The following is a 230,686-nucleotide window of genomic DNA, read 5'->3' on the forward strand; positions in this document are numbered from 1 at the left end:
CGCTTAAAGAGGATATTGACATTGCCGTCGCCATCGTTCGTGGCAAGATGGATGATGCCAGCTATATCGCCAGGCCGTTAGCGACATTTCCCTGCTGTGTTGTCGCAGCACCTTCTCTGTTAGAAAAATACGGCCAACCAGTACGTTGCGAGCAGCTTGCCTCGCTTCCCTGTATCACCACCGTCAGCGCGCTGAAGGGGCAAGCCTGGCAATTCATCACCGCACGGAACGTGTTTAAAAAAGTGAACGTCCAGGCCCACTTTCGGGTGAATAGCGGAGAGATCGCCCTTCATGCCGCCGTCGCTGGCGTGGGTTTCGCCATCCTTGCTGAACAGGCTTGCCGCCCGTTTATCGCCTCAGGTCAATTAAAGGTGATTGAACTGGAGCTACCGCCGGCGCCGCTACATCTCGTGGCGCTGTATCGCGAACGCCATTTTTTACCCGCCCGATCTCGCGTCTGGCTCGATTTCATGCAACAACATTTTGCCGCCGATTAAGTGTGCGGCGTTTCGCTAAAGATCGCCTGTGCATCGGCGAAACATTTTTCCGCCAGCGACGACACCGGCTCCTGATTGCGCATGATGAGCGCAAGCGTGGAATCTACTTCGGTTTCCGCGATGGGAATAATCGCCAGATTGTCGCTCAGCGCTTCCAGGCCGTTATTGAGCGGCATGATGGCGCAACAGATCCCGGCCTGTACCGCCTGGATTATCTGAAATGTCGAATCGCTTTCAAAGACATATTTCGGCGTTAGCCCTTTGGCTTTGAAGCTCATTTCGATCGATTCACGATAATACATTCCCTTGGTAAGGAAACCGAGCGGTAGCCCCGCTAATGTCTCCCACTCGGGTATGCCTGCGTCAAACTGGAAATGGCGACTGTCGTGCAGCAGGCCCATTCGCGTTTTCGGCAGCCAGGTGACGTTAAATAATTCGCTATCGACGTGGTGCAAATAGCAGATGCCAAGATCGAGCTGGTTACGGCTGACGCCGTCAATAATTTGCTCAGAGGTCATCGACAGCAGACTGAACTGCAGTTCTGGGTATTTTTCCGCCAGCGGTTTGATCAATTGCATCGGGTTCAGGCTGGCTAACGGCACCATGCCTACGCGTAACTGGCCCACCATCTGGCCGCGACAAATCGCCGCTTCAGCCGCCAGGCCGTCGTGCGCAGCCAGTAGCGCCCGCGCCCAGGCGAGGATGCGTTCCCCTTCAGGGGTGAAGCCTTCGAAGCGTTGGCCGCGCTGAATCAGCGTGAGATTAAGTTCGTCTTCCAGGTTGCGAATGCGCATTGAAAGCGTCGGTTGGGTGATATGGCAGGCCGCCGCGGCCTGGCCGAAATGGCGCGTCTGATCGAGCGCGATCAGATATTTCAGCTGTTTAATGTCCATCTTAACTTCCAGAATAGTGACGTCCGCTGGTCATTCGTGGACGCGATGCAGAACACAGCTGCGATAAGATATGTTATTTAAATGTTACTTGCGGTAGGGGCTTATTTCAAGATGCCATTTGCCAGTGGCCCGGTCTTAGGCCACTGGCAACATTCAGCAAATTAACGCAGACCGGGGACGGCGCGCACCTCTTTAGAACGCAGCGTCAGGCGGATAGGAACTGACTTGTACGACGGCGTTCCGCTCTCTTCATCGATGTAATCCAGCGGCACCAACACGTTGGCTTCCGGATAATAAGCGCCCACGGTGCCCGGCGCGATGCTATAAGCAACCACGGTGATATCCTCAAGGCGCAGGTCGCTATTCGGGAGCGCGGTGAAAATGTCGACACGGTCGCCATGCTCCAGCCCCTGCTCGGCCATATCCTGCTCATTCATAAACAGCACATCGCGGCGGCCAAACACCCCGCGATAGCGATCGTCCATCGCGTAAATCGTGGTGTTGTACTGATCGTGACTGCGCAGCGTAACCAGGCGCATCACGTCGTCGCCATCAACGCGGGTGTTCTCATGGACGCCTTTGAACACCGAGAACATCGCTTTGCCGGTCGGCGTCGGCCAGATCCGCTCGGTTGGCGGCAGCGGCATACGAAAACCGCCCGGATGACGAATACGTTCGTTATAATCCTCGAACCCGGGGATAGTCTGCTCGATGAGATCGCGAATGCGGTCATAATCCGCCACCAGCGATAACCAGTCGATCTTGCTGTTCGGCAGCGTCGCCGACGCCATCCCGGCGACAATAGCCGGTTCCGAGCGCAGTCGGTCAGAGGCCGGTTTCAGTTTACCTGATGAGGCGTGGACCATCGACATCGAGTCTTCTACGGTGATTGACTGGCGTCCGCTCTCCTGCATATCGAGTTCGGTGCGGCCCAGACAAGGCAGAATAAAGGTCTCTTTGGCTGCCAGCAGATGCGAACGGTTCAGTTTGGTGCCGATGTGCACGCTAAGATCCAGCCCACGCATCGCCGGGAACGCCCGCTCATGATCCGGCATCGCCACCGCAAAATTACCGCCAAGGCAGATCAGCGCTTTCGCTTCACCGGCAACCATCGCCTGCAGGGCTTTTACCGCATCATGGCCATGTCCGCGCGGTGCGACAAAGCCGAACACGCTTTCAAGATTATTCAGAAAATCGGCACTCGGTTTTTCGGTAATACCAACGGTACGGTTGCCCTGAACGTTAGAGTGACCGCGCAGCGGGCAGATGCCGGCCCCCGGTTTGCCGATATTGCCGCGCATCAGCAGAAGGTCGGCGATCAATCGGACGTTAGAGGTGCCTTTGTTATGCTGGGTGATCCCCATGCCATAGGTCACGATAGTGGCGTTGGATTTGGCGTAGGCAACGGCAACGCGCTGCAGATCGTCACGAGTTAATCCGGACTCACGCTCAATTTCCGGCCAACTAGTCTGACGTAAATCTTCGGCAAAAGCGTCGAAGCCGAGGGTGTGCTCGTTAATAAACGTCTGGTCCAGCACCTGGCCCTGGTCCGCTTCAATCTCCAGTAACGCCTTAGCGATCCCTTTCAGCGCCGCGGCATCGCCGCCCGCTCTCACCTGGAAATAGGTTGAGGCGATATTCGTCGAGCTGTAGGTCGCCATTTCAATAACGTTCTGTGGGTCGGCAAAACGTTCCAGTGCCCTTTCACGCAGCGGGTTAAAGACGATAATCGGCACACCGCGGCGAGACAGTTCATGCAACGTGCCCATCATGCGCGGATGGTTGGTTCCGGGGTTGTGACCGATGGAAATAACCAGTTCCGTTTTGTCAAAGTCGTCCAAAGACACCGTGCCTTTACCGATACCGATCGATTGTGGTAGACCGACGCTGGTCGCCTCGTGGCACATATTGGAGCAGTCCGGGAAATTATTGGTGCCGAACTCGCGGGCGTAAAGCTGGAACAGATATGCCGCTTCGTTAGAGGCGCGCCCGGAGGTATAGAACTCAACTTCATCGGGCTGCATGCCCTGTAATACTTCGCCAATGCGGGCAAACGCGCTTTCCCAGGAGACCGGGCGCAGCGTGTCGCTTTCGCGATCGTAAGACAAGGGATGGGTAATACGTCCGTAACCTTCCAGTTCAAAGTCGCTTTTCGCCAGCAGCGAGGTCACGGTATTGGCGGCCAGGAACTCTGGTGTCACGCGTTTGCTAGTGGCTTCCCAGGTAACCGCCTTCGCGCCGTTCTCACAAAACTGGAAGGTTGATTTATGTTCTTTATCCGGCCAGGCGCAGCCGGGGCAGTCAAAACCGTCAGGCTGGTTGGTACGCAGCAGCGTGACCGGGGCGTCAAGCGCGTCCATTTGCGTACGCACGGCGATGGCGGTCGCTTTTAACGCCCCCCATCCACCCGCTGGGCCATCATAGGGATGAACACCGGGGACAGCGCGTTTTTTCTTATTCATATGAACTCCTGAATACTCTCTTCAGCTAACGGATGTTATTAACAACATTGGTCACGGTTTTTTGCGGCGATGTTAAATAACCACAGTAATTAAGCGGGAAATACCACATTTCATTTTCCAATGAATAGCAAATGACAGGGTTAACTTGTTGTTTTTAATCTTTAACTAAATGTCTGGTTAAAATGAAATGAGCAATTTTGTTCGTTAACTAAATAATAACATGTCATTTCGTGTTGTATAATAGATGTTATCTATCGGGTGTTAAATTTAACCTATTTGATAATTAAAGAATTAATTTTAAACTTTATTATCAAGGGCATTAACATATTTCAATGCCCGGCAACGCCGTAATTTAATTGTCATTAACAGGAGGCTTTACGCAGGTAAAGCCGTATCCGCTATGCAGAAAATATTCCATAAATACAATGAAGTAATGTCGTACAGGGGTGAGCCATGTTCGGATTAGATGCCTTTTATTTAGCCCGGATACAGTTTGCATTTACTGTATCTTTCCACATCATTTTCCCCGCTATTACCATTGGTCTCGCCAGCTACCTTGCGGTACTGGAAGGCCTGTGGTTAAAAACAAAAGAGGATACCTACCGCCAGCTCTATCATTTCTGGTCAAAAATATTTGCCGTTAATTTTGGCATGGGCGTCGTTTCCGGCCTGGTGATGGCCTATCAGTTCGGCACCAACTGGAGCGGGTTCTCGCAGTTCGCCGGTAGTATTACCGGACCGCTATTGACCTATGAAGTCCTGACCGCCTTCTTCCTCGAAGCCGGCTTTCTTGGCGTCATGCTGTTTGGCTGGCATCGCGTCGGCCGCGGCCTGCACTTCTTCGCGACCTGTATGGTGGCGCTGGGCACGCTGTTTTCCACCTTCTGGATCCTCGCGTCCAATAGCTGGATGCATACGCCGCAGGGCTACATTATCGAGAATGGCATCGTGGTGCCGGTAGACTGGCTGAAGGTCGTTTTTAACCCTTCATTCCCGTATCGCCTGCTGCACATGTCCACCGCCGCCTTCCTTGCCAGCGCCTTTTTCGTCGGCGCTTCGGCGGCCTGGCATCTGCTGAAGGGCAATGACACGCCGGCAATCCGCAAGATGTTCTCGATGGCGCTGTGGATGGCGCTGATCGTCGCCCCCATTCAGGCGATGATTGGCGATGCGCACGGTCTGAATACGCTCGAACATCAACCGGCAAAAATCGCCGCGATTGAAGGACACTGGGAGAATAAACCGGGTGAGGCCACGCCATTAGTGCTGTTTGGTCTGCCGGATATGGATGAGGAGCGCACCAAATATAAAATTGAGGTTCCCTATCTTGGCAGCATCATCCTGACCCATAGCCTCGATAAACAGGTTCCAGCCTTAAAAAGTTTCCCGAAAGAAGACCGACCAAATTCCACCATTATCTTCTGGTCGTTCAGGGTGATGGCCGGGCTCGGTATGTTAATGGTACTGCTCGGCGTGGTCAGCGCCAGGCTGCGCTGGCGTGGCCGGCTTTACACGTCAAAACCGTTCCTGCGTTTTGCCCTGTTGATGGGCCCTTCCGGGCTGGTCGCGCTACTGGCAGGCTGGTTTACTACTGAGATTGGCCGTCAGCCGTGGGTAGTCTATGGCGTTCAGCGCACCCGGGATGCGGTCTCCGCCCATGGCGATCTGCATATGTCCCTCAGCCTGCTGGCCTTTATCGTGGTCTACGCCTCGGTGTTTGGCGTCGGCTACGTGTATCTGATTCGCCTGATAAAGAAAGGGCCGGAAAGTGCGCACACGCCGGAAGACCCGACTCAGAACCAAACCCCTGCCCGCCCGCTGTCCGCAGTGCGCGAACCTATGAATACCTCAGGGAGAAAATAATATGGGTATCGACCTGTCAATTATCTGGTTCACGATCATCGTTTTTGCCACCTTGATGTATATCGTGATGGACGGTTTCGATCTCGGGATCGGCATTCTGTTCCCGTTTAATAAAAATGAAACCGACCGCGACATGATGATGAATAGCGTCGCGCCGGTGTGGGACGGCAACGAAACCTGGATGGTGCTGGGCGGCGCGGCGCTGTATGGCGCGTTTCCGCTGGCCTACGCGGTGATCATCGATGCGCTCAGCATCCCGTTAACCGCTATGTTACTGGGGCTGATTTTCCGCGGCGTGGCGTTTGAGTTTCGCTTTAAGGCGACGCCGGAACATCGTCCGTTGTGGGATAAAGCGTTTATCGGCGGTTCGCTATTGGCGACGTTTAGTCAGGGGATCGCCGTTGGCACCCTGCTCAACGGCCTCAGCGTCACGGGTCGTGAATTTAGCGGCTCAACCCTCGACTGGCTGGCGCCCTTCCCGCTGTTTTGCGGCGTCGGGCTGGTGATTGCCTACGCGCTGTTGGGCTGTACCTGGCTGATAATGAAAACCGAAGGCGCTCTGCATCGCAAAATGTCCGAGCTGGCGATCCCGCTGACGCTGGCGTTGCTGGCAGTGGTCGCCATTATCAGCATCTGGACGCCGCTGACTCACCCGGAAATCGCTCACCGCTGGTTTACGTTCCCCAATATCATCTGGTTTATGCCGGTGCCGTTGTTGGTGCTGGTTTGCTGCTGGGGGATTGTCCGTAGCGCCTACAATCGTCAGGCCAGCTATGGGCCGTTTTTACTCACCCTGGCGCTGGTGTTCCTCGGGTTCAGCGGCCTTGGGATCAGCATCTGGCCGAATATTATTCCACCGGCAATCTCTATCTGGCAGGCCGCTTCGCCGCCGCAGAGCCAGGGCTTTATGCTGGTCGGCGGGCTGCTGATCATTCCGGTTATTTTGATGTACACCTGCTGGAGCTACTACGTGTTCCGCGGCAAAATCAAACCCGATGAGGGGTATCATTGATGGCGACTCAATCTGATAAAACGTTAACGACGCATCATCGTCCGTTCTGGCACAAACTGATGTGGCTGGTGATTATCTGGGGGGCCAGCGTGCTGGCGCTCGGCGTGGTCGCCACCTTCTTTAAGTTATTGATGACGGCGGCAGGAATGCGCACTCACTAATACTAAACGCCGGACGGGCTGACCCGCCCGGCGTTTTTTTATGTAAGGTTGTAATAACGGTCAGGCTGCATTTTTTCCGGCAACGGATGTTGCCCGGTCATATCCATCAAATTACGTTCAATGGTATTGCACATTGCATTGAGCGGTAGGTCGTTTGCCGAAGTGCCAAACGGATCCTCCAGCTCTTCCGCCAGGGAATCCCATGACAGGAAGGTGTAGGAAATAAATACCGAAACAAACGGCGTCATATAATGCAAATCGCCCACCAGCGCGAACGGCAGCAACGTACAAAAAAGATACACCGTGCGCTGTAAAATCAAGGTGTAAGCAAACGGCACCGGCGTACTCGCCAGACGCTCGCAGCCGCCCAGGACATGGGCTAACTCGTCGAGTTTATTATCCATCAAGCCGTAGGTAATATCGCTGAGCATACCCTGCTCGCGCAGCTTCCCTAACTCATTACCAATCAATAATAAAATTCGGTTAGTCGGCATTGAGCTGGCGAGAATTTCCGCCACTTTTTCTTTCGGCAACAGGCGGTACAGGTCGACCGCCGGGTCGGTTTTACGCAACTGATGCTTAAGGCTCCAGCTGAACGCCACCAGGTAACTGACTAACGTTTTATGCGTTTCCGCCTCGGCTGGAAGGATATTTTTCAGCTGCCGCACCAGCGTTCGTTCGGCAATCAGCACGGTTCCCCATAAATTACGCGCCTCAACGAAGCGGCTGTAGCTCGCGCTATTACGAAAGCCGAGAAAAATCGCAATCGCGATCCCCAACAGGCTAAATGGCGCAACGGTTAAGTGAATGCCAAGTTGTTCATACCATTGATAGCTGATGATGGCGATGACCGACATCAGGACGTTCAATAGCAGGCGGAAAACAATTTTTGACAGCACGGAACCGTGCCAGTCAAACAGACGAAAAAACCAGTGTTGTTCTGGCCGGATGATCATTGTATTACTTCCTGAAGACCCAATGATGCTCAGTACATACCCTAATGAAAAATGATGGGTATATACCCGTCATACTTCAAGTTGCATGTGCGTTGGCAATAACTCGGCCCATCCCTGGGCCTCGCCCTTACGGGCGCAGTGAACTGCGTTCAAATTCGTTCCTGACGAATTTGTCCTCGCTCACCCCAGTCACTTACTGGAGTAAGCTCCTGGGGATTCCCTGCGTCGCCGCCTTCCTGCAACTCGAATTATTTAGGGTATAGATATTATCTATTAAGCCATTGGTTAATTTTATTGTACACAAACACGACATCGCGTTGATAACCGCCATTAATTAGCGATGAATTAATGGTGGTTTAATTATGGGCTGTTTTTATTTTTCACGCAATATTCGGCCTGCAAAGCAGGCCGGAGAAATAAACCATCAGCGGCTGCGTAATGGCGGATATTATGCAGGGTTATTCAGCCTGACGACTGGATAATTCTTCAAGTAGCGTCGCAGAAGGTACAAAGAACAGACTGCCGGTAACCGGGCGGCTGTAATCGAGCAGTCGATCGTAATTACCGGCTGGGCGACCGACAAACATGTTTTCCAGCATCTGTTCGATGGGCGCCGGGCTGCGCGCATAACCGATAAAATAGGTACCAAACTCGCCCATGCCGGGTTTGCCGAACGGCATGTTGTCGCGCAGGATTTTAATCTCCTCGCCGTTCTCTTCAAGGGTGGTGAGCGAACTGTGCGAACAGCTTGGTTTGACGTCGGCATCCAGTTCGATGTTGGTCATTTTTTTACGCCCGATAATACGCTCCTGCTGCTCGACGGTTAACGCATTCCAGCCCGCCATATCGTGCAGATATTTCTGCACAATCACGTAGCTACCACCGGCGAAATCCGGGTCTTCATCGCCGATAATGGTGAAATCCGCCGCCGCGCGCCCCTGCGGATTTTCACTGCCGTCCACAAAACCGATCATCGCCCGACGGTCGAAATAGCGGAAGCCGTGCACTTCATCGACAACCGTTACGGCATCCCCCAACTTGTCCATCAACTGCGTCGCCAGTTCGAAGCTAAGCCCCATATCATCGGAACGGATATGCAGCAGCAGATCGCCCGGCGTAGAGACCGCCACGCGCTCTCCGCTGCCCACGCGGCGAAAAGGATGCAGCTGCTGCGGGGTGGGCTGGCCAAACAACTGCGGCCAGATTTCAGCGCCAAATCCGCAGATGCAGGAAATCCCCGCCTCCGGCATGCGGGTACCAACGGAACGCACCACCGCGGCGAAATCATCGCACCAGTCGCGCACGCGGCTCAGGCTCTCTGCGCTGCGCGCTACGGTCGCGACGATAAATATCGCCGTTCGCGGCAGGGGTAAAGTAATCGCCTGAGGTTCGTTAATTTTCATATCATCCTCTGTTATTGCCAATTAACGGCAAGGTAGCGTTGGCTCCTGCAGGCAGGAGTCGAAATGTTGTTTACGCGTGAGCCGGTTCGCCGCCGGGCGCTTCGTATGGATCAATGTGAATCATCACCTGTAGCACCTCATGGCGCGCGAGCACATTTTCCCGCACCGCCAGCGCGATAGCATGGCCTGCGCGAACCGACAGCTCGCCCGGAACTTCTATATGGACATCGACGAGGATCAGGTCGCCCGCCTTACGAGTTTTTAGATCATGCAGACCCACTACGCCGCCGGTTGCGGCGATGGTGTCGCGTATCGCATTCTGGGTTTGCGCGTCGACCGAGCGATCCATTAAATCATGTAAAGCATCGCAGGCAAAAGTGTAACCCATTCGGGAAATCAATACCCCTACTAACAATGCCGCTACAGGATCCAACCAGACCATCCCCGCGAGATTGCCAACGATCCCCACCGCCACCACTACCGACGATGCTGCATCCGAGCGCGCATGCCAGGCGTTCGCAATTAATAATGACGATTGAATGCGCTTTGCTACCGCCAGCATGTAACGGAACAGCGTCTCTTTTGCGATCAGCGCCGTCAGGGCCACCCAAAGTGCCGTAATATGCACGGATTGAATGGTTTCCGGATGGAGTAGTTTATCCACCGCCGACCACAACATGCCCACGCCGACAACCATTAAAATCGCGCCCAATATCAGCGACGCGCCATTTTCGTAGCGCCAGTGGCCATAATGATGATCGCTGTCGGAAGGTTTACGGCTTTTCTTATTGGCAATCAGAACTACAAAATCAGCAATTAAATCGGAAAGAGAGTGGATGCCATCGGCAATAAGCCCTTGTGACCCTGAAAACAGGCCGGCGATAATTTGCCCGGTCGATAAAAACAGATTAACGACTACGCTGACCAGGGTGCTTTTTCGCGCAGCCTGTGAACGCTGATGATATTTATTTTCACTCTGCTGTTTTTTATTTTCCATCATCCCTCCCGAATTAAGTGTGGATGATAGCCTGATATGAATCAGCGATATTCAATATTAATAGCTTGTTGATAATAAATTTAAAATAAATAGCCTGAGTTATAATATATAAATGCGAATGATTGCGCTTTAAAAATAGCCGACATTGAGCGGCTATTTTTTATTTTTATGACGTTGCCATTCGACGCATAGCGCAATGATAAGCCCCATTGCGCACCGAAGCGCGGAGCACCCGCGCCACGCCATTGACCGCCACTCTGGCGATTCGCCGCTGCAACGGATTGATGGGGATCGCCAGCATCTGCTGCGCCCAATCGGGGAGCAGATCGATTCCGGCGACCATCATCCAGCGTCCTACCGGCTGGCTTAGCCGGCCCGGCAGACGGGTGGTGAGCAGCACCTGCGCCACCTCCCGCGTTCGTTCATCACAACGTAACTGAGGGCGCATATCCTGCAAATACTCCGCCACCTGACGTGGCGTTTCGGGGATGTCTTCGGCGCCAAGTCGCCGGGCGACTTCCGCCGCTTCGCGGTAGTATTGCTCCTGCCGCGCGGCAGTGACGATGGTGCGCTTATAACGCAGATGAGAGGCCATAAAGCTGCTGCATTCGGCCACGTGAACCCAGGTTAAGAGCGCCGGATCGCTGGCGCGATAAGGAGTACCGTCCGGCGCAACGCCGCTGATACGCTGATGGATCCCCTGCACTTTGGCGATTAATCTTTCGGCATCTGCGGTAGCGCCAAACGTGGTAGCTGAGATAAATTGACTGGTGCGGCGCAGACGGCCAAAGATATCCTCGCGAAAACGCGAATGATCCCACACACCGGCCAGCGCCAGCGGATGTAGCATCTGCAATAATAGCGCGCTAATGCCGCCGCAGAGCATTGAGGTAAAGTCGCCGTGCACCTGCCAGATAGCCGACTGCGGGCCAAATAAACCCGGCTCGCCCTTGGGGTTTTCAAAATCAATCTCTTTTAGCGCCATCCCGGTTAAACCCAGGACCTGCGATTCAATCATGCCGCGTATGCTGGTCATTGCGTTATCCGTCGCTATCCGTAACGCCACCAACATATCACCATTCGCGGCGGCAGGCATTTGCCGACGGTGACTTTAAACGCCAACGCGCCCGCGCTACCGCGGGCGCGCCACGGATTAAGCGTTGAGCTGATAATCGAGGGAGATGTCGGCTTTCAGCACCTGCGAAACCGGGCAGCCAGCTTTGGCTTTTTGGATAATCGGATCAAAGGCGGCTTTATCGATACCCGGCAGGACAATATTGCTCTGCAGCGCGATCTTCGTGATGGCGAAGCCACCGCCGCTCTTATCCAGCGTGACCACCGCAACGGTATCGATAGAGGTCGCCGTATAGCCCTCTTCGCTGAGCATTAATGACAGCGCCATTGAGAAGCAGGCAGCATGGGCCGCGCCGATAAGCTCTTCCGGGTTAGTCCCTTTAACGCCTTCAAAGCGGGTATTAAAACCATAAGGTTGTTGGTTCAGCGCACCGCTTTCCGTCGAGACGGTGCCTTTACCGCTTTTCAAATCCCCTTCCCAATGCGCCTGACCTTTCTTATGAATTGCCATCGATTCACTCCTTTTTGACGTTAAAGGAGTAAGTATAGACAGCTCTAGCTGACCTGGGACAACTGTTGCTGAATGGCCTCCAGAAACAGCGGCAGCGCGCTGGGCTGATAATCTCGTGACAGATAGATACCATAGACGGCCAGGGATTTTGGCGTATAGCCAGGCAGCACCTGTTTTAGCGCGCCGCTGTTAAGCGCGCGCCGGGCTTCCAGTTCCGGCAGCATGGCGATGCCGCACCCCGCCACCGCCGCTTCCATCAGCAGAGAGGAGATCCCGGCGCTCAGGTTGCCGGAGACGGCCACCGACACGGGTTCGCCTTGCGGATCGGTAAACCGCCATGTTGGGGTGGCGAAATGGCTATAGTGCAAACAGTTATGTTGACTGAGCTCCTCCGGCGAATTTATCTGGCCATGCTGCTGTAGCCATCGCGGCGATGCGCAGAGTACCGATCGGCAAATGCCGAGCCGCCGGGCTATTGCCCCCGGCTCCGGATTATCGGTGATCCGGATGGCGACATCGATACGCTCGCCAATCAGGCTCACCGGATGGTTGTTGATATCCAGTTCGAGACGCAGTTGCGGGTAACGGGCCAAAAATTCCGGTAGCAGCGGTGAGAGCAACTGCATGGCGGTAAAGTGCGCGCAGGCGACCCGCAACGTGCCGCTCGGCACCGCGCGTTCCGTCTGCCCCGCTATCTCATCCGCCAATTGCGTGAGGCTACGCGTTTTCTGCAATACCTTTTCACCAGCGCTGGTTAAGGTCAGTTTGCGCGTCGAACGATGAATGAGCCGGGTACCGGCCCAATGTTCCATCTGCTCCAGATAGCGACTCACCATCGGCCGCGACATTCCAAGCGCCCTGGCCGCCGCGCTCAAACTGCCCAGCTCGCATATCCGCATGTATACCTGGGCGGCGATAACTCGATCCATATCCGTATCCATCTGCACGTTTTATGAAACTCAGCATCTCTTTTTTCAGGAATTTTCGCAAATCGAGAATGACGTAAAATAAACCTATTCACCTGAAAGAGAGAAAACCAACATGAAAGTATCTGCCCTAGCCATCGCCACCGCCCTGTTCAGCACCACCGCTTTTGCCGCGCCGTTGACCCTGCAAACCTACAACCCGCAGGAGAACGCGATTTTCGCGGTGAACTCCACGCTGGCCTCCGGCCCGCACGAGGCGGTATTGTTTGACGCCCAGTTCAGCGTTAAAGATGGCGAAAAGCTGGTTGAGATGATCAACAAAAGCGGTAAGAAGCTCACGCACATTGTGATCACCTCTGGCGATCCGGATTTCTATTTTGGCCTTGAGCCGCTGGTGAAAGCCTTCCCGCAGGCCAAAGTGGTAGCGACCCCTCAAGTGGTTAAGCATATTGAAGAGACCAAAGCGGCGAAGCTGGCATACTGGGGCCCGCAGATGAAAGACGGCGCGCCGAAGCAGGTCTATGTTCCGCAGGTATTAGCCGCAGATAGCTTCACCATCGACGGCGAGAAAGTGGAAATTCGTCAGCCGCAGAACTACGGCGCATTCGTCTGGATCCCGGCGAATAAAGCGATTCTTGGCGGCACCGGCATCGCCTGGGGCATGCACGTCTGGACCGCCGATACCCAAAGCGCGGCGAGCCGTCAGCAGTGGCGCCAGACCCTTAACGATATGGCTGCGCTGCATCCGCAACAGGTGATCCCGGGCCACTACCTCGGCACGCCGCCGGCGGGCGACAAGGCTATCGTCTTCACCCGCGACTACCTGGAGAAATTCGAGCAGGCGCTGAAAGCGCATAAAGATTCCGCCAGCGTCATTAAAGCCATGCAGGCGCAGTATCCGGGTCTCGCTGAAGAAAGTTCGCTGGAGCTGAGCGCGAAAGTGAACACCGGCGAAATGAAGTGGTAATCGCCCGCGCCTGAATCGAGAACGCTCTTAATCTACCGACGCAAGGTTGCTATTCGCAAAAAAATGGACCACGATAATCCCGTCGCGTTAAAAAGCGCGGCGTACTTAGGGTTACGTTTCGTCCGGCCTGCGTCGGGCTTGTCCTTGAAACCAGAACAGGATTAAGGAGTAAGAATGAAATCGAACCATCAGGCACGTCATCTTCTCGGTCTGAACTACAAGCTTTCCCGCCAGAAAAAAGTGGTGCTGGAAGGCGACGAAGAAACTACCGTTAACCATATCCATGCTACAGGCCGCAAACGCCGCGGTGGTTAATTTTTCAGCTGAGTGATGATAAAAACACCATCCGCTAAACAGGATGGTGTTTTTTTAAGACAATCCCACGCTTCGCATCCTTCTTTTGTTACCATCTGCTCTATACTCTGCCCGCTGCATTTCCTGCCAGCCCGATCGCTTATCGCCGCGCCCGGGTCTGAAGTGAACATCAAGGAGTTAGTGCGATGCAATTCATCTATAAAAAAAACCGTTCTCTTTATATCCCCTACGCTGGCCCGGTTCTGCTTGAGTTTCCGTTACTCAACAAAGGAAGCGCCTTCAGCATGGAAGAGCGTAGCAGCTTCAACCTGCTGGGCCTGCTGCCGGAAGTGGTCGAAACCATCGAAGAACAAGCTGAACGCGCGTGGATCCAGTATCAGGGATTTAAAACCGAGATCGATAAGCACATTTATCTGCGCAACATCCAGGACACCAACGAAACCCTGTTTTATCGCCTGATTGGCAATCATCTCGATGAGATGATGCCGGTTATCTATACCCCCACCGTCGGCGCCGCCTGTGAGCGTTTCTCGGAAATCTACCGTCGCGCGCGCGGCGTGTTCATCTCTTATCAGAATCGGCACAACCTCGACGATATCCTGCAAAACGTACCGAACCATAACGTCAAAGTGATCGTTGTGACCGACGGCGAGCGTATTCTCGGTCTCGGCGACCAGGGTATCGGCGGTATGGGCATTCCTATCGGTAAGCTGTCGCTCTATACTACCTGCGGCGGTATCAGCCCGGCCTACACCCTGCCTATCGTGCTGGATGTCGGCACCAACAACCAGCAACTGCTCGACGACCCGCTGTATATGGGCTGGCGTCATCCGCGCGTTACCGACGACGAGTATTATCAATTCGTTGACGACGTTATCCAGGCTATCAAAAACCGTTGGCCGGACGTGCTGCTGCAGTTTGAAGATTTCGCGCAGAAAAACGCCATGCCGCTGCTTAACCGTTACCGTAACGAGATTTGCTCGTTTAACGATGATATTCAGGGCACCGCGGCGGTCACCGTCGGCACATTGATCGCCGCCAGCCGTGGCGCGGGCAGCCAACTCAGCGAGCAAAAAATTGTCTTCCTCGGCGCGGGCTCCGCCGGTTGCGGTATTGCTGAACAGATCATCGCGCAAATCATGCGCGAAGGGCTAAGCGAAGAAGAAGCCCGCCAGCGCGTATTTATGGTGGACCGCTTCGGCCTGTTGACCGACGGTATGCCGAATCTGCTGTCGTTCCAGAGCAAGCTGGTGCAGAAGCGCGAAAACCTGCAAGGTTGGGATACGACCAACGAAGCGCTTTCGCTGCTCGACGTGGTGCGTAATGTGAAGCCAAATATTCTGATCGGCGTCTCCGGCCAGCCGGGGCTGTTCACGGAAGAAATTATTCGTGAAATGCACAAGCACTGCCCGCGGCCGATCGTCATGCCGCTGTCGAACCCGACCTCCCGCGTCGAAGCCACGCCGCAGAATATCCTGACCTGGACCGACGGCGAAGCGCTGGTGGCCACCGGCAGTCCGTTCACCCCGGTGACGGTTAAGGGAAAACAGTACACCATCGCGCAGTGCAACAACTCCTATATCTTCCCGGGCATCGGCCTTGGCGTGATCGCCGCGGGGGCATCGCGCGTCACCGACGAGATGCTGATGGCGGCAAGCGAAACCTTAGCCAACCACTCGCCGCTGGTGAATAACGGCGAAGGTCCGGTACTGCCGGAACTGAAAGATATTCAGGCCGTGTCGCGCGCTATTGCGTTTGCGGTCGGTAAAGTGGCTCAGGAACAGGGCGTGGCGGTGAAAACATCGGCCGAAGCGCTGCTGCAAGCCATTAGCGATAATTTCTGGCAACCGGAATATCGCAACTATCGCCGAACCTCGATTTAACGCTTTATTTCTACGGGCCCGAACTCCGGGCCCATTTTTTTATCCCCGCCCTTTGCCGTTATTTATTCCCTTTGTTTACTAAACACCTGCCCATCCTTACGAGGCGCTTCACAGATGTTTTATTTCACTCGCTTGGCGGGTGGTAAATACCTTGCCCGCCTGTTCGCTCATCGATAAATTAGCAATCAGATACCGCGGCGCTGAAATAAGCGCGCAGCAAAAAGAGAAGGTTTTGGTATGGCGAATATTCGTGATGTCGCCCGGCGGGCCGGAGTTTCAATTAGTAGCGTGTCCAACGTACTTAATAATCGCACGCAACAGATGCGCGAAGAGACCCGACAGCGGATAGTCAAAACGATGGCTGAGCTAAATTACCGCCCTGCGCGTTGCGCCCCGCCGGTCGCCGACTCAGCAACCAAAATGCTCGGCCTGATGGTACCGTCTATCGTCAATCCCAGCTTTTCAGCGCTGGCACATGAACTGGATACTGCGGCACGCGCGTTTCGCCACCGGCTGTTATTAGGCATTTGCTGCCGCGATGCCGCCGAGGAGTCAGCCTTTATCGCGGATATGTTCTCCCACGGCGTACGCGGGTTGATTGTCGCCGCCAGCGACGTACGCAAAACCCACTTTGTGCGCGCAGCGGAACAAGGCATGACCATTATTAGCTATGATAACCGGTTGGCCGAAAGCGTCCCGCCTCGGGCACGCTACTTCGATAGTGTCTCAATGGACAACGTTGAAGCGGGACGTCTGGCGGCGCAACATCTGCTGGACAACGGTTGCCGTAATATCGTCTTCGCCACCGAAAGCGGGTTAACGCTGGGACGCAGCCATAAAATCCTCGGCTTTCAGTCCGCGCTTGCCCAAAGTGATACAGCGGCCAGGGGCGTGGTGATAGAAGGCAAAGGCAATCGGGAGTTCGGGGACGCCGAAATGTTCGAACTGGGCGTAAGCCTGGCGCAAAAAATTAGCGCCCTAACGCCGCGAGTGGATGGCGTAGTAGCGATTAACGATGCTCTAGCCATCGGTCTGATGGTTGGGCTACGCGCGCAGGGCCTGAAAATAGCGCAAGATATTTCGGTGATTGGCATCGATAATATCTCCCTGTCGGCGTTATCGTCACCGGGCCTCACTTCGGTAATGGCCCCGCTTTCGGCAATGGCGTCGATGATGGTTGAGCGGCTCGTCCAGAGAATTGCTGAGCCGGGATTACAAACCGACGAATTTATCTTTGCTCCGGAAGTTATTCAGCGCCAGTCGGTAAAAATAAAGCAACCATAGTTGTTTTTATAAAAATAGCATGATGCAGATAATATTTATTATCTGCAGGGAGGCTTACACCCCATCACATTCAAAACGCATATTAATGTCGGGATTCCTATCCCATTCTTTTGTACTTTAACGAGTATAACCGGAAATAATGATGAACCTACAATCTGCGCAAGATATAGAAAAGAGCGCCATTAAGAAATTGACATGGCACATTGTTCCATTAATGATATTGCTTTATTTTCTGGCTTTTCTTGATCGTAATAATATGGCCTACGCCGCAATGGCGCTGGAAGATAGCCTTGGCCTGACGGCCACCGCCTTTGGCTTTGCTTCGGGAATATTTTTCATCGGTTATTTTATGTTTGAAATCCCCAGCAACGCCGGCACGATTAAGTTCGGTCCGCGGCTGTGGTTTGCGCGTATTCTGATAACTTGGGGAATCTTTGCCACTTTGATGGGTTTCGTCAGAACGCCGACCGAACTCTATATCTGTCGTTTTATGCTCGGCGTGTGCGAAGCCGGTTTCTTCCCTTCGGTGGTGTACTACTTCACGATCTTTTTTCCGCCCGCCTGGCGGACCAAAATTCTCGGCATGTTCATTATTGTTCAGCCGCTATCCAATGCCGTCGGCTCACCGATTTCAGGCTTAATTCTGCATATCGATAACGGCTGGTTTAGCCTTGAATCCTGGCAGTGGTTATTTATCCTCGAAGGTATTCCGCCGATCGTTATCGGCCTGTTCATCCCTTTTATTATTAAGAATTCACCGCAAGAAGTCGGCTATCTCAACGCTGAAGAAAAGGCGTGGTTAATGAGTAGTACAAACCGTTCAAAATCAGGTAGCAAAGTCTCGCTGGCTGAGTTTGCCAGCGGTATTAAAAATCCCAAATATCTGCTTTATGCGCTGCTGAACTTCGGGATGGTTTGCGGAATTTACGGCTTCGGGATGTGGCTACCGTCGATTATTACCGCCATTTCCGGCGATGATATTCTGCGCGTTAGCCTGATTGCCCTCATCCCCTACGGCCTGGCGGCGCTACTGGTTTATCCATGGAGTATGCTGGCCAGTAAAACGCGAAAAATCGCCGTTTTTGCCGGTATCAGTATGGTCGTCGCCGCATTAGGACTCGCCGGCGCGGTGGTGTTCTTTAAGTTCAACGTCGCGATTTCACTCTCATTCCTGACCATTGCCGCCATTGGTATCTATACCGCGGTACCGTGTTTCTTATCGATGCCTGCCAACGTCTCGGCAGGCGCAGCGACGGCCGCGGGTCTCGCCGTGGTGAGCTGCATCGGCAACCTGGGCGGCTTCGTCGCTCCCTACGTGGTCGGCCTCCTTAACGATTTAAGCCACAGCAGCACGCCGGGCCTGATATTCCTCGCTATGTGCCTGCTGATCACCGGCCTGATTTGCATTTTCTACTGCGCCAGACAGCGCGAAGGCGTCATTCAATCCTGAAAATTTAAGGAAACATCATGGGAACTCTTATTGGAAAAAAAGCATTTATCACCGGCTCTGAACAAGGTATCGGCTGGGCTACGGCGGAAGAACTGATTCTGGCGGGATGCGATGTCTTTTTGCACTATCACAGCGGAGAAGAAGGCCCGCAAAAATTGGCGGCTATCGCCAGCGCGCGAGGGCAAAAAGCGGCCTGGCGCTATGCGGATTTGATTGACACTGAGGACGCGACCGCCTGCGTGCAGGCCGCCGCGGAATTCCTCGGCGGTATCGACATCCTGGTGAATAACGTTGGCGGGATCGTCGGGCGTAAGTGGCTTGGCGAAATTGATCGTCAGTTCTGGCAAACGGTGTTAGACGTCAATATGACCACCATGCTTAACGTCACCCAGGCGGCGCTTCCCTGGCTTAAATCGGCAACGGATGGCGCCAGCATTATTAACCTCGCCTCGCTGGCGGGCCGCTCCGGGGGGCATGCCGGTTCTCTCGCCTATTCAACCACAAAAGGGGCCATTCTGACCTGGACACGCTCGCTGGCGGCTGAGTTGGGCGAGCACGGCGTGCGCGTCAATGCGGTTGCGCCAGGACTTATCCTCGGCACCCGTTTTCATAACCGCCACACCACACAGGCTTCGGCTGACGAAACCATCCGGCAAATTCCGCTTAAGCGCGCGGGAACGCCCGATGACGTCGCCCGCGCTATCACTTTCCTTGCCGGCGAGTATGACGGATTTATCTCCGGCGCCACTATCGACATTAACGGCGGAATTTATCGCATGTAATGCAAACCGGGCGGCCAGAAATCGCCGCCCGCCAGGGAGTTCCTGATGATCAAATTCGAAATTATCCATCCACAATTGCTGGCTGCTCTGGCGTGCTGCGGCCATAAATCACAAATTCTCATCGCGGATAGCAATTTTGCCTGTCGCGTTAATGCCAATGCCGATGCCACGTTGATTCAGCTCAACCTCGCGCCAGGCATGGTTCCGGCAACTTATATCGTCGAAAAACTGCTTACCTGCGTTAATGTCGAACACGCGACGCTGATGGCATCGCCAGCGGAATTCACTAACACCATCGCCAGTGAATACCGGGAACTTCTACCGACAAACTGCCCGCTTGAATATGTCGAACGCGAAGCTTTCTACGCAAAGTCCCGGTTGCCATTGACCCAACTGGTCATTGCTTCCGGCGAACAGCGTCGTTTTGCCAACCTACTTCTCACCGTGGCCCCGGCCTAACCGTCATACCCGCCGCCGATGAGACCGGCGGCGCGATCCTCAATGCTGGTATCTGGTCAAAAGACAATTTAGCCACTACACTCCCTGCATCCATCAACCTACTGAAAAAATAAGGAGGATCCCCATGCTGTACTGTGAACTGTTTAATGTTTCACATACATTTGGCGATCGCACCAGCTCAAGCGTTATCGGTATCGTGCTGCGATAACTTTAGCTTGAGCGAAGAAGCCAACGTCTAAATCCCTTCCTCGGGCTTACCGGGTTATCGTCAGCGATGTTTGACGAGGCATTCTCATGCCTGTAACTCTTGAGTAAGTTCACAATGAGCACACTTTTAAGCGCACAATCTCTCCACGTTGATACGGCCTTTGGCCCACTTTTCAACGACCTCTCCTTTACCCTGAAAAAAGGCGACCGCATTGGCCTTATCGGCTATAACGGTTGCGGGAAAAGCACGCTATTACAGGTGCTGGACGGCACTCTCACGCCGAATTCAGGCAGCGTATCGCGGGCTAATCACTGCCTGCTGGCGCGCGTGGAACAACATCTGCCTGACGCCCTACTCAGCCAACCGCTATTGCAGGTGGTACTGGAAAAACTGGCGCCTGGCGAACGGGATTCGCTGCGCTGGCAAGCGGAGCGGCTGCTCGCTGAAATGGGTTTTACCGTTCAACAGACCCAACAGCAAGCCGCCACCCTGAGCGGCGGGCAACATACCCGTCTGTTGCTCGCCCGCGCGTTGATCCAACAACCCGATTTGCTGTTACTGGATGAGCCTGGCAACCATCTCGATCTGCCGACCCTGCTGTGGCTGGAAAGCTTCTTGCAAACCTGGCAGGGGAGCTTCGTGGTGGTGTCGCACGATAACCTCTTACTGGATGCTGTAACTAATACCAGTTGGATTTTACGCGATAAAACGCTGCACGCTTTCTCACTCCCCTGCAGCGCCGCCCGTCGGGCGCTGCAGGAGCAAGATGCAAGCGATGCTCTGCGCCACAAAGCGGAACAAAAGGAGATCGACCGCGTCGCTGCCAGCGCCAAACGGCTGGCCATCTGGGGCCGGGTTTACGATAACGAAGATCTGGCGCGTAAAGCCAAGCAGATGGAAAAACAGGTTTCACGCTTGAAGGATAGCCAGACGGAGCTCACCGCCGGCACGCCGTGGCGTCTGGAGGTGCATGGCGACGCCGTTCGCGCCGATCGCCTGCTGGAGATGGAAAATCTCCCCGTGCCGCCGGCGCCGGGTCTTCCCGCCCTGTTCACCACCGGTGTGGCGCGGCTGCAAAGCGGCGACCGGGTAGCGATAATGGGTCGCAACGGCGGCGGGAAATCGTCGCTGCTGCGCCTGTTATGGCGGCAAATGCAGCAACCGGCTAGCGAAGCCGGCCTGCGTTTACATCCGCGGCTCCATGCGGGTTATTACGATCAAACCCTGCATCAACTGGCGGATGAGGCCAGCCTGCTGGAGGCGCTGGAGCCCTTTGAGCCTTCGCCGGAAACGCGCAAGCGCGCGCTGATTTCCGCCGGCTTCGGCTGGGCGCGACACGGACAGAAGGTCAGCACTCTCAGCGGCGGCGAACGTTCTCGGCTGCTATTTGTCGGCCTGTCGCTGGCGAGCTATAGCCTGCTGCTGCTCGATGAACCCACCAACCATCTGGATATGGAGGGTAAAGAGGCGCTGGCGGCGACGTTGCGGGATTATCCCGGCGGCCTTTTGCTGGTTAGCCACGATCGACAGCTCATCAGCCAGAGCTGTAACCGCTTCTGGCTAATTGATGAAGACGGGTTAAGCGAGTGGCACGACGTCGACGAGGTGTACGCCCGTCTGCGCGGCTACGAGCGCCTTCCGAGCCCGGCGACGCAAACGCCGCCGCAGGCGCCGCCCGTCGACGAGCTGCAAGAGGATTTGCTGGAACGTCTGGTGATGCTGGAGCAATTGTTGGCGGACGACCTGCAGCGCAAACCGAAACATCAGAAGCCGCAGCTACAGGCGCAGTGGCGTCAGGAGATTGAGGAGATAAATATACAGTTGAGTTAAATGCCTATGCCACCGGAGCGTCAGCGCCCCGGTGGCATAACAGCTTTAGCGGCGGGTAAACTGCTGCTCAAGCATGGTCTTCCCCCATTGATCGCCCTGCCACTCTTTACTCAGCGTAAACCCAAAGGATTCATATAATTTACGCGCCGCCTGCAAGCCGCTAAATGTCCATAGCTGAACCGTATCGAAGCGCTGATTATCACAAAAGTTAATGGCTTCAGTCAGCAAGCGCCGCCCCACGCCGCTGCCCCGACAGCCATCGCCGAGAATAAACCAGCGCAGATGCGCTTCATTATTACCAAGATCTTCGCCATCAATGGCGACAGAGCCGACGACGACGCCATTTTTGACCGCCAGCCAAATCTGGTTACGTTGGTTGTTCAGACGGCCAGAAAACTCAGCCAGACCGCTGGCGACTTTACCTTCAAAAAAATGGCCAAAACCGTAATGATGGGCATAATACTCACCGTGCATTTGCGCAATGCGGCCAATCATTCCCGGCTGATAGCCGGTAACTATCGTGATGTCGTTTGGTCTGCTCGTAACCGGCTGCTGACGACAGCGCTCAAGCGCCCACGAATAGGCCGTCAACCCCTCGGCAACGATCTGCTGCTGTGCGCTATCCAAATGCGCCAGCGCCTCAATCACCCGCATGGCGCCGTACTCATGAATGCGGGTGACCGTCACCTGCCCTTTGGTTGTCAATGACAGTTGTTTAAAACGCCCGTCATCAACACAACCATTTTCCTCTATCTCGTTAGCGGCCTGCAGGCGCGAAAGCATGCGGCTGACGCTCGATTTGTCCAGCCCCAATACCTGCACAAGTTGCGCGGCGGTCATCGCGCCATGAGTAGAAATCTCCAGCAGCGCATGCACCGCGGAAGGCGAATAGTCGGTCGCCGCCAGCGTGCTGTTCATAAAACCGAGCTCGCGCACCATCAATCGTGATGCGGAACGAATTTGATTGATAAGTAAAGTGTCAGGCATGGTGATATCCATGAATAAAGATAGTTGCACAATACAACCATCATTCACTCCCCCCTGTCAATAAATCTGACGCACGCAGAGCAATGCCGATCAAACCCCCTAAAATTGGTATAAACGGATGAATATTGTGCCAAATATGCGGCAAATCCCCCCATTCCCAACCATACCGCTTGTAATTAGCGACATAAGATCTAATCCTTAATGAGTATTATTTTCGCTGCTAGCACCTTCGTATCATTAACAAGGAGAAACGCATGAAAGCTGCTGTAGTCACCCACGACCACCAGATTGATGTAACCGATAAAAAGTTACGCCCGCTGGAGCATGGCGAAGCGCTGCTGAAAATGGAATGCTGCGGGGTCTGCCACACTGACCTGCACGTGAAAAACGGCGATTTCGGCGATAAAACCGGCGTCATTCTTGGCCATGAGGGCATCGGCATCGTGGAAAAAGTCGGCCCTGGCGTGACGTCGCTGAAGCCGGGCGATCGCGCCAGCGTGGCCTGGTTCTTCGAAGGCTGCGGCCACTGCGAATACTGTAACAGCGGCAACGAAACCCTGTGCCGCTCGGTGAAAAATGCCGGTTATACCGTCGATGGCGGGATGGCCGAAGAGTGCATCGTCACCGCTGATTACGCGGTCAAAGTACCGGATGGGCTGGATTCAGCCGCCGCCAGCAGCATCACCTGCGCCGGCGTTACCACTTATAAAGCGGTGAAGGTCTCGCATATCAAACCCGGCCAGTGGATTGCCATTTATGGCCTCGGCGGCCTGGGTAACCTGGCGCTGCAATATGCCAAAAACGTCTTTAATGCCAAAGTGATCGCCGTTGACGTCAACGACGGGCAGCTGGAGCTTGCCGCCTCGATGGGCGCCGATCTGACGGTTAATTCCCGCAACGAAGACGCCGCCAAAATCATTCAGGAGAAAACCGGCGGCGCCCACGCGGCCGTGGTTACCGCCGTTGCTAAAGCGGCATTTAACTCCGCCGTGGATGCGGTTCGCGCCGGCGGCCGCGTCGTCGCCGTTGGCCTACCGCCAGAAGCGATGAGCCTCGATATTCCGCGCCTGGTGCTGGACGGAATTGAAGTAGTAGGTTCGCTGGTAGGTACCCGTCAGGATCTGATTGAAGCCTTCCAGTTTGCCGCCGAAGGCAAAGTGGTGCCGAAAGTCACTCTGCGACCGCTTGGTGATATCAACGCCATCTTTAAGGAGATGGAACAGGGGCAAATCCGCGGCCGCATGGTTATCGATTTCCGCCGTTAATTCTGTCTGACTCTGCCAGACGAAAAAGTCTAACCTGCTGACTATTCCCGCATCTTGGGAATAGTCAGATTTCGCAAATGCTTAGCGCAAATCGTTGGTTCCTTTGTATTCCGTCGCGCCCGATGATGGCAAGACAATAGATAACAAAGGAATTCACCATGCAAAATCGCTTTCGCCTGCCTACGCTTGCAGCCCTTTTTATCGCAGGCGCGTTTTCGGTTTCGGCTGCGCAAACGCCGATCAAAGGCGGCACCTTAATTTATCTGGAACAACAGCCGCACACCAATCTCTATCCGCCGGCAGGCGGTTTTTACCCTAACGGCGGGATCCTCAATCAGATAACCGACAAGCTGACCTGGCAGAACCCGGAAACGCTAGCTATCGAGCCGTGGATCGCCGAAAGCTGGAGTAGCAACGACGAGAAGACCGAATATACCTTTAAGCTGCGGCCTGGGGTCACCTTCTCTGACGGTACCCCGCTCGATGCCAATGCGGTCGCAAAGAATTTTGATACCTACGGTTTGGGCAATAAAGCACTGCGCCTGCCGGTTTCCGAAGTGATCAACAATTACGATCGTAGTGAAGTCATCGATCCGTTGACCGTCAAATTCTATTTCAAAAAGCCCTCACCGGGATTCCTGCAAGGGACCGCAACGATTGGCTCCGGGCTGGTTTCCCTCAGCACCCTGGCGCGGAGCTTTGAGGCGCTGGGCGATGCCCGCAATATCATCGGTTCAGGCCCCTTTACGGTAAAAGATGAAAAACCGGGGCGCGAATTAACGCTGGTGGCGCGTAAAGATTATCAATGGGGGCCGAAAAATCTTGCTCAGCAAGGCCCGGCGAACCTCGACGGCATTACCTATATCGTAACGCCGGAAGATAGCGTACGTATTGGCGCGCTGCTGGCGGGACAGGCCGGATTTATTCGCCAGGTGCAGGCCTATGATGAAAAACAGGCAACCGACCAGGGCTTTAATATTTATGCCGCGCCGACGCGCGGCGTTAACGATAGCCTGAGCTTCCGTCCGGATAACCCGCTGGTTGCCGACCAGCGAGTACGCCAGGCATTACTGCATGCGACCAACGCCAAACAGATTGTTGAGACCCTTTTCTCGCCAAACTATCCGCAGGCAAGTTCCGTTATCGCCCGCACCGCGGCGGGATACGTCGATTTGAGCGACAAACTGGCCTTCGATCAGCAGAAAGCTAAACAGCTGCTGGATGAGGCGGGCTGGACAGCGGGCGCGGATGGTATCCGACAAAAAGCGGGACAACGGCTGGCGCTAACCGTCTATGAATCCCTGCCGCAGCCGCAGAACAAAGAGGTGCTACAGCTGGTCGCGCAGCAATGGCGTCAGGTTGGCGTGGCCTTAAGCGTGAAAGCCGGCGACGCCGGCAGCCGGGTACTGGATAATCTCGACCCGCTGAAAACGCCATTGACCGTGTCTGAAGTCGGCCGCGCCGACCCGGATGTGGTGAAGAGTATGTTCTTCCCCGCCAACCGCGATGCCCTACTGCAACAGGGCGGTTCGAGCGACAAAGTAAAAACCTTCCGTGACGATAAGCTCAATGCCCTGTTAACCGCAATCTCTGCCGAAGTGGATGCGCAAAAGCGTCTGCAGTTAACTGACGATGCGCAGCGTTATCTGCTGGATAACGCCTACGTCATTCCTATCTTTGAAGAACCGCAGGTCTTTGCCGGCGCGCCATGGGTAAAAGGCGTACGTTTTGAAGCCGTGGGCCGTCCGTCGTTTTACGGCGCATGGCTGGATAAACACTAAGGGGGCGCCATGAGCCACTATCTTTGGCGACGGTTGGCACAAGGCGTGCTGGTGCTGTGGGCGGCCTTCACTCTGACCTTTTTTCTGCTGCAGGTCCTGCCCGGCGACGCGATTTTGATTAAGTTTCAGAACCCCGACCTGGGGCTGAGTCCGCAACAGATCGCCGAAATGCGCGTGGCCTATGGTGCTGACAGTCCGCTGTGGCGGCAATATTTCCACACTTTATTGGCCATGCTGCGGGGGGATTTCGGCTATTCACTGCAGGCGGGACTGCCTGTCAGTTCCCTGATTGCCAGCAATTTACCCGACACGCTGGCGCTGGCGTTGCCGGCCTTTGCGCTGGCGGTTCTGCTGGCCTTTGCGATCGCTATCGCTTCGCGTTTGCCGGGGCTACGCGGTATCAGCAATTTGCTACAGTCGTTGCCGGTGCTGTTTATTTCACTGCCGACCTTTTGGCTCGGCATCGCCTTAATCCAGATCTTTTCATTCCAATTGCACTGGGTCCCGGTTATCAATCCCGGACCACTGCAAGGGCTGGTGCTGCCGGTTATCGCGGTGGCGATACCGATTTCCGCGCCGCTGGCGCAAATTCTGTTACGCGCCATGGATCATTTCGCCGCACAACCCTTCGTTGCCGTTGCTCGCGCCAAGGGAATGAGCGAAACGCGGGTGTTATGGCGGCATGTCATCGGTAATGCCCTGTTGCCGACATTAAACATTGCCGGCCTGCTGTTGGGAGAACTGATCGCCGGGGCCTTAATTACCGAAACCGTTTTTGGCCGCAGCGGGCTCGGCCAACTGACGCAACAGGCGGTGAATAATCAGGATATTGCTATTCTTCAGGCCGTGGTGATGATTTCAGCGCTGGGCTTTGTCGCGATCAATCTGCTGGTCGATCTGCTGATGCCGATGCTCGACCCGCGCTTAAAACCCCTGCGCGGAGGTGCGCTATGAGTCTGGTCGATTACGCCTCGGCGGTGCGACGCCGTCCGGTCAACTGGCGCCGTTTTTCCTTCCAGCCGGGGCTGTGGCTGGCATGGTCGGTGATGACGGTTGCGGTACTAATGGCTTGCGCGCCGCAATGGTTCACCGCGTTTAATCCGCTCGACGGCATCGCCGGCGCTCAGCGTCTGGCGCCGCAGGCCGGACACTGGTTGGGTACCGACCAGCTCGGGCGCGATGTGTGGAGCCGCATCGTCTACGGCGCTGGGCATTCGCTTTCCGCGGCCCTGGCCGCCGTCGCCATGGGACTGGTTGTCGGCACCGCGATGGGCACCGTTGCCGGCGCGTTGGGCGGACGGGTCGAAGCGGTCGTCATGCGGATTGTCGATATTCTGCTGGCTATCCCCTCGCTCCTGCTTTCGCTAACGGTAATCATACTGCTCGGTTTTGGCACCCTGAACGCCGCCATGGCGGTCGGGGTTGCCGCTATCGCCAGTTTCGCCCGTCTGTCGCGCGCCGAAGTCGTCCGCATTCGTCACAGCGACTATGTCGAAGCGGCCTACGGAAGTGGAGGCACTTTTTTAGCCGTATTCTGGCGGCATATTCTGCCTAACTCGCTTTCGCCGGTGCTGGCTTTCGCCACCCTACAATTCGGCCAGGCTATTCTCGCCCTCTCAACCCTGAGTTTCCTCGGCTACGGCACTCCGCCGCCGGTTCCGGAATGGGGATTACTCATCGCCGAGGGACGTAACTATCTTTCCACCGCCTGGTGGCTCACCACTTTCCCAGGGATCGCGGTCATTGCCGTGGTACTGGCAGCCAATCGTATCAGCCAACAACTCAATAGGGATCGCCGATGAACGTGCTTAACGTAGAAAATCTGACCATCAGCTACCGCTCGGGCGGGCAGTGGCGCGAAGTGGTTCATCGGGTGAGTTTTACGGTTAAACGCGGCGAGATGCTGGCGTTCGTCGGCGAATCCGGTTCGGGTAAAACGACAACCGCTCAGGCGATTATCGGCCTGCTGGCGGAAAACGCCCGCCTCGATGCCGGGGCGGTTCGCCTCAACGGTGAAGAGATTAGCCGCTGGTCTGGCAAGCGGCTGGATAGCCTGCGCGGGGCCAGAATCAGCCTGGTGCCGCAGGATCCCGGCAACTCGCTGAACCCGGTGCAAACCATTGGCGCGCAGGTCGGCGAAATACTCCGCCTGCATCAAAAAAGCAGTAAAACCGAGCGTCGACAGCAGGTTATCGCCCTGCTGGAAAAAGTCGGCTTAAGCCATCCAGAGCAGCGTTTCGACCAGTATCCGCACCAGCTCTCCGGTGGTATGAAGCAGCGGGTGCTGATCGCCATTGCCATCGCCCTGAAGCCGGATTTGATTATTGCCGACGAACCCACCAGCGCGCTCGACGTGACGGTCCAAAAAAGAATCCTCGATCTGCTCGATCATCTGCGTCGTGAATCCGGCACCGCGGTGCTATTTGTCACTCATGACCTCGCGCTGGCGGCGCAGCGTGCCGACCGGCTGGTAGTCTTTCGTCACGGTGAAATTCAGGAGCAGGGCAATACGGGTGATGTGATTCGCACCCCGCAGCACGGCTATACCCGCCAGTTGCTGTGCGATCTGCAGGGACAGAACCTGCACTTAACCACCGCCATTCGCCCGTTTGTTACGCCGGCAATACGGGTTGAAGGCCTGAGAAAACGCTTTGCGTTAGGAGGGAGTCATCTCCAGGCGCTGGATAACGTAAGCTTTATTTTACCGCGTGGCAGTACCCATGCGCTGGTCGGCGAATCGGGTTCAGGAAAAACCACCCTCGCCCGCATCTTGCTGGGTTTTGAGCAGGCCGATAGCGGACAGGTGACCATCGATGGTATTGCCAGCGGACAATTGAGCCGCGAGGCCCAGCGCCAGCTGCGGCGCAAAATTCAGTTTGTTTATCAAAACCCTTTCGCCTCCCTCGATCCCCGCCAGACCCTGTTCGATATCATCGATGAGCCGTTGAAGAATTTTCAGCGCCTGACCAAAGATGCGCGGCGTCAGCGGGTAGAGTCCGTCGCCGCCCGCGTCGCGCTGGCGCCGGAGCTACTCAACCGAACCGCTCGCGAGCTCTCCGGCGGCCAGCGTCAGCGGGTCGCTATCGCCAGGGCGTTGATCCTCGCCCCCACGATTCTGGTGCTTGATGAGGCCACCTCAGCGCTGGATGTCACGGTGCAGGCGCAAATTCTCGCCCTGTTGCTGCAATTACAGCAACAGCTAGGGTTGAGTTATCTGTTCATCACCCACGATCTGGCGACGGTAAGCCGCATCGCCCATAGCGTGACGGTACTGCGCGCCGGGCAAGTCATCGAACAAGGCGAGGTTAAGCAGTTGTTCGCCGCGCCGCAGCGTGACTATACCCGCGAGCTGCTTGCCGCCATTCCTCATTATCACGCACCCAGCACGGAGATTGCATGATGCCTAAACGCCTCGGATTTTTCACCCGCCTACTTGACCGCGCCACGCCGCAAGAGCGCTATCGCCTGGCGACAGAGCAGATCCGCCACGCGGAACGGCTGGGCTTTGATAGCGCCTGGGTGGCGCAACACCATTTCCATGAAAATGAAGGCGGTTTACCGTCGCCACTGGTGTTTCTTGCCCACGCGGCGGCCCATACGCAACGGATCCGTCTCGGTACCGCCATCATTACACTGCCGATGGAAAACCCACTGCGCGTCGCGGAAGACGCGGCAGTGTTGGATTTACTCGCTGATGGTCGCCTGGAAGTGGGTTTTGGTTCCGGCGGGACGCCAACCTCCTTTCTCCCCTTTGGCCTGGCCTGCGAACAACGCGGCGCGGTCTTCGCCGATCATCTGCATTTGATTGAAAGCGCCTGGCGCGGCGATACGTTGGCTCATCCTGACAATCATCTTTATCCGCCCGCGCCGCAGCTGGCGGAGCGAATTTGGATCGCCACCTTTTCGATTGAAGGCGCTATTCGGGCCGCTAAATCCGGCCATGGGTTGATGCTATCGCGCACGCAGCCGCGCCCGCCAGGTCAAAGCGAGCTGCCGCTGGATGCGATTCAGAACCCGATTATCGATGCCTACCTCGCCGCGCTGCCTGCCGGCGTGTCGCCGCGAATTCTGGCCTCCCGTACCGCGTTTATTGCCGACAGCCAGGCGTACGCGCTACAGACCGCGGAGCCAGGATTAAGTAAACAGGCGGCAGCCCATCGCGCTGCCGGTCATGAGATCATTGGTGACAACGTCACGGATTATGCTCGCCAGCTTGATGCCCATATTGGCGATGCGCCACATGTGCTTGCATCGCTTGCCAAAGATAGCGTGCTAACCCGCGTGACTGACATTTCGTTTCAGGTCCATTCGGTGGAGCCATCGCATCAGGACACGCTGCGTTCTATCGAACTCATCGCTAAACACATTGCCCCGCAATTCAGATAAGGAGTCGCTATGAGCTTAAGTCAGGATATTTTGGCTGAACTGGCGGAGATCGCCGCCGATTCACCGCTGGGCAAGGCCCGCGCGTTGCGCGACGCTGCGACCCGCCACGCCCAGGGAAGTTACGAGGTGCTATTTAGCCAACAGGATGAGGATTTTCCGCTCGAGGAACGTTTCGCCATCGCCGCAAAAGTGGCCAGACTTCATCAGGCAGATGCGCTGGCGGCGCATTACGCCGGTTTCGGCCTTGCCGACCCGACAACCCCACGGCTTGCCGCCGCGCTGGGATTTGCCCGCCTGCTGACCTTTACTCCGGTGGAAGCGACGCCAGCGGCGATACAAACGCTTAGCGACGCGGGCTGGAGCCTGCGCGGCATTGTGACGCTGGCACAGCTTATTGCGTTTGTCAGTTTTCAAAGCCGATTACTGAGCGGCTTGCGTTTGTTAAATGGTAAATCAATTTCCGAAGCCGAGACCCCGGTGGTTGCCGGCTACTGGCACACTCATCCCAGGACGGCCAGCGGTAAACCTGCGCCGGTGGCCTTTACGCGCGATGAATTACACTGGGAACCGTGGATTGCCGATAAGCCGCTCGCTGAATTTAATCCCGTCGAGCAGGCGCTACTGGCGCAGTTCGGCCACAGTGACTCCCCCTACTTCCGCCTGCTGGCGCGCAACCAACCGGTGCTTGAACAGCGCACGCTAACCGATAAAGGGATCTTCTATACGCCGGGGGGGTTGCCGCGCGCCGAACGTGAACTGGCGGCAACGGTGGCAAGCAAAATCAACGGCTGCATCTACTGCGCGTCGGTACACGCGCGCAAGGCGGCGCAGTTGTCAAAAGATGAGCGAGCGGTGGAGACCCTGCTGGCGGTGACGCCTGGGGAAAATCTCAGCGATGGTCAAGGGCCGCGTTGGCAGGCGGAGATTGACGCCGCCGCCGCGCTTTCCGTTACCCCGCCCGCGATAACCCCAGCGCATCTCAGCGCGCTGGAGAAGCAAGGGCTGGATATCGTCGAACAGCTGGACCTGCTGCAATCGGCGGCATTCTTCGCCTGGGCTAACCGCCTGATGCTAACCCTTGGCGAACCGTGGCGAGATTAATCAGGCCTGCTCTGCCTGAGTAACGCGATGACGCGTTACCCGCCGCTGATATCGCGCATACAGCAGCAATGAACTCATCGCCAGAAACGACAGCGCTGCCGCCGGCAGCGCAACCGAACGCCAACCCGCGCCAAAGGTAATCATCATCCCGCCGCAGTAGGCGCCAATCGCGCTACCGAGGTTAAACGCTATCTGCCCGCCCGCCGCTCCGAGCATTTCGCCGCCTCTGGCATTTTGTAGCAGTAATATTTGCAGCGGCGCGGCTAGCGCGAAAAGCCCCGCACAGCAGATAAACGCCAGCGCCAGCGAAGCCAGCGGTTGCATGCCAAAGGCAAAGATGAGCAGTAACGCCGCAACAATGACGCCGTTGGTCATCGCCGCAATACGCAGCGGACTGTAGCGCCCAGAGATCCTGCCGCTAAAGAGATTACCTAAAACCATCCCCAATCCGACCAGCATCATAATGAACATCATCGCCGACTCGCTAAAGCCGGAGACATTCATCATGAAGGGCTTGATATAGCTAAACCAGGCAAAAACGCCGGCATTGCCGAACATCGTGGCGGCGAAAATAAACCACGGCGCCGGGGATTTAAGGAAATGGAATTGTTCGCTGAGCCGGGAGGCGGATTTGTCATATAGCGTCGGCACCCAGCGCAGTATCGCCAATAGCACCAGCACATCAAATAGCGCGATGGCCGTGAAGGTATAGCGCCAGCTGAACTGATGGCCAAGCCAGGTGCCAGCCGGTACGCCAAGCAGGTTTGCCACCGTCATTCCCGCTATCATCCCGGCGACCGCCGCGGTAACCCTGCCCGGCGAGGCGATTTTCGACAAAATAATCGCCCCGACGCCAAAATAAGCGCCGTGAGGAAAACCTGAAATAAAGCGACCGAGCGCCAGCATGGGATAACTTGAGGAGCAGGTAAATAACGCGTTGCCTGCCACACATAGCGCCACCAGAAACAGCATCACCGATTTCAGCGAAAAACGGCTGGAAAACAACGCCATGACAGGCGCGCCAAACACCACGCCAAAGGCGTACCAGGAGATCATGTTGCCGGCCGTGGGGATGGTAATACCGACATCATGGGCAATTTCCGGCAATACCCCCATGATGCCAAACTCCGCCATTCCGAGGCCAAAGGTTCCCAGCGCTAAGGAAAAAATCGTTTTCTTCATCTAGTCGGTCACTTTAATGTGCATTCACGACGTTAGTGTAACCGATTTCACACCCTGTTTTCTCCCCCTACGACTGACGAAAACTTAACCCATCCCCAGGTAAGCATTTCTGACTTCCGGGTTATCCAGCAACTCTGCGCCGCTACCGCTCAGACGTATTTCGCCGTTGACCAGCACATACGCGCGGTTAGCCAGTTTTAGCGCGTGGTACGCATTTTGCTCCACCAGTAGCAGCGTCATACCCTGGGCGGTCAACTCGCGCAAGATGCTGAAAATCTGCTTCACCACCAGCGGCGCCAGACCCAGGCTCGGTTCATCTAATAGTAATAGCTTTGGCCGACTCATCAGCGCGCGGGCGATCGCCAGCATTTGCTGCTCGCCGCCGGAGAGCGTCATCGCCCGCTGCGCGCGACGCTCTTCCAGCCGTGGAAACAGCTGATACATCCGCGCTTTATCTTCATTCTGATAACGATTACCAATGGGAATAGTGCCCATCAGCAGGTTCTCTTCCACCGTCATATCGGCAAAAATGCGCCGTCCCTCCGGCGCCTGGGCAATACCGTTGGTGGCGATATAGTGCGTCGACTGGCGGCTAATATCATGTCCGCGATAGATAATACTGCCATCGGTAATCCGCGGCTGGCCGAAAATGGACATCAGCAGCGTGGATTTTCCGGCGCCGTTAGCGCCGATTAACGCCACCGTTTCGCCTTCATTGACCGTTAGCGATACCGACTTCAGCGCCTGGATTTGCCCGTAAAAAACATTAACCTCGCGAAATTCCAGCAACGGTTGGCTCATCAGGCGATCTCCTGTTCATCGGTACCAAGGTATGCGGCGATCACGCTCAGGTTGGATTGGATCTCAGCCGGGGTGCCATGAGCAATAACATCGCCGTGGTCGAGTACAATCACACGATCGGAGATTTCCATCACCATGCTCATATCATGTTCGATCAGCAGTATGGTGACGCCATGATGTTCTCGCAGAAAACGAATAATCCGGCTCAGGGCGCGCGTTTCCGCCGGATTGAGTCCGGCTGCGGGTTCGTCAAGACACAGTATTTCCGGCCCGGTACACATCGCGCGGGCGATCTCCAGTCGCCGCTGCTGGCCATAAGAGAGCGTTCCCGCCAGTCGATTGGCGCAGTCGACCATCTCCACCACTTCCAGCCAGTAAAAGGCCCGCTCTAATGCGCGGTTCTCCGCCTGCCGATAGCCTCGGGTATTCAGGATCCCGGCGATCAGATGGCGGTTGACCTGCATATGCTGGGCCACCATCAGATTTTCAATCACCGTCATTTCGCGAAACAAGCGGATGTTCTGGAAGGTACGCGCCAGCCCGGCGCGGTTGACCAGATGCGCGCCGCCGAACATTTTGTAGTACATCCGCCGTCCCAGGCGCGCGGGATGGAAAAAATCATCGGCATGCAGTTTCTGCCCGAGAACCTGAATCACATCGGTCATTCGTTGCCGGGCATTAAGACGAATGGCGCCGCCGCTGGCGCGGTAAAATCCGGTCAGGCAATTGAACACCGTGGTCTTGCCCGCGCCGTTCGGGCCAATCAGGGCGGTGATCGATCCGCGTTCAACCTCGAGATTGACATCATTCAGCGCTTTAATCCCGCCAAAATGCATCATCAGATGCTCGACCTGCAATATTGCATCGCTCATGGCGCGACTCCTTTGCGGATTTCCACCCCGGTACGCCCGGTACGCACCAGCCCGCGCGGCCGCCAGATCATCATCAGAACCATCAACACGCCAAAGAGTAGAACCCGGTATTCGTCAAAGCCGCGCAGCAGCTCCGGCGTGGCAGTCAGCACGAAAGCCGCCAGCACAACACCTAATGTCGAGCCCATGCCGCCTAATACCACGATAGCGAGAATCAGCGCCGACTCGAAAAAGGTAAACGACGTCGGGTTCACGAAGCCCTGATAAGTGGCGAAAAAGACACCGGCGATGCCGGCCGTCGAGGCGCCGAGCATAAACGCGGACAGCTTAACCAGCACGTGATTCAGCCCCATCGCCCGGCAGGCGATTTCATCTTCCCGCAGCGCCTCCCAGGCACGTCCAATCGGCATTCGGGTCAGGCGGTGCTTTATCAGCAGCACCATCAGTACCACGATAAACAACACGGCATAGATAAAAATAAATTTAAGGTTGGGGTTGTAGGCAATATGCAGAAATTCATGAATCGGGGTACCGCCCTCTTTGGCTCGCCGGGCAAACTCGAGGCCGAAGAGCGTTGGCGACGGCACCGAAACGCCGTTGGGGCCGCCGGTGAAACTTACCCAGTTGTTGAGCACCAGACGGATGATTTCGCCGAATCCCAGCGTCACAATAGCCAGGTAGTCGCCATGCATTCGTAAAACCGGAAAACCCAATAACGCCCCCGCCAGCGCCGCCATCACCGCCCCCAGCGGCAGCATTGCCCAGAACCCCAGGCCAAGGTATTGATAGCCGAGCGCCAGACCGTAGGCGCCAATGGCGTAAAAGGCGACGTACCCCAAATCAAGTAACCCCGCGAGACCCACCACGATGTTTAATCCCAGCCCCAGCAGGACGTAGATAAGCCCGAGGATCGCCACGGTGAGCAGATACTTACTGGCCATTAACGGGAAAGCGATAGCCACGATCGCCAGCAGCGGCAGGACAAAACGCAGCCGACTACGATAGCCAGGGGGGCGGACGAATACCCCCTGGTCGTTGCCTTCAAAACGTCCGACAAACCGCTTTCCCCTGCGGGTTTGCAAAAGCAGGCTGAGCAGCAGACGCCCCACCATTACCACCGCTACCAGCACGATGACACGCTGTGGGGAAAGCGTAAAACTGTACCCCTTCAGCACGATCCCCACGATCGGGCCAAAGACTATCAGCGCGCATAAACCGGCCAGCACGCTATCGATAAGGCTGCGCTTGACGTCGATGCCGTCTAAACGGGAAATATCGGTCATATGCCCCCCTTAGACCTTGGCCACAACAGGACGGCCTAACAGCCCTTGCGGACGGAAAATCAGAATCGCCACCAGCAATGCGAACGAGAAGACATCCTTATAATCCGAGTTTACTAACCCGGCGAACTGCGCCTCGGCGACGCCCAGCAGCAGGCCGCCAAGCATCGCCCCCGGCAGCGAACCGATCCCGCCCAGTACCGCGGCGGTGAAGGCCTTAATGCCGATAATAAAACCGATATAAAAATCAAACGTGCCGTAATTCATGGTCACCAGTACCCCGGCGAGTCCCGCCATGGCCGCGCCAATCATAAATACCAGCGAGATCACCCGATCGGTGTTAATGCCGAGAATGGCCGCCATCCGCCGGTCCTGCTGGGTCGCTCGGCATACCCGCCCAAGCTGCGTATGGTTGATTATCCAGCTCAGCACCACCATGCCGACGAAAGCGGCGAGCAGGATGAAGATTTTGGTCCAGGTGATTTGCACCACGCCATCACCTACCGTAATCCGCAATACGCCGTGCATCAACGTCGGGATCCCCTGTTGATTAGGGCCCTGACTCAGTTGCACGTAGTTTTGTAAAATCAGCGACATGCCGATTGCCGAAATCAGCGGCGCCAGACGCGTTGAATTCCGTAGCGGCCGATAAGCAATGCGTTCGATGGCCCAGCCGTACACCCCGGTGACGATAATCGTAAACACCAGCGTGCCGAAAATAAGCAGCGGGAAAGAGTGAATACCGAAGTAGGCCAGCAGCGCCAGCCCGATAGCGCACAGGTAGGCTGAGACCATATATACCTCGCCGTGGGCGAAGTTAATCATACCGATGATGCCATAAACCATGGTGTAGCCAATGGCGATAAGCCCATATACCGCGCCAAGCGTTAAGCCATTGATCAGTTGTTGCAGAAAGAATGCCGCCATAGGAACCATCCTGCCAGTCAAGGTGCAGCAGACGCAGAGGCCTTAACGTCTGCTGCTTACGGTAGTACGACGCCCCTCTGATGAGGGCGTTATGCGCACTACAATCCTGGGTTACAGCTGATGATATTTGCCTTTATCATCCCATTGATAAACCACGTAATCCGATACTTTCAGGTCGCCTTTGCCGTCCCAGGCTTTTTTACCCATCACGGTATCGACGCTGTGGTTTTTCAACCATTCGCTGGCTTTGGCATTATCGGTACCGGCAGCGTTATAGGCCGCGGCGATAGCCTGGATTGAAGCATAGGCGTAAAGGGTATAGCCCTCCGGTTCAAAACCGCTGGCGCGGAATTTGTCGATCACCGCTTTACCTTCAGGAATGGTGCGCGGATCTTTACCGAAGGTCATTAACACGCCATTGGTAAACTGCGGCCCGCCCGCGGCGGTAACCAACTCTTCGGTCACCACGCAGTCGCCGGAGAAGAACTTAGCCTGGACGCCCTGCTCGCGCATCTGGCGCACCAGCGGGCCGGCTTCCGGATGGCAGCCGCCAAAATAAACCACATCCGGTTTCAGGGCGCCGATTTTGGTTACCAGGGCATTAAAGTCTTTTTCCCCGCGGGATAAGCCTTCATACAACACCTCTTTCGTCCCGCGTTTAGCCAGCGCCGCGCGCGTCGCGTCGGCTAATCCCTGACCGTAGGTGTCTTTATCGTGAATGACGGCGATCTTCTTCGCCTTCAGCACATCCAGCATGTAGTTGGCGGCAATCACCCCTTGCTGGTCATCGCGCCCGCACATGCGGAACATATCTTTCATTCCGCGTTCGGTGATTTGCGGATTGGTGGAACCCGGCGTGATGGTCAGGATCCCGGCTTCGTCATAGACCTCGGAGGCGGGCATTGTCGAGGAAGAGCAGAAGTGGCCCACCACCGCCGAGACGCCGGAGTCGTCAACCAGGCGGTTAGCCACCGCCACCGCCTGCTTGGGTTCACAGGCATCATCGCCCTGCACCAGCACAATTTTTTCGCCTTTAATTCCCCCAGCGGCATTAATATCAGCCGCCGCCTGCGATGCCCCTTTCCAGTATTGGGCGCCATAGGTCGCATTCGGCCCGGTAAAGGGGCCGGCCACGCCAATCTTCACATCCGCCTGTGCGTAAAATGCCGCGCTCAAACAACCTGCTATTGCAAAATGCAGAGTCAACTTTTTAAGTTTTAAAGACATTCGGATAGTCCTCAGCGATATCGAACAGACGCCATAAACTGGCGCAGTAAAAACCACTTACAGCGTAACGTGCCAATGCTGGAATAAGCCGTAGCGGCTTCGGTAGATAAAGCAAAAAACCCGCCAGGAAGAGAGGTATCGCCAGATCGATTACTAATAGTCGCGTAGCGTGACCGCAATCGGTACCACCCGGCAATGCGCCAGTCTTTACAGGTCAGGAGGTCTGTTGCCGTCACGTGGCCTGCCGGGAACGCTGGTGTCCATACCGACAGTGAGCTAAACATAGAACGACTTTAGCAACCTTGCGCACCGGGCTGGTGCAAAAGTGCGGAGATGATCAAAACTAGTGAAAATTTTGCTGCATTAATGTGAAATTAAAGACAAGGACATGGGGAATGCTCGGTAATACAAGTAGCTACCATAAAGAATTACCGAGGAGTAGCAACTTTATACTAGCAGAGGGCGATTACGCTTTGAAACATTAACTTCTTTTACGTATTATCTTAAACCTTGCTCTTTTTACCTGCCGCCGTGGCGGGTTTCGTCTCATGGATGAAATTTATGACTTTAAAAAAATTAATTATTATCGCCATCAGCGCGCTTTCTATTAACGCTAGCGCCTTCGCGGCGGGCAGTCTCGCCGACCAGTTACACTATACGCCGCCGGAACCGGCAGACCTTGCCGCTAATCCACAGACAGAATCGCCTGAATCGAAAACGGAACAACCAAAATTAACGATGACTCCCGACGTTAATGCCTACACCTATTACAACGAAAAGGTGAATCCTGTCACCAATGATATTGACCGTATTGAACAAGGCGGCGTCGTTGAATTCTGATTTATACCGGCGCAGCGTTCGCGCCGGTAAACATTGACCACGGAGTATTCGCCATGATGAAGGATTATCTGATCATTGCCTGGATTACTATTGTCGCCTGCTGGCCCATTACGTTACCGGTGTTAGCCGTGGTCGCGGGAATACTTTTCTATTCCCGCCATCGCGTGGCGGGAATCGTGGTATCCGGGCTGTTTATCCTCGAAGCCGTGGCGGCCTGGCAGTTTGAACGCTATATGTAACCACGGTCTCATTTTAATTGAGCGGCCCGTGGTTAATCTGGCTTAGCGGTAAATTGACGTCGAAAATTTTGTAGAACATCTCCTGCACGCCAAATTGCTGCAGGCGGGCGGCGTGTTTTTTCGCATAAGCCTGCGCGCTTTGTTCATCTTCAAACAGATATATGCCACCGGCTTCCTGCGTAACGCTATTCTCCGTCCAGATCTTCCAGATAAAACCGGGCTCGTGGTTAATAGATTGCGCGAGTTCGGCTAATTGCGTCGACATTTCATCGCCAAACGGGCCGCTAAAAGCAAAGTGCACTTGCAGAAGTTTATTCGACATACTCTCTCCCTGAATGATTTTAGTAAATTGACGAGACTATCCTACCCGATTCCTGATTAAGCAACAGTGAGTTGATGCGCTTAATGGCTATCTTGCGCCCTCCACTGGATGAGAAGTTTTCCGCCGCTTTGCCTGGGTCTGATTACACTTTAAACAGCGACCTGCCTTTCAGGCCACCACGCATGAGGACAGCCATGGGAAACAAAAAGAACACCGTTGCGCCCGTCATACCCGCCAAAACGGAGCCGTTAAGCGAGAAAGCGTATCAGCAGGCGTTACGTAAACTGCACGTCGAGTTGGTCAAGCTACAGCGGTGGGTCGTGCATAAAGGGCTTAAGGTATGCATCGTATTCGAGGGACGCGATGGCGCCGGCAAAGGCGGCACCATCAAAGCGATAACCGAACGCGTCAGCCCGCGGGTTTTCCGCGTTGTCGCCCTTCCCGCGCCAACCGAGCGCGAACGCAGCCAGCTCTATTTTCAGCGTTATATCAAACATCTTCCCGCCGCCGGCGAGATAGTGATTTTCGATCGCAGCTGGTACAACCGGGCCGGCGTTGAACGGGTGATGGGATTTTGTACCGAGGAGGAGGTGCAAAAATTCCTCGACGGCGCGCCAATGGTGGAGCGTGGGATGGTCGATTCCGGCATTATTTTACTGAAATACTGGCTGGAGGTGACGCCGCAGGAACAAGAACGGCGCCTGCGCGACCGTATTGATGACGGACGCAAAATCTGGAAACTATCGCCGATGGATATTAAATCTTTCAACCGCTGGGATGATTACACCGCAGCGCGCGATGCGATGTTTGCCGCCACCGATACTGCATGGGCGCCGTGGTTTGTCGCCCGCTCGGAAGATAAAAAACGCGTGCGCCTGAATATTATTACCCACCTGCTTTCGCAGATCCCCTACGAGTCGCTACCAACGGAACACATTACCCTACCGAAACGTAAAATTGGCAAAGTGAAACCGACTCATTTTCCTTTCCGGTTTATTCCTGAGAAATTTTAATGGAATGGTTTTATCACCTTTGCACAGTATTCCCCCTGCGCAAAGGGTTATTACAACAAACGTTAATATTTCATCTGTTGCGTTGCGCTGGAATCCGGCTCGCAAAATAAATATTAAACTTACTGCTGAGGTTTATTTTTATGTGAGTAAAGAGAATAATCACTGAACCACCAGTAAGGAGCCTACGATGAAAAGTAATACGCTACGTAAAAGATGTATTGACGTGCCAGCCCAGAAGGAGTCAGCGCAGGCAGGAAAGGATTTACGAGAAGCCGATAAGCAGCGACAGCATAAGGAATTCATCGCCGCAATGAATGAATTTATTGCAAAAACAGGTACTCTCACAGATGATGAATTTTTCAGGGTACTATGATGCTTGAATAATTCAATGTCTATCGAAATTGTTCTGCGCAAACAAATAACACCCTGCCGTATTATATGATAGTGCAGAATGATTACTATGCTGACCTGGCCACTAGAGTCATTATTCCTTTAATGCGGGCGCGACAGTTACCTCGTTGGCATCAGCATGTCGCCCCAAGGATAAATATAGAGTTTGACAGCTTTTTACTTTGTACGCCGATGATCAGTAATTTAAATAATAAACGAATCCAGCCACAGGATTTCGTCTGTAATCTGAGTTGTGCGCGTCAGGGGGTGATTGATTCAATCGATACACTTATCACTAACTGCTGAATGCCGGGAGCCCGCCCCGATATCACCGGAGCGGGTTTCCCCCGTAAAGGCTTACTTCATTCCCTCACGGCTCTCTTTTTGCGCTTCCAGGCGTTCGACATCGCGATACCAACGCGGGTGATGTTTCTTCGCCCAACGGCGGCTGACCTTACCTTCAATCATGCCTTTAATCGACCCTTTAACCCAGAATGCCATATACATATGGATGAGGATCGCGTGGATCAGGATAATCGCCGAAGTGGCGTGTATCAGCAGGCTGTAACGAATAACCGGTATCGGGAAATATTCCGCAAAATATGGGCGCCAGATAATCACCCCGGTCACCAGCAGCACAAAAATCATGCTCATAATGGTCCAGAACATCATCTTCTGCCCGGCGTTATATTTACCGACGCGCGCGACCTTATGTTCGTTGCCTTTCAGAACCTCCACGATGCCTTTCAGCCAGGGGATATCCTGTTTATCAGGGATATTGTGGTGGACAAAACGCACAAACATAAACATCAGCGCGACAAAAATCAGCACGCCGAAAAACGGATGCAGGATACGCCCCATCTGCGGGGTGCCGAAGGTTTCCGTCAACCATTGTAGCGTCGGGAAGAAAAACGAAATCCCCGACAGCGCCACCAGGAAGAAACAGATAACCACCGTCCAGTGACAGGCGCGGTCGATGAATTTGGTGCGCACTATCATTTTCGATTTACTCATCGTGTTCCTCCTCGTCATCGTCAACTTCCTTGTTCGGCCCGATACCAATGTAGTGATAAATCAGCCCAGCAAAGGTAGCGATAAAGCCCGCTGCCGACAGCGGTTTCAGCGCCCCCTTCCATAGATTGATACTGGTGTCGATCTGCGGCTCCTTCGGCAACTTGTGATACAGCTCCGGCTGGTCGGCATGATGCAGTACGTACATCACATGGGTGCCGCCAACGCCCTGCGGGTTGTAAATCCCGGCATTGGCATAACCGCGCTTTTTCAGCTTATCCACCCGCTCCTGCGCCACTTCCAGCATCTCTTTTTTCGTGCCGAAATGGATAGCGCCGGTAGGACAGGTTTTCACGCAGGCCGGTTCCTGACCGACGCTGACCCTATCCACACACAGCGTGCATTTATAGACCCGGTTATCCTCTTTATTGAGGCGTGGAATATTAAACGGACACCCGGCAATGCAGTAGCCGCAACCAATGCAGTTTTCCTGCTGGAAATCGACGATGCCGTTGGCGTACTGAATAATCGCCCCGGCGGACGGGCAGGCTTTCAGGCAGCCTGGCTCTTCGCAGTGCATACAGCCATCCTTGCGGATAAGCCACTCCAGCTTGCCGTTCTGTTCGGTCTCGCTAAAGCGCATTACCGTCCAGGATTTAGCGCTGAGATCCGCCGGGTTGTCGTACACGCCGACGCAGTGCCCCACTTCATCGCGAATGTCATTCCACTCGGAACAGGCCACCTGGCAGGCTTTACAGCCTACGCAGGAGGAGACATCGATAAGCTTGGCGACTTCCGCCTTATAGTCCCGCGCGCGTGGCGCGGGAGTCATCTGGTTAGTCGCGGAGCGTTTAATAATGTCTTGTGTTTCCATCGCCATTTAATCGCTCCTTACGCTTTCTCGATGTTGACCAAAAACGCCTTATACTCCGGCGTCTGCGAGTTGGAATCGCCGACGTTAGGCGTCAGGGTGTTGGCGATATAGCCTTTACGCGCCACACCTTCAAAGCCCCAGTGCAGCGGGATACCGACGGTTTCTACCTGCTGGCCGTTGACGTTCAGCGTGCGCAGTCGACGGGTCACTACGGCAACCGCGCGAATAAAGCCGCGCTTGCTGCTGACTTTCACCCAGTCACCATTAGCGATACCTTTGCTTTTCGCCAGCCCTTCGCTGATTTCGACAAACTGTTCCGGCTGCGCAATCGCATTGAGCAGCGCGTGCTTGGTCCAGGTATGGAAGTGTTCGGTCAGACGATAGGTAGTACCGACATACGGGAACTTATCCTTCTTACCTAAGCGAATGGCGTCATCTTCGTATAAACGCACCACCGGGCTTGAGACCACATTGGGGTGCAGCGGGTTGGTGCCAAGCGGCGTTTCCATCGGCTCGTAGTGTTCCGGGAACGGCCCTTCCGCCAGTTTATCGAGCGCAAACAGGCGCCCAAGCCCCTCTTGCTGCATAATAAACGGCCCGGTGTTGCTCCCCGGCGGCGCGGTATTGAAGTCCGGAATATCATTACCGACCCACTTACTGCCGTTCCACTGGATCAGCATCCGCTTCGCATCCCACGGCTTGCCGTTAATGTCAGCTGATGCGCGGTTATACAACACGCGGCGATTGAGCGGCCAGGCCCAGGCCCATCCCAGCGTATTGCCAAGCCCAGAAGGATCGGCGTTATCGCGATTCGCCATCTGGTTACCCTGCTCGGTCCAGCAGCCGGTGTAGATCCAGCAAGATGACGCGGTGCTGCCGTCATCGCGCAGTAACGCGAAGCTATTCAGCAACTGTCCTTTTTTCGCCAGCAGCGCCCCATTGCCATCGTAGAGATCCGCCAGCGCGTAGCCGTTGTTCTCTTTTGCAACCTCTTCCGATTCCGGATGATCTGGCTGCTTATAACTCCAGCTCATTTTCAGCAGCGGTTCCGCGCCCTTACCGCCTTCGCGACGGTACAGCTCACGCAAACGGTGATAGATCCCGGCAAGAATTTCGCCATCGTTGCGTGCTTCGCCCGGCGCGTCCTGGCCTTTCCAGTGCCACTGCAGCCAGCGACCGGAGTTGGCGATCGAACCGTCTTCTTCGGCAAAGCAGGTCGATGGCAGACGGAAGACTTCGGTCTGAATCGTAGCCGGGTCGACATCATTGGACTCGCCGTGGTTCTGCCAGAAGGTCGAAGTTTCGGTCACCAGCGGGTCGATAACCACCATATATTTCAGCTTACTGAGGCTACGCACCACTTTGTTTTTGTCCGGGAAGGACGCAACCGGGTTGAAGCCCTGGCAGATATAGCCGGTGACTTTGCCGTTATCCATCATATTGAAGTACTTGATAACGTCGTAAGCCTGATCCCATTTCGGCAACCAGTTGAAGCCCCAGTCGTTCTCTTTCTGCGCCGCATCGCCGTAGAACGATTTCATCAGGCTGACGAAGAATTTCGGGTAGTTGCTCCAGTAGTTCACCTGGTCGGCCAGCGTCGCTTTCGGCGTGTTGGCGCTAAGATAACTTTGCAGATCGCTCTGTTTATCGGACGGTAGTGTCAAATAACCCGGCAGGCTGGTCGACAACAGGCCCAAATCGGTCAGCCCCTGAATATTGGAGTGTCCGCGCAGCGCGTTGACGCCGCCGCCTGCCATACCCATATTGCCGAGCAGCAGCTGGATCATCGCCATGGTGCGGATGTTCTGCGCGCCGACGGTGTGCTGCGTCCAGCCCAGCGCATACAGGAAGGTGGTGGTGCGATCCGCGACGCTGGTTGAAGCCAGTACCTCGCACACTTTGAGGAAGTCTTCTTTCGGCGTACCGCAGATATTTTCGACCACTTCCGGCGTGTAGCGGGAAACGTGCTGCTTGAGCAGATTCCACACGCAGCGCGGATGGGAGAGCGTTTCATCGCGTTTCGCGTAGCCATTTTCATCGAACTGGTAGTTCCAGGACGATTTATCATACTGGCGCTTTTCCGCATCGTAGCCGCTGAACAGGCCATCTTCGAAGGTAAAATCATCCCGTACCAGCAGGCTGGCATTGGTGTAATGCTTTACGTACTCGGCATTGATCTTATTATTTTCGATCAGGTAGCGCAGCACGCCCGACAGGAACGTAATGTCGGTACCGGAACGAATCGGCGCATAGATATCGGCCACCGACGCGGTACGCGTAAAGCGTGGGTCGACAACGATAAGCGTGGCATCGTTATTGTTCTTCGCTTCCATCGCCCAGCGGAATCCCACCGGATGCGCTTCCGCGGCGTTGCCGCCCATCACCATCACGACGTTAGCGTTTTTGATATCAACCCAGTGGTTGGTCATCGCACCGCGACCAAATGTTGGAGCAAGACTTGCTACCGTTGGTCCGTGTCAGACGCGCGCCTGGTTGTCTACCGCCAGCATGCCGAGCGAGCGCACAAATTTTTGCGTCAGCATGCCGGTCTCATTACTCGCCGCCGAGGCGCACAGCATCCCGGTGGAAAGCCAGCGGTTAACCGTCACGCCCTGCTCGTTCTTTTCAATAAAGTTGGCGTCGCGGTCGGCTTTCATCAGTTTGGCGATGCGGTTAAAAGCTTCATCCCAGGAGATGCGCTGCCATTTATCCGAGCCCGGAGCACGGTATTGCGGATAACGCAGGCGATTTTCGCTGTGGACGTAGTCCAGCAGACCGGCGCCTTTCGGGCACAGCGCGCCGCGGCTTACCGGATGATCCGGATCCCCTTCGATATGATAAATCGCTTCTTTGGCGTTTTTCGCGCCGTCGCCCAGGCTATACATTAATAGCCCGCAGCCCACGGAGCAGTAAGTGCAGGTGTTGCGGATCTCTTTTGCGCGCAGCAATTTGAAATTGCGTGCCTGAGCCAGCGCCATTTTTGGGGCGAAGCCCAGTGCGGCAGCTGTTGTTCCGGCCATACCGCCTGCGCAGATTTTAAAAAACTTTCTGCGGCTGACGTCCATTGATTCCTCCATGCAGGATGTGTGTTCATCGCGCGGAGGAAACTAACAGCAATGTCCCTTTTTTTATTGCGTCAAATCAAGGTCGCCAACGCTCGCCCCCTAAAGAGTCAGCGCTAGCGAGTTTGACTAACCCCAAAGAGTTATGCGCTACGGAAAAGATCGACCGCCGGGAGCGAAAAGATGTTATAAATTCTGGCTGCGTGTGAGTCACTATCAGGTTAAACATGGAAAAAAAGAGAGCGACGTCAATCGGCTTCGCCGCCATTATATTATGGAGCACGATGGTCGGTTTGATCCGCGGCGTCAGCGAAGGGCTAGGCGCTGTCGGCGGCGCGGCGATGATTTATAGCCTTAGCGGCCTGCTGCTCATTTTTACCGTCGGCTTTCCCAACCTGCGCCAAATCCCGCGCCGCTATCTGTTGGCCGGCAGCGTGCTGTTTGTTAGCTATGAGATCTGCCTCGCCCTGTCGCTGGGTTTCGCCGCCACCCGCCAGCAGGCCATTGAAGTGGGGATGGTCAATTACCTGTGGCCCAGCCTGACCATTTTATTCGCCATTCTTTTTAACGGTCAGAAAAGCAGCTGGCTGGTGATCCCCGGCTTACTACTGGCGCTGTTCGGCGTGAGCTGGGTGCTCGGCGGCGAGCACGGACTCAACCTCAGTGAAATTATCAATAACGTCATTTCGAGCCCGCTGAGCTACTTTCTGGCATTTATCGGCGCATTTATCTGGGCAGCCTACTGCACGGTGACCGCGAAGTATGCCAAAGGCAAAAATGGCATTACCCTCTTCGTCTTATTAACGGCGCTGACCCTGTGGCTGAAGTTTTTGGCCAGCACGCAGCCGCCGATGCAGTTTAGCTGGCCGGTAGTCATTAAGCTGATTACGGTCTCCGTGGCGCTGGGGCTGGCCTACGCGGCGTGGAACGTTGGCATCCTGCACGGCAACGTCAGCCTGCTGGCGGCGGCCTCGTACTTCACGCCGGTGCTCTCTTCCGCGCTGGCGGCGGTGCTGCTCAGCGCCACGCTCTCATGGTCCTTCTGGCAGGGAGCCGGGATGGTGTGTCTCGGCTCCCTGCTCTGCTGGTATGCCACCCGCCGCTAGCCGAGATCGCCGCCCGCCACCGGTATCGTTACGCCGGTGATATAGCTGGCCTCATCGCTGGCGAGAAACAGGATCGCATTCGCCTGTTCCGCCAGCGTGCCGTAACGATGCATCAGGCTGCTCTCCACCGTCTGATCGACAACCTGCTGATACCACGCCTTTTCCTGCTCGCTCGGCTGCTCATCGTTGCGCGGCGTCAGGCGCGGCGGCGCCTCCGTGCCGCCCGGCGCGACGGCGTTAATCCGAATGCCGCTGCCGCTGTACTCCATAGCAATCGACCGGGTCAGCGCGTTAACGCCGCCTTTCGCCGCCGAGTATGGCACCCGGTTCACCCCTGCCGTCGCCACCGACGAGATATTGACGATGCTGCCTTTCCCCTGCTTCAGCATCCAGGGGAGCGCCGCGCGGCAGCCCCACAAGGTAGGGAACAGCGAACGGCGGATCTCTTTCTCAATTTGTTCTGGCTGATACTCGGCGAAAGGTCGCGCCCAGATGGTGCCGCCGACGTTGTTGATGAGCACGTCGAGCCGGCCGAAATGCGCGACCCCGGCGGCAAACGCCTGTTCGGTACTCTGCCACTGCTCAAGGTCAGCCTCCAGCGCCAGTACCTGGCTTCCGGCCTGGGCTAAAACGGCAGCCAGTTCGTGCACGTAAGGCGAGCGGTCAATCAGCAATAGGGCGGCGCCTTCAGTTGCCGCCTGTTCCGCGGTCTGGCGACCAATGCCCTGCGCCGCGCCGGTAATAGCGACGACTTTATCGGTAAAACGCATCATGCCTCCTTATGCCGCCGCGCTCTGGCTGGCGATAAATTTCTCATACCAGAACCCTGCCGGGGAAATTCCTCTTTCGCGCAGCGCCGTGGCGACCGCATTCACCATCGGCGGCGGTCCGCAAAGATAGATGTCGACGTCGCCGTTATTCAGCATGGCATCGTCAAGATGTTCAGTCACAAAGCCGCGCTGCGGGCAGGAACTGCTTTCATCCGCCACCACCGGCAGCCAGCGATATCCCGTCAGTTGCTGGTTAAACGCATCCAGCGCGTCGGTTTTCACCAGATCGTCGTCACGGGTCACCCCGTACAGTAATGTCACCGAACGCGGGCTACCCTGTGTCTGCAGGGTGTGTAACATGGACAGCAGCGGCGCCAGCCCGGTGCCGCCCGCCAGCATGAGCAGCGGGCGTTCGCCGCTGCGTAAATAGAAGCTGCCCATGGGGCCGCTGAGAGTCAGACGATCTCCGGGCCGTGCCTGCTGGGTTAACCACTGGCTCATCATGCCGCCAGGCACGTTACGGATCAGGAAGCGCCCTTCGAGAGAACCCGGTAGCGAGCTGAATGAGTAGGCGCGCACATGAGGCGTGCCCGGTACCTGAATGTTGATGTACTGCCCCGGTAGAAAAGCCATCGGCTCATCCAGCGCGACCACCAGTTCGATGGCGGTATCGGACAGTAAATTCACCTGTCGCACCTGCGCCCCGGTGTTGGTCAACGCGGTTTTACACTGCGCGGCGGCCACCGGCACATCGATCACACAATCGCTGGTCGGTACCATCTGGCAGGTCAGCACCTGGCGAGCCTGCGCTTCGTCATCGCTTAACGCCTCGTCGAGATAATCTTCACCCAGATCGTATTCACCGCTGGCGCAATGGCATTTGCAGGTTCCGCAAACGCCGTCCGAACAGTCCATCGGCAGGTTTACCTTCTGGCGATAGGCCGCATCCAGTACTTTCTCCCCGGCATGGCATTGAATAAAGCGGGTAATGCCGTCCTCAAAATTAAGAGCAATATTAAAAGTCATAAGCGCCTCTTAAATGTGGTACACGTCGATAACCTGACGGATATAGTCGTTATTCAGGCGTACCGTTTTACGAACGATCTGCGGCCTGCCGTCCTGCTCAATTAGCGTGCAGCAGGTAGAGCCAAAATAGGCATCCGTGTGTTGATAGCGATGGCTCCAGGTGACCCAGTTGTAGCGCACCGCAAGCCCCTCATCGCTCTCGCCCATCAGCTCGACATTGCTGATAATGTGCGTGGTACGCGGCTCCGGCGTGCTGGCGCCGGAACGTTCGGTTTTAATGCGATAGACGCGATCCTCCAGTCCTTCCCGGTTGGGGTAGTAGATAAGGGAAATCTCTTTTTGCGGGTCGCGCGTCAGCTGGTCATCGTCGCCCCATGCCGGCATCCAGTAGACCACCTGCGGGCTGTAACAGCTCAGCCACTCATCCCACTGACGGTCATCTAACAGACGGGCTTCGTAATAGAGAAACTGGCGAACTTGTTCGATATTCAACATCAGGCCACCTCCACGCGCTGGGTAATGGACTGGTCGTAACGCTGCTGTTCCTGTTCCAGCGCCGCCAGCATGACCGTTTGCCAGTGGTGGTGATGAGCGATATACAGCGCTTCATCTTCCGATTTCACCCCGCTTAGCCGCGGCGTAAAGCCCGCGTGCCTGGCGTGTTCATCCGGGCCGTCAACCCAACGTAGCGCGCCGCGGCTGAGGTCGCTCCATGGCAGATTTTCGCCAAGATAGCCGCGCTGACAGGCGCTGAACTCTTCCAGATCGTCCGGCGTCCCCATTCCGCTGACGTTAAAGAAATCCTCGTACTGGCGGATGCGTAACGCCCGCGCCTGGTCGGATTCCCCTTTCGGCGCAAAACACCAGATTGTGACTTCGGTTTTATCGACCGCAATCGGGCGGATCACGCGGATCTGGGTAGAGAACTGATCCATCAGGTAGACGTTGGGATAAAGGCACAGGTTGCGGGTTTCGTTAACCATCTGGTCGGCGCGCAGTTCACCGAACTCCGCCTGCAGACGCTCGCGGTGGGCATAGACCGGGCGCACTTCCGGGTTCAGCGCCCGGGTCCACAGCAACATGTGACCATTGTCAAAACCGTAGCCGCCGCCGACGCTCTTTGACCAACCGTTGGCATCAACCGCATGCGTCCCTTCCGCTTCATAGTTGCGGCGTGACATGGTAGAGGCGTAGTTCCAGTGCACCACGCTGACATGATAACCATCGGCGCCGTTCTCCGCGCCCAGCTTCCAGTTGCCTTCGTAAACATAGCTCGACGAGCCCTTCAGCACTTCCAGCCCTTCCGGCGCCTGATCGACGATCAGATCGATGATTTTGCGGGTTTCGCCGAGATACTCCTCCAGCGGCTGCACGTCCGCATTGAGGCTACCGAATAAGAAGCCGCGGTAAGACTGAAAACGCGGTAGTTTTTGCAAATCGTGAGACCCTTCATGTTTGAAGGTATCGGGATAGGCGCCGGTGTTCTCATCTTTGGCTTTTAATAATTTACCGTTATTGCTGAAGGTCCAGCCGTGGAACGGACAGGTGAACGAATTTTTATTCCCGGTTTTGCGTCGGCATAACATGGCGCCGCGGTGGGCACAGCTATTAATTAATGCATGTAATTCATTCTTTTTATCGCGAGTAATAATAACCGGCTGCCGTCCCAGCGTCAGGGTATAATAGTCTCCCGGTTCGGCAATTTGACTTTCATGGGCAAGAAAAACCCAATTACCTTCGAAGATATGTTTCATTTCAAAATCAAATAACTGCTGATCGGTAAATATAGAACGGTGGCAACGGTAAATATGATTTTCACGGTCGACAATTAACGCGTTGTTAATTTTGTCTTTAAGCGCTGATAGCGTTTTTTGCATGAGTTAACTCCTCCTGCAGGATTCAGGATTAAAGATATTTGGCGAATGTGGTGACTATCGGGTGCAGAGCGCGGCCCGGGCCAGCAGCGTAGCCGGGGCCGCTAAAGCAGATTACTCTTTGGCGCGCAGACGGGTGCCGCGGTGCTCTTCGTCGGGGCTCAGCGCTTTACAGAGGGTGAAATCAAAGCGCACTTCGGTGTGTTCTCCGTCCAGTTCACGCTGTGCAATCGTCTGGCGGTCGCTCACTTTCACCGGGTCGGCAATCAGACCGTCGCGGGTGGCAAAGGCAAAATCATCCCACAGGTATTTGTCGCCGCTGAGGTTGATCTGGCTGGTCAGATGTTTATGGCCCGGCGCGGAGACGAAGAAGTGAATATGCGCCGGACGGTTGCCGTGGCGACCCAGTTGGTCCAGCAGTTTCTGCGTCGGTCCATCCGGCGGACAACCGTAGCCTGACGGCATGATGCTGCGTACGCTGTAACGGCCATCGGCACCGGTGCGGATACGACGACGCAGGTTGTAATCGCTCTGACTCTGATCGAAGAACGAATAATTACCCAGAGTATTGGCATGCCAGATATCAACGATGGCATTAGCGATCGGCTGGCCCTGGCTATCTTTAACCTGGCCGTGCAGCCACATCACTTCGCCGGCATCGGTGCCATCATCCATGCGGGCATGGCTGTCGGCCAGCGGCGCATTGGCTACATACAGCGGCCCTTCGATGGTGCGCGGGGTGCCGGTTTCACGATGTGCCGCCGCGTCGATAGCGTCCTGACGCAGGTCGAGGAAATGCTCAAGGCCTAGCCCTGCCGCCAGCAGCGCCGCTTCCTGGCGCCCACCCAGCTCGTGCAAATAGTTTACCGCGTGCCAGAACTCTTCTTCTGTAACGTTATAGTCATCGATCAGCGTGCAGATATTTTCCAGCAAACGGTGGACAATGGCTTTAAAGCGTTCGTTGCCGCCAGGAACATTTAACCCCGCGCCTTCACGTAATAATTTCTGCACGGCTTCTTGTTGTACGAAAGCATTACTCATAATTATTCTCTCTTATCATTGTAGGATATTTGCCGGGTGCCCCCGGCATGAGGTCGACGTTATTATTATTAGCTATCGTCTTCACGAATAGACGAGGGATGACGGCACAGCGCCTCTACGCGAATATCCATAAATGGATATAACGGCAATCCCATTAAAATTTGATGCAACTCTTCGGCATCTTTTACATCGAAAATGCTGACATTGGCGTAAAGACCGGCGACGCGCCAGATATGTCGCCATTTGCCTTCACGTTGTAATTGTTGCGAATAAGCTTTTTCGCGTTGTTTAATTTCATCCGCCTCGGCGGCAGGAAAACCGATCGGAATATTAACGGTCATATCAACTTTAAATAGCATTATTTTCTCCTGTTATGCTTTACGGGAATAGAAGCGCAGCTTGTCTTCATCCAGCTCCACACCTAGCCCTGGCGTTTGCGGCAACACCACCTGACCGTCGGCAAAGGTCAGCGGTACGCTGACGATATCGTCTTTGAGTAGCAGCGGGCCGAACATCTCGGTTCCCCACTGCAGCGACAATGTCGACCAGGCGTGCAGAGAAGCGACGGTCCCCACGGTCCCTTCCAGCATCGTGCCGCCATACAGGCCAATCCCCGCCGCCTGCGCGACGCGGGCCAGCGCCAGCACGCTATTCGGCCCGCCCGCCTTGGCGATTTTCAGCGCGTAAGCGCCGGTAAAGCCCTGCTGCGCCAGTTGGTAACCATCGTAAGCGGTCGCGACCGCTTCATCCGCCAGAATTGCGGTCTCGATTTGCTGGCTCAGGCGCACCAGTGCGGCATTATCCTGTGCGCTCACCGGCTGTTCGATGAGATCGACCCCCATCGCCGCCAGCTCGCGGCAGCCTTTCGCGCCGGTGGCCGCATCCCAGGCCTGGTTAACGTCAACGCGAATGCTGGCGCGATCGCCTAAGGCTTCGACAATGGCGCGGGTATGGCGGAGGTCGGTGGCTAATTCCCGTGCGCCAATCTTCAGCTTGAATGCCTGATGACGGCGCTCGGCTAACAGCTTTTCCCCTTCGGCAATATCTTTTGCGGTATCGCCGCTGGCTAACGTCCACAACACCGGCAACGACGTTTGCAACGCGCCGCCGAGCAGCGCCGAAACCGGTAGCCCTAAAGCTTTGCCCTGGGCATCAAGGAGCGCGGTTTCAATGGCAGACTTTGCAAAGGTATTGCCTTTAATGGCGCTATTCATCCGCGCCGTAAGCGCATTCAGGTTATCCGCCGGCTGCCCTTTCAGCAGCGGCGTTAGATAGTGGGTCAAGGCCGATGAGATAGCCTCCGGGCTCTCGACGCCGTAGCTCAGTCCGCCGATGGTCGTCGCTTCACCGATACCGCATACGCCATCGGAACGGGTAATGCGCACGATGACCAGCGTCTGGCAGCCCATGGTGGTCATCGATAATTTATGTGGCCGGATAGTCGGTACATCCACTAACCAGCTCTCAATGCGTTCTACGGTCGCAGTCATTTTTTGTTCCTGAAAGATGCATAACTTTTTGTACCCACATCCATAACGGGGATGTCTGTGCTTTGACAATAGGGTCCAGCCTGGCGGATGGTCAACGGCGATAATCGAAATGTTGTGCGATTATCGGCACGCTTGTTAAATTGCGGTTAATAATGTGATCGAGGTGGTAAAACAGGCACAATTCGGCGCGCCCTGGTTTGCGCGCGGTATAGTGATGCCCCGTGAGCTTTTAGTTGCAACGGAGAAAGATGCAATGAGCGACAATACCCACACTACGCTGAGCGCCAGGCAGGCCGAGCACGACCCCAATTTTATGCTGTCTCTCGCCCGCGGGCTGGAAGTGCTCAATGCTTTTACTCCGCAGCGCCAGCGGCTGACCATTTCGCAGTTAAGTCAAAAAACGCAAATTTCCCGCGCGGCGGTGCGCCGCTGCCTGTATACCCTGGCGGCGCTGGGGATGGTGCACAGCCCGGACGGCCGCAGCTATGAACTGCTGCCGCGCGTGCTGGCAGTGGGCCATGCCTATCTGGCGGGAACCCCGCTGGCGAAGGTGGCGCAGACGGCGCTGGACAATCTTGGTAAGACGTTAGGTGAAAGCTGCTCCGCCGCCACCCTTGATGGCGACAACGTGCTGTATATCGCCCGCGCGGCGATCAATAACTTACTGAGCGTCGATCTGGGGCGCGGCAGCCGCCTCCCGGCATGGACGACTTCAATGGGACGGGTATTGCTGAGCGCGCTGCCAGAAGAACAACTTGAAGTGACACTGTCACGAGCACATCTTATGCGCTATACCCCGTATACCCTGTGCGACCCCACGGCATTGCGCGCGGAAATCGCCAAAGTTCGCATGCAGGGCTATGCGCTGGCGGACCGACAAATTGAAGTTGGATTATGCTCGCTCGCGGTACCGCTGCTGTCGCGCAGCGGCCAGGTGGTGGCAGCGCTCAACGTTGGCGTTCCCGCCTCTTCGATGAGCGCCGCGGCGCTGAAGGAGAAAGCCCTGGCGCCGCTGCGTCGCGCGGCGATGGAGCTTTCTCTTCAGCTATGACATTACCGTGGCGCCGGCGTATTGGCCAGCCCGCGCCAGATCCCCAGCGCCAGTAACAACAGCAGAACGCCAGCCGTTGCCAGAGAAATGCTGTGAGCGCTGATGAATGCGGTTTTCGCCGCCGCGATTAGTGAATCCGCCGGTATCGCAGGTAGGGATTGCGCGACCTTCATCGCCTCGCCGATGGACGATGAGGCCTGTACCGCTGCTTCACCGCCAATCCCGGCAGGCAGTTCAATCGCCGAACTGTAGCTGCGGGTCAGGATCAGGCCGAACAGCGCAATACCGAGCCCCGCGCCCAGTTCATAGGCCATGGTCTCAATGGCGCCTGCCGCCGAAGCCTTTTCTTTCGGCGCCGCCGCCATGATCGCCGACGTTGACGCCAGTAGCGCGCTGGCGGCGCTAAAGCCCAGCAGCGTCATTAACCCCCACGCCTGCCACTGTTGCGTGCTGAAGTCGGTCATCGACAGTCCTAAAAAGCTTAAAGCGCTCAGCAACATACCGCCGGTCGCCACCTGCCGCAGCCCCAGTTTCGACACCAGCATTCCTGCAATCGGCCCGCTAAAGCCGCTGGCGACCATCACCGGTAGCATAAACAGCCCGGCCTCAAACGGCGTTTTCTGATGCACGAACTGCAGCTCCTGCGCCATCAGCAATTCAAAACCGACCAGCGTAATGAGCGCGGTCATCGCCATCATCACCCCGCTCAAAATAATGCGGTGGGTGAAGAGACGCATATCCACCATCGGCGTGGGCATCGACAGCTGCTTGCGGACAAACCAGGTCAGCATAGCCGCGCCGCCGATGGCCACCAGCGCAATCAACCACAGCGCCAGTTGCCCCTTTAACGCTGACTTAGCGCTAAATACCAGCATCAGAATGGCCGCAATCAGGATCAGCGCCTGCGGCAGATTCAGCGGCTGCTCGCGGCGTGCGGGCTGACGGGGCACGACCTTAGCGTTGATGGCGATGACCAGCAGCACGATTGGCACGTTGATCAGGAAAACAGATCCCCAATAGAAGTGTTCCAGCAGCATGCCGCCCACCAGCGGGCCAAATGCCGCGCCGCCGGAGCCCACGGCGGCCCATAATCCCAGCGCCATGTTACGTTGGCTGGCTTCGGCGAAAGTGCCGCGGATCCCGGCAAGCGTCGCCGGCACGATCATCGCCGCGCCAACCGCCAGCAGCGCCCGGGAGATAATCAGCATTATCGCCGACGGCGACAGCGCGGCGCACAGCGAAGCGATGCCGAAAATGGCGCTACCGAGCAGCAGCAAGCGCTTAAAGCCGATTTTATCGCCTAATGCGCCCATCGGCAGCACCATACCGGCCATCACCAACGAATAGATATCAATGATCCACAGTAGCTCATTGCCGCTGGTGCCAAGCGCGACGCTGAGCGTCGGGGCGGCCACATGCAGCACCGTTGCGTCAATTGCTACCGGGATATAAACCAGCAAAATCGCCATCAGCGTTAACCATTGCCGAGACATACTACTTTTCCTCAATTTTCGAAATTGGACACGCGTCCAGGATTGCGATCCTGCCGGATTGTTGAACGTCTGTCCAACTTTTTGTTACCATCGCCCTATCACCTTTTTGTCACGGGTCGCTATGCACTACTTAAATCGGGAAGCGCGTCGGGAAGTTATCATGCAGGCCGCCATGCGGGTGGCGCTAAACGGCGGATTCAGCGCCATGACCGTGCGCCAGATAGCCAGCGAGGCCGGCGTCGCCGCAGGTCAGTTACATCATCATTTTGCCTCGACCGGCGAGCTAAAAGCGCAGGCCTTTGTCCGCTTGATCCGCGAAATGCTCGATATCCAGTTGTTGACCGATGACGCCTCCTGGAGCGAACGCCTGTTTTCATTACTCGGCAGCGAAGATGGCCGTCTAGAGCCCTATATCCGCTTGTGGCGGGAAGCGCAGATTTTGTCCGATAGCGATGAGGAAATTAAGGCCGCGTATCTGCTTACCATGAGCATGTGGCATGACGAAACGGTAACGGCGATTAATCGCGGCGCCGACGCCGGTGAATTTAAGCCGCAGGATACAGCAGAAAATATCGCCTGGCGTCTGATTGCCCTGGTTTGCGGGCTGGATGGCATTTACGCGCTGGGGATGCAAGCGATTGACGATGCAGCGTTTACTCGTTATTTAACACATTACATAGCGCTAGAGCTGCCTCAAGCTTAGGTTACATTTAGTAACAATTGACCACCCTTCATTGCCGGTGTGAATTCTTTCACGTCTCGAATCTTATCTATTCTCAAACAATACAATTATTAAAAACAGCTGAGCCTTAATTCCAGCCTGCACAGCTTCAGCTGTTTTTTTATTTATCCTTTTGATCTCGTACGCTTTAGTGAGGGTGTTATGTCGATAGAAGGTGATAAAAAGAATCATTATCTTTTAAAGGATTGGCGACCAGAAAATGACGCCTTCTGGGAAAATAAAGGGAAAGCCATTGCACGCAGGAACTTATGGATTTCCGTATTTTGTCTGTTACTCGCCTTCTGCGTCTGGATGTTATTTAGCGCGGTTGCGGTCAATCTCAATAAAGTGGGTTTTAATTTCACTACCGACCAGCTTTTTTTATTAACGGCGCTACCTTCGCTTTCTGGCGCAATATTACGCGTACCCTACTCCTTTATGGTACCTATAATGGGTGGGCGCTACTGGACGGTTATTAGCACGGTTATTCTGGTGATTCCCTGTTTATGGCTGGGGTTGGCAGTACAAAATCCAACTACCCCGTACTGGGTATTTATCGCTATTTCGTTACTTTGCGGTTTTGCCGGCGCTAACTTCGCCTCCAGTATGGGCAATATCAGCTTCTTCTTCCCCAAAGCCAAACAAGGCAGCGCGTTAGGGATTAACGGCGGGCTCGGCAATCTCGGGGTCAGCGTGATGCAACTGGTCTCCCCCATTTTTATCTTTCTGCCGATTTTTACCTTTCTGGGCGTCCGCGGCGTTGAGCAACCGGGCGGCGCCATGCTGTGGCTCGGCAACTCACCGCTGCTTTGGGTGCCGCTACTGGTCATCGCCACCGTTTTCGCGTGGTTCGGCATGAACGATATTGCCAGTTCTAAAGCCTCGATTCGCGATCAGCTACCGGTGTTGAAGCGCCCGCATATGTGGCTGCTAAGTCTGCTGTATCTGGCCACCTTCGGCTCGTTTATTGGCTTCTCCGCCGGCTTCGCGATGCTGGCGAAAACCCAGTTTCCGGATGTCGATATCCTGAAACTGGCCTTCTTCGGCCCGTTTATCGGCGCGCTGGCGCGCTCCTTCGGCGGCATCATTTCCGACCGTCTGGGCGGCGTGCGGGTGACGCTGGTCAACTTCGTTCTGATGGCGGTCTTTACCGGCCTGCTTTTCCTCACCCTGCCGGGCTCCGGTTCCGGCAGCTTCCTCGCTTTCTACGTGGTGTTTATGGGCCTGTTCCTAACCGCCGGTCTCGGTAGCGGATCCACCTTCCAGATGATCGCCGTGATCTTCCGCCAGCTCACCATCGACAGTGTGAAAAAGCGCGGCGGCAGCGACGAACAGGCCCAGCACGAAGCGGTGACCGATACCGCCGCCGCGCTCGGTTTTATCGCCGCTATCGGCGCCATCGGCGGCTTCTTTATTCCAAAAGCCTTCGGTACCTCTCTGGCCATGACCGGCTCGCCGGTAGGCGCGATGAAAGTCTTTTTTGTCTTCTATGTGGTTTGCGTGCTGGTGACCTGGCTGGTCTACGGCCGCCGTAAACCAGCACAACCATAACGACCTATTTACCGGATGGCACGATGCCGGACATTAGCGGAGCAGGAGAAATGTCATGAGTAAATTACTGGATCGCTTTCGCTACTTTAAGCAGAAACGCGAAACCTTCGCCAACGGCCACGGTCAGGTCTACGACAATAACCGTGACTGGGAAGATAGCTACCGGCAACGCTGGCAATTCGACAAAATTGTCCGCTCCACGCATGGGGTGAACTGTACCGGCTCCTGCAGCTGGAAAATTTATGTCAAAAACGGCCTGGTCACCTGGGAAACCCAGCAGACCGATTATCCGCGCACCCGGCCGGACCTGCCAAACCACGAACCGCGCGGCTGCCCGCGCGGCGCCAGTTACTCCTGGTATCTCTACAGCGCCAACCGCCTTAAGTACCCGCTGGCGCGTAAACGGCTAATTGAGCTGTGGCGCGAAGCCCTGGCGCAGCATCCCGACCCGGTACTGGCCTGGGATAGCATCATGCAGGACCCGCTGAAAACCCGCAGCTACAAAGAAATTCGCGGTAAAGGCGGCTTTGTTCGCTCCAGTTGGAAAGAGTTAAATCAACTGATTGCCGCGGCCAACGTCTGGACCATTAAAAACTACGGTCCGGATCGCGTCGCGGGTTTTTCGCCGATCCCGGCGATGTCGATGGTTTCCTACGCCGCGGGTACCCGCTATTTATCGTTGATCGGCGGTACCTGCCTGAGCTTCTATGACTGGTACTGCGATTTACCGCCCGCTTCGCCGATGACCTGGGGTGAACAGACCGACGTGCCGGAATCCGCCGACTGGTACAACTCCAGCTACATTATTGCCTGGGGGTCGAACGTCCCGCAGACCCGAACCCCGGACGCCCACTTCTTCACCGAAGTGCGCTACAAGGGCACCAAAACCATCGCCATTACTCCGGATTATTCGGAAGTCGCCAAGCTCTGCGACCAGTGGCTGGCGCCGAAGCAAGGTACCGACAGCGCGCTGGCAATGGCGATGGGCCACGTCATCCTCAAAACTTTCCATCTCGATAATCCGAGCGATTACTTTCTCAACTACTGCCGTACCTATACCGATATGCCGATGCTGGTGATGCTCGACCGTCGAGATGACGGCAGCTATGCGCCGGGCCGTATGCTACGCGCCGCCGACCTGCTTGACGGATTGGGAGAAAGTAATAACCCGGAATGGAAAACCGTCGCCTATAACGCTGACGGCGAACTGGTCGCGCCGAACGGCTCCATCGGCTTTCGTTGGGGCGAAAAAGGCAAATGGAATCTCGAACAACGGGCTAACGGCCGGGACGTCGAATTAAAACTATCGCTGTTGGATATGCACGATAGCGTGGTGTCGGTGGGCTTCCCCTATTTCGGCGGCAACGAAAACCCGCATTTCCGCAGCGTGAAGCAGGAGCCGATAACGCTTCATCAACTGCCTGCTAAACAACTGCCGCTAGCCAGTGGAGAAAACGCTCTGGTAGTGAGCGTGTATGACCTGGTGCTGGCTAACTACGGTCTGGATCGCGGCCTTGACGATGCCAACACCGCGCGTGACTTCGCGGATGTCAAAGCCTATACCCCGGCATGGGCCGAGCAGATCACCGACGTACCGCGTCAACATATCGAACAAATCGCCCGCGAGTTCGCCGATACGGCGCATAAAACCCATGGCCGTTCGATGATTATCCTCGGCGCCGGTGTGAACCACTGGTACCACATGGATATGAACTACCGCGGGATGATCAACATGCTGGTGTTCTGCGGCTGCGTCGGCCAGAGCGGCGGCGGCTGGTCGCACTATGTCGGCCAGGAGAAACTGCGCCCGCAGACCGGCTGGCTGCCGCTGGCGTTCGCGCTGGACTGGACTCGTCCGCCGCGGCAGATGAACAGTACCTCCTATTTCTACAACCATGCCAGCCAGTGGCGCTACGAAAAACTAACCGCTCAGGAGCTGCTGTCGCCGCTGGCCGACACCAGCAAATTCAGCGGCCATATGATTGACTTCAACGTTCGCGCCGAACGCATGGGATGGCTGCCCTCCGCGCCGCAGCTTAACGTTAACCCGCTGAGCATCAAGCAGCAGGCCGACGCCGCCGGGCTATCCCCGGCCGATTTCACCGTCCAGTCGTTAAAAACAGGCGATATTCGCTTTGCCGCCGAGCAGCCGGATAGCGGCAACAACCACCCGCGCAACCTGTTTATCTGGCGTTCGAACCTGTTGGGATCGTCCGGTAAGGGCCATGAGTACATGCTCAAGTATCTGCTCGGTACCGATAACGGTATTCAGGGCGAGGAGTTTGGCTCCTCCTCTGACGTGAAGCCGGAGGAAGTCGACTGGCAGACCGCGGCGATTGAGGGCAAGCTCGATCTGCTGGTGACCCTCGATTTCCGTATGTCCAGTACCTGCCTGTTCTCCGATATCGTCTTGCCGACCGCTACCTGGTATGAAAAAGACGATATGAACACCTCGGATATGCACCCGTTTATCCACCCGCTTTCCGCCGCCGTCGATCCGGCCTGGGAGGCGAAAAGCGATTGGGAAATCTATAAGGACATTGCAAAAAGTTTCTCTGAAGTGTGCATCGGCCACCTTGATAAAGAGACCGATGTAGTACTGGTGCCGCTGCAGCATGACTCTCCGGCTGAGCTGTCACAGCCGTTCGATGTCCTCGACTGGCGCAAGGGCGAATGCGATCTCATTCCAGGCAAAACCGCGCCGTCAATTGCGCTGGTTGAACGTGACTACCCTGCCACCTGGGAACGCTTCACCTCGCTGGGGCCATTACTCGATAAGCTCGGCAACGGCGGTAAAGGCATTTCGTGGAATACGCAAAGCGAGGTCGACTTCCTCGGCAAACTTAACTATGTCAAGCCCGACGGTCCGGCTAAAGGTCGTCCGCGTATCGACAGCGCTATCGACGCCAGTGAAGTCATCTTAAGTTTGGCGCCGGAAACCAACGGCCAGGTGGCGGTGAAAGCCTGGCAAGCGCTGGGAGAATTTACCGGCCGCGACCACACTCATCTGGCGCTGAATAAAGAGGATGAGAAAATCCGCTTCCGCGATATTCAAGCGCAGCCGCGCAAGATCATCTCTAGCCCAACGTGGTCTGGTCTGGAGAGCGAACATGTCTCCTATAACGCCGGTTATACCAACGTTCACGAACTGATCCCGTGGCGCACCCTCTCCGGGCGGCAACAGCTGTATCAGGATCATCCCTGGATGCGCGCCTTCGGCGAAAGTCTGGTGGCCTATCGCCCACCGATCGATACGCGCAGCGTCAGCCAGATGAAAGAAGTGCCGCCAAACGGCTTCCCGGAAAAAGCGCTCAACTTCCTGACCCCGCATCAGAAATGGGGTATCCACTCTACCTATAGCGAAAACCTGCTGATGCTGACGTTGTCGCGCGGCGGGCCTATCGTCTGGCTAAGCGAAACCGACGCAAAAGAACTGGGGATTGAAGATAACGACTGGATTGAAGCCTTCAACGCCAACGGCGCCCTCACCGCGCGTGCGGTGGTAAGCCAGCGCGTGCCGCCGGGCATGACCATGATGTATCACGCCCAGGAACGCATTATGAATATCCCAGGTTCGGAAGTGACCGGTCGTCGCGGCGGTATCCACAACTCCGTCACCCGCGTCTGTCCAAAACCCACGCATATGATTGGCGGCTACGCCCAACTGGCTTACGGCTTTAACTACTACGGCACCGTCGGTTCCAACCGCGACGAGTTCATTATGATCCGCAAAATGAAAAACATTGACTGGCTGGATGGCGAAGGTCGCGACCAGGTACAGGAGTCGAAGAAATGAAAATACGTTCACAAGTCGGAATGGTGCTGAATCTGGATAAATGCATCGGCTGCCATACCTGCTCCGTCACCTGTAAAAACGTGTGGAGCAGCCGCGAAGGGATGGAATATGCGTGGTTCAACAACGTGGAAACCAAGCCTGGTATCGGTTACCCCAAAAACTGGGAAGATCAGGACGAGTGGCAAGGCGGCTGGATCCGCGGTATCAGCGGCAAGCTCACTCCGCGTCTGGGCAACCGCGTCAGCGTGTTGTCGAAGATTTTCGCCAACCCGGTACTGCCGCAGATTGACGATTATTACGAACCCTTTACCTACGATTATCAGCACCTGCACAACGCGCCGGAGGGCAAATACTTGCCTACCGCCCGCCCGCGTTCGCTGATTAGCGGCGAACGGATGGATAAGATCACCTGGGGGCCAAACTGGGAGGAGTTACTCGGCGGCGAGTTTGAAAAACGCGCCAAAGACCGTAACTTCGAAGCGATGCAAAAGGAGATGTACGGCCAGTTTGAAAACACCTTCATGATGTATCTGCCGCGTCTTTGCGAACATTGCCTCAATCCGAGCTGCGTGGCGACCTGCCCAAGCGGCGCCATCTACAAGCGCGAAGAAGACGGTATCGTGCTGATCGACCAGGATAAATGCCGCGGCTGGCGGATGTGCATCAGCGGTTGTCCGTACAAAAAAATCTACTTTAACTGGAAGAGCGGCAAATCGGAAAAATGCATCTTCTGCTATCCGCGCATTGAGTCCGGGCAACCGACGGTGTGCTCCGAAACCTGCGTCGGCCGTATCCGCTATCTCGGCGTGCTGCTGTACGATGCGGACCGCATCGAAGAAGCGGCCAGCACCGAGCATGAAACCGACCTCTACGAGCGCCAGTGCGATGTGTTCCTTAATCCGAACGATCCGGCGGTCATCGAAGAGGCCTTGAAACAGGGTATTCCGCATAACGTTATTGAAGCGGCGCAGAAATCACCGGTGTATAAACTGGCGATGGACTGGAAGCTGGCGCTACCTCTGCACCCGGAATATCGCACCTTACCGATGGTCTGGTACGTGCCGCCGCTGTCGCCGATTCAGTCAGTCGCGGACGCCGGCGGCCTGCCGAGCAACGGCAACATTCTGCCGGCGGTAGAAAGCCTGCGTATACCGGTACAGTATCTGGCGAACCTGCTGAGCGCCGGCGATACCGGCCCGGTCCTGCGCGCGTTAAAACGCATGATGGCGATGCGCCATTACAAACGCTCGCAAAGCGTTGAAGGCGTGACCGATACACGCGCCATTGAAGAAGTGGGTCTTAGCGTCGAGCAGGTGGAAGAGATGTATCGCTACCTGGCGATCGCTAATTACGAAGACCGCTTCGTGATTCCCACCAGCCACCGCGAACTGGCGGAGGACGCCTTCCCCGAACGCAACGGCTGCGGCTTTACTTTTGGCGATGGTTGCCATGGTTCTGATACTAAATTCAATCTGTTCAACAGTCGGCGCATCGACGCGATTGATGTAGGAGACGTACGTCGACATGGGGAGGGCGAGTAATGCGGATCCTCAAAGTCATTGCTCTGTTGCTGGAGTATCCCGACGACGCGCTGTGGGATAACCGCGAGGAGGCGCTGGCGCTGGTCAGCGCCGATGCGCCCGTCCTGACGCCGTTTGTTAGGCGATTACTGGCGGCGCCGCTGCTCGACCGTCAGGCCGAATGGTGTGAGGTGTTTGAGCGTGGTCGCGCCACCTCGCTGCTTCTGTTTGAACACGTACACGCCGAATCACGCGATCGCGGCCAGGCGATGGTCGATCTGATGAACCAGTATGAACAGGCGGGCCTGCAGATCGATTGTCGCGAACTACCAGACCACCTGCCTTTATATCTTGAATATCTCAGCACTCTCCCATTGGCCGATGCCCGTGAAGGACTGCAGAACGTCGCGCCTATTCTGGCGTTGCTTGGTGGACGCTTAAAGCAGCGCGAATGCGATTACTATCAACTCTTTGACACCCTTCTTGCGCTGGCGGATAGCCCACTCAATAGTGACAGTGTCACCAGGCAGGTAGCGAGTGAGAAGCGTGACGACACCCGCCAGGCGCTGGATGCGGTGTGGGAAGAGGAACAGGTGAAGTTTATTGAAGATAATGCAACCGCTTGCGATAGCTCGCCAATGCAAGCTTATCAACGACGCTTTAGCCAGGATGTGGCGCCGCAGTACGTCGACATCCGCGCCGGAGGCCCGAAATGATACAGTACTTAAACGTCTTCTTTTACGATATCTACCCTTACCTCTGCGGTACCGTGTTCCTGGTGGGCAGTTGGCTGCGCTACGATTACGGGCAGTATACCTGGCGCGCGTCATCCAGCCAGATGCTCGATAAACGGGGCATGGTGCTGTGGTCGAACTTATTCCATATCGGCATCCTCGGCATTTTCTTCGGCCACTTCTTCGGGATGCTGACGCCGCACTGGGTCTATTCATGGTTCCTGCCGATGTCGCAGAAACAGGTGATGGCGATGGTGCTGGGCGGTGTCTGCGGCGTACTGACTCTGGTCGGCGGTATTGGCCTGCTGGCGCGCCGCCTGACCAACCCGCGCATTCGCGCCACCTCCACCACTGCGGATATCCTGATCCTGTGCATTCTGCTGATTCAGTGCGCGCTGGGGCTGACGACCATCCCGTTCTCCGCCCAGCATCCGGACGGCAGCGAAATGCTGAAACTGGTGGATTGGGCGCAGGCGGTAGTCACCTTCCACGGCGGCGCATCGGCGCATCTGGACGGCGTCGCGTGGGTGTATCGCGTCCATCTGGTGCTGGGAATGACTATCTTCCTTATCTTCCCGTTCACTCGACTTGTTCACGTCTGGAGCGCACCGATAGAGTATTTCACCCGCCGCTACCAGGTGGTGCGCTCCCGGCGCTGAGAGTTGGCGGCAGACATGCCCGTTTACCGGTAGCCCGGACGAGGCGCCTGCGCCAACTCCGGGTTTTTATTGACCCAGACTCCAGCCTTTATGCCGGATGGCGGCTACGCCTTATCCGGCCTACGACGACTGCTGCCTGCGGGATAGCCCGGACGAGGCGCCTGCGCCAACTCCGGGTCATATTCATCGGTCCGGCTCCAGCCTTTATGCCGGATGGCGGCTACGCCTTATCCGGCCTACAACGACTGCTGCCTACGGGGTAGCCCGGACGAGGCGCCTGCGCCGACTCCGGGTCATATTCATCGACCAGGGCCCCAGCCTTTACGCCGGATGGCGGCTACGCCTTATCCGGCCTACGACGACAATGCGCTTTCCTCGTCCCGTTATAAACGTTATTTCCCAGCTTCGGGATGGGTATCGAATGCCGCCATTACCGCTGCCAGCGCGGCTTCGCTGAACCCGTGTTTTGGGTCGTCTACACCTAATCCGAAGCGGGTTTGCAGCGCTTCATACAGCGCCGACACGTCCGCAAGATCCACCTTCTCCACCACGTGGTTCTTGTCCCAGTGGGTAAAATGGAAATTGGTCAGCGTCATTTTCCCGCCGTCCGGCAGATGACGACACATCAGCAGATGGTGACGAAAATGGGACTGCGGCCAGTGCGCCGACCAGAAGTTGCCCATCACATAATCAGAAGCATACTGCCGCCCCAGATCAAAATGGTACATCGACTGCCAGTGTTCATGATGATTGAACTGCAGTGTCCACTCATCGCCTTCGTGCACCAGTCGATATACACCATGCGGTGTATGCTGCGGAATATCGGCCAGTAGCTTAATCGGCGCGGTCAGCGTCTGGCCGCCGAAGCCGACGTCGGCAATCCAGCGTTCGCCTTCGACCTCTACCAGCAGCAAGCGATGGGTACGCGGCGGCATTTGCGGCGGATTAGCCAACACCACGCGCCCCAGCAGGCTGCGAACCGAAAAACCGATCTCGCTTAACGCCCGCTGCAAAAGCCCGTTCTGTTCAAAGCAGTAGCCGCCGCGGCGGGCGGTGATTAACTTCTCTTCCAGCGCGCGATCATCAAGATGGATTTCACGCGGCAACAATACATCCAGGTTCTCAAACGGGATCGCGCTATTGTGATGGCTATGCAACTCCCGCAGGGTGTCTATGGAAACATCGGGGGTTCCCGTCCAGGCCAGACGAGTAAAATACGCGCTTAAAAATGGGGTCATCAACGCCTCCAGCTTTTGGTGTCCGACATTTATAGCGTATTTTTGCCACGCCACGGCGTATTTTGTGCGATCGCGCCCGCTGAGATCTCATTTACGTCGCGGTTGACGTATTGATTACTTTTGTATTGTGAATAAACTACTTACAGGCATTCGCCCACTCACCAAGGAACGCTTATGAGCCGTTTTCGCCACGTGGAACTTCAGTACGCCAGCCGCCTGCTCAACCACGGCCCGACCATTATGATCACCAGTTATGATGCGCAATCCGGACGCCGCAACGTGATGTCCGCCGCCTGGTCGATGCCGGTTGAATTTGCCCCGCCGCGAGTGGCTATCGTGGTGGATAAAAGTACCTGGACGCGCGAGATCATTGAGCGTAACGGCGCCTTTGGCATAGTGGTGCCTGGCGTGGCCGCCGCCAGTTGGGTCTATGCGGTCGGCAGCGTGAGCGGGCGTGATGAAGATAAGTTCAATGCTTACGGTATCCCGGTGGTGAATGGGCCCGAACTGGGGCTACCGTTAATTGAAGAGAAATGCCTGGCGTGGATGGAATGCCGTTTGCTCCCCGCCACCGCGGCACAAGAGCAATACGATACGCTGTTTGGCGAAGTGGTTGCCGCCGCGGCCGATGAGCGAGCCTTCACCAGCGGGCGCTGGCAGTTTGATGATGACAAACTCAACACTATTCACCACCTCGGTACCGGCAATTTTGTCGCCAGCGGCCGTCACGTGCAGGCGAATACGCCACATAATTAACAGAACGACGGCAACTCTGCCGTCATTCCCTTTCACCATCTTTTAGAGTAAGTGATAAGACGGCGGGCTTATCATGAAGCGATGAAAGTGACTTCCACCTTTAAGGTTAAAGTTTGCTTTAATTTTATCTAAATGCGCATAAATGGTTTTTACCCGCAGTCCCAACGCTCTGGCAATGGCGTTCACCGGAGTGCCTTTGGCGACATGATCAATAATCATCATTTCTCTTTCGCTGAGCGGAGCCCCATCTTTTGCCTTCATTACACTAAAATCCGGTTGACCATCATGATGATATAATTGCCGATGCTTGATCGTTAACAATAATTTTTGAACATTGTCTATGGTTTCACGACTGCTTACCCATAATATATTTTGGCGAAATAAAAGCCGCCGTGAGTGAACGTTTCTGGAGGTGCTCACACCCAGAATCATGCCCTGATAAAATTGAGATAGCGCATAAATATGCTTGTAATCTTGATAGCCATGTAACGGCAATATAATGAGATCCGCTTGCTGTATAGAATGATTACAAAAATCCAACTCAGCGTAATCGATCTCATTATCGTCAGAAGCTATCTGTTGCAGACAGTGTTCCACGCCCAGTCGGAACCAGATATCCTTACTATTAATTATCACCTTCAATTTTATAACCTTAACATGAAAACGACAGGCATACCTTGAATACGGCAGACCCTATGGCTATTAATTTAGCTCGGATAGCTCACAAAGCTGAACGGTCGCATCATTATTCTGGCAGAATGGTTTATGAGTTCTTACCGAATAAACACTCGTAACGTAAAGACTATTGATATAATAACCCTGAGTCTTAACGCGTAATATAATATCTTGTTCGATGCCGATATCCTTCAGGATCCGACGTAAATTTTGCATCACTTGCCATAAACGTTGTGATGAAGGCCTTAAATCATTTTTCTCCCAGACATGTACCATCAACTCTTCATCACTAACCATTCTTTCAAGACCATGTTCAAATAAATACTCAATTAAACAGGCCATCGTTTTTCGTAGACGGATGTTTTTTCTATTACCACTTACAGTAGCTATTTCCCGGTACTTCAAGAAGTAAAAAAAATCATCCTCTAATTGGTAACCAAGTAACGCACTACCTATTATCATTCATCTCTCCATGATAAAAATCATCATTTCAAAGGCAGGTTACATGGCAAATCAGCAATCGCCTAAACAATTTTGATATGCATAATAATCAAAACATAAAACTACATTTAAATACATACAAAGCGCAATACACTATATAGTTTAATATTATCAGTTATTTATGTTGATTAGGATTATTCTTAAATGGCCGATTACTTTACAAAAGGTAAATTAATGAAAGGTATGGAAATCAAAAAAAAGCCACTTTTATTGATCTGGATCAATAAAGTGGCATATCTTTCGCTCAAGTAAAATTGACCTCGGCCGATGGTAGTCTATTTAGCGTGACGAAAATGCGCTAACGGCGGCCGGTCTTTTACATTCGGTATCCCGGTTTCTTAATCAAAGAATCCATCTGCGGCGCGATTTCATTATCCCATACCTGCTGCCAGTCGCTCTGTTGCACCTGATTGAGCGCAACGCTAACTGAACTGTCTTTTGTACTAAGATGGCGGATCAGAACTTCAGTGATTTCCGCAGCCAGCGCATTTTTTTGCTCTTCGCTCAGTTCACGGGGAAAACATTTAATATCAACATGTGGCATAGCAGGCTCCTTATTATTGGGAATTTAAAACTATCACAGGTTTCCTGATACAAGTCACAATTAGTGCTTTAAAGAAGATTGTTGTCACGCAGTACCTGCTGCAGTTCCGTACGGCGATAAACCGCCTGGGCAACAGCGGCAAACTTTGGCGTATGCGCTACAAACCACTCGCGCCGCGGACCCCAGCTGTACATCGCGGCAATATAGCAATCCAACAACGTAATATCTCCGCCTAAGGCGTATGGCTCGGCAGCCAGCTGTTGTTCCAGCCATAGATAGAGTGATTTGCGGTATTGCTGACAGCTCTCACGCAGTTCGTCAGGCGCTGAGGCTGTCCAGCGTTCGGGATAGTCGGCATAGGTGAAGGTAGGATAAACGTTAGCCACCAGCCAGATCAGCAAACGTTGAAACTGCCGGCGCCGTGGCGTACCGGCTGGCGGCGCCAGATCCGGGCGCTCGTCAAGGATCATCAGCGCGATCGCCGCCGACTCCGTCATTACGCTGCCATCAGCCAGCAGCAAAGTAGGCACCTGACACAAGGGGTTGATAGCCAGCAGTTTCTCTCGCTGCGCGCCTGGCTGGTCAAAGCCATCGACATTGATAAATTGATAAGGGATGTTGGCCAAGGTCAACATCATCTCGCTTATTGCCGAGCCCCACCCCGGCACACCATACAATTTCATCATCGTCAGCTCCCAGGCAGAAAACTTTTAGCGTAGCACTAATTCCGCGCGGCGCTGAATTCACGCCAGGCGACGATGGCCACCAGTACCACCGGAATAAGTACCGAGTAAAAGCCCGCCAGGATGTAACCCAGCGCTCCGAGCCCTGCGCCCAGCAAAAAACCGAGCACCGAAGCCCCCGATTTTTTGATTTTCTCTCTATTCTCGCGGTTGGGCGCCTGACACCAGTTCACCACATCGATGGTTAACTGCGTAACGTTGCCGGTCATCATCGTACTCGGGCTGGTGGTGGGTAATAATAAACGGGTGGTTGCATTCCTCACCCCCATCGCCATTACGCCTGCCATCCCGGTAATTAACGCGGTCGCGCTATCCGCGCCGACAAAGGGCTGCCACAGCAGCCCCAACAGGCCAAAAAGCAGCAACAGCAGGATCTCGACAACGAACAAGCCGCCAAGGAAGCGCGGCGTGATAATTTTTCGACGTTTGATAACCAGCGTAACGATCGCCACCGCCAGCATAAAAACAGGTATGGCGAGCAGTTTCGATAAAATACCTTCGCTGTTGGTGGCCAGGGCCGCCCCCGCCACCACCAGGTTTCCCGTGACGTGGGCGGTAAACAGGCCAAACAAGGTGATGAAGCTGATGGTGTCGATAGCGCCGCCGGAAGCGGCGAGCAACGCGGGCTCACGATGATGCTGCCAGCGTTGCTCCAGTAAGAGTTGGTTTTCGGCCACAGTGATTAATCCATTAAAAAGACACACGATGTAGCCATGAGTATAGCAATCTCTGGCTATGAATAATCATTGCATCAATAGGTTATCCCCGGCGGATTGACCTCCGATTGCCTGACTTCCTCCCCCTGTTCCCCCCAGCGCGCGAGCACCTGCTGATATTCGCCGCGAGCGATCGCGCCATTCAGCGCCGCCTGCAGCGCGTATACCAGCCCATTGCCTTTTTTAGTGGTGGTTGCCACCCAGGCTTTTTTGGGACCGAGCCCGACAACTTTGGTTTTCCCGTTTAATGCAGCCTTGTAAGAGGCCACCGACTGCGGGCCAAAAAAGACGTCCGCCCTGCCCGACTGAATATACAAATTGCCGGAGGCATCGTCGGTAAGATATACCGGTAATGCCGGTCGCCTTCCCGCGGCTTCGTTTTCCGCATTCCACCCCAGCAGGATCCGCTCCTGGTTGGTGCCAGAACCGACAATGACTTTACGTCCTGACAGATCCTCTGCATTAGCGATATGGGTAATCTCACTGGTTGATTTCACCGAGAAGGCCAGCGAGTCAACGCGGTAGGTGGCGAAATCGAACTTTTCTTTACGCTTCTCGGTCACCGCGATGTTAATCAACGCCACATCGTAACGCCCTGACGCGATCCCCAAAGGCCAGTCCTCCCAGGCCGTTGGCACCAGTTTCAGTTTCAACCCCAGACTACCCGCCAGCAAACGGGCAATGTCCGGGTCGCTGCCGATACGCGTGCGGTTGTCGCTGGCCAACAGCGCCAGCGGCGGAGAATTTAACGCCGAAATCGCCACCGTTAGCACACCAGGCTCCACAAAACGGTAGTTCGGCGGGATTTTACTCACCGCGTTATCATCTCGCGTTACCGGCAATGGCCGTTCATTGGCGCGCAAATCGAGTTCGGCGCGCGCCTCGCCGATGCTCAGGAGCAGCATGAGCGCTGCAGCTAATTTCCTCATGCCAGCACCCGCGATAAAAATTGCCTGGTGCGCTGATGTTGCGGATTATTTAAAACTTCATCGCTGCTGCCCTGTTCAACGATTTTGCCATCGACCATAAACACCACCTGGTCGGCGACCTCGCGGGCGAAGCCGATCTCGTGTGTTACCACCACAAGCGTCGTCCCGGAGCGGGCAAGTTTCTTGATAACATCAAGCACTTCGCCAACCAGTTCCGGATCCAGCGCGGAAGTGGGTTCATCAAACAAGATCACGCGCGGATTGAGCGCCAGCGCGCGGGCGATGGCGATGCGCTGCTGCTGGCCGCCGGAAAGATGCCGCGACCAGGCATCGGCTTTGTTGCGCAAACCGACAATGTCCAACAATTCATAAGCACGAGCAATCGCCTCTTTCCGACTGGCCTGTTTATGGGCAATCGGCGCTTCAATCAGATTCTCCAGCACCGTCAGATGCGGGAACAAATTGAAGTTCTGAAATACGTAGCCCACGTTGACCCGCTGGCGGAGAATCTCTTTTTCTTTCAGCTCGTACAGCTTGTCGCCTTTACGGCGATAGCCGATATAGTCGCCATCAATCTGGATAAACCCTTCATCGACCCGTTCAAGATGGTTAATTGTGCGCAGCAATGTCGATTTTCCCGAACCGGACGGCCCCAGGATAACCGTCACCGTCCCCGGCGCTATTTCCAGCGAAACATCATCCAGCGCTTTATGACGGCCAAAGTATTTACTGACCCCGGTTATCGAAATATGACCATTACGAGAGTTGAGCATGGACGGCCTCCTGCGGCTGACGATCCGGCTGGGTCACGCGATTATTACGCACGCTATTTACCGCCGAGCGTCGTTCACTGCGCGCCAGCGCGCGTTCTACCAGGTATTGAATTGCGGAGAGCACGCTGGTAATTACGAGGTACCACGCGGCGCCCACCATCAGTAGCGGGATCACTTCCTGGGTACGGTTATAGATCATCTGAATGGTGTAGAACAATTCCGGCATCGCCAGCACGTAAACCATCGCCGTCCCTTTTGCCAGGCTGATGATTTCATTGAACCCCGCAGGCAAAATGGTGCGCAGCGCTTGCGGCAAAATGATCCGCAGCGTGCGTCGCCAGGCCGGGAGTCCCAGCGCGGCGGCGGCCTCATACTGCCCGTGATCCACGCCCAAAAAGCCTCCGCGGATAATTTCAGCGGTATAGGCGCTCTGCACCAGCGTCAGGCCAACCACTGCCGTGGAGAACTGCCCCAGTACGTTGATAGTCTGGTAGCTCGCCCAGGTTACGCCGGTGAAGGGGATCCCCAGCGATAAGCTGTCGTACAGATAAGAGAAGTTATACAGAATGATCAACACCACGATTAGCGGCAGCGAACGAAACAGCCAGATATACCCCCATGCCAGGCTGCTGAGCAGCCACGACGACGACAAGCGGGCCAGCGCTAACAGGCCGCCGAAGATGACGCTTAAAAAGGTACCAAGTAGCGTGAGCAGCAGCGTTTGCCCCAACCCCTCAAGGATCACCGGGTCGAAGAACCAGTGTGCGAACACCCCCCACTCCCAGCGCGGATTGAACGCGACCGACTGCACGACGACCGCCAGCACCAACAGGGCCAATACCGCCCCGGCGACGCGCAGCGGATAGCGAGCCGGAACCACTTTAATCGTTTCAGATGATTGCATGACGCCTCCTTAAGCGCTGTGGCTGAGGGCGCTAACCGCCAGCGCTTTACTGAACCGCAACCGCCCATCATAGGGCGGGCGGCTGTACTCTTCCGGGTCGCGAGTGAGGTCAAACTGCGCCTCATACCCCTGGCTTAAATAGAGCTTTACCGCTTCCGGCTGGCGAAAACCGGTGGTGAGAAAAATATGGCTATAGCCTGCCAGCACCGCCCGGCGCTCGAGTTCCTGTACAACCCTTGCTGCCAGCCCCTGTTGACGCAGGCGTCGATGCGTCCAGATCCGCTTAATTTCCGCGGTGTGCGGATCTTTCGGCTTGTAAGCGCCGGTGGCGATGATTTCACCGTCACGCTCCAGCACAATAAACAGCCCCTGCGGCGGCAGATACCATTCGGTTAATTCCACTTCCGCATCACGAGAAAAATAGTCGCCGTAACGGGCGGCGTACTCGGCAAACAGGCCGCTAATAATCGGCTGTAGTTCCGGCGCGTCCGGAGAAATATCACGAAATGCTTCGCTCATAGCGCCTCCTGTTAATCGCCCAGCCCGGCGGGGTTGATTTCCGATTGTGGGATACTCTCCACTCCCTCACCCCAGCGGTTGAGCACTTTGGCGTAGTCACCGCTGGCGATAGCGCCGTTGAGCGCCGCCTGTACGGCATTAACCAGCCCGCTGCCTTTCTTGAGCGTCACCGCGATATGCGCCGCCTTCGGCCACCCGCCGTCCACGCTGCCCACCAGCTTGGTTTTGCCAGTAAGGGCCGCTTTCCAGGCGCCTATGACGTTAGGGCCGAAGAACGCGTCGGCGCGGCCCGTTTGCAGAGCCAGGGTCTGCGCGGCGTCATCCTTGGTATAGACCGGTATAAACGGTTTAAGCCCGCGCTTAACGTTTTCCGCATTCCATGCGAGTAAGATTGCCTCCTGATTGGTGCCGGAGCCGACGATAATCTTCAGCCCGGCAATATCTTCCGCGTGGTCGATCTTGTTCAGTGGGCTGGTGCTTTTAACGTAAAAACCCAGCGAATCTTTACGATAAGTGGCGAAATCGAACTTCTCTTTGCGCTCTTTGGTGACGGTAATATTGCTGATCGCGGCATCATATTTGCCGGAGGCGACGCCAAGCGGCCAGTCTTCCCATGAGGTTGGAACAACGTTGACTTCGAGGCCGAGGCTATCCGCCACCAGCCGCGCAATATCCGCCTCGCTGCCTAGCAACGTTTTATTGTCATCAGAAAACACCGTCAGCGGCGGCGAGTTCAGCGCCGCAACCGCGACGGTGAATTTGCCGGGAACCGCCAGGTGCAGATCTTTCGGCAACAGCGCAATTGCCTGCGGATTTTTTGCCGTATGAATCGGGGTTTTATTGGCTTCCAGGCTAACCCCGGTGCCATTGATATTGACGTCCTGCGCCCACGACGAGGCGCTAAATGCCAACGCGAAGGCCAGCAATAATGTTGGTTTCTGCATAGCGCGATTCTCTTTTATTATTTTTCGAATTGATTAATGGGCAGATCCAGCCCCAGGCTTTCCCGCAGCGTGGTGCCTGGATAGTCGCGGCGGAACAATCCGCGCGCCTGCAGCAATGGCACCACTTCATCAACGAAACGCGGGAAGGTTTCCGGCGTACCGCCCTGAATAATGAAGCCATCGGCGGCGCGTTGTTCGAACCACTGCTGCAGGCCGTCGGCAACTTCGCTGGCCGTGCCGGAAAACCGTGGGCGCGGGCTGGCAGCCTCCAGCGCCACCTGGCGCAGGGTTAATCCCCGTTCCCGAGCATTGCGTTTAATCTCATCGGTGGTGCTGCGAAAGCTGTTTTGCCCAAGATCGCCAATATCCGGGAAGGGTTCATCCAGTGGATATTGCGCAAAGTCGTGATGCTCGAAGTAACGACCCAGGTAATTCAACGCGTCGTCGATAGAGACCAGCGCCGCTGTGGTCTGATATTGACGCTCCGCATCCTCCGCGTCGTCACCGACGATTACGCTGACGCCCTGAAAAATATGCAGTTGATCCGCGCTGCGCTGATAGGCAGCCAGTTGGCTTTTGACATCCTGATAAAACGCCTGCGCTTCGGCTAATGATTCCTGGTGGGTAAAAATGGCATCAGCGTGGCGAGCGGCTAATTTTTTGCCGTCATCAGAGGCGCCTGCCTGGAATATAATGGGCCGTCCCTGTGGCGTGCGGGAAATATTCAAAGGGCCAGCGACTTTAAAGAAATCGCCATGATGATTAAGCGTATGCAGTTTATTTTTATCAAAAAACTGTCCGCTCTCTTTATTACGCACAAAAGCGCCATCTTCCCAGGAATCCCACAAGCCTTTAACCACCTGAAGATATTCGTCGGCGATGCGATAGCGCAGCGCATGATCGGGATGCTGGGCGCGGGAGAAGTTTTTCGCTGAGCCTTCCAGCGGCGACGTCACCACGTTCCAGCCGGCGCGCCCGTGGCTTAAATGGTCAAGGCTGGCGAACTGTCGCGCGGTCGTGAACGGTTCGCTATAGGAGGTGGAGAGCGTGCCAACCAGCCCCAGACGATCGGTCACCGCCGCCAGCGTTGATAATACCGTTAAAGGCTCAAAACGATTTAAAAAATGCGGAATGGATTTTTCGTTAATATATAACCCGTCGGCGACAAAAATAAAATCGAGTTTCCCCTGCTCGGCTTTTTGCGCCGTATCTTTCACAAATTCAAAATTAATACTGGCATCCGCCAGCGCCGCCGGATGACGCCAGGCAGACATATTTCCAGAGGCGCCATGTAAAATCGTCCCCAGACGTAATTGCCGTTTTTCAGACATAGTGACCCCTTACCCTGTCAAAAATTAAATATGGTGTAATGCCTGTTCCGCCAGATCCGCGAAATAGCGCGCGGCTGGGGCAATGACGTTTTCATCCGGATTAAAGGCCGGGTGATGCAGGCCGAATTCACTGGCGCTACCAATGCTGACGAATGCGCCCGGGATATGCTGCAGATAGACGGCAAAGTCTTCGCCGCCCAGGTGCAAATCGGCGTGATGCGTGCGATAACCGAAGCGGTCGGCCGCCTCGCCGGCAAATGCCGCCCAACGTTCATCATTGACCAGCGCCGTTGGCCCGGCGTACCAGAAGACATCGATTTGCGCGCCGAAGGCGTTGGCGAAGCCGGCGGCGATTTCGCTGACTCTCACCTTAACCCGCTGCTGCACCTCACTGCTGTGGGTGCGCAGCGTTCCTTCGAGCTCCACGCTTTCCGGCAAAACGTTCCAGGTATTTCCCCCCTGGATGCGCGTTACGCTAAGCACCACCGAATCCAGGGTATTCACTTCGCGGCTGGCGACGCTCTGCAGCAGCGTCACCAGTTGACTCGCCAGCAGGATGGCATCTTTTCCTTCATGCGGCCGGGCGGCATGCGCCCCTTTGCCGGTCACTTTGAATACGAAGCGGTCGACGTTGGCGTAAAACGGGCCGCCGCGGGTGGCGAATTCGCCAACGGGTAAATTGGGCTCATTGTGCATGCCAAAGATGGCCGATACGCCGTCAAGCGCCCCAACGCGGATCAGCGTTTTTGCACCGCCGAAACTCTCTTCCGCTGGCTGGAACAGGATCCGCACTCGCCCCGGCAGTTGCGCTTCTCGTTCCTTTAACAACAACGCTGCGCCAAGCATTACGCTGGTATGTATATCGTGACCGCAGGCATGCATGACGCCGGGATTTTGCGAGCGGAACGGCAGCCCGGTGGCCTCTTCTATCGGTAGCGCGTCAATATCGGCCCGCAGGGCGATGATTTTGTCGCCGCTACCGACTTCCGTCACCACGCCGGTGGTTAACTCGTAAGGTAGCAGCGGGAGGCCGCCGCTTTGCAACCAGTCGCGAATACGCGCGGTGGTTGCCACTTCCTGTAACGAGAGTTCCGGGTTCTGATGCAGTTCGCGCCGCCAGCTAATCAACTGTTGTTCGAAATTCATGGCGTTACCTCCGCGCCAAGATGCGCCTGCGCCAGCAACCCCAGCGATTCCAGCCGCGCACGGCCTTCGGCAATAGGGGTATCGATAATAAACTCATCAATTCCCCACTGCGCCTGAAGGGCATCGAGTTGTGCTTTAACCTCGTCTGCAGTACCGAATATGAGAGAAGACTCGCGGCGTTCGATGCGCGTGGGCGGACTCCCCGCCTGACGGGCAAAGGCCGCTGCCTGAGCTTCGCTACCCACCGTTACCCGCTGGCCGTTTGCCAGCTCGACGCCCCAGACTTCCACCTGCTTCGCCAGTTCGGCCGCGCTGGCGGTGTCTTGCGCAACAATTACCTGTACGGCCACGATGACCTCGCGGCGGCTCAACTCACACCAGTTCGTCAGCACCTTCTGCAACAGATTTTTATCGCCATTGAGATGCGCGGCAAAAACGAAGTTCCAGTCCAGGCTCGCCGCCAGACGCGCACTTTCAACGCTGGCGCCGAGCAGGAAACCGTCGGCGCGGCGCGGCGGGATGGGGGTCGCGCGCAGGCTCTCCTCACCCTGACTTTCGGTCAACGTTAGCCAGTTATCAACCTGGGCAAGCTGTTCGGCAAAACTGCCCTTCTCATACTGATGGACGCCCTGTTGTAGCGCGCGAGTGGCGAGCGGCAGACCGCCTGGCGCTTTACCAACGCCGAGATCGACGCGTCCTGGCGCAATACTGGCGAGCAAATTGAAGTTTTCAGCGACTTTGTAGGGGCTATAGTGCTGGAGCATCACGCCGCCGGATCCGACGCGAATCTGCCGGGTTTGCCCGAGGATCCAGGCAATCAGCAGCTCCGGCGACGGACTCGCCAATTGTTCCGCGTTGTGATGCTCGGCAATCCAGAAACGATGATATCCCCAGCGTTCCGCCTGTTGCGCAAGCGTTAACGTACGCGCCAGCGCCTGAGCGGCAGTTTCGCCGGGAGCCAGAGGACTTTTATCCAGGATACTGATTCGATAAGACATTTCGCAGGCTCGTTTTAATTAACATGCCTGCATTATTAGAATCTGCAGCGCGTGCTGAGAAACAATTTATTCACATGTACTCTGCCGGAAATTAGATATGCGCAATAAAAGACGCGTGCAATAGGGTGTCTTCGTGGCGGATCTGCCGCACAAGGTTTAGACTCAACTTCCAGCCATGAATCAAATTCATTAATGCGGAATAATAATGCTAAAAGATAACTTCAACGATCTCCTGTCGTTTATGGTGGTCGCCCGCGAACGCAGTTTCACCCGCGCCGCTGCCCAACTTGGGGTGTCGCAATCCGCGCTGAGTCATGCGATGCGCAACCTCGAAGCCCGGCTTGATGTTCGTCTGCTAACCCGTACCACCCGCAGCGTCGCTCCCACCGAAGCGGGTGAAAAATTGTTCCAGAATTTACGTCCACATCTCACGGAAATTGAACGCGAGCTCGGCGCCTTGAGGGATAGCCGCGCCCTTCCGGCGGGTAATATTCGTCTTAACGCCGGTGAACACGCCGTCAGCGCGGTATTATGGCCGGCATTAAAACCCTTTATGTTGCGTTATCCCGATATCAATATCGAAATTACCGTCGATAACGGCCTGGCCGATATCGTCGATGGCCGCTTTGACGCCGGCGTACGCCTTGGCGATCAGGTGGCAAAGGACATGATTGCGGTGCGCATCGCCCCGGACATGCGCATGGTTGTCGTGGGCTCGCCCGATTATCTACAACGCTACGGCGCCCCGCAGACGCCCTATCAACTGGATCAGCACCGCTGTATTAATATGCGCCTACCTACCCGCGGCGGGATTTACGCCTGGGAATTCACCGACGATGGTAAAAGTTTTCAGGTTTATGTGGATGGCCAACTGACGCTGAATAGTTTGCCGCAACGCATTGATGCCGCTGAATCTGGTCTCGGCCTGGCCTATGTGCCGGATGATTGCGTCGAGGAGGCGCTGGTTGCCGGTCGTTTAGTACGGGTACTCGATGCCTGGACACCCACCTTCCCTGGTTATCATCTGTATTATCCCAGCCGTCGTCAGCATACCGCTGCGTTTGCGCTACTCGTCGACGCGTTGCGTCATTGAACTCATTGATATTTAAGTAAGTGCTGTTGTGAAATGTTTTACGTGCGTCACTATCACGTTACGTGTAGGATGCAGCGCCGTGCCTGATTTATCTCTACGACAGAATAGTGAGAAAGCCAGCACGATGTATCGCCGCTGCGCGATACGACAACCACTCATGGACATTGACAGGAAAATGGGTACATCAATGAATAACAAACACACTGACGCGGCGGAACATCATGCCGCGAAACGCCACTGGCTCAACTCGCACGAATCGGGTTACCACAAAGCAATGGGCAACCGTCAGGTACAGATGATCGCCATTGGCGGCGCCATCGGTACCGGTCTGTTTCTCGGCGCCGGGGCGCGTTTACAAATGGCAGGCCCGGCGCTGGCGCTGGTTTATCTGGTTTGCGGTATCTTCTCCTTCTTCATCCTTCGCGCCCTCGGCGAACTGGTTCTCCATCGCCCCTCCAGCGGTAGTTTCGTCTCTTACGCTCGTGAATTTCTCGGTGAAAAAGCCGCCTACGTCGCCGGCTGGATGTATTTCGTCAACTGGGCAATGACCGGTATCGTCGATATCACCGCCGTCGCCTTGTATATGCACTATTGGGGCGCTTTCGGCGATGTCCCGCAGTGGGTCTTCGCCCTTGGCGCGCTGGCGATCGTCGGCACCATGAATATGATCGGCGTGAAATGGTTTGCTGAGATGGAGTTCTGGTTCGCGTTGGTGAAAGTACTCGCTATCGTTGCGTTCCTGGTTGTCGGCACGATTTTCCTCGGTACCGGCAAACCGCTGGATGGCAATGCCACCGGCTTCCATCTGATTACCGACAACGGCGGTTTCTTCCCGCACGGTCTGTTGCCGGCTCTGGTACTGGTTCAGGGGGTCGTCTTCGCCTTCGCTTCTATCGAGCTGGTGGGTACCGCGGCGGGCGAATGTAAAGATCCGGAAACCATGGTACCGAAAGCGATTAACAGCGTGATCTGGCGTATCGGCCTGTTCTACGTCGGTTCCGTCGTACTGTTGGTGCTGCTGCTGCCGTGGAACGCCTATCAGGCAGGACAAAGCCCATTCGTCACCTTCTTCTCGAAGCTCGGCGTACCGTACATCGGCAGCGTGATGAACATCGTGGTGTTAACTGCCGCCCTCTCCAGCCTGAACTCCGGCCTGTACTGCACCGGGCGCATTCTGCGTTCGATGTCGATGGGAGGTTCAGCGCCGAAGTTTATGTCGAAGATGAGCCGCCATCACGTCCCTTACGCCGGGATCCTCGCGACACTGGCAGTTTACGTGGTGGGAGTCTTTCTCAACTATCTGGTGCCGTCGCAGGTATTTGAGATCGTACTTAACGTCGCCTCTCTGGGGATTATCGCCTCATGGGGCTTTATCGTGATCTGCCAGATGCGTCTGCGTAAGGCTATCAAGGAAGGAAAAGCGGCGGATGTAAGCTTCAAGATGCCGGGCGCGCCGTTTACTTCATGGCTGACGCTGCTGTTCTTGCTGAGCGTACTGGTGTTGATGGCTTTTGACTACCCGAACGGCACCTATACCATCGGATCCATTCCGCTGCTGGCGGTGCTGCTGGTCGCTGGTTGGTTCGGCGTACGTAAACGCGTGGCTGATGTTCACAGCACGGCGCCGGGCGTTGAAAAACGCTAAGCGCCACTCCATAACGGTTTGCCCCTCTGCGGGCAAACCGTCACCGCAAAATTAATTATCTTCCACCAGTTGAGCAACGTCGCTGCTGTTGATTTCGCGTTTGTTGCCAGACTCATCGATATAGCTGGTCATGCCGGTCTCTTTATCCAACTGCGGTTTACCGTGGGTCACAATAGTTTGCCCACTTTTTGTCGTCATGACGTAATTAGAGCTGCAGCCTGCCAGAAGCGCCAGCATTGCCGCCGCGCAGATCACCATATATGGCTTTTTCATAATTTCTCCAGAATGATTACCACTTTCCCGCCGCGCGCGGGAAAAAGTAAGTGTATAACCTTTATAGTAATCAGGCTAATAGCGGTTTGTAACAGAGGATGAGACCCGGAGTAAGGAGGGGGCGTCCCCTCCCTTGAGATTACAGGGCAATGCGGATTACGTCGTCCGGCGCGGTGGCCTCTTTCTGACGAGTTGACTCCTGCTTCACGCTAACAAACAGCGTTTTTCCATCGGCGGACAGCGCCAGGCTATTCGGGAAGGTTGGCGTTTTGAAGGTTTTAACGACCTTATAGGTCTTAGCATTAATGACGCTGACTTCACCCGCTTTACGATGGGTGACGTAGACTTCGTTGCGGGCCGGGTTAAACAGTACCGCCAGAGATTCCGGCGCGGCGATTTTTTGCAGTACTTTCCCGTCACGAATATCTACCACCAGCACTTCCGGCTGCTTGCTGTCGGTAATGAAAGCACGGTGACCAGCTGTATCCAGACTCAGGTTCAGGTAGAAATGCTCCTTACCGTCATCCTGCAGCTTCTTACGCGAGAGGATCTTATTGCTATCGGTATCGATAGTCAGCAGTTCGCCATCGGCATTGGTGGTGTAAAGACGTTTAGCGTCAGCATCGAGCGCCAGCCCGGTGGCCATCGCGCCGGTATTGGCGATGGTATCTTTCAGCGTCAGCTTGTCGCCATCCACCACCCAAATCACGCTCTCTTTACCCAGCCCGGAGATATACACGGTATTGGTTTTCTCATTCACCACCAGCTCACGCGGCTGCAGCGGGCGCACGGTATCACTACGTTTACGGTCATCAAGCACCAGTCGCCCTTTCACCGCGCTGGTTTTGGCATCTATTGCGGTGACGCTGCTATCAACGGTGTTGCCAAACCACAACGTCTGGGTGGTGTTATTGATGGTGGCGCCGAACGGTTTCAGGTCGTTATGAATAACCTGGGTGATGTCGAGCGTGGTCGGATCCAGACGATAGACGATGCCGCCCTTATCAAGGGAGCGGCTTTGCGAGGTGGCAACCCACAGCGCATTTTCCTGCTGGCTATACGCCATTTCGTACGCGCCTTTACCGACCGCTTTGCGCAGGAGCTCCTCGGCGGCGTGGGCGCTGAAGCTGCCTGCCAACAGTAACGACGTTAATAACAGAGAACGACGCAGACGCGGCGCGGATAACTGACGTAATGACATAACGATTCCCTTTATAGAACAATTAATTACTGGTTAGAGATGGCTTCCACAGCGTAAAGTTTAACTTCACTCGTTTTGTAAATGAGAATAGTAATCATTATTTATCTTAATGTGGAGCGTTAATTGTCTTTTTTGCTTAAAAGAATCACCTTTGCTGGCTATTACTTAACGACTGGTTAGTTAATTATTTTCAAAGAATTTACAAACGGTGTAACATATATACATATGTTCCATTTGGTACGTTTCTCTTTGCGAGTCGCTTTGATGAAGATTATTGCCATGCGCACGGTCGCGCTCCCCGCTTTATTACTCCCTCTCGTCGCCAACGTGCATGCCAGCACCAACGACGAACAAACCATGGTCGTCACGGCGACGCCTACCGCGGTTTCCGAACTGGATACCCCTGCCGCCGTCAGCGTAGTGAATGGCGATGATATGCGACAGGCCGCCCCGCGAATTAACCTCTCGGAATCGCTCGGCGCGGTACCCGGTTTACAAGTACAAAACCGGCAAAACTATGCTCAGGATTTGCAGTTGTCGATTCGTGGTTTCGGTTCCCGCTCCACCTACGGCGTCCGTGGCCTGCGACTATACGTTGACGGTATCCCTGCCACCATGCCCGATGGCCAGGGGCAGACATCGAATATCGATATCGGCAGCATCGATAGCCTGGAAGTGTTACGCGGACCTTTTTCCGCGCTCTATGGCAACTCTTCCGGCGGCGTAATTAACGTCAATACCCAAACCGGCAGCCAGCCGCCGACCATTGAGGCCAGCAGCTACTACGGCAGCTTCGGTACCTGGCATTATGGACTGAAAGCTACCGGCGCCGTCGGCGACGGCACTCAGGCAGGCGACGTCGACTACACGGTGTCTACCAACCGTTTCACTACCCATGGTTCACGCGACCATAGCGGCGCGCGGAAAAATCTCGCCAACGCAAAATTAGGCGTGCGTATTGATGACGTCAGTAAATTAACGTTGCTGTTCAATAGCGTGGATATTAAAGCTAACGACCCGGGCGGATTGAGCTACGACGAGTGGCAGAATAACCCGCGCCAGTCGCCCCGCGGCGACCAGTACAACACACGTAAAACGGTGAAGCAGACTCAGGCCGGATTACGCTATGAGCGCCAGCTTAGCCAGCAGGACGATCTGAGCGTGATGATGTATGCCGGCGAGCGCGAAACCACTCAGTACCAGTCAATCCCCATGGCGCCGCAGCTGAAGCCCTCGCATTCCGGGGGAGTCATCGATTTGACTCGCCATTATCAGGGGATCGACACCCGCTGGACCCACCGCGGCGAATTGCTGGTGCCGGTGACCTTTACCACCGGTCTTGATTACGAAAATATGAGCGAACGACGTAAGGGTTATGAAAACTACGTTCTGGTGAACGGCGCGCCGCAATATGGCGAACAGGGCAACCTGCGCCGTAATGAACGTAATCTGATGTGGAACCTGGACCCATACTTGCAAACCCAGTGGCAGCTGACCGACAAGCTCACATTCGATGCAGGCGTTCGCTACAGTTCCGTGTGGTTTGACTCTAACGACTATTACGTCACCCCGGGTAGCGGCGATGCCAGCTATCACAAATGGCTGCCAGCCGGTTCATTGAAATATGCCGTCACGGATGCCTGGAATATCTATCTTTCCGCCGGGCGCGGTTTTGAAACGCCGACGATCAATGAGCTCTCTTATCGTTCTGGCAACCAGAGCGGATTAAATTTCGATCTTAAACCTTCCACAAATGAAACCGTGGAAATTGGCAGCAAAACGCGGATAGGCAACGGACTGTTCACCGCCGCGCTTTTCCAGACCGATACCGACAATGAGATTGTGGTCGATTCCAGCAGTGGCGGTCGCACCAGCTATAAAAACGCCGGTAAGACCCGTCGTCAGGGAATGGAATTAGGTCTCGACCAGCAGTTTGGCGACAGTTGGAAATTAAAAGCAGCATGGACCTGGCTCGACGCCACCTATCGCACGAACGTTTGCGGTTCGTCGGACTGCAACGGCAATCGTATTCCGGGTATCGCCCGCAATATGGGCTACGCCTCTTTCGGTTATCAACCGGAACAGGGCTGGTACGCGGGGAGCGATATCCGTTATATGGGCGACATTATGGCCAACGACGCCAACACCGCCAAAGCGCCATCGTGGACCGTGGTTGGCCTGACCACCGGCTATAAGTGGAGCTACGGAAAAATGGATATGGATCTGTTTGGCCGCGTCGATAATCTGTTTGATCGCAATTACGTGGGCTCAGTGATTGTCAACGAATCCAATGGTCGTTATTACGAACCAGCGCCGGGCCGTAACTTCGGCATCGGTATGAATCTCGCCTGGCGTTTCGAGTAACTACGCCCGCCGATGGGTGATGATAAAAAAGGGATCCCAACTGGGATCCCTTTTTGATTCCGCCGCAGTCTGTTAGAAGGCGCTTCTTAAAGACAATTCGAAAATAATTTTTTCCGCCTGGCAGGAGAAATTCACCGCCGCGTCCAGTTTCGCCTCATTACCCACCGGTTCAATAGTGTAATCCACGGTCGGCGTTTCGCTGGCGGCGGCAACGGCGCGTTCACGAATGGCCGCTACCGCGGACTCCGCTTCTTCACGGGTAGGGAAAAGTTTCTCGACCCGGTAAACGCAGTCTTCGTTATCGATAATGGTGCCAACATCAATGGCGCAGCCTTTGGTACTGCATTTATCAACTACATCTTTCATCGCATTAACCTCTTAAGTTTCCTTAAGGATAAAAAGCCGCTCACGGAAAAGCAAACCATTAATAAAAGTATGGATTAATCATTTTTTGGTTAAAGGCGGCGAAAGCGCCCCCGCATGCTTCTTCGGGGGCATTGGAGAAAACGGCGACGTTACTCGTCCGCTGCGACGTTAATCACCACTTTGCCGAAGTTTTCCCCCTTCAGCAGGCCAATCAGCGCCTGCGGCGCCTGCGCCAGGCCGTCAATCTGCTGCTCGCGATATTTGATTTTACCTTCCTGTACCCAGCGCCCCATTTGCTGCTGGAACTCGGCAATGCGATGGCCATAATCCTGGCCGATGATAAAGCCCTGCATACGAATGCGTTTTTTAAGGATGGTCGCCATCAGCAGCGGCAGCCGATCCGGGCCATCCGGTAAGGCGGTGGCGTTGTAGCCGCTAACCAGTCCGCACACGGGAACACGCGCCGCAGTATTCAGCAACGGCAGAACCGCATCAAAGACTTTACCGCCGACGTTTTCATAGTAGACATCGATTCCCTGCGGACACGCCTGCGCCAGCTGCTGGCTGAAATCCGCAGCGCGATGGTCAAGACAAATATCAAAGCCTAACGTCTCTACCGCATAACGACATTTCTCGGCGCCGCCGGCAATACCGAGGGTGCGGCAACCCTTAAGTTTGCCAATCTGCCCGACGGTGGCCCCCACCGGCCCGGTTGCCGCCGCCACCACCAGCGTTTCGCCCGCTTTCGGCTGGCCGATATCCAGCAGCCCCATATAAGCGGTAAATCCCGGCATGCCTAACACCCCCAGCGCCCAGGAAGGGTGTTCAGGATTGTCGCCGAGCTTAACCAGATCGCTACCATCGGAAAGCGCATAATCCTGCCAGCCACTATAGCCAAGCACCCACTCACCGGGTTTAAAATCAGGGTGATTTGAGCTCACCACGCGACTTACCGTCCCACCGACCATCACCGCGCCAATGTCCACCGGTGGCGAATAAGAAGGCGCATCGCTCATCCGTCCGCGCATATAAGGGTCGAGTGACAAATAAATAGTCCGCAGCAGGATCTGATTCGCCCCCGGCGTTGGTAGATCGCCCTCTTCCAGTCTGAAATTTTCGGCGGTAGGTTCACCGTGCGGGCGTGAAGCCAATACCCAGCGGTGATGGCGTTGTGGATTAGCGGTCATAGCAAACTCCTCTTGTTAACGGCCTGTACTGAGGCTAGCCGTTTTATGCTTAACGCGCTTTAACATTATGAGCCGGATTGATTCAGACGCACTACCAGATAGACGCAAGTCTCGCTGGACTCATTGATAAACCGGCAATCGTTGGGCGGCCCCAATTCCAGACAATCCCCCGTCTGCATCTGATGGCGAGTGTTCCCTTCAACAAAAACTAACTCACCCTGCTGTAGCCAGATGAGCTGTCGCGCCAGCGCGTACGAAGAAGCAGGCATCGGTACATCGCTGCCGGCCGGCAACTCTATTTGCACCAGATCGAGCGGCAAATCGCTGCGCGGCGAGACGTGACGGCGCAAATAGTGGCTTTGTGGATCGCGCCACACCGGCTGGTTGGCAAAGCGCAAAAGCTTACCCTCCTGCATCTCTGCACGCGCAATCAACGTCGACATGCTGATACCAAACGCGCCGGAGAGACGGCCCAGCATCGTCGCGGTGGGGCTACTTTCGCCACGTTCTATTTTATGCACCATTGCCCGCGAGGCCCCTGCGCGTTCAGCCAGATCGCTTAGCGACCAGCCGCGGGACTCGCGTTCGATACGAATGCGTGCGCTAATGCGCTGATTGAGATTGTCTTCTATAGTATTCATGACGTAACAATATAGTGCGCACTACCGTATTACACAACTGTCCGCTATCCCCGATACTGCGCTGTTCCACGTAAAATTTATCGTAAAATTGATGACAGCCGGACGTTCATTATTGTAATAATACAGTACTACTATAGTGTACAAACTTTGAGGCTTGCTATGTCCATCCGCCATGCCAGTAAAGACGATTGCGCGGCGATCGCCGAAATCTATAATCACGCCGTACTGCATACCGCCGCCATCTGGAATGACAAAACCGTCGATATCGATAACCGTATTGCCTGGTTTGAGGCCCGGCAGATTGCCGGCTATCCGGTGCTGGTGAGTGAAGAAAACGGCGTGATTACCGGGTACTCCTCGTTCGGCGACTGGCGCGCATTTGACGGTTTCCGCCATACCGTTGAACATTCGGTCTATGTCCATCCCGATCATCAGGGTAAGGGGATCGGCCGTAAGTTGTTAGTCGCGCTTATCGCTGAAGCGCGGCGTCTGCACAAACATGTGATGGTGGCCGGAATTGAATCCCGCAACCATGCTTCGTTGCATCTACATGAAACCCTGGGGTTTATCACCAGCGGGCAGATGCCGCAGGTGGGAACTAAATTCGGTCGCTGGCTGGATCTGACCTTTATGCAGCTACAGCTCGACGATCGCCAGGATCCGGACGGCGAGGCATGAATCAGTCGCTCACCCTTGCCTGCCTGATAGCGGCGGGCGTCGGTCTGGTATTGCAAAACACCCTGATGGTCCGCATTACCCAATCCGCCTCGACGATTCTTATCGCCATGTTGCTCAATTCGCTGGTGGGAATTGTTATTTTTGTCACCATTTTGCTATTGCGCCACGGCGCGGCAGGCTTTCAGGAACTGGCGCTGAACATCAAATGGTGGACCCTTATTCCCGGCCTGCTGGGATCGTTTTTCGTCTTCGCCAGCATCAGCGGTTATCAAAACGTAGGGGCGGCGACAACCATTGCGGTGCTGGTGGCCAGTCAGCTGGTTGGCGGATTGGTTATTGATTTGATTCGCGCCCACGGCGTGCCGATTAGGGCGTTAATCGGGCCAGTATGCGGGGCGGTGATGTTGGTGGTAGGCGCCTGGCTGGTCGCCAGACGCCAGTTCTGACATCACCCTTAAAGGATCTCGCCGCCTTTGGTTAATTGCTCGCGGCGTGCTTCCTGATCTTCATGATGTTGACGCCCGTGATGGGCTATCGCCGTCCGTAGACGCTGCTGCTGGTTATAGCGTTCTTCGCGGCCCAGCTCAGCATCATCGCTTAACGCAATCAGTAGCTCGTTCATATGGCTAATCACGCCCCCGGCAATGGTGTCATCGACCCTGGCAATGACATCGTCCAGATGTGCCATCCTGTTCTCCTTTTCGATCAATTCAGCTTAGCTTTGGAAAAATCGCTTCCCATCAGACTCACGCTATAGCCGCTGACGTTGCTGCGGGTGGCGTAGAAAGTTTTACCCGTCGCCAGCGTGATCCACGGCGCCTGCTGATAGAAAATTTCCTGAGCCTGTTGGTAAAGTTTGGCGCGCGCCTGCGGATCGCTCACCAGAAGCGCTTTTTTCACCAGCGCGTCATAGGACTTATCGCACCAGCGCGCTACGTTAGAGCCGGTTTTGATATTATCACAGCTGAGCAGCGTACCGGCGAAGTTGTCCGGATCGCCATTATCGGACATCCAGCCAAACAACGCGCTATCATGCTCGCCCTTGCGCATACCGGAAAGGTATTCGCCCCACTCATAGCTGACGATTTTCGCTTTTATGCCGACTTTGCTCCAGTCGTTCTGAATCATTTCAGCGACACGTTTCGAGTTCGGGTTATACGGGCGCTGTACCGGCATCGACCACAGAGTCACTTCTGCGCCCTGCGCCACCCCCGCCTGCTTAAGCAGCTCTTTCGCCTTCTGTGGATTGTAGTCGTAATCCGGTAAATCCTTCTTGTAACCGAGCATATTGGCCGGGATCGGCGATTTCGCCACGTTGCCGGAATCCAGGAAGACCGCCTTCACGATCGCCTGCTTATCGGTGGCGTAGTTCAGCGCCTGACGTACCAGCACGTTATCAAACGGTTTCTTTTCAGTATTAAATGCCAGATAGCCCACGTTCAAGGCTTCCACCGCGTGTAGCGCCAGATCTTTATTCCCTTTAATTACCGGAAACTGTACCGGCGATGGCGCGGGAATGATCTGGCATTCGTTGGTTTGCAGCTTAGCCAGGCGGGTTTCAACGTTCGGCGTGATGGAGAAGATCAGATGTTTAGTCGGTACCTCGCCTTCCCAATAGTGCGGGTTGGCGATATAACGGATTTGTGAATCTACCTTGTACTGCTGCAGCGCGTAAGGGCCGGTGCCAATAGGCCAGCTATCAACGTATTCCGGCGTCCCCTTTTTCAACATCGCGTCGGCATATTCCGCAGAAAGAATCGAGGCGAAGTCCATCCCCCAGTCGGCGAGAAACGCCGCATTGGGTTCGCTCAGCACAAACTGAACGTGATAATCATCAATCTTCTTCACTTCTTTAATCAGCTTATCAAGACCAACGTCGTGGAAATATTCATAATTGCCCTGCGACACGTTGTGATATGGATGCTGCGGATCCTGCTGGCGCAGCACCGAGAACAACACATCATCCGCATTGAAATCGCGGGTCGGTTTAAAGTATTTATTGCTGTTGAACTGCACGCCTTTACGCAGCGTAAAGGTCCAGGTTTTACCATCCGGAGAGACTTTCCATTCGGTCGCCAGCGACGGAATCGGCGTGTTTTTAAGCGGATCAAAGGTTATCAGGCGATTATAAAGTACCTGTGAGCTGGCAACGAATGAAGGACCAGAGCTGGCGATTTGCGGGTTAAAGGATTCCGGCGAGGCTTCTGAACAGTAGACCAACGTGTCGTTGGCCGCAGCCAACGCGGCGCCGGTCGGCAACAGCGCGCTTAAGGCCAGCGCAAGTAGTGATTTCCCTGTAGACATGGTTATAAACCTTATAAATTTGTTATATGCACACTAATAACAGCACAGTGGAATACAACCAGCAAATAATGAATCGCTATTAGATTCACACTTTAACTCATAAGGTTAGTGCTGTTTGCTTTGCTTAACGGCACTATCATCGGCTACGCCCGCACCGGTACGACAAAATGATTATTTACGACTAAGATCCAATCGCGTGCCGCATTGTCCCTTTTCAGTCAAAGGAGCGTTACATGACGAATTCGATTTATCAGCCTATCACCCTCAACGATCCGCGGTTGTTGCAATTTGCCGAACAGTTGAATCCTGGCGCCAGTCCGATCTATCTCCCGGTCATTGATAGACCTGGGCCTGAGGGAAACGCCTATTGGAATGTCAGCGCGGCGATCGAACAGGTCGGTGGAAAAATGCTGCTGGGCTGGGAGATAAACTACTGGCCGGGCTGTTTTCTGGTCGCAACGCATCACGCCGCCTTACAGGCCGATGATGGCGGTGTCTATGATGTGACTCAACGTTCGCAAGCCGCGGCGGTCCCTAACGTTAATCTTTTTGTTCCCGACGACTCAATTGCTATTGATCTTGATAAAACACCGGCGGTCAAATCACGATTTTACATATTACATTCCGCCGTCCAAATTACGGACTATCTCCGGGCATATGATAATCTCAACGCTTTCGAGAAAAAGCTAAGCGATAAGCTATATGATATCGGCTATCGTTGTGAAACGAATAAAGCGTTGGCGAGCGGTGTCGTTGGCGCAACGCCTGCCTTCACGGAAAACAGTTCGGTCGATGTTGACGAAATAAAAATGAATATTTCGGAATTAAGCTGGATATTAAAAGATAAAATTAAAAAGCTAAAACAATATTCTGACGCACTACAGGTACAGCCATTACATTAACTGTCCTCTTTGGGCCATGGCGAATGGATTATGTCTGCTACGGCCCATTTTCACCGTTCTCATTATTGTACTAAGTTGTGACCCGCTGAGTAATCTGCAAAAAAGTTGTACGATAACCGCCCTTTCGCCGCTGCGCAATGAGGTAAGGCGGTAGACTCGACACTCCGCAGACCAATGAGGTTACGCTAATGACAATAACCTGCAGCTTATATAGCGGCGGCCGCTGGCATGATGCCGAAGGCCACGCTACTTTCACTCGCCGACATCCGCAAAATAGCGAGATAGTCTCTACCGCCGCAGCGGCCAGCCTCAATGACGCCCGTCGCTGCGCAGAAGCCGCCGCCGCCGCATTCCCGTCATGGCGCTACACCATCCCCTCCGAACGTCGCCGTCTGTTGTTGGAAGCCGCCGAGCAAATGCAGCGTAGAGAGGCGAAATTTATCGCCACTATGGCGGCGGAGACCGGCGCGACAGCGCACTGGGCCGGATTCAACGTACACCTGGCGGCAGATATTTTGCGTGAAGCCGCGGCCTTGACCACGCAAATCGAAGGTCAAATTATTCCCTCCAACGTGGCCGGCAATCTGGCGATGGGCGTGCGTCAGGGGGCCGGCGTGGTGCTGGCTATGGCGCCGTGGAACGCGCCGCTCATTCTGGCAACCAGAGCCATCGCTACGCCGCTGGCCTGCGGCAATACGGTGATACTCAAGGGTTCGGAACTCTCGCCCGCCACGCAAAGCTTAATCGTCGATGCCCTTGCCGCGGCGGGCTTTCCCGACGGCGTGGTGAATTATCTCACCTGCTCGCCAGCCGAAGCGCCTGCGCTGGTGGAGACGCTGATTGCTCACCCCGCCATACGACGCGTTAATTTTACCGGGTCGACCCCGGTTGGGCGCATTATTGCCCGCACCTGTGGAGAACACCTTAAGCCTGCGATACTGGAACTGGGCGGCAAAGCGCCTCTACTGGTACTGGATGATGCCGATCTGCAGCAGGCAGCGGCGGGCGCGATTTTCGGCGCTTTTGCCAACGCCGGGCAGATTTGTATGTCCACCGAGCGCATTATTGTCGATGAGAGCATCGCGGATGACTTTGTCGCTTTAATCAGCCAACGAGCTTCCGCGCTGCCTGCTACGCTTCTCGGCCCGGTGGTCGATTTGAAAACGGTACAACGCTGCAACGCGTTGATTGATGATGCGCTAAGTAAAGGCGCACATTTACTCTGCGGTGGAAAAGCGGATTCGACGCAAATGCGCGCCACCCTGCTGGATGGCGTAACGAGCGAAATGCGCATATGGCATGAAGAATCTTTTGGCCCGGTCAAATCGGTGATCCGGGTTAACGGCGAGGAAGAGGCGCTGGCCGTGGCAAACGATAGCGAGTACGGGCTGGCGGCAGCGGTTTATAGCCGCGATACCGCTCGCGCCTGGAATGTGGCGCAAAACCTGCAAACCGGTATTTGCCATATTAACGGCCCTACCGTACATGATGAAGCGCAGATGCCGTTCGGCGGCTGTAAAGCGTCCGGCTATGGCCGCTTCGGCGGACGCGCCGGGATCGCTGAATTCACCGAGCTTCGCTGGATAACCATGCAAACTCGCCCGCGCGAATTACCGTTCTGATTTACCGCGATGCTTTCAGACCAGCCCGGCAATCGCGCGCGCCAGCGCGGCCGGGTTTTCCCATGCCATCGAATGCCCCGCCTGTGGTATGACAGCCAATGCGATACCCGCAGTTTCGACGTCTTCCGCTTCCTGTGAGGGTAGCGATAAACTACCGTAGATAAGCGTCTTACGGCATTGCAGGTGAATAAAACGCTCAAACCACGAGGGAGAAGCGCCTACTACCAGGCTGGTAGCTCCCCGCCATAACGCCCACGGTGCGCTATTTTGTAGGCAACCTTTCCATGGGGACGTTTCTGCCGCCAGCATCGACTGATAGCCGTTGGCGATAAAATCATCTTCCGTCTGCCCGGCGATTTTACAGCTATAGAATCCCCCACCGGCATAGAGATTGGGCTCGGCGACAATTAAGGCCTCAACGCGTTTGCCCAGCCGCTGCGCTGCCTCAATAGCCACACTGCCCCCCATACTATGGCCGTAGAGAATGCAGCGGCTGACCTGCAATTTGTTCAGCCACTCCACAACGACCGCAGCCTGGTCAGCAATTCGGTAGCCAAACTGAAGCGGTTTATCGCTGTAACCATAGCCTGGAAGATCAATTAGTAAGGCCCGGCGCCCATTCAATATAGGGTTAGAAACCACTGGCGGGTAATCGTATGAAGAGGCGCAACCTAACCCATGAATGAACACAATAGGGTCCCCCTGGCCTTGGAAATCAAACCAACGGACCGTTGCGCCGGCTAAATGCGAATAGAAGCTGTTCATCAGATGGCATCCTTATTATTTTTAACTGTATTTATATACAGACATCAAGATAATTAGGCCAGCCATTTCTGTTGTTCAGAACAGTGAAACCAGCAACGCCATAGGAAAGCTGAACGGCCATGTCGCACCAATCAACAGCGCCGCCAGCAGGCGAATGCAGCGGCTTTCCTTAGTTAAAAACCAGCTTATCAACGCACAAATACAGCCCATTACGGCATAAAAAACCAGCATCTTCTGGTATAAAGTCATTTTTTTCCTTCCCTGTCAGACATCGCGCTATACGCGTTATCCTGTCCCGCACCACTTAGCACGTCAGAGATCAATACTTCACAAAACAAATCGCTGCAAAGACCATGGAAAAACGGTTGATTCAGTGTTGTCCGATAGCGCAACTCTACGCCACCGACTATAAATGTAGGGGCTTACTCATAAAGGTGGCGTTATGGATGTTTCCAGCAAAACCGTAATTCTGATTAATGTCGGCGCAGCGCTTGCGCTTATTAGCCTGTTATCCGTTCGTTTTGGTTGGTTTTAGTAATTTTTTCAGCAACTAAACCTAAAAAAGCAGCCTCAGCGGCTGCTTTTTTTATGATTTAACTGTCGCGCGTTTCCCGGCGCCTGACTGCTGAAGCGCAGCAATAGTCTTAACATTTTCCGGGTTATATTGCGGCAAGAAATTCAGCTTTTCGTTATCCCACTCTACCGCTGTGCAAACGTCCTCATTTGCCCCCAGGCTTTCACAGTCACTAATACGCTGGGCAGGGAGATTGCCGTAAAGCATCGCGCTTACGCCGGTGAGTAACAGGAGAAATACTAGCTTTTTCAAAACCAATTCAACTTCAGAATAACAAATTTTGTAAAATTTTCTCATGAGCGATGCGATAAAGTCAAATCACATACATGCAAACAACGGCCCGGTGGCGATCTCTACCCATATTTAACATTATTGCTACAACCATTACCTTCCAGAAGCGCGTTTCTAAGAAGTGGGATCCGCCATGCCCGCCCCGCCAGGGAGAGAATATTTATATAATTGGAAATAACAAATTGATCTGGTTTTTCGTATACCGGATTATTGATATTTAACTATACTTGGCTTTAAGGGGTGAGGATTTTCTTAAATTGACTGCGCAAAATAATCAGCAATCGACTTCTGATCCTTACGCTTAATGCGGACTGTAGATTTTCTACTTGTTATTTTGTGCTGTATATTGCGGTAGGTGAACGAAGTTATTATTTGCAAATTCACGGATTTGCGCATAGTTTCATTACTATTCGTTATAACGTATTTGCTTTTTCTCTCACTTATTTTTGAGGTCGCTTATGTCAGGAATAGTTGCCCTGCTAATGGCTTTAGTTCTATTGGTGATCGCAATCTACAGCCTTGTCTCTTATATTCGTGAGCGCCGCCACTCGGGCCTGCCATCTAAAAAAGATAAACATTAATTATTGCATCGCTCCTAAAAGTCGATACAAAAAAAATCCCCGCATCATCCTGCAGGGATCTAACAATTAATAACATGCTTAGTAGTTTACACCCCATCCGGCGCTTATCTCCGGCACTCACAATGGCTTAGCTCTTGAAGGGGTATAAGAATACTCTCATATTACCCCTTATCTTTTTTAACAATTGTTGCTATTGCAACTATTAGTCTGGTAATGCTGCCGGTACGTTAATGTTTCACCATCACATGGCGAACCACCGTGTAGTCCTCCAGCCCATACATTGACATATCCTTGCCGTAACCAGAAAGCTTCTGTCCGCCGTGCGGCATTTCGCTAACCAGCATGAAATGGGTATTCACCCAGGTGCAACCGTACTGCAAACGCGCGCTCAGACGATGGGCGCGGCCAACGTCCTGCGTCCAGACCGAGGAGGCCAGACCATACTGTGAATCATTAGCCCAGGTTAATACTTGTTCCTCATCGCTAAACGACGTTACGCTGACTACCGGACCAAAAACTTCGCGTTGTACGATAGCATCATCCTGCTGCGCGCCAGCCAACAGCGTGGGCTGGAAATAGTAACCATTCCCCGCCGCGCGACTGCCGCCGGTCACCACTTTAATATGCGGTAAGGCGCGTGCGGCGTTGACAGCCGCGGTCACCCGTTCAAGATGGGCAAGAGAACTTACCGGCCCCAGCTCCGTGGACGGATCGTCAGGCTGCCCCATTTTCAGGCTGGCCACGGCAGCGCCTAGCTTTTCAACCAGCCGTTCGTAGACGCCCTGTTGCGCATAAATACGGCAGGCGGCGGTACAGTCCTGGCCCGCGTTATAAAAACCAAAGGTACGAATGCCCTCAACGACGGCATCGATATCTGCATCATCAAAAACAATGACCGGCGCTTTACCGCCCAGCTCCATATGGGTGCGTTTAATCGACGTCGCCGTGTGACCAATAATATGGGCGCCGGTGGCGATCGAGCCAGTCAACGAAACCATACGCACTTTACTATGGCCTGTGAGCGGATCGCCAACAGTCGGGCCGCGGCCAAAAAGCACGTTAATGACGCCAGCCGGGAAAATATCCTTCGCGAGCTCCGCCAGCTTCAATGCCGTAAGCGGAGTGATTTCCGAAGGTTTAATCACCACGCAGTTACCGGCCGCCAGCGCGGGCGCCAGCTTCCAGGCCGCCATCATCAGCGGATAGTTCCAGGGTGCAATCGAGGCCACTACGCCAACCGGGTCGCGGCGGATCATTGAGGTATGCCCCTCAAGGTACTCTCCGGCCGCCATTCCCGGCAGGCAACGCGCGGCGCCGGCGAAGAAGCGAAATACATCGGCAATCGCCGGCATTTCATCATTGATAACACAATGTAGCGGTTTACCGCAGTTTAAAGACTCCAGTTTGGCGAGCGTTTCTGCATGTTCAGTAATCACATCCGCCATTTTCAGCAAACATTCGGCGCGGGTTTTCGGCGTTGTCTGGCTCCAGCTGACAAACGCACGATCTGCAGCATTGACGGCGGCATCAACCTGCGCCTCGGTCGCCTCCGCAATCTCAATAATCGTTTCGCCATTGGCAGGATTGAATACCGGCAGCACCTCGCCTTCACCCGCCACTAATTGACCGTTTATCAAAAGGTTATGTTGCATAGCATGATCCTGTAAAGTGTATTATTTTCCGCTTTCGGCGTTATTCTCACCGTCACGGGTTAGCCACCAGGCCCCCAGGATGGGTACAGTCGTCACTAACATCACCAACAGAGCGACGACGTTGGTGACCGGCACATCGCGCGGACGCCCCAGCTGATTTAGCAACCACAGAGGAAGCGTCCGTTCATGACCGGCGGTAAAGGTAGTGACGATAATTTCATCAAAGGACAGGGCGAACGCCAGCATGCCGCCTGCCAGCAGCGCCGACCCCAGATTGGGTAACACCACATAGCGGAAGGTTTGCCAGCCTGTTGCGCCGAGGTCCATTGATGCTTCTACCAGACTCCATGATGTCCGGCGAAATCGGGCAATAACGTTGTTAAACACTACGACTACGCAGAAGGTCGCATGACCCACCACGATAGTTAGCAAGCCAGGCTCAAGATTAACGGCTTTAAATGCCGTCAACAGCGCCAGGCCGGTAATAATGCCGGGGAGCGCAATAGGTAACAGCAACAGCAGCGACACGGCATTCTTACCAAAAAACGTACTCCGCCACAGCGCGCCGGCAGCGAGAGTACCTAACACCAGGGCAATCCCCGTAGATAAAGCGGCGATCTTAAGTGACAACGTCACTGATTCAATGATATCTGCACGAGCGGCAGCCTCGCTGAACCAGCGGAGCGTCAGCCCTTTCGGCGGGAAGCTGAAAGCGGCATCCTCTGTATTAAAGGCGTACAAGGCGATAATCAGCAGTGGAAAATGGAGAAATATCACCCCGCCCCAGGTGGCAATTTTGAGAAACAACGGTGCGCGTTCAGAGTGCATCAAACGCTCCCAGGCGCTTAACAAACGCCAGATACAGTGCAATAAGAACAATCGGCACCAACGTGAACGCCGCCGCCATCGGCATATTGCCAATCGCGCCCTGCTGCGAATAGACCATGTTGCCGATAAAGAAACCGGGCGGCCCCACCAGTTGTGGGACAATAAAATCCCCAAGCGTGAGGGAAAAGGTAAAGATAGAACCTGCCGCGATACCCGGTATGGCTAAAGGCAGTACCACGTAGCGGAAGGTTTGTTGCGGTCGGGCGCCTAAATCGGCTGAGGCCTGCAACAGCGATGGCGGCAGACGTTCCAGCGCCGCCTGCACCGGCAGGATCATGAACGGTAGCCAGATATAGACAAATACCATGAATCGCCCGAGCCCGGAGGTCGATAAGGTATTGCCGCCGACCGCCGGGATGGTCAATACCATATTTAACACGCTCTCCAGACCAAGGTGGCCGAGGAACCATTGCGCCACGCCATCTTTCGCCAGCAATAGCGTCCAGGCGTACGCCTTGACGATATAACTTGCCCACATCGGCAACATCACCGCGATATAAAAGAAGGCTTTCATCTTGCCGCGGGTATAACGCGCCATATACCACGCCATCGGCAATGCCAGGATTGCGCTGGCAATAGTCACGCAGATGGCCATCACCAGGGTACGAACAATGATGTCGTAGTTGGCGGGATTAAACAGAGCCTTCAGGTTAGCGAGCGTCAAATCCGTGGTGACCGACATCGTAAAGTCATCAAAGGTATAGAAGCTTTGCCACAACAGCGTCAGGAGCGACCCCAGATAGACAACGCCAAACCACATCAGCGGACCCAGCAGCAGTAAAAACAGACCCAGTGAAGGTTTTCGCCAGAACAGCCCTGACACTCGCCCGGTCGTTGGTTGCACAAGCGCCATCGTCATCTCAGCCTCCGCTTTCCAGGGAAACCATCGCCGAACGCGACCAACAGGCCAATACCTGTTGCCCCAACTGTGGCGCGCTCAACGCTGCCCCGCCATCGACGTTGGCCTGACTGACTAGCAGTTTATCGCCCGCAGCAAGTTTCAGTTCAATACGCGTTGACGCCCCCTGAAACTGCACCGCCTGCACGGTCCCCTGAACCTGGATATCACCGCCACTATTCAGTCGAATATGTTCAGGACGCAACGACCAGGCGCCGGGCAAGCCGCATAGGCGCTGAGAAACGTCTGGGGTAAAAACGTTCGCGGTGCCGACAAATCCGGCAACAAAGGCGGTTTTAGGCTGTAAATAGAGCGAGTGCGGCGAGTCGACCTGTTCAATACGCCCATTGTTAAACACCGCCACGCGATCGGACATCGACAGCGCCTCACCCTGATCGTGAGTAACAAAAATGAAAGTGATGCCCAACGACTGCTGAAGTTTTTTTAACTCCACCTGCATCTGTTCACGCAGTTTTAAATCCAGCGCGCCAAGCGGTTCATCTAATAACAGCACACGAGGTTGGTTGACCAGCGCGCGGGCAATGGCGACCCGTTGCCGCTGACCGCCGGATAGCTGCGAAGGCTTGCGCGCGTGAACGAACCCAAGCGCCACTTTTTCTAAGGCTTCCCGGGCGCGAAGCTGACGTTCTTTTTTGCCCACGCCTTTCACCATCAGCCCATAGGCGACGTTGTCGATAATCGACATATGCGGAAATAGCGCGTAATCCTGAAAAACCGTATTGACGTCACGCTGCCATGGCGGTAATTCGCTGGCCTGCTGGCCAAAGATACGAATCGAACCGCCGGATAGCTGTTCAAAGCCCGCAATTAAGCGCAGGCAGGTGGTTTTGCCGGAGCCGGACGGCCCCAGCATGGAAAAAAACTCGCCATCGCGAATGGCGATAGTCACGCCATCTACCGCGCGCACGTCACCGTAAAGACGCGAAACGTCATCAAACTCTACCGCGTACGTCATGTTCAGTCTCCAGGCGCTTAGCGGCCACCCATAATCGCGATATAGTCCTGGGTCCAACGGCTATAAGGAACATACTTCCCGCCTTCGGCAATCGGCGTCTTCCAGAACGCAATCTTGTCGAATTGGTTGTAGCCGTTGGTTTCGCAACCTTTGTCTCCCAGTAACGTACTGGCTTTACAGCCCTGTGGCACCACGGGCAGCGATCCAAACCAGGCGGCGACATCGCCCTGTACTTTCGGCGTCAGCGACCAGTTCATCCACTTGTAAGCGCATACCGGATGCTTTGCCTCACTATGCAGCATCGTGGTATCGGACCAGCCGGTTACACCTTCTTTTGGGAACACGGTAGCAATAGGCTGACCTTCACCTTTCAGACCATTGGCCTGATACGGCCAGGAGCCCGAAGCAACCACTCCTTCGTTTTTAAAGTCGCTCATCTGCACGGTCGCATCGTGCCAGTAACGGTGAACCAGCGGATGCTGATCCTGCAGAACCTTCAACACCGCCTGATACTGCGCTTCAGTGAGTTCATAGGGATCGTTGATTCCTAACTGCGGCTGTGTTGCTTTGACAAATAGCGCCGCATCAGCGATATAAATCGGACCATCATAGGCCTGAACTCGCCCCTGGTTGCTTTTTCCGTCCGGCAGGTCCTGTTTGACGAAAACCACTTTCCAGCTATCAGGCGGTGTCGGGAAAGTTTTAGTGTTGTACATCAGCAGGTTCGGCCCCCATTGATAGGGCGTGCCGTACACTTTATCGCCGACGTTAAACCACGCGCCTTTGGCAACTCGCGGGTCAAGCGTTTTCCAGTTTGGGATCAGCGCGGTATTAATCGCCTGCACACGCTTACCCATAATCAGGCGTAACGAGGCGTCGCCGGAGGCGGTCACCAGGTCGTAGCCGCCCTTCGCCATCAGGCTGACCATTTCGTCAGAGGTGGCGGCAGTTTTCACATTAACCTGACAGCCGCTCTCTTTTTCAAATTGGCTTACCCAGTCATAATTCTTATCCGTCTGACCGCGTTCGATATAACCCGGCCAGGCAATAATATCGAGCCGCCCTTCGCCTTTATCCAGCGAAGTCGGCGGTTCAGCGGCTTGCGCTGTCAGCACAACCATACTCAGCGCGCACAGGCTGCCACGGGCAAATTTTTTGCTCATTTGAACTTACTCCTGTCAGAATAAAAGTAGCGGCAGCCGTGCCGTAAAAATATCTCCCTTAATAAGGGTAGACGGCGGCCTGCGGGGCTCTGGGGAAATTTCCTCAGGTTGTGACCAGGTGCGCATTCCGCAAAAATCGCCACCACGATTCGATAATATGGATTATAGACAAAGAGTTATGGCAAAAGGACGAGTATGCATATTCCCTATGACGACCCGCTAATGGTGGATATTTTAAGCTGATTAATGAATACGAGAATGAAGGGGATAAATTGCCGGGAAAATAAAAGCCGGCAATTAAAAAAAAGCGATGAATAAACTAAGGCAAAAGTTGACGTATAAGTTCGCCGAGCCGTTTCACACCCTGCTCCTCTTTTTCTCCCCAGCCCCAGGCGGTATTAAAACGGAAAAATGAAGTCCAGTCGGCCGTGGTCGAAAACATTTTACCCGGTGCAATACTGATGTTATCCCGCAACGCCAGTGCGCTGAGTTCGCCTGAATCGATACCAGCGGGCAACTCCAGCCACAGGAAATAGCCGCTGTCGCTATGATGAATTTTGACCTCTGCGGGTAAAAAGCGCAGCAGCGCTTGCCAGGCCAGCTGTTTCCGCTCAGCAAGCTGACGACGTAAACGGCGCAAATGCGCGTCGTAGCGTTTGGTAGAAAGATAATCGACCAGCGCCAACTGCATTGGCGAACTCGTAGATAGCGTACTCATCAGCTGTAACTGCTGAATACGGCGGGCATGTCGGCCAGCAGCGACCCAGCCGATACGAAACCCCGGAACCAGACATTTTGAAAATGAGCTACAGTGCAACGTCATCTCATCACGATCCCAGTACTTTGCAGGTAGCGGTTTTTCCCGACCAAAGTACAGCTCACTGTAAACGTCATCTTCAATTAACATGACGTTGTAGCGCGTCAATAGCGACACCAGCCGCGCTTTTTTGTCCGCCGTCAGCGTAAATCCGAGCGGGTTTTGGCTATTGGTCATCAGCCAGCAGGCTTTTACCGGGTAGCTCTGCAAAGCCTGTTCCAGCGCCGCCAGATCGATCCCCTCTTTCACATCGCTGGCCACCGATAGCGCCTTTAGCCGCAAACGTTCAAGCGCCTGCAGCGCGCCGTAAAAGCACGGATTTTCTACGACGACCCAATCGCCGGGTTCAGTCACCGCCTGCAGGCTGAGGTTTAATGCCTCCAACGCACCGGCGGTGATGACTATCTCATCCGGCGATACGTTCATTCCCTGCAACGCATAACGCCGGGCAATCGCATGACGAAGCTCATCGTTACCCGGCGGCAGGTTCTCAATCACACTCATGGCGGTAGCGGTTTTACTCACCTGCGCCAGAGAACGATTTAGCTGCTGTAAGGGGAACAGGCGCGGGTCGGGAAAGGCGGAAGCAAAAGGCAGCATCGAAGCCTGACGGCTTGCCTGCAGGACGTCGAAAATATAGGTGTTGATATCCACCGACTCATGGCGCGTGACTTGCGCCGGAGGTTCAGGCTGGCGCTGTTTTACCGGCTGCGGCGCCACATAATAACCCGATTGCGGGCGAGCGATAATTCGTCCCTGACTTTCCAGTAACTGGTAGGCATGGCTGACGGTCATAAAACTCATTCCGCTGCTGACAACTTGCTCGCGTAATGAAGGTAGGCGATCGCCGGGTTGCCAAACGCCGAGCGCGATCTGTTCCGTGAGCCGTTGCGCAAGCTGCTGATATTTTTTCATTACCGCATCCATTTAACCAACGAGACCCGTATCTTATAACAGATGGTCAAAAATGGCAGGTTTTAAAAACTGATATAGCTAATAGATATCACCGGATAAGTACTGGTTTCGCACTGCAAGCGATGACGCTGATGTTCAAATAACATGAGATTGTATTATCACTAATGAAATATGCGCATTTGAGAATAGTAATAAAATATTATCCGAGCCAGAACGTCATGAGGCATATCCATTAAACGCACGGTATATCAATGCAAAACCCAATCGTTTGAACGTTGATATGCGTTGTTTCTCATGTTGTGAACCAACGATTAAAAAAGCTCGCTAACCTCGCATGAGATAAATTCATCACGCATCTAAAAATGAAGTGATTTCATGCTGAGGATAATAATAACTCAAATCATCAGATAGACTCCACCACCCACAGCAAGCCAAAAAATAGTCATTATCAACAATGAGATAAGTAAACTTCGCAGTCCTTTCTTTGACAAACCGTCTCCCTTTTTTCATCAACTTAATATATAAAACCACAATGAATAACCAATTCACATAATAAATATGGATATTTAAAAAGCAAACCCTGCAGCTAAACTCAGCACCGTTATAGGCTAGCAGAATAATTAATGAAATACAGCGCAAGCAATAAGGAAAATCGTAAACAAAAATGTGAAGTATCACAGGAATAAATTCACAATACGTAATTTATTATTTATAGTGACATGAGAATTGACTTCACAAATATGAAACAGAGATAGAAAGAATAACAATCCGCAACTGTTATCATAAAAAAGCGCTTTTCTGCCTCTGCTATCACTCCCCGCCACCCCTTAAAATTGCGCTGAATCAATTTTGTTGTGGAGTCCTGCATGTTCGGTCTTGATGCATTTCATCTGGCGCGGATCCAATTCGCCTTTACCGTCTCATTTCATATCATCTTTCCCGCGATCACCATCGGTCTTGCCAGCTACCTGGCGGTACTTGAAGGATTGTGGTTAAAAACAAAAAATCCTGTCTGGCGCTCGCTATATCATTTCTGGTCGAAAATCTTTGCCGTCAACTTTGGTATGGGGGTGGTCTCGGGGCTGGTTATGGCCTACCAGTTCGGCACCAACTGGAGTGGTTTCTCGCAGTTCGCAGGCAGCATTACCGGCCCGCTGCTAACTTATGAAGTTCTTACCGCCTTCTTCCTTGAGGCAGGTTTCCTTGGCGTGATGTTATTTGGCTGGAACCGCGTCGGCCCCGGCCTGCATTTTTTCGCCACCTGCATGGTGGCGCTGGGCACCATCATTTCCACGTTCTGGATCCTGGCCTCAAACAGCTGGATGCAAACGCCGCAAGGTTTTGAAATCGTTAACGGCCAGGTGGTACCCGTTGACTGGTTGGCCGTTATCTTTAATCCCTCTTTCCCCTACCGCTTATTCCATATGTCCGTTGCTGCGTTTCTTAGCAGCGCGTTATTCGTGGGCGCCTCCGCCGCATGGCATTTGCTTCGTGGCAACCGAACGCCTGCTATCCGCGCGATGTTCTCTATGGCGCTATGGATGACGCTGCTTGTCGCCCCCATTCAGGCATTAATCGGCGATATGCATGGGCTTAACACCCTGAAACATCAACCAGCGAAAATTGCCGCTATCGAAGGACACTGGGAAAATCCGCCCGGCGAACCGACGCCGCTGCTGCTGTTCGGCTGGCCGGACATGCAACAAGAACGTACCCGCTACGGGCTGGAGATACCTGCCCTCGGCAGTCTGATCCTCACCCACAGCCTCGATAAACAGGTGCCGGCGCTGAAGGAATTCGCCCCGCAAGATCGCCCTAACTCAACCATTGTCTTCTGGTCATTTCGTCTGATGGCGGGCCTGGGAATGCTGATGATTCTGCTTGGCGTCATTGCCCTATGGCTGCGCTATCGCCAGCGTTTGTATACCTCAAAACCATTCCTGCGCTTCGCGTTATGGATGGGGCCTTCCGGACTAATTGCGATTCTGGCTGGCTGGGTGACCACCGAAGTCGGCCGCCAGCCGTGGGTGGTCTACGGCGTACAGCGCACTTCCGAGGCCGTATCAGCTCACGGCGTTCTGCATACGACCATTAGCCTGCTGGCCTTTATTGCCGTCTACAGCTCGGTATTCGGTGTTGGCTATAGCTATATGCTGCGCCTGATCCGCAAAGGGCCGCAAGAGCAGGTACCTGTGCCATCAGGAACGCCCGCGCGTCCGCTTTCTGCCGTTACGGATGGTTTTCAGCACAAGGAGTCCCGCTAATGGGTATTGATTTATCGGTTATTTGGTTTGTTATCATCGTGTTCGCCACCCTGATGTACATCGTCATGGACGGTTTCGACTTAGGGATCGGGATACTATTTGCCGCCGTACGCGGCGGTGAAGAGCGCGACGTGATGGTTAACAGCGTCGCACCGGTATGGGATGGCAATGAAACCTGGCTGGTGCTTGGCGGCGCAGGCCTCTTCGGCGCTTTTCCGCTGGCCTATGCGGTGATTATCGACGCGCTGTCGGTGCCGCTCACCCTGATGCTGATCGGGCTTATTTTTCGCGGCGTGGCCTTTGAGTTTCGCTTCAAAGCGACCCCCTCGCACCGCCCTTTCTGGGATAAGGCTTTTCTGGGCGGATCGCTACTGGCGACATTCACCCAGGGCATGGTCGTCGGCGCGGTCATTCATGGTTTTCCGGTCAGCGGTCGCAGCTTTAGCGGCGGAATGTGGGATTGGCTCACGCCATTTACCCTATTCTGCGGTCTCGGCCTCACCGTTGCCTACGCGTTGCTGGGCGCCAGTTGGCTGGTAATGAAAAGCGAGAATCCGCTGCAGAATACCATGCGCAGAATTTCACGCCTTCTGCTGCTGGCCTTACTGATAGTGATAGCGGCGATTAGTCTGTGGACGCCGCTCTCCCAGCCAGCGATCGCCGAGCGCTGGTTTAGCCTGCCGAATCTGGTTTACCTGCTGCCGGTGCCGCTATTGGTTATCGCCATCAGCGTCTGGTTATGGCGCACGCTTGGGCAACGAGATGCTCACACCCTGCCGTTCGTGTTGACTCTGGGGCTCGTCTTCCTTGGGTTTAGCGGACTTGGGATCAGCATTTGGCCGAATATTATCCCGCCGGGGATCACGTTATGGCAGGCCGCGGCGCCGCCGCAAAGTCAGGGCTTTATGCTGGTTGGCGCGTTACTGATTATTCCCGTCATTCTTGGGTATACCTTCTGGAGCTACTACGTTTTCCGCGGCAAAGTTCAAACTGGCGAGGGATATCACTGATGGAGAGATCATGGATAAAACGTTTGCTATGGCTGGCGGCCATATGGGGAGCTAGCGTGCTGGCGCTGGGCGCCATCAGCATGATTTTACGCCTGCTGATGAACGCCGCCGGGCTTCGCGCCTGAAAAAAAATCTATTCCCTGGCCTGGCGCTTATCGCGTCAGGCTTTTTTTTCATCTTTCTTCAGCCTTGCCTGACAAAGCCTTGCGCTTCTTTGATAACCAGGCAGAAAAACCAATATTAAATCAATCATATTAATCATGCGTTATTTATTGATATGGGAAATGATATGTGGCGGAGAGGAATAGCGGCAGTGGTGCTGATGTGCGGATTATTCTCCGGGCATCTGCTCGCCCAACGTCAGGGGCATGATTATTTCCCGGTGCAAAGCCTCGAACAGCAGTTACTGCACGAGGCTGATTGCGATGAGCTACGCAGCCGGGCTGAGGATACCGCCAGCTCGCTGCGCGAGCATCACCACCGGCAGTATGCGCGCAAAGCAAAGGCGCATAACTGTCCGCCGTGAGAACGGCCCTTACGCGCCTTTACGCTTGGGCAACGTTTTCATCAGCTCGTCAGGACTGACGGAGGCGACGATACTGCCCGGATGCGGCATCTTGAGGATGTGATTTTTGATTTTACCCACCACGTGCATTTCGCACGGACGGCAATCAAATTTCAGGGTTAACACTTCGTCACCGTGAATCAGCTGCATCGGCGTCGCCTTCCAGCTCTTTATCGAACCTTTGGCCTGCTTCGGACACAGGTTGAAGGCGAATCGCAGGCAATGCTTGGTGATCATCACCGGCACGTCGCCTTTCTCTTCATGAGCTTCATACGCCGCATCGATCAGCTGAACGCCATAGCGCTGGTAGAAAGCGCGCGCTTTGTGGTTATAAACGTTCGCCAGGAACGACAGATGCGTTTCCGGATACACCGGCGGTGGTACGGAGACCGGTTTACGCGTTCCGCGCTGCCAGGCATCGAGGCGCGCCCGATCGAGCATCTCTGCGGTTTCACGGCGCAGTTGGTTAAGCATACTGTTCGGAACAAACAGCGCCGGTAGATTAATCTGCACATCACGCGGGTAGTAAATGGTCTGGCCGAGCTTCGCCACGCCATCTCGTAAATTGGCCAGCGCTTTTTCCGCCTGGGTCGCTTCGGCGAATTCGCCATCCAGTGTATGCGTGACGCTGACGCCGTCTTCGCAGGTCATGGTCAGCACCAGCTGTTCCTGCCAGCCGCTCAGCGCGATATCAACCGCAATGCGGCGCTCGCTGGAAGTTTTCAGTAGCGCCTGCTGCCAGTTATGATCGAGGTTACGATTAAGCGCCTCGTGCGGACGCACTTTATGCAGGTCTGCCGGCATTTCGTTTGGCCAGACGCGATAACGATTTTCCCCCGTTTTCTCCACCGTATTGGCGCGGAAGCCGACAACTTCACGTTTGATCATCACATTCAGACCGTCACCGTTAGTCAACGCGTCGGTCACTTCGACATCGAGATAATCTTTTCCGACTTTTAATACTTCGCCTACCGGCAGGCCGATAAATTTCGGCGAATCAAACGCGCCGATATCGCCCTTACGCGCGTTAACAAAATAGTCGGTGCTGCCGCGATGGAACGTTTTATCGGTAGACGGTACGAAAAAGTGCTCGGTGCGCCCGGCGGAAGAACGCGCGAGATCGCCGCGGTCTTCAATAATACGATCCAGCATCTGACGATAGTGAGCGGTGATATTTTTCACATAACTCATATCTTTATAGCGCCCTTCAATCTTAAAGGAGCGCACGCCGGCGTCGATCAATGCCGCCAGGTTGGCAGTTTGATCGTTATCTTTCATCGACAATAAATGTTTTTCGTAAGCCACGACGCGCCCCTGATCGTCTTTCAGGGTGTAAGGCAGGCGGCAAGCCTGAGAGCAGTCGCCGCGGTTGGCGCTACGTCCGGTTTGCGCATGAGAAATATAGCACTGACCGGAATAGGCTACGCATAAGGCGCCGTGAATAAAGAACTCGATAGTCGCGTCGGTATTATCATAGATCGCTTTAATTTGATCGAGGTTGAGTTCGCGGGCCAGAACAATCTGGCTGAAGCCTGCATCAGAGAGAAACTTAGCCTTCTCGACGCTGCGAATATCGCACTGGGTGCTCGCGTGCAGCTCAATCGGCGGCAGATCCAGCTCCATAATCCCCATATCCTGCACGATCAGCGCATCAACGCCGGTCTCGTACAGATCGGTAATCAGCCGTTGCGCGGGTTCCAGTTCATCATCATGAAGAATGGTATTCAGCGTCACAAACACCTTCGCGCCAAAGCGATGCGCAAACGGCACCAGGTTGGCGATATCGCTCAGGCTATTGCTGGCATTATGCCGCGCGCCGAAGCCCGGCCCGCCGATATATACCGCGTCGGCGCCGTGTAAAATCGCTTCACGGGCGATCCCGGCATCGCGGGCAGGACTAAGAAGTTCAAGATGATGGTTTTGCAGGCGCATACGCTCGTCGTTATCCGTTATAGGGGGTCGAAATGGCGGCTATTGTAGTCAGAACTGGGCGTAGACGAAAACATTTTCCGCCGCGCCCGCACAGCGAATTTGCAGAAATCGGCAATGCATTGAAGAAAAAGCTATTTCTCATGAAAACCCGGCAAGGTTACAGTGGCTGCGTATTCCGGATTTTCCTCGTCACGTTGTGAATTTTAGTCTCAGTCATCTTGATTGGCCGCGGATTAATCCGCGGCTTTTTCTTTTGGATAATGAATCAGTGAATGAAAGTGCGCCGTCTGCGCGCCGCTATTGCGGTAAGCGTGCGTCAGGTCGCCGGCAAAGCGCCGCCCTTCTCCCGCCTGCAATGAATGCCACTGCCCCTGCAGACATAAATCCAGCGTACCGCTAATGACCACGACATGTTCAATGACGCCGGTCTCATGCGGCGTCGATTCGCTCAGTGCGCCGGGGGCGAGGGTAATCGAAAAATGGTCAAAACGCAGTTCAGGATCCCATGGGAAGATGGGCGTCACCACCATCGCCTGCTGCTGCGGGTCGAAGGCGGCGGGCGCAGCCGTCTCATCGGCAACGATGAACGTCGAAAACGCCACATTGAGGCCAGTGGCTATCTTCCACAACGTCGCGACCGTTGGGCTCGATTCATTACGTTCAATTTGCCCGAGCATCGCTTTCGATACCCCGGTTTCTTCCGCCAGGCGCGACAAACTCCAGCCGCGCTGCTGACGCAGGCTTTTCAGCGTCGTTGCCAGATGTTGCGCAATATTCATGGATGGCTCCTCATCATTTTCTTGATATTACCAGTTGTACGCTATAACGCACAATGCTACCTTCGTCGTATGTTATAACGCACAAGAGGTGTTCATGCGCTCCTTTACCCTTCCCATCCCCACGCTGCTCGCGGGATTTGTCGCCGTGCTGGTAGGCTACGCCAGCTCCGCCGCCATCATCTGGCAAGCGGCCGCCGCCGCTGGCGCCGACGCCGGGCAAATAGCTGGCTGGATGACCGCCCTTGGCCTGGCGATGGGCGTCAGCACGCTGGTATTAACGCTATGGCGGAAAGTCCCCATCCTCACCGCGTGGTCAACTCCAGGCGCGGCTTTACTGGTCAGTGGATTACAGGGAGCGACGCTGGCGCAGGCGGTGGGAATATTTGTCTTCGCCAACGCCCTGATTCTGCTATGCGGCGTGACGGGACTGTTTGCCCGCCTCATGAAGATCATTCCGCATTCGCTGGCGGCGGCAATGCTGGCGGGGATCCTACTGCGTTTTGGTCTGCAGGCATTTGGCAGTTTGCAGGATAATCTCCCGCTATGCGGCGGGATGTTCGCCGCCTGGCTGTTATGCAAAGCGCTTTACCCACGTTTTGCGGTCGTTGCGGCGTTAGCGGCGGGCGGGATCATCGCCCTGCTAACCGGCGCGCTGTCGCCAGTGGCAAACGATATGGTTTTTGTTGCTCCGCAGTGGATTACGCCGCAGTTCACCCCTTCGCTACTGCTCAGCGTCGGTGTACCGTTTTTCCTTGTCACCATGGCGTCACAGAACGCGCCCGGCCTGGCGACCATTCAGGCATCAGGATATCGGGTTCCGGTCTCGCCGCTAATCGTATTTACCGGCGCGCTGGCGCTGCTATTCTCACCATTTGGCGTCTATTCCGTGTGCATCGCCGCCATTACCGCCGCCATCTGCCAAAGCCCGGATGCGCATCCGGATGCGGATAAGCGCTGGCTCGCCGCAGCGGCGGCCGGTGTGTTTTATCTGTTGGCGGGGCTATTTGGCGGTTCGATAACCGCGCTAATGGCGGCGCTGCCGCCGGTGTGGATCCAGATGCTGGCGGGGCTGGCATTGTTAGGAACCATTAGCGGCAGCCTCTATCAGGCGCTGGGGCATGAAAACGAGCGCGACGCCGCAGTAGTAACATTTTTAGTCACCGCCAGCGGTGTTAGCCTTGCAGGCGTCGGCTCGGCCTTTTGGGGGCTGGTCCTCGGCGGTATCAGCTATATGCTGTTAACCACGCTGCGCCGCGCGTAGCTGGCTTGGCGTAAGACCCGTGGCGCTCTTAACCCGGTGGCTAAAATGGCTGGCGGAGCTAAACCCGCAGGCCAGCGCTATCTCGGTCAACGGCCGTTGGGTGTGGCAAATCAGATGTTGCGCCTTGATCATCCGCCGCTGCATCACATACTGGTGCGGCGCCATATTCATTGACTGGCGGAACATCCGCGCAAAATGGTATTCGCTAAGCGAAGCCTGGGCGGCAAGGTCGGCGAGCGTAAGCGGCTGCTCGAGGTGCTCCTCAATCCACGCCAACAGATTACGCAACAGATGCGGCGCCAGGCCACCGGTAACCGTCGGCAGGCGCCACTGGACGTTCGAATAGTTTTGAATCAGATGCGTTAACAGCAGCGTACTGGCCGAGCTTAACAGTAATTGATTAGCCTGCTGGCGCCAGTCGTTATCGAGCAGAAACTGACGATAAACCGCGGTAATTTTGTCATCGCTGGCGAAGGTTTTTTCCTGCAAGGTGAAAGACGCCGGGCTGCGGTCCCAAATTTGCTCGCCGACGCGGCGTAGGTGCTCATCGGTGCAATAGAGATGAACGAACGAAAGATCGCCGCGAATATCCCAGGTGCTTTCGTCCCCCTTTGGCATCAGACAAAAACGATCCGGCCCGCCGCCGTTCCTCCAGCCGTAGGGCGTTTTTTGGTAGCTTTCGTAACCATCGGCAATATACAGGCTCAACGTGTGGTGGTCGCTGCGCACCGTGATCCGGTCAAGGTCGTTGTACCACGCGGCAAGCTGGATCCCGGAATTGAGTTCTACGGTCCCCCGCAGCACCGCATTCTGTTGTTGTAATGTTTCGAACGTCCCGTATGCCATAGCCTTCACATCGTTTTTAATCCGCAGACCTCTAGTCTATGAATTGTCATCACCGCTTACCAGCATTGACCATGAGCTTGTGAAAAATAAGCGCAAGATTTTGCAAGTCAGCAACAAAACGGTGACAGCGCTTTGCCAGGAAAAATCGCACACTTACGCCAGGCATATTAAAGGAGAGACATTTTGAACGCATTACTCTACGGGCTGGTGGTGGTTATCTGGGGTACCACATGGATTGCTATCTTTTTACAACAAGGGCCCGTCGCCGCGCCGGTATCGATTTTCTGGCGCTTTGCCGTCGCCAGCGTCACTATGCTGACAATTTTGCTGATTACCCGCCGCCTGCGCCCGCTGGCGATGCGCGATCATCTGTTTTGCATGCTGCAAGGCTGCTGCGTCTTTTGCTTTAACTTCTGGTGTTTTTATACCGCCGCGGCGCATATCAATACCGGCCTTGAGTCGGTGATCTTTTCGATGGCGGTATTATTTAACGCGATCAATAGTTTTATTTTCTTCCGCCAGCAGCCACCGGGGCGCTTTTGGCTGGCTGCGGCACTGGGGCTCGCAGGAATTGTCACCCTTTTCTGGGACGATCTCCTCGCCAATGGTCTAAACGCGTCGCTGCTGTGGGGAATTGGCCTGAGCGCCCTGGGAACGTACGGTTTTTCATTAGGCAACATGTTGAGTATTCGCCACCAGCGCCGCGGGCTTGAGACATTAACCACCAATAGTTGGGCCATGTTTTACGGCACCCTGGTGATGGGGGCGATCGCGCTGCTGCGCGGCGATAATTTTACGCCACAGTGGACATGGAGTTATATGGGCGCCCTGCTGTATCTGGCGTTGTTCGGTTCGGTTATCGCGTTCGGCGCTTATTTCACTCTGGTAGGCCGTATCGGGGCCAGCAAAGCGGCCTATAGCACGCTGCTTTTCCCGCTGGTGGCATTAACTATCTCCACCTTCTACGAAGGTTACGTCTGGCATAGCAATGCGGTGCTAGGTCTGGCGTTAATACTGGTAGGAAATCTGGTGATGTTCGCCCGCCCCGAACAGCTGTTTTTGCGCCGCCGGCTGGCCTAATAATAAGCCCGTCAGGCATCGCGCCAGACGGGCTTAACGCATCAATTACTTCTGTGACGGATCGAATTTCACCGCGTCGATCGCCATATCATCAATCACCTGTTTCAACGTATCAGCGGTCAGCGGCGTGCTCTCATTAGACAGCGTTTTGCCTTCGCCCTTACGTACAACTTTAATAACCGGTTTATTGGTCTTCGCGTCGATCAGTTCGCCTTCGAAGTAGAGATTCGTGTCCATCGTGCGATGGCCGGTTGCCGCCTGGGTACCCGCGACAATCATCGCCACCGGGATCACTTCATAGAACTGCAGACCTTCTTTACTGGTATCAACACCGGTGATTGCGCCGCGGAAAATCAGGCTGCGCGGGCCAGCCGTAGTCGCCAACGGTTTACGTTCGCTGATGGCCTGTTTCATCTGCTTGTTGGTGTAATTGAGGATGTCCTGCAGCGCTTTCTCCCCTACCTGAGTCGTTGGTTTCGGCACCGGGTAGTAGGTGATTGGACGGTAGACAACATTGTCGTAATTGCTCGGATTGTAGTCCGGGGAGATCCAGCGCAGCTCTGGTTTGCCGGAAGCCGAGGTAGTCTCTTTTAACTTAGAGTAATCTTTTAAGAACCCGGAATACTGATTCGGTTGCGCCAGTTTGGATGCACAACCGGTTAATGCCAGTAGCCCGGCCAGAGCGGCTACTTTAAATAACGTTTTCGTACGCATGGATGATCCCTGTAAATGCAGTTTGTCGGCAAGATTTATAACAAATTCCCACGCTAAGTTTTGTGACAAAAAAGGTGGTCCGTCAACTCCTTGCAAAAAATAAATCCGCCAATGCGGCGGATTTATTTATGGTGTTTATTTTACGTCCACTTGATAAAAAAGATGTTTACCAAACGGGTCGATTTCATACCCGGTCACCGATTTACTTACCGGCTCAAAAATAGTTGAGTGCGCAATCATCACGGCCGGCATTTGATCGTGCATCATCTGCTGCGCCTGTTTATACAAAGCTTCTCGTTGTGGCCTGTCGGTGATGGTTTTGGCTTCGGCGATAATTTTATCAAACGGCGCGTAACACCATTTCGCCGAATTAGAACCGCCGTTGGCCGACTGGCAGGTAAATAATGGGCCAAAGAAGTTATCCGGGTCGCCGGTCGCGGTGGTCCAGCCCATCAACGCCGCCTGATGCTCGCCGTCTTTCACCCGCTTAAGGTATTCGCCCCATTCATAGGTGGTGATTTTGGTCTGCACGCCGATTTTAGCCCAGTCGGCCTGGATCATTTCCGCCATCCGTTTCGCATTCGGGTTATAGGGACGCTGAACCGGCATCGCCCACAGGTCGATGGTGATGGGACCCTTCACGCCGGATTCACGCAGCAGCACTTTGGCTTTTTCCAGATCCCAACTGTAGTCCTGCAGGTCGGCATCTGCACTCCAGACGCCAGGCGGCAGCAGATTTTTCGCTACCGTACCAGTGCCGTGGAACACCGCGTCAATAATTGCCGGTTTGTTGATAGCCATAGCCAATGCCTGGCGTACCTTAACGTTATCCAGCGGCGCTTTCTGCGTGTTGAAGGCAAGGAACCCGGTATTAAGCCCGGCTTTGCTCATCAGATTGATCTGCGGATTCTCTTTCATCCGCGGTAAATCGGCGGGATTAGGGAATGGCATGACCTGACACTCATTTTTCTCGAGTTTAGCGTAACGCACCGAGGCATCAGGCGTAATACTAAATACTAGACGATCGATTTTCGCTTTTCCCTGCCAGTAATCAGGGAATGCGGTAAACAAAATCCGCGAATCTTTTTGGTATTGCGCCAGCTTAAATGGCCCGGTACCGATGGGATCCATATCAACGCGCTGCGGGGTTCCGGCTTTCAGCATCGCATCGGCATATTCCGCAGAGAGGATTGAAGCAAAATACCAGCCGAGATCAGCGACAAAAGGCGCCTCGGGGTGCGCGAGGGTAAAACGCACCGTATATTCATCCGGTTTATCAATTGCGGTAATTAACGAACCAAACTCCAGGCTTTCAAAATTGGAGTAGTTGCCATTAGAGACGTTATGATAAGGGTTATTCGGATCCTTTTGCCGCATAAAGGAAAAAATAACGTCATCGGCATTAAAATCACGGGTCGGTTTAAAATACTTATTACTTTGGAATTTAACGCCCTTGCGTAAGTGGAAAGTATAAACTTTGCCATCGTCGCTCACCTCCCAGCTTTCCGCCAGGCTGGGCTGCAATTCCGTGGTGCCAACTTTAAAGTCCACCAGCCGGTTATATATCGGTATCGCGCTGGCATCGACGCTGGTCCCGGAAGTATAAAGCTGCGGATTAAAGTTTTCCGGCGAGCCTTCAGAGCAATAAACCAGTGTTTTCGCATTCACAGCGGAACTCACCGCTAATGCCGCTATCGTCAGAGCTATTGAAGTAAATGTGCGTTGCATGCGTTTCCCTTTTCATTTTTTGACTAATGAATAGCTTTTTGTTTTATTGCCCATAGATAACACTAAAGCCAGATTGCAAACACCCGAAATAATAAATTAAGAAGGAAACACTATGGCCTCGCCCTTAACCAGACAATTAACCCAGCGCTTCTTTCGCTATCTGGCTATCACCAGCCAAAGCGATCCACGAGCAACCACGTTACCCACGACGCCCGGACAACATCAGATGGCGCAGGCGTTAGCCGACGAGCTACGTCAGTTTGGCCTTGACGATATCGTTGTCGACGAGCACGCGACCGTGACGGCGGTTAAAAAAGGCACCGTCCCCGGTGCGCCGCGGATCGGCTTTATCACGCATATTGATACCGTTGATGTCGGACTGTCGCCGGATATTCATCCACAAATCCTGCGATTTACTGGCGAAGATCTCTGCCTTAACCCGGAACAGCAAATCTGGCTGCGGGTTGACGAGCATCCGGAAATTCTGGCCTACCGTGATGAAGAGATTATTTTCAGCGACGGCACCAGCGTACTGGGCGCCGATAACAAAGCAGCGGTGACCGTTGTCATGACTCTGCTGGAAAACCTGACCGCCGAACATAAGCATGGCGATATCGTCGTGGCGTTCGTCCCGGATGAAGAAGTGGGTCTTCGCGGGGCAAAAGCGCTGGATCTCTCGCGTTTTGCCGTCGATTTTGCCTGGACCATCGACTGCTGCGAACTGGGCGAGATCGTTTATGAAAACTTCAACGCAGCCTCCGCGGAGATACGGTTTACCGGCGTCACGGCGCACCCAATGTCCGCCAAAGGCGTATTAGTTAACCCGCTGTTAATGGCTACCGACTTTATGAGCCATTTCGACCGCCGGCAGACGCCGGAGCACACCGCCGGGCGCGAAGGCTACGTGTGGTTTAATGGTATTCATGGCGATCAGAACAGCACGCGCTTGCAGGCTAATATTCGCGATTTCGATCTGGACAGCTTTAACCGACGCAAACAACAGATTGGCGAAGTGGCAGAGAAAATCGCCGCCCAGTACCCCACTGCCAGGGTTGAATTCACGATAAGCGATACTTACAGCAATATCAGCAACGCCATTGGCGAAGACCGCCGGGCTATTGATCTGATGTTCACCGCGATGGAAAGCCTCGGTATAACGCCAAAACCCACGCCGATGCGCGGCGGTACCGACGGCGCAGCGTTATCGGCAAAGGGGCTGCTGACGCCGAACTTCTTCACCGGCGCGCATAATTTCCATTCGAAATTCGAATTTTTGCCGCTGCGCGCCTTTGAGGCCTCCTATCTAACCGCCCTGCAGCTGTGCCTGCTGGCGGCGGATTAAGCCGGTTTACGCGCCAGCATCGTGGCGAAGCGTAGCTTGATGCGGTTGCCGCTGGCGTCGGTGCGGTGCAATTCGCCGACATCTTCGTTGTACTTGAGGAACTGCCAGCCAGCATAATAGTCGCGCAGTTCTTCAGGTTTTAAGGCGAACGGGAAACCCACGGTACAAGGGTAATCTTCGGTATCCATGGCTGCCACAATCAGGTTATAGCCGCCAGGCTTCGTGCAGCGCTGCATGTTGGCGATAAGACCAGGGATGGTTTTGGCTTCCAGGAACATCATCACCACGGTAGAAAGAATAAAATCATACTCGTCATCAAAACTCAGCGTATTCAGATCCTTAATCGCCGTCTGCAGGTTTTCCAGCCCTTCTGCCTGACGAATGGTCTCCAGATTATCGATACTCATGGGGTTCTTATCCCACGCGGTGACGTTGTAACCTTTCGCCGCCAGATACAGGCTGTTGCGACCATTGCCGCAGCCGAGGTCAAGCGTTTGGCCCGGCTGCATCAGCGAGGCGGCATACACCACTTCTGAGTGGGTGCGCGTGAGGCCATATTTTTCTGTAAAGTAGTTTTCGTCACGAGTCGTCATGATTAATCCTTGTTTGGCAATAAAGTGGCACGGTCTACGCGAATTAACAGTTTACCCCGCACCAGCAGAAGAAAGGTACGCAGCAGCAGCAGGCCGATAATCAGGTTGCTAAAAATAAATAAGGGGATCGCCAGCGTATGGAAAAAACCGTGCGGCTGACCGTGCCCCAGATGCAGGCCGGTGGTCGCCAGTGCGGAAATCCCGAACGAGAAGCTCCAGAATGAAGCATTAAACGGCTGCTGCAGATACCACGGCATCAGGCGCAGCATAAATAGCAACTGCAACAGCCCGTAACCAAATAACATTTTGGCAAACGTATCACCGTCGCCGCCATTGACGCTGAGCCACGCGCTACAGGCCACCAGAGCAGGCGCCAGCTGGATACCCAACGATGTCCGCAATGCCGCCGGTAGCTCGCCGTTGCTGCGCAAACGCTGTAGGATTACCGGCTCCAGGCTGAGCCAGGAGAAGACGCCGGCGCCGAGAAACACCAGTCCGGCATCGCTGAATCCCAGCGCGCCGCAGGCCATGGCGCTGATAAAATTGTTGGCGACAGTCGGCAGATATAAACCGGGCGTCGTCGCCTCTCCCGGATGTTTACCCCGCCACAGCCCGGCGCTCTGCCAGGCCGCATAGCATAGCTGCAGCACTACCCCGATAATAAATAACCCCAATGATAACGCTCGGTACCAGGGGACAAAGCCGATTGCCACCAACAGCGTTGTCGCCGGAAGCAAACTGACAAAACTGCTGGCCACTGGATGACGCATCTCCTGTAGCAAGCTCCACGGGAAACGGATGGCCCGTGCAATAAACGCTATCATTAATAGTGCCCAAATAATCGTCGCCAGCACCACCAACGCATCGCCAATAATCCTGCTCACCGGCCAGATGGTACTGGCATAGCGCCAGGCGAATCCCATGCCAATAATTCCCAGCACTATACCAAAATAGCCAGCCGGTAGATTCAGCACCCGGTCGCTTACTGCGTTTTTATTCATTTTATTTAAACTTTCAATTTAATTTTAAGTTGCATTTTAAAGGAACCTTATAAAACGCGCTACGGAGATTTTTGCTATGTTTATGTTAACCAACGGTAAAGAGAAATACTGATGAATAAATATCGTCTGAGTGAGCACGTCCGCCTGTATCATTTCGAAGAAGACGGAATTAAACATAGCGTAAATCTGCGGCAAATCGTGGCGCTGATTGATTTCTCGGACGTTAAGGCGGGTAGCGAAGGTGGCTGGCTCGATGATGAAGCCGCTTTAAGCCAGGGCGGCGACTGCTGGATATATGACGCCAATAGCGTCGTCTTTGCTGGCGCGCGCGTTGACGACAACGCCCGTCTGACCGGCACCTGCGTAATAAGCCACGGGGCGACAATTAGCGATAACGCCTGGCTTGATAATGTTGAGGTAAGTCACGGCGCCAGGATAAGTGACAACGTCACTATAAAGCAATCGCAAATCCGTGGTGTCTGCCGAATCGCCGACCAGGCGCGTATTCTCCCCCATTGTCTGGTGATTGCCGCTCAGGGGCTGACTTCTGATGCCAACAAAGTGCTGCAAATTTATCAGCGCGCCACGGTCAGCGCCTCACGGATTGTTCATCAGGCGCAAATCTACGGTGATGCCGTAGTTGAGCATGCTTTTGTTGAACACCGTGCCGAAGTGTTCGATAACGCACGTATTGAAGGTAATGAAGATAACGATGTATGGATATGTGACAACGCCCGGGTCTACGATTGCGCGCGACTGGTTGCCGGGCGCGGCGAGGATCAAATCCCGACTCTGCGCTATAGTGCGCAAGTGGGTGAAAACGCCGTGGTCGAAGGCAACTGCCTGTTAAAGCATCGCGTCATGGTCGGCGGGCACGCCCATCTTCTCGGCGGGCCCATTCTGCTGGATGACGAGATACTCATCGAAGGACATGCGACGATTCGTGGCGATGTGATTATCGAACATCAGGTAGAAATCTGCGGTAACGCCTGTATCGAAGCGCTGGAGGGTGACAAAATTCATCTTCGCGGGCGCAAAATCGTCAGCGGCGACGAGCATATCACCCGTACGCCGTTGCTGGGTTCGCTGTAGCCACTTATTGCGGGTCGATAATCCGCGCGTAGATATTCTGATCGTCATACGCGCCATTTAAAAACTCGGCCTGCTTCAGACAACCTTCCAGTTGGAAACCATTGCGCAACGCCACCTGATTACTGCGCTGGTTGGCGACCCGACATTTAATAACGAAACGGCGCACGATGCCCGTTTGCGCATAATGGTGGATAAACGCCTGTAACGCCTGTGATAACAGTCCCTGCCCCTGATGGTTTTGATCGATCCAGTAGCCGATATAGGCCGTCTTGTTCAACGGTTCAATCTGGTTAAATGACAGTACGCCGATCATCTGCCCCTGTAAAAACAGCAGGAACATTTTTGCATAACCGCGCTGGTGCAGCATCACGTTTCCCTGCACGTGGCGCCGGGTTTCATCTTCACTCAGCACTTCCGCAGGCCAGCTTAACGTATGCTGCAACCAGTCACGGTTTTTGAGCACCAGTTGATGTAGCTCACTGACGTAACGTTCGTCAACCGCACGCAGCTCCAGCTGTTCGTTGACCGGGATAGTTTCGATGGTGGGGCCGTTTTCAGCATTCATGGCAATATCTCACTGATAAACAACAACGCCCGCAGTAGCGCACCGCGGGCGGGTATCAACGACCTGGTTATTTCATAATCCGGTCATCAACGTAGTTACGCCGATCCGCCGCAGGCGGGAAGTACTGATACAGCCACGTTTCGCTGATAGCGTCGCCACGGCAGCGCAGGAACATGCGCATCTCCACCGGATCGGTGGAATCTGAAGTCGGATACCAGTCAAAGAGAATTCGATAGCCGTCAAACGGCTCGACGTAGAGGATCTCTACCTGCTTAGCCTCGCCGCTGGAGAGCGTAATCACCGGCTCAATGCCTTTCGGCGCCGCGGCTTTCAGGTCGCCGCCAACAAAATCGATAGCAAAGCGGCGCGCCCATTTGTCCGGATAATGTTCACCCGGCGCCCATCCTTCCGGGAAGCCGCCCATTCCGGTACGTGTCGCCAGCACTCGCGCCAGCGGAGAGCGTACCGGCGGTTGCGCGCTCCAGTACAAGCGGTAGCTAAAGTCCAGTTGATCACCCGCTTTTACCGGTTTTTCCGGCTGCCAGAAGCAGACGATATTGTCCAACGTTTCGCCGGTAGTCGGGATTTCCATCAGGCTAACGGCCCCTTTTCCCCACTGATTACGGGGCTCCACCCACAGGCTCGGGCGCTTGTTATACCAGCCCATCACATCCTGATAATGGCTGAAATCGCGATCCAGCTGCAGCAGGCCAAATCCCTTCGGGTTTTTATCCTGGAACGCGTTGAACTGCAGCTTTTGCGGATTATTCAGCGGACGACAAATCCACTCGCCGTTGCCGCGCCACATCGACAGGCGGTCAGAATCGTGGATTTGCGGATGGATGGTATCGCACATCCGGCGTTCGTTATTACCGCAGCTGAACATGCTGGTCATCGGCGCAATGCCCAACTGCTTAATGTCTTTGCGCGCATAGAGATGATTTTCGACATCCATGATCACCTGCGTTTCCTGGCAATTCACGGTGAACTTATAAGCGCCGGTGACGCTTGGGCTATCGAGCAGCGCGTAAACGGTGAACACCGTCGCGCCAGGTTTGACGGTTTCAAACCAGAATGACGTGAAATCCGGGAACTCTTCCGGCGTATCGGTAAAGGTGTCGACGGCCAGACCACGCGCCGACAGGCCGTACTGGTAAGTGCTGTCGACCGCGCGGAAGTAGCTGGCGCCCAGGAAGGCGACGATATCGCGGCGCGCCAGTTCCGGCGCCTTAAACACGCGGAAACCGGCGAAACCGAGATCGGTCTGCCCTTCCAACTGTTTGGTGTCAACGCCGGCGTCGTTATACTGGAACAGCTCCGGACGGAAATGTATCTCCCGCGCCTGCTGAGACTGCGCGTCCAGCGAGAACATGCGCACCCGGCGGCGGAAGCCCATACCAACATGGAAAAACTGGATATCCAGCTTACGCTCTTCAACGTTATTCCACAGCGAATGCGCCGCATCATACTGAATGCTGTTATAGGCCTGAGGGGTCAGATTCGCCAGCGTCGGCGGCAGGTCGCGCGGCGCGCCGCCCCACGGCTGACGGGCTAAGTCATGAGCCATCGCCTGCAGGACGGAAAAGTCAAAGCGGCGCGTCTGGCCATCGGCGATAGCAGAATCCGCGGCGAAAGCCGCTTTAGTGAATAACGAGGCGACTCCTGACGTTCCGCATACGGCGGCAACAGCCATGGATGATTTAAGAAAACGTCTGCGGTTCATGCCTGGAAAAGCGTCCTTTTTGAGAGTTCGACGGATACGCAACGTTGCAAACATCTGCGTCGTGAATTCCGCTCACTCTAGACAAAAATGATTGATAATCCAATTGTTGGCAGGCGAAAAGCATGAAAAAAAAGATGTCCACCGGAACAGACTGAATAACCACCCAGCGATCGCTATCGCTGAACTGTTTTGGCGAACACGCGCCGATCCGATACCTAACCGTTTTTACCCGCATTTTGTTTATTTTCAGCACGAACAGGATAAATTTTCATCACGCCAGGTGTAATCTCTACTCTCCAGGGAAAAATGTCAGGAGTATCTAATGAAAGTAAAAGCCGCCGTGACGTTGGGTTATCAACAGCCATTTAGCATTAAAAATATTCAGGTTAGCGCCCCTAAAAAAGACGAAGTGATGGTAAAAATTGTCGCCACAGGCGTTTGTCATACCGACGCGGTGATCCGCGATAACGCCGGGATCCTGCCGATGCCCGCCATTCTGGGCCACGAAGGCGCAGGTATCGTGGTTAACGTCGGTGATGCCGTTCGTGGGGTCGAAATTGGCGATCACGTGGTACTGAGCTACGCCGCCTGCCATCACTGCGAAAACTGCCTCACCAACCATCCTTCCGCGTGCGAAAGTTTCAATGACTTAAACTTTGGTGGACGCTTAGACGATGGCACCACCCCTTATCGTCTGGATGATCAAGAATTATCCGTCTTCTTCGGTCAATCTTCGTTTAGTCAGTATGTGGTCACCAAAGCGACGAATGCTATTGTTGTCGACCGTGAAGTCGAACTATCGCTTCTTGGTCCGCTGGGTTGCGGAATTCAAACCGGTAGCGGCACGGTGTTAAATCGACTAAAACCGGTGGCCGGGGAATCGCTGGTGGTATTCGGCTGCGGCGCGGTTGGTTTAAGCGCCATTATGGCTGCAAAGCTCACCGGCTGTAGCCAAATCATCGCCGTCGATATTCATGCGAACCGCCTTGAGCTGGCAAGTGAACTCGGCGCAACCCACGTGATCAATGGCAAACAGGAAGATAGCGTTGCGGTTATTCGCCAACTGACCGGCAAAGGCGCGCACTACGCCATCGAAACTACCGGCGTCGCCGCCATCGTTCTGCAGGCAATCCACGCGATTAAGCCGTTAGGCACGGTGGCGGTCGTCGGCTTTACGGGCGATATCACCTTTAATGTCCAAAACGATCTCATGGCGGAAGGTAAATCATTGATAGGAGTAATCGAAGGAGACGCCGTGCCGCAGCTGTTTATCCCGCAGCTGGTACAGTTTTATAAACAAGGAAAATTCCCCATTGATAAGCTTATCGAATTCTATCCGCTCGAAGAGATTAATCAGGCTTTCGCAGATTCAGCTTCCGGTAAAGTCATCAAACCGGTGGTGCTGATGTAATGCGGGCGGCTCTTTGCGAAACAAAGAGCCGCAAGTAAAGATTATTTCACACTGACGTCGATACCGGGGAAGTACTTCGCCGCCAGACGGGTGATAGTGCCGTCGGCGCGCACTTTATCAATTGCCGCGTCGAGCTGTTTTTTAGTTGCCTCATCGCCCTTGCGCAAGCCGTAGCCAATACCGCTGCCCAGAATCGTATCATCAGCCACCGGCTTACCGATAAAACCGAATCCTTTACCCTGCGGCTTACTGAGGAACCCGGCCTGCCCGGCCGCGGACATCACCAGCGAGGCGTCGATACGGCCGTTAAGCAGATCGGCCCACGCCATGTTCTGGTCTTTATAGGAAACCACCGTGACGCCGTGTTTTTCCCAATGCTCTTTGGCAAAGGTTTCCTGAATCGAGCCCTGTAGCACGCCGATGGTTTTGCCCTTCAGCCCATCCGGCGTCGCCTGCATACCGCTGTCGGCCTTGCCCACCAGCTGTGAAGGAATACGGTAGATCGGCTGGGTGAAATCAATACTCTTGCGCCGCTGTTCGGTAATGTTCATCGCCGAATTAATCGCGTCGAATTTCTTCGCCACCAGTCCCGGAATGAGCGCATCAAAGGAGGTTTCGACCCAGCTGCATTTCAACTGCGCGGCCTGACAAATCGCGTTGCCGAGGTCAATATCAAAACCCTGCAACTCCCCTGCCGGATTACGGCTTTCGAACGGCGGATATTCCGCCTCCACGCCGTAGCGTAATTCGCTAGCGGCAAAGCTTGATACGGTACACAGCATTCCCAAAGCAAGAGTTAGGGCTTTTATTTTCATCGTCTGGCTCCTTAACGCGGCTTAACGCGGCACAGCGCCTGCGCGCCGGCCCGCAATGTGGCTTCATCTTTGGCAAAAGAGAGCCGAATCAGTTTGTTATCAGTACCATCGGTATAAAATGCCGATAGCGGAATCGTGGCGACGCCGTATTCGGTAATCAACCGCTTCACCATCTCGCTGTCATGCTCATCGCTGAAATGGCGATAATCCGCCAGCATGAAGAAAGAGCCGGCGCTCGGCAATAAGCGGAACGGCGAGTCTTGCAGCAGTTGCTGGAGCAAATCACGCTTTTGCTGATAAAAGGCGGCAAGCGACAGCCATGAAGCCGGGTTCTGCATATGCTCTGCGAAAGCGTACTGCATCGGCGTATCGGCAGAAAACATGAGGAACTGATGTACCTTGCAGATCTCATCCATCAGCGCCGCTGGCGCCACGCAATAACCAACCCGCCAGCCGGTCACGTGGTAGGTCTTGCCGAAGGAAGAGATAATCACGCTGCGTTCCGCTAGCTGCGGATGGGTCGCCATGCCGTGATGCTTTTCGCCGTCGAAGACTACGTGCTCGTAGACTTCGTCGGACAAAACCACGATATCGGTATTGCGGATCAGCATCGCCAGTTGATTAAGGTCGTCGGCGGAAAGTACCTGGCCGCTTGGATTATGCGGCGTATTAATGATGATCATCCGCGTCTTCGGGGTAATCGCGGCGCGCACCTCGTCCCAGTTAATCGCGAAATCCGGCACGGTGAGCTTAATCGCCACCGGCGTCGCGCCTTGCAGACGCACTATCGGAGCATAGCTATCAAACGAAGGCTCAAAGTAAATCACCTCGTCGCCAGCATGTACCAGCCCGGCAATGGCGGAATAGATCCCCTGGCTGGCGCTAGCGGTAACCAACACTTCGTTATCGACATCATATTGCGTGCCATATAACGTGGCGATTTTGTCAGCGATACGCTCTTTTAAAGCCCGCAGGCCGGTCATCGGCGCGTATTGATTATGTCCGGCGGTCATCGCCTGCGTCACGCCGGCCACCAGATGTGGGTCGCAGGCAAAATTAGGCGCACCCTGAGAGAGATTAATCGCGTTATGCTGCGCTGAAAGCTGGCCAATAACGGTAAAAATCGTGGTGCCGACATCCGGCAATTTCGAGCGAGTGGTGACCGAAGCACTAAGAGCCATGATTAATCCTTTCTCGTTTTATTTGCATATCCATTCAAACCAAAGCGACTTCAGGCGACAAGCGAATTGTTATCATAAGAGCTATGCATTCCGATCATGGCTCAGGACGCCTTTAAAACATGACGGGGCTAACACTCAGGCCATAAACCACAATTTTTGTATGCCTTATACTATTCAATTCTTTATAATCCCCAGCGGTTCTAAGGCTACTGACCGTCTTAGAGAAATTTAGAATATATCTCTTTCCGGCATTTCAGGTGCTGAATGGGGCAAGAGGCAAATCTTATGTTTATTACGCCAGCGTATATCGCGTTATTTTTAATCGCATCATGGGGACTTTTTAAACTCGACCAAAAAAGCAACTCGTTATCAAAAAGCGTTTTTATCGCTATCTTTCTCGGCGCCCTTCTCGGATTATCGCTCCATTTCATTGCCAACGAACCGCGTAAAACGGTCATTGATTGGTACAGTATCGTCGGCAACGGCTATGTTAATTTGCTGAAACTTGTCGCGGTTCCGCTGATTTTCATTTCAATTTTGTCAGCGATTAACAAACTCGAAAATAGCGCCGGTATTGGCCGAATGTCCTTAACCATCGTCGCCTGCATGCTGTGTCTGGTAATGATTGCGGGTTGGGTCGGCCTGTTTACCGCTAACCTGATCGGTCTTGACGCCAGCGCTTTTAGTCATATGCAATCGACGCTGACCGCCGAAGACGTCAGCAAAACCGCAGCCGTTTCGCTACCCCAACTGGTCACTTCGTTGATCCCGACAAATATTTTTCTCGACCTGACCGGCGCGCGCAGCGTATCGGTTATCGGCATCGTCATCTTTACCCTGCTGGCCGGCGTGGCGTTATTGAAGGTGAAAAAAGAGGCGCCGGAGGAAGGTCAAAAATTAAGTAGCGGGATTAACGCGATTCAAATTTGGGTGATGAAGATGGTACGTATCGTCATAGCGCTGACGCCATACGGTGTCCTCGCATTGATGGCAAAAGTCTTTTCAACCTATCAGCTAGCGCAATTCACCAGCCTGCTAGGCTTTATCGCCGCCTGTTATCTGGCAGTCGCCATGATGTTTATCGTGCATGCGATTCTGCTGACTATTAGCGGTCAAAATCCTCTGCGCTACTTTAAAACGGTGTGGCCGGTGCTTACCTTCGCTTTTGTTTCCCGCAGCAGCGCGGCTTCGATTCCATTAGCGATTACCGCTCAGGAAAAATTCGGCGTGCCGAATACCATCGCCAACATTGCCGCCTCTTTTGGTTCCAGTATGGGGCAAAACGGCTGCGCCGGAATCTATCCGGCCATCATGGTGGCCATGATTGCGCCCACGCTAGGTATCGACCCACTGTCGTTCTCGTTTTTAGCCAGCTTACTTCCGGCTATCGCTCTGGGCTCAATTGGCGTCGCAGGCGTCGGCGGCGGCGGGACATTTGCGGCGTTGATTGTCCTGTCAACGCTCAACTTCCCGGTGGCGCTGGTCGGCATTTTTATCGCCATTGAGCCAATTGTCGATATGGCGCGTACCGCGCTGAATGTGAATGGATCGATGATGTCTGGCGTACTGGCGACGCGGCTATTGAAAAATCAACGTACAAAGTCGCACCCTGTCGCCTCGATGAGTGAATAATCCCGTCTGATTGAAGCGGCGGCCAGGCCTGAAAACTGGCCGCCAGCTGTTTATTTCTTGCTCAACAGGTTAAAACTGGTCATCAGGTTCCGATAATCCGGAATGTGGTTAGAGAACAGGGTTCCCAATCCTTCAATATCATTGCGCCAGTCGCGGTGCAGCTCACAGGCCACGCCAAACCACGACATTAACTGCACGCCCGCCTGAGACATACGATCCCACGCCGCATCACGGGTGATCGGGTTAAAAGTACCGGAAGCATCGGTCACCACAAAGACGTCGAATCCCTCTTCAATCGCCGACAGCGCCGGGAAGGCCACGCAGACTTCAGTGACGACACCGGCGATAATCAGCTGTTTCTTACCGGTGGCTTTTACCGCGTTGACGAAATCTTCATTATCCCAGGCGTTAATATTGCCGGGACGAGCGATATAAGGGGCGTCAGGGAACTGTTCTTTCAGTTCCGGCACCAATGGGCCATTAGGGCCATTCTCAAAACTGGTGGTCAGAATCGTCGGTAGTTTAAAGTATTTAGCCAGATCGCTGAGAGCAAGGACGTTGTTCTTAAATTTATCCGGCTCGATATCACGAACCAGTGAGAGCAGCCCGGTCTGGTGGTCAACCAGTAATACTGCCGCATCATTTTTATCCAGACGAACATAAGGTTTAGACATGGTGGCTCCTTTTATACACATCAACTAATCGGTGAGAGACGTTGTATCAACGAGACTAATAATAGTGTAAGCAATGGATGACGATTAGATGGCAAAAACGGGACGCATCGTCCCAATTTCGCAACGATGCGTGGCATACTGCCCATGATCAAAATGCATAGCTGGAGCCAACATGTCGCGTAGCGCCCTGCCTTTTCATACCGTAGAAACGTTTCTGATAACCGCGAGGCATCTCAACTTAACCCATGCCGCGCAGGAGCTGTGCCTGACGCAGGGGGCGGTCAGCCGACAGATCGCCGCGCTGGAGAGCTGGTTCGGCTTCCCGCTATTTGAACGCCACGCCCGGGGCCTGCGACTGTCGCCACAGGGCAGCGCGCTTTATCCGGAGCTACAGTCGGCATTCGGCCGCCTGATAACGGTGGCCGAGCAGGCGCGCCAGCAGCAAACTGTCGTGCGCCTGAAAGCGCCTACCTGCGCGATCCGCTGGCTGGTGCCGAAACTACTGGAGATAGAACGACGTTATCCGGAACTGCAGGTGGCGTTGACCACCACCACCGAGCATAACGTCAACTTTAAGACTGAGCCCTACGACGCGGCGATTATCTTTGGCACCCATCAGAGCGCCGGCGATCTGCTGTTTGAAGAAGCCCTCACGCCGGTGACCAGTCCCGATACGCCATGCGATCCCCAGCTATCAGGCGTCACATTTCTCCATCCGACGCGCGATAAAACCGACTGGCTGCTGTGGCTTGCGCACTTCCCGCATGAAACTGCGCTAAAAATGCATAAAAACCAATATTTCGACACCATGGATCTGGCGATCACCGCCGCGATGCAGGGGCTCGGCGTGGCCATGGCGGACGAAACGCTGGTTGCGGAGGATCTTCGTACCGGGCGACTATGTCGCCCCTTCTCGCTTAGCGTCAAAACCGGCGCCAGCTACCGGCTGGTTGTTCGCCGCTCGCAAAGCAAGGCCGACGGGCTGGCGCGCTTTCGCGCCGCGCTGGTTAATCCAGCGTCACATGATGCTTCATCACCCGACGAAACAGCGCCAGCCGCGCGCGCATAAAGCGGTTCTCGACTTTAAAGCCCGCGCGCTTGTTGAGTCCGATACGCAATAAACGGTCCCGCCCGCGCTGACAGGCAGGCCAGCGTACAGGGCCCGTTAACTCGCTGCACTGATTGCCTGCCAGCCTGGCAAAATTAGTCCAGTAGTCGGCGACCTGCGCGGCGAAGGCTTGATCCGCCTCACTGGCGTACTGACACACCGGCTCGGCTCGGGTCAGGTTGTCAAAAACGTAAACCACTTCGTTGCCATGCCAGGCGCCATGGAGATAAGTTTCATGTTCCGCTTCGGCCACATAGTCAAACCAGTAGCGCCAGCACGGTTGCCCGAGACGCTGCTGCGCCTGCATGACAACATACCCCAAAGTCGTGAACGCCATATCGCGGCACACTTCTCTGCCTAACGCTTCATCACCTTTGACGCCTGGATACAGCAGTTTGATAAGCCCAAGGCCAAAACGGCGTTCGCGCCGCAGTTTTTGAATCTGCCCGGCAATATCGACGCCAAATACCGCCATCACGCTGGCCTCATCGCTATTGGAGCCAATCATCACCGGCATCGCATGCTGACGTCCTTTAAAGAACGTGTCGAGCATAGGCTCCGGTAGCACCGCATCGCCGACAATCGGCGCCGGGCCAATATTCAGCGGCGCTGTCAGCGCCCAAAAAGCATCGGCGGGGATTGCCCGCAGCTGTTCCGCGCTGGCATCGGCAAGAGAAAAATGTTCCGCCAGCAGCTTTCCCTTCGCCAGCGCCTTTTCCCGCGGTAAATCCGGTAAGGTATAACCGCTTTGTACGATCGCTTTATGGAACAATCCCTTCGCTTTCGGCGACGCCATTAACGACAGGACGCTGCGCGCCCCCGCGGATTCGCCGAACAAGGTGACATTGGCGGCGTCGCCACCGAAAGCGTGGATATTGTCCTGTACCCAGCGTAGCGCGGCTATCTGATCGAGCAGCGCAAAATTATACAACCGCTCGCCCTCTTCGCCTTCCAACGCCGGATGAGCGAAAAAGCCGAGGTGTCCAAGACGATAGTTCACCGTGACCACCACCACCTCGCGGCTGGCCAATGCGCTACCGTCGTAGGGCGGCAGGCTGCCGGCGCCGATGGTGTAGCCGCCGCCGTGCAGCCAGACCATCACCGGGAGCGGCTGCGAGCGGGCGGCGGGCGCCCACACGTTGAGATACAGACAATCTTCTGAGAAACGGCCAGGATCGCCGCCGCCCAGTTCACGACAATATTCGATATCCTGCCAGCTGGCGGCGGAAAAGGTATCGGCCTGACGCACGCCCTGCCAGCGCTCTGGTGGCTGCGGCGAACGCCAACGCAGCTCGCCAACCGGCGGCTGCGCGTAGGGAATACCGCGCCAGATATGGATACCCTGTTCACTGGTGCCGGATAGCGTGCCCTGCCGCGTTTTCACAAGCGGCGTAGATGAATTCTGCATAACAACGTCCTTTTGCAAGTTATGCCATGCAGAGTACCGATTTTAGAGCAGACCGCAACGGCGTTTACTGCGTTCCTCCGCCTGTTGATATAGCTCGAACTCATCGAGGACCTCACAGCCTAACGCCGCTTCAAAAGCGTCACGGCTGGCGTTACCGTGGCTGCGGGCCTGGGTTTCGTTGCCAAGATTTGATTGGAAGATCCCCGCGGCGCTTACCGGTAAAAAATCCTCATAAACAATCGGCTGCGCGACTACCCAACCGCGTTCGATCAGCGGTTGCGGATCGTCGCCGGGGCCAAAAGCATGGCGGTGCGCTTCTCCTGCGGGGGTCAGGCGATAGCGGAACCACGCCAGCCCCTGCTGACGCAGCAAAAATTCGCTGTCAGGAAACTGGCTAAAGACCTCCTGCAAATGGCGCTGATGGTTAAGGTTGTCTTTACCGACCCCGGCCTCATTCAGTAAGCGGTCATACAGCGCTCGTCCTTTCGGCGTCAACGCGACGCCGCGTTGTTCAATTTCGCCAAAGCGCGCGCTGTGCGTGCCTTTATGTTCACCGGCGAACATCACCGGCTCTTCCAGCGCTTTAAAACTGGTTTGTCGCAATAAAATCGGCACCTCGCGGCGCGGTGGCCCTTCAATGAGCGCTTTCGGTTCAATACCACACTGCGGCATCAGCGCCTGAACCCGATCGATATCGAGCGTACGCGGCGTCAGATGGTTGATGTGGCAACCGGGGAAACAGACCACATCGGCAATCAACCGGTGCTCATTATGCAGTGCGTGATAGGTTTGCTCGTCAACGGTGGCGTGACGGTGCCAACGAAAAGTTTCCAACGCTTCGTTGACGAATTCGCGCGCTTCTGCTGCCGTGAATTCCCCCCTATCTTCGTGTAACGCAATCAGCTCACGGCAGCGCGGCGTAAAGATATCGCGACGTGCGAGAATATCCGCCGCTTGCTGGCGCAACGCCTCGTTGCCGATCAGTTCAAGGCGCAGCAACGAGGTGAAAATGCGAAACGGGTTACGCGCCAGCGCCGCATCATCGACCGGGCGAAAAGCGGTAGAATGCACGGGTACCCCAGCCTGCGACAGATCGTAATAGCTAACGGGATACATCCCCATAATGGCAAACATGCGACGCAGGGTCGCCAGTTCTTCCGCCGTTCCCACGCGGATCGCGCCGTGGCGCTCAACGTTCAGCCGTGCCAGTTCGTCGGCATTAGCCAATTGTTCATGTAATTTCGGGTTGTGTTCCAGGACCGCCAGATTCACATCCGCCACCAACTCCAGGAGGGTTCCATACTGCGGAACTTCCTGCTGGTACATTGCCGACATAGCCTGTGAAAAGTTTTCCCGAATCTCATCAGCCGTGATGGTGTTCGCCATGATGTCTTACCTCCAGTGAATACTTCCTGGAGTGTAGGAAAGCGCGTTAAGAGTGGCGGGAAGAATTTACAAACTGTGATGCGGATAACCTGCTACCGCGTTTCGTTTGTACAAATCATAACCGCTGGTTATGAAAAATTAGATTTAATTTCACTTTAAATCAACAAAACATTTACAGAGACTGTTTCTGGCGAAATTACAACAACATGCCTCTCTTCCGTTTGATGGAGTACCCTATGAATAATAAATGGTCACCGCGCGAGGTCGTACATCGCGATTACAATAGCCATCCGCCGGCACTGGCGCCGGGATACAAAACCAGTGTGCTACGCTCGCCGCGCAATGCGCTCATCTCCCTGCAAAATTCACTTTCTGAGATTACCGGCCCGGTGTTCAGCAGCGAAGACCTTGGTCCGCTGGATAACGATCTCATTCTCAACTACGCCAAAGACGACCTGCCGATTGGCGAACGAATTATCGTCCACGGTTACGTGCGCGACGGCTTTGGCCGGCCAATGAAAAATACGCTGGTCGAAGTGTGGCAGGCCAATGCCGGCGGCCGTTACCGTCATAAGAAAGACCAGTATCTGGCGCCGATTGACCCCAACTTCGGCGGCTGCGGACGGGTACTGACCGATGAAAACGGTTATTACTGTTTTCGCACGATCAAACCCGGCCCCTACCCGTGGCGTAATCAGGTTAGCGACTGGCGACCGGCGCATATTCACTTTTCGCTCTCCGGCGATGCCTGGGCGCAGCGGCTGATTACCCAAATGTACTTTGAAGGCGATCCGCTTATTAAACAGTGTCCGATTGTCAGAACCATCAATAACGATGATGCCGTGCGTACCCTGATTGCCGAACTGGATACCCACGCCGCCGTGCCGCTCGATAGCCTGGCCTATCGTTTTGACCTTGTGCTGCGCGGTCACCGCGCCACGCTGTTCGAAAATCGTACTCAAGGGGCCGCCCAATGAAAGACTATTTAGCTGAAACCGCCTCGCAGACTGCCGGGCCCTATGTGCATATTGGTCTGGCGCCGGACGCTGCCGGGTTTCATATTTTTGAGAAAAACTTTGGCCCCAACTTAGTGAGCGCGGAAACCAAAGGCCAACGTATTACGATTGAAGGACGGGTTTTCGATGGTTCCGGAACGCCGGTACGCGACGTGCTGCTGGAACTCTGGCAGGCTAACGCCGACGGGCGTTATAACCATCCCGACGACCGCCAGCAGAGCAAGGCTCTGGACCCCAACTTTCGCGGCTGGGGCCGCACGTGTTCAGACTTTGCATCCGGCGTCTGGCGCTTTCAAACCATCAAACCCGGCGCGGTCGTCGGCCGTGACGGACGTGTGATGGCGCCGCACCTCAATCTGTGGGTGGTGGCGCGGGGTATCAACATTGGCCTGAATACGCGGATGTATTTCGCTGATGAACAGGCGGCAAATGAACAGGATCCGGTACTGAATCTGATTGAGTGGGAAGTTCGCCGCCAGACGCTTATCGCGCAACGTGAAGTGCGTGGAGATGAAATCGTCTACCGCTTTGATATTTATTTACAGGGCGATAAAGAGACCGTGTTCTTCGATATTTAATTTCCCACCAAAATAACTCCCTTTTTCCTTGCCCCGTCGACCACGGGGCTTTTTAACGCGCCTGACAGAAATGACTTGTAAGACAATAAGATCAAATGTTAATAATATTTTGCTAACTAGTTATCAAAATTAAACAACTTCGCTTGCTACCGAGACAGCTCTGTTTTTAACATCGATTATGGAAAAAAATGGTCTCTTCAGTCAGCGCATTCGCTTGCGCCATTTACATACTTTTGTCGCCGTCGCACAACAGGGAACCCTGGGGCGGGCGGCAGAAACCCTGAATCTTAGCCAACCTGCGCTATCAAAAACCCTCAACGAGCTTGAGCAGTTGACCGGTACCCGGCTCTTTGAGCGCGGGCGGCTTGGCGCGCAGTTGACACTGGTTGGCGAACAGTTTCTTACCCATGCGGTCAAGGTGCTGGATGCCCTCAATACCGCGGGCCAGGCTCTCAATCGTAAAGAGGGCATGAATAGCGATGTGGTACGAATTGGCGCCCTGCCAACCGCAGCGCTCGGTATTTTGCCTACGGTGATTGGTCAATTTCATAAACAGCAAAAAGACATCACCTTACAGGTCGCCACCATGAATAACACCATGCTGCTGGCGGGGCTGAAATCCGGCGATGTCGATATTGGTATTGGGCGCATGTCCGATCCGGAGCTCATGAGCGGCCTCAACTATGAACTGCTGTTTCTTGAATCGCTAAAACTGGTCGTCCGCCCCGGCCACCCGCTACTGCAGGAGACGGTAACGCTCAGCCGGGTGATGGAATGGCCGGTAGTGGTCTCACCAAAAGGGACCATTCCGCGGCAGAATGCGGAAACGCTACTGCAAAGCCAGGGCTGTAAAATTCCCCCCGGCTGTATTGAAACGCTGTCGGCCTCGCTTTCGCGCCAGCTCACCGTCGATTACGACTATGTCTGGTTCGTCCCTTCCGGCGCGGTGAAAGACGATCTGCGTCGCGGTTTGTTAACCTCATTACCTATCGCCACCGAAGGCGCCGGCGAGCCGATCGGTATTCTTACCCGGGTGGACGCCAGCTTGTCGCAGGGGGCGCAAACTCTACTGAGCGCGATACGCAAATCCATGCCTGCCTGACCCTCAATGGCCGTTACCCCGAATCAACACATTGGGGTAACGGCACCGCTACGTTCATTCTTCTGCCACTTAATATATACATTGCGCTAATCAATTAGTGCGAAATCATTCATTAACATTTGCGCTCATTTCATTAACAGATTTATCATAGCCATGATTTCACCATTTGGTTCATGTGAAATGAATTCATCTTTTGAAATCACCTTTATGAAGCTTTGCAGAGCTTCACTCAAAAGCAATTTCCATTTGCACTTGATTCATTTGGTACACGCCTGGCAAGGGGTGGTATAAGGAGACAACATGGCTACGGGCAACGTGCCGCGCGGATTCCCCCGGATCCTGCAGTGGCTACTCGCCGGACTGATGTTAATCATCGGTCTGGCAATCGGCATTTTAGGCGCCAAACTGGCAAGCGTCGGCGGCACCTGGTATTTCGCCATTATGGGACTGGTGATGGTTATCGCCTCCCTGCTTATTTTCCGCAATCGTCGCGGCGGTATCGTTCTTTATGCCGTCGCCTTCGCAGCTTCCATTGTTTGGGCTATCAGCGACGCAGGCTGGACCTACTGGCCGCTGTTCTCACGCCTGTTTGCGCTTGGCGTTCTGGCTTTTCTGTGCGCCATTGTTTGGCCTTTCCTTTCCAGCGCTCCGGCCAAAAAAGGCGCGGCCTTCACCCTCGCGGGCGTGCTGGCCGTGGTACTGCTGGTCAGCTTTGGCTGGATGTTCAAATCCCAGCCGCTGGTCAGCGCCAGCGAACCCGTGCCGGTAAAACCGGTACAGCCAGGTGAAGAACAAAAAAACTGGGAGCACTGGGGTAATACCACACACGGCGACCGTTTCGCCGCGTTGGATCAGATCAATAAAAACAATATCAACCGGCTACAGGTTGCCTGGATTGCCCATACCGGCGATATTCCGCAGAGTAACGGTTCCGGCGCGGAAGACCAGAATACGCCGCTACAGATTGGCGATACACTCTATGTATGTACGCCATATAGCAAAGTCCTGGCGCTGGATGTCGATAGCGGCAAAGAAAAATGGCGCTATGACTCAAAAGCAACGGCGCCGAACTGGCAACGTTGCCGCGGTTTAGGCTATTACGAAGATAGCCAGGCACAGGCTAATGCCGTTGCCGGGACTCAGCCTGCCGCCTGTGCCCGCCGCCTGTTCCTGCCGACTACCGATGCGCGTCTGATCGCAATCGATGCCGATACTGGTAAAGCCTGTGAAGCATTTGGCGAACACGGTACCGTCGATCTCAGCGTCGGCATGGGGGAAATCAAACCTGGTTATTATCAGCAGACCTCTACCCCGCTGGTGGCCGGTAACCTTGTTGTCGTTGGTGGTCGCATCGCGGATAACTACTCCACCGGTGAACCACCGGGCGTAGTTCGCGCTTTTGACGTGCATACCGGTAAACTGGCCTGGGCCTGGGATCCGGGTAATCCGCAGCTGACCGGCGTACCTCCGGAAGGACAAACCTACACGCGCGGGACGCCGAACGTCTGGTCCGCAATGTCTTACGATGCCAAACTGAATCTTATTTATCTGCCAACCGGTAACGCCACGCCAGATTTCTTCGGCGGCGAACGTACGGCGCTGGATGATAAATACAGCTCATCAATCGTTGCGGTCGATGCGACCACCGGTAAAGTGCGCTGGCATTTCCAGACCACCCATCACGATCTGTGGGACTTCGACCTGCCTTCGCAACCGCTGCTGTACGATCTGCCGGACGGTAAAGGCGGTACGACGCCGGTACTGGTGCAAACCAGCAAGCAGGGCATGATCTTTATGCTTAACCGCGCGACGGGCGAACCGGTGGCGAAAGTGGAAGAACGTCCGGTCCCGGCTGGTAACGTTAAAGGTGAACGCTACTCGCCGACGCAACCGTACTCCGTCGGCATGCCGATGATCGGCAACGAAACGTTGAAAGAATCGGATATGTGGGGCGCCACCCCGGTTGACCTGCTGCTGTGCCGTATTCAGTTCAAAGAGATGCGCCATCAGGGTGTCTTTACACCGCCGGGTGAAGACCGCTCCCTGCAATATCCGGGCTCGCTTGGCGGAATGAACTGGGGCAGCGTGTCGGTCGATCCGAATAACGGCCTGATGTTCGTCAATGACATGCGCCTTGGACTGGCTAACTACATGGTGCCGCGAGCGAAAGTGGCCAAAGATGCCAGCGGTATCGAAATGGGTATCGTACCGATGGAAGGTACGCCGTATGGCGCAATGCGTGAGCGTTTCCTGTCACCGCTGGGTATCCCCTGCCAGAAGCCGCCGTTCGGCACCATGTCGGCGGTCGATCTGAAAAGCGGTAAGCTGGTCTGGCAGGTTCCGGTGGGTACGGTAGAAGATACCGGTCCGTTGGGTATCCGCATGCATATGCCGATCCCTATCGGCATGCCAACGCTGGGAGCTTCGCTGTCTACCCAGTCTGGTCTGCTGTTCTTCGCCGGCACCCAGGATTTCTATCTGCGCGCCTTTGATACCGCCAACGGCAAAGAGATTTGGAAATCTCGCCTACCGGTGGGCAGCCAATCCGGCCCGATGACCTACGTTTCACCGAAAACCGGTAAGCAGTACATCATTATCAACGCCGGCGGCGCGCGTCAGTCTCCCGATCGCGGCGATTACATCATCGCTTACGCTTTACCCGATCAAAAATAAAACCAGGGCCCCGTTCAGGGGCCTTTCTTTATCTCCCCGGTTTCAGATTCCATTTAGGCGCCGATCTTCAGGCTTTTGTTACTATGGAAGCTCATTTCTCAGGCTGGATAAACAGGGAGGAAGCCATCATGGTTTTGATGAAAGGCTCAAGCGCGCTGCTTTTGGCCGCGTTACTATCGGGATGCGCCAACGAGGAACCACCACAGCTTTATCGCCACGACTTTGTGTTGAAGAATCCGCATACGGGTATGCCGCTGCCCTATCTCCCTTACCAAATCACCACGCCAGACGGTATAGTCTTTAAGGGCAGAACCGATAAAAACGGTTTAACCGTAGAAGCGATATCGACTATGCCGGGAGAATTTAAGATCAATATGAGCCCTGAGTCAGCACTATAAGTTTCTTCGGCAGGTTCTGATTTTAGAATGTTTTATTACGTTATGTTATTATTGCGAAGAGTTATCAATAACAACATGACAAGGATAAAAGATGAAAGGAGCCCTCTATCACCTGCCGATCGGCGCACTCTTATTAGCCGCAACCACCTCGGCCCAGGCGCTGAAAGCGCCAGAAGTGGATTTACGCGACCCGACGCTGTGGGAAGAGAAAAAGGTCAATCCGCTAAACGATGTCTCGGTCCCCTGCGAAGTGGCAAACGGCCCGGATTGTCCCATCTGGGAAGATCAAAAGTCCGATATTCAGCGTGAGAGAGAGCGGCGGGAGCAGCGACGTTGGCAATCCGGCTATGAGCACTGGCGCAAGTATTAACGCAACCAGAAGTCAACCCGGGCGATAGATGGCCCGGGTTTCGCTATCAGCAATACTTAGTTATCACCGAAGTGAATAACCGTACGAATCGATTTACCTTCATGCATCAGATCGAAGGCTTCGTTGATCTGGTCGAGCGGCAACCGGTGGGTGATAAACGGATCGAGGCGAATCTTACCCGCCATCGCGTCTTCAACCATTCCCGGTAGCTGGCTACGCCCTTTCACCCCACCGAAGGCGGATCCGCGCCATACCCGGCCGGTGACTAACTGGAACGGACGGGTCTTGATTTCCTGACCGGCGCCCGCGACACCGATGATGACGCTCTCACCCCAACCTTTATGGCAGCACTCCAGCGCCGCGCGCATGACGTTGACGTTACCGATACATTCAAAACTGAAATCAACGCCGCCATCGGTTAGCTCGACAATCACGTCCTGAATCGGTTTATCGTAGTCGTTCGGGTTGATAAAGTCGGTGGCGCCCATCTCTTTGGCGAGGGTAAATTTATCCGGATTAGTGTCGACCGCCAAAATGCGTCCGGCTTTCGCCTGCACCGCGCCCTGAATCACCGCCAGGCCAATACCGCCCAGCCCGAACACCGCGACGCTGTCTCCCTCTTTCACCTTCGCGGTATTATGTACCGCGCCGATACCGGTGGTGACGCCGCAGCCCAACAGACACACTTTTTCCAGCGGCGCCTGCGGGTTAACTTTTGCCAGAGAAATCTCGGCGCAAACGGTGTATTCGCTGAAGGTGCTGGTGCCCATATAGTGATAAATCGGCTCGCCGTTATAGGAGAATCGCGTGGTGCCATCCGGCATCAGACCTTTCCCCTGCGTGGCGCGAACCGCCTGGCAGAGGTTAGTTTTGCCAGACTTGCAGAATTTGCATTCGCCGCACTCGGCGGTATACAGCGGAATAACGTGATCGCCAGGTTTCAGGCTGGTCACGCCCTCGCCGACTTCAACGACGATACCGCCGCCTTCATGGCCCAACACCGCCGGGAACACGCCTTCCGGATCGTCGCCAGAGAGAGTAAAAGCATCGGTGTGGCAAACGCCGGTGTGGGTGATTTTTACCAGAACTTCGCCTTTCTTTGGCGGCGCGACGTCAATCTCCACGATTTTTAACGGCTGACCGGGGCCAAAGGCAACTGCTGCACGTGATTTCATACTGTCCATTCCTCGTCGTGATTTTATTTTAAATAGGATCGTAGCAGGTGACCGACTTCCGCCATGCGGGCGGCGCGTTGGTCCGGGGTGGTATCGCCGCTAACCAGTTCATCCTGCAGATGCATCTCCACCAGCTCGCCCATCAAACCGTTGGCGGCGCCGCGAATGGAGGCAATCTGTTGCAGGATAGTCATGCAGGGTTCGCCGGACTCCAGCGCGCGTTCCAGCGCTTCAACCTGCCCGCGAATACGGCGTACGCGGCTAAGCGCACGCTTCTTGTCTTCTGGTGAATGTGGCACGAGATGCCCTCCATATCATATAGGGGGGTATACTATATTTATTTAGTTAAAGTGGCAAATTGAAACGCCGCTAACAACCATAGCATAGCGGCGCAGGTTTACCTTAATCGAGAGTGAGGCTCATGGCTATACAGCGTAGCTCGGCGTTGGCCATTTTCGAATAATGGCTCTTTTCGCCCTGTGAAACAAAGCCATGGCGTAGATAAAAGCCCGCCGCATTGGGGGTCGCCTCAAGCGTAATGGTTTCGAGCCCCCGTCGGCGAGCTTCGGCAATAACCGCCGCCATGATCAAATCCGCGCATCCCTGCCCGCTCCACTCCGGCAGCGTAAAGATCGCTTCCACGCTTAAGGACTCAATATCGAGATAGCCGGTCGCGATAGGTTGGCCCAGCGTATTTTCCACGATATAAAACGGATTATCGGCAACGGCGTGACGATACCCCTCGGGCATCTGTTCCGGCGTCCAGGCGTGAATCACTTCAGCGCCATAGCTTTGACGACAGCCATGGCGAATCGCCTGATTACGGATATTCCACAACGCAGGGGCTTCATCGGGTACCGCGCGTCTCACTCTCATCGCTACTCCTGTTTTTTATGGCGTCGCTCGCGGACGGCTGGCCTTCATTGGGATGCGCGATACCACCAGCGCCCCCAAAACCAGGAACCCGGCAACGAGGTAAAATCCGGCGTTAAAGCTGCCGGTTAAATCCTTCAGCCAGCCGAATAATAGCGGACTCATGGCCGATCCCATATTACCCGTCGCGTTAATCACCGCAATGCCGATCGCTCGTGAGCGCAGGCTGATGGACTGATCTGGCGTGGTCCAGAAAATCACCATCGCCGCATAGGCTCCTGCCGAGGCCATAATTACCCCCAACAGTTGCATCACGCTATTTGCCCCGTGCGCCGCCAGCATCCAGCCCGCGGCGGCAAACAGATAGGGCAATAACGTGTGCAGCTTACGTTCCTGTAAGCGGTCAGAACGTTTACTCCACCAAATCATCGCCACAATGGTACAGATATGTGGTACGGCGCTAAGCAAACCGATGGCGATATTGCTGCTGCCCTGATTAAAGCTCTTGAGGATCAGCGGCGTCCAGACGCTGAGCGCGCTTAAGGTATTACAGAGAAAGAAATAGGCCAGCGTATACATCAACACCACCGGGGTGAAGACGTCGCGCCAGAGGCTGCCTTTCCCCTGCTGCAGCGCGCTCAGGCTGGCGCTACCGTTCGGTTGTACCAGTCGTAGTTTGTCCTTCTCCATCATTTCGCCAAGGCAACGTTTGTCCTCATCGGTGAGCCATTTGGCCTTTTGCGGACTGTCGTCAAGATAGAACCAGACTACCGCCCCCAGCAGCACCGATGGAAATCCTTCCAGCAGGAACAGCCACTGCCAGCCTTTAAGCGCCAGCATGCCATCCATACTGAGAATATAGCCGGAGACCAGCGACCCCAGCGCCATCGTCACCGGCATGGCAATCATAAACAGCGCATTAGCACGCGCTCGGTAGTACGCCGGGAACCAGTAGGTTAAGTAGAGCAGAAGCCCCGGAAGAAAGCCGGCTTCGGCAATCCCCACCAGCATGCGCAGCAGATACAGGCTATTTGGCCCGGTCGCGAACATGGTCGCGGTCGATGCTATCCCCCAAACCACCATAATGCTGGCGATCCAGCGGCGGGCGCCAACGATCCCCAGCATGATGTTACTGGGAATACCGAAGATGACATACATCGCGTAGAACAACGTCGTCGCGAGGCCGAACATGGTGCTACTCAGTCCCAAATCCTGGCTCATGGTGAGCCCGGCAAAGCCGATATTGATACGATCAAGAAATGAAAAGATAAAAAGCAGAAACAGAAAAGGAATTAAGCGACGGAACAATTTATTGATAACCACCTGTTCGCGCGGGCTCAAGCGTTCAGCGCCCCCCGCATCGGCGACAGGAGGGGAAGTGGCCGGTATATTATCGGTCATGTCAGGTTTTCCTTTTGCTCATCGGTATTGAAAATGCAGGCGTTTTAGCCAATGACGCTGCGGATACCGCTGAACGTGCCTGGGTGTCGTTTCGACGACCTCCCGGCTGGATTCAATCCACCGCACTGAGATTCTTATAGAACCTTTCGTTTCGTTTAGACATTTTTATTTACATACTCGATACAAATTTGCAGCATAAGTAACATTTCACGAATCATTTATTGGCGAGTTAACGGAAACAAAAAACCCGCCGGTTGGCGGGTTCAGGCATGTCAGGCGTAGTACTCAACGCTTGCGCGGCATCATGCGCAGCAGCGTATTATCTTTCCATAAATAGTGATGCAGCAGCGCCGCCAGCGCGTGCAGGCCAATCACGAAATAGCCGATATTGGCAAGTAAGCCGTGCAGCCCCTTAAGGCTGTCGACCAAAGCGAAGTTGCTTTGCGCCGCAAAGGGCATCGTCAGACCGAAAGCAAACCACGGGTTACCGCGGTAATACATCATTGCCATGCCAATCGACGGTAGCGCGATAAACAGCAGATATATCACCAGATGGCCAAGATGGGCGAAACCGGTCATCATCGGCGAGGGTTTAGGAACAATCGGCGGCGCCGGAGACTTCAGGCGCACCAGCAGTCGTGCAATCATCAACACAAAAATGGAAATGCCGCAGGAGACATGGATCATGTTTATCACCGGACGGTCGCTGCGCGGGAAAAAACCGCGCAGTTCCATCGCCGCGTAGGCGACGACAACCAGTAAAAAGACCAGCCAGTGAATTCCTATCTGCAGGCCAGAATATTTATCGCGCATGAATAAACCTTATTGGAAGTGTGATGTTGTTAACATAACCGCCTTCCCTTAAATTTTCATTAACCTTTACCGAGGCTTAAAAAACAGCGTTAGCGCGAATTGAATAGCATCAGGGCTCTTTTGCAAAGAGCCCTGGGCGATGTTACTGCTCGGTGAGTTGCAGTTCAGCAATGACCGGCAGATGGTCACTGGCCGCTGACCAGTTAAATTCCGTCGAGTTATGCGGAATCTCCAGCTTCTTCACATCCCACTTTTGCCCTTTGAAGGTGAAAATATGGTCGATATCAATAGCCGGGTTAACGGCAGGCCAGCTACGCGTATCCGTCCCCTGCTTCGACACTTCGTTAAAGAAATAACCGATCTCTTTCACCGGCTGTTCTTCACGGGTTGAATTGAAATCGCCGGCCAGGATCTTAATTGAAGAAGCGATATCTTTAAAATCAGACGCCGCATCGCCAATACTCAAATCGAGAAGATAACGAGCCTGCTCTGTACGCATGGAGGGATCTTTTTGCCAGTCGAGATGGGTCACCATAATAATCGGCGCGGAATCAAAACCCGGTACATCAACCTGCGCCAGTAGCGCCACGCGCTGTTCCGCATTGCCTGACGGCAGCTTCACCACCTGAGAATGCAGGATTTTGTATTTTGACAGCAGCCCCAGCCCGTACTCTCCGCCGTCAAAATCAAGCGCTTTACCAAAGGCATAATGCATATTGTTGGCATCGGCAATCGTCTTAAGCTGATCGATTTTCTGGCTGCGCTGGGTTTTGTTATCGACTTCCGGAACGGCGATAATATCGGCGTTAATTTTTTTAATCGCTGAATTAAGTGCCGTAAAATCGGCCACATTATCAGAAGCTTCATTCTTGCCAATATTATAGGTTGCTATACGTAGTTTCGGCTGATGCTGGGTATAGACTTTATCCGGCACCCCGCCTTTTTGTACCGCAAGTATTTCATTACCAGCAAGTTTCTCAGCTGCCTGGACGTTGGCCGCCAGACAAGCCAGCGCCACCATAGTCAGTGCAATGCTCTTTTTCATTGGTATGCTATTCCCCTTGTTTAAGTATTCTTATATTAAGGGTACCGAGTGAAGACATTGATTATCGTGATGTATAGCGCAAACTTATAACGCAGAGTGAATTAAGTATCCCGAAAGATTTGAGGTTATCCACAAAACGAGTCGGTATCAGATCGCATAGTTTGTGGATAACTCGCTACAGGCCCCGTCACTCCAGCCATCCCGCCTTGTGTTCATTATTCAACCACATAGCGAACCAAATGCCCGCAATAGAGTAGGATATTGGCTGTTAATCGGATTCGCCGAGGGTGATGATTCTGTCCGCGGTTTGCAGGGTCGTTTCACGGTGAGCAATAATTATTCGGGTTATATTCAACTTTTTCATTGCCAGACTGACGTCTTTTTCACACTCTGCGTCCAGTGCGCTGGTGGCTTCATCCATGAATAATATATCCGGACGGCGGTAAAGCGCCCGGGCAATAAAAATCCTCTGTCTCTGTCCCCCAGATAGCCCCTCCCCCAGTTCTCCGATTAACGTCTCATACCCCATTGGCAGAGCCAATATCACGTCATGAATGCTGCTTGTCCGGGCACATTCTCTCATCCAGGCATCATCAACATTTTCAGTGAATCCGCAGATATTCTCCCGAATAGAGCCAGAAAACAGCCGGTCATCCTGCATCACGCAGGCGATCAAGCGATGATAGTTATTTATACCCAGTTGCCTGATATCCGTACCATTCATTAAGACAGCCCCTGATATCGGTTCAGACAAGCCGCACAGTACTTTAAGCAGCGTGGTTTTCCCCGAACCAGAGGGCCCGGTAATGGCCACACTCTCGCCTGCTCGAATCCTGAAACTGAGGCCGCTAAAGACGGGTGCTGACTGGCTGTCGTAACGGAAGCTTAGCGCTTTAATCTCCAGGCTGGCCGGAGACATGGTTGCCTTTAATCCTGAATCTGGTTTTCTTTCTTCCTTTTCATTCAACGCGATATCCGAAATCCTTTCGTTATGCAGGCTCATCATACGCAGCTGTAATAAGAAGTTGACCAGCGATCCTACCCGGTCAGAAAACTGTGCGCGGAATGCGCCAAATGCCACAAACATGCCGATGGTCATTTGGTTCTCCATAACCAGACTGATGCCCAGCCACAGAATAGTCACCTGATCGCACGTCGCCACAAACGTGTTAATGCCGCCGAAGAACATATCAAGACGGCTGAGTCTGATACCGGTATTGATGGCATCAATCTTCAGGTTCAGCCAGTGGCTCCCACGCCGTTCTGCCATTCCCTGCATTTTAACCGTAGCTATTCCGTAGAGTGTTTCCATAAAATATGAACCAGCACGGGCTCCGGCGATTAACGCTTCTTCCGACAGCTGACGGTACCGGCTATAGGTCAATATACGAATGAAGACATATACCGCTGTAAAGCCCAGTACAAAAACCGTCAATTTTCCACCGTACAGGATAAGCATCAACAAGAGACCGGCAACCATGATGCTGTCCATCATTGCCCCCACCACACTGGTTGTAAACGTGGCGCGAAGCGTATCCAACGAGCTGAAGCGGGAGTGAATATCGCCCATCTTTCGTCGCTCAAAATAGGTCAACGGCAACTGAAGCAGATGACGGAATAGCCCCGACTGCCATTGCACATTTATCAATGACTCCATCGCAAGGGATGACCATGCGCGGATCACGCTAACCAAAGTACGCCCCAAAATAAAAAACATCAGGACTCCACAGATAAGCATGAGCAGTCCCCGGTCATTCGCAGGAATAGCATGATCCATTACCAATTGGGTACCGACAGGCATCACCAGGCCGATAGCTTCAATAATCAGCGACAGACAGAAAATTTTGCTCAGTACGCCCCGGATACCCTGCACGCTGCTGATTAACGCCCGTATTCCGATTCGGCTTTTTATCGTTTCCTGCACAAATGTACTGCCGGGCCAGACCTCCAGCGCCACTCCGGTGAAGCACTGTGACATTTCATCGGTCCCGACAGTTCTTCGCCCCCTGGCTGGATCATGAAGCACGAAGCGATTCTTACGTACGCTGACGAGCACCACGAAATGATTAAAATTCCAGTGCAGGATACAGGGCATTCTGAGAGCATTAAGTTCATGGAGATCCAGTGACAATGCCCGGCTTTCCATCCCTAACTCAATCCCGGTTTGCTGAACACTGGCAAGCGAGGCTCCACGGGCAGACAGATTTATTTGGCGACGTAGGGCGATCAGGTCGATATTACGACCATAATGTCCGCATATCATCGCCAGACAGGCCAGTCCACATTCTGACGTTTCTGTCTGATGAACGACCGGGACTCGCCGCCGAAATTTCAGATCCAATTTCTCCTCGATGGATGATATGAAGTGGTTACGGTTCATGAATCGGCCCCGTAACACTGCGCTTCATATCGTAGAATGGCGAGAGCATCCACTGATAGATTTTACGTTTTTCCAGAAATAACGTGCTCTGTGCCTTCATGCCATTTTCCAGAGGCAGACGCTTGCCGGCGTAGCTGACAGCCTGCTTTTCTGGACTAATCACAACTTTGTAGTAAGCAGCCGCACCTGCCGCAGAGTTAATCGGGGCGGTCGTATAGGTCTGCATTTCGCGGTAGGAGGCTGGCGTCCGGGAAATGAGTGTGACTTTTGCCGAGAACTGACCAAATTTTTCAGCCGGAAAGGCTTCGTAGCGTATATTCACCCTATCACCGACTGAAATATATGGAACGGCTTCATTGGGTACCCAAAGAACCAAATAATAGCGTTGTATTTTTTCTGGAATTATCTGCAGCAGACTGTCGCCTTCGCTGACCATCTGACCTGGGGTGACGCTTAATGAATCAATTTTGCCGTCTGATGAGGCACGAATGATAATATCGCCTCCCGCATCAGTATTAATCCGCTCTTTCTGTAGCTCATAACGCTGCAGTTCCATCTGATAAACCCGATTGTCAAATTCCGCCGCCTGCGTCTGAATTTGACTTTCCAGATTGGTTAACTGTAGAGCATTTTGTTCATGCTGCGCGCTCAGGCTGAGCAAACTATTATGCTGCTGGTAGTACAAGGCCACCAGACTGGTTAACTGGTCTTTATTAATCAACCCCTGCTGCTGGTACCGTCGGTAATTATCCATGTTATTTTTCATTAATTTTATTCCCTCCTCAGCGCGCCTGACAATGCCTGCCGAGCGTTCAAAAGAGGCGCTATACTGTATTTTCTGTTGCTCAAGCATCCGCAAAGTGGTTTCCTTACTCTCTCTAAGGCGAGTGATAATCTCGGCGATGCGCTTCAATTGGTTTTCGATATCCTGTCGTTGAGTCTCATTGACCACGCCTCTACGTGTACTTTTACTGACATCAATTTGATAAACAGGATCACCCTTTTTTACAGGGTCCCCTTCCCGGACGAACTGTGTCGCGACAAATCCCTGGACACCGGAATAGACATTAACCGGTCTCGGCCAGGTGGTAACTTCACCTTGCACGCTAATACGTCGTGTATAAGTGCCGGTGCTAATTAAAACAATGAAGCAGACGAAAAAAAGCGCGCTGGTAATTATAACCAGCCGAGAGGAGAGTCCCGGTAGTAATACTGCTTTGCCACACCATGTTTTATCCCTGTTTTCGAGCGCTTCCTTACGAAACATATTTCATTCCCGCTATGGCTAAGCCTCTCCGGAATACTGGAGGAATGACACATACTGAATACCAATTACGACCGCGTTCATCAGCGCATGAAGAATAATTGGCATCAGTATTCCGCCGGTTTTTATTCTCCCGATAACCAGCATCAGCGAAACCAGAAATAATATCAGGAACGATCGCCAGTCTATGTACTGTAAATGACAGGCTGAAAATACAACAGACACAGCGACAGCCGCCGCATAATTGTTATTACCGAGCCAGTATTTAAACACACTGAAAAGACAGCCGCGGAAGACCATCTCTTCATAAACAGGAACCAATAGAATCATCACAATGGCATTTAGCCAGAATACATGCCCATCCAGTCGCATCTGTGAAGCTGACCAGTTTTCAGTCTGATAGCCTGCAGTGACAAAAGGCAACAGAAATTGGATCAACAGAATACACAGGAAAAGTATAATAAAAATGCCGAAACGAAAATTCCCTCTCCCCATGCCCTCGCGTTTGTAGAAATAGAGATAATAAAGGGGGGCAATTGCCAGAAACTCCAGTCCGAAAAGTAGTGGATAGAGATATCCCGTTATCATAAGGTCTTTGCTGCCCTCGAAAAAAAGTGGCAAACATGTGATGCCAAAAAATAGCGCAAACATGGCAAAACAGCCGGTTACGGCTTTGTTTCTTGCAATATTGTACTCGCGGTTATATCCGTCAACGTTCATTTTTTATTCCATCGGCGCCAAAAGGCGTGGACGACTCCCACTCGACTGACAAACTTTAATTATGGCTAGTTTTAAAGGTTAAGAGATGGAAGAGCTGATAACATGCTCTTCCATACGCTAACAGCTATCCTTATTCGCTTTTAGACTGGTTTATACCCGTACGCCAATCAGCATCTGTCAGTAACAAATATCATTGAGGTTATTCGGACTCCAGTAGCATTCTCTGCCTGCTGCTGCATTCCACGCTTCGGATGGAAGGTTAGCTGGTTTTTGTTTGAGCGTTCCGCCCAAACCAGATGGGGACATCGCTGGGTCCGGTGTTTTTGTTGCAGCCCAGTCATAAACCTGTCCCCCTGCGATCCCACCGGTTATGGCACCAGGAGTTCCGCCTACAAATGTGCCAGCTCCAGCGCCGATTCCCTGAGCAATTTCCCGCCCAATATCCCCCCCTGCACCGGAGACCATACCCAACTGTTTATTTGTCAGCTCTTTCATCTTTCATATTCCTTATGTAATTCAATAGCCAAAAATAAGCATTGCTCAGAAAATATATACATCCAACGGCAAACACAGGCAGCAGTGCTCTGGGTGCCGATAAAATATCTGCATCATCAACAAAACATCGCACAACGAGAAAACAGAATATAAGATAGAAAAGAGAATGCTCCCGGCAAGGATAATATCTTTAAACACCCGCATTATGATTTACCCTGCAGATTTTCCTTCCCGCATTTCATGCCAGCAGGATGGAATTTCGGCATGATTTTTAAATTTTTAAGCTATGGGTTGATAATTATTCCTCAGGCCGCAATCCATTTTCTATTCATCCCTGTATTATTCCTAATGCAAGGTTACATTAATATGACCAGATGTCAATGAATGATATTCATTCTCATTATCAATATTGTGCTGAACCACCGCTATAGTTATCAATACAGCCTCGATGTAGCTATATCCTTCTGCGCTTTTTCTAATTTCTGTTATTGTGATGTAGATCATATTTACCACTCAACACCGCATGAAATAGCGAACAATGGTAGGCACTCTTTTTGTTGTACTGTCGCGGTAAGAACATTGGAACCACCTCCGACCCGGCGTTATACTTCCTTCGCACCATCTGGCTCCACGTGACAGTTACTAAAGACGCTTCAGGCAGGTAACTTAGCAATAGAAACACCTCAGGTGAACTGCTAAGCCACTGAAAGGTAGGATTTACTCTTCCCGCTCTGCCTGAAGAAGTTTTAACGTATCAACTTCACCACCAGGAGAGTATCCATGAGTAAACTTGGGATTAATGGATTTGGTCGTATTGGACGCTTAGTACTTCGTCGTCTGTTAGAAGTGAATAGCCCGCTGGAGGTCGTGGCCATCAACGATCTCACCTCACCGAAAGTCTTAGCCTACCTGCTTAAACATGACTCTAACTACGGTCCTTTCCCATGGAGCGTTGATTTTACAGAAGATGCGCTGATCGTTAATGGAAAAAAAATTACCGTTTACGCAGAGAAAGAGGCCCAGCATATTCCGTGGAAAGCCGCAGGCGCAGAGGTGATTGTTGAATGCACCGGCTTCTATACCTCGGCGGAAAAATCGCAGGCGCATCTGACCGCCGGCGCGAAAAAGGTATTGATATCCGCCCCTGCCGGCGAGATGAAAACCATTGTTTATCACGTCAACGACGACACCATGAGCCCGGATGACACCATCATCTCGGTTGCATCCTGCACCACCAACTGCCTGGCGCCAATGGCTAAAGTGCTCAACGATGCTTTCGGCATTACCGTGGGCACCATGACCACTATTCACGCTTATACCGGTACGCAATCGCTGGTGGACGGGCCGCGCGGCAAAGACCTGCGCGCCTCGCGAGCGGCGGCGGAAAACATTATTCCGCACACCACCGGCGCGGCAAAAGCCATTGGTCTGGTGATCCCGGAACTTAGCGGGAAACTGAAAGGTCACGCCCAGCGCGTGCCGACTAAAACCGGCTCAGTGACGGAACTGGTTTCCGTATTGGCGAAGAAAGTCACCGCTGAAGAGGTTAATCAGGCCATGAAAAATGCGGCGGCGAACAATGAATCTTTTGGCTACACCGAAGAGGAAATTGTCTCCTCCGACATTATTGGCAGCCATTTCGGCTCAATCTATGATGCGACTCAACTGGAGATCATGGAGGCCGGCGGCGTACAGCTTGTGAAAACCGTGGCCTGGTACGATAACGAGTACGGCTTTGTTACCCAGCTTGTCCGCGTACTGGATAAATTCGCGAAGTAAACTCAGAACCAGCGGATAGCTGCGGCTATCCGCCTTGCTCCCTACCCCAGCGTTCTGGCGTTCAGCGCCTCGCTCAATAGCGTATCTTCACGCAAGCATTGCCACGCCGCGCTAACATCGCGTGGGAAATCGACGTGGGTAATAAACCCTTTACCGTTGGGGCCATAACCCTGCGTGTTATCCAGCAGACGCGGCAGCTCGCCAAGCAGCAGCGCCAGATAACGCCCCACTGGCCACAATCCACTATCGTCTCCGTTGAATCTCAGGCCAGCAGCGCTGTTTTCAAGCCGCGGCGAACAACCGGGATAGCTCCACCACTGCGGCTTCGCCGGTGCCTCCTGCCAGACGCGGGCAAACGTCGCCATCGTCCGACGCTGCATGGTCGGATCCTGAATCACCGCGCCAGAGGTAGGATCCAGCCCACGCTCTTCCAATAACCGGCGGGTAAACCACGCGTTTTCGCCGCAGTTGGTTGAACGGTCTTCCACCACGATGCGATCGCGCGGTATTTGCCAGAAACGTTCGGCGATATCCGCCAGGATATGCGATTCCGGACGCCCCTCTACCCGCAGCGCCTGATAGTGCGGATGCTTTCGTACGACGTCGTAAAGAAAGGTCGTCGAATGACCAATACCGCCGCTTATCAATAGTGGAATCTGCCTCTGTGCCGCGAGCCGACAGGCGGCGTCAATGGTCGGGATCACCGCGTTACCGGCCAACACCGCAATCTGCGGCTGCGCATTCTGCGGCAAATCATCCTGCGCCAACCAGTCGCCGATGAGATTGGCCGCCGCTAACGTGTCGTGTGAAAGCGCCGGGAAATGCTCTGTCATACCCTTTCCTTCTTCTGTCCTGATCCAACAATGAAGTGTCGGGCGACATCATAAACCGCGCTACGGCGAAAAGGAAAATCCGGCAGCCACGCTTCAGCTGCCGGGTATCATCAGGCGCTGGCGTTATCCAATGCCAGTTGCCCTTCGCGCTTCTGTTTCACTTTCCAGAAGCACCATAGCGCAATAAACCACAGCGGCGAGGCCATCAGCGCCAGCAGCGTATCCGGGTCGAAAATCATAATGAAGATTGAGAAGGCGAAAAACAGCAGGCTCAGCCAGCACATAACCACTCCCGCCGGCATTTTGAATTTCGACCGCGCGTGCAGGTCCGGGCGTTTATGGCGATACACCAGGTACGCCACGAGGATCATACCCCAGCTGAAAACCACCATGATCGCCGCCAGCGTTGAAACGATGGTGAACAACGTCATCACGTTTGGCACCAGGAACAGCAGTAACGTACCGCTTAGCATGCAGAAGCAGGAGAACAGCAGGCTACGTACCGGAATGCGGGTATTACGTGAGAGTATACGGAACTGCCAGTGCGCATGTTTTTCCACCGACAGACCGTACAGCATGCGGGTACTGGAGTAAACGCCGCTGTTCGCCGACGACATGGCCGACGTCAAGGCGACAAAGTTAATTACCGCGGCGGCGGCAGGTAGCCCGGCCTTGGCGAACAGGGTCACGAACGGACTGGCATCCGGTGAGACGCCAGGCCATGAAGCCACGGCAATAATGACCACCATCGACAGCAGATAGAAAATAATGATGCGCAGCGGCAGCGCGTTAATCGCCTTCGGCAAGATGCGCTCAGGATCGCGCGTTTCCGCCGTCATGGTGCCGAGCAGCTCAATACCGGTGAAGGAGAAAATCGCTATCTGGAAACCGGCGAAGAAACCGGTCACGCCGTGGGGCATAAAGGCCGTCGGGTCGGTAATATGACCTAACGAAGCCTTCACGCCATCCGGCGAAGTCCAGCCAATAGCAATCATCCACGCGCCGGTCAAAATCAGCGCGATAATGGTGATGACCTTAATCAGCGCAAACCAGAATTCGGCCTCGCCGAACATCTTTACCGACAACAGATTAAACAAGAACAGGATCCCAAGCGTACTCAGCGCGGGCATCCACGCCGACATCTCCGGGAACCAGTACTGCATATAGCTACCGCAAACCACCACGTCGGCGATACAGGTCACCACCCAGCTAAGCCAGTAGGTCCAACCCAGATAGAAACTGGCCTGCGGGCCAAGATAGTCGCCGACGAAATCCGCAAACGAACGGTAATCCAGGCGGGTCAGCAACAGCTCCCCCATCGCCCGCATCACCATATAGGTAAAGAAACCTACCAGTAGATAGATAAGCAGAATGGATGTTCCGGCGACGGCGATGTTTCTGCCCGCCCCCATAAACAGTCCAGTACCAATAGCGCCGCCCAGCGCAATCATCTGAATGTGCCGGGCGCCAAGGCCGCGTTTGAGCTGCGACGGGCACTCCCCGTCGGCGGCAGGATGAACCTGCCCCTCACGTTGATGTTCAGTCATGTTGATTCCTTCAAGCAGGCATGGAAAGGCTTGGCGCGGTAGCGGTCAGCAGCAGCCCGGCGCGTTGACCGGCGGCGACGCCCGCATTCGGAAACAGGATGTAGGGGGCGTCGGCATTGACCACCCAGGTTTTCTGTGCCTGACGGGCGATTTCATAGCCTGCCGGCAGCGCGGTAAAGTTTTCGATTTTCGGGTCGAGATTCAGGGTAAAACCGTTCTCGCCCTTGATGATGCTCTGCTGCACCACAAAGTATTCGACCGGCGCTTTGCTACGCGGCGGCATGATGCCGTCGGCGATCAGCGCGCCGATAGCCAGTTCGGTGGCGGCAAACAAGCGCAGATCATTTTCACCGAATGGCATCACCTTCCCCAGTTCCAGCGTGGCGCTTTGCGCGCCGAACTTCTCGCTGGTGAAGTGGGTAAAGGTGCCGCCCGGTTCGGTATGACGCACGATGGCATCCATACCGCTGGCCTGCAACAGCTGATAAAAATCTGCGCTGTAGTCGCCATCATGAGCGGGCAGCAGCGCAAACTGCCGATATTTCGACCCGCGAATAGCGGTATGCAGATCGAGATGCGTGCGCGACACCTTGCCGTGGACATCGGCGCTACGGAAGAAGGCCTGTACGGCCATCTCCAGTTCAAAAGCGCGACGCGACTCGTTCCCGGGCATCGCCGCCAGATGGCGGCCGCCAAACAGCCGGTTGAGATCGTTATGCAGATAGCGACGGCCGGCGCGAATGGCGGGCAAATTGCCGAACACCACCAGTAGCGCGTGGGTCAGCGGCTGCTCGCCCAGGCTTAATCCCTGCAGGATCTGCAGCAACATTTCAATCGGCGCGGTTTCGTTACCGTGCACCCCGGCAGAAAGCACCGTCGCCTGTCGCCAGGGCGTTTTTGGCAGCAGTTGCAGAATGCCATCGCCTAACCAACTGGCTTCGATAGTCGGCGGAAAGGTCCATGTCTGCAGTTTACAATGCAGTAAATCGTTGACGTTTTGTTCCATTCCCGGCCCCTTATCGCTGGAAGTCATAAATCGCGCCCAGATGTAAAATCTGCGTCAGCTCGTCCAGCGCCTGATAAACCTCGCGCAGCAGCTGCGGGTCGGCGAGGTCGCTGGCATGCAGGCGATCGCGATAATGCTTTTCAACCCACGCGGTCAGTTGCTGGTAGCGTTCGTCATTCATCAGGCTGTGAGCGTTGACCGCCGCACGCTCAGCGTCATTAAGCACCACCCGCAGACGTAAACAGGCCGGGCCGCCGCCGTTGCGCATGCTTTCACGTAGATCGAATGCGGCCACTTCATCGATAGGCGATGCGCTATCGGCGGCGAGAGCAGAGAGATAACGCCAGACGTTTTCACGCTGACGGCACTCTTCCGGCACCACAATCAACATTTTGCCATCGGCTTTGCTGAGTAACTGGCTGTTGAACAGATAAGAGGCCACCGCGTCATCGAGGCTAACCTGCTCGTCAGGGACTTCAACGCTGGTGAATGGAATATTCAGACTGGCGTTGCTCTCCTTCAGCGTCGCCAGCACCTCCCGCTGCTGCAGGAAGGCGTGCTGATGATGGAACAGCACGTGGCGGTTGCTGACGGCGATAACATCATTGTGGAATACGCCATGGTCGATAGCCTGCGGATTTTGCTGAGCGAATACGGTGTACTGCGGGTCGAGCTGATGCAGACGCGCCACCGCTTCGCTGGCCTCCAGCGTCTGGCGCGCGGGGTATTTAGCTGGCGCAATGCCGCCGCTGGCGCGCTTACCGTAGACAAAAAACTGCACGCCCTGGCGGTCATAATCCCCACAGAAACGGTTATGGTTCGCCGCCCCTTCATCACCTAAATCGCCATGCTGCGGCAGCGCCGCGTGATGCGCGAAGTAGCGTTCATCGGCGAAGGTCGCCCTGAGGATAGCCGAGGTGATCGGCGCCTCCTGCATGCGGTGCAGCTTATTGTTCAGGTTGGCGACCGTAAAGTGCACTTTTCCATCAGCGCTATCCGCCGACGGCGACACGGTGGCGGCGTTGGCGGTCCACATCGAGGAAGCGGAGCTAAAGGCCGACAATAGCTGCGGGGCCTCTTTAGCTGCACGCTGGATCACCTGCTCGTCGCTACCCTGAAAACCAATACTGCGCAGCATCGTCATATTTGGCCGCGGCTGCGGCGGCAGAATGCCCTGTACAAAGCCACGATCGGCCAGGGTCTTCATCTTATAAAGTCCCTGCAGCGCCGCCTTCTTCGGGTTAGATAAACCGTCGCGGTTGTTTTGTGACGCTTCGTTGCCTACCGACAACCCGGCGTAGTGGTGCGTTGGCCCCACCAGGCCGTCAAAATTCGCTTCAAATCCAGACATAGTGTCCTCACAAAAACGGTTATCAGAATGGCAGACCTGGCGACGTCGTCGCCGGCAGCGTCAGCGTTTCGCTGACCAGAGAAGCCATCGGCCAGGCGCAATAATCGGCGGCATACCACGCCGAGGCGCGATGGTTGCCGGAGGCGCCGACACCGCCGAAAGGCGCTTTACTGGAGGCCCCGGTGAGCGGTTTGTTCCAGTTAACGATCCCGGCGCGCGCTTCGTCGGCCAGCTTGTCGAACAGCGCCGGGTCGGCGGAAATAAGCCCGACCGCCAGACCGTAGCGAGTATTATTGGCAATCGCGATCGCCTCATCGAACCGGTCGTAACGAATCACGGTGAGCAGCGGGCCGAAGTACTCTTCATCCGGCACCGCGATCCCGGTGACGTCGATAATTCCCGGCGTTAACACGGTAGAGTGAGGATCCGGCTGACTCATGCGCAGCAGCACTTTGCCGCCCAGCGCTTCCAGCTTCGCCTGCGCCGCCAGCATGCCCTGCGCGGCGGTTTGCGAAATCACCCCGCCCATAAACGGCTGCGGTTCGGCGTTCCATTTACCTGCGCGAATCTGCCGGCTGGCATCAATCAGTTGTTCAACAAGCGCATCGCCCTGTTCGCCGCGCGGTACCAGTAAACGACGCGCGCAGGTGCAGCGCTGCCCGGCGGAGATAAAGGCCGATTGAATAATCACGTTCAGCGCCGCAACGCTATCGACAACGTCGGCCACGATCAGCGAATTATTGCCGCCCATCTCCAGCGCCAACATTTTCTCCGGCTGACCGCCGAGGTAACGGTGGAAGTGGAAGCCAGCGGCGGCGCTCCCGGTAAACAGCACGCCGTCGATATCGTGGTTTTCCAACAGCGCCTGGCCGGTATCTTTCGCCCCCTGCACCAGGTTCAGCACCCCATCCGGGATCCCGGCCTGCTGCCATAGCTGAACGGTGAGTTCCGCGGTCGCCGGCGTCAATTCGCTCGGTTTAAATACCACGGTGTTACCGGCGATCAGCGCCGGGATAATATGGCCGTTCGGCAGATGCCCCGGGAAGTTGTAAGGGCCAAACACCGCCATCACGCCGTGCGGCTTATGGCGCAGCAGCGCTTTGCCGTCCGGCAGAGCGGACTCGCGATAACCGGTACGTTCGGCGTAGGCATCAATAGAAATCCCGGCCTTGCCGATCATCGCCTGTACTTCGGTGCGGGTTTCCCACAGCGGCTTGCTGGTTTCACGGGAAATTAACGTCGCCAGCGCCTCTTTATTCTCTTCCAGCAGCGCCGCGAAACGCTGAACCACGGCAATGCGTTCGCTTAATGGGCGATGCGACCAGCCATAAAACGCCTCGCGCGCGGCGGCGCAGGCGGCCTGCACGTCGGCTGCGCCCGCACTTTGCGACTGCCATAAAACGGACTGGTCTTCCGGCGCCAGCTTAGTTAACGGCGCGCCTGCGCCCTGCTGCCACTTACCTGCTATAAAATGTGCGTTTACCGCCATGATCTGTTTTCCTCTGGGTTGAGTGTCACCGCGTGAACCCGGTCGGTGGCATTGACCTGCAGGGCGTCCAGCGCCTGCTGATCGAGCGCTCCCGGCGTCTCTTGCGCGATGAGCACCGCGCGGAAGTTTTCAAACTGTCCATTCGCGACGATGGTTGGCGTCGCCTGCGGCGTTATGAGTTGCAGCGCCGGCAGCGAATAGCTCTCTCTGATAGCGCGAATATTATCGGTTTCAGCTTCCAGTACCGGGCCGGCATCGAAGATGTCGACGGACCCGCGCCAGCTAAACCCTTCTTTTTCCAGAATAGCCCGCGCCGGCGCGGTGTTGGCATGAACCTGTCCTATTACCTCGCGGGCATCATCCGGCAGCAGCGAGATGTAAATCGGGTAAGCCGGCATCAGTTCGGCGATAAAGGTTTTCATCCCCGTCCCGGTAAGACGGTCGGCATCGGCGAAGGGAATATCGAAAAAGTGGTGCCCTAACGCATCCCAGAATGGTGAATTTCCCTGCTCGTCGCTGCGCCCGCGCAGCTCGGCAAACAGATGCGGCGAAAACCACTCGCGGAACGCGGCAATAAAGACAAACCGCGCTTTGGAGAGCAGCAGGCCATTGCGGTTCTTCTGGTACTCCGGGTCAAGAAATAGGGTACAGAGTTCGCTGTGACCGGTATGGTCGTAGCTTAAATTAAGCAATTCCTGATGCTTATAAACCCCAAGCTCTTTGGATGCCCGTACCGTCTTCTGAATACGAAAATTGTAGAACGGTTCGTCGAGCCCCACCGCGACCTCAATGGCGCTAACGCCGACAACCCGGCTCAGTTCGGTATCTTCCAGAACAAACAGAAACCCCTGTTCGCCGCGCGTCAGCTTGCCGGCAAAGGTTTCAACGCTGCGTTTAATCCGTGCGGCAAGGCGCACGGCATCATTGGGCAGCGAGGTCATTCCCACGCCCGCCCGGGAGGCCAGGCGAACAATATCATCGAGGTCGTTTTCCCGTACGGGACGAAATAACATCATAGGCCGTCTCCCGGATTAGCTGATTAAGCGGGCGACGGCGCGCTCAAGGCGCATGAAGGCTTCATCAATATCCGCCAGGGGAATATTGAGCGCTGGGGCGAAACGCAGGACGTCCGGCCCGGCTATCAGCGCGATCAGTCCCTCTTCCGCCGCCAGATTGGTCAGCGCCTTGGCTTTTCCTCGCAGATGACTTGCCAGTTCGGCGCCAATCAGCAGCCCCATCCCGCGTACGGCGCTGAAGACATCATATTTAGCGTTCAGCGCATTGAGTTTATCGACGATAAGGGTATGGCGTTCGCCCACGCCCGCCAGCAGCGCGCTATCCATTTGCGCGAGCACGCTATTAGCGACGGTCGCCGCCAGCGGGTTGCCGCCGAAAGTCGTGCCGTGGGTACCCGGCTGGAACACTTGCGCCCAGGCCTCTTTCGCCAGCATCGCGCCAATTGGGAAGCCGCCGCCCAGCCCTTTTGCGCTGGTGAGAATATCCGGAACTACGTTGTAGTGCTGGTAAGCATACAGTTGGCCGGTACGCCCGGCGCCGGTCTGCACTTCATCAAAAATCAGCGTTGCTTCATGCTCATCGCACAGCTCGCGCAGTGCCTGCAGGAACTGCGGATCCGCCGGCATGACGCCGCCTTCGCCGATAATCGGCTCGACGATGACCGCGCAGGTGCGGGAAGAGAACGCCGCTTTCACCGCGTCGATGTCGTTATACGGCAGATGGGTGATGTCCTGCGGCAATGGCGCATAGTCGCTGGAGTATTTCGGCTGCCCCCCTACGGTCACGGTAAACAGAGTGCGGCCATGGAAGGAGTTCTTAAAGGCGATGATTTCGCTCTTGTCGGCGCCGAATTTGTCGTGTGCATACTTGCGCGCCAGCTTCAACGCGGCTTCATTGGCTTCAGCACCGGAGTTACAGAAGAAAATTTTATCGGCGAAGGTCGACTCCACCAGGGTTTTCGCCAGCTGCAGCACCGGTTCGTTGGTATAGCCGTTGCCGATGTGCCACAGCCTATCCAGCTGCGCTTTCAGCGCGTTAGCCAGCGCCGGATTCGCATGACCCAGCGCGTTAACCGCAATGCCGCCAGCCACGTCAATGTACTCTTTACCCTGCTGGTCCCAGACGCGGGAGCCCGCCGCTTTCACCGGGATAAACGGCGCGGGAGCGAAACACGGAACCATATAAGCATCAAAATCTTCGCGAGTGATACTGCCTGACATAACAATTCTCCGGAACGAGGATCGGCGGCATAAGCCAATCGTGAATAGTCGAATTTAACAATTTCCCTTTAGCCGTTTTCAGGGCGCACACGTCCCGCTGCGATGACAAATATTTTCACCACAACTGAAATAAGCCATTTTATTTGTATGGATATATGTTAATTCACGGTTAATACCTTGTGTATTGCGTGAGCTAATGCTGGGCCCTGACGCGCAACAAAGTCAATACAACCATGAATCATTTTATTCACTTTTAGAGGATCATCAAGATAATGAAAAATATGAAAAAATTATTTCTATATTCACTTATCTGCATAAAATATGCATATCAATGCATGACATGCAGGCACCTGGTCGTGCTTATTTATTCAAATGCAACCCCAAAAAACTAACAAAAATGTAAAATTCGGAATAGCCGTCAAATACTGGTTTATAAAATTGGTGATAACATTCATCACACAGATTTTACTGCTGTACCTATTCCACGGTTTTACACGACACAAATAACATTGAGATACAGGACTCTTATGGAAAAGTTATCTTACGCATCTGAAAGTAGTACATCTCCATGGACCACTTACCTGCGCCAGATCGACCGCGTCGCGCCGTATCTGGGCGACCTCGCCTACTGGGTGGAAACTCTGCGCCACCCGAAACGCGCGCTGATCGTTGATATTCCGGTGCAGATGGATGATGGCACCATCCGCCATTTCGAAGGCTATCGCGTACAGCACAATCTATCGCGTGGACCGGGTAAAGGTGGTGTTCGCTACCATCCGGATGTCGATCTTAACGAGGTAATGGCGCTTTCTGCCTGGATGACCATTAAGTGCGCCGCGGTCAATATTCCTTACGGCGGGGCTAAAGGCGGCATCCGCGTCGACCCGTTCTCACTGTCTGAAGGCGAGCTGGAACGTCTGACTCGTCGCTATACCAGCGAAATCGGCATTATCATTGGGCCACAGAAAGATATCCCGGCGCCGGACGTTGGCACCAACGGTAAAGTGATGGCGTGGATGATGGACACCTACTCCATGAATCACGGCACCACTATCACCGGCGTGGTTACCGGTAAGCCGATTCATCTCGGCGGTTCGCTGGGTCGTGAAAAAGCCACCGGCCGCGGCGTCTTCGTCACCGGTCGTGAAGTGGCTCGTCGCAACGGTATCGAAATCGAAGGCGCGAAAGTCGCGCTGCAAGGTTTTGGTAACGTCGGCAGCGAAGCCGCTCGTCTGTTTGCAGACGTTGGCGCGCGTATTGTCGTTATCCAGGACCACACCGCGACCCTGTTCAACGAAGGCGGTATCGACATGCAGGCGCTGACCGCATGGCAGGCCGAGAACAAGAAGATTGCTGGTTTCCCGGGCGCGCGTGAAATCGCCAAAGAAGATTTCTGGACCACCGAGATGGATATCCTGATCCCGGCGGCGCTGGAAGGCCAAATCACCCGTGAGCGCGCGGAAAAAATCAGCTGTAAGCTGATCCTCGAAGGCGCCAACGGCCCAACCTACCCGGACGCCGACGACGTGCTGGCCGACCGCGGGGTGATCGTGGTTCCGGACGTTATCTGTAACGCCGGCGGCGTGACCGTCAGCTACTTCGAATGGGTACAGGACATGGCGAGCTTCTTCTGGAGTGAAGAAGAGATCAACGCCAAGATGGACCGTATCATGACCGATGCTATCGTTCACGTCTGCGATAAAGCCGCCGAGAAAGCGTGTTCTCTGCGTACCGCGGCCTACATCGTCGCCTGTGAGCGCATCCTGCTGGCGCGTAAAGATCGCGGCATCTACCCGGGCTAATGTCCGGTTAATCCAGATACTAAACCCGGGTTCGCCCGGGTTTTTTTATTTTTTCTCCACGTGCCAGCCGGCCTTTTCCACAAAAAACGCACATTGCGTTAACCTATTTTTATCTTCGTGACTTGAAATCGGTAAATCGCCGCGCCTAAAATCATTAGAGCTCTAATGATTTTGTAGGCGGAACATGGATAACCGACAGCTTAACTTTTCCCATCTCTTATACTTAACCGCGCATCACTGGCGGCTGGCGGTTAACCGGCGGTTGAAAAATCTTGGCATGAGCCAGGCGTCATGGGTGGCGGTGTCAGCCATTGCCCGCAACGAGCAGCCCCTATCGCAAAGCGAACTGGCGCAGGAACTCGGTGTCGAAAGCGCCACCATCGTCCCGCTCATTAACCGCCTGGTCGAACTTGAACTGGTGGAGCGCGTTAAGCCTGACAGCGATAAACGTAAGCGTCTGTTGGTCGCCACCGCAAAAGGGATGGCGCTTTTCCATCAGGTGAAAGCGGTCGCCGACGACCTGCGCGAGGAGATCCTCACCGCCATCACTCCGGAAGAGCGTGAGCAAACCCACCGGGTACTGGAAAAGCTGCTGCACGAGGTGGAAAAGAAATAATGCCTCGTCGCGATGCTAATCCCTATGTGCCCCACGACTGGGCGCCGCATGAAAAACCGGCGATGCTCGGTTCACCGTCGACGCCCATCCACAGTACGCCAAAACGTGTCGCTTACGGCATCGTCGGATTGCTGGTATGCCTGACCGGCGCGCTGGGTAATGCCGTCGTTACCGCCAACCTGCAGCTGCTGCAGGGCACTTTTGCCGCCTGGTCGACGGAAATTGCGTGGCTGCCGGCGGTCTACGTCATGACTAACGTCTCCATCAACCTGCTGCTGGTGAAATTTCGCCAGCAGTTTGGCCTGCGCGCCTTTACTGAAGGCTTCCTGGTACTGTATGTACTGGTCACTTTCTTCCACCTGTTCGTCAACGACCTCAGCTCGGCGATGATGGTGCGTGCGGCGCACGGCATGGTGGCAGCGGCGTTAAGTTCACTGGGAATTTACTATCAGGTGCAGGCCTGGCCGGCGCGCCACCGTCTGAAGGCGTTGACCATTGGGATCACCGGATCGTCGCTGGCGATCCCGTTGGCGCGTCTGTTCTCGACTGAATTACTGCAGATTGACGAATGGCGTGGTCTCTACTTCTTTGAGCTCGGGCTGGCGCTGGTGTCGCTCGCCTGCGTCATTGCGCTCAAACTGCCGCCCAGCGACCGCAAAAAAGTGTTTGAGAAGAAGGACTTTATTACCTTCTTCCTGCTGGCGCCCGGTATGGCTTTGGTCTGCGCGGTGCTGTCGCTGGGCCGTCTGGACTGGTGGTTTGAGGCACCGTGGCTTGGCTGGTCGCTGGCGGGTGCGGTGGTGCTGATCGTTTCGGCTATCGCCTTCGAGCATAATCGCACTAACCCGCTGCTTAACACCAAATGGCTTTCCAGCGGCAGTATCATTCGTCTCGGGCTGATTATGCTGCTGATACGCATCGTGCTGGCGGAACAGAACACCGGAGTCATCGGCTGGCTGCAGTACGTCGGCTTGCAAAACGAGCAGATGACCAATCTGGCATGGTCTATTTTCGCCGGTATCGTCTGCGGTATCGTCGCCAGTTGCCTGACGCTTAACCCGCAGCGCCTCTACTGGCCCACCGCGACCGCGCTGGCGTTGATCATGATTGCGTCATTGCTTGATAGCCAGTCCACTGCCCTGACCCGTCCGGAACAGTTGATGTTCAGCCAGTTTTTACTTGGCTTCGGCAGCGCCTTCTTCCTGGCGCCGGCCATGCTGGCGGGAATTGGCGGGGTGATTGCCGACCAGCGGAATCTGGTTAGCTTCTCGGTACTGTTTGGCATGAGCCAAAACATCGGCGGCCTGCTCGGATCAGCTATCCTCGGTACTTTTCAGACCTGGCGTGAAAAATTTCATTCCAGCCAGTTGGCCGATCAGATAACCACGTTGAACCCGTTAATCGCCGAGCGACTGCAGCAGTACAGCCAGATGTATCAAAGCCAGATTGGCGACAGCACGCTATTGAATGTGCAGGCTACCACGTTGCTGCAAAACGCCTCGACGCTACAGGCCAATATTCTCGCCTACAATGACACTTATCTCCTGACGGCGGCGATCTCTGCCGCAACGCTGGTGTGGATTTTCTGGCGCTTAATCAGATTGCGAATCACCGCCCGTATCGCGTTAAAACGCGCAACCGGCAATAAATAATAAGATAATTTTTACTCTGGAGTGGTTATGAGTCAGCAGGACGCGGCCAGGCAACAGGCCAATACCCGAAACAACATCCGCGTGGTGTCTATTTTTACCGCCGCGGCGATCGGCATCGTCGGCGTATTGGTGATTCTTTACGCCTGGCAGTTGCCCCCTTTCACCCGGCATAGTCAGTTTACCGATAACGCTTATGTGCGCGGTCAGACGACGTTTATCAGCCCGCAGGTTAACGGGTATATCACCGCGGTGAACGTCAAAGATTTCGATACCGTTCAGCCGGGACAGGTGCTGTTCCAGATTGACGATCGCATTTATAAGCAGCGGGTACACCAGGCGCAGGCAACGTTGGCGATGAAACAAGCGGCGCTGAAAAACAACCAGCAGCAGCGGAAAAGCGCCGAAGCGACGATCGTCAAAAACGAGGCCGCCTTGCAAAACGCCCGCGCGCAGAATCAGAAAACCCAGGCCGATTTAAAACGCGTACAGGAGCTTACCGCGGATGGGTCGTTATCCATTCGCGAACGCGACTCCGCGCGGGCCAGCGCGGCTCAGGGCGCAGCCGATATCGAACAGGCGAAAGCCACACTGGAGATGTCGCGCCAGGATCTGCAGTCCACTATCGTCAATCGCGATTCGCTGGAGGCCGATGTGGCCAGTGCCAAAGCGGCGCTGGAGCTTGCCGAAATCGACCTGCAGAATACGCGGATTATCGCCCCGACGACCGGGCAACTGGGGCAGATCTCCGTACGCCTCGGCGCCTATGTCAGCGCCGGTACGCATTTGACCTCGCTGGTGCCGCCTCAGCACTGGGTTATCGCCAACCTGAAAGAGACGCAGCTTGCCGAGGTGCGCGTCGGCCAGCCGGTCACCTTCTCGGTCGATGCGCTGAACAGCGAAACCTTCCACGGCAAGGTACAAAGTATTTCGCCTGCGACCGGCGTCGAATTCAGCGCGATCTCGCCGGATAACGCGACCGGCAACTTTGTCAAAATCGCCCAGCGGATCCCTGTCCGTATCGCGGTCGATGAGGGGCAGAAAAACAGCCATCGTCTGCGCCCGGGAATGTCGGTGCAGGTGACGATTGATACCCGCGCGGAGAATAAACAATGATCCGCCCGTTAACGCTTGCCGTGGCGCTGGCGCTGGTCGGTTGTCAGTCTGCCGATGTACCACGTGCGGAGCCCTCACTGGCGATCCCTGCCGCCTGGCGTGCCGATGTGGGGCCTTCCAGCCCGGTGGAAGGCGTGTGGTGGCGCAATTTTCACGATAGCGCGCTTAATCAGTATGTCGATCGGGCGTTGCGCTACAACAGCGACGTCCTGATCGCCCGCGAGCGGGTTAACGAATATCAGGCGCGCGCGTACGCTGCTGATAGCAGCTTATTCCCCTCGCTTGATGCCAGCCTGACCGGTACCCGCGCTCGCGCACAGTCCGCCGCGACCGGTCTGCCCATCCACAGCACGCTGTACAAAGGCGGCCTGACCGCCAGCTATGACGTCGATATTTGGGGGGCCAACCGCAGCGCCGCCAGCGCCGCCGAAGCCAGCCTTGAAGCGCAGAAAGCCGCTGCCGCCGCGGCTAATCTCACCGTAGCGTCATCGGTCGCCGTCGGCTACGTCACCTTGTTGTCATTAGACGAGCAGCTGCGGGTCACCCGCCAAACGCTGAAATCGCGAGAAGATGCGTGGAATCTGGCTAAACGCCAGTATGAAACCGGCTATACCTCGCGCCTGGAGCTCATGCAGGCGGATTCCGAACTGCGCTCGACGCGGGCGCAGATCCCGCCATTGCAGCATCAAATCGCGCAGCAAGAGAACGCCCTGAGCGTTCTGTTGGGCGACAATCCCGGTGTGGTAAAACGTAACGAGTTCGCGCAACTTAGCCCGCTACACCTGCCCTCACAGCTACCCTCGACGCTAATGAGCCGCCGTCCGGACATTGTGCAGGCTCAACGCCAACTGGTGGCCGCTGATGCCACCCTGGCATCGTCGCAGGCGCAGTTGCTGCCTTCCATCAACCTTACCGCCACCGGCAGTTTGCAGGACAGAACGCTGCCGGATCTGCTCGACAACCCGCTGCGGTTATGGAGCATTGGCGGCAGCATTCTGGCGCCGTTGCTCAACCGTCAGGCGCTAAATGCGCAGGTTGATGTCTCGATGGCTCAGCGCAATCAGGCGCTCTACGGATATGAGAAAACGGTACGTGGTGCGTTCAAAGAGGTGAACGATAGTCTGGATGCCATCAGCCGCTACGGCGAGCAGTTAACCGAGCTCCAGGAGCAGGAATCGGTCGCCGCAGAAACGTTGCGTATCGCGCAGAACCGCTATCGTAACGGCTACTCTTCCTATCTGGACGTGTTGGATGCGCAACGTACGTTGTTCTCCACTCAGTTGAGCGTGGTACAGGTGAAAAATAATCTTCTACTGGCACAGATTGATTTGTACCGGGCGCTGGGAGGCGGCTGGTTTGACTCATCAGCGAGCTAAAACGGGAAATGTTATATGCAACAACAGTGGACGGCAGTAGACAAATATCTGGTTGAAGCGTTAATCCCCGGCGATCTTGTACTCAATCGGGTGCTGGAAAATAATCATCGTGCCGGGCTACCGGCGCACGATGTCGCCGCCAATCAGGGTCAGTTTTTGGCTCTGCTGGTGCGGCTTACCCAGGCGAAGCGAATATTGGAAATTGGCACCCTCGGCGGCTATAGCACCATCTGGATGGCGCGCGAGCTTCCTGACGATGGCCAACTACTCACACTGGAGGCCGACGCGCATCATGCCCAGGTGGCGCGGGAGAATCTGCAACTGGCGGGCGTTGACCAGCGGGTCACGCTGCGGGAGGGGCCGGCGCTACAGTCGTTGGAGGCGCTTGGCGAATGTCCCGCTTTCGACCTGATCTTCATCGATGCCGATAAGCCGAATAATCCCCATTATCTGCGCTGGGCGCTACGTTATTCCCGCCCAGGAACCTTAATTATTGGCGATAACGTGGTACGCGACGGCGAAGTGGTCAACCCACAGAGCGCCGACGAGCGCGTTCAGGGCGTGCGTCAGTTCATTGAGATGATGGGCGCCGAGCCACGGTTGACGGCAACGGCGCTGCAGACCGTGGGCACTAAAGGCTGGGACGGCTTTACTCTGGCGTGGGTAAACGCTTAAGCGAGTAGCCCCGGTAAGCGCAGCGCCACCGGGGACAACCAGCCAGGTTACGGCGTAATTTGCTCCATCGCCTGCAACACGCGTTTGTCCGAGATGGGATACGGGGTACCCAACTGCTGAGCAAAGAAGCTGACGCGCAGTTCTTCGATCATCCAGCGGATCTCCTGTACGTCGTCGTCATCGCGGCGATTCGGCAGCAGCTTATTGAGCCACTGCTGCCACGCCTGTTGCACACTCTCAACTTTCAGCATCTGCGCGCGGTCACGATGCGGGTCGATTGCCAGCTTCTCAAGACGCTTTTCAATTGCCTGCAGATAACGCAGCGTATCGCCGAGGCGGCGGAAACCGTTGCCGGTAACAAAGCCGCGATAAACCAGACCCGCCATCTGCGCTTTAATATCCGACAGCCCCAGGGCCATCGTCATATCTACCCGCCCTTTCAGACGCTTATTGATGTTAAACACCGCCGTCAGGATCTGCTCGACCTGCTTTGCGATATCGACCACCGTGTCGTTCAGTTCGGCGCGCACTTTATCGTGCAGTTTACTAAAGCCCTCTTCGGTCCACACCGGGCCGCCGGCTTCATCGATAAGCTTGTCAACACCACAGGAGATGCAGTCGTCAATCAGATCCAGCACCTTGCCATACGGGTTGAAATAGAGTCCCAGTTTGGCTTTGTTGGGCAGTTTCTCGTGCAGATATTTAATCGGCGACGGAATATTAAGCAACAGCAAACGGCGTAGACCACGCCACATCGCCTGCTGCTGTTCCTGTGGATTATCAAACAGTTTGATGGCGACGCTGTCACGCTCGTCCACCAGCGCCGGCCAGGCTTTAACCTTATAGTTGCCGCGCTTCTGTTCGTAACTCTCCGCCAGGGTGCCGAAACTCCAGATATGCAGCCCGCTCTGTTCAATACCATCGTCGGCCACCGCCGAGAGCGTCTCCTGAACTTTACCTTTTAGCGCGTCTTTTAAGGCCTGCAAAGAGCGCCCTTCCTGCAGTTTCTTATTTTTGTCATCCACCACCCGGAAAGTGATTTTCAGGTGATCGGGCACCTGATCCCACTGCCAGGATTCGCGGTCGATGGTCACGCCGGTCATTTTACGCAACTCACGCTCCAGCGAATCCAGCAGAGGCAACGCCAGCGGCGTCGCGCGGCCTAAAAACGCCTCGGCGTAATTAGGCGCTGGGACGAAATTACGCCGAACGGGTTTCGGCAACGATTTAATTAACGCGATGACCAGCTCGCGACGCAGGCCGGGGATCTGCCATTCAAATCCGGCTTCCTCTACCTGGTTGAGCAACGGCAGCGGAATATGAACCGTTACGCCATCGGCATCCGCACCGGGTTCAAACTGATAGCTAAGACGCAGTTTAAGATTGCCCTGATGCCAGAAATTCGGGTAGTCCAGTTTACTGACCTGCTCAGCCCCCTCTTTAATCAGCATGCTCTTTTCAAAATTGAGCAAGTCTGGCGTTTCGCGGCTGGCCTGCTTCCACCACTTATCAAAGTGGCGAGCGGAGATGACATCGTGGCTAATGCGCTGGTCGTAAAACTCGAACATCGTCTCGTCATCCACCAGGATGTCGCGACGGCGCGACTTATGCTCCAGCTCTTCGATTTCAGCGCGCAGCTTCAGGTTATCGCGGAAGAAAGCATGCCGCGTCTGCCAGTCGCCCTCTACCAGCGCGTGGCGGATGAACAGCTCACGACACAGCGCCGGGTCAATCTGGCTATAGTTGACCTTACGCGCGGCGACGATTGGCAGACCGTAGACGGTGACCTTTTCTGTCGCCATTACCGCGCCCTGCGACCGCTCCCAGTGCGGTTCACTATATGAACGTTTAATCAGATGCTGGGCCACCGGCTCGACCCACTCCGGCTCAATGCGGGCGGCAATGCGCCCCCACAGGCGGCTGGTCTCCACCAGTTCCGCAACCATAGTCCACTTCGGCGGCTTCTTGAATAGACCAGAGCCGGGGAAGATAGAGAACCGGGCATTACGGGCGCCGGTATACTCCTGTTTATCGGAGTCCTTCATCCCGATATGCGACAACAAACCGGTCAGCAGCGCGGTATGAATTTCACGGTACTCCGCTGGCTCGCTGTTGATCGGCAGGCCGAGTTCTTTCACTACCTGGCGCAGTTGGGTGTAAATATCCTGCCATTCACGCACGCGTAAATAGTTGAGGAAATCCACCCGGCACTGGCGGCGGAACTGATTCGAGGAGAGCGCCTTTTGCTGTTCGCCGAGATAGTTCCACAAATTGACAAACGCAAGGAAATCAGACTCTTTATCGTGGAAGCGACGATGCTTTTCATCAGACGCCTGCTGCTTGTCCATGGGGCGCTCGCGCGGATCCTGAATCGACAGCGCGGAAGTGATGATCATCGCTTCACGCACGCAGCCATGTTTCTGCGCTTCCAGCACCATCCGCGCCAGACGCGGATCCACCGGTAGCTGGCTAAGCTGGCGGCCCAGTGGGGTTAGCTTATAAGCCGTTGCCTGCTCATCGGTAGTGATGGCGCCGAGCTCTTCTAACAGACGCACGCCATCCTGGATGTTGCGCTTATCCGGCGCTTCGACAAACGGAAACGCGGCGATATCGCCCAGCCCCAGAGCGGTCATTTGCAGAATGACCGAGGCCAGGTTGGTACGCAGAATTTCCGGGTCGGTAAATTCCGGCCGCGACAGGAAATCGTCTTCCGAGTAAAGACGGATACAGATACCTTCTGACACACGTCCGCAGCGGCCTTTACGCTGATTAGCAGAGGCCTGTGATACCGGCTCGATAGGCAGGCGCTGCACTTTTGTACGGTAGCTATAGCGACTGATGCGCGCGGTACCCGGATCGATAACGTATTTGATACCCGGAACCGTTAGCGAGGTTTCAGCAACGTTGGTTGCCAGGACAATACGCCGCCCGCTATGGGACTGGAAGACCCGGTTTTGCTCACTGTTTGATAAACGAGCATACAGCGGCAGCACTTCGGTATGACGCAGATTGAGCTTATTCAACGCATCTGCGGTATCGCGGATTTCCCGCTCGCCGCTCATAAAGATCAGGATATCGCCGGGGCTTTCGCGCCCCAGTTCATCGACGGCATCAAAAATCGCCTGGAGCTGATCGCGTTCGGTATCGTCCGCCTCTTCAACAATCGGACGATAACGTACTTCAACCGGGTAAGTCCGCCCGGAAACTTCGATAATCGGCGCATTATTGAAATGCTTTGAGAAACGTTCCGGGTCGATGGTTGCGGAGGTTATGATGATTTTCAGGTCCGGGCGGCGCGGCAGGAGCTCTTTCAGATAGCCCAGCAGAAAATCAATGTTCAGACTGCGCTCGTGCGCCTCATCAATAATGATGGTGTCATACTGCATCAGCAGGCGATCCTGCTGGATTTCCGCCAGCAGGATACCGTCGGTCATCAGCTTAACCATGGTGTTTTCGCTGACGTGGTCGCTGAAGCGGACTTTATAACCGATACAGCCGCCTGGCTCGCTCTGCAGCTCTTCGGCAATACGGTTAGCGACGGTTCGCGCCGCCAGTCGACGCGGCTGGGTGTGGCCAATCAGGCCTTTCAGGCCGCGCCCCAGCTCCATGCAAATTTTGGGTAACTGAGTGGTTTTGCCAGAACCGGTCTCCCCGGCGACGATCACCACCTGGTGATCGCGCACCGCTTCGAGAATTTCTTGTTTTTTCTGGCTAACCGGCAGGTTTTCCGGATAGGTAATTGCCGGACGCGCGGCTTCGCGTAGCAGGACTTTCCCTGCGGCCTGTTCTATCTCCTGCGCCATCTCGTGGAGAATGGCCTGCTGGGCATCAGGATTTTTAACCTTCTTTGCGCCATGCAGGCGGCGGCTGTAGCGCGATTTATCGCGCAGCATCAGGCCATCGAGCCGTTCATAGAGCTGCGAGAAAGTGATTTTTTGTTGTTCTGTCATAGCGTTATCGGGCAGTGCTCTGCCGGAAAAATCTCTCATGAAATATTGCTGTAGATTACCACATCTGTAGAATTCATGCCTTGTTCAAAAAAATTGAACATAGAATTCGATATATTGCGCTATCTCTGCGGCATGATTGTGAATACAGTGTCATCAAGCACCAGGGCATTGACCCGTCAATCACATTAAAAGGAAACACCCATGAGCAAAGTATTAGTTCTGAAGTCCAGTATTCTTGCAGGGTACTCGCAATCCGGCCAACTGTCCGACTATTTTGTTGAACAATGGCGCGAAAAACACGCAGGTGACGTTATCACCGTGCGCGATCTGGCGGCAAACCCGATTCCGGTACTGGATGGTGAACTGGTTGGCGCGCTGCGTCCGAGCGATGCGCAGTTGACTGCGCGTCAGCAGGAAGCGCTGGCACTCTCCGATGAGCTGATCGCTGAACTGAAAGCTAACGATGTGATTGTTATCGCTGCGCCGATGTACAACTTCAACATCCCGACTCAGCTGAAAAACTATTTTGACCTGGTTGCCCGCGCAGGCGTCACCTTCCGTTACACCGAGAAGGGGCCTGAAGGTCTGGTTACCGGCAAACGTGCGGTAGTGCTAACCAGCCGCGGTGGTATCCATAAAGATACGCCAACCGACCTGGTCACACCGTATCTGTCAACCTTCCTTGGCTTTATCGGTATCACCGACGTGAACTTCGTGTTTGCAGAGGGTATTGCTTATGGTCCAGAAGTTGCGGCCAAAGCGCAGTCCGATGCCAAAGCGGCGATCGACAGCGTAGTTGCAGCCTGATAAAACAAACCTCCCGCCTCAGCGGGAGGTTTTATTCTTGCCAAGAATTAAACGCTAACGCCATGCGCGGAGGCCAACGCAGCCAGACCGCCAGCGAATCCCTGACCTACCGCTTTAAATTTCCATTCAGCACCGTGACGATACAGTTCGCCAAAGATCATCGCCGTTTCCGTTGATGCATCTTCCGACAGATCAAAACGCGCGATTTCTTCACCATTGTCGTGGTTATACACGCGCATATAGCTATTCTGTACCATACCGAAGTTCTGCTTACGGGCTTCGGCGTCGTAGATGGTGACCGAGAAAACCAGTTTTTTCACCTCTGCGGCAACCTGGGAAAGCGTGATTTTGACCTGTTCATCATCGCCGTCTCCTTCACCGGTACGGTTATCACCCTGGTGCTCAACACCGCCGCAAGGGCTCTTCTTGTTATTAAAGAAGATGAAATTCGCATCCGAGAGCACCTTGCCATCCTCGCCAACCATAAAGACCGACGCGTCAAGGTCGAAGCCCTGCCCGTCAGTGACCCGAGCATCCCAACCTAACCCCACCATCGCGATATTCATCGACGGCGCTTCTTTAGTGAGTGATACGTTACCACCCTTAACCAGGGAAACAGCCATTTAAACCTCCTGTTATAAATCTACCGTATTGCCCGATTCGCAATCAGGCAGCTTGAGTCACGATGCGTTGATTCCATACTGGGCACAGACGCTGGACAAGCCGCCTGCGTATCCCTGACCGACGGCACGGAACTTCCACTCGCCGTTATGGCGATAAAGTTCGCCGAAAAGCATCGCCGTTTCGCTGGAAGCGTCTTCGGTCAAATCATAGCGGGCTACTTCATGCTGCGAATCGTTGTTGACCAAACGAATAAAAGCGCCAGAAACCTGACCGAAGCTTTGGCGACGCATTTGCGCGTCGTGAATGGTCACCACAAAGATAATTTTCGCGACATTCGCGGGGATCATATCCAGTTTGACGATCAGCGATTCATCATCGCCATCTCCTTCACCGGTACGGTTGTCACCGGTATGAGTGACCGAACCATCTGCCGATTTTAAGTTGTTGTAGAAGATGAAATCGCTGTCGCTGCGCACCTTTCCTGTCTCAGATAACAGGAAGGCGGAAGCGTCGAGGTCAAAATCCTGGCCGTCGGTGGTACGAACATCCCACCCTAATCCAACCAGCACATTTTTCATTGACGGATCGCTTTTGCTAAGAGAAACGTTACCGCCTTTTGATAGTGATACGCTCATATTAAATCCTTTTTAAAGTGAACATGAATAAGGACAGTGCAAAGAATTAACTACCTCCCGGCTGTTCCTCGTTTTTTTCCTGAAATACAAAACTAGCGACAATCCCAAGAATAAGCACCACCAGAACGACATATAGACTGGCGGTAGCCGAAATACTATAGCCATGGTGCCAAAGATGGTCGGAGGCATTCAGACCAAGCTTAAAGGCAATAAAGAAAAGTAATACGATGACCGCTTTTTCAAGATGCACTAAATAATGTTTAAGCGCCTCCAGTACGAAATAAAGCGTACGTAGGCCAAGAATGGCAAACATCATCGCGCTATAGACAATCAGCGGCTCCTGGCTTATTGCTATAATGGCCGGTACGGAATCAAAAGCGAACATCACATCTGACAGTTCAACGACCGCCACGCATAACATCAGCGGCGTTGCATATAGCGCGACGCGTTTACCAGCGCTAATAATGAGATCTTTATTCTCCGGCTTCGCCCGTTCACGATCGACCTCTTTAGCGGTAAGTAAAAAAGCATGTCCCACCAATTTTGGCCAGATGGGGAACACACGTTTTACCAGTCGGTAAGCGATATGCTGCGAATAGTCTTCTATTTCATCGCTCTCCTCCCCGCTTTTTAACATCATGACGGCAGTCCATAGCACAATTAAGGCAAAGACTATTTCAACATACGGACCCAGTGCTAATAGCCCTGTGCCGATGGCGACAAAAATAGCACGGAAAATAATCGCGCCAATCACCCCCCAGTACAGGACGCGGTGGCGATAGCGTTCCGGGATACCAAACCAGGAGAAGATCGCCATCATAACGAAAAGATTATCGACCGAAAGCACCTTTTCTAAGGCGTAACCAGTAACAAACAAACTGGCTACTTCCGCGCCGTGGTGCACCAGCAGAAATCCGGCAAAAGCCATTGCCACCACAACCCAAAATAGTGACCATAGTGCCGCGCTTTTCAGCGATATCACGCTATCGCTACGATGCATCACGAGGTCAATAACGATAGCCCCGATGGCGAGAATAATAAAAACGCTCACCGTTTCAACGGGAAAACCTAAATGCGTGGAGACCATGAAATACCTTTAAATGCTGGGGTTAAAGACCAAACTCTTCAGCGTTAAAACCAAGCGCGGCGATTATCTCTCTGGTTGCCGCCTGTTCATCCGGGTCGAAATGGCCATCGCTTTTGCCCACCGCAATGCCTACTCGCACGGCCAGTTGAGCTGCATCTGGCTGATCTTTTAAAGCCAGAATATATTTCATGGTTTCGCCTTTGCCGATTTCCATATCGAAATCGAAGCTGGATACCAATTTATTAAAAAAGTTGATCACTTCGTTGGTATCAAAAACTTTCATTTCCTCCGACGAACGAAGAAAGCCCATCATTTTCTGTTTTTCTTCGGCGCTAACACCATCGCTGGAAACGGCAATGCGAGCACATACCGCAACCGTTCCTTGCATGAATTTCTTATTTTTAAAACGCCCAACCTGTTTGACCAGTTCATCGCGGCTGGCGTTCAATGTCGATTTTACTTTATTAAATAATCCCATCGTTCCCTCACTTGGTTTTCTTTATTTAGAACCTGCTCGCCAGCGGAATCCCCAACCGAATGCGCGATCCATCTCTTTATGGCCGGTGAAATATTGATTTATACGCTCAACTTTTATGGCGCCGTTGTCATTGACTAAGCGAGCAATAGCGCACATTGTTCGACGATTATTGCCTTCGGTCAGTCGGGTTTCGATTGGCGGCTGGCCGGGGACATGTAGCGTAACTACGCCATCTGTTTTATCCCAACTGGCAACGCCTTCATAAATAAAGGCGTAGATTAATATCTGCTGAATATTTTGCCATTCGCTGCCATTGATACAGATCCATTCGCCATCGTTAACAGCCCCCGTACGATCGTCACCCTGAAGCTGAATAAAGGGCGGTTGTTGATATCGCCCAAATGCATTACCCAATGCCTGAACTACGCTTAAATCGCCATTTTTTAATTCGACAAAAGCGCCAAGATCCAGATCAACGTTGCTGGCCCCTCCCCCTAATAATGAACCAAATAAGCCTGTGGCCGAGCTTTGGCGATGCCAATTCAGATTAACGCGTATCTCGCCATAGTCGTCTCGTTTAGCGAGGCTGATTGCCGGTTTCTCTTTAGTCAAAGTCACTTTGCTGAGGTTCACTTTCGCGGCTTCAGCAGCAGGAGGTGTAACTTCATCGGCAATATCAACACCATAGTATTCAGCGAGCGGTTTTAGTCCGCCCGTAAAACCCTGAGCGACAAAGCGAAACTTCCACTCGCCATTACGCCGGTAAAACTCGCCCAGAATCAGCGCGGCTTCATTTCGACCGTGAACATCGACCTGACAGTCAATCAGCGTATTGCCGTTATGCTCCACCGCGATCGTCAAATGGCCTAATTCACCGATAGTCCTGTTATTATCGCAGGTTGCGGTAAATGCCACCTTTTGGACGTCCGCCTGCAGCAGCCCTAATGCAACCTGAAATACAGTAGCAGAATTATTAGCGCTAACCTGTATGGTATTATCATCATTCCGCGGCTGGCCGTAAAAACACATATCCGCATCGCCTCTTACTTTATTATTGGCATAGAGACGAAATGACGACACATCAACACCGCTTCCCGCGCTTATTTTGATACCAAGATTAGCTGCAGGAACCGCGCTATTTCCTCCGGGTAATAATTTCATTAGCGCACCACAATGCGTAATACGTCACTTTCCATATCTTCGATAGTGCGCCCCTGAGCAGCTTGACCATGGGCGGTAAAATCCCAACTGCCATTGTGACGGCTTAATGAAGCAATAATAATACCGGTATGAGAACCTTGCTCGGTTAGCTGGTAGCGGGCCAACTCCTGATTATTTTGATCGAGCACGCGGCAATGGGCATTCTCAACTTCGTTAAAAGTTTGGCCGCGAAAACTATTGACGGTAAAAGCCAAGTATTCCACATTAGCGGAAAGTTTTTCCAGATTGACGCGAATGACTTCATCATCACCCTCACCCTCTCCAGTTAAATTATCGCCGCTATGAACGACAGCGCCACAGCGAGATTTCAGCTGTCCAAACCAAATGGTATCCAGCACGTTGCCATTCTTATTCAATAGAATGCAGCTGGCATCAAGGTCGATAGAACCGGCGCCACCGGAGAACAATCCGCCGAATAACCCTTTTTTCTTCGCCTGCAGCGGATCCCAGCCTAAACCAAAAGTCAGCTGCGATAATGCCGGAGACGCTTTGCTTAATGAAATTGTCTGATTTTTAGTAAGTGAGACCATTTATTATTCCCTATAAAATATATTTAGCAAATCAATATGCATTAAAGACTCGAAAAAAATCATATCATGATAAAGAACTGAGACAAGGCAATTTATAAAATTAGGAAAAAGAAAAATACGCCACTGATAGCAATGCATTTCCAAAATCATTAAAAAATATAAAAATATTCACTACACAAATATTCATTCCGAAAACAAAAAAGCACCTCATATTATGATTGACATGCCATTATAGCGATTCTAGACTCCAGTTAAATTTAACGCTGGACGCGTGGAAGTAATATCAATGGAAAGAAAAATATGGATTATGGAGGGGCTCGCCTCCCAACGCGATATCATTTTCGGCATTAATGATTTCACAATCAATAATAACAAACACCCAATAACTACCTACGCTTCACATAGTCAACCACGACATGAAATATTATCAACGGCACATTTTTCATTAAGTGAACCCACAGACATCAATTCACGAATGTCATTTATTTCATCAATAACAAAGGAATATGGCATATCCGCCATTCAGGTTGGCAAAGCATGCCGTTGGTACGAACAGCATCGACGGCAAATTGAAGCGCTAGGCGTGAGTCTCACCACGGGCGCAAGCCAGGTATCCACATTTGATATTGCCGATGACAAAGTCAGCTTTGCAAAAGCCATGCAAGCGTATGGGCTTCCCGTAGTGCCATCCATTCGAGTCACTGATACCAACACGCTGGAATATCTCCTCAAAGCGTCACCTTTTCCCGGTTGCCGTTTATGTGTGAAACCCGTGACCGGTATTTATGGCATGGGGTTTTGGCTATTTGATGAGCACGCGCTTTCTACAGATATTATTAACCACCCGGAACAACGACGCATTCAGCCGGAACAGTATCTTGCCGCCGTTAAGAGCAGTGAGGTGTTTACTCCACTGACCCTCATGCCCTGGTTACCCGGGCCCGAATACTCTGTCGACATGCTGCTTAGTCACGGCAAAGTACTGACAGCCATTGGTAGACGAAAAGAAGGCGCGCTGCAGTATCTGGAAAATAGAGGGCCGGCGATAGAACTTGCCTGCGCCTGCGCCGAAGCACTGCACGCTGATGGCCTGGTTAACGTGCAGACCCGGAACGATACAGAAGGCAAACCACTTTTACTGGAAATAAATCTACGCCCTTCCGGTGGTATTGGTTATACCCGTCACAGCGGCGTTAATCTGCCCGGGTTGTTCGCCGCGCAGCGGCTGGATTTACTGACAGCTGATGACATCATACGGCGCGTAGCGCATCAGTTCACCCCTGCAACCATCAGAGTAATGACAGAGAGCAGGCGATACCCTCAGCAACTCAACAACGTTCTTGCGCCTTCGTACAATGCGGAGGTGAAATGATGAAACACGAAAACTGCTACCGCCGTCAGCTCTCAAGTGGCGAATTACGCGTGTTTCACCACGGCGAGGATAACGAACTTCATGCACTGTTTGACATCGCTGAACGGCGCAATCCTAAACGGGCATTTCTGTTTGTCAGTCAGGTGTTAGGTCGACATATCCCTGTTTCGCCGGCAACGATGCGCGCAGTTTACCAGCGACTTGCCGTTGGTTTCCCCGCCGACCTCGCCGGGCCGGTGTTGTTCGTAGGGATGGCTGAGACTGCCGTTGGCCTCGGCGCAGGCGTGTTTGACGAACTCCGCAAACGTGTTGACCAGGCAATCTATCTCACCTCTACGCGTCATCCGCAAGAGGCGGAACTGCTGTGCGAATTTAAAGAAGCGCATAGCCATGCCACGGACCATTTGATTTATCTCCCCGACGATCGAGAAATGCGCCGACGGGTGCTGGAAGCAAAAACTCTGGTGCTCATCGATGATGAAGCAACGACCGGTAATACCTTCATCAATCTTGTGTCCGCGTTGCACCCGCATCTGACACATTTGCAAAGGGTTGTCTCCGTGACCCTCACCGACTGGAGCGGCGATGCCTTCGCCAGGCGTTGTAACCTGCCTGTCAGCCAGGTCGCGTTAGTTAAAGGACGCTGGGAATGGCATCCACAGTCCAACGCTACGCCTCCTGAAATGCCTGCCGTCAATATTACCTCGCGTGGAGAGTATGCCCTTTCACGGCGCCAGACGTGGGGGCGCCTGGGAATGATACGTCCCGCCGCTGACCTCGGCTGCGAGATCGTCGCAGCCACAGGCGAAACTATCCTGGTACTAGGCAGCGGTGAGTTTGTCTGGGAACCATTTTTGCTAGCTGAGCGTCTTGAGCAGCAAGGGGCCAGCATTAAGTTCAGCGCCACTAGTCGCTCGCCGATTGCGCCCGGCATGGCCATCCAATCGCTGCTGTCATTTAACGATAATTACGGGCTGGGCATCCCAAACTTTGTCTACAACGTCGCCCACCAGCGTTTCGATCGCATTATTTTATGTATTGAGACCCCAAAGGAAAGCGTTGATCCCCACCTGGTACACGCGCTGGAGTCGCTTTGTTCGCGACTGGAGATTTTATCTTATGAATAAGCCGGTAGTATTTTCCGATCTCGACGATACGTTATTTCAGACCAGACGAAAGATGGTCAATGAACTCTCTGCGGCCCCCTTTCGTTGCGCCGCGCTGGACCGGGAAATGCGTCCACGCAGCTATATGAACGAAGAGCAGGCCATGCTCGTCGATTGGCTGCTGGAACACGCCGAACTGATCCCCGTCACCGCCAGAGGAAGCGAAGAGTTGGCGCGGGTGCAAATCGCGTTTGACTCATGGGCTATAACCACCCACGGCGCGGTCATCATCACGCCTGAAGGGCTAGCGGATGCTGAGTGGCAACAGCATATGTTGGCTAACCTGGCGCCGTATGCTGACAAACTGACAGCCATGCAACACGACATCACTACCCAGATGGCTATTCAAGGCGTCGACGGCTGGGCGCGCATCAACAAAGAGTATGACGAAGTGCCCGTTTACCTGGTGATGAAACATCGCGACAGCACCAGAATCGCCGAACTTTACGCCTTTGCCGACTGGCTGACGCAGCGCTTCACCCTGCAGGGCTTTTATCTTCACCGCAACGGTAATAATGTTGCCTGGATACCTGAACCTGTCGATAAAGGGTCGGCCGTCGCTTGGCTAGTAAATAAATTGCAGGCCCAGCGCGGCAAATTCCCGGTGCTCGGTTTTGGCGACAGCCTTAGCGATCATCGCTTTTTGCAACTTTGCCATTGGTTTGCCATCCCCAGGCAAAGCCAGTTTGCCGCAGCCATTAATCACCATATTTTCGCAGGTTCTTAATATGCACGAGCTCCATCACTTTTCCGGCGCTTTTCCGCAAAATGACGTCCGCTTTCTACTCAGTCCGGTGAATATCGCCATGACGTCGGTTGATGAAAAAGAGGTGTTGATTCAATCGGGTAAAGCGCACTATTCCGACCTGCTCAGCCAGGAGCCCGCGCCAAGTCAGTGGCATCTTAATCTTTTTGCCAAGGCCCTGCAGCGTGAAACGCCACGTATGGCTAACGAGGTGCAGCAGCTCTGTCAAACGCTCATCGCGCAGTTCACTGATACGCCTATCATACTGGTAAGTTTAGTGCGCGCGGGTGTGCCGCTAGGGGTGATGCTACAGCGTGCGCTGCGTGATGCGGGTAGAACGTCCTTCCACTACGGTATTAGCATCATTCGCGATCGCGGTATTGATAGCGCCGCGCTTGACTGGATTGAACACCGTCACGGCACGCAAGGTATCGTCTTTGTCGACGGATGGACCGGCAAAGGCGCCATTCGCTCGCAGCTGCAACGTTCGCTACATGGCCGTAAAGGCTACCCCGCCGATCCCAGACTGGTGGTGTTAGCCGATCCCTGCGGCTGCGCGTGGTTGTCCGCGTCCGACGATGACTGGTTAATCCCCTTCGGAATCATGGGCGCGCCGGTATCGGGTCTGATTTCTCGCTCTTTGTGGTCACCGGTCGGCTTTCACGGTTGTGTGCAATGCGATCATTTGGCTGATTTTGAATGCGGCCAGCTACTGGTTGATACCGTTGACAACTATCGACAGACGCTACTATCCGCCGCGCAGATTAAACCTGATTTAGCGCAGAAAGCCAGACTTCGACGCAAAAGCGAAACTGTAGTGCTCCACCTTGCTGAACGATATGCCGTCGACAATCTTAACCGCATCAAACCAGGCATCGCAGAAGCAACACGAGCGGTGCTTCGCAGGGTACCCGATCATGTTCTGGTGCGCGCCATTAACGATCCGGATGTTGCGCTACTGATTGCGTTAGCCCGCGATAAAGGTATTCACGTAAGCGAAGTTGGCGATGAAATCGGCCAATACCGTGCCGTCACTATTATCAAGAAGGTATTTTAATGAAAACACGTCTCTCGGCATGGAATCTGGGAGCGACCCTATACATGCCCGCCACGCGCCATGATATTGCCTCAACCATCATTGACGGCAAAATGAAAGGACTACGCTCATTAGTGATCTGTCTTGAGGATTCGGTTAGCGATAGCGATATCAACCACGCTCTGGTAAACCTCGAAAAGCTCTGTACACAGCTGGCCCATGCCAAAGCAACACAAGAGCACCGTCTCTGGCCGCTGGTATTTATTCGTCCACGACATCTAACCATGGCGAAACAACTAATCGAGAACTTTGATTTGACGGCCATTGACGGCATGGTCATACCCAAATTCACTCACCATTCACTGGCTGGCTGGTGGCGAGCGATCGGCAGCACTTCTCTGAGCATGATGCCAACGCTGGAAACCGAAGAGGTATTTGATTGCGAGAAAATGCGCCAACTTGCCGTAGAACTCAGCGCTCATCCCTGTCGAGCCCGGATAATCGCCTTGCGTATCGGTGGTAACGATCTCATGAATGTTATCTCGCTGCGTCGTTCGCGTAACCTGACGCTGTACGACGGGCCAATGGGATACGTTATCAAAATGCTGGTATCTGTTTTCTCTCCTTATCATTTCGCCCTTACCGCGCCGGTTTGCGAACATATCGATAGCCAGGAGATCATGGCGCGGGAACTGCAGCTGGATATGGCCCACGGTCTGGTCGGAAAAACAGCTATTCATCCCAATCAATTGCTGACGATTGAACGCGCGCTAATGGTCACACCCGGCGAACACGCTGATGCGCTACGGATCCTTAACTCCAGCCAGGCTGTGTTTAAATCTCAAGGGACAATGTGCGAACCGGCCACCCATCGCAACTGGGCTGCAGCCATCCTGGCCAGAGCAGCCCATTACGGTATCGTTAGCGAATTCGCCCAAGACGCTTTTGCCCAAGGGTCGATAAATTAACCGACACACTACACTATGGATAATGCGATGGCCTCAGGATGAGATTAAATAGTAAACAAGAGCGCATTTTTAAACTCGCGCTGATTCTCGGCAACGGGCAACCGGTCCCCTCAACGGAACTGCTGGAAAAGCTAGGTTGTTCGGATCCAACGTTATCAAGAACGCTGAAAACGTTGCGTGATACCTATGCGGCGGAAATAAAATACAGTAAAGCCGCCCATACCTATCAACTTGTCGCTAGTGGCTCCTTGACGAAGGAGATGATGGAGCGAATGGCAGAAGCGATCCGTGTCAATAGCGACCTAAAAATGCCGATGACTTCGGGTAAAGTCGTATTGAATAAGGATCAAAAAACGGCTATTTCGCTGTCGGTTAAACGCTCGGTGCTACGTAAACTGGACCGGCTGGCCTGCCTGGCGATGCTTACCCGTAGCGGCGCGGTAGAGATGCTGGCGCAAAAGTTTATTGATGAATTAATTGATTCATTTTACAACCAAAAGCGCTGATTATATCGTTCGCCGCCCTATGTCCGGGCGGCAACAAACATCTACTTGAGCTGTCACGCTATCAACCCCGTTATCTCAATTTAGCCACTCAATATCTGCAGTCAGGTAGCGCCGGGAATCGTACCGGCCAGCAACAGTAATATGAAGCCGTAACGTCGCGGGTGACAACGGTACGTTCTTACGCCACGCGGGGCTCAGCCATGCGGTTCTTCTCCATTAAAGGAAACGCTGAGCAACAGTAACTGCCGCCCTATCTGGTCTTTAAACTGCTGTTTATCCGGATGGAAATATAACGGCTCGCCAATATTGACGTCGATGAACAGGGGTAAAGGAATGCGGTTGCCTTTAGCCATCACCCGTTCGGTACCTTTGAGCCCTATAGGGATAATAGCGACCTGCGGCAAACTTTGGCTGAGATACCAAAGCCCTGATTTTATCGGCGTTATCACTCCCGGTTGTCCGCGGGTACCTTCAGGAAAAAGGATCAGGATTTGTTCATCACGTAGCGCTTGTTCACAGGCCGCTAACGGATTTTTCCCCTGCCCGCGGCGCGCTACGGGAATAATATTCAGTACATTCAGGGTGAACCAGGCCAGCGCTTTATTACGTAAAAAATAGTCCGCCGCCGCCACTGGATGAACTTGTCTCTGCGTTCGCAACGAAAATAGCGCCAGCAGCGCGAACACATCCATATGGCTGTTATGATTAGCCACCACGATCGCCGGCCCCTTTTCCGGCAGGCGCTCACGATGTTTCACCCGCAGCCCTAGCCACAGCCAGGCTAATGGCCAGATAACCAGTATCGCAAACAGCATTCTAAAGCCATTTTTTAGCATCATGTCAGTAGCAGGAATAACGAATAAAATGGAAGAATACCGGCGCGGTAAAGATAAGAGAGTCCAGCCGGTCAAGAATGCCGCCGTGGCCCGGCAGCAAGGTACCGCTGTCTTTCACCCCAATATCGCGTTTCACCGCCGACATCACCACATCTCCGCAGAAACCCGCGCTGCCGATCATCGCGCCCGCCAATAACGACATCTGCCAGTTAAGCGGCGTCATTATCGGCCCCAGCAGCCATGCGGCCAGCGTGGTGCAGCCAATACCGCCAAGCAACCCGGCCAGGGTCTTATTTGGGCTCACGGTTGGCGTGATTTTGATCCGCCCCAATGATTTACCCCAAAGATACTGCGCAATGTCGTTGAATTCGGTTAAGCCCACCAGAAACAGCACCAGCAGCGCGCCGGTTTGCTGACCGTTGGTTGGCAACACCAGCAAAGAAGCCACGTGGCTAAAAGCGAAGACGGTGGTCATCAGCCCCCAATGGTGCTGCGCGGCGCTATGTAAAAACCCCCGGGTATCACCCGCCAGAACCATTCTCGCAGGCAGGAATAAAAAGGCGTACACCGGAATGAAAATGATATACAGACCGTACCAGCCAATACTGATTAGCCAATAGTTGATGGGGATGGCGATGAACATCCACAGTACGGGCATGCGGTCAGCCTGTCGGGAGGGCACCAGAGTCAAGAACTCTTTCAGCGCCATAAAGCTGACCAGCGCGAAAAAGGTCAGCGCCAACCAGCGCGGGCTGAGCAACGCCAGCGAAAAAAGGACGATAATCACCCACCAGGTGTGGATCCGTAAGGTCAACTCACGCCAGTTTTTCTCAGGCTTCCGCCAGCGCGGCAGGCCATCCACCGCTGTCGCCAATAGCAATAGCAAAAAGATAACCGCCAGAGAACGCAGCAATAGCGTCATGCCCTGGCTCCGGGCAGAACGCTGGAACAGCGGTTGATAATGGTCCAGATAAGCAGCAAGGTAACGAGCCCCCACAGCATATTGCTCCATACCGCCACGTCCGGCCACAGGTTCAATGCTATCCCCCAACCGCCAAACACCATAGCGCGATCGCTTTTCCCCATCGGCCCGGCGTAACTACGTCCGCCGCCAATCGCCTGCGTCAGCACTCCGGCAAACTCACTGAGAACCGTACAAAGCAGCATTGTTAACACCAGCGTCGGATGGCTACCGGGAAGCAATAAAAAAGGAAGATATAACGCAACATCGGAGATCACATCGCCAAATTCGTTGAGCACCGCGCCGAGTCGGGACTGCTGACGACACTCTCGGGCCAGCATGCCATCAAGCGCATTCAGCGCCATACGGATAAACAGAACGACTGGAAGTATCCAGTAAAGAGTGTAATGCGGAAAGATCGCCAGGACTAAGCCGGTCAGAACGGATAATAACAAGGCGGCGAGCGTCACCTGATTGGCGGTGACCGCTCGCTTCGCCAACCAGAACATGATTGGCCGCAGCAGCGCCTGAAACGCAGGTTTCACGCTGTAAAGCGTCATTGTCGATCCTCGATAAAGTCAAAGGACCATATTGCGCTTAGCCGCTGCGTGACAAAAGACGGCAAAGTAAAATTCAGAATCCGTTAATATTCAACAAGCTAATAAAAAAATTAATAACATTCAGCTCGACGATTTTGGCCGCAGGTTTTCATCAAATTCCAGACGCTTGCGCCCGGCCTCCATCTCTTTTAATGGCTCCACCTGATGTAGCGTCTGCTTACAGCGTTCGACCAGCACCTGGTATTCACGGGTACCGTGTTTTTTCCACTCCAGCTCCTGTTCGCTCAGCGTACGAATCGCTTTTGCCGGGCTGCCGATAATTAAATGGTTAGCGGGCATTTCCGCTTTCGCTTTTACGAAAGCAGAAGCGCCGACAATACTATTTTCGCCAATTACCGCCCCGTCGATAATCACCGCGCTCATTCCCACCAGCGCGTTGCGGCCAATCACACAGCCATGCAGGATGGCGCCGTGGCCGATGTGACCGTCCTCTTCCACCACGGTATCCTGACCGGGGAAGCCGTGCATGACGCAGTTATCCTGAATATTGGCTCCGTCTTTTACTACAATACGGCCAAAATCGCCGCGCAGGCTGGCATTAGGCCCAACATAGACCCCTTTTCCCAGGATCACGTCGCCAATGAGTACCGCCGTCGGATGAACATAGCTCTCATCCGGCACCACTGGCGTCAGCCCATCAATCTGATAAATCGGCATGCAATCTCCTTAGACGCCCGGCAAACCGCCAAAGCGTTGAAAATAAAGCGGTCCCGGCGCGGGAAGCTCGCCAACCGAGCTTTCACCTTTCTCGCCGACAAACGCCAGCGCGCCGGGGGTCACGCGTTGATAAATATTGATGCACAGCTGCCGCGCGGTTTGCCCGGCCCAGTGTGCGGGAAGCAGCTCTTCCGGCAGCAGCGGGTCTTTAAGCACCACCCGGCGATAGAAATGGATAAGGAGCAGTTGGATCTGGAAACAGCGCTCCGGCGTCAATTCTGACGGTTCGCTGTCGCGCAGCAGCGGCAGTAACGGTCGGAACAATGCGATAAACGCCTCGTACATCTCATTTTGTTCGGTGAGATGCCAGCACTCTTCTACGCGGTCGCGCAGCGCCGCCCTTGAGAGCGCCAGCGGCGAATGGGCTTCAAAACAGATGACGTTTTCGGCAACGCCCGCTTCATGTAGCAGCGATTGGACATCGGCCAGCTTTTGCGACGGCGAGGCCAGCAGGCTCGGCGCCAGCGCGCCAAATCCCTGCCATAACAGTTGCTTTTTGACTTCCGCCAGAACCGTTTTTTCTAACCCTTCCGACAATAGCAGCAGCCAGGTTCCGTCCCATTCCGGGGCATTCGCCCGATAGATTTTATGTTCCGCGCGCCGGGTCAGACGTAGTCCTTTATCGCTCAGGCGATAGAAGCTACGCCGGCCGATACGCACGACGTCGAGCCACTCTTCTTTATTGAGGCGAAATAGCGCGGTGCGAACAAAGCGCTCGCCAAATCCTAATCCTTCCAGCAGCGCCGCGACGCTACCCAGCCACACTTCCCCACCGCGTTGTAATAAGGCGTCGCCATACAGCGAGGCAATCAATGACGTGCCGCTTATCGGCATCGCCGTCACCGCTTGTTGAATAAAGGCGTCGAGTTTACTCATCTGATTCATTCTGTTGTTATATTTTTCCTTTATGAATCATAGCACAGGAAATTCCCGGCTTACGGCGTAAAGGCCTCAGCCGGGTTACCGGGGAAAGAATTAACCGCTGACCACCGCTTTACGCAGGTCGAATACCCGACAGGCTTTCCCTTCAGAGCGCGGAATGCTGCCGCAGTTGACGATAGTAATATCGGTGGAGATCCCGACCATCGACTTAATACGGTGACGCAACTGATGGCAAATCTGGCAGCGTTGTTCATGACTTAACGCCAGCCCGCTCTCTTTCAGCTCAACGCGTACCGCCAGCGAATCAAGATGACCGCGGCGATTGACCTCTAACTGATAGTGCGGCGCCAGGTGTTCAAACTTGAGGATCTCCTCTTCCAGCTGCGAGGGGAAGACGTTAACCCCGCGGATAATCAACATATCGTCGCTGCGTCCACTGATGCGATCCATGCGGCGCATGGTCCGCGCGGTTCCCGGCAGCAGGCGCGTCAGGTCGCGGGTACGATAGCGGATCACCGGCAGCGCTTCTTTGGTCAACGTGGTAAACAACAGTTCGCCATGCTCGCCATCCTCCAGCGGCGTACCGTCGTCCGGGTTGACGATTTCCGGGAAGAAGTGGTCTTCCCAGATGGTCGGGCCATCAACGGTTTCCAGACACTCCATCGCCACCCCCGGCCCCATCACCTCTGACAGACCGTAAATATCCAGCGCGGTGATCCCCAGGCGGCGCTCGATTTCCGCGCGCATCGCCAGCGTCCACGGCTCGGCGCCAAACACGCCGACCCGCAATGAACAGCCGCGGGCATCGCCGCCCATCTGGCGTTCCAGCTCTTCAATCAGATTCAGGCAGTAGGACGGCGTCACCATGATCATATCCGGCTGGAAGTCGCGGATCAGCTGCGCCTGTTTTTCGGTCTGTCCGCCGGACATCGGGATCACCGTCGCGCCTAAACGCTCCGCGCCGTAGTGCGCGCCAAGGCCGCCGGTAAACAGGCCGTAGCCGTAGGCGACGTGAATTTTATCTTTCGCTGAACCTCCGGCCGCACGCAGCGAACGGGCGACAATATTGGCCCAGTTATCAATATCGTTTTGCGTATAACCTACCACCGTCGGTTTGCCGGTGGTGCCGGATGAAGCGTGAATGCGCACCACCTGCTCCATCGGCACCGCAAAGGTATCGAAGGGATAGTTGTCGCGCAGATCTTGTTTAGTGGTACAGGGGAATTTTTTCAGATCGTTTAATTCCCGAAAATCGTCAGGGTGCACACCGGCGGCGTCGAATTTGCGGCGATACATCGGCACATTTTCATACGCATGCTTGAGCGTCCATTTCAGGCGCTGGGTTTGCAGGGCCTGCAGTTCATCACGCGATGCGGTTTCAATCGGATCTAATTTTGTAGTAGTTATCATTGTAGGGTACTCGCAGGTAAATTAGCTCACACTCGCTCGAGGATCATGGCAATGCCCTGACCCACGCCAATACACATCGTACACAGCGCATAACGTCCGCCCCGGCGTTGCAGCTCAAGGCTGGCGCTGAGCGCCAGCCGCGCGCCGCTCATGCCCAGCGGATGGCCTAACGCGATGGCGCCGCCGTTGGGGTTCACGTGCGACGCATCATCCGGCACGCCGAGTTGTCTGAGCACCCCCAGCGCCTGCGCGGCGAAGGCCTCATTCAGCTCAATCAGGTCCATATCGTTAATATTGAGCCCGGCTCGCTCCAGCACTTTACGCACTGCCGGTACCGGCCCCAGGCCCATCAGGCGCGGCTCAACACCCGCCGTCGCCATCGCCACAATACGCGCGCGCGGCGTGAGCCCCTGCACGCTGGCCTGCTGTTCACTGGCGATAATCAGCGCCGCTGCGCCATCGTTAACGCCGGAAGCATTTCCAGCCGTAATGACCCCGCCTTTCCGGAACGGCGCTTTTAATAGCGCGAGTTGCTCAAGCGTGGTTTCCGGTCGAGGATGCTCATCATCGCGTACCGCGCTGACCGCTCCTTTCTTGCCGATGATCTGCACCGGCACGATTTCCTGCGCCAGAATGCCGTCGCGCTGGGCCTGCGCCGTGCGCTGTTGGCTGCGCCAGGCGAAAGCGTCCTGATCGGCCCGGCTAATATTTAACAATTCAGCTACATTCTCTGCCGTTTCCGGCATGCTGTCAGTTCCGAATTGTTGCGCCATGAGCGGGTTCACAAAACGCCAGCCAATCGTGGTATCAAAGAGTTCCGCCTGACGCTGGTACGGCGTGCTGGCTTTTCCCATCACGAATGGCGCGCGCGACATCGATTCGACGCCGCCGGCAATCAGCAGATCGGCATCGCCGGCTTTGATCGCCCTGGCGGCAAAACCGATTGCATCCAGACCCGATCCGCACAAGCGGTTAATCGTGGTGCCCGGTACGGTATGCGGATAACCGGCCAATAGCGTCGCCATGTGCGCTACGTTGCGGTTATCCTCACCGGCCTGGTTCGCACAACCGAAAATCACATCATCAATCGCTGCCGGGTCGAGCCCGGGGTTACGGCTTAGCAGCTCACGCAGCGGGATCGCCGCCAGATCGTCGGCGCGGACGCCGGCCAGCGCTCCGCCGTAGCGGCCAATCGGCGTGCGGATCCCGTCACAAATAAAGGCGTCGCGCATTACACTTCTCCCGTGATTGTGCCGCCGATGCGGTACGATTTGCCGCGGAACAGGGCCACAATCTTTTGCTGTTGATTAACAATTTCGATGTCGTAGACGCCGGTCAGCTTGCCCTGCTGTTTGACTCTTGCGGTGGCGACCAGCCTGTCGCCGGCAAACGCCGGACGAAGAAAATCAATGCTCGCCGCCGAGGCCACCGCCGCCAGCCCCTGGCTGTTACAGGCGTAAGCGAAAGCGGTATCGGCAAGCGTAAATAGTTGACCGCCGTGACAGGTTTGATGGCCGTTAAGCATGTCCGCCGAGACGGTCATGCTCATCTGCGCAAAACCGTCGTCCATTTCGATAAGTTCGATCCCCATCTTTCTGGCGCAGGTATCTTTTTCGTACATCACGCGCGCGTTGCGCCACGGATCATTGCTCATGGTGCTTCTCCATCAGCGCCTTCTGGCGCAACAGGGAACTGGGGCGATAGCGCTCCTCGCCATAATGGTGTTGCAGGTTCTCCAGCAGTTGCAGCACCCGCCGCCAGCCGAGGCGTTCTCCCCACGCCAGCGGGCCGTACGGATAGTTGACGCCAAGGCGCATCGCGGTATCGATGTCTTGCGGGCTGGCAATCCCTTTTTGCACCGCATCAAGCGCTTCGTTAATCAGCATCGCCACCGTGCGCCACACTAGCAGGCCGGGATAGTCGGCAATACGCAGGACTTTCTTGCCCTGCCGTTGGAAGTAATGCACGGCCTTATCAGTGGCCGCAGGCGCGTTGGTCGCCGCTGCGGCCAGCACCACCGTATCGCTGGCGCACAGGTCATACACCACCACCGGGCGTTTATGCTTAAGGCTCAGCGCCAATGCCGTTTCGCCTTCGGTCTCCAACAATAAGAGTTCATCGAGTTCTGTGACACTGTCACTTACAACCGTAATAGATTGAACACCACTAGATACCGGCGGCAGCGCCGCGTCCGGCTGCGTCTCGGCGGGCCAGCGATAGACGCCGTGGCCGCTCTTTTTACCCAATCGCCCGGCCAGCGCCAGCTCTTGCTGTAGTAGCGATGGTAGGTAGCGGCGGTCCTGCCAGAAGGCGTTAAACACCGAACAGGTCACGGCGAAGTTGACGTCCTGGCCAATCAGGTCAGTCAATGCCAGCGGTCCCATCGGAAAACCGCCGCCGTCACGCAACGCGGCATCAATAACCTCAGGGGCGGCAACCTGCTCTTCCAGCGCGCGCCAGGCCTCGGCGTAGAAGGGACGCGCTACGCGGTTAACGATAAAACCGGGCGTTGAGCGGCAGCGCACCGGCTGTTTCCCCCAGCCGCTTACGCACTGGCACAGCTGCTCTACCACCTCATCAGACGTCTCGAGCCCACTCACTACCTCGACCAGTTTCATCACCGGCGCCGGATTAAAAAAGTGCAGCCCGGCCACCCGCTCCGGGTTTTTGACCCCGGCGGCGATGGCGGTAATCGAAATAGACGAGGTATTACTGGTCAACAGCGTTGACGGCGCGCATATCTCCGCCAGCTGTGCGAACAGCGCCGTTTTGACCTCCAGCCGTTCAGAGGCCGCTTCAATTACTAAATCTGCGTCGGCAAGCGCGGCTAAATCGTGAGCCGGATGCAGGCGCGCCAGCAGCGCGTCGGCCTGCTCTGAGGCCAGTTTGCCGCGCTCGACCCGCGATGCCAGACGCATAGCAATGCCGTCGATCGCCTGGGCAATCGCGGTTGCATTAATATCGAAAATAAGCACCGGATGTCCGGCGGCAGCGGCTACTTCGGCAATACCGGCTCCCATGGTGCCGCTGCCAATCACCGCCACGGTGGCTAAGGATGTTGTCATGGCCTATTTCCCGCTGAACTGTGGTGGCCGCTTGGCCAGAAACGCGCTGACCCCTTCGCGGTAATCATCGCTGCGCCCGGCCAGGCGCTGATAATCGCGCTCAAGATCCAGCTGCGCATCGAGACTGTTGGTTTCAGAAGCCAGCAGCGCCTTTTTAATCAGCCCAAGACCAAACGTCGGTTGCGCCGCCAGATGGCGCGCCAGTTGCAGACTGGTATCCGCCAGTTCTGAATCGTCCACCAGTTGCCAGATAATCCCCCACTGCGCGGCCTGTTCCGCGCTGAGGCTATCGCCCAACAGCGCCAGCCCCATCGCGCGCGCACGGCCGGCCACCCGCGGCAGGAACCAGCTGCCGCCGCAGTCCGGCACCAGGCCGAGCTTGCTGAACGCCATCACAAATTTGGCTGAACGCGCGGCCAGCACGATATCGCAGCCCAGCGCCAGGGTAGCGCCCGCGCCGGCGGCAACGCCGTTGACCGCGCAGATAACCGGCTTCGGCAGCGCCGCCAGACGGCGTACCAGCGGGTTATAAAAACGTTCTACCGACAGGCCGAGATCCGGCGGCGGGCCGCTGGGGTCGACATTGCGGTCGTTCAAATCCTGGCCGGCGCAAAAGCCGCGACCAGCGCCGGTGATCAGCAAGCAGCGCACGCCGTCATCACGCTCGGCCTGCTTCAGACATTCCGCCAGCTGTTGATGCATCAGATCGTTAAAACTGTTGAGGCGGTCCGGGCGATTGAGGGTAATGGTCATGACGCCCTGTTCCACTGCGCTGAGAATGAAAGCTTCCACGATTAGCGTCCTTTAAATTCCGGTGTACGTTTTTGTAAGAAAGCGTCGATGCCTTCGCGACGGTCCTCGGTAGCGCTCAGCAGGCTAAACAGCTGGCGCTCCTGTTGCAGACCGGCCTGCAGGCTGACTTCCTGCGACAGGCGCAGCGACTGTTTTGCCGCCCGTAGCGCCAGCGGCGAATGGCTGGCAATGGTGGTTGCCAGTTTCAGGGCATACTCATCGGTTAACGCCGCCGGATGGATATCGCTAACCAGCCCGGCCTGCTGCGCCTGGCGGGCGTCAATACTCTCACCGCTCAGCACCATCCGACTGGCCAACGCCTTGCCAACGCTGCGGATCAAACGCTGGGTGCCGCCCGCACCCGGCATAATGCCGAGGGTAATTTCCGGCAGGCCAAAGCGGGCATTGTCACCGGCAACAATCAGGTCACACAGCAGGGCCAACTCGCAGCCGGCGCCAAGCGCGTAGCCGTTGACCGAAGCGATGAGCGGTTTAGTGAAAGCATCGATACGCGCCCACAACCGTGGGCGAACATCATCAAGGGTGGCTGGCAGATCTTTTTCCGCCATCTCGTTGAGATCGGCCCCGGCGGCGAAAAAACGCGCGTTACCGCTGATAACGCATACGCCGACGCTGTCATCAATTGACGCCGCCTCCAGCACCTCGGCAATCTGGGTTAAGAGGGCATTGTTCAGCGCGTTGCGGGCCTGCGGGCGGTTCAGCGTCAGCTGTAACACCCGGCCATGACGGTGGATCAGCAGGTCACTCATGCCATCCCCCGCGCGTCAAAGTCGACCACCACATCGCCGCTGGTTGGCAACGACTGGCAGCTCAGCACGTAACCCGCCGCCAGCTCATCCGCTTCCAGGCTGTAATTGGCGGCCATCGCCACTTCACCGCGTAGCACTTTGCATTTACAGGTAGCGCATACCCCGCCCTTACAGGCGAACGGCAGATCGGCGCCCTGACGCAATGCGGCATCCAGGATGCTGTCGTCTTCGGCGCTGAGGGCGATAAGCCGATCGCGCCCATCCTGGCGGATGGTCACCGTGCGCCCTTCCGCCTGCACACCGGCAGCGCGCTTCACATTGCCGCCTGGCGTATTGAAGCGTTCGAGATGAATGGACTTCTCCGGCACGCCAAGTTCGCGCAGCGTCGTTTCCGCCTCATCCATCATCACCGCCGGACCGCAGATAAAGGCCTCGTCGAAACGGCTAAAATCCAGCAGATGGTCAGCGAGCTGGCGCAGTTTGTCGCCGTCAATACGGCCCTGTAGCAGATCGCTGTCCATCGACTCCTGGCTAAACAGATGTATCACCTGCAGGCGCTGCGGATAGCGGTCTTTTAAATCGGCCAGCGCCTGGCGGAACATCATGCTATGGCTGCTGCGGTTACCGTAGATCAGCGTGAAGCGGCTTTGCACCTCGGTCGCCAGCGTCGCGCTAATGATAGCCATCATCGGCGTGATCCCGGAACCGGCGGTAATCGCCAGATATTCACCCTGCCGTTCAGCCTGCGGTTGATAACCGAAATGCCCCTGCGGCACCATCACCTCCAGCTCCATACCCTGCTGGATATCGTGCTGGGCGTAGCGCGAGAAGCGCCCGCCATCGATGGCCTTGACCGCGACGCTAATTTCCCCTGGCGTGCGGCTGCGACAAATGGAATAACAGCGGCGCAGTTCTTCGCCGCCCAGACGGGCTTTTAGCGTCAGATGCTGGCCCGGACGAAAGCAGTACTCCGCCTGCAGGGCTTGCGGAATCGCAAAAGTGATGGTCACCGCATCGCGGGTTTCCGGCTCGACTCTCGCCACCTTAAGCGAATGGAACGTCGTCATGGCAACCTCAAATACATTTAAAGTAATCAAAAGGTTCGCGGCAGCTGTCGCAGCGATACAGCGCTTTACAGGCCGTGGAACCGAATTCGCTAATCAGCGAGGTATAGGTGCTGCCGCAGCGCGGACAGCTCACCTCAGCGGGCATGTCCGCATGGCAGGCGTGCCCCTGGGGCGGGCTGATGCCGTACTGGCGCAGGCGCTCGCGGGCATCCTGACTCATCCAGTCGGTGGTCCACGGCGGATCCAGCTGCAGGACGATATGTACCGGCACAAAGCCATGCTCGCTCATGACCGTACGGATCTCGCCCAGCAGATGCTCCGTCGCCGGACAGCCCGAATAGGTCGGGGTAAAGCCAATCACCCAGCCGTCGCCGTGGTGCGCGACGCTGCGCACCATTCCGAGGTCGGTGATGGTGAGTACCGGCACTTCCGGATCCGGGATCGCGCTTAATAATCCCCAGATGGTGCGAACCTCTGCAGGAGCGATATCGGCAAGACGTTGCATAGTCACCTCACTTACCACTGCAGTCCGGGATGCGAACGCTGCAGATACTGCATCTCCGCCAGCAGCGGGCCGAGATGTTCACTGTGCAGCCCCTGTTTGCCACCGCTGCGGAAGGCAGCTTCCTGCGGGATTTGTAAGCCAGAGTCAAGCAGCGCGGTTTGCACAATGCTCTGCCATTCGGCCTGCAGTTCACGCGGATCAACCGCAATACCCTGCTCAAACAGGCTGAGCTCCACTTCATCAGCCAGGAACAGTTCGCCGGTGAAGCGCCACAGATTGTCGACCGCCTGCTGCATTTTGCGGTTTGATATCTCGGTGCCGTTACCCAGTCGCTCCAGCCAGCCGCGGCTAAAACGCTGGTGGTAACGCACCTCTTTCAGCCCTTTAGCGGCAATGGCCGCCAGCTGCGTATCGCGGCTGTTCACCAGGCGGCTGAACAGGGCGACGTGGCAGACGTCGATAAAGAACTGGCGGGCGATAGTGTCGGCAAAATTGCCGTTTGGCTGCTCCACCAGCAGCAGGTTGCTGAACTGGCGCTCATCGCGGCCAAAGGCCAGCGTATCTTCGTCGCCGCAGCCGTTAAGCTCGGCGGCATAGCTTAAAAAATTGCGCGCCTGGCCGAGCAGGTCGAGGCCGATGTTGGCCAGCGCAAGATCGATCTCGAGCTCGGGCGCATGGCCGCACCAGGCGCCTAAACGCTGGGCCAGAACCAGACCATTGTCGCCAAGGCGCAGGGCGTAGGTGGCTACGGGGTTAGGGTTATTCATCGCCGCCTCACATATGTTCCATGCCGTCCGGCACGGTATAGAAAGTCGGATGACGGTAGACTTTGCTTTCCGCCGGGTCGAAGAATTCGCCGCGTTCTTCCGGCTGCGAAGCAACGATTTCGCTGGCCTTCACTACCCAAATTGAGCAGCCTTCGCTGCGGCGGGTGTAGGCATCGCGGGCATTCTCCAACGCCATTTGATCATCGGCAGCGTGCAGACTGCCGACGTGACGATGGGATAACCCCTGTTTGCTGCGAACGAACACTTCATATAACGGCCAGTAAACTTTGCTCATGTTGTCTCTCCTCATGCCGCGCTGCGGGCCTGCTGTTTTTGCGCATGGGCCAGCGCGGCTTCGCGCACCCATTCGCCCTCTTCCCAGGCCTTACGCTTGGCGGCAAGCCGCTCGTGGTTGCAAATGCCACGGCCGCTAATCACCTCGTTAAATTCCTGCCAGTCGATTTCGCCAAAGCGGTAGTGGCCGCTGGCTTCATCAAACTGCAGATCCGGGTCCGGTACGGTCATACCGAGGATCTCTACCTGCGGCACGGTGTTATCGACGAAGCGCTGACGTAGCTCGTCGTTGGAGTGCAGTTTGATTTTCCACGCCATGCTGCGGGCGCTGTTCGGCGAGTTGTCATCGTTAGGGCCAAACATCATCAGCGCCGGCCACCAGAAGCGGTTAATAGCGTCCTGCAGCATCTGCCGCTGCGCGTCATTGCCCTGCGCCAGCGCCATGCAGGCTTCAAATCCCTGGCGCTGGTGAAAACTCTCTTCTTTGCAGATTTTGACCATCGCCCGGGCATAGGGGCCGTAGGAGGTCCGGCACAGCGCCACCTGGTTGACGATGGCCGCGCCATCGACCAGCCAGCCGATCACGCCGATATCGGCCCAGCTGAGGGTCGGGTAGTTAAAAATAGAGGAATATTTCATCTGCCCGTCGAGCATTTTCTGATACAGGTCTTCCCGGGCGCAGCCCAGCGTTTCCGCGGCGCTATAGAGATACAGCCCGTGTCCGGCCTCATCCTGTACCTTAGCCAACAGAATCGCTTTACGGCGCAGCGTCGGCGCGCGGGTGATCCAGTTGCCTTCCGGCAGCATGCCGACGATCTCCGAGTGCGCGTGTTGACCTATCTGACGAATCAAGGTCTTACGATAGGCATCCGGCATCCAGTCCTGCGGTTCGATGGCCGTTTCCTGCGCGATGCGCTGGTCAAAGCGTTGTTCTTCTGTCACGTCATCACCTTTATGATTCCGATATTCACAACAAAAACATTTATGTGAATCATTTCGTTTATTGAAGGTTACATATTGGTTAAATAAAACCACAAATTTTGTTTGTTCTTTTTGTGATAACAACCGCAAAACCTTTTGTAAACAGCAAATAAATCAGAAACATAAACACAACCCCTGATTAACCCCCGATCACAATGTTAATAAATTATTAAATTCGGACTTGATTTTTATGATTCATAAAAGAACTATTTATAGATAACACACGTAACACATTTGGAGATTTGCGATGCAGCAGTTAGCCAGCTACTTATCCGGCGCCTGGCAGACCGGCCGGGGCCGCGCCCGTACTATCTATCACGCCATTACCGGCGCGGCGCTTTGGGAGGTGACCAGTGAAGGCCTGGATATGGCGCAGGCGCGCCGCTTCGCGATTGAACGCGGTGGCAAAGCCCTGCAGGCGATGACCTTTATTGAACGCAGCGCGATGCTGAAAGCGGTAGCAAAACGGTTGCTGGAGCAGAAAGACGAGTTCTACGCCATCTCCGCGCAAACCGGCGCCACTCGCGCCGACAGTTGGGTGGATATTGAAGGCGGTATCGGTACTTTGTTCACTTATGCCGGGCTCGGTAGCCGCGAACTGCCGGACGATATTCTGTGGCCGGAAGACGAGCTGATCCCGCTCTCCAAACAAGGCGGTTTTGCCGCACGTCACGTGCTGACCTCGAAATCGGGCGTCGCCGTACATATCAACGCCTTCAACTTCCCCTGCTGGGGAATGCTGGAAAAACTGGCGCCGACCTGGCTTGCCGGCATGCCTGCTATCATTAAACCGGCAACCGCTACCGCCCAGCTCACCCAGGCAATGGTGAAAGCGATTGTCGACAGCGGCCTGGTGCCGGAAGGCGCCATCAGCCTGATTTGCGGCGGCGCGGGCGATCTTCTCGACCATCTCGATAGCCAGGACGTAGTGACCTTTACCGGCTCAGCCGCCACCGGCCAGCAGCTACGGACTCACCCTAACCTGGTGGCCAAATCTATTCCCTTTACCATGGAAGCAGATTCGCTCAACTGCTGCGTATTAGGTGAAGACGTCACGCCGGAGCAACCGGAATTTGCGCTGTTTATTCGGGAAGTGGTCCGCGAGATGACGGCGAAAGCCGGGCAAAAATGTACCGCTATCCGCAGAATCATCGTGCCACTGGCTCAGATTAATGCGGTTAGCGATGCACTGATCTCCCGCCTGCATAAAGTAACCGTCGGTGACCCTGCTCAGGAGGGCATTAAGATGGGGGCCCTGGTTAATCGCGAACAGCGTCAGGATGTGCAGGATAACGTCAATAAACTGATTGCCGCCGGCTGTGAAGCGCTGCTCGGCGGACAGGCAGATCTTAACGCTGATGGCGCGTTCTTCCCGCCGACCCTGCTGTACTGCCCGCAGCCGGATGAAACGCCAGAGGTTCACGCCATTGAAGTCTTTGGCCCGGTAGCGACGCTGATGCCGTATCGCGACCGCCAGCATGCGCTCACGCTGGCACGCGCCGGCGGCGGTAGCCTGGCTGGTACGCTGGTCACCGCCAGCGGCGAGCTGGCGCGTGAGTTTATCCTTGGCGCCGCGCGCGCGCATGGCCGTATTCAGATTCTGAACGAAGCATCCTCCGTAGAATCAACCGGCCACGGTTCGCCGCTGCCGCAGCTGGTACACGGCGGCCCCGGCCGTGCTGGCGGCGGAGAAGAGCTCGGCGGACTGCGTTCGGTGAAACACTATATGCAGCGTACCGCGATTCAGGGCAGCCCAACGATGCTGGCGACCATAAGCCAGCAGTGGGTGCGCGGCGCTCAGGTGAGCGAAGACCGCATTCACCCGTTCCGTAAATACTTCGAAGAGATCCAACCTGGCGATAGCCTATTCACCCCGCGCCGAACGCTGACCGAAGCGGATATCGTTAATTTCGCCTGCCTGAGCGGCGATCACTTCTACGCGCACATGGACAAAATCGCCGCCGCCGAGTCGATTTTCGGCGAACGGGTGGTCCACGGCTATTTCCTGATTTCAGCTGCGGCCGGGCTGTTCGTTGATGCCGGCGTCGGGCCGGTTATCGCCAACTACGGCATGGAAAACCTGCGCTTTATTGAGCCGGTCAAACCGGGAGACACCATTCAGGTTCGTCTGACCTGTAAGCGGAAAACGGTTAAACGTCAGCGCAGCGCCGATGAAAAAGCCACCGGTGTGGTGGAATGGGCAGTCGAGATTTTCAACCAGCATCAGCAGGCGGTGGCGCTGTATTCCATTCTTACCCTGGTGGCGCGCCAGCAGGGAGACTTCCCGGCGTAGTCAACACGCAGGTACCACGCGCTTAATGCCTCTACGGAGGCATTTTTTACGTCCGTCTGGCAAAACTGACAAACAAGCTGGCAAAAGCAAACAAACGTTCCCGGGCGGCAGACTGCTAGGGTAAGCGTAACAAAGCCGACATTCGCAGCGGCAACAACAACACAACAATAAGATGAGGTCACAATGGCAAACGGCTTGATGTTTTCCCCTCGTAAAACCGCGCTGGCGCTGGCTGTCGCGGTGGTTTGCGCCTGGCAATCACCGGTTTTCGCTCACGGTAGCGAAGCGCACATGGTGCCGTTGGATAAAACGCTGCAGGCGTTCGGCGCCGATGTGCAGTGGGATGACTACGCGCAAATGTTTACCCTGATAAAAGACGGCGCTTACGTCAAAGTAAAACCCGGCGCCAAAACGGCGATCGTCAACGGTAAACCCCTTGATCTACAGGTGCCGGTAGTAATGAAGGAAGGTAAAGCCTGGGTCTCCGATACCTTTATCAACGATGTATTCCAGTCCGGTCTCGATCAGACCTTCCAGGTAGAAAAACGCCCTCACCCGCTAAACTCGCTCTCGGCGGCGGAAATCGGTGAAGCAGTGACCATTGTCAAAGCCGCGCCGGAGTTCCAGCCGAATACCCGCTTTACTGAGATTTCCTTACACGAGCCGGATAAAGCGGCGGTATGGGCCTTTGCCCTGCAGGGAACGCCCGTTGATGCCCCGCGCACCGCCGATGTGGTGATGCTCGATGGCAAACACGTCATTGAAGCCGTCGTCGATCTGCAAAACAAAAAAATCCTCTCATGGACGCCGATTAAAGGCGCCCACGGGATGGTACTGCTCGATGACTTCGTCAGCGTGCAGAACATTATCAATGCCAGCAGCGAGTTCGCTGAGGTGCTGAAAAAGCACGGTATTACCGATCCCAGTAAAGTGGTCACCACCCCGCTCACCGTCGGCTACTTTGATGGCAAAGATGGCCTGCAACAGGATGCGCGTCTGCTGAAAGTCGTCAGTTATCTGGATACCGGCGACGGCAACTACTGGGCGCACCCGATTGAAAACCTGGTGGCGGTGGTCGACCTTGAAGCGAAGAAAATCATCAAAATCGAAGAAGGCCCGGTGATCCCGGTACCGATGGAGCCACGTCCGTATGATGGTCGCGACCGCAACGCCCCGGCGGTGAAACCGCTGGAGATAACCGAACCGGAAGGCAAAAACTACACGATCACCGGCGATACCATTCACTGGCGGAACTGGGATTTTCATCTGCGCCTGAACTCGCGCGTCGGGCCCATTCTCTCGACGGTGACTTACAACGACAACGGCACAAAACGCCAGGTAATGTATGAAGGTTCACTCGGCGGGATGATCGTCCCCTACGGCGACCCTGACGTCGGCTGGTATTTCAAAGCCTATCTGGACTCCGGCGATTACGGCATGGGCACCCTAACATCGCCGATTGTTCGCGGTAAAGATGCGCCGTCAAATGCGGTACTGCTGGACGAAACTATCGCCGATTACACCGGCAAACCGACCACTATTCCAGGCGCGGTCGCCATATTCGAACGCTATGCCGGGCCGGAATATAAGCATCTGGAAATGGGCAAACCTAACGTCAGCACCGAACGCCGGGAACTGGTGGTGCGCTGGATCAGTACCGTCGGGAACTATGATTATATCTTTGACTGGGTGTTCCATGACAACGGCACCATCGGTATCGATGCCGGCGCCACCGGCATTGAAGCGGTGAAAGGCGTGATGGCGAAGACCATGCACGACCCCAGCGCCAAAGAGGATACCCGCTACGGGACGCTGATCGACCATAATATTGTCGGCACCACCCACCAGCATATTTATAATTTCCGCCTCGATCTTGACGTGGACGGTGAAAACAACACCCTGGTGGCGATGGATCCTGAAGTGAAGCCAAACACCGCCGGCGGCCCGCGCACCAGCACCATGCAGGTGAATCAATACACAATCGATAGCGAGCAGAAAGCGGCGCAGAAATTCGACCCTGGCACTATCCGCCTGCTGAGCAACACCAGCAAAGAGAACCGCATGGGTAACCCGGTCTCTTACCAGATTATCCCTTATGCCGGCGGCACGCACCCGGCGGCGACTGGCGCCAAGTTCGCCCCGGACGAGTGGATATATCATCGTCTGAGCTTTATGGATAAACAGCTGTGGGTGACGCGTTACCACCCGACAGAGCGTTATCCGGAAGGGAAATATCCCAACCGTTCCGCCCAGGATACCGGCTTAGGGCAGTACGCGAAGGATGATGAGTCGCTGACTAACCACGATGACGTCGTGTGGATCACCACCGGCACCACCCACGTCGCGCGCGCCGAAGAGTGGCCAATTATGCCGACCGAATGGGCGCATGCGTTGCTCAAGCCGTGGAACTTCTTTGACGAAACCCCAACCCTTGGCGAGAAGAAAAAGTAATCTTAACCCGCGGTGAAATCGAGCAGGATTTTACCGCCTCTTCCCGGCTGGCCTGCGGCGGCAATCGCCTCACGCCAGTCGCACAGCTTTATCACCTGCGCCGCGGGCTGCGCAGTGGTCGGCAGCTGTCGCCAGATCCCGGCAAACGCCGCCTGCCACGCATCAACGCTGAGTGTCGGTAAGGCCTCCCGCAGATGAAATTTGCGTACCGATGCGCTGCCTCGCGTCTGGATGAGCGGTTTACCGGATAACAAGCCATAAGAGACCAGCGTTGACGACACCGGCAGTACCGCCAGCAGAAAATTCGCCAGCTCACCGCCCACCGCATCAAACACCAGATCGCTGTACTGGCTTACTTGTTCAATCAGCGCGCTATCGCCTTCGAGTAGCGGATAGACGCCATATTGCTGCAAGCGCGGGATGTGCTGCGGCGAGCGAATAATACCGCTGACCGATCGCGCCCCCATGGCGAGCGCCCATTGCGCCAGCAAACTGGCGCAGGACGATGAAGCAGCGGTCAAAAGCACATGCTTTCCCGCTACCGGCCAGCGCGTGAGCATCAGCATCGCGGTCAGCGGATTGATATAGCCGCGCGCGGCCACGATGTCATCGATGTCTTCAGCGACCGGCACCAGCCAGCGCGGATCAATATCAAGATAACGCTGCCAGGTTCCGGCGCCGCGTAGCGGTAGGACCCGCTGCCCCAGTCGTGGGCGCCCACTCGTCGAGTCTTCAATCACCACCCCAACGCCTTCATAGCCCGCCACCGATGGTGGCGTCGTACGATGGCGGTAAGCGCCGGTAATGGGGATCAGATCGGAAGGGTTGACCGGGGCATAGCGCATTTGTACCCGAACAAGTCCGGGCGCCAGCGGCGGCAACGGCAGGTGATGCAGCGCGAGCACCGTTTCCGGCGCGCCGTACTGCTGATAGCAAAGCGCATCATTCCACATAGCGGGGCAACATCAGAAAAAAGAGCGCCGATCATAGCAAATCAGCGCTCAGGGGGAAGAGGCGCATTGCGCCTTCTCCGGGCTACCAAATCGCACAGCGCTGTAGGTCGGATAAGCGTAGCGCCATCCGACAAAAAATCAGTAGCGCACGCACACCGATTTGGTTTCGCACCAGTCGTCCAGCCAGTCCGGGCCAAAATCGCGCCCGGTACCTGACTGCTTCATTCCGCCGAACGGCAGGTTGGCATCAATCAGCGTATGGCTGTTAACCCATACCGTACCGGCCTGCAGGCGATCGGTATAGTTCAGCGCCTGAGTCAGGTCGCGGGTCCAGACGCTGGCGGTAAGACCGAAATCGCTGTCGTTGGCTAAGCGTAGCGCCTCTTCGCCATCGGCGACGCGCACCAGGTTCACCACCGGGCCAAACACCTCTTCGCGATTCAGGCGCAGCCCGGCATCCGGATTAATCACCAGCGTCGGCGCAATATAAAAACCGTTACCATTCGGCCCAACGTTACCGCTAATCAGCTCGGCGTTTTGTTGACGCGCTTCATCCAGATAAGCGGCCACTTTGGCGCAGTGCGCCTGCGACACCACCGGGTTAATCTGCGTCGTTTCAACCATTCCCGGCCCCACCTGCAGCGACTTAACCGCCTGCTCAAAGCCTGCCACCAGGTTATCAAACAGCGGCGCTTCGATATAGATCCGCGAACTGGCGGCGCATACCTGCCCCTGATTGAGGAAACTTCCGGTCATCAACCCTTCAATCACCCACTGCGGATCGGCATCTTTCAGTACGATGGCCGGGTTTTTGCCGCCGAGTTCAAGGGTTACGCGGGTCAGACGGTCAGCTGCCGCGCGGGCAATCTGTTTGCCGGTGGCGGTCGAACCGGTGAAGCTCACTTTCGCTACCTGCGGATGGGTAGTTAAGGCCGCCCCGCACTCGGCGCCGCTGCCGGTGACAACGTTAAAGACGCCATCCGGGATCCCGGCTTCCGTTGCCAGCTCCGCTACCCGTAGCAACGTTAACGGCGTCGTCTCGGAGGGTTTAATCACAATGGAACAGCCGGAAGCCAGCGCCGGCATCACTTTCCACATGCCGATCATCAGCGGGAAGTTCCACGGAACAATCCCCGCCACTACCCCAACCGGCTCTTTACGGGTCCACGCCTGATAGCGCGCGCCTTCCGGGAACGGAATGGAAACGTCCAGCGTACGGCCGCTGATTTTGGTGGTCAGCCCGGCGGTGTAGCGCATCCAGTTGAGGGTGCAACCGACTTCAAACGCGCGCGAAATATTGATCGACTTCCCCTGTTCAAGGGTTTCGAGCTGCGCCAGCTCTTCACCATGCTGTTCCACCAGATCGGCGAAACGCAGCAGGATCCGCTCGCGGTCGGCCGGCGTGCGCCCGGCCCAGCTACGGGCGACAAAAGCGCGCCAGGCGGACATCACCGCGCGGTCAACGTCGGCGGCATTAGCATCTGCCGTAGTGGCAATCGCCTGGCCGGTGGCCGGGTCCCAGACGGTTAAGCGTTTTTCACTCTGCGCCGCCTGCTGGTTGCCATCAATATATAAGCCATGCTGTCTATCGAGAAACTGCTGTACGCTGGCGAGCAGCGCGACCTGTGATGTGGACATGCGACTTCCTTATTGTTCGCGGATAGTGAACACAGTCTAGGATGGGTCAGCCATTTGCGCTTTTTTCTCTGTGACAATCGTTGTTGCCGCTGTGACAGGTCCCGCAATTAAGCACCCAGAAAGGCGGTGAAATGTGCCGCAGGTAATAGTTCTTTCATATACTCCACGCTGCGCTCTTGCCACTAACGGCATAAATGCAACAATGCAGAAACATTATTTTTACAAGGTGCAGACGATGGCGACGGTAGAAAGCGGGCAGGACTATCAGCGTTGGTTAGCAAAGATTAATCAAGTGTGCGGCCATTTTGCCGCTCGTCCGCTGGGCGACGAATTCCATGGCGAGATTGATGCAAGCTATACCGGTAGTCTCAAAGTCAGTACCGTCACCGCCCGCGGCGTCAATCTTTACCGCACCCGTAACGAAATCAAACGCGACAACGACGCCTGGTTCTATACCGTTTTTCAGCTCGAAGGCCAAGCGGCAATCGAGCAGGACGAGCGCCAGGTGGTGCTCGAGGCCGGCGATATCACGCTCATTGATGCTTCTCGTCCCTGCTCTATCTTCTGGCAACACACGTCAAAACAGGCTTCGCTGCTGCTGCCTCGCCAGCTCGTGGAAAGCCAGCTGCACGGCAGCGACATCAGCATCGCCACCCGGCTGAATAAAACGCTGCCGATGGTCCAACTTAGCCAGCGGCTGCTGCAAGAAAGCATGCGCAGCCCGGCGCTCTCAGAAAGCGAAGGCGAAGCGGCGCTGGAGGCCATCGTCTGTCTGCTGCGACCGATGCTACAGCAGCATGAAGCGCCGCCGACGCGCCGCGACAAGCAATTTCAAAAAATTATGGCGTTGATTGATGAGTCGATACAGTCGGAACAGCTGCGTCCGGAGTGGTTGGCCGGGGAAACCGGCATGTCGGTACGCAGCCTGTACCGCCTGTTTGCCGATAAGGGTCTGGTGGTCGCGCAGTATATTAAAAACCGGCGTCTTGACCTGTGCGCCCGGGCGTTACAAAACGCGCACGATGAAGAGAAACTGGCGGGAATTGGCTACAGTTGGGGATTTAGCGACCATAGCCATTTTTCAACGGCGTTTAAGCAGCGCTTCGGCGTGTCGCCTGGCGAATACCGCAAGCGCTATCGTTAACTATTTGCGCAGCCATTTGCCGTTAATACCCTGCACATATTCCCCCGGCTGCGCCCGGGCGACCAGCTTCTGCCCGGCCATTTTCGCTACTTCATCCACCGGCAGGTTATTGTCATCCGCCAGTTGCTGATAACTTTCGCTGCGCGCAGCATTAATCTGTTTAACTAACGCCAACGTCTGCGCATCCTGTTTCAGCGGCGCCAGATAGCCGTTCAGCGTTTCTCCTACTCGCCCCTGCGCCCGCGCCTCATTCAAGGTCAGCGCCAGCGCCGGGCTACTCAACAGCATTAACGCCAGGGTGGCAGTCAGCAGTCGTTTTCTCATCATCGCCTCAGAACAGATCGCTACGCGACTTCAGCAAATTTTCGACATCCTTATCCACCTTAATATGAATCTCATGCTCAATTTTGACATTCATATTGATGGTGATCGGCTCCTTGGACGCGGCGATTTCAATACGCGGCGTACAGCCTGCCAGCAGCAGGGTCGCCAGCGCCGCGGTGAACAGTTTTATCATTTTGGTTCCTTACATGTATCCGTACAGCGCGGGGCAGGCAGTTTCGCATTCTGCTCAAGCCATGCCTGCAAATTATCGCCGAAGCGCAAACTGCGCCACAGATCGAAAATATTCTCTTCATGGGTATAGTTTAAATGCACGGTGCTGCTTTTTCCGTCCACTCGACTGGTGCCGCTAATCGCCGCGCTCATCGTCAGCTTGCCAAGATTATCAAGGTTGATACGCGTCCAGGATTTCGAGACCTCCATATAGCGCAGCCAGTTAATCGCCGCGCCCGCGGAGACATTATCGGCCACCAGCGCATCGGCGGTGTCTTTATCCAGACGCATGGTCATCGGGCCGGGGTTGCTAAACCAGCCGTCTTTAATGATCCATTTCTCGTTGTTCAGCCATAGCGGTAACGCGCCGTTAAACGCGCCAGAGACCGCAAATTGTTTTACCTTGATGGCGCTGATTAATTCACTACTGGAGATATTCTGCAGACGCAGCAGCGCCGGCTGGTGCTGCGGCATCCTTAGCTGCTGCATGGTCAGCTTGCCGCCAAGGATATCAACATTGACGTTGCTCAACTCCAGCGGATCCTGCTCGCTCCAGGGCCATGTTCCCTGGAGATCGGCGCTCAGGTTTTTGGCGGTAAACTGGTTGACGATTTCGCCAATGCGCAGCGAAACCGGGCGGCGGGTACCGAGCTGCCAGCTCCCGCCGCTGAAGCGGAACGGCAGAACAAAGTCGACGCCGTTGATCTGGTTGTCCGGCATCCAGGCGCTACCGCCTTTTAAGACCCCGTGCCCACCGGCCTCAAAGCCCTGCCCGGCTGCCGCGGAAAATGCTACCTGCGCATACATATCACCTTCACGCAGGGTCATTTTCCAGTCCGGCGGGATCAGCGGCTGGAATACGCTTAGCGCCTGTTTCGGCCACCATGCCTGGCCACGCAGGCGTTCGCCGTCCCAGCGCCCGGTCAGACGAATCGGGCCGATTTTCTCCGCGTGTAATGAGCCGTTGAACAGGAACCAGGTCGGATCGCGGCCATCAATATTAAATTTGAGCGTTGACGGCGGCAACACGCTGCCGCCGCTAAAGGTGGTTTTACCGGCATCCAGCGACAACGCGCCGCTAAATTTCGGATGCTGCTCATTACGCAGCCAGTGAATGGGTTTATCGAGAGTCAGGCGCGGCGTGCTGACCAGCATGGTGCCGTACTGTAGCTTATCGAACCCGGTCGACAGGCTGTTAAGGATAATGGCGCTGTCCCGCCACTCACCGGCGCCTTTCACATCCCAGCGCGCCTGCATCGGCGTAAAGTGACCATCGCCCCAATAACGCCACGACCAGCGACCGCGGTCGGGCATAAAGTTGTCGGCCTGCCCATCCAGATGCAGGGTAAAATCGCCCATTTCCTGTTCATGGGCGCGCAGTATCGCCTGCAGGCGGCCATCCACTCCCTGCTGAGTCACTTTCACCCCCGCCAACGGCAGGCGGATCTCATCGATATTCAGCGAGTCGATCACCCGCCCGCGCGAGCGTAGCAGCGCCCCGGGATGAAAAGCCAGCTCTGGCGTCATCAGCGGGCCGCTCAGTTTAGCGGGCAGCACAGCGTAAAAAATCATATCGTCGAGCTTGGCTTCGCCGGTCAGGCTAAGCGGCATGTCGCTGTGGTCCATACTCAGCTTACCTGGGCCGATATTCAACACGGCGTTCCCCTTACCCGCTTCGCCGTGCGTTAACACGTTGAGCCGGCCGCTGATTTCCATCTCTTCGGTGCCTTTCTGCCAGTCGCCAACCGATAGCGCAACCCGCCCGCTAAGCGGATAGCCGGCATACACCGCGTTCCAACGCCCATCGCTGATGGTGATACGTTCAGGGGTTATCTCCCACGGCAGGTCGAGCATCGGCTCAACCTCGCCACGCGGCGTGACCAGCAGCTGACCACGGTTTTTCTGCCATTCCAGTTCCGCATCCACCAGACCCGGCGTTTGCGGGAATTCGAAGGTGCTGACCAGATGGCCATCGACCGGTAGGCCATCCGGCACCAGCGGCATTTCGAATTCACCGACCAGCTTAACCGGCGCCTGATCTTCCACCAGCCGCGCGCTGAAATTGCTGACCGTTAAGGTCTGGCCGCGCAGTTTCGCCTGTAGCGTAACCTCTTTGCCGGAATAGCCGATATCCTGCTGCCCAGGCGTCAACGACATCACCAGTTTCCCCTGCCATTTTTCCCACGGCGACAGGCGCAGATTGTCGATAGTTAACCAGCTATACGGCAGCATCGATTGCCACTCGGCGAGGGTTCGCGGCGCGCCGGAGAGCGGCTCGCTGGCGGGGACCTTAGCCAGGCAGGCGCTATTGATATCCAGTTCACTCAGGTGTAGCCGCCAGCGGCTGGGACGGGTAAGGCGCGCGTTGCTGACACGAGCAATTTCACAATCGCCCACCAGGTAGCGTAAATCGGGGATAATCAACGAGGAGCGCGTCAGGCGCGGACTTTCGCCAAGCGAGATACGCGTGCCGACCGGCAGCCAGATACCCGCCAGCGTCGGAACCCAATGCGTTAATGTGGCCAGCAGGGCCAACGGCAGCAAAATTAGAGCTAATAACAGCGCAAGAGCGGCTTTATATTTACCCTTCATGGGCAGTCAAATCCTGATTCTAAGTAAAAGCCGATAGGCGCCTATTGTGGCACGTTCGACCCGCGAGTGAAAGTTAACGTCCTGATTAAGGATAGTCGCACTCATTTCTGCTGAATAACTATTTAGACTTCGTTTAAATTGTGCCTGCGACACTTGGAAAAACAGGTAATAAGGAGCCGTTATTCCGTGGAGCTCATTATCTCGCTGATCGAACGCGCGCAGAGCCACTATTCATTGGTATTACTGATTGTTTTTCTGCTGACGTTCAGTAAATCCTGCGCCCTCATCTCTTTTGTGATCCCCGGCACCTCCGGTTTGCTGGTGCTCGGGGCGCTGGCGTCAACCAGCATCGGTCATTTCCTGCTAATGTGGCTAAGCGCCAGCCTGGGCGCAATCGGCGGATTCTGGCTCTCATGGCAAATTGGCCGTCGCTATCAGCATCATCTGCCGCGTCTGCGCTGGCTCAATGCCGAGCGAGTACTGCGCAGCCAGCTATTCCTGCGCCGTCACGGCGGTTGGGCAGTATTCTTTGGCCGCTTTCTGTCGCCGCTGCGCGCAACGTTACCGCTGGTCACCGGCGCCAGCGGTACCTCGCTATGGCGTTTCCAGGTTGCCAATGTGGCATCGGGTTTACTCTGGCCATTTATCCTGCTGGCGCCGGGGGCATTCAGCCTCAGTTTTTGGTGAAACGTATTGTCTTTTAAAGAGATTTCTTAAGACTGCGATATGCTCTAGAATTAATATCATAACCTGATGATTAAACTAATTTTTAATATTTGTAAGATTATTTTAATTATGCTACCGTGACGGTATTATCACTAGAGGAAAGCCTTATGAAAATCGCTGTTTATAGTACCAAGCAGTACGATAAAAAGTATCTGCAGCATGTTAACGACGCATACGGCTTTGAACTGGAATTTTTTGACTTCCTGCTGACCGAAAAGACCGCGAAAACGGCCAATGGTTGTGAAGCGGTATGTATCTTCGTTAACGACGACGGCAGCCGCCCGGTGCTGGAAGAGCTAAAAGCCCACGGCGTGAAATACATCGCGCTGCGCTGCGCCGGGTTTAACAACGTCGATCTTGATGCGGCTAAAGAGCTGGGCCTGCGCGTCGTGCGCGTCCCGGCCTACTCGCCGGAAGCCGTTGCTGAACACGCCATCGGTATGATGATGTCGTTGAACCGTCGCATTCACCGCGCCTATCAGCGTACCCGCGATGCCAACTTCTCGCTGGAAGGGCTGACCGGCTTCACCATGTACGGCAAAACCGCAGGGGTGATCGGCACCGGTAAAATCGGCGTCGCGACGCTGCGGATCCTCAAAGGTTTCGGTATGCGCCTGCTGGCGTTTGATCCCTACCCGAGCGCGGCGGCGCTGGATCTCGGCGTTGAATATGTCGACCTGCCGACGCTGTACGCGCAGTCCGACGTCATCTCTCTGCACTGCCCGCTTACCAACGAAAACTATCACCTGCTCAATCAGGCGGCGTTTGATCAGATGAAAGACGGCGTGATGGTCATTAATACCAGCCGCGGCGCGCTTATCGATTCACAAGCGGCTATCGACGCGCTGAAGCATCAGAAAATCGGCGCGCTGGGAATGGACGTGTATGAAAATGAACGCGATCTGTTCTTTGAAGATAAATCGAATGATGTCATCCAGGATGACGTGTTCCGCCGGCTCTCCGCCTGCCACAACGTGTTGTTTACCGGTCACCAGGCGTTCCTGACGGCTGAGGCACTGATCGGTATTTCCGAAACAACGTTGGGTAATCTGCAACAGGTTGCTAAAGGCGAAACCTGCCCGAACGCGCTGGTCTAAGTATCTTTCCCCTTTTGTGCTCCCCGCTAGCGGGGGGCACATTCAGACAATCCCCACAGATCCTGCCTGCATTACAGTTACACTGTTTTTCGTTTTATTGATATGACAAATGTTTTGGAGTACGAATGAATAAGTTTGCTGCACTGCTGGCGGCGGGCATGCTGCTATCGGGCTGCGTATACAACAGCAAAGTTTCTACCAACGCCGAACAACTACAACATCATCGTTTTGTGCTGACCAGCGTTAACGGCCAGGCGCTACCGGCAAGCCAGACGCCGCCGCCGGAAATTAGCTTCGGCGAAAAAATGTATGTGTCAGGCACGATGTGCAACGGCTTCAGCGGCCAGGGCAAACTGTCAGACGGCGAGCTAAAAGTTGAACAGCTGGCGATGACGCGTAAGCTGTGCGCGGATCCACAGCGGAACGCGCTGGATAATACCCTCAGCAAAATGCTGCGCGATGGCGCGCAGGTCGATCTGACGGAGAATCAGCTCACGCTGGCGACCGCCGACCAATCGCTGGTGTATAAACTCGCCGATTTAATGTAGCGATACGCCTTGCGTACTAGTAGTTTCCGCAGCTTCCGCCCGCTAATGCCTGCTCGCTGCAGCGTTTACCATTCGGTAGCGCGCACATACCAATAGCGCTGCCATCAAGCTGGCGGGCAACGGATAATGAACCGCCAACCATCGCGCAATTCGCCTGGCCGCTGTCGCTCATCGCCGCGCGCATGCCGGGCGGTACGTGTGCCGCAGTGGCTTGTTGCACCGGCTCGTTGCTACAAGCCGACAGTAATAACGCAGCGCACCCCACTAAAAACGCAGCTCGCATTCTCTCCCCCTTTCAGAAACATCTTAGAATAAACAAACTCAAGAATAATAGGCAGCGCAGCGCCTGTCGTCGAGAGGCGAAATACGTATTTATGCGCCTCATTAACATTTTCTAGCAAATTTTCCGCTTAAAGCTTGATCTCGTCAGGCAAAGCGCAGCCCCCGCGCGGCTTTTATCCCAGCCCGAAATATTTTCCCGACGAAAAAATCACGCTTGCAGCGACCGGGCAGCATAGTTTGCTGATGGTGATTGCGGTGCCGGGTGCCTCCCGGTGAATTAGCCAGTTCGAACTAATTCGCGTGCTAATTTTCGCCAACAGGAGACTGAACTGAACGCTCCGCCGCAGAGGGGAATTCACCGCAGCAAATAAATAGCATGCGATTGCCGGTTGGCTAAAAGCTATTAAATTTAAAAATATATTTTGCTTTATTTAAGTGGTGCATCGCCGGTATCCGTCACTACCTTTTGAGCCCTCTGGCCAGCCACTTTTCTGTTTTTCCGCCAAAAAATTGATCCAAACATAGATAAGGACATTCCCAAGGACACAAATGCGAAAATGGTCGCGGCGGGCGTTTGCTAAAATATGGAAATAACAACAGGACTCGTCGCCGTTTCACGAGTCCCTTCTTTTTGCGCAATGTAAGGGTGTCTTCTTATGATTACGATTGACGGTAATGGCGCGGTCGCTTCAGTCGCGTTTCGCACGAGTGAAGTTATCGCCATCTACCCGATTACGCCCAGTTCAACGATGGCGGAGCAGGCCGATGCCTGGTCTGGCGATGGGCTGAAAAACGTCTGGGGCGATGTCCCCCGCGTGGTCGAAATGCAGTCGGAAGCTGGGGCTATCGGCGCCGTGCACGGCGCGCTGCAGACCGGCGCCCTTTCCACTTCCTTTACGTCATCGCAGGGCCTGCTGCTGATGATCCCAACGCTATACAAACTGGCCGGCCAGTTGATGCCCTTTGTCCTGCACGTCGCCGCCCGTACCGTCGCCACTCACGCACTATCAATTTTCGGCGATCATTCCGACGTGATGGCCGTGCGCCAGACCGGCTGCGCGATGCTGTGCGCCAGCAGCGTCCAGGAAGCGCAGGACTTCGCGCTGATTTCCCATATCGCCACGCTGCAAAGCCGCGTGCCGTTTATTCATTTCTTCGATGGTTTCCGCACCTCGCACGAAATCAACAAAATCGCGCCGCTGGCGGATGACACCATTCGCTCCCTGCTGCCGCAGGATAAAATCGCCGAGCATCGCCAACGCGCCCTTAATCCAGAGCATCCGGTCATTCGCGGTACATCAGCCAACCCGGACACTTATTTCCAGTCCCGTGAAGCAACCAACCCTTGGTACGACGCGGTATATGAGCACGTAGAAACGGCGATGAATGATTTCGCCGCCGCAACCGGTCGTCAGTACAAACCGTTCGAATTTTACGGCCATCCGCAGGCGGAACGGGTTATTGTCATCATGGGGTCCGCTATCGGTACCTGTGAAGAGGTTGTTGATGAACTGCTGAGCCGTGGGGAAAAAGTCGGCGTGCTGAAAGTTCGCCTCTATCGGCCGTTCTCCGCCGCGCATCTACTGCAGGCCTTGCCGGAGAGCGCCCGCGCGGTTGCCGTACTGGATCGCACCAAAGAACCCGGCGCGCTTGCCGAACCGCTGTACCTCGACGTGATGACCGCGCTGGCGGAAGCCTTCAACCGCGGCGAGCGCGAAACGCTACCGCGTACTATCGGCGGCCGCTATGGCCTCTCCTCCAAAGAGTTTGGCCCGGAATGCGTGCTGGCTATCTTTAATGAATTACAGGCCGCACAGCCAAAACCCCGCTTTACCGTTGGCATTTACGATGATGTGACGAACCTTTCGCTGCCGCTGGCGGAAAATACGCTACCGGCGGAAGCGAAGCTGGAAGCGCTGTTTTACGGCCTCGGCAGCGACGGTAGCGTCTCAGCGACCAAAAACAATATCAAGATTATTGGCAATTCCACGCCGTGGTTCTCACAGGGCTATTTTGTCTATGACTCGAAGAAGGCCGGCGGCCTGACCGTCTCGCATCTACGCGTCAGTGAAAAACCGATCCGTTCGTCGTACCTTATCTCGCAGGCCGATTTCGTCGGCTGCCACCAGCTGCAATTTATCGACAAATATCAGATGGTCGAACGGTTGAAGCCCGGCGGCATTTTCTTGCTCAATACGCCCTACAGCGCTGATGAGGTATGGTCGCGCCTGCCACAGGAAGTACAGGCCGCGCTGAATCAAAAGCAAGCACGTTTTTATGTGGTCAACGCGGCGAAAATCGCCCGCGAGTGCAGCCTTGGCGCGCGCATCAACACCGTTATGCAGATGGCTTTTTTCCATTTAACCCAAATCCTGCCGGGCGACAGCGCGCTGGCCGAGCTACAGGGCGCGATTGCCAAAAGCTACAGTAGCAAAGGCCAGGAGCTGGTGGAACGCAACTGGCAGGCGCTGGCGCTGGCCCGCGAATCGCTGGCGGAAGTGCCGCTGCAGCCGGTTAACGCCAGTAGCCCCAACCGTCCGCCAGTGGTCTCCGATGCCGCGCCGGACTTTGTCAAAACCGTCACCGCAGCGATGCTTGCCGGTCTTGGCGATGCGCTGCCGGTCTCCGCGCTGCCGCCAGATGGTACCTGGCCCATGGGCACCACCCGTTGGGAAAAACGCAACATCGCCGAAGAGATCCCTATCTGGAAGGAGGAGCTGTGCACCCAGTGCAACCACTGCGTCGCCGCCTGTCCGCATTCGGCGATCCGCGCCAAAGTGGTCGCTCCGCAAGAAATGGAAAACGCGCCAGCCAGCCTGCACTCGCTGGATGTGAAATCCCGCGATATGCGCGGGCAGAAATACGTTCTGCAGGTCGCGCCGGAAGATTGCACCGGCTGCAACCTGTGCGTTGAAGTGTGTCCGGCGAAAGATCGCCAGAATCCGGACATCAAGGCCATCAATATGATGTCGCGCCTTGAGCACGTCGAAGAAGAGAAAGTCAATTACGATTACTTCCTCAACCTGCCGGAAATCGATCGCACGAAACTTGAGCGCATTGATATTCGTACCTCGCAGCTGATTAGTCCGCTGTTTGAATACTCCGGCGCCTGCTCGGGCTGCGGCGAAACGCCGTATATCAAACTGTTGACCCAGCTGTATGGCGATCGGATGTTGATTGCCAACGCCACCGGTTGTTCGTCCATTTACGGCGGCAACCTCCCCTCAACGCCTTATACCACTGATGCTAACGGTCGCGGTCCGGCGTGGGCCAACTCGTTGTTTGAAGATAACGCTGAATTCGGCCTGGGTTTCCGCTTAACCGTCGACCAACACCGCCAGCGTGTGATGCGGTTGTTGAGTGAATTTGCCGATAAACTCCCGGCTGAACTAAATACCGCGCTACATGCGCAAGCGACGCCGGAAGCGCGCCGCGAACAGGTAGCCGAGCTGCGTCAGGCGCTGACGGGCGTCTCCGGGGCCGAAGAGCTGCTCACCGATGCGGATGCGTTAGTCGAGAAGTCGGTCTGGCTTATCGGCGGTGATGGCTGGGCCTATGATATTGGCTTTGGCGGCCTTGACCACGTGCTGAGCCTGACGGAAAACGTCAATATCCTGGTACTCGATACCCAGTGTTACTCCAACACCGGCGGGCAGGCATCGAAGGCGACGCCGCTCGGCGCGGTCACCAAATTTGGCGAGCACGGCAAACGTAAGGCACGCAAAGATCTCGGCGTGAGCATGATGATGTACGGTCATGTCTATGTGGCGCAGATTTCGCTCGGCGCGCAGCTTAACCAAACGGTGAAAGCCATTCAGGAAGCGGAAGCCTATCCGGGCCCTTCGTTGATTATCGCCTATAGCCCGTGCGAGGAGCACGGTTACGACCTGGCGCTAAGCCACGACCAGATGCGTCAGCTAACGGCCACCGGCTTCTGGCCGCTGTATCGCTTCGACCCGCGCCGCGCCGATGAAGGCAAGCTGCCGCTGGCGCTGGACTCACGCCCGCCATCAGACGCGCTGGCTGAGACGCTGCTTAATGAGCAACGCTTCCGCCGCCTTAACGCCCAGCAGCCGGAAGTGGCCGAGCAGTTGTGGAAAGACGCGGCCGCCGATCTACAAAAACGCTATGACTTCCTGGCCCAGTTGGCAGGTAAAGCGGAGAAACCGACAACCGAAAGCTAAACCGGCTGACGGAAATCTGGCGCTATAAAAAAAGCCCGAATAGTAAATCTATTCGGGCTTGTCATTTTCCGACAAATTAATCATTCAATATGAATGAGACGGCAATAATATAAATTCTCAATGACAATAAAGGCATATAACGCAGGCAGAATACGATATTCAACCTATATTGTATAATTTTTATTTTATATATATCACCCCCAAACATTCACGCTGGAAATTATCATTACCGTATATTTATTTGCTTTAGAATTTACTTATATTGTAACAATTGATACTTATCATATCAGAATGCGCTCCTTTAGCATGGCCGTACTTCCACCCAGGAAGTTAAAACAAAAAAGTTAAAGGAATATCCAAATGAAAAGAAAAGTACTGGCATTGGTTATCCCGGCATTATTGGCTGCCGGCGCTGCTCACGCGGCAGAAATTTATAATAAAGATGGCAACAAATTAGATCTCTACGGCAAGGTAGACGGTTTACATTATTTCTCCAGCGACTCCAGTAAAGACGGCGATCAGACCTACCTGCGCTTCGGCTTTAAAGGTGAAACGCAAATTAACGATATGCTCACCGGCTATGGTCAGTGGGAATACAACGTTCAGGCCAACAACACCGAAAGCTCTGGCGATCAGGCGTGGACTCGTCTGGCGTTCGCCGGGATCAAAGCGGGCGACTACGGTTCATTCGACTATGGCCGTAACTACGGCGTCCTGTACGACGTAGAAGCCTGGACCGATATGCTGCCAGAGTTCGGCGGCGACTCTTATACCCAGTCCGACAACTTTATGACCGGCCGCGCCAACGGTGTCGCAACTTACCGTAACAGCGATTTCTTCGGTCTGGTTAACGGCCTGAACTTCGCGCTCCAGTATCAGGGTAAAAACGAAAACCAAGCCAGCCATGAATTTAATTCTTCCGCCAGCCAGGAAGGAACCGCTAACGGCGATGGCCGCAGCGTGAAAAACTCCAACGGCGACGGTTTCGGTATCTCCTCTACCTATGATTTAGGTATGGGCGTCAGCCTCGGCGCGGCCTACAGTTCTTCTGACCGCACCAACGAACAGACCCATCAGTCTACCGCGGGCGGCGATAAAGCCGATGCCTGGACCGCAGGCGTGAAATATGATGCGAACAACATCTATCTGGCGACCATGTATTCAGAAACCCGTAACATGACGCCGTACGGCAATCAGAACGGCACCATTGCTAATAAAACGCAGAACTTTGAAGTAACCGCACAGTATCAGTTCGATTTCGGCCTGCGTCCGGCAATTTCCTACCTGCAATCCAAAGGTAAAGATCTGGTTTACAAAGGTCAGTATGCCGATCAAGATCTGGTTAAATATATGGATGTCGGCGCGACCTATTACTTCAACCGTAATATGTCTACCTACGTTGATTACAAAATCAACCTGCTCGACGGCAATGACGACTTCTATAAAGACAACGGTATTTCTACCGACAATATCGTAGCACTGGGTCTGGTATATCAGTTCTAATGCTTGCGCCCGCCGTTCACGGCGGGCGCTTCACTTAAACCAACAATAAATTGCCAGTTGTCGTACCAATTTGTGATTCACGCTATAGTAGAACCTCAATCCTGATGGCATACTGTTTTGGTGGTTATTAAAACAGGAGGTTTTATGAGTAGAATGATTCTGGTACCCATCGATATTTCTGATAAAGAATTTACTCAACGTGTGATCCGCCACGTTGAATCCGAAGCACGCGTCGATGACGCGCAGGTGCATTTCCTCACCGTTATCCCTTCGCTACCCTACTACGCCTCTCTGGGTATGGCCTATACCGCTGAACTACCGGCTATGGATGAACTGCGCGCCGAATCGGAAGCACAGTTGCGTGAGCTGGCAAAAGGCTTCGCCATTCCGGAAGACAGAATGCATTTCCATGTTGCCGAGGGCTCGCCAAAAGATAAGATTCTGGCGCTGGCTAAATCGCTGCCCGCCGACCTGGTCATTATCGCTTCGCATCGCCCGGACATTACTACCTATCTGCTCGGCTCTAACGCCGCAGCGGTGGTGCGCCATGCCGAGTGCTCGGTGCTGGTCGTTAGGTAATCCCAAGCCCGCCGCCCGGCGGGCTTTACGCATTCTACCTCTCGAGTGACATATTCAGTATGTCGGAGGTGCATGGTTCTTTTGCAGGAATACCTACAACCCCACCAGCAAACGCTCCTTCACAATAAGTGATCTGCTTTTCAACCTGTAATCTGAAGAAGATTAAAGCGCACTTGCGCACTTGCGCACTGTGCATGAGTGCATTACAATATCCACATAAAGGATCAGGGAGGCTTAAATGGAATGCAGAATCACATAGGTAGCTTCCGTGATGTATGGTTGGAAGAATTTTTTTTACACTCGGCGCCACATAAAAAAGTTCCTCCAGACATACATACCACGCTAGCCCGCAAGCTCGATATCATCAATGCTGCCACTACCTATCTGGATTTACGATCGCCACCTGGCAATAGATATGAAGAGCTAAACGGCAAATTGGAAGGTTATTCGTCAATCAGAATTAACCAGCAGTACCGCTTAATATTTAAGTGGGTGGATGGTAAAGCGGAAGACCTTTACCTGGATCCACACAAGTACTAAATAAGGATGCCAGTTGCAGCTGGCACCTTTTGAAACTCAAAAACCTCAAGGGAATACTATGAAACAGGCAACCAGAAAACCAACTACCGTAGGTGACATCCTGCTGTATGAATACCTGGAGCCGCTAGATTTGAAAATCAACCAACTTGCGGAAATGATACATGTGCATCGTAATAGTGTAAGTGCATTAGTTAACAACAACCGCAAACTCACTACTGATATGGCATTTCGCTTGTCTAAAGCCTTCGATACCACCGTTGATTTCTGGCTTAACCTTCAGGCGGCGGTGGATTTGTGGGAGGTTGAAAATGACACCCGCGCGCAGGAAGAATTTAGCCGCATTGTTCCCGTCTCCAAATTTATCGCCAGCAAAGCTGATAAGAAAGTCGCCTGATTCCACGCGAGCCCGCTTAATTGCGGGCAGTTCATAATGGCGAGCAAAAACCGCACTACTCAAACAACAGTCCAGGAAGCCGTTGGCAGTCTGCAGTAAAACGCGCTGGTATTCGCCGCAAGAATCCGTACCATACGCGGCATACTTTCGCTTGCTGGCTCCTGTCGGCTGGCGCTAACCCGTCTTTTATAGCCAATCAGATGGGGCATGAAAACACGCAGATGGTGTACGAAGTTTACAGTACATGGATTGAAGAGATGAACGGCGACCAGGTTTCAATGCTGAAATCCCGGCTTGGGCTTTAAATCATTTTGCCCTCTATATGCCCCTTTTAGTTTCAGAGAACGTTAATAATGCAAGATAATCAGCAAGTTACAAAGAAAGAAAAATACAATATCGACAAACTGCAGAAACGTCTTCGCCGCAATGTCGGTGAGGCGATCGCCGACTTCAACATGATTGAAGATGGCGACCGCATTATGGTCTGTCTTTCCGGCGGCAAAGACAGCTATACCATGCTGGAAATTCTGCGTAGCCTGCAGAAAAGCGCGCCTATTTCTTTCTCGCTGGTGGCCGTTAACCTCGATCAGAAACAGCCGGGCTTCCCGGAACACATTCTGCCGGCCTATCTGGAACAGCTGGGCGTTGAGTACAAGATCGTCGAAGAGAACACTTACGGCATCGTTAAAGAGAAAATCCCGGAAGGCAAAACCACTTGCTCACTGTGTTCTCGTCTGCGTCGCGGCATTCTCTACCGTACGGCGACCGAACTGGGCGCAACCAAAATCGCGCTCGGCCATCACCGCGACGATATTCTGCAGACGCTGTTCCTCAACATGTTCTACGGCGGCAAAATGAAAGGTATGCCGCCGAAACTGATGAGCGATGACGGCAAACATATCGTTATCCGCCCGCTCGCCTACTGCCGCGAAAAAGATATCGAACGCTTCTCGCAGGCCAAAGGCTTCCCGATTATTCCTTGTAACCTGTGCGGCTCCCAGCCTAACCTGCAGCGTCAGGTGATCGCCGATATGCTGCGCGATTGGGATAAACGCTATCCTGGCCGTATCGAAACCATGTTTAGCGCAATGCAGAACGTGGTGCCGTCGCACCTGAGCGACGTCAATCTGTTTGATTTTAAATCCATCACACACGGTTCTGCGGTGGTTGACGGCGGCGATCTGGCCTTTGACCGCGAAGAGATCCCGCTGCAGCCTGCGGGCTGGCAGCCGGAAGAAGAAGACGCTCAGTTAGATGAACTGCGTCTGAATGTGGTTGAAGTAAAATAACAGGCAACACGTCTCCGGCAAGCGCCGGAGACCGTCACTTGCCGCCCTTACTTCAGCAAACGTACACGGCAGGACTTGCCTTTGATCTTGCCGTTTTGCAGCTGCTTATACGCCTTCTGCGCCACGCCCTGACGGATAGCGACATAAACATGCGCGGGATGAACATTGATCTTACCGATATCCGCGCCATCAAACCCCATATCGCCAGTTAACGCCCCCAGCACATCGCCCGGACGCATTTTCGCCTTTTTGCCGCCATCAATACACAGGGTCGCCATTTCCGCCTGCAGCGGCGCAATATGATTACCCGCCGGCGCGTTAACCCAGTTGAGTTTGATCTGCAGCATTTCGGCAAGAATGTTAGCGCGCTGCGCCTCTTCCGGCGCGCAGAAACTAATCGCCAGGCCGCTTTCGCCTGCGCGCGCGGTACGCCCGATACGGTGAACGTGAACTTCAGGATCCCACGCCAGTTCAAAGTTAACCACCAGCTCCAGCGATTTGATATCCAGCCCGCGCGCCGCCACGTCGGTGGCGACCAGCACGCGGGCGCTACCGTTGGCAAAACGCACCAGCGTCTGATCGCGATCGCGCTGCTCCAGGTCGCCATGCAGCGACAGCGCGCTCTGGCCGGCAGCGTTTAATGCATCGCACACCGCCTGACAATCACGCTTAGTATTACAAAATACCACGCAGGAAGCCGGCTGATGCTGGCTGAGCAATTTTTGCAGCAGCTTGATTTTACCGCTTTGCGAAACGTCGAAGAACTGCTGTTCAATAGACGGCAGCGCATCAACGCTATCGATTTCAATCGTCTGCGGATCCCGCTGCACCCGCCCGCTGATTGCGGCAATAGCTTCCGGCCAGGTCGCGGAGAACAGTAAGGTCTGGCGCGAAGCTGGCGCATAACGAATCACTTCATCGATGGCGTCGCTAAAGCCCATATCGAGCATCCGATCGGCTTCATCCATAACCAGCGTCTGCAACGCGTCCAGCGATACGGTCCCCTTCTGCAGGTGGTCAAGCAGGCGGCCAGGCGTGGCGACAATAATATGCGGCGCGTGCTGTAAGGAATCGCGCTGGGCGCCGAAAGGCTGGCCGCCGCAGAGGGTTAATACTTTAATATTTGGCAAAAAGCGCGCCAGGCGACGCAGTTCGCCAGCGACCTGATCCGCCAGTTCGCGGGTCGGGCACAGCACCAGTGATTGGGTCTGGAACAGACCGGCGTCAACGTGCTGTAGCAATCCCAGACCAAAGGCCGCCGTTTTACCGCTGCCAGTTTTCGCCTGTACGCGCACATCCTTCCCGGCCAGGATAGCCGGCAATGCGGCGGCCTGCACCGGCGTCATCGCGTGGTATCCCAGTTCGTTAAGGTTGTTCAGTTGAGCTTCGGGCAAAAGGTTCAGTGTTGAAAAAGCGGTCACAATGTTTTCTCGCATTAAAGGGCGGACAATCTGCAGGCGCGTATCCTCGCAGATCTCCGCTCTTGATGCGACAATTTAATCGGATCATCGTCCGGCGGCGGGTCGGGAAGCGGGTGCGGACGGGGCCGCGGATCGGGTACGGGCACCGGGTCGTTGGGCTCAGGGCCGATGGGTATCGACTGCAAGGAAAGCGCCAGGTTACGCATAGTTTATCCCCTCTCTTTACAGGACTATTCTTTAAGCGTAGAAGTTAGCTGGCAGAGGGCAAAAAAAAAGCCGACTCAATGAAGTCGGCGTCGTACGAATCAATTGTGCTATGCAGTAATTCAAAAAAGGAAGTAAGACAATATGGAGCGCAACGCCCATCGCTTGACGTTGCATTCACCTGCGAGAGAGATATTGCCCTGAATGGGTAGATGGTTTATTGATTTCGCTCAAATATTGCCGGGGTTTCAGCGGCAAAATCGCCTGAAAAGACAATTTCTTACAACCATTTACTACGATGTAACCACCAGGTAACACCACCGATTAGAACGACTAACATTACGCAAAATATCGAAAAACCAAGATGCCAGCTGTTACCCGGGATACCGCCAAGGTTGACGCCAAACAGCCCGGTCAGGAAGGTGCTGGGCAAAAAAACCATCGCCATCAACGACATCGTGTAAGTCCGTCGCGACAGCGACTCCTGCATAATCTGCGCGATTTCATCGCTCATGATTGCCGTACGGGCAATACAGCTGTCAATCTCATCAAGCCCCCGTCCAAGACGGTCGGCAATATCCTGCATCCGGCGACGGTGATCGTCACTCATCCACGGCAAGCGCTCACTGGCAAGACGGGCGTAGACATCGCGCTGGGGAGCCATATAGCGGCGCATCACGATGAGCTGCTTACGCAGCAGCGCCAGAAATCCGCGCGGCGGCACCTGCTGGTCGAGCAGGTCATCTTCAAGGTCGATAATCCGGTCATGCAGCTGTTCGATAAACTCGCTGGCGTGATCGGTCAACGCATCGCAGATTTCCACCAGCCAGCTGCCGCAATCCGTCGGCCCGTTGCCCTCCTGCAGATCGCCCAGCACGTCATCCAGCGCCAGCACCTTGCGCTGACGGGTAGAGACAATCAGCCGCTCGTCCATATACAGACGCATCGCCACCAGTTGATCGGGGCGTTCATCGGTGCTGCCGTTGATACAACGCAAGGTAATCAGCGCGCCATCGCCGATGCGCGTCACCCGCGGACGAGTGCTTTCCCCGGCCAGCGCGTCACGAACGTTATTCGGCAACAGCGGCGTGGCGGCTAACCAGTCGGCGCTGTCGGTATGGGTATAATTGAGATGTAGCCAGCAGGGATTGCTCTTATCGATATTATCGTTATCAGCCAGCGGCTTTACGCCGCCCTGCCCGTCGAGCACCCATGCAAAGATGGCGTCCGGCACTTTCAGCTCCGAGCCCTTAATCGCGTCCACTGAACCTCCATTAATGCATGCCTGTAAAAAGCGTGAATAATCCATAAGGTACGCTATTCGGCTGAATTTCGCCTCCCGCAATCGTCGCAATCGCCTAACAAGTAGGCAGCATACCGTTTTAATGACGCTAATGGCACAACAGCACAAAAGTAGTTTGGGCTGCCAGAAAGGGAGAACCCGCCATTGGCGGGTTCTTATTAGTTCGTATCAGTCGTCGGCTAATCCACAGTATTAACCCTTGCCATCGTCTGGGCGGGCGCAGGGCAGGATTAGCAGGAAGCGTTCATTTTTTCTCTTCCGCATAGCGGCGGGCGTTATCGTGTAAATTGGTGCACATGGGTATTACTCCATTTTTATAAGCAGACTAAGAGCCTATCCCATTAGGGCTATTTTACTTGCCATTTTGAACCAGGGCAGTGCTCGAAATCCTCACGTACTACGTGTACGCTCCGGTTTCTGCGCGCTGTCCGTGTTCAAACTGGCTGCGCCAATTACGCCTACTGGGATAGGCTCTAATCCTAGAAGCTTCCGTCAGATTTGCCACATTCCTGGCTAAAATTTTTCCCAGCCTAGCACCGATGCCCCCAGTAATCCCCCTTCGCGACTAAATTGCCCGGCGACCAGTAGTGGCTCAGCGCTCTTCAGCAGAATCTTTGCCCGCAACGCTGTATCAAGGCGCGCCAGCAACGCCGTTTCACCCGCCAGCCCGCCGCCAGCGACGATTTTATGCGGCCCGAGAATGTTCACCGTATGGGCCAACGGTTCGCTTACCAGATCGAGCCATACTTCGAGGGTCAACACCGCAGTCTCTTCCCCCGCCTTGCCTCGCGTTACAATCTCGACACTGCTTAGCGTCTGGCCGCTAAGTAGTTGGTGCAGCCGCTGCATCCCTTTTGCTCCGCCAAGGGTATCAAGACACCCCTGCTGTCCGCAGCCGCAGGTTAACCGCGGTAACTCAATTCCCAGTAGATGAGTGCGCGTAATGGGTCCGTGCCCCCACTCGGCGCCGATCCCCTGATTGCCGTAGAGAATATTACCGTTGATGGCAATCCCACCGCCGATCCCGCTGCCGAGGATCACGCCCAACACCACCGGCAGATCTTTTGCCGCGCCGAAACGCGCCTCGGCTAAGGTAAAACAGTCCGCATCGTTGGCCATCGTCACCGGACGCCCAAGCTCAGCCTGCAGCGATTGGGTAATATCAATACCGGCGAACGGCGGAATGTTGCTCGACAGAATACGGTCATTGGCGACATCCACCACTCCGGCGCAGGAGAGCGCCAGTGGACTCTGTTCACTAATCGCATCGCCATATTGCGCGATAATCTCCTGCACGGCGCAAACGAAGTCGGGCCAGGAGCTTAGCGGCATCGCCCGCTGGCGCGGCATAACCAGTTTCCCCGGCGCTGGAGAAACCGCGCTTTTAATAAAGGAGCCGCCAATATCCAGACACAGCACGCTGTTACTCATAGGCGCGAATCCATTAAATCACGCAGGCCATCGCCCAACAGGTTGAAGCCCAATACCGAAAAGACAATAGCCAGTCCCGGCCATAGCGAAATTCCCAGGCTGATGCCAAGGAAGTTACGCCCGTCGCTCATCATTGTCCCCCACTCCGGCATCGGCGGTTGCACGCCCATGCCGAGGAAGGAGAGCGAAGCCGCGGCGAGGATCACCGAGCCGCCGGTCAATGTCGCCTGCACGGTAATCGGCCCCAGGGTATTACGCAGAATGTAGTGAATTATCTGTCGGCGGTAGCCAATCCCCAGCGCCCGCGCCGCTTCCATGTACTCCATATTCTTGATGCCCAAGGTAAGGTTACGGCTGAGACGCGCGTAAACCGGCACCGAGAAGATAGCGATCGCCAACAGCATATTCATCAACCCTGCGCCGAGGACGCTGACCAGCAGGATAGCCAGCACGATGCCGGGAAAAGCGAAAATGACATCCATCACCCACATAATCAGGTGGTCGACACTTTTACCGCACAGGGCGGCGATAATGCCCAGAGGCAGCCCCATCAGTAGCGACAGCGCCACGCTGACCACCACTTCAATCAGCGAGATCCTGGCGCCGTAAATGGTGCGGGAAAAGATATCGCGGCCATAGTCATCGGTGCCCAGCCAGTGGTCGGCCGACGGCGCGGAGAGAATATTCAGCAGGTCCTGCGCATAGGGATCGTAGTGGCTTAACCACGGCGCGAAGAGCGCACATACCAGGATTAAGGCGACGATGATGCCGCCAAGGGTCAGCGAGGGATGCTCCATCCCCCAACGCAGGCCGCTGAGAACGCCGCTGCGCGATTTGGCGAGTGAAATTTCCGACATATCAGTCAAACCTTATTTTCGGATTGATTCTGGCGATAATCATCTCGCCAACCAGGTTCATCACCACCACGCTTGCCACCGTAATCATCGTCACTCCCTGGATGACGGGGTAATCGCGATAGCGTACCGAATCCACCAGATAGCGGCCTATCCCAGGCCAGTTAAACACCGACTCGGTCACCACCGCGCCGCCGATCAGGCTGCCGAAGTTCAGTGCGATAATCGTCACGATGGGGATCAGCGCATTGCGCAGCGCATGCTTGAAATAGACCTGAAACGGCGCCAGCCCTTTGGCCCGCGCGGTGCGGATGTAATCCTCTCCTAATACGTCAACCATACTCGAGCGGGTCATCCGCGACATCACCGCCATCGGGAAAATCCCCAGGCAAACCGACGGCAGGATATAGCTTTTCCAGCCTTCGGCGCCCAGTAGCGGCAGCCAACCCAGCTTCACGGAAAAGGTATCCATGGCGATCAGCGCTAGCCAGAAATTGGCTATCGACGCGCCGGCAATCGCCACCAGCATCAGCACATGGTCGGCCACATGATTGCGGTAAATCGCCGCGCACATTCCCATTGGAATGCCGAGGATCACCGCCATCATCCACGCCAGCAATGCCAGGCCTAAAGTATAAGGAACCCGCTCGCTCATTTCGGCGGAGACCGGCTGGCCGGACTTCAACGAAGTGCCAAAATCCCCCTTCAGCATTCCGCTAACGAAATGGCCATACTGCACCGCCAGCGGATCGTCCAGACCGAGGCGCGTATGCATACGGCTGACATCATCCTGGGTGGCCTGCGGCCCGGCCATCAGGCGGGCCGGGTCACCGGGGAGCATTCTGATCGCCATAAAGACAATCAGCGATGCCCCCAGTAGGATCAGCGGCAAAGAAAGCAGTTTTTTAATCACATAAGCTTTCATAACAACTCCACGCTGGCCCCAGCGTTATGGTTTTTGCGCTTCGGTAACGATAATTTCGCCGCCCGGTTCCATTCGCACGCCTTTAATGGTGGCGCGGGTGGCGTACAAATCGTCCTGGAAGTAGAGCATCACATGCGGCGCGTCGTGCATAATGGCCTTTTGCGCCGCCACATATTCGGCGATACGCGCGTTGTCATCCATGGTGGTCGCCGCTTTGTCTAACAGCTCATCCACCTGCGGGTTGCGGTAGAATCCGAGGTTGGCCCCAGCCGGCGCGGCGCTCTGCGAATAGTAAAGCGGGCGCAACTGCAAATCAGATCCATTAAGCCCGGAAGACCAGGAAGCCAGCACCGCATCGGTACGGTTGGCCAACTTTTCCGCCGCCGGGGCAAACGCCGCTTTGCTCCAGACGCCGCTCTCCATCTGCTGGATATTGAGCTTGACGCCAACTTTGGCCCACATCGCCTGCAGGATTTGCGCGGTACGCGCATCCGGTCCCTGCACGGCGATGTTCATCTCAAAACCCTGCGGATAACCGGCCTCTTTTAATAGCGCTTTCGCTTTATTGAGATCCCACGGATAGTCGTTGAGGGTTTTATCATATCCTTCGTTCACCGGGGCCAGCGGTGAGTTGGCGGCAGAAGCAAACCCAAACATCACCGCCTTCAGCAGCGCTTCTTTGTCGGTCGCCAGGTTCAGCGCCTGACGCACGCGGACATCATTTAGCGGTTTTTGCTCAACGTTGAGCGCCACCCAGAATACGGATGCACCCTGCCCCTGCTCCAGCTTCACCTGCGGGTTGCTTTTCAACTGCAGACCAAACTGCGGCGGTACCGGGTTAATCACATCGACCTGACCGGAAAGCAGCGCCATGTTCATCACCGACGGCTCCGCGCTCCAGGTCCACTTAATCTCATCCGGGCCGTGATTCTCGCCCCAGTATTTCGGGTTTTTCCTCTCCAGCACGTATTCACCGGTTTTATACTCCTGCAACATATATGGGCCGGTACCGTCCGCTTTCCGGCCAATGGTGCCAGCTTTCGCCGCCGCCGGACTCACCATCTTCGCCGAGCCGCCGGTCAACAGATTGAGGAAAGAGGGATAGACCTTTTTCAGCGTAATCTCGACGTTGTCATCATCGAGCTTCTTCACGGATGCGATCACGTTGCGCATCCGCGAACTGGCTGCCAGTCCGCCTTTCGGGTCGATATGTCGTTCGATATTGGCGACTACCGCATCGGCATTGAACGGCGAGCCGTCATGGAAAGTGACGTTTTTACGCAGGGTAAAAGTCCAGACTTTACCGTCATCGCTGACCTTCCAGGCGGTAGCCAGCGCCGGGGCGATTTTGAAATCCGGCGACAAATCCACCAGACCTTCATACATCGGTTTTAATACGGTATCGGTAAAGGTCGCGGTTTGGTCGCCCGGATCCATGCTACGCGGAGGTTCGTTTTGCATCACGTTCAGCGTTGCCGCCTGCAGCGCCGTCGCTCCGCCGGCTGCCAGTAAGCCTGCCAGAATGGCAAGTCGATATTTATTCATAATTGCCTTCATCCGTTAACCCCTACCTGTCTGTTATGTCGCCAGTTGTGGCTGTTATGTTGCGATTAGGTTTTCTTTTTACCTAAAACAGAGTCCCATAAATGTGATATTAGCCATGATTAACGCTTAATTAGGTAATAAATTTAACTTATATGTGATGGTTTAGTTATTTTTGAAAATAAACTGATTGCTAAAGCGCCAGTCCGCGATTATGTTCAGAAAAAAGCGTTATGGCTGAGTAACTATGCTGAACAAACTCCACCAACAATTGATTCATCTGGTCTGCAGCGAGGAAGGCGCCAGCCGCGCAGATCTCGCCCGCCTGACGGGTATGAGTAAGGCGGCCATTGGCGCACTGGTAAAAGAGATGCTGGCTGATGGTCTGCTACAGGAGAGCGATATGGCCGCTTCCGGCGGTCAGGGACGCCCCTCCGTCACCCTTTCGCTGGCGCCGGACGCCGCTTACGCCATCGGCATCTCGCTGATTGATAACCAGTTGGTGTTGGTGCTGATGAATGCCAGCGGTGAGAAAATCGCCGAGCGCCTGCTCACGCCGCAGCTTGAAATTCCCGACGTAATCCAGCAACTGGCGGGTGAAATCCGCAGTTTGTTAAACGATACGCTCATTGAGCGCCAACGGCTGGTCGGCATCGGTTTTGCCCTGTCTGCCTTTGTCGACGCTGCGCAATCGGTCTGCGTACAGTCGGCGTTGCTCGGCTGGCATCAGGTGCCGCTGGCTGAACTGTTAAGCCGCGCGACCGGCGGGATCCCGGTATTTATTGAAAACGACACCCGGGCGCTGGCGAACTGGGAGAAAACGTTTGGCCATCTACGCAAGCTGGAGAGTGCAGTGGTGATATCGCACGGCAGCGGCATCGGCAGCGCGGCGGTTATCTATAACCGAATCTGGCGCGGCGCCCACGGCGGCGCAGGCGAAATAGCCCACTGCACCATCGTGCCGGCGGGCACGCCTTGTCGCTGCGGGAAGCGTGGCTGTCTCGACACCATCGCGTCTCTCACCGCCATCTTTGAACAGGCGCGCATGGCTGGTATCGACACCGACCACCTGGATGAACTGGAGGCCATGGCGCGTAAGGGCCACACCGCCGCCATCCAGATCCTGCATCGGGCCGGCGACGCCTTAGGATTGGCTATTTCACATCAGATCCAGACCCACGATCCGGCGGCGATCATGCTTGCCCACCAGCCGGATAGCTTTAACGGTTTACTGAATACCGTGATGCAACAAGCCATTGAAACCAACCTGCTGCCGGGGATGGCGGGGAAAACGCCGCTTATCTATCGCCCGCTGGCTCCAGATAGCTGGGCGCTCGCCGCGGCGAGCGTCGCTCTGACTCACGTTCTCTTTCCAGGATAATTTCGAGGTCCCTATGCGCATTGCCGTTGGTGGAATACATATTGAATGCAGCACGTTTAACCCGGTACTGACTCATGAAGCAGAGTTTCGCACCGTCAGAGGCGATGCCCTGCTGCAGGCGCCCCACTTTCAGTTTTTACGTGAGTATCCGGCGACGTTTCTGCCGACGCTGCACACCCGGGCGATTCCCGGCGGCCCGGTAGCACGGGAAACTTACGAACAGTTCAAGGCCGAATTCTTAAGCCGTCTGCAGGCGCAACTGCCGATCGACGGCCTGTACCTCGCGATGCACGGCGCAATGTACGTTGAAGGTATGGAAGACGCTGAAGGCGATTGGATCGCTGCTGCCCGCGCCTGCGTCGGCGATGACTGCCCGATTGCCGTCAGCTACGATCTACACGGTAACGTGACCCAGCGCATTATCGACGCCATCGACATGTTCTCAACCTATCGCACCGCGCCGCATATTGATATTGAAGAGACCATGCGCCGTTCGGTCAGTATGCTGGTAGATAGTCTGCAAAGCGGCGTGCGCCCGGGCATAGTGTGGGCCCCCATCCCGGTATTACTCCCTGGCGAGCGGACCAGTACGGAAGATGAGCCAGCGAAAAGCCTCTATGCCATGCTGCCAAACAGCGACCAGATAGACGGCGTACTCGATAGCTCATTAATGGTCGGCTACGTGTGGGCCGACGAACCGCGCGCCACCGCCGCGGCCATTTTTACCGGCACCGATCGCGCGGTACTGGAACAACAGGCCGCGAAACTGGCGCAGGCCTATTGGGACGTGCGGGAAGATTTTGTTTTCGGCTGCCGGACGGGCAGCGTCGCCGAATGCGTCGCTCAGGCTATCGCCAGCGCCACGGGCCCGGTTATCCTGGCGGATTCGGGCGATAATCCCACCGGCGGCGGCGTCGGCGATCGCGGCGACGTGCTCGCTGAACTGCTACGTCAGCAGGCGCAAAATACCCTTGTCGCCGGCATTACCGACGCGCCGGCAACACGTTCGGCGTTTGAAGCCGGCATCGGCGCAGAACTGCAGTTAACGGTCGGCGCCAGCCTCGATCCGACGGGCGTCAGCGCGAGCGCGCGTTTTACCGTCACTGGTCTGCTGGCGGCGGATCCGCAGCGCCAGGCCAATCAGGCGGTGCTACAGACAGATGGGATTACCGTAGTGGTGGCCGACCGTCGTCGTCCGTATCACGATATCGCTGACTTTAGCGCGCTGGGACTCGACCCGCGGCAGGTGAAAATTCTGGTGGTCAAATCCGGCTATTTATCGCCGGAACTGGCGCCGCTGGCCAATCCGAACCTGATGGCGCTCTCGGAAGGGGTCGTCGATCAGGATATTGAACGGGTGGCCCGCCTGCGAATGCTGACCCCGACCTGGCCGTTTAAGCGTGACCTCGAATTCACTCCACTGGTGCGGGTTTCCGCCCGCGCGCCCTTTGCCAGGGAGTCCTGAGTCATGAACCGTGAAACGCCTGCGCCAGTGCTGGCCGTCGACAATCTGAGCGTCTCATTCCGCCACGGCGAGAGCTGGCAGAAGGTGGTGCGTAATATTAGTTTTAGCCTTTATCCTGGTAAGACGCTGGCGATTGTTGGCGAATCCGGCTCAGGCAAAAGCGTGACGGCGATGGCCATTATGCGCCTGCTTTCTACCCGCCATAGCCGTACCGAGGGACAGGTTCTGCTCGGCGGTAAATCACTGCTCGAGATTCCTGAAGAGGAAATGCGTCGCGTACGCGGCGCCGAGGTAGCGATGATTTTTCAGGAGCCGATGACCAGTCTCAATCCGGCATTTACCATTGGCAACCAAATAGCGGAAGTCTTTATTCGCCATCAAGGTTTATCGGCGCGCCAGGCGAAGCAGGAGGCCATCGCCCTGCTGGATAAAGTCCGCATTCCGCATGCTGCGCAGCGTTTCGATGAATATCCGCATCAGTTTTCCGGCGGTATGCGCCAGCGCGCGATGATCGCGATGGCGCTGGCCCTGAAGCCTAAACTGCTGATCGCCGATGAACCCACGACCGCACTGGACGTCACTATCCAGGGGCAAATCCTTGATCTGATCAAAACCCTGCAGGCAGAAAACAATACCGCGGTGCTGTTTATTACCCATGATATGGGCGTAGTCGCGGAAACCGCCGACGATACGCTGGTGATGTTCCGTGGCGATGCCATCGAATGCGAGCGCACGCCGACGCTATTCGCCGCCCCGCAGCAGCCCTATACCCGCGCGCTGCTGGCCTCGGTACCCGCGGCAGGTGAAATGGATATGAGCTCGACACCCTGTAAGTTCCCATCGGTGAACCTACAAACGGGGGACATTCGTCGTTTTCCGCCAGAGCCAGACCTTAGCCTGACCAGCAACGAACCGGTGTTATCCGTCAAAAACCTGGTCACCCGGTTTCCGGTTAAAAAAGGTTTTTTTAATCAGTTAGCCGGGCATATTCACGCCGTAGAAAACGTCAGCTTTGATTTATGGCCCGGCGAAACGCTATCGCTGGTGGGCGAATCAGGTTGCGGTAAATCGACTACCGGTCGCAGTCTCATTCGTCTGGTCCAGGCGCAATCCGGTCATGTTCGCCTGAATGGCTATGACGTCCTGCAAGCCGGGCGCCAGCAGCAAAAGCGTATGCGCCAGGATATCCAGATGATTTTTCAGGATCCGTTCGCCAGTCTGAATCCGCGGCTGAAAATCCAGGAAACGCTGATTGAACCGCTGCTGGAAAATGGCCTTGCCACCCGCCAGCAGGCGCTGGCGCGCGCCCATGAATTAATTGAGAAAGTGGGTCTCAGCGTCGCGGTGCTTAACCGCTATCCACATGAATTCTCCGGTGGTCAGCGCCAGCGCATCTGCATTGCTCGCGCGCTGGCGATGAATCCCAAGGTGATTATCGCCGACGAGTCGGTGTCGGCGCTGGATGTATCGGTCAAGGCGCAGGTGGTCAATCTGATTATCGAACTGCAGCGAACGATGAAAATCGCGTTTCTGTTCATCTCGCATGATATGGCGGTGATTGAACGCATCAGCCACCGGGTGGCGGTGATGTATCTTGGTGAAATCGTCGAAATTGGCCCACGGCAGGCCATTTTCGCTAATCCGCAGCACCCGTATACGCAAAAGCTGATTGCGGCGATCCCGAAAACCGATCCGTCTCGTCGCCATCTGTTGCGTGAAGTCAATAACGATGAACTGCCCTCGCCGTTTCGCGATAAAGACTGGCAGCCGCCGACCCGCCGCTACGAACAAGTCGGTAATCAGCACTGGGTAATGCGCTGAGCGCATTATATTTAAATAGACCGGTTGAACGCGCCTCAGGCTGCGCTAAGCCGGTCCCCCTTCCCAAAAAGCGATGCACAATCACCCTGTTAACTGGTAACGCATTTTTTGCTGTTTATTGCGATTCACATTCCCACATCATGCTGTATTATGCAGGTTATTGCAGCATTTTGCAGGAAAAGCGATTATGCATAAAACCGCACGACAACAGTTTTTGCTCGAACTACTGAGCGAAAACGGTCAAATTAGCATCAGTGAACTGGTTGAACGATTGCAGGTCTCGCCCGATACCGTCCGCCGCGATCTTGGTGACCTGGAAAAACGCGGACTGGTGCAGAAAAACCATGGCGGCGCTATCGCTCTCGATCTTCCGGCCATGAATCGCCAGGGGCGCAATGCGCTGCTGCCCGAGACTAAACAGCGCCTCGGCGCGCTGGTCGCCCGTGAAGTTCCACCGGGAGCAACACTATTTTTAGACGCCGGCAGCACGGTACTTGCCGTCGCCGCTCATCTAAAAGGGCCGCTGACGGTCATCACCCCTTCGCTGGATATTGCCCAACTATTTAGCGAACGGCCCGATATCGAGTTGGTTTTACTCGGCGGTAAATGGGATATGCGGCAGCGGTTGTTTGCCGGTAGCGCTACGCTTACGCTGCTTTCCCGTTACCGCGCGGATATCGCCATTCTCGGCGCCTGCGCGATCCATGCGCGGCAAGGGCTTAGCGCCAGCCAGGAAGCAGATGCGGAAGTAAAACGCGCCATGCTGGCAGCCAGCATCGAGCACTGGCTGGTGGCTGACCATCTAAAACTTGATCGCTGCGAGCCTTACCTGGTCGCCGAACTGAAACACATCGATCGTCTGTTCCTCGACAAGCCGTGGCACGCGCTTGGCGAAGACAATTCAATGCAGGTCAGCATTGCTGACGCTGAATAACGTGGAGAAAGTCATGCATAAAGTTATCACCGGCGCAGGTAAACCCATTAATATTGCGCTGATCGGCTATGGATTTGTCGGCAAAACGTTTCACGCGCCGCTCATTAACTCGGTCGAAGGGTTAAAGCTTGCCGTCGTCGCCTCCCGCGATGAAGCCAAAGTGAAGCAGGACCTGCCGGATGTCACGGTAATCGCTTCGCCGGAAGAGGCCATTCAGCATCCGGACGTTGACCTGGTGGTACTCGCTTCGCCGAACGCCACCCACGCCCCGCTGGCTCGCCTGGCGCTCAATGCCGGTAAGCACGTAGTGGTAGATAAACCTTTTACTCTCGATATGCAGGAAGCGCGCGAGCTGATCGCGCTGGCTGAAGAAAAGCAACGCCTGCTTTCAGTATTCCATAACCGCCGTTGGGATAGCGATTATCTTGGCATTAAGCAAACCATCGAGCAGGGGCTAATCGGCAAGGTTAAGCATTTCGAGTCGCATATCGATCGCTTCCGCCCGGAAGTACGCGTCCGCTGGCGCGAGCAGAACGTGCCCGGCAGCGGCCTGTGGTTTGATATTGGCCCCCATCTGATCGACCAGACGCTACAACTTTTCGGCCTGCCGCAAACTGTACAGGGCAATATCGCCACCCTGCGACAGGGTGCGGAGATCAACGATTGGGCGCACGTGGTACTGAACTATCCGCAGCACAAAGTGATTCTGCACTGTAGTATGCTGGTTGCCGGCGGCGTCTCGCGTTTTACGGTCCACGGCGATAGCGGCAGCGTTGTGAAACTGAAAGCAGACCAGCAAGAGAGCCAGTTGCTGGCTGGGGTCATCCCAGGGAGCGAAAGCTGGGGCCAGGATGACGACAGCATGACGCTGTTCGATGCCAGCCTGCAGACGCACACGCTCGCCACGCCGAAAGGCGATCAGCGCCAGTACTATATTCAGGTTCGCGATGCCCTGTTGGGCAAAGTCGCCAACCCGGTGCCGCCGCTACAGGCGCTGGCGGTAATGGCGGTGCTGGAAGCCGCCGTTACCTCATCAGAAAGCGGCAGCGTACAAAAGCTGGCGTTAACCGCCGACGAACTGGCCGGGCTTCAGTAAATATCCAGATGGAATAGCGGCTGCACCTCCTCGCGGCCGCTAGGTTTCTCTCTCCTGCCGGGCGTATAAATAAGCTGTCGCCCGCGAAATACCAAGATGCTGCGCAACCATTTCCATCGACTTGCGCAGATCTAATAGCCCCTCTTTACGCAACTGTTGAATGACCATTTTACGATCCGCTGCGCTCAGCGCCCTGGCTGTCGTCGCCCGCTCGGCGGCAAATGCATCAATTCGTTGGCGAATGGCCGCCGCACCGCCGGGTTCAAGATGTTCGGTCACCGCGGCGCTTTCCGTAGCGGTAAAACGCGTTAACGCGCTTTGCATACCGCGAAACAACGTGATATCGACGTTAAGACAAAGCGCGGCTACATATTCACCACTCTCCCCTTTAATACCGATAGAGGTACTTTTCACCGCACGACCGTCAGCAAACTGATTAGCATAGTTGGCGACAACGGCCGGGAACTCGGCGCTGGCAATCCGCGCTAACCCCATCTCGGTCGCCGCTTGACCAACCTCTCTGCCCGAGAGGTTATTGTGAATTGATAAAATGGCGTGCTGAGGATGCGTGAGGTCATGCACGACCACTTCGCAAAACGGCGCAAAGGTTTCGCTTAACCCCTGAGCGAGGATATCAAGCTGCGCCAGCAAGGGTGACATCTCACTACTCATAAGCCGTTCCCGGTGCCTAATAAGGCGCTATAACGGCTCATATCCACATTACCGCCGCTGATGATAATGCCGACTTTTTTACCCCGCAGCTGCGCCATAGCGTTCCGGGCGGCAGCAAAACCCAGACAACCTGTCGGTTCAACCACCATTTTCATTCGCTCAGCGAGAAATGTCATCGACGCGACTAATTCATCGTCACTCACGGTCAGGATATCGTCGACGTGTTGCTGTATTAGCGGAAAAGTATATTGCCCCAGATGCTGGGTTTGCGCGCCGTCGGCGATGGTTTTCGGCGTCTCAATGTGCACAATGCTTCCGCAACGAAACGACTGCTGGCCGTCATTGCCAGCTTCAGGCTCTACGCCATAGACTTTACACCCCGGAGACAGATGACGTGCCGCCAGCGCCGAGCCTGACAGCAGACCGCCGCCGCCGAGGCAGACAAACAGCGCATCGAGCGGACCGGCCTCTTCTATTAACTCTTTCGCCGCTGTCCCCTGCCCGGCAATAACGTGCGGATGATCGTAAGGAGGGATAAGCGTAAACCCATGCTGCTGCGACAGGTCACGTCCGATCTGTTCGCGATCCTCCGTGTAACGGTCATAAAAAACCACTTTGCCGCCGTAGTCCCGGGTGGCGGCGACTTTCGCCGCTGGCGCATCATGTGGCATCACGATGGTCGCCGGAATGCCCAGCAGTTTGGCCGCCAGCGCGATGGCCTGCGCATGATTGCCAGAAGAAAACGCCACTACCCCGGCCCGTTTTTGCGCTGGGCTAAACTGTTGCAACGCGTTCATTGCGCCGCGAAATTTAAACGCGCCCATGCGCTGAAAGTTTTCACACTTTAAAAACAGCTGCGCTGAGTATCGTTCATCCAGGGTACGCGAGGTCATCACAGGCGTTCGGTTGGCGTAGTCGGCAATGCGCTGGGCGGCTGCCGCCACGTCGCGATAATCGGGGAGTTGTAGAGTCATTGTTTCGCCTTGTTGATCAATGGGTAGCCATCTTTAATACATTTAGTCTAATTAAATACATTATGTATGATCAACAATCAATCGCAAATGGTATAGATCGCAACCAGAGGAAAATGTGCCCCGCCGGGCTATTGCCTGCTGGAAATTTCCCACATTTGGGAGCAGGATATAATCAAATACCTGATTATTGTGGTAACGCCCCATTAGCTTCTGCGGACGCAGCCCGACACACTGGACAGGAGAATGTCATGTATTACACGTTAGGAGAAAAGACCCTCCACTTTTATCGCTATCAGTGCCGTTACTACGTCGCCCATTGGGACGGCGGCCACGTGATGACCGAGCAGTTCAAGCCTTTTATCGCCGGGATCAGCGA

At 54.9% G+C, this 230,686-nt stretch carries 212 protein-coding genes and 5 pseudogenes (2 of these 217 only partly in view); 92 read left to right on the top strand and 125 right to left on the bottom strand.

Annotated elements, in window-relative coordinates; genetic code table 11:
- Positions 1 to 497 (top strand): annotated as a pseudogene (locus PGR79_RS01145) (substrate binding domain-containing protein) (its annotated part extends 232 nt beyond the left edge of the window); the annotation flags it as partial.
- On the opposite strand, the gene PGR79_RS01150 reads toward PGR79_RS01145, so the two are convergent.
- Both PGR79_RS01150 and PGR79_RS01155 read right to left on the bottom strand, forming a co-directional pair.
- Positions 494 to 1,390 carry a LysR family transcriptional regulator gene (locus PGR79_RS01150; protein WP_087859606.1) on the bottom strand — a complete coding sequence of 299 codons (897 nt, stop codon included), beginning with the start codon at positions 1,388 to 1,390 and terminating at the stop codon, positions 494 to 496. The pseudogene PGR79_RS01145 and the gene PGR79_RS01150 sit on opposite strands and share 4 nt — an antisense overlap.
- 161 nt (positions 1,391 to 1,551) lie before the next feature.
- Positions 1,552 to 3,852 (bottom strand): FdhF/YdeP family oxidoreductase, encoded by a 2,301-nt coding sequence (locus PGR79_RS01155; protein WP_430920871.1) that lies wholly within the window; start codon positions 3,850 to 3,852, stop codon positions 1,552 to 1,554.
- A gap of 453 nt (positions 3,853 to 4,305) precedes the next feature.
- Here PGR79_RS01155 and PGR79_RS01160 point away from each other — a divergent pair, with 453 nt between their 5' ends.
- Genes PGR79_RS01160 through PGR79_RS01170 form a run of 3 tightly spaced genes read left to right on the top strand, consistent with a single transcriptional unit; the run spans position 4,306 to position 6,888 of the window.
- Complete coding sequence (locus tag PGR79_RS01160) at positions 4,306 to 5,715, top strand: cytochrome ubiquinol oxidase subunit I (RefSeq protein WP_430920873.1); 1,410 nt, start codon at positions 4,306 to 4,308, stop codon at positions 5,713 to 5,715.
- A 1-nt stretch (position 5,716) separates the two neighbouring features.
- The gene (gene cydB, locus PGR79_RS01165) at positions 5,717 to 6,727 is read left to right on the top strand and encodes a cytochrome d ubiquinol oxidase subunit II (RefSeq protein WP_015705494.1); all 1,011 of its coding nucleotides are present in this window, start codon (positions 5,717 to 5,719) and stop codon (positions 6,725 to 6,727) included.
- Entirely contained in the window at positions 6,727 to 6,888 is a 162-nt protein-coding gene (locus PGR79_RS01170) for a DUF2474 domain-containing protein (protein WP_064568862.1), read from the top strand. Before cydB (PGR79_RS01165) ends, PGR79_RS01170 begins: the two co-directional genes overlap by 1 nt.
- A 38-nt stretch (positions 6,889 to 6,926) precedes the next feature.
- Here PGR79_RS01170 and PGR79_RS01175 read toward each other — a convergent pair whose 3' ends face one another.
- The 6 genes from PGR79_RS01175 to PGR79_RS01200 all read right to left on the bottom strand — a co-directional run bounded on the left by PGR79_RS01175 (position 6,927) and on the right by PGR79_RS01200 (position 12,758).
- Positions 6,927 to 7,844, bottom strand: coding sequence for a bestrophin family protein (locus PGR79_RS01175; RefSeq protein WP_113373325.1), 918 nt, complete (start codon positions 7,842 to 7,844; stop codon positions 6,927 to 6,929).
- 458 nt (positions 7,845 to 8,302) lie between these two features.
- The gene (locus PGR79_RS01180; protein WP_015366501.1) at positions 8,303 to 9,247 is read right to left on the bottom strand and encodes a Dyp-type peroxidase; all 945 of its coding nucleotides are present in this window, start codon (positions 9,245 to 9,247) and stop codon (positions 8,303 to 8,305) included.
- A gap of 70 nt (positions 9,248 to 9,317) precedes the next feature.
- Positions 9,318 to 10,244: a cation diffusion facilitator family transporter gene (locus PGR79_RS01185; RefSeq protein ID WP_430920876.1), complete on the bottom strand. Its 927-nt coding sequence runs from the start codon at positions 10,242 to 10,244 to the stop codon at positions 9,318 to 9,320.
- Between the two features lie 166 nt (positions 10,245 to 10,410).
- A complete protein-coding gene (locus PGR79_RS01190; protein WP_430920878.1) occupies positions 10,411 to 11,280 on the bottom strand; it encodes an oxygenase MpaB family protein in 870 nt (289 codons plus the stop codon).
- A 117-nt stretch (positions 11,281 to 11,397) separates the two neighbouring features.
- Positions 11,398 to 11,829: an OsmC family protein gene (locus PGR79_RS01195; protein ID WP_015366497.1), complete on the bottom strand. Its 432-nt coding sequence runs from the start codon at positions 11,827 to 11,829 to the stop codon at positions 11,398 to 11,400.
- A gap of 44 nt (positions 11,830 to 11,873) precedes the next feature.
- A complete protein-coding gene (locus PGR79_RS01200; protein ID WP_430920880.1) occupies positions 11,874 to 12,758 on the bottom strand; it encodes a LysR family transcriptional regulator in 885 nt (294 codons plus the stop codon).
- Between the two features lie 112 nt (positions 12,759 to 12,870).
- Between PGR79_RS01200 and PGR79_RS01205 the strand changes: the two genes are divergently transcribed.
- The 8 genes from PGR79_RS01205 (at position 12,871) to PGR79_RS01240 (ending at position 21,933) form a co-directional block, all read left to right on the top strand.
- Complete coding sequence (locus PGR79_RS01205) at positions 12,871 to 13,722, top strand: Vmh family MBL fold metallo-hydrolase (protein WP_087859600.1); 852 nt, start codon at positions 12,871 to 12,873, stop codon at positions 13,720 to 13,722.
- A gap of 174 nt (positions 13,723 to 13,896) precedes the next feature.
- Positions 13,897 to 14,037 carry a stationary-phase-induced ribosome-associated protein gene (sra, locus tag PGR79_RS01210; protein WP_015366494.1) on the top strand — a complete coding sequence of 47 codons (141 nt, stop codon included), beginning with the start codon at positions 13,897 to 13,899 and terminating at the stop codon, positions 14,035 to 14,037.
- Between the two features lie 185 nt (positions 14,038 to 14,222).
- Positions 14,223 to 15,920, top strand: a complete 1,698-nt coding sequence (locus PGR79_RS01215; protein WP_411324942.1) for an NAD-dependent malic enzyme — start codon at positions 14,223 to 14,225, stop codon at positions 15,918 to 15,920.
- 237 nt (positions 15,921 to 16,157) lie between these two features.
- Positions 16,158 to 17,204: a LacI family DNA-binding transcriptional regulator gene (locus PGR79_RS01220; RefSeq protein ID WP_213316127.1), complete on the top strand. Its 1,047-nt coding sequence runs from the start codon at positions 16,158 to 16,160 to the stop codon at positions 17,202 to 17,204.
- Positions 17,205 to 17,346: 142 nt separating this feature from the next.
- Positions 17,347 to 18,654: an MFS transporter gene (locus PGR79_RS01225; RefSeq protein WP_430920883.1), complete on the top strand. Its 1,308-nt coding sequence runs from the start codon at positions 17,347 to 17,349 to the stop codon at positions 18,652 to 18,654.
- A gap of 17 nt (positions 18,655 to 18,671) precedes the next feature.
- The gene (locus PGR79_RS01230; protein ID WP_430920885.1) at positions 18,672 to 19,436 is read left to right on the top strand and encodes an SDR family NAD(P)-dependent oxidoreductase; all 765 of its coding nucleotides are present in this window, start codon (positions 18,672 to 18,674) and stop codon (positions 19,434 to 19,436) included.
- A gap of 45 nt (positions 19,437 to 19,481) precedes the next feature.
- Positions 19,482 to 19,895 carry an RbsD/FucU domain-containing protein gene (locus PGR79_RS01235; protein ID WP_045360957.1) on the top strand — a complete coding sequence of 138 codons (414 nt, stop codon included), beginning with the start codon at positions 19,482 to 19,484 and terminating at the stop codon, positions 19,893 to 19,895.
- A 322-nt stretch (positions 19,896 to 20,217) separates the two neighbouring features.
- The gene (locus tag PGR79_RS01240) at positions 20,218 to 21,933 is read left to right on the top strand and encodes an ABC-F family ATP-binding cassette domain-containing protein (protein WP_430920887.1); all 1,716 of its coding nucleotides are present in this window, start codon (positions 20,218 to 20,220) and stop codon (positions 21,931 to 21,933) included.
- Positions 21,934 to 21,978: 45 nt separating this feature from the next.
- Here PGR79_RS01240 and PGR79_RS01245 read toward each other — a convergent pair whose 3' ends face one another.
- Positions 21,979 to 22,920: a bifunctional helix-turn-helix transcriptional regulator/GNAT family N-acetyltransferase gene (locus PGR79_RS01245; protein ID WP_430920889.1), complete on the bottom strand. Its 942-nt coding sequence runs from the start codon at positions 22,918 to 22,920 to the stop codon at positions 21,979 to 21,981.
- 254 nt (positions 22,921 to 23,174) lie between these two features.
- Here PGR79_RS01245 and adhP point away from each other — a divergent pair, with 254 nt between their 5' ends.
- The 7 genes from adhP to PGR79_RS01280 all read left to right on the top strand — a co-directional run bounded on the left by adhP (position 23,175) and on the right by PGR79_RS01280 (position 31,453).
- Positions 23,175 to 24,185: an alcohol dehydrogenase AdhP gene (gene adhP, locus PGR79_RS01250; protein WP_015366486.1), complete on the top strand. Its 1,011-nt coding sequence runs from the start codon at positions 23,175 to 23,177 to the stop codon at positions 24,183 to 24,185.
- A gap of 158 nt (positions 24,186 to 24,343) precedes the next feature.
- Positions 24,344 to 25,966 carry a TIGR04028 family ABC transporter substrate-binding protein gene (locus tag PGR79_RS01255; protein WP_430920891.1) on the top strand — a complete coding sequence of 541 codons (1,623 nt, stop codon included), beginning with the start codon at positions 24,344 to 24,346 and terminating at the stop codon, positions 25,964 to 25,966.
- Between the two features lie 9 nt (positions 25,967 to 25,975).
- Complete coding sequence (locus PGR79_RS01260; RefSeq protein ID WP_430920893.1) at positions 25,976 to 26,920, top strand: ABC transporter permease; 945 nt, start codon at positions 25,976 to 25,978, stop codon at positions 26,918 to 26,920.
- Positions 26,917 to 27,768, top strand: coding sequence for an ABC transporter permease (locus PGR79_RS01265; RefSeq protein WP_430920895.1), 852 nt, complete (start codon positions 26,917 to 26,919; stop codon positions 27,766 to 27,768). Before PGR79_RS01260 ends, PGR79_RS01265 begins: the two co-directional genes overlap by 4 nt.
- Positions 27,765 to 29,366, top strand: coding sequence for a dipeptide ABC transporter ATP-binding protein (locus PGR79_RS01270; RefSeq protein WP_430920897.1), 1,602 nt, complete (start codon positions 27,765 to 27,767; stop codon positions 29,364 to 29,366). The genes PGR79_RS01265 and PGR79_RS01270 overlap by 4 nt, the downstream gene beginning before the upstream one ends.
- Positions 29,366 to 30,352: a putative FMN-dependent luciferase-like monooxygenase gene (locus PGR79_RS01275; protein WP_183269077.1), complete on the top strand. Its 987-nt coding sequence runs from the start codon at positions 29,366 to 29,368 to the stop codon at positions 30,350 to 30,352. The genes PGR79_RS01270 and PGR79_RS01275 overlap by 1 nt, the downstream gene beginning before the upstream one ends.
- A 9-nt stretch (positions 30,353 to 30,361) precedes the next feature.
- Complete coding sequence (locus PGR79_RS01280) at positions 30,362 to 31,453, top strand: alkylhydroperoxidase domain protein (protein WP_316423967.1); 1,092 nt, start codon at positions 30,362 to 30,364, stop codon at positions 31,451 to 31,453.
- On the opposite strand, the gene araJ is transcribed toward PGR79_RS01280, so the two are convergent.
- The 6 genes from araJ to PGR79_RS01310 form a co-directional block, all read right to left on the bottom strand.
- Positions 31,454 to 32,635 (bottom strand): MFS transporter AraJ, encoded by a 1,182-nt coding sequence (gene araJ, locus PGR79_RS01285; RefSeq protein WP_316423968.1) that lies wholly within the window; start codon positions 32,633 to 32,635, stop codon positions 31,454 to 31,456. It abuts the gene before it with no gap.
- Positions 32,636 to 32,719: 84 nt separating this feature from the next.
- On the bottom strand, positions 32,720 to 33,436 hold the full coding sequence (locus tag PGR79_RS01290) for an ABC transporter ATP-binding protein (protein WP_087859587.1): 717 nt from the start codon (positions 33,434 to 33,436) through the stop codon (positions 32,720 to 32,722).
- Entirely contained in the window at positions 33,436 to 34,308 is an 873-nt protein-coding gene (locus PGR79_RS01295) for an ABC transporter ATP-binding protein (RefSeq protein ID WP_213316135.1), read from the bottom strand. Before PGR79_RS01295 ends, PGR79_RS01290 begins: the two co-directional genes overlap by 1 nt.
- Positions 34,305 to 35,591 (bottom strand): high-affinity branched-chain amino acid ABC transporter permease LivM, encoded by a 1,287-nt coding sequence (gene livM, locus PGR79_RS01300; RefSeq protein ID WP_430920900.1) that lies wholly within the window; start codon positions 35,589 to 35,591, stop codon positions 34,305 to 34,307. Before livM ends, PGR79_RS01295 begins: the two co-directional genes overlap by 4 nt.
- Positions 35,592 to 35,600: 9 nt before the next feature.
- Positions 35,601 to 36,515 (bottom strand): ABC transporter permease subunit, encoded by a 915-nt coding sequence (locus PGR79_RS01305; RefSeq protein WP_032711708.1) that lies wholly within the window; start codon positions 36,513 to 36,515, stop codon positions 35,601 to 35,603.
- 111 nt (positions 36,516 to 36,626) lie between these two features.
- A complete protein-coding gene (locus PGR79_RS01310; protein ID WP_015366474.1) occupies positions 36,627 to 37,742 on the bottom strand; it encodes a branched-chain amino acid ABC transporter substrate-binding protein in 1,116 nt (371 codons plus the stop codon).
- Between the two features lie 561 nt (positions 37,743 to 38,303).
- Between PGR79_RS01310 and PGR79_RS01315 the strand changes: the two genes are divergently transcribed.
- Both PGR79_RS01315 and PGR79_RS01320 read left to right on the top strand, forming a co-directional pair.
- Complete coding sequence (locus PGR79_RS01315) at positions 38,304 to 38,582, top strand: hypothetical protein (RefSeq protein ID WP_087859583.1); 279 nt, start codon at positions 38,304 to 38,306, stop codon at positions 38,580 to 38,582.
- A 53-nt stretch (positions 38,583 to 38,635) separates the two neighbouring features.
- Positions 38,636 to 38,821 (top strand): hypothetical protein, encoded by a 186-nt coding sequence (locus tag PGR79_RS01320; RefSeq protein ID WP_045382390.1) that lies wholly within the window; start codon positions 38,636 to 38,638, stop codon positions 38,819 to 38,821.
- Between the two features lie 13 nt (positions 38,822 to 38,834).
- Here the strand turns inward: PGR79_RS01320 and PGR79_RS01325 are convergent, their stop codons facing one another.
- Positions 38,835 to 39,143 carry a monooxygenase gene (locus PGR79_RS01325; protein ID WP_430920902.1) on the bottom strand — a complete coding sequence of 103 codons (309 nt, stop codon included), beginning with the start codon at positions 39,141 to 39,143 and terminating at the stop codon, positions 38,835 to 38,837.
- Between the two features lie 194 nt (positions 39,144 to 39,337).
- Here PGR79_RS01325 and ppk2 point away from each other — a divergent pair, with 194 nt between their 5' ends.
- The 3 genes and pseudogenes from ppk2 to PGR79_RS01340 all read left to right on the top strand — a co-directional run.
- The gene (gene ppk2, locus PGR79_RS01330) at positions 39,338 to 40,156 is read left to right on the top strand and encodes a polyphosphate kinase 2 (protein ID WP_430920904.1); all 819 of its coding nucleotides are present in this window, start codon (positions 39,338 to 39,340) and stop codon (positions 40,154 to 40,156) included.
- 187 nt (positions 40,157 to 40,343) lie between these two features.
- Complete coding sequence (locus tag PGR79_RS01335; protein WP_430920906.1) at positions 40,344 to 40,529, top strand: hypothetical protein; 186 nt, start codon at positions 40,344 to 40,346, stop codon at positions 40,527 to 40,529.
- Positions 40,530 to 40,540: 11 nt separating this feature from the next.
- Positions 40,541 to 40,852, top strand: a pseudogene (locus tag PGR79_RS01340) (CcdB family protein); the annotation flags it as partial.
- Between the two features lie 51 nt (positions 40,853 to 40,903).
- Here PGR79_RS01340 and fdnI read toward each other — a convergent pair.
- The 3 genes from fdnI to fdnG are packed head-to-tail and all read right to left on the bottom strand — an operon-like array spanning position 40,904 to position 45,496.
- Entirely contained in the window at positions 40,904 to 41,560 is a 657-nt protein-coding gene (fdnI, locus tag PGR79_RS01345) for a formate dehydrogenase-N subunit gamma (RefSeq protein ID WP_113373307.1), read from the bottom strand.
- Complete coding sequence (fdxH, locus tag PGR79_RS01350; protein WP_395226283.1) at positions 41,553 to 42,437, bottom strand: formate dehydrogenase subunit beta; 885 nt, start codon at positions 42,435 to 42,437, stop codon at positions 41,553 to 41,555. The genes fdnI and fdxH overlap by 8 nt, the downstream gene beginning before the upstream one ends.
- A gap of 11 nt (positions 42,438 to 42,448) precedes the next feature.
- Positions 42,449 to 45,496 carry a formate dehydrogenase-N subunit alpha gene (gene fdnG / locus PGR79_RS01355; RefSeq protein WP_395226284.1) on the bottom strand — a complete coding sequence of 1,016 codons (3,048 nt, stop codon included), beginning with the start codon at positions 45,494 to 45,496 and terminating at the stop codon, positions 42,449 to 42,451.
- 224 nt (positions 45,497 to 45,720) lie between these two features.
- On the opposite strand from fdnG, the gene yddG reads away from it, so the two are divergent.
- A complete protein-coding gene (gene yddG / locus PGR79_RS01360) occupies positions 45,721 to 46,599 on the top strand; it encodes an aromatic amino acid DMT transporter YddG (protein WP_087859576.1) in 879 nt (292 codons plus the stop codon).
- On the opposite strand, the gene PGR79_RS01365 is transcribed toward yddG, so the two are convergent.
- From PGR79_RS01365 to PGR79_RS01395, 7 genes and pseudogenes are all read right to left on the bottom strand, one after another.
- Positions 46,596 to 47,369: a 1,6-dihydroxycyclohexa-2,4-diene-1-carboxylate dehydrogenase gene (locus tag PGR79_RS01365; protein ID WP_271032596.1), complete on the bottom strand. Its 774-nt coding sequence runs from the start codon at positions 47,367 to 47,369 to the stop codon at positions 46,596 to 46,598. The genes yddG and PGR79_RS01365 overlap by 4 nt on opposite strands.
- A 9-nt stretch (positions 47,370 to 47,378) precedes the next feature.
- Positions 47,379 to 48,395 (bottom strand): benzoate 1,2-dioxygenase electron transfer component BenC, encoded by a 1,017-nt coding sequence (gene benC / locus PGR79_RS01370; protein ID WP_395226285.1) that lies wholly within the window; start codon positions 48,393 to 48,395, stop codon positions 47,379 to 47,381.
- 9 nt (positions 48,396 to 48,404) lie between these two features.
- Positions 48,405 to 48,890, bottom strand: coding sequence for a benzoate 1,2-dioxygenase small subunit (gene benB, locus PGR79_RS01375; RefSeq protein ID WP_087859573.1), 486 nt, complete (start codon positions 48,888 to 48,890; stop codon positions 48,405 to 48,407).
- Positions 48,890 to 50,272, bottom strand: coding sequence for a Rieske 2Fe-2S domain-containing protein (locus PGR79_RS01380; protein WP_395226286.1), 1,383 nt, complete (start codon positions 50,270 to 50,272; stop codon positions 48,890 to 48,892). The genes benB and PGR79_RS01380 overlap by 1 nt, the downstream gene beginning before the upstream one ends.
- Before the next feature lie 111 nt (positions 50,273 to 50,383).
- Entirely contained in the window at positions 50,384 to 51,310 is a 927-nt protein-coding gene (gene catA, locus PGR79_RS01385; protein WP_087859571.1) for a catechol 1,2-dioxygenase, read from the bottom strand.
- 68 nt (positions 51,311 to 51,378) lie between these two features.
- A complete protein-coding gene (catC, locus tag PGR79_RS01390; protein WP_015366454.1) occupies positions 51,379 to 51,669 on the bottom strand; it encodes a muconolactone Delta-isomerase in 291 nt (96 codons plus the stop codon).
- 12 nt (positions 51,670 to 51,681) lie between these two features.
- Positions 51,682 to 52,844: pseudogene (locus PGR79_RS01395) on the bottom strand (muconate cycloisomerase family protein).
- 170 nt (positions 52,845 to 53,014) lie between these two features.
- Between PGR79_RS01395 and PGR79_RS01400 the strand changes: the two are divergent.
- Entirely contained in the window at positions 53,015 to 53,851 is an 837-nt protein-coding gene (locus PGR79_RS01400; RefSeq protein ID WP_430915095.1) for an IclR family transcriptional regulator domain-containing protein, read from the top strand.
- Between the two features lie 2 nt (positions 53,852 to 53,853).
- On the opposite strand, the gene PGR79_RS01405 is transcribed toward PGR79_RS01400, so the two are convergent.
- Entirely contained in the window at positions 53,854 to 55,344 is a 1,491-nt protein-coding gene (locus tag PGR79_RS01405; protein ID WP_316423973.1) for an MFS transporter, read from the bottom strand.
- A gap of 121 nt (positions 55,345 to 55,465) precedes the next feature.
- Here PGR79_RS01405 and PGR79_RS01410 point away from each other — a divergent pair, with 121 nt between their 5' ends.
- From PGR79_RS01410 to narI, 6 genes are all read left to right on the top strand, one after another.
- Complete coding sequence (locus PGR79_RS01410) at positions 55,466 to 56,047, top strand: TetR family transcriptional regulator (protein ID WP_087859567.1); 582 nt, start codon at positions 55,466 to 55,468, stop codon at positions 56,045 to 56,047.
- A 180-nt stretch (positions 56,048 to 56,227) separates the two neighbouring features.
- Entirely contained in the window at positions 56,228 to 57,616 is a 1,389-nt protein-coding gene (locus PGR79_RS01415) for a NarK family nitrate/nitrite MFS transporter (protein WP_213793974.1), read from the top strand.
- Between the two features lie 55 nt (positions 57,617 to 57,671).
- Entirely contained in the window at positions 57,672 to 61,412 is a 3,741-nt protein-coding gene (locus PGR79_RS01420) for a nitrate reductase subunit alpha (protein ID WP_430920910.1), read from the top strand.
- Positions 61,409 to 62,953: a nitrate reductase subunit beta gene (gene narH, locus PGR79_RS01425; RefSeq protein ID WP_430920912.1), complete on the top strand. Its 1,545-nt coding sequence runs from the start codon at positions 61,409 to 61,411 to the stop codon at positions 62,951 to 62,953. Before PGR79_RS01420 ends, narH begins: the two co-directional genes overlap by 4 nt.
- The gene (narW, locus tag PGR79_RS01430; RefSeq protein WP_316423976.1) at positions 62,953 to 63,648 is read left to right on the top strand and encodes a nitrate reductase molybdenum cofactor assembly chaperone; all 696 of its coding nucleotides are present in this window, start codon (positions 62,953 to 62,955) and stop codon (positions 63,646 to 63,648) included. The genes narH and narW overlap by 1 nt, the downstream gene beginning before the upstream one ends.
- Complete coding sequence (narI, locus tag PGR79_RS01435) at positions 63,645 to 64,325, top strand: respiratory nitrate reductase subunit gamma (RefSeq protein WP_015366445.1); 681 nt, start codon at positions 63,645 to 63,647, stop codon at positions 64,323 to 64,325. The genes narW and narI overlap by 4 nt, the downstream gene beginning before the upstream one ends.
- A gap of 392 nt (positions 64,326 to 64,717) precedes the next feature.
- Here narI and nhoA read toward each other — a convergent pair whose 3' ends face one another.
- Positions 64,718 to 65,563, bottom strand: a complete 846-nt coding sequence (nhoA, locus tag PGR79_RS01440) for an N-hydroxyarylamine O-acetyltransferase (protein ID WP_213316148.1) — start codon at positions 65,561 to 65,563, stop codon at positions 64,718 to 64,720.
- Positions 65,564 to 65,737: 174 nt separating this feature from the next.
- Here nhoA and PGR79_RS01445 point away from each other — a divergent pair, with 174 nt between their 5' ends.
- Positions 65,738 to 66,319 (top strand): flavin reductase family protein, encoded by a 582-nt coding sequence (locus PGR79_RS01445; protein WP_213316149.1) that lies wholly within the window; start codon positions 65,738 to 65,740, stop codon positions 66,317 to 66,319.
- A 42-nt stretch (positions 66,320 to 66,361) separates the two neighbouring features.
- On the opposite strand, the gene PGR79_RS01450 is transcribed toward PGR79_RS01445, so the two are convergent.
- From PGR79_RS01450 to PGR79_RS01505, 12 genes and pseudogenes are all read right to left on the bottom strand, one after another.
- Positions 66,362 to 66,955, bottom strand: a complete 594-nt coding sequence (locus PGR79_RS01450) for a helix-turn-helix transcriptional regulator (RefSeq protein ID WP_271032727.1) — start codon at positions 66,953 to 66,955, stop codon at positions 66,362 to 66,364.
- A 66-nt stretch (positions 66,956 to 67,021) separates the two neighbouring features.
- On the bottom strand, positions 67,022 to 67,456 hold the full coding sequence (locus PGR79_RS01455) for a winged helix-turn-helix domain-containing protein (RefSeq protein WP_316423977.1): 435 nt from the start codon (positions 67,454 to 67,456) through the stop codon (positions 67,022 to 67,024).
- 355 nt (positions 67,457 to 67,811) lie between these two features.
- On the bottom strand, positions 67,812 to 68,039 hold the full coding sequence (pptA, locus tag PGR79_RS01460) for a tautomerase PptA (RefSeq protein ID WP_015366439.1): 228 nt from the start codon (positions 68,037 to 68,039) through the stop codon (positions 67,812 to 67,814).
- Between the two features lie 68 nt (positions 68,040 to 68,107).
- Complete coding sequence (locus tag PGR79_RS01465) at positions 68,108 to 68,725, bottom strand: glutathione S-transferase family protein (RefSeq protein ID WP_087859559.1); 618 nt, start codon at positions 68,723 to 68,725, stop codon at positions 68,108 to 68,110.
- Between the two features lie 35 nt (positions 68,726 to 68,760).
- On the bottom strand, positions 68,761 to 69,459 hold the full coding sequence (locus PGR79_RS01470; protein ID WP_047080862.1) for a YoaK family protein: 699 nt from the start codon (positions 69,457 to 69,459) through the stop codon (positions 68,761 to 68,763).
- A 74-nt stretch (positions 69,460 to 69,533) separates the two neighbouring features.
- The gene (locus PGR79_RS01475) at positions 69,534 to 70,403 is read right to left on the bottom strand and encodes an ABC transporter substrate-binding protein (RefSeq protein ID WP_113373291.1); all 870 of its coding nucleotides are present in this window, start codon (positions 70,401 to 70,403) and stop codon (positions 69,534 to 69,536) included.
- Positions 70,404 to 70,423: 20 nt separating this feature from the next.
- The gene (locus PGR79_RS01480; RefSeq protein WP_113373290.1) at positions 70,424 to 71,200 is read right to left on the bottom strand and encodes an amino acid ABC transporter ATP-binding protein; all 777 of its coding nucleotides are present in this window, start codon (positions 71,198 to 71,200) and stop codon (positions 70,424 to 70,426) included.
- On the bottom strand, positions 71,184 to 72,104 hold the full coding sequence (locus PGR79_RS01485) for an amino acid ABC transporter permease (protein WP_316423978.1): 921 nt from the start codon (positions 72,102 to 72,104) through the stop codon (positions 71,184 to 71,186). The genes PGR79_RS01480 and PGR79_RS01485 overlap by 17 nt, the downstream gene beginning before the upstream one ends.
- 9 nt (positions 72,105 to 72,113) lie before the next feature.
- Positions 72,114 to 72,623 carry a GNAT family N-acetyltransferase gene (locus PGR79_RS01490; RefSeq protein WP_316423979.1) on the bottom strand — a complete coding sequence of 170 codons (510 nt, stop codon included), beginning with the start codon at positions 72,621 to 72,623 and terminating at the stop codon, positions 72,114 to 72,116.
- An 11-nt stretch (positions 72,624 to 72,634) separates the two neighbouring features.
- Positions 72,635 to 74,898: pseudogene (locus tag PGR79_RS01495) on the bottom strand (NtaA/DmoA family FMN-dependent monooxygenase).
- Positions 74,899 to 74,922: 24 nt separating this feature from the next.
- Positions 74,923 to 76,044, bottom strand: a complete 1,122-nt coding sequence (locus PGR79_RS01500; protein ID WP_430920915.1) for a M20 peptidase aminoacylase family protein — start codon at positions 76,042 to 76,044, stop codon at positions 74,923 to 74,925.
- Positions 76,041 to 77,042: an MsnO8 family LLM class oxidoreductase gene (locus tag PGR79_RS01505; RefSeq protein ID WP_395226294.1), complete on the bottom strand. Its 1,002-nt coding sequence runs from the start codon at positions 77,040 to 77,042 to the stop codon at positions 76,041 to 76,043. Before PGR79_RS01505 ends, PGR79_RS01500 begins: the two co-directional genes overlap by 4 nt.
- A gap of 205 nt (positions 77,043 to 77,247) precedes the next feature.
- Between PGR79_RS01505 and PGR79_RS01510 the strand changes: the two genes are divergently transcribed.
- Together PGR79_RS01510 and ansP are read left to right on the top strand one after the other, a co-directional pair.
- On the top strand, positions 77,248 to 78,135 hold the full coding sequence (locus PGR79_RS01510; RefSeq protein ID WP_395226295.1) for a LysR family transcriptional regulator: 888 nt from the start codon (positions 77,248 to 77,250) through the stop codon (positions 78,133 to 78,135).
- A gap of 187 nt (positions 78,136 to 78,322) precedes the next feature.
- Entirely contained in the window at positions 78,323 to 79,780 is a 1,458-nt protein-coding gene (gene ansP / locus PGR79_RS01515; RefSeq protein WP_045382500.1) for an L-asparagine permease, read from the top strand.
- A 51-nt stretch (positions 79,781 to 79,831) separates the two neighbouring features.
- On the opposite strand, the gene PGR79_RS01520 is transcribed toward ansP, so the two are convergent.
- Both PGR79_RS01520 and PGR79_RS01525 read right to left on the bottom strand, forming a co-directional pair.
- Positions 79,832 to 80,053, bottom strand: coding sequence for a YgdI/YgdR family lipoprotein (locus PGR79_RS01520; RefSeq protein WP_015366425.1), 222 nt, complete (start codon positions 80,051 to 80,053; stop codon positions 79,832 to 79,834).
- 139 nt (positions 80,054 to 80,192) lie between these two features.
- On the bottom strand, positions 80,193 to 81,254 hold the full coding sequence (locus tag PGR79_RS01525) for a YncE family protein (RefSeq protein WP_316423980.1): 1,062 nt from the start codon (positions 81,252 to 81,254) through the stop codon (positions 80,193 to 80,195).
- Between the two features lie 264 nt (positions 81,255 to 81,518).
- Between PGR79_RS01525 and pqqU the strand changes: the two genes are divergently transcribed.
- Positions 81,519 to 83,618 carry a TonB-dependent receptor PqqU gene (gene pqqU, locus PGR79_RS01530; RefSeq protein ID WP_430920918.1) on the top strand — a complete coding sequence of 700 codons (2,100 nt, stop codon included), beginning with the start codon at positions 81,519 to 81,521 and terminating at the stop codon, positions 83,616 to 83,618.
- Between the two features lie 72 nt (positions 83,619 to 83,690).
- Here pqqU and PGR79_RS01535 read toward each other — a convergent pair whose 3' ends face one another.
- The 3 genes from PGR79_RS01535 to PGR79_RS01545 all read right to left on the bottom strand — a co-directional run bounded on the left by PGR79_RS01535 (position 83,691) and on the right by PGR79_RS01545 (position 85,812).
- Positions 83,691 to 83,984, bottom strand: coding sequence for a DUF406 domain-containing protein (locus tag PGR79_RS01535; RefSeq protein WP_047054792.1), 294 nt, complete (start codon positions 83,982 to 83,984; stop codon positions 83,691 to 83,693).
- A 149-nt stretch (positions 83,985 to 84,133) separates the two neighbouring features.
- The gene (locus PGR79_RS01540) at positions 84,134 to 85,171 is read right to left on the bottom strand and encodes an NADP-dependent oxidoreductase (protein WP_430920920.1); all 1,038 of its coding nucleotides are present in this window, start codon (positions 85,169 to 85,171) and stop codon (positions 84,134 to 84,136) included.
- Between the two features lie 65 nt (positions 85,172 to 85,236).
- Positions 85,237 to 85,812: a helix-turn-helix domain-containing protein gene (locus tag PGR79_RS01545; protein WP_271032618.1), complete on the bottom strand. Its 576-nt coding sequence runs from the start codon at positions 85,810 to 85,812 to the stop codon at positions 85,237 to 85,239.
- 159 nt (positions 85,813 to 85,971) lie between these two features.
- On the opposite strand from PGR79_RS01545, the gene PGR79_RS01550 reads away from it, so the two are divergent.
- Together PGR79_RS01550 and PGR79_RS01555 are read left to right on the top strand one after the other, a co-directional pair.
- A complete protein-coding gene (locus PGR79_RS01550) occupies positions 85,972 to 86,490 on the top strand; it encodes a GNAT family N-acetyltransferase (RefSeq protein ID WP_087859544.1) in 519 nt (172 codons plus the stop codon).
- Positions 86,487 to 86,936, top strand: coding sequence for a DMT family transporter (locus PGR79_RS01555; protein ID WP_032708166.1), 450 nt, complete (start codon positions 86,487 to 86,489; stop codon positions 86,934 to 86,936). Before PGR79_RS01550 ends, PGR79_RS01555 begins: the two co-directional genes overlap by 4 nt.
- An 8-nt stretch (positions 86,937 to 86,944) precedes the next feature.
- Here PGR79_RS01555 and PGR79_RS01560 read toward each other — a convergent pair whose 3' ends face one another.
- Both PGR79_RS01560 and PGR79_RS01565 read right to left on the bottom strand, forming a co-directional pair.
- Positions 86,945 to 87,178, bottom strand: coding sequence for a YdcY family protein (locus tag PGR79_RS01560; protein WP_087859543.1), 234 nt, complete (start codon positions 87,176 to 87,178; stop codon positions 86,945 to 86,947).
- A gap of 17 nt (positions 87,179 to 87,195) precedes the next feature.
- Positions 87,196 to 88,794 carry an ABC transporter substrate-binding protein gene (locus tag PGR79_RS01565; RefSeq protein ID WP_087859542.1) on the bottom strand — a complete coding sequence of 533 codons (1,599 nt, stop codon included), beginning with the start codon at positions 88,792 to 88,794 and terminating at the stop codon, positions 87,196 to 87,198.
- 233 nt (positions 88,795 to 89,027) lie between these two features.
- Here PGR79_RS01565 and PGR79_RS01570 point away from each other — a divergent pair, with 233 nt between their 5' ends.
- Complete coding sequence (locus tag PGR79_RS01570) at positions 89,028 to 89,696, top strand: hypothetical protein (RefSeq protein ID WP_087859541.1); 669 nt, start codon at positions 89,028 to 89,030, stop codon at positions 89,694 to 89,696.
- A 188-nt stretch (positions 89,697 to 89,884) separates the two neighbouring features.
- Positions 89,885 to 91,318, top strand: coding sequence for an aldehyde dehydrogenase (locus PGR79_RS01575; protein ID WP_430920923.1), 1,434 nt, complete (start codon positions 89,885 to 89,887; stop codon positions 91,316 to 91,318).
- A 15-nt stretch (positions 91,319 to 91,333) separates the two neighbouring features.
- Here the strand turns inward: PGR79_RS01575 and PGR79_RS01580 are convergent, their stop codons facing one another.
- On the bottom strand, positions 91,334 to 92,083 hold the full coding sequence (locus PGR79_RS01580) for an alpha/beta fold hydrolase (protein WP_045394028.1): 750 nt from the start codon (positions 92,081 to 92,083) through the stop codon (positions 91,334 to 91,336).
- 75 nt (positions 92,084 to 92,158) lie between these two features.
- Positions 92,159 to 92,332 carry a GhoT/OrtT family toxin gene (locus PGR79_RS01585; RefSeq protein WP_015366412.1) on the bottom strand — a complete coding sequence of 58 codons (174 nt, stop codon included), beginning with the start codon at positions 92,330 to 92,332 and terminating at the stop codon, positions 92,159 to 92,161.
- A 193-nt stretch (positions 92,333 to 92,525) separates the two neighbouring features.
- Between PGR79_RS01585 and yncL the strand changes: the two genes are divergently transcribed.
- On the top strand, positions 92,526 to 92,618 hold the full coding sequence (gene yncL, locus PGR79_RS01590; RefSeq protein ID WP_064571558.1) for a stress response membrane protein YncL: 93 nt from the start codon (positions 92,526 to 92,528) through the stop codon (positions 92,616 to 92,618).
- A 51-nt stretch (positions 92,619 to 92,669) separates the two neighbouring features.
- Here yncL and PGR79_RS01595 read toward each other — a convergent pair whose 3' ends face one another.
- Entirely contained in the window at positions 92,670 to 92,954 is a 285-nt protein-coding gene (locus PGR79_RS01595; protein WP_410477020.1) for a hypothetical protein, read from the bottom strand.
- Between the two features lie 452 nt (positions 92,955 to 93,406).
- On the opposite strand from PGR79_RS01595, the gene PGR79_RS01600 reads away from it, so the two are divergent.
- Positions 93,407 to 93,529, top strand: a complete 123-nt coding sequence (locus tag PGR79_RS01600) for a small membrane protein (RefSeq protein WP_087859538.1) — start codon at positions 93,407 to 93,409, stop codon at positions 93,527 to 93,529.
- A gap of 227 nt (positions 93,530 to 93,756) precedes the next feature.
- Here the strand turns inward: PGR79_RS01600 and patD are convergent, their stop codons facing one another.
- From patD to PGR79_RS01630, 6 genes are all read right to left on the bottom strand, one after another.
- Positions 93,757 to 95,181: an aminobutyraldehyde dehydrogenase gene (gene patD, locus PGR79_RS01605; protein WP_087859537.1), complete on the bottom strand. Its 1,425-nt coding sequence runs from the start codon at positions 95,179 to 95,181 to the stop codon at positions 93,757 to 93,759.
- A gap of 21 nt (positions 95,182 to 95,202) precedes the next feature.
- Positions 95,203 to 96,009, bottom strand: a complete 807-nt coding sequence (locus tag PGR79_RS01610) for an ABC transporter permease (RefSeq protein ID WP_113373273.1) — start codon at positions 96,007 to 96,009, stop codon at positions 95,203 to 95,205.
- Positions 95,999 to 96,928, bottom strand: a complete 930-nt coding sequence (locus PGR79_RS01615; RefSeq protein WP_316423983.1) for an ABC transporter permease — start codon at positions 96,926 to 96,928, stop codon at positions 95,999 to 96,001. The genes PGR79_RS01610 and PGR79_RS01615 overlap by 11 nt, the downstream gene beginning before the upstream one ends.
- A gap of 1 nt (position 96,929) precedes the next feature.
- The gene (locus PGR79_RS01620; RefSeq protein ID WP_213316166.1) at positions 96,930 to 97,943 is read right to left on the bottom strand and encodes an ABC transporter ATP-binding protein; all 1,014 of its coding nucleotides are present in this window, start codon (positions 97,941 to 97,943) and stop codon (positions 96,930 to 96,932) included.
- A 17-nt stretch (positions 97,944 to 97,960) separates the two neighbouring features.
- Positions 97,961 to 99,106 carry a putative ABC transporter substrate-binding protein YdcS gene (gene ydcS / locus PGR79_RS01625; RefSeq protein ID WP_087859531.1) on the bottom strand — a complete coding sequence of 382 codons (1,146 nt, stop codon included), beginning with the start codon at positions 99,104 to 99,106 and terminating at the stop codon, positions 97,961 to 97,963.
- Between the two features lie 319 nt (positions 99,107 to 99,425).
- Positions 99,426 to 100,838, bottom strand: a complete 1,413-nt coding sequence (locus PGR79_RS01630; RefSeq protein WP_087859530.1) for a PLP-dependent aminotransferase family protein — start codon at positions 100,836 to 100,838, stop codon at positions 99,426 to 99,428.
- An 866-nt stretch (positions 100,839 to 101,704) separates the two neighbouring features.
- Between PGR79_RS01630 and PGR79_RS01635 the strand changes: the two genes are divergently transcribed.
- The 4 genes from PGR79_RS01635 (at position 101,705) to PGR79_RS01650 (ending at position 104,638) form a co-directional block, all read left to right on the top strand.
- Positions 101,705 to 103,102: a cytochrome ubiquinol oxidase subunit I gene (locus PGR79_RS01635; protein WP_430920926.1), complete on the top strand. Its 1,398-nt coding sequence runs from the start codon at positions 101,705 to 101,707 to the stop codon at positions 103,100 to 103,102.
- On the top strand, positions 103,102 to 104,112 hold the full coding sequence (cydB, locus tag PGR79_RS01640; protein WP_430920928.1) for a cytochrome d ubiquinol oxidase subunit II: 1,011 nt from the start codon (positions 103,102 to 103,104) through the stop codon (positions 104,110 to 104,112). The genes PGR79_RS01635 and cydB (PGR79_RS01640) overlap by 1 nt, the downstream gene beginning before the upstream one ends.
- Entirely contained in the window at positions 104,112 to 104,237 is a 126-nt protein-coding gene (locus PGR79_RS01645) for a DUF2474 domain-containing protein (protein ID WP_430920930.1), read from the top strand. Before cydB (PGR79_RS01640) ends, PGR79_RS01645 begins: the two co-directional genes overlap by 1 nt.
- Before the next feature lie 164 nt (positions 104,238 to 104,401).
- Positions 104,402 to 104,638: a DUF2554 family protein gene (locus tag PGR79_RS01650; RefSeq protein ID WP_087859526.1), complete on the top strand. Its 237-nt coding sequence runs from the start codon at positions 104,402 to 104,404 to the stop codon at positions 104,636 to 104,638.
- A 9-nt stretch (positions 104,639 to 104,647) separates the two neighbouring features.
- Here PGR79_RS01650 and PGR79_RS01655 read toward each other — a convergent pair whose 3' ends face one another.
- Positions 104,648 to 106,609 carry a peptidase U32 family protein gene (locus tag PGR79_RS01655; protein WP_113373268.1) on the bottom strand — a complete coding sequence of 654 codons (1,962 nt, stop codon included), beginning with the start codon at positions 106,607 to 106,609 and terminating at the stop codon, positions 104,648 to 104,650.
- A 233-nt stretch (positions 106,610 to 106,842) separates the two neighbouring features.
- Positions 106,843 to 107,388 carry a helix-turn-helix domain-containing protein gene (locus PGR79_RS01660; RefSeq protein ID WP_045414130.1) on the bottom strand — a complete coding sequence of 182 codons (546 nt, stop codon included), beginning with the start codon at positions 107,386 to 107,388 and terminating at the stop codon, positions 106,843 to 106,845.
- Positions 107,389 to 107,476: 88 nt separating this feature from the next.
- Between PGR79_RS01660 and PGR79_RS01665 the strand changes: the two genes are divergently transcribed.
- A complete protein-coding gene (locus tag PGR79_RS01665) occupies positions 107,477 to 108,649 on the top strand; it encodes a benzoate/H(+) symporter BenE family transporter (protein WP_271032627.1) in 1,173 nt (390 codons plus the stop codon).
- On the opposite strand, the gene PGR79_RS01670 is transcribed toward PGR79_RS01665, so the two are convergent.
- Positions 108,626 to 109,495: a helix-turn-helix domain-containing protein gene (locus tag PGR79_RS01670; protein WP_087859524.1), complete on the bottom strand. Its 870-nt coding sequence runs from the start codon at positions 109,493 to 109,495 to the stop codon at positions 108,626 to 108,628. The genes PGR79_RS01665 and PGR79_RS01670 overlap by 24 nt on opposite strands.
- 183 nt (positions 109,496 to 109,678) lie before the next feature.
- On the opposite strand from PGR79_RS01670, the gene PGR79_RS01675 reads away from it, so the two are divergent.
- Positions 109,679 to 110,575, top strand: a complete 897-nt coding sequence (locus PGR79_RS01675) for a DMT family transporter (RefSeq protein ID WP_316423987.1) — start codon at positions 109,679 to 109,681, stop codon at positions 110,573 to 110,575.
- A gap of 45 nt (positions 110,576 to 110,620) precedes the next feature.
- Here the strand turns inward: PGR79_RS01675 and PGR79_RS01680 are convergent, their stop codons facing one another.
- Both PGR79_RS01680 and PGR79_RS01685 read right to left on the bottom strand, forming a co-directional pair.
- Positions 110,621 to 111,289, bottom strand: coding sequence for a DUF3313 domain-containing protein (locus PGR79_RS01680; RefSeq protein ID WP_087859521.1), 669 nt, complete (start codon positions 111,287 to 111,289; stop codon positions 110,621 to 110,623).
- 135 nt (positions 111,290 to 111,424) lie between these two features.
- On the bottom strand, positions 111,425 to 113,017 hold the full coding sequence (locus PGR79_RS01685; protein WP_316423988.1) for an ABC transporter substrate-binding protein: 1,593 nt from the start codon (positions 113,015 to 113,017) through the stop codon (positions 111,425 to 111,427).
- 112 nt (positions 113,018 to 113,129) lie between these two features.
- Between PGR79_RS01685 and pepT the strand changes: the two genes are divergently transcribed.
- Positions 113,130 to 114,359: a peptidase T gene (gene pepT, locus PGR79_RS01690; RefSeq protein ID WP_271032629.1), complete on the top strand. Its 1,230-nt coding sequence runs from the start codon at positions 113,130 to 113,132 to the stop codon at positions 114,357 to 114,359.
- Here pepT and tehB read toward each other — a convergent pair.
- Entirely contained in the window at positions 114,356 to 114,952 is a 597-nt protein-coding gene (gene tehB / locus PGR79_RS01695) for a tellurite resistance methyltransferase TehB (protein ID WP_430920934.1), read from the bottom strand. The genes pepT and tehB overlap by 4 nt on opposite strands.
- Before the next feature lie 2 nt (positions 114,953 to 114,954).
- Entirely contained in the window at positions 114,955 to 115,953 is a 999-nt protein-coding gene (gene tehA, locus PGR79_RS01700; protein WP_430920936.1) for a dicarboxylate transporter/tellurite-resistance protein TehA, read from the bottom strand.
- Between the two features lie 111 nt (positions 115,954 to 116,064).
- Here tehA and ydcK point away from each other — a divergent pair, with 111 nt between their 5' ends.
- Positions 116,065 to 117,045 (top strand): YdcK family protein, encoded by a 981-nt coding sequence (gene ydcK, locus PGR79_RS01705; RefSeq protein WP_430920938.1) that lies wholly within the window; start codon positions 116,065 to 116,067, stop codon positions 117,043 to 117,045.
- 4 nt (positions 117,046 to 117,049) lie between these two features.
- Here the strand turns inward: ydcK and rimL are convergent, their stop codons facing one another.
- Both rimL and PGR79_RS01715 read right to left on the bottom strand, forming a co-directional pair.
- The gene (rimL, locus tag PGR79_RS01710) at positions 117,050 to 117,610 is read right to left on the bottom strand and encodes a 50S ribosomal protein L7/L12-serine acetyltransferase (RefSeq protein ID WP_430920940.1); all 561 of its coding nucleotides are present in this window, start codon (positions 117,608 to 117,610) and stop codon (positions 117,050 to 117,052) included.
- Between the two features lie 67 nt (positions 117,611 to 117,677).
- Positions 117,678 to 119,333: a glucan biosynthesis protein D gene (locus tag PGR79_RS01715; protein WP_087859511.1), complete on the bottom strand. Its 1,656-nt coding sequence runs from the start codon at positions 119,331 to 119,333 to the stop codon at positions 117,678 to 117,680.
- A 322-nt stretch (positions 119,334 to 119,655) separates the two neighbouring features.
- Here PGR79_RS01715 and PGR79_RS01720 point away from each other — a divergent pair, with 322 nt between their 5' ends.
- The gene (locus PGR79_RS01720) at positions 119,656 to 120,744 is read left to right on the top strand and encodes an NAD(P)-dependent alcohol dehydrogenase (protein WP_430917425.1); all 1,089 of its coding nucleotides are present in this window, start codon (positions 119,656 to 119,658) and stop codon (positions 120,742 to 120,744) included.
- Positions 120,745 to 120,785: 41 nt separating this feature from the next.
- Here the strand turns inward: PGR79_RS01720 and PGR79_RS01725 are convergent, their stop codons facing one another.
- On the bottom strand, positions 120,786 to 121,559 hold the full coding sequence (locus tag PGR79_RS01725; RefSeq protein WP_087859510.1) for an ABC transporter substrate-binding protein: 774 nt from the start codon (positions 121,557 to 121,559) through the stop codon (positions 120,786 to 120,788).
- Positions 121,560 to 121,570: 11 nt separating this feature from the next.
- Positions 121,571 to 122,740, bottom strand: a complete 1,170-nt coding sequence (locus PGR79_RS01730) for a pyridoxal phosphate-dependent aminotransferase (protein ID WP_087859509.1) — start codon at positions 122,738 to 122,740, stop codon at positions 121,571 to 121,573.
- Between the two features lie 285 nt (positions 122,741 to 123,025).
- On the opposite strand from PGR79_RS01730, the gene PGR79_RS01735 reads away from it, so the two are divergent.
- Positions 123,026 to 124,372, top strand: a complete 1,347-nt coding sequence (locus tag PGR79_RS01735) for an L-cystine transporter (protein ID WP_087859508.1) — start codon at positions 123,026 to 123,028, stop codon at positions 124,370 to 124,372.
- Positions 124,373 to 124,422: 50 nt separating this feature from the next.
- On the opposite strand, the gene ycaC is transcribed toward PGR79_RS01735, so the two are convergent.
- The gene (ycaC, locus tag PGR79_RS01740; RefSeq protein ID WP_015366381.1) at positions 124,423 to 125,046 is read right to left on the bottom strand and encodes an isochorismate family cysteine hydrolase YcaC; all 624 of its coding nucleotides are present in this window, start codon (positions 125,044 to 125,046) and stop codon (positions 124,423 to 124,425) included.
- A gap of 172 nt (positions 125,047 to 125,218) precedes the next feature.
- Between ycaC and PGR79_RS01745 the strand changes: the two genes are divergently transcribed.
- Positions 125,219 to 126,115, top strand: coding sequence for a LysR family transcriptional regulator (locus PGR79_RS01745; RefSeq protein ID WP_430920942.1), 897 nt, complete (start codon positions 125,219 to 125,221; stop codon positions 126,113 to 126,115).
- On the opposite strand, the gene PGR79_RS01750 is transcribed toward PGR79_RS01745, so the two are convergent.
- Positions 126,054 to 127,562, bottom strand: coding sequence for a carboxylesterase/lipase family protein (locus PGR79_RS01750; protein ID WP_213316176.1), 1,509 nt, complete (start codon positions 127,560 to 127,562; stop codon positions 126,054 to 126,056). The two genes, PGR79_RS01745 and PGR79_RS01750, sit on opposite strands and share 62 nt — an antisense overlap.
- Positions 127,563 to 127,604: 42 nt before the next feature.
- Positions 127,605 to 128,948 (bottom strand): 2-oxoadipate dioxygenase/decarboxylase HglS, encoded by a 1,344-nt coding sequence (hglS, locus tag PGR79_RS01755; RefSeq protein ID WP_430920944.1) that lies wholly within the window; start codon positions 128,946 to 128,948, stop codon positions 127,605 to 127,607.
- A gap of 236 nt (positions 128,949 to 129,184) precedes the next feature.
- Here hglS and pcaH point away from each other — a divergent pair, with 236 nt between their 5' ends.
- The 6 genes from pcaH to PGR79_RS01785 all read left to right on the top strand — a co-directional run bounded on the left by pcaH (position 129,185) and on the right by PGR79_RS01785 (position 135,085).
- Complete coding sequence (gene pcaH / locus PGR79_RS01760; protein WP_430920946.1) at positions 129,185 to 129,925, top strand: protocatechuate 3,4-dioxygenase subunit beta; 741 nt, start codon at positions 129,185 to 129,187, stop codon at positions 129,923 to 129,925.
- A complete protein-coding gene (pcaG, locus tag PGR79_RS01765; protein WP_087859503.1) occupies positions 129,922 to 130,542 on the top strand; it encodes a protocatechuate 3,4-dioxygenase subunit alpha in 621 nt (206 codons plus the stop codon). Before pcaH ends, pcaG begins: the two co-directional genes overlap by 4 nt.
- Before the next feature lie 178 nt (positions 130,543 to 130,720).
- Entirely contained in the window at positions 130,721 to 131,644 is a 924-nt protein-coding gene (locus PGR79_RS01770; RefSeq protein WP_045382604.1) for a LysR substrate-binding domain-containing protein, read from the top strand.
- A 300-nt stretch (positions 131,645 to 131,944) separates the two neighbouring features.
- Positions 131,945 to 134,317 carry a glucose/quinate/shikimate family membrane-bound PQQ-dependent dehydrogenase gene (locus tag PGR79_RS01775; protein WP_430920948.1) on the top strand — a complete coding sequence of 791 codons (2,373 nt, stop codon included), beginning with the start codon at positions 131,945 to 131,947 and terminating at the stop codon, positions 134,315 to 134,317.
- Between the two features lie 83 nt (positions 134,318 to 134,400).
- Entirely contained in the window at positions 134,401 to 134,715 is a 315-nt protein-coding gene (locus tag PGR79_RS01780) for a hypothetical protein (RefSeq protein ID WP_430920950.1), read from the top strand.
- Between the two features lie 91 nt (positions 134,716 to 134,806).
- On the top strand, positions 134,807 to 135,085 hold the full coding sequence (locus tag PGR79_RS01785) for a hypothetical protein (RefSeq protein ID WP_213316179.1): 279 nt from the start codon (positions 134,807 to 134,809) through the stop codon (positions 135,083 to 135,085).
- 56 nt (positions 135,086 to 135,141) lie between these two features.
- Here the strand turns inward: PGR79_RS01785 and PGR79_RS01790 are convergent, their stop codons facing one another.
- The 10 genes from PGR79_RS01790 to PGR79_RS01835 all read right to left on the bottom strand — a co-directional run bounded on the left by PGR79_RS01790 (position 135,142) and on the right by PGR79_RS01835 (position 145,251).
- Positions 135,142 to 136,260: an S-(hydroxymethyl)glutathione dehydrogenase/class III alcohol dehydrogenase gene (locus tag PGR79_RS01790; RefSeq protein ID WP_045393936.1), complete on the bottom strand. Its 1,119-nt coding sequence runs from the start codon at positions 136,258 to 136,260 to the stop codon at positions 135,142 to 135,144.
- 23 nt (positions 136,261 to 136,283) lie between these two features.
- Positions 136,284 to 136,559 (bottom strand): metal/formaldehyde-sensitive transcriptional repressor, encoded by a 276-nt coding sequence (locus tag PGR79_RS01795; protein WP_015705585.1) that lies wholly within the window; start codon positions 136,557 to 136,559, stop codon positions 136,284 to 136,286.
- A gap of 103 nt (positions 136,560 to 136,662) precedes the next feature.
- Positions 136,663 to 137,136: a GNAT family N-acetyltransferase gene (locus tag PGR79_RS01800; RefSeq protein WP_113373253.1), complete on the bottom strand. Its 474-nt coding sequence runs from the start codon at positions 137,134 to 137,136 to the stop codon at positions 136,663 to 136,665.
- Between the two features lie 15 nt (positions 137,137 to 137,151).
- Positions 137,152 to 138,534 (bottom strand): 4-hydroxyphenylacetate permease, encoded by a 1,383-nt coding sequence (hpaX, locus tag PGR79_RS01805; RefSeq protein ID WP_064736508.1) that lies wholly within the window; start codon positions 138,532 to 138,534, stop codon positions 137,152 to 137,154.
- 285 nt (positions 138,535 to 138,819) lie between these two features.
- Entirely contained in the window at positions 138,820 to 139,347 is a 528-nt protein-coding gene (cybB, locus tag PGR79_RS01810; RefSeq protein ID WP_113373252.1) for a cytochrome b561, read from the bottom strand.
- A 142-nt stretch (positions 139,348 to 139,489) separates the two neighbouring features.
- A complete protein-coding gene (locus PGR79_RS01815; protein ID WP_113373251.1) occupies positions 139,490 to 140,392 on the bottom strand; it encodes an endonuclease/exonuclease/phosphatase family protein in 903 nt (300 codons plus the stop codon).
- Between the two features lie 268 nt (positions 140,393 to 140,660).
- A complete protein-coding gene (locus PGR79_RS01820; protein ID WP_113373250.1) occupies positions 140,661 to 142,772 on the bottom strand; it encodes a peptidase domain-containing ABC transporter in 2,112 nt (703 codons plus the stop codon).
- A complete protein-coding gene (locus tag PGR79_RS01825; protein WP_087859491.1) occupies positions 142,762 to 144,039 on the bottom strand; it encodes an HlyD family secretion protein in 1,278 nt (425 codons plus the stop codon). Before PGR79_RS01825 ends, PGR79_RS01820 begins: the two co-directional genes overlap by 11 nt.
- Before the next feature lie 18 nt (positions 144,040 to 144,057).
- Entirely contained in the window at positions 144,058 to 144,756 is a 699-nt protein-coding gene (locus tag PGR79_RS01830; RefSeq protein WP_087859490.1) for a CPBP family intramembrane glutamic endopeptidase, read from the bottom strand.
- Positions 144,757 to 144,933: 177 nt separating this feature from the next.
- Entirely contained in the window at positions 144,934 to 145,251 is a 318-nt protein-coding gene (locus PGR79_RS01835) for a colicin V family bacteriocin (protein WP_042894619.1), read from the bottom strand.
- A gap of 780 nt (positions 145,252 to 146,031) precedes the next feature.
- On the opposite strand from PGR79_RS01835, the gene gap reads away from it, so the two are divergent.
- Positions 146,032 to 147,030, top strand: a complete 999-nt coding sequence (gene gap, locus PGR79_RS01840; protein WP_015366361.1) for a type I glyceraldehyde-3-phosphate dehydrogenase — start codon at positions 146,032 to 146,034, stop codon at positions 147,028 to 147,030.
- Between the two features lie 41 nt (positions 147,031 to 147,071).
- Here gap and PGR79_RS01845 read toward each other — a convergent pair whose 3' ends face one another.
- The 7 genes from PGR79_RS01845 to PGR79_RS01875 form a co-directional block, all read right to left on the bottom strand.
- Positions 147,072 to 147,863, bottom strand: a complete 792-nt coding sequence (locus tag PGR79_RS01845) for a YdcF family protein (RefSeq protein WP_113373248.1) — start codon at positions 147,861 to 147,863, stop codon at positions 147,072 to 147,074.
- A gap of 110 nt (positions 147,864 to 147,973) precedes the next feature.
- The gene (locus PGR79_RS01850) at positions 147,974 to 149,410 is read right to left on the bottom strand and encodes an amino acid permease (RefSeq protein WP_045382631.1); all 1,437 of its coding nucleotides are present in this window, start codon (positions 149,408 to 149,410) and stop codon (positions 147,974 to 147,976) included.
- 10 nt (positions 149,411 to 149,420) lie between these two features.
- Positions 149,421 to 150,416 carry a succinylglutamate desuccinylase gene (gene astE, locus PGR79_RS01855; protein ID WP_213316187.1) on the bottom strand — a complete coding sequence of 332 codons (996 nt, stop codon included), beginning with the start codon at positions 150,414 to 150,416 and terminating at the stop codon, positions 149,421 to 149,423.
- Positions 150,417 to 150,426: 10 nt separating this feature from the next.
- Entirely contained in the window at positions 150,427 to 151,767 is a 1,341-nt protein-coding gene (astB, locus tag PGR79_RS01860; protein ID WP_087859486.1) for an N-succinylarginine dihydrolase, read from the bottom strand.
- Positions 151,768 to 151,789: 22 nt separating this feature from the next.
- Entirely contained in the window at positions 151,790 to 153,256 is a 1,467-nt protein-coding gene (gene astD / locus PGR79_RS01865; protein WP_430920955.1) for a succinylglutamate-semialdehyde dehydrogenase, read from the bottom strand.
- The gene (gene astA / locus PGR79_RS01870; protein ID WP_430921141.1) at positions 153,247 to 154,269 is read right to left on the bottom strand and encodes an arginine N-succinyltransferase; all 1,023 of its coding nucleotides are present in this window, start codon (positions 154,267 to 154,269) and stop codon (positions 153,247 to 153,249) included. Before astA ends, astD begins: the two co-directional genes overlap by 10 nt.
- 18 nt (positions 154,270 to 154,287) lie before the next feature.
- Positions 154,288 to 155,493 carry a bifunctional succinylornithine transaminase/acetylornithine transaminase gene (locus PGR79_RS01875; RefSeq protein ID WP_430920957.1) on the bottom strand — a complete coding sequence of 402 codons (1,206 nt, stop codon included), beginning with the start codon at positions 155,491 to 155,493 and terminating at the stop codon, positions 154,288 to 154,290.
- A 527-nt stretch (positions 155,494 to 156,020) separates the two neighbouring features.
- Between PGR79_RS01875 and PGR79_RS01880 the strand changes: the two genes are divergently transcribed.
- The 6 genes from PGR79_RS01880 to PGR79_RS01905 all read left to right on the top strand — a co-directional run bounded on the left by PGR79_RS01880 (position 156,021) and on the right by PGR79_RS01905 (position 162,727).
- Positions 156,021 to 157,295, top strand: a complete 1,275-nt coding sequence (locus PGR79_RS01880; RefSeq protein ID WP_015366353.1) for a Glu/Leu/Phe/Val family dehydrogenase — start codon at positions 156,021 to 156,023, stop codon at positions 157,293 to 157,295.
- Between the two features lie 184 nt (positions 157,296 to 157,479).
- Positions 157,480 to 157,911 (top strand): MarR family winged helix-turn-helix transcriptional regulator, encoded by a 432-nt coding sequence (locus PGR79_RS01885; protein WP_015366352.1) that lies wholly within the window; start codon positions 157,480 to 157,482, stop codon positions 157,909 to 157,911.
- Entirely contained in the window at positions 157,911 to 159,563 is a 1,653-nt protein-coding gene (locus tag PGR79_RS01890) for an MFS transporter (protein ID WP_045393910.1), read from the top strand. The genes PGR79_RS01885 and PGR79_RS01890 overlap by 1 nt, the downstream gene beginning before the upstream one ends.
- Before the next feature lie 27 nt (positions 159,564 to 159,590).
- Positions 159,591 to 160,676, top strand: a complete 1,086-nt coding sequence (locus PGR79_RS01895; RefSeq protein ID WP_113373241.1) for an HlyD family secretion protein — start codon at positions 159,591 to 159,593, stop codon at positions 160,674 to 160,676.
- Entirely contained in the window at positions 160,673 to 162,052 is a 1,380-nt protein-coding gene (locus PGR79_RS01900; protein WP_430920960.1) for an efflux transporter outer membrane subunit, read from the top strand. Before PGR79_RS01895 ends, PGR79_RS01900 begins: the two co-directional genes overlap by 4 nt.
- Before the next feature lie 15 nt (positions 162,053 to 162,067).
- The gene (locus tag PGR79_RS01905; RefSeq protein ID WP_430920962.1) at positions 162,068 to 162,727 is read left to right on the top strand and encodes an O-methyltransferase; all 660 of its coding nucleotides are present in this window, start codon (positions 162,068 to 162,070) and stop codon (positions 162,725 to 162,727) included.
- 47 nt (positions 162,728 to 162,774) lie between these two features.
- On the opposite strand, the gene hrpA is transcribed toward PGR79_RS01905, so the two are convergent.
- Positions 162,775 to 166,677, bottom strand: a complete 3,903-nt coding sequence (gene hrpA / locus PGR79_RS01910) for an ATP-dependent RNA helicase HrpA (RefSeq protein ID WP_430920964.1) — start codon at positions 166,675 to 166,677, stop codon at positions 162,775 to 162,777.
- Between the two features lie 201 nt (positions 166,678 to 166,878).
- Between hrpA and azoR the strand changes: the two genes are divergently transcribed.
- Positions 166,879 to 167,484 carry an FMN-dependent NADH-azoreductase gene (gene azoR / locus PGR79_RS01915; RefSeq protein ID WP_049052730.1) on the top strand — a complete coding sequence of 202 codons (606 nt, stop codon included), beginning with the start codon at positions 166,879 to 166,881 and terminating at the stop codon, positions 167,482 to 167,484.
- 47 nt (positions 167,485 to 167,531) lie between these two features.
- On the opposite strand, the gene PGR79_RS01920 is transcribed toward azoR, so the two are convergent.
- The 6 genes from PGR79_RS01920 to PGR79_RS01945 are packed head-to-tail and all read right to left on the bottom strand — an operon-like array spanning position 167,532 to position 172,059.
- Entirely contained in the window at positions 167,532 to 168,107 is a 576-nt protein-coding gene (locus PGR79_RS01920; RefSeq protein ID WP_087859478.1) for a TerD family protein, read from the bottom strand.
- A gap of 57 nt (positions 168,108 to 168,164) precedes the next feature.
- Positions 168,165 to 168,743, bottom strand: a complete 579-nt coding sequence (locus tag PGR79_RS01925) for a TerD family protein (RefSeq protein WP_087859477.1) — start codon at positions 168,741 to 168,743, stop codon at positions 168,165 to 168,167.
- A gap of 46 nt (positions 168,744 to 168,789) precedes the next feature.
- A complete protein-coding gene (locus tag PGR79_RS01930; RefSeq protein ID WP_113373237.1) occupies positions 168,790 to 169,830 on the bottom strand; it encodes a TerC/Alx family metal homeostasis membrane protein in 1,041 nt (346 codons plus the stop codon).
- A 22-nt stretch (positions 169,831 to 169,852) separates the two neighbouring features.
- Positions 169,853 to 170,308 (bottom strand): tellurite resistance TerB family protein, encoded by a 456-nt coding sequence (locus PGR79_RS01935; protein WP_113373236.1) that lies wholly within the window; start codon positions 170,306 to 170,308, stop codon positions 169,853 to 169,855.
- A 21-nt stretch (positions 170,309 to 170,329) separates the two neighbouring features.
- Positions 170,330 to 171,469: a TerD family protein gene (locus PGR79_RS01940; RefSeq protein ID WP_113373235.1), complete on the bottom strand. Its 1,140-nt coding sequence runs from the start codon at positions 171,467 to 171,469 to the stop codon at positions 170,330 to 170,332.
- A complete protein-coding gene (locus PGR79_RS01945) occupies positions 171,469 to 172,059 on the bottom strand; it encodes a TerD family protein (RefSeq protein WP_113373234.1) in 591 nt (196 codons plus the stop codon). Before PGR79_RS01945 ends, PGR79_RS01940 begins: the two co-directional genes overlap by 1 nt.
- A gap of 286 nt (positions 172,060 to 172,345) precedes the next feature.
- Between PGR79_RS01945 and PGR79_RS01950 the strand changes: the two genes are divergently transcribed.
- From PGR79_RS01950 to PGR79_RS01975, 6 genes are read left to right on the top strand one after another with little or no spacing between them, the layout of a single operon-like run.
- Positions 172,346 to 173,431 carry an ATP-grasp domain-containing protein gene (locus PGR79_RS01950; protein ID WP_113373233.1) on the top strand — a complete coding sequence of 362 codons (1,086 nt, stop codon included), beginning with the start codon at positions 172,346 to 172,348 and terminating at the stop codon, positions 173,429 to 173,431.
- Positions 173,428 to 174,558, top strand: coding sequence for a phosphoribosyltransferase domain-containing protein (locus PGR79_RS01955; RefSeq protein ID WP_228302257.1), 1,131 nt, complete (start codon positions 173,428 to 173,430; stop codon positions 174,556 to 174,558). Before PGR79_RS01950 ends, PGR79_RS01955 begins: the two co-directional genes overlap by 4 nt.
- On the top strand, positions 174,551 to 175,324 hold the full coding sequence (locus tag PGR79_RS01960; protein ID WP_113373232.1) for a hypothetical protein: 774 nt from the start codon (positions 174,551 to 174,553) through the stop codon (positions 175,322 to 175,324). Before PGR79_RS01955 ends, PGR79_RS01960 begins: the two co-directional genes overlap by 8 nt.
- 1 nt (position 175,325) lies before the next feature.
- Positions 175,326 to 176,399, top strand: coding sequence for a cysteine protease StiP family protein (locus PGR79_RS01965; protein WP_113373231.1), 1,074 nt, complete (start codon positions 175,326 to 175,328; stop codon positions 176,397 to 176,399).
- Positions 176,399 to 177,346 carry an HpcH/HpaI aldolase/citrate lyase family protein gene (locus PGR79_RS01970; RefSeq protein ID WP_113373230.1) on the top strand — a complete coding sequence of 316 codons (948 nt, stop codon included), beginning with the start codon at positions 176,399 to 176,401 and terminating at the stop codon, positions 177,344 to 177,346. The genes PGR79_RS01965 and PGR79_RS01970 overlap by 1 nt, the downstream gene beginning before the upstream one ends.
- 38 nt (positions 177,347 to 177,384) lie before the next feature.
- On the top strand, positions 177,385 to 177,852 hold the full coding sequence (locus PGR79_RS01975; protein ID WP_113373229.1) for a tellurium resistance protein TerW: 468 nt from the start codon (positions 177,385 to 177,387) through the stop codon (positions 177,850 to 177,852).
- Between the two features lie 194 nt (positions 177,853 to 178,046).
- On the opposite strand, the gene PGR79_RS01980 is transcribed toward PGR79_RS01975, so the two are convergent.
- From PGR79_RS01980 to paaA, 16 genes are all read right to left on the bottom strand, one after another.
- Positions 178,047 to 178,688 (bottom strand): lysophospholipid acyltransferase family protein, encoded by a 642-nt coding sequence (locus PGR79_RS01980; protein WP_113373472.1) that lies wholly within the window; start codon positions 178,686 to 178,688, stop codon positions 178,047 to 178,049.
- A 4-nt stretch (positions 178,689 to 178,692) separates the two neighbouring features.
- Positions 178,693 to 179,610, bottom strand: a complete 918-nt coding sequence (locus PGR79_RS01985) for a phosphatidate cytidylyltransferase (protein ID WP_113373228.1) — start codon at positions 179,608 to 179,610, stop codon at positions 178,693 to 178,695.
- Positions 179,607 to 180,209, bottom strand: a complete 603-nt coding sequence (locus tag PGR79_RS01990; RefSeq protein ID WP_113373227.1) for a CDP-alcohol phosphatidyltransferase family protein — start codon at positions 180,207 to 180,209, stop codon at positions 179,607 to 179,609. The genes PGR79_RS01985 and PGR79_RS01990 overlap by 4 nt, the downstream gene beginning before the upstream one ends.
- A gap of 120 nt (positions 180,210 to 180,329) precedes the next feature.
- Positions 180,330 to 180,926 (bottom strand): phenylacetic acid degradation protein PaaY, encoded by a 597-nt coding sequence (gene paaY, locus PGR79_RS01995; RefSeq protein WP_113373226.1) that lies wholly within the window; start codon positions 180,924 to 180,926, stop codon positions 180,330 to 180,332.
- 9 nt (positions 180,927 to 180,935) lie between these two features.
- Complete coding sequence (gene paaX, locus PGR79_RS02000) at positions 180,936 to 181,862, bottom strand: phenylacetic acid degradation operon negative regulatory protein PaaX (protein WP_026612287.1); 927 nt, start codon at positions 181,860 to 181,862, stop codon at positions 180,936 to 180,938.
- A gap of 99 nt (positions 181,863 to 181,961) precedes the next feature.
- Positions 181,962 to 183,278 carry a phenylacetate--CoA ligase PaaK gene (gene paaK, locus PGR79_RS02005; protein WP_004224503.1) on the bottom strand — a complete coding sequence of 439 codons (1,317 nt, stop codon included), beginning with the start codon at positions 183,276 to 183,278 and terminating at the stop codon, positions 181,962 to 181,964.
- Positions 183,279 to 183,304: 26 nt separating this feature from the next.
- The gene (gene pcaF, locus PGR79_RS02010; protein WP_113373225.1) at positions 183,305 to 184,510 is read right to left on the bottom strand and encodes a 3-oxoadipyl-CoA thiolase; all 1,206 of its coding nucleotides are present in this window, start codon (positions 184,508 to 184,510) and stop codon (positions 183,305 to 183,307) included.
- Positions 184,510 to 184,932 (bottom strand): hydroxyphenylacetyl-CoA thioesterase PaaI, encoded by a 423-nt coding sequence (gene paaI / locus PGR79_RS02015; protein ID WP_113373224.1) that lies wholly within the window; start codon positions 184,930 to 184,932, stop codon positions 184,510 to 184,512. Before paaI ends, pcaF begins: the two co-directional genes overlap by 1 nt.
- Positions 184,922 to 186,343 carry a 3-hydroxyacyl-CoA dehydrogenase gene (locus tag PGR79_RS02020; protein WP_113373223.1) on the bottom strand — a complete coding sequence of 474 codons (1,422 nt, stop codon included), beginning with the start codon at positions 186,341 to 186,343 and terminating at the stop codon, positions 184,922 to 184,924. Before PGR79_RS02020 ends, paaI begins: the two co-directional genes overlap by 11 nt.
- Before the next feature lie 3 nt (positions 186,344 to 186,346).
- A complete protein-coding gene (gene paaG, locus PGR79_RS02025; protein WP_032711767.1) occupies positions 186,347 to 187,135 on the bottom strand; it encodes a 2-(1,2-epoxy-1,2-dihydrophenyl)acetyl-CoA isomerase PaaG in 789 nt (262 codons plus the stop codon).
- 2 nt (positions 187,136 to 187,137) lie between these two features.
- On the bottom strand, positions 187,138 to 187,905 hold the full coding sequence (gene paaF, locus PGR79_RS02030; RefSeq protein WP_113373222.1) for a 2,3-dehydroadipyl-CoA hydratase PaaF: 768 nt from the start codon (positions 187,903 to 187,905) through the stop codon (positions 187,138 to 187,140).
- On the bottom strand, positions 187,902 to 188,972 hold the full coding sequence (gene paaE, locus PGR79_RS02035) for a 1,2-phenylacetyl-CoA epoxidase subunit PaaE (protein WP_113373221.1): 1,071 nt from the start codon (positions 188,970 to 188,972) through the stop codon (positions 187,902 to 187,904). Before paaE ends, paaF begins: the two co-directional genes overlap by 4 nt.
- Before the next feature lie 7 nt (positions 188,973 to 188,979).
- The gene (paaD, locus tag PGR79_RS02040) at positions 188,980 to 189,477 is read right to left on the bottom strand and encodes a 1,2-phenylacetyl-CoA epoxidase subunit PaaD (protein WP_430920971.1); all 498 of its coding nucleotides are present in this window, start codon (positions 189,475 to 189,477) and stop codon (positions 188,980 to 188,982) included.
- A gap of 11 nt (positions 189,478 to 189,488) precedes the next feature.
- Positions 189,489 to 190,244, bottom strand: a complete 756-nt coding sequence (gene paaC, locus PGR79_RS02045) for a 1,2-phenylacetyl-CoA epoxidase subunit PaaC (RefSeq protein WP_430920973.1) — start codon at positions 190,242 to 190,244, stop codon at positions 189,489 to 189,491.
- Positions 190,245 to 190,251: 7 nt separating this feature from the next.
- Positions 190,252 to 190,539: a 1,2-phenylacetyl-CoA epoxidase subunit PaaB gene (gene paaB / locus PGR79_RS02050; RefSeq protein ID WP_004224492.1), complete on the bottom strand. Its 288-nt coding sequence runs from the start codon at positions 190,537 to 190,539 to the stop codon at positions 190,252 to 190,254.
- A gap of 11 nt (positions 190,540 to 190,550) precedes the next feature.
- Positions 190,551 to 191,480, bottom strand: a complete 930-nt coding sequence (gene paaA / locus PGR79_RS02055; protein ID WP_004176377.1) for a 1,2-phenylacetyl-CoA epoxidase subunit PaaA — start codon at positions 191,478 to 191,480, stop codon at positions 190,551 to 190,553.
- A gap of 286 nt (positions 191,481 to 191,766) precedes the next feature.
- Between paaA and paaZ the strand changes: the two genes are divergently transcribed.
- Together paaZ and tynA are read left to right on the top strand one after the other, a co-directional pair.
- On the top strand, positions 191,767 to 193,812 hold the full coding sequence (paaZ, locus tag PGR79_RS02060; RefSeq protein ID WP_113373217.1) for a phenylacetic acid degradation bifunctional protein PaaZ: 2,046 nt from the start codon (positions 191,767 to 191,769) through the stop codon (positions 193,810 to 193,812).
- A gap of 183 nt (positions 193,813 to 193,995) precedes the next feature.
- Entirely contained in the window at positions 193,996 to 196,263 is a 2,268-nt protein-coding gene (tynA, locus tag PGR79_RS02065) for a primary-amine oxidase (RefSeq protein ID WP_113373215.1), read from the top strand.
- Positions 196,264 to 196,265: 2 nt separating this feature from the next.
- Here tynA and PGR79_RS02070 read toward each other — a convergent pair whose 3' ends face one another.
- Both PGR79_RS02070 and PGR79_RS02075 read right to left on the bottom strand, forming a co-directional pair.
- Entirely contained in the window at positions 196,266 to 197,216 is a 951-nt protein-coding gene (locus PGR79_RS02070) for a zinc-dependent alcohol dehydrogenase family protein (protein WP_113373214.1), read from the bottom strand.
- Positions 197,217 to 197,354: 138 nt separating this feature from the next.
- A complete protein-coding gene (locus PGR79_RS02075; protein WP_316424024.1) occupies positions 197,355 to 198,854 on the bottom strand; it encodes an aldehyde dehydrogenase family protein in 1,500 nt (499 codons plus the stop codon).
- Positions 198,855 to 199,089: 235 nt separating this feature from the next.
- On the opposite strand from PGR79_RS02075, the gene feaR reads away from it, so the two are divergent.
- Entirely contained in the window at positions 199,090 to 199,998 is a 909-nt protein-coding gene (gene feaR / locus PGR79_RS02080) for a transcriptional regulator FeaR (RefSeq protein ID WP_430920976.1), read from the top strand.
- Here feaR and PGR79_RS02085 read toward each other — a convergent pair whose 3' ends face one another.
- Genes PGR79_RS02085 through PGR79_RS02095 form a run of 3 tightly spaced genes read right to left on the bottom strand, consistent with a single transcriptional unit; the run spans position 199,999 to position 203,145 of the window.
- Positions 199,999 to 200,322 (bottom strand): YdbL family protein, encoded by a 324-nt coding sequence (locus PGR79_RS02085; protein WP_015366327.1) that lies wholly within the window; start codon positions 200,320 to 200,322, stop codon positions 199,999 to 200,001.
- Between the two features lie 7 nt (positions 200,323 to 200,329).
- A complete protein-coding gene (locus PGR79_RS02090) occupies positions 200,330 to 200,515 on the bottom strand; it encodes a YnbE family lipoprotein (protein ID WP_213316211.1) in 186 nt (61 codons plus the stop codon).
- Entirely contained in the window at positions 200,512 to 203,145 is a 2,634-nt protein-coding gene (locus PGR79_RS02095; protein ID WP_430920978.1) for a YdbH family protein, read from the bottom strand. Before PGR79_RS02095 ends, PGR79_RS02090 begins: the two co-directional genes overlap by 4 nt.
- Positions 203,146 to 203,331: 186 nt before the next feature.
- On the opposite strand from PGR79_RS02095, the gene PGR79_RS02100 reads away from it, so the two are divergent.
- The 3 genes from PGR79_RS02100 (at position 203,332) to hslJ (ending at position 205,516) form a co-directional block, all read left to right on the top strand.
- The gene (locus PGR79_RS02100) at positions 203,332 to 203,832 is read left to right on the top strand and encodes a DedA family protein (protein WP_430920980.1); all 501 of its coding nucleotides are present in this window, start codon (positions 203,332 to 203,334) and stop codon (positions 203,830 to 203,832) included.
- 146 nt (positions 203,833 to 203,978) lie between these two features.
- A complete protein-coding gene (locus PGR79_RS02105; protein WP_015366323.1) occupies positions 203,979 to 204,968 on the top strand; it encodes a 2-hydroxyacid dehydrogenase in 990 nt (329 codons plus the stop codon).
- A gap of 125 nt (positions 204,969 to 205,093) precedes the next feature.
- Complete coding sequence (gene hslJ, locus PGR79_RS02110) at positions 205,094 to 205,516, top strand: heat shock protein HslJ (protein ID WP_087859451.1); 423 nt, start codon at positions 205,094 to 205,096, stop codon at positions 205,514 to 205,516.
- 16 nt (positions 205,517 to 205,532) lie between these two features.
- Here the strand turns inward: hslJ and PGR79_RS02115 are convergent, their stop codons facing one another.
- On the bottom strand, positions 205,533 to 205,799 hold the full coding sequence (locus PGR79_RS02115; protein ID WP_032711780.1) for a putative hemolysin: 267 nt from the start codon (positions 205,797 to 205,799) through the stop codon (positions 205,533 to 205,535).
- A 655-nt stretch (positions 205,800 to 206,454) separates the two neighbouring features.
- On the opposite strand from PGR79_RS02115, the gene nifJ reads away from it, so the two are divergent.
- From nifJ to ttcA, 7 genes and pseudogenes are all read left to right on the top strand, one after another.
- Positions 206,455 to 209,982, top strand: a complete 3,528-nt coding sequence (nifJ, locus tag PGR79_RS02120; RefSeq protein WP_087859450.1) for a pyruvate:ferredoxin (flavodoxin) oxidoreductase — start codon at positions 206,455 to 206,457, stop codon at positions 209,980 to 209,982.
- 360 nt (positions 209,983 to 210,342) lie between these two features.
- Positions 210,343 to 211,485: a porin OmpC gene (gene ompC, locus PGR79_RS02125; RefSeq protein WP_087859449.1), complete on the top strand. Its 1,143-nt coding sequence runs from the start codon at positions 210,343 to 210,345 to the stop codon at positions 211,483 to 211,485.
- Between the two features lie 144 nt (positions 211,486 to 211,629).
- Positions 211,630 to 212,064, top strand: a complete 435-nt coding sequence (gene uspF, locus PGR79_RS02130; RefSeq protein WP_015366316.1) for a universal stress protein UspF — start codon at positions 211,630 to 211,632, stop codon at positions 212,062 to 212,064.
- A gap of 243 nt (positions 212,065 to 212,307) precedes the next feature.
- Positions 212,308 to 212,604 carry a type II toxin-antitoxin system RelE/ParE family toxin gene (locus PGR79_RS02135; RefSeq protein ID WP_113373210.1) on the top strand — a complete coding sequence of 99 codons (297 nt, stop codon included), beginning with the start codon at positions 212,308 to 212,310 and terminating at the stop codon, positions 212,602 to 212,604.
- 58 nt (positions 212,605 to 212,662) lie between these two features.
- Positions 212,663 to 212,998, top strand: coding sequence for a HigA family addiction module antitoxin (locus PGR79_RS02140; protein ID WP_113373209.1), 336 nt, complete (start codon positions 212,663 to 212,665; stop codon positions 212,996 to 212,998).
- Positions 212,999 to 213,027: 29 nt separating this feature from the next.
- A pseudogene (locus PGR79_RS02145) lies at positions 213,028 to 213,303 on the top strand (tyrosine-type recombinase/integrase); the annotation flags it as partial.
- Between the two features lie 48 nt (positions 213,304 to 213,351).
- Positions 213,352 to 214,287, top strand: a complete 936-nt coding sequence (gene ttcA / locus PGR79_RS02150) for a tRNA 2-thiocytidine(32) synthetase TtcA (protein ID WP_032711785.1) — start codon at positions 213,352 to 213,354, stop codon at positions 214,285 to 214,287.
- Positions 214,288 to 214,334: 47 nt separating this feature from the next.
- Here ttcA and dbpA read toward each other — a convergent pair whose 3' ends face one another.
- The 7 genes from dbpA to PGR79_RS02185 all read right to left on the bottom strand — a co-directional run bounded on the left by dbpA (position 214,335) and on the right by PGR79_RS02185 (position 221,982).
- Positions 214,335 to 215,708 carry an ATP-dependent RNA helicase DbpA gene (gene dbpA, locus PGR79_RS02155; RefSeq protein ID WP_430920982.1) on the bottom strand — a complete coding sequence of 458 codons (1,374 nt, stop codon included), beginning with the start codon at positions 215,706 to 215,708 and terminating at the stop codon, positions 214,335 to 214,337.
- Positions 215,709 to 215,722: 14 nt separating this feature from the next.
- Positions 215,723 to 215,914 carry a hypothetical protein gene (locus PGR79_RS02160; protein WP_087859447.1) on the bottom strand — a complete coding sequence of 64 codons (192 nt, stop codon included), beginning with the start codon at positions 215,912 to 215,914 and terminating at the stop codon, positions 215,723 to 215,725.
- 278 nt (positions 215,915 to 216,192) lie between these two features.
- Positions 216,193 to 217,176 (bottom strand): zinc transporter ZntB, encoded by a 984-nt coding sequence (gene zntB, locus PGR79_RS02165; RefSeq protein ID WP_045397470.1) that lies wholly within the window; start codon positions 217,174 to 217,176, stop codon positions 216,193 to 216,195.
- 552 nt (positions 217,177 to 217,728) lie between these two features.
- Positions 217,729 to 218,646: an ROK family protein gene (locus tag PGR79_RS02170; protein ID WP_430920984.1), complete on the bottom strand. Its 918-nt coding sequence runs from the start codon at positions 218,644 to 218,646 to the stop codon at positions 217,729 to 217,731.
- Entirely contained in the window at positions 218,643 to 219,503 is an 861-nt protein-coding gene (locus PGR79_RS02175; protein ID WP_087859443.1) for an ABC transporter permease, read from the bottom strand. The genes PGR79_RS02170 and PGR79_RS02175 overlap by 4 nt, the downstream gene beginning before the upstream one ends.
- 1 nt (position 219,504) lies before the next feature.
- Positions 219,505 to 220,425, bottom strand: coding sequence for an ABC transporter permease (locus tag PGR79_RS02180; RefSeq protein ID WP_032711787.1), 921 nt, complete (start codon positions 220,423 to 220,425; stop codon positions 219,505 to 219,507).
- Between the two features lie 24 nt (positions 220,426 to 220,449).
- The gene (locus tag PGR79_RS02185) at positions 220,450 to 221,982 is read right to left on the bottom strand and encodes an ABC transporter substrate-binding protein (protein WP_430920986.1); all 1,533 of its coding nucleotides are present in this window, start codon (positions 221,980 to 221,982) and stop codon (positions 220,450 to 220,452) included.
- A 232-nt stretch (positions 221,983 to 222,214) separates the two neighbouring features.
- Between PGR79_RS02185 and PGR79_RS02190 the strand changes: the two genes are divergently transcribed.
- The 5 genes from PGR79_RS02190 to PGR79_RS02210 all read left to right on the top strand — a co-directional run bounded on the left by PGR79_RS02190 (position 222,215) and on the right by PGR79_RS02210 (position 228,664).
- The gene (locus PGR79_RS02190) at positions 222,215 to 223,348 is read left to right on the top strand and encodes an ROK family transcriptional regulator (RefSeq protein WP_213316221.1); all 1,134 of its coding nucleotides are present in this window, start codon (positions 222,215 to 222,217) and stop codon (positions 223,346 to 223,348) included.
- A 13-nt stretch (positions 223,349 to 223,361) separates the two neighbouring features.
- Positions 223,362 to 224,813: a M81 family metallopeptidase gene (locus PGR79_RS02195; protein WP_430920988.1), complete on the top strand. Its 1,452-nt coding sequence runs from the start codon at positions 223,362 to 223,364 to the stop codon at positions 224,811 to 224,813.
- A 3-nt stretch (positions 224,814 to 224,816) separates the two neighbouring features.
- Entirely contained in the window at positions 224,817 to 226,634 is a 1,818-nt protein-coding gene (locus PGR79_RS02200; protein ID WP_430915370.1) for an ABC transporter ATP-binding protein, read from the top strand.
- A 187-nt stretch (positions 226,635 to 226,821) separates the two neighbouring features.
- Positions 226,822 to 227,568 (top strand): DeoR/GlpR family DNA-binding transcription regulator, encoded by a 747-nt coding sequence (locus tag PGR79_RS02205; protein ID WP_271032671.1) that lies wholly within the window; start codon positions 226,822 to 226,824, stop codon positions 227,566 to 227,568.
- A 13-nt stretch (positions 227,569 to 227,581) separates the two neighbouring features.
- The gene (locus PGR79_RS02210; protein ID WP_213316224.1) at positions 227,582 to 228,664 is read left to right on the top strand and encodes an oxidoreductase; all 1,083 of its coding nucleotides are present in this window, start codon (positions 227,582 to 227,584) and stop codon (positions 228,662 to 228,664) included.
- A gap of 39 nt (positions 228,665 to 228,703) precedes the next feature.
- Here the strand turns inward: PGR79_RS02210 and PGR79_RS02215 are convergent, their stop codons facing one another.
- Positions 228,704 to 229,336 (bottom strand): helix-turn-helix transcriptional regulator, encoded by a 633-nt coding sequence (locus tag PGR79_RS02215; RefSeq protein ID WP_213316225.1) that lies wholly within the window; start codon positions 229,334 to 229,336, stop codon positions 228,704 to 228,706.
- The gene (locus tag PGR79_RS02220) at positions 229,333 to 230,310 is read right to left on the bottom strand and encodes a threo-3-hydroxy-L-aspartate ammonia-lyase (RefSeq protein ID WP_213316226.1); all 978 of its coding nucleotides are present in this window, start codon (positions 230,308 to 230,310) and stop codon (positions 229,333 to 229,335) included. The genes PGR79_RS02215 and PGR79_RS02220 overlap by 4 nt, the downstream gene beginning before the upstream one ends.
- Before the next feature lie 248 nt (positions 230,311 to 230,558).
- Between PGR79_RS02220 and PGR79_RS02225 the strand changes: the two genes are divergently transcribed.
- A protein-coding gene (locus PGR79_RS02225) for a hypothetical protein (protein WP_015366303.1) crosses the window boundary here: on the top strand, positions 230,559 to 230,686 show its 5' portion. The gene runs 67 nt beyond the window's last position; only the first 128 of its 195 coding nucleotides appear in the window; the start codon lies at positions 230,559 to 230,561; its stop codon lies off the right edge, out of view.

The organism is Klebsiella sp. 141161, assembly GCF_050600815.1.
Lineage (GTDB): Bacteria > Pseudomonadota > Gammaproteobacteria > Enterobacterales > Enterobacteriaceae > Klebsiella > Klebsiella aerogenes.

Bases quoted from the DNA above. Each gene is read 5' to 3' on its own strand.
- PGR79_RS01850 (WP_045382631.1), bottom strand. From the start codon at position 149,410: ATGACTGAACATCAACGTGAGGGGCAGGTTCATCCTGCCGCCGACGGG.
- nhoA (WP_213316148.1), bottom strand. From the start codon at position 65,563: ATGACCCCATTTTTAAGCGCGTATTTTACTCGTCTGGCCTGGACGGGA.
- PGR79_RS02180 (WP_032711787.1), bottom strand. From the start codon at position 220,425: ATGAAAGCTTATGTGATTAAAAAACTGCTTTCTTTGCCGCTGATCCTA.
- paaC (WP_430920973.1), bottom strand. From the start codon at position 190,244: ATGAATAACCCTAACCCCGTAGCCACCTACGCCCTGCGCCTTGGCGAC.
- PGR79_RS01580 (WP_045394028.1), bottom strand. From the start codon at position 92,083: ATGAACAGCTTCTATTCGCATTTAGCCGGCGCAACGGTCCGTTGGTTT.
- PGR79_RS02115 (WP_032711780.1), bottom strand. From the start codon at position 205,799: ATGCGAGCTGCGTTTTTAGTGGGGTGCGCTGCGTTATTACTGTCGGCT.
- PGR79_RS01365 (WP_271032596.1), bottom strand. From the start codon at position 47,369: ATGCGTTTTACCGATAAAGTCGTCGCTATTACCGGCGCGGCGCAGGGC.
- PGR79_RS02205 (WP_271032671.1), top strand. From the start codon at position 226,822: ATGCATAAAACCGCACGACAACAGTTTTTGCTCGAACTACTGAGCGAA.
- PGR79_RS01985 (WP_113373228.1), bottom strand. From the start codon at position 179,610: ATGACGCTATTGCTGCGTTCTCTGGCGGTTATCTTTTTGCTATTGCTA.
- PGR79_RS01315 (WP_087859583.1), top strand. From the start codon at position 38,304: ATGACTTTAAAAAAATTAATTATTATCGCCATCAGCGCGCTTTCTATT.
- PGR79_RS01290 (WP_087859587.1), bottom strand. From the start codon at position 33,436: ATGAGCCAACCGTTGCTGGAATTTCGCGAGGTTAATGTTTTTTACGGG.
- narH (WP_430920912.1), top strand. From the start codon at position 61,409: ATGAAAATACGTTCACAAGTCGGAATGGTGCTGAATCTGGATAAATGC.
- PGR79_RS01150 (WP_087859606.1), bottom strand. From the start codon at position 1,390: ATGGACATTAAACAGCTGAAATATCTGATCGCGCTCGATCAGACGCGC.
- PGR79_RS02190 (WP_213316221.1), top strand. From the start codon at position 222,215: ATGCTGAACAAACTCCACCAACAATTGATTCATCTGGTCTGCAGCGAG.
- PGR79_RS01420 (WP_430920910.1), top strand. From the start codon at position 57,672: ATGAGTAAATTACTGGATCGCTTTCGCTACTTTAAGCAGAAACGCGAA.
- PGR79_RS01940 (WP_113373235.1), bottom strand. From the start codon at position 171,469: ATGAAATTATTACCCGGAGGAAATAGCGCGGTTCCTGCAGCTAATCTT.
- PGR79_RS01550 (WP_087859544.1), top strand. From the start codon at position 85,972: ATGTCCATCCGCCATGCCAGTAAAGACGATTGCGCGGCGATCGCCGAA.
- benB (WP_087859573.1), bottom strand. From the start codon at position 48,890: ATGTTGAATATCGAACAAGTTCGCCAGTTTCTCTATTACGAAGCCCGT.
- PGR79_RS01980 (WP_113373472.1), bottom strand. From the start codon at position 178,688: ATGCTAAAAAATGGCTTTAGAATGCTGTTTGCGATACTGGTTATCTGG.
- PGR79_RS01735 (WP_087859508.1), top strand. From the start codon at position 123,026: ATGTTTATTACGCCAGCGTATATCGCGTTATTTTTAATCGCATCATGG.
- PGR79_RS01905 (WP_430920962.1), top strand. From the start codon at position 162,068: ATGCAACAACAGTGGACGGCAGTAGACAAATATCTGGTTGAAGCGTTA.
- PGR79_RS01185 (WP_430920876.1), bottom strand. From the start codon at position 10,244: ATGGAAAATAAAAAACAGCAGAGTGAAAATAAATATCATCAGCGTTCA.
- PGR79_RS01220 (WP_213316127.1), top strand. From the start codon at position 16,158: ATGGCGAATATTCGTGATGTCGCCCGGCGGGCCGGAGTTTCAATTAGT.
- PGR79_RS02195 (WP_430920988.1), top strand. From the start codon at position 223,362: ATGCGCATTGCCGTTGGTGGAATACATATTGAATGCAGCACGTTTAAC.
- PGR79_RS02220 (WP_213316226.1), bottom strand. From the start codon at position 230,310: ATGACTCTACAACTCCCCGATTATCGCGACGTGGCGGCAGCCGCCCAG.
- PGR79_RS01680 (WP_087859521.1), bottom strand. From the start codon at position 111,289: ATGCGTACGAAAACGTTATTTAAAGTAGCCGCTCTGGCCGGGCTACTG.
- PGR79_RS01205 (WP_087859600.1), top strand. From the start codon at position 12,871: ATGAAAGTATCTGCCCTAGCCATCGCCACCGCCCTGTTCAGCACCACC.
- PGR79_RS01480 (WP_113373290.1), bottom strand. From the start codon at position 71,200: ATGCTCAACTCTCGTAATGGTCATATTTCGATAACCGGGGTCAGTAAA.
- paaB (WP_004224492.1), bottom strand. From the start codon at position 190,539: ATGAGCAAAGTTTACTGGCCGTTATATGAAGTGTTCGTTCGCAGCAAA.
- PGR79_RS02175 (WP_087859443.1), bottom strand. From the start codon at position 219,503: ATGTCGGAAATTTCACTCGCCAAATCGCGCAGCGGCGTTCTCAGCGGC.
- PGR79_RS01820 (WP_113373250.1), bottom strand. From the start codon at position 142,772: ATGAACCGTAACCACTTCATATCATCCATCGAGGAGAAATTGGATCTG.
- PGR79_RS02210 (WP_213316224.1), top strand. From the start codon at position 227,582: ATGCATAAAGTTATCACCGGCGCAGGTAAACCCATTAATATTGCGCTG.
- PGR79_RS01990 (WP_113373227.1), bottom strand. From the start codon at position 180,209: ATGACGCTTTACAGCGTGAAACCTGCGTTTCAGGCGCTGCTGCGGCCA.
- PGR79_RS01475 (WP_113373291.1), bottom strand. From the start codon at position 70,403: ATGCTGCTCCTGAGCATCGGCGAGGCGCGCGCCGAACTCGATTTGCGC.
- PGR79_RS02215 (WP_213316225.1), bottom strand. From the start codon at position 229,336: ATGAGTAGTGAGATGTCACCCTTGCTGGCGCAGCTTGATATCCTCGCT.
- tehA (WP_430920936.1), bottom strand. From the start codon at position 115,953: ATGAATAAAAACGCAGTAAGCGACCGGGTGCTGAATCTACCGGCTGGC.
- PGR79_RS01575 (WP_430920923.1), top strand. From the start codon at position 89,885: ATGACAATAACCTGCAGCTTATATAGCGGCGGCCGCTGGCATGATGCC.
- PGR79_RS01170 (WP_064568862.1), top strand. From the start codon at position 6,727: ATGGCGACTCAATCTGATAAAACGTTAACGACGCATCATCGTCCGTTC.
- narW (WP_316423976.1), top strand. From the start codon at position 62,953: ATGCGGATCCTCAAAGTCATTGCTCTGTTGCTGGAGTATCCCGACGAC.
- PGR79_RS01715 (WP_087859511.1), bottom strand. From the start codon at position 119,333: ATGAACCGCAGACGTTTTCTTAAATCATCCATGGCTGTTGCCGCCGTA.
- PGR79_RS01565 (WP_087859542.1), bottom strand. From the start codon at position 88,794: ATGTCTACAGGGAAATCACTACTTGCGCTGGCCTTAAGCGCGCTGTTG.
- PGR79_RS01465 (WP_087859559.1), bottom strand. From the start codon at position 68,725: ATGATGAAATTGTATGGTGTGCCGGGGTGGGGCTCGGCAATAAGCGAG.
- ttcA (WP_032711785.1), top strand. From the start codon at position 213,352: ATGCAAGATAATCAGCAAGTTACAAAGAAAGAAAAATACAATATCGAC.
- PGR79_RS01555 (WP_032708166.1), top strand. From the start codon at position 86,487: ATGAATCAGTCGCTCACCCTTGCCTGCCTGATAGCGGCGGGCGTCGGT.
- astA (WP_430921141.1), bottom strand. From the start codon at position 154,269: ATGTTATTTCGTCCCGTACGGGAAAACGACCTCGATGATATTGTTCGC.
- PGR79_RS02185 (WP_430920986.1), bottom strand. From the start codon at position 221,982: ATGAAGGCAATTATGAATAAATATCGACTTGCCATTCTGGCAGGCTTA.
- cydB (WP_430920928.1), top strand. From the start codon at position 103,102: ATGGGTATTGATTTATCGGTTATTTGGTTTGTTATCATCGTGTTCGCC.
- PGR79_RS02170 (WP_430920984.1), bottom strand. From the start codon at position 218,646: ATGAGTAACAGCGTGCTGTGTCTGGATATTGGCGGCTCCTTTATTAAA.
- PGR79_RS01155 (WP_430920871.1), bottom strand. From the start codon at position 3,852: ATGAATAAGAAAAAACGCGCTGTCCCCGGTGTTCATCCCTATGATGGC.
- PGR79_RS01895 (WP_113373241.1), top strand. From the start codon at position 159,591: ATGAGTCAGCAGGACGCGGCCAGGCAACAGGCCAATACCCGAAACAAC.
- patD (WP_087859537.1), bottom strand. From the start codon at position 95,181: ATGCAACATAACCTTTTGATAAACGGTCAATTAGTGGCGGGTGAAGGC.
- PGR79_RS01295 (WP_213316135.1), bottom strand. From the start codon at position 34,308: ATGAGCGATGCAATATTGCAGGTCGAGCATCTGATGATGCATTTTGGC.
- PGR79_RS01540 (WP_430920920.1), bottom strand. From the start codon at position 85,171: ATGACCGCTAATCCACAACGCCATCACCGCTGGGTATTGGCTTCACGC.
- PGR79_RS01485 (WP_316423978.1), bottom strand. From the start codon at position 72,104: ATGCAATCATCTGAAACGATTAAAGTGGTTCCGGCTCGCTATCCGCTG.
- PGR79_RS01255 (WP_430920891.1), top strand. From the start codon at position 24,344: ATGCAAAATCGCTTTCGCCTGCCTACGCTTGCAGCCCTTTTTATCGCA.
- feaR (WP_430920976.1), top strand. From the start codon at position 199,090: ATGGCGACGGTAGAAAGCGGGCAGGACTATCAGCGTTGGTTAGCAAAG.
- pptA (WP_015366439.1), bottom strand. From the start codon at position 68,039: ATGCCACATGTTGATATTAAATGTTTTCCCCGTGAACTGAGCGAAGAG.
- PGR79_RS01225 (WP_430920883.1), top strand. From the start codon at position 17,347: ATGAACCTACAATCTGCGCAAGATATAGAAAAGAGCGCCATTAAGAAA.
- PGR79_RS01730 (WP_087859509.1), bottom strand. From the start codon at position 122,740: ATGGCTCTTAGTGCTTCGGTCACCACTCGCTCGAAATTGCCGGATGTC.
- PGR79_RS01945 (WP_113373234.1), bottom strand. From the start codon at position 172,059: ATGGTCTCACTTACTAAAAATCAGACAATTTCATTAAGCAAAGCGTCT.
- PGR79_RS01825 (WP_087859491.1), bottom strand. From the start codon at position 144,039: ATGTTTCGTAAGGAAGCGCTCGAAAACAGGGATAAAACATGGTGTGGC.
- PGR79_RS02135 (WP_113373210.1), top strand. From the start codon at position 212,308: ATGCAGAATCACATAGGTAGCTTCCGTGATGTATGGTTGGAAGAATTT.
- PGR79_RS01490 (WP_316423979.1), bottom strand. From the start codon at position 72,623: ATGAGCGAAGCATTTCGTGATATTTCTCCGGACGCGCCGGAACTACAG.
- pcaH (WP_430920946.1), top strand. From the start codon at position 129,185: ATGAATAATAAATGGTCACCGCGCGAGGTCGTACATCGCGATTACAAT.
- sra (WP_015366494.1), top strand. From the start codon at position 13,897: ATGAAATCGAACCATCAGGCACGTCATCTTCTCGGTCTGAACTACAAG.
- uspF (WP_015366316.1), top strand. From the start codon at position 211,630: ATGAGTAGAATGATTCTGGTACCCATCGATATTTCTGATAAAGAATTT.
- astD (WP_430920955.1), bottom strand. From the start codon at position 153,256: ATGGCGGTAAACGCACATTTTATAGCAGGTAAGTGGCAGCAGGGCGCA.
- PGR79_RS01775 (WP_430920948.1), top strand. From the start codon at position 131,945: ATGGCTACGGGCAACGTGCCGCGCGGATTCCCCCGGATCCTGCAGTGG.
- PGR79_RS01615 (WP_316423983.1), bottom strand. From the start codon at position 96,928: ATGACGATGGCGCTTGTGCAACCAACGACCGGGCGAGTGTCAGGGCTG.
- PGR79_RS01885 (WP_015366352.1), top strand. From the start codon at position 157,480: ATGGATAACCGACAGCTTAACTTTTCCCATCTCTTATACTTAACCGCG.
- hpaX (WP_064736508.1), bottom strand. From the start codon at position 138,534: ATGACCGATAATATACCGGCCACTTCCCCTCCTGTCGCCGATGCGGGG.
- PGR79_RS01320 (WP_045382390.1), top strand. From the start codon at position 38,636: ATGATGAAGGATTATCTGATCATTGCCTGGATTACTATTGTCGCCTGC.
- PGR79_RS02070 (WP_113373214.1), bottom strand. From the start codon at position 197,216: ATGTGGAATGATGCGCTTTGCTATCAGCAGTACGGCGCGCCGGAAACG.
- PGR79_RS01925 (WP_087859477.1), bottom strand. From the start codon at position 168,743: ATGAGCGTATCACTATCAAAAGGCGGTAACGTTTCTCTTAGCAAAAGC.
- PGR79_RS01720 (WP_430917425.1), top strand. From the start codon at position 119,656: ATGAAAGTAAAAGCCGCCGTGACGTTGGGTTATCAACAGCCATTTAGC.
- benC (WP_395226285.1), bottom strand. From the start codon at position 48,395: ATGACTTTTAATATTGCTCTTAATTTTGAGGACGGCATTACCCGCTTT.
- PGR79_RS01630 (WP_087859530.1), bottom strand. From the start codon at position 100,838: ATGAAAAAATATCAGCAGCTTGCGCAACGGCTCACGGAACAGATCGCG.
- ycaC (WP_015366381.1), bottom strand. From the start codon at position 125,046: ATGTCTAAACCTTATGTTCGTCTGGATAAAAATGATGCGGCAGTATTA.
- ompC (WP_087859449.1), top strand. From the start codon at position 210,343: ATGAAAAGAAAAGTACTGGCATTGGTTATCCCGGCATTATTGGCTGCC.
- PGR79_RS01785 (WP_213316179.1), top strand. From the start codon at position 134,807: ATGAAAGGAGCCCTCTATCACCTGCCGATCGGCGCACTCTTATTAGCC.
- PGR79_RS01965 (WP_113373231.1), top strand. From the start codon at position 175,326: ATGCACGAGCTCCATCACTTTTCCGGCGCTTTTCCGCAAAATGACGTC.
- PGR79_RS01180 (WP_015366501.1), bottom strand. From the start codon at position 9,247: ATGAAAATTAACGAACCTCAGGCGATTACTTTACCCCTGCCGCGAACG.
- rimL (WP_430920940.1), bottom strand. From the start codon at position 117,610: ATGAATGCTGAAAACGGCCCCACCATCGAAACTATCCCGGTCAACGAA.
- PGR79_RS01770 (WP_045382604.1), top strand. From the start codon at position 130,721: ATGGAAAAAAATGGTCTCTTCAGTCAGCGCATTCGCTTGCGCCATTTA.
- ppk2 (WP_430920904.1), top strand. From the start codon at position 39,338: ATGGGAAACAAAAAGAACACCGTTGCGCCCGTCATACCCGCCAAAACG.
- PGR79_RS01230 (WP_430920885.1), top strand. From the start codon at position 18,672: ATGGGAACTCTTATTGGAAAAAAAGCATTTATCACCGGCTCTGAACAA.
- catC (WP_015366454.1), bottom strand. From the start codon at position 51,669: ATGCTATTTAAAGTTGATATGACCGTTAATATTCCGATCGGTTTTCCT.
- pepT (WP_271032629.1), top strand. From the start codon at position 113,130: ATGGCCTCGCCCTTAACCAGACAATTAACCCAGCGCTTCTTTCGCTAT.
- PGR79_RS02095 (WP_430920978.1), bottom strand. From the start codon at position 203,145: ATGAAGGGTAAATATAAAGCCGCTCTTGCGCTGTTATTAGCTCTAATT.
- PGR79_RS01240 (WP_430920887.1), top strand. From the start codon at position 20,218: ATGAGCACACTTTTAAGCGCACAATCTCTCCACGTTGATACGGCCTTT.
- PGR79_RS01620 (WP_213316166.1), bottom strand. From the start codon at position 97,943: ATGACGTACGCGGTAGAGTTTGATGACGTTTCGCGTCTTTACGGTGAC.
- paaX (WP_026612287.1), bottom strand. From the start codon at position 181,862: ATGAGTAAACTCGACGCCTTTATTCAACAAGCGGTGACGGCGATGCCG.
- PGR79_RS01275 (WP_183269077.1), top strand. From the start codon at position 29,366: ATGCCTAAACGCCTCGGATTTTTCACCCGCCTACTTGACCGCGCCACG.
- PGR79_RS01380 (WP_395226286.1), bottom strand. From the start codon at position 50,272: ATGCAAAAAACGCTATCAGCGCTTAAAGACAAAATTAACAACGCGTTA.
- cydB (WP_015705494.1), top strand. From the start codon at position 5,717: ATGGGTATCGACCTGTCAATTATCTGGTTCACGATCATCGTTTTTGCC.
- paaD (WP_430920971.1), bottom strand. From the start codon at position 189,477: ATGCAACGTCTTGCCGATATCGCTCCTGCAGAGGTTCGCACCATCTGG.
- PGR79_RS01875 (WP_430920957.1), bottom strand. From the start codon at position 155,493: ATGTCAGGCAGTATCACTCGCGAAGATTTTGATGCTTATATGGTTCCG.
- PGR79_RS02140 (WP_113373209.1), top strand. From the start codon at position 212,663: ATGAAACAGGCAACCAGAAAACCAACTACCGTAGGTGACATCCTGCTG.
- PGR79_RS01585 (WP_015366412.1), bottom strand. From the start codon at position 92,332: ATGACTTTATACCAGAAGATGCTGGTTTTTTATGCCGTAATGGGCTGT.
- PGR79_RS01685 (WP_316423988.1), bottom strand. From the start codon at position 113,017: ATGCAACGCACATTTACTTCAATAGCTCTGACGATAGCGGCATTAGCG.
- PGR79_RS01660 (WP_045414130.1), bottom strand. From the start codon at position 107,388: ATGAATATTGCGCAACATCTGGCAACGACGCTGAAAAGCCTGCGTCAG.
- astE (WP_213316187.1), bottom strand. From the start codon at position 150,416: ATGGAACAAAACGTCAACGATTTACTGCATTGTAAACTGCAGACATGG.
- nifJ (WP_087859450.1), top strand. From the start codon at position 206,455: ATGATTACGATTGACGGTAATGGCGCGGTCGCTTCAGTCGCGTTTCGC.
- pcaF (WP_113373225.1), bottom strand. From the start codon at position 184,510: ATGCGCGACGCCTTTATTTGTGACGGGATCCGCACGCCGATTGGCCGC.
- PGR79_RS01245 (WP_430920889.1), bottom strand. From the start codon at position 22,920: ATGCCTGACACTTTACTTATCAATCAAATTCGTTCCGCATCACGATTG.
- PGR79_RS01405 (WP_316423973.1), bottom strand. From the start codon at position 55,344: ATGTCTCGGCAATGGTTAACGCTGATGGCGATTTTGCTGGTTTATATC.
- PGR79_RS01920 (WP_087859478.1), bottom strand. From the start codon at position 168,107: ATGGCTGTTTCCCTGGTTAAGGGTGGTAACGTATCACTCACTAAAGAA.
- paaZ (WP_113373217.1), top strand. From the start codon at position 191,767: ATGCAGCAGTTAGCCAGCTACTTATCCGGCGCCTGGCAGACCGGCCGG.
- narI (WP_015366445.1), top strand. From the start codon at position 63,645: ATGATACAGTACTTAAACGTCTTCTTTTACGATATCTACCCTTACCTC.
- PGR79_RS01175 (WP_113373325.1), bottom strand. From the start codon at position 7,844: ATGATCATCCGGCCAGAACAACACTGGTTTTTTCGTCTGTTTGACTGG.
- PGR79_RS02105 (WP_015366323.1), top strand. From the start codon at position 203,979: ATGAAAATCGCTGTTTATAGTACCAAGCAGTACGATAAAAAGTATCTG.
- PGR79_RS01975 (WP_113373229.1), top strand. From the start codon at position 177,385: ATGAGATTAAATAGTAAACAAGAGCGCATTTTTAAACTCGCGCTGATT.
- hglS (WP_430920944.1), bottom strand. From the start codon at position 128,948: ATGGCGAACACCATCACGGCTGATGAGATTCGGGAAAACTTTTCACAG.
- PGR79_RS01265 (WP_430920895.1), top strand. From the start codon at position 26,917: ATGAGTCTGGTCGATTACGCCTCGGCGGTGCGACGCCGTCCGGTCAAC.
- PGR79_RS01200 (WP_430920880.1), bottom strand. From the start codon at position 12,758: ATGGATCGAGTTATCGCCGCCCAGGTATACATGCGGATATGCGAGCTG.
- yncL (WP_064571558.1), top strand. From the start codon at position 92,526: ATGGATGTTTCCAGCAAAACCGTAATTCTGATTAATGTCGGCGCAGCG.
- PGR79_RS01260 (WP_430920893.1), top strand. From the start codon at position 25,976: ATGAGCCACTATCTTTGGCGACGGTTGGCACAAGGCGTGCTGGTGCTG.
- PGR79_RS01635 (WP_430920926.1), top strand. From the start codon at position 101,705: ATGTTCGGTCTTGATGCATTTCATCTGGCGCGGATCCAATTCGCCTTT.
- PGR79_RS01610 (WP_113373273.1), bottom strand. From the start codon at position 96,009: ATGCACTCTGAACGCGCACCGTTGTTTCTCAAAATTGCCACCTGGGGC.
- PGR79_RS01595 (WP_410477020.1), bottom strand. From the start codon at position 92,954: ATGAGAAAATTTTACAAAATTTGTTATTCTGAAGTTGAATTGGTTTTG.
- paaY (WP_113373226.1), bottom strand. From the start codon at position 180,926: ATGCCGATTTATCAGATTGATGGGCTGACGCCAGTGGTGCCGGATGAG.
- PGR79_RS01935 (WP_113373236.1), bottom strand. From the start codon at position 170,308: ATGGGATTATTTAATAAAGTAAAATCGACATTGAACGCCAGCCGCGAT.
- PGR79_RS02200 (WP_430915370.1), top strand. From the start codon at position 224,817: ATGAACCGTGAAACGCCTGCGCCAGTGCTGGCCGTCGACAATCTGAGC.
- PGR79_RS01880 (WP_015366353.1), top strand. From the start codon at position 156,021: ATGGAAAAGTTATCTTACGCATCTGAAAGTAGTACATCTCCATGGACC.
- PGR79_RS01280 (WP_316423967.1), top strand. From the start codon at position 30,362: ATGAGCTTAAGTCAGGATATTTTGGCTGAACTGGCGGAGATCGCCGCC.
- PGR79_RS01510 (WP_395226295.1), top strand. From the start codon at position 77,248: ATGCTAAAAGATAACTTCAACGATCTCCTGTCGTTTATGGTGGTCGCC.
- PGR79_RS01650 (WP_087859526.1), top strand. From the start codon at position 104,402: ATGTGGCGGAGAGGAATAGCGGCAGTGGTGCTGATGTGCGGATTATTC.
- pcaG (WP_087859503.1), top strand. From the start codon at position 129,922: ATGAAAGACTATTTAGCTGAAACCGCCTCGCAGACTGCCGGGCCCTAT.
- PGR79_RS01190 (WP_430920878.1), bottom strand. From the start codon at position 11,280: ATGACCAGCATACGCGGCATGATTGAATCGCAGGTCCTGGGTTTAACC.
- PGR79_RS01310 (WP_015366474.1), bottom strand. From the start codon at position 37,742: ATGTCTTTAAAACTTAAAAAGTTGACTCTGCATTTTGCAATAGCAGGT.
- paaK (WP_004224503.1), bottom strand. From the start codon at position 183,278: ATGATAACTACTACAAAATTAGATCCGATTGAAACCGCATCGCGTGAT.
- hrpA (WP_430920964.1), bottom strand. From the start codon at position 166,677: ATGACAGAACAACAAAAAATCACTTTCTCGCAGCTCTATGAACGGCTC.
- fdxH (WP_395226283.1), bottom strand. From the start codon at position 42,437: ATGGCGATGGAAACACAAGACATTATTAAACGCTCCGCGACTAACCAG.
- yddG (WP_087859576.1), top strand. From the start codon at position 45,721: ATGGAAAAAAAGAGAGCGACGTCAATCGGCTTCGCCGCCATTATATTA.
- PGR79_RS01830 (WP_087859490.1), bottom strand. From the start codon at position 144,756: ATGAACGTTGACGGATATAACCGCGAGTACAATATTGCAAGAAACAAA.
- PGR79_RS01560 (WP_087859543.1), bottom strand. From the start codon at position 87,178: ATGGCACATCTGGACGATGTCATTGCCAGGGTCGATGACACCATTGCC.
- paaF (WP_113373222.1), bottom strand. From the start codon at position 187,905: ATGAGTGACCTGCTGATCCACCGTCATGGCCGGGTGTTACAGCTGACG.
- PGR79_RS01520 (WP_015366425.1), bottom strand. From the start codon at position 80,053: ATGAAAAAGCCATATATGGTGATCTGCGCGGCGGCAATGCTGGCGCTT.
- paaI (WP_113373224.1), bottom strand. From the start codon at position 184,932: ATGAGCAATGATCCGTGGCGCAACGCGCGCGTGATGTACGAAAAAGAT.
- gap (WP_015366361.1), top strand. From the start codon at position 146,032: ATGAGTAAACTTGGGATTAATGGATTTGGTCGTATTGGACGCTTAGTA.
- astB (WP_087859486.1), bottom strand. From the start codon at position 151,767: ATGTCTGGATTTGAAGCGAATTTTGACGGCCTGGTGGGGCCAACGCAC.
- PGR79_RS01845 (WP_113373248.1), bottom strand. From the start codon at position 147,863: ATGACAGAGCATTTCCCGGCGCTTTCACACGACACGTTAGCGGCGGCC.
- PGR79_RS01400 (WP_430915095.1), top strand. From the start codon at position 53,015: ATGCCCCGTGAGCTTTTAGTTGCAACGGAGAAAGATGCAATGAGCGAC.
- PGR79_RS01780 (WP_430920950.1), top strand. From the start codon at position 134,401: ATGGAAGCTCATTTCTCAGGCTGGATAAACAGGGAGGAAGCCATCATG.
- PGR79_RS01215 (WP_411324942.1), top strand. From the start codon at position 14,223: ATGCAATTCATCTATAAAAAAAACCGTTCTCTTTATATCCCCTACGCT.
- adhP (WP_015366486.1), top strand. From the start codon at position 23,175: ATGAAAGCTGCTGTAGTCACCCACGACCACCAGATTGATGTAACCGAT.
- araJ (WP_316423968.1), bottom strand. From the start codon at position 32,635: ATGAAGAAAACGATTTTTTCCTTAGCGCTGGGAACCTTTGGCCTCGGA.
- paaE (WP_113373221.1), bottom strand. From the start codon at position 188,972: ATGACGACGTTCCATTCGCTTAAGGTGGCGAGAGTCGAGCCGGAAACC.
- PGR79_RS01815 (WP_113373251.1), bottom strand. From the start codon at position 140,392: ATGAAAAAGAGCATTGCACTGACTATGGTGGCGCTGGCTTGTCTGGCG.
- PGR79_RS01655 (WP_113373268.1), bottom strand. From the start codon at position 106,609: ATGCGCCTGCAAAACCATCATCTTGAACTTCTTAGTCCTGCCCGCGAT.
- PGR79_RS01505 (WP_395226294.1), bottom strand. From the start codon at position 77,042: ATGTCTTATCGAATCAGTATCCTGGATAAAAGTCCTCTGGCTCCCGGC.
- PGR79_RS01415 (WP_213793974.1), top strand. From the start codon at position 56,228: ATGTCGATAGAAGGTGATAAAAAGAATCATTATCTTTTAAAGGATTGG.
- PGR79_RS01725 (WP_087859510.1), bottom strand. From the start codon at position 121,559: ATGAAAATAAAAGCCCTAACTCTTGCTTTGGGAATGCTGTGTACCGTA.
- ydcS (WP_087859531.1), bottom strand. From the start codon at position 99,106: ATGAGCAAAAAATTTGCCCGTGGCAGCCTGTGCGCGCTGAGTATGGTT.
- PGR79_RS01525 (WP_316423980.1), bottom strand. From the start codon at position 81,254: ATGTCATTACGTCAGTTATCCGCGCCGCGTCTGCGTCGTTCTCTGTTA.
- catA (WP_087859571.1), bottom strand. From the start codon at position 51,310: ATGAGTAATGCTTTCGTACAACAAGAAGCCGTGCAGAAATTATTACGT.
- PGR79_RS01790 (WP_045393936.1), bottom strand. From the start codon at position 136,260: ATGAAATCACGTGCAGCAGTTGCCTTTGGCCCCGGTCAGCCGTTAAAA.
- PGR79_RS01325 (WP_430920902.1), bottom strand. From the start codon at position 39,143: ATGTCGAATAAACTTCTGCAAGTGCACTTTGCTTTTAGCGGCCCGTTT.
- PGR79_RS01645 (WP_430920930.1), top strand. From the start codon at position 104,112: ATGGAGAGATCATGGATAAAACGTTTGCTATGGCTGGCGGCCATATGG.
- pqqU (WP_430920918.1), top strand. From the start codon at position 81,519: ATGAAGATTATTGCCATGCGCACGGTCGCGCTCCCCGCTTTATTACTC.
- PGR79_RS01900 (WP_430920960.1), top strand. From the start codon at position 160,673: ATGATCCGCCCGTTAACGCTTGCCGTGGCGCTGGCGCTGGTCGGTTGT.
- cybB (WP_113373252.1), bottom strand. From the start codon at position 139,347: ATGCGCGATAAATATTCTGGCCTGCAGATAGGAATTCACTGGCTGGTC.
- livM (WP_430920900.1), bottom strand. From the start codon at position 35,591: ATGACCGATATTTCCCGTTTAGACGGCATCGACGTCAAGCGCAGCCTT.
- ydcK (WP_430920938.1), top strand. From the start codon at position 116,065: ATGAATAAATATCGTCTGAGTGAGCACGTCCGCCTGTATCATTTCGAA.
- ansP (WP_045382500.1), top strand. From the start codon at position 78,323: ATGAATAACAAACACACTGACGCGGCGGAACATCATGCCGCGAAACGC.
- PGR79_RS01535 (WP_047054792.1), bottom strand. From the start codon at position 83,984: ATGAAAGATGTAGTTGATAAATGCAGTACCAAAGGCTGCGCCATTGAT.
- PGR79_RS01500 (WP_430920915.1), bottom strand. From the start codon at position 76,044: ATGAATTTCGAACAACAGTTGATTAGCTGGCGGCGCGAACTGCATCAG.
- PGR79_RS02085 (WP_015366327.1), bottom strand. From the start codon at position 200,322: ATGAGAAAACGACTGCTGACTGCCACCCTGGCGTTAATGCTGTTGAGT.
- hslJ (WP_087859451.1), top strand. From the start codon at position 205,094: ATGAATAAGTTTGCTGCACTGCTGGCGGCGGGCATGCTGCTATCGGGC.
- PGR79_RS01305 (WP_032711708.1), bottom strand. From the start codon at position 36,515: ATGGCGGCATTCTTTCTGCAACAACTGATCAATGGCTTAACGCTTGGC.
- PGR79_RS01955 (WP_228302257.1), top strand. From the start codon at position 173,428: ATGATGAAACACGAAAACTGCTACCGCCGTCAGCTCTCAAGTGGCGAA.
- PGR79_RS01235 (WP_045360957.1), top strand. From the start codon at position 19,482: ATGATCAAATTCGAAATTATCCATCCACAATTGCTGGCTGCTCTGGCG.
- PGR79_RS01570 (WP_087859541.1), top strand. From the start codon at position 89,028: ATGACGAATTCGATTTATCAGCCTATCACCCTCAACGATCCGCGGTTG.
- tynA (WP_113373215.1), top strand. From the start codon at position 193,996: ATGGCAAACGGCTTGATGTTTTCCCCTCGTAAAACCGCGCTGGCGCTG.
- PGR79_RS01950 (WP_113373233.1), top strand. From the start codon at position 172,346: ATGGAAAGAAAAATATGGATTATGGAGGGGCTCGCCTCCCAACGCGAT.
- PGR79_RS01890 (WP_045393910.1), top strand. From the start codon at position 157,911: ATGCCTCGTCGCGATGCTAATCCCTATGTGCCCCACGACTGGGCGCCG.
- tehB (WP_430920934.1), bottom strand. From the start codon at position 114,952: ATGACGACTCGTGACGAAAACTACTTTACAGAAAAATATGGCCTCACG.
- PGR79_RS02075 (WP_316424024.1), bottom strand. From the start codon at position 198,854: ATGTCCACATCACAGGTCGCGCTGCTCGCCAGCGTACAGCAGTTTCTC.
- azoR (WP_049052730.1), top strand. From the start codon at position 166,879: ATGAGCAAAGTATTAGTTCTGAAGTCCAGTATTCTTGCAGGGTACTCG.
- PGR79_RS01195 (WP_015366497.1), bottom strand. From the start codon at position 11,829: ATGGCAATTCATAAGAAAGGTCAGGCGCATTGGGAAGGGGATTTGAAA.
- PGR79_RS01670 (WP_087859524.1), bottom strand. From the start codon at position 109,495: ATGGCATACGGGACGTTCGAAACATTACAACAACAGAATGCGGTGCTG.
- PGR79_RS01745 (WP_430920942.1), top strand. From the start codon at position 125,219: ATGTCGCGTAGCGCCCTGCCTTTTCATACCGTAGAAACGTTTCTGATA.
- PGR79_RS01160 (WP_430920873.1), top strand. From the start codon at position 4,306: ATGTTCGGATTAGATGCCTTTTATTTAGCCCGGATACAGTTTGCATTT.
- PGR79_RS01335 (WP_430920906.1), top strand. From the start codon at position 40,344: ATGAAAAGTAATACGCTACGTAAAAGATGTATTGACGTGCCAGCCCAG.
- PGR79_RS01960 (WP_113373232.1), top strand. From the start codon at position 174,551: ATGAATAAGCCGGTAGTATTTTCCGATCTCGACGATACGTTATTTCAG.
- PGR79_RS01445 (WP_213316149.1), top strand. From the start codon at position 65,738: ATGAGCCGTTTTCGCCACGTGGAACTTCAGTACGCCAGCCGCCTGCTC.
- PGR79_RS01835 (WP_042894619.1), bottom strand. From the start codon at position 145,251: ATGAAAGAGCTGACAAATAAACAGTTGGGTATGGTCTCCGGTGCAGGG.
- PGR79_RS01455 (WP_316423977.1), bottom strand. From the start codon at position 67,456: ATGATAATAGGTAGTGCGTTACTTGGTTACCAATTAGAGGATGATTTT.
- PGR79_RS01270 (WP_430920897.1), top strand. From the start codon at position 27,765: ATGAACGTGCTTAACGTAGAAAATCTGACCATCAGCTACCGCTCGGGC.
- PGR79_RS01750 (WP_213316176.1), bottom strand. From the start codon at position 127,562: ATGCAGAATTCATCTACGCCGCTTGTGAAAACGCGGCAGGGCACGCTA.
- PGR79_RS01600 (WP_087859538.1), top strand. From the start codon at position 93,407: ATGTCAGGAATAGTTGCCCTGCTAATGGCTTTAGTTCTATTGGTGATC.
- PGR79_RS01930 (WP_113373237.1), bottom strand. From the start codon at position 169,830: ATGGTCTCCACGCATTTAGGTTTTCCCGTTGAAACGGTGAGCGTTTTT.
- PGR79_RS01970 (WP_113373230.1), top strand. From the start codon at position 176,399: ATGAAAACACGTCTCTCGGCATGGAATCTGGGAGCGACCCTATACATG.
- PGR79_RS01410 (WP_087859567.1), top strand. From the start codon at position 55,466: ATGCACTACTTAAATCGGGAAGCGCGTCGGGAAGTTATCATGCAGGCC.
- PGR79_RS02020 (WP_113373223.1), bottom strand. From the start codon at position 186,343: ATGACAACATCCTTAGCCACCGTGGCGGTGATTGGCAGCGGCACCATG.
- fdnI (WP_113373307.1), bottom strand. From the start codon at position 41,560: ATGAGTAAATCGAAAATGATAGTGCGCACCAAATTCATCGACCGCGCC.
- PGR79_RS02160 (WP_087859447.1), bottom strand. From the start codon at position 215,914: ATGCGTAACCTGGCGCTTTCCTTGCAGTCGATACCCATCGGCCCTGAG.
- PGR79_RS01800 (WP_113373253.1), bottom strand. From the start codon at position 137,136: ATGAGAGTGAGACGCGCGGTACCCGATGAAGCCCCTGCGTTGTGGAAT.
- PGR79_RS02090 (WP_213316211.1), bottom strand. From the start codon at position 200,515: ATGATAAAACTGTTCACCGCGGCGCTGGCGACCCTGCTGCTGGCAGGC.
- PGR79_RS01545 (WP_271032618.1), bottom strand. From the start codon at position 85,812: ATGAATACTATAGAAGACAATCTCAATCAGCGCATTAGCGCACGCATT.